Here is a 230,686-nt window from a genome sequence, read left to right as displayed (position 1 = left end):
GATCCAGTCAAAGATGTCAGCAATCAGGCAAAACACGGGGTGTCACTTGCCTTTGCCGCAGAACTCGAATGGAATGCTGCGTTGGTGTGGGTTGATACTCGATACGAGTACGGAGAAATGCGCATGATTGCCCTCGCACCGAAAACAAATATCCTGTACTACGTGGCATTTGTAGATCGCGGAAAAGTTCGACGGATCATCAGCCTACGCCGCGCCAATCGTCGTGAGGTCACACACTATGTCAAAAGTCTCTAAGCACCCTTCCATCGTCATGCCATCAGTGGATGAAGATAAGGCCATTACGGCGGCAGCCAAAAGTGACTCTGATGCACAACCGCTGACCCCCACTCAACTCAAGGCCATGGTGCCGCTTAAAGCAGTTCGTGGCCGCCCGAAATCAGAAAATCCGAAGCAATTGGTTTCTGTCCGCTATAGCCGCGAGGTCATTGAGTATTTCAAATCAACGGGCGAAGGCTGGCAATCAAGAATGGATGGTGTGCTTTTGCAGTACGTCGCTAGGCATAGTCGTCGTGCCTAGTTCCAATGGCAAGGTCTCATCGGGTAGCCAGGAGTTTCTACCTCCCAGCCCCCATACCACCCACCGTGCGGTTCCGCAGTGGGCGGTTCCACAAGTCGGCTCGCTCGACGATGTCTTGCGCTTGATGACCATGTAACCCTGTGCCTTGCACCACAGGCCTTTCACACTGCGCAAACCCTGTTCCAGTAACCACACTCCAGTAACCGGTGTTTGTCAAGAAAGATGTCCGCTTTTTTCACTCAGGCACTCTCGCTTCTGAGGAGCGCCCGATGTTCTTTGGGTGGATTCAGCCACACTGTTCCAACAGGTGACCAATTCCGCACCGCTCGGCTCTTCCACCGTTGTGGTCTGGCCGCCTTGGCTTGTTCATACACCTTGCTGCGGGTTGCGAGCAGCTCCTGGTCCATCCGCCGGTGCCTTTGCTCTGGCGTGACGAACCGTATCCCGCTGTGCCGGTGTTCGTTGTTGTACCAGGTCACAAATCCCAGTACCCACTCCCGCGCTTGATCCAACGTCTCAAATGGCTTGGCTGGATATTTCGGGCAGTACTTCATCGTCCGAAACAAACTCTCCGAGTACGGGTTGTCATCGCTCACCGATGGGCGGCTGAATGATGGCATCACCCCCAGCTTCTGCAACATACCCAGCATCGTCACTCCTTTCATCGGGCTTCCGTTGTCCGAGTGCAGCACCAGTTGTTCCCGCGTGATCTCATGCACCATGCACGCCTTCTCGATCAGGATCGCAGCGTGCTGTGCCGTTTCCTCACAATGCACTTCCCAGCCCATGATCTTCCGGCTGTATACGTCCACAGCCATGTACAGCCGGTAGAACTCCCCTTTCACCAGTGTCGGCATGTACGTGATGTCCCACGTCCACACACGATTCGGGCTACTTGCCTCCCATGCCTGTGGCCGCTGCGTCTGCTTCGGTGCCCGCGCTCGACCTCGTCGGTTGCACTGCCCTGCTTCCCTCAGCACTCGATAAAACGTCGATTCCGATGCAAGATACCTCCCACGATCCGCCAGTATCGGAACGATCTGCGACGGCGGCAGGCTCCCAAATTCCGCGCTGTTGCACACATCCAGTACCTCCTGCTTCTCCTCTGCCGTCAACGCTTGGGGATGAATGCGCTCCTGCGCCGCTTCCATGCGTCGGTCGCTAAGCACTCCCTCTTTGCGCAACTGTTCCCGCCATCGCCGAAGGGTACGGCACGTTATCTCCAGCACTGCGCAGGCTCGGCTCTCACGTGCTCCTTGCTGGCACGCTTCCTTGATCAGGTCTATGGCCATCTGTTTCAGCTCCGAGGTGATCAGTCTTCCTCTTTGCTGCCCCAGATGGCCTGGACTTTTTTTGACAGCACCAGCAGTGCAGCCGCCTCCGCCAATGCTTTGTCCTTGCGCTTCAGCTCCTTTTCCAGGTGCCTGACCTTCTTGCGCTCCGCTCCAATATCCCCTGCATTGACAGGGCCTCGCATACTGTCCGCCTCTTCAAACACCTGCTCCCATGCCTGTAGGTGCTCTGGGTACAGCCCATTTTGTCGGCAGTACTCCGCCTTCTCGGCCTCGTTCATCGCCACCGTCTTCAGCACCGCAGCCGCCTTCGCTTTCCAGTCCCAGCCTTGCGGGTCTTCTGGTTTCGCGGGTACTACGTGACCCTGTGATCGGTATCGATTCCGCCATGCGTACAAGGTGGGCGTTGAAACGCCCGTCTCTTGGCTGATCTTCGCAATGCTTTGGCTGTTCGGTGGCATCATCTTGCGTGCTATCTGTTCCTGAAATTCCCGGCTGTATCTCGTCATATCGGTGTCCTTCTCCGCCCCCGGGCTACTCAATTTATCGGACATCTACTGTGACATAGGGGGTAACCACACGTTAGATAGTGCTTGGTTGATGACTGGGGTTCTGAACATCTGCCAATAGCTGTTGCTGCTGATTCCGAGCACCGCCGCCGCGTGCAATACGATGGCGCAGCCCCTACTGGAATAGGTTCTTAGCCCGCAGAAAGGGCAACGGCGTGGGTTGGAAACTCCTGGAGAAGCTTCTTGTCCGCCGTGAACAGTTTGGTGCCCAACTTGATCGCGAGAGCAATGAACTCGCAATCGTATGCAGAGCAATGGCTATCGCGCACGAGTTCCAGCACCGCGCTCGACTCTACCTCGAACTCTGCACCTGCAAGCAAACTTTCGGCCTCGTCCTGCAAAGTGCATGCTTGGTCCAAGGTGATCGCCTTTCGTCGGATGTAGCCCGCAAGAATGTTGCGAAACTCGTTCCTCCAAAGAACAGGAGCGGCCCACTCGGGGTCGGCCTCAAGCAACGCCTCGGCTTGCTTCGTGCAATCACCAGGCAAATACAGGTACGCCACGATGTTGGTGTCAACCACGATCACGGGCGCCCCTCCCTCTTGAGATCATCTATGTCACGCGCAAGAAACTTGCCCTGTGGCAGGGCGTCGCGTAAGGCTCGCGCACGAGCCAGCCTCTCCGTTGGAGCAACCCTAGCTGGCAGCAGCACCGCCTCAAGGCAAACAATCGCCTCACTGTTCATGCTTCGCCGGTGAGCCTCGGCGGAAGTTTTCAACCGTGCGTACACCACGTCCGGAATGTTCTTTAAAGTCAGCGTTGTGGGCATGTCCATCTCCAACCAAACTGCAACCATTATGGTTTACCCAGATAGTCCATTCGGCGCACCTTCGGTGCTGTTTGCGTGCATGCGGCGCATTGGCGGCCATTTTTGCCCTTCTTCATTGTTCATGACTGGGGTTCTGGACATTTGCCAGTAGCTGTTGCTGCTGACACCATGCTGCATCGCCGACTTCAGGCTTACGCCCAAAGTACGCGCCGACCTCTGGGGCTACGCGCCCGACGAAGCGCTGTCCATGGACGACCTCATCGCCCAAAAGTACCGGGGAATCCACCCTGCCCCCGGCTACCCCGCATGCCTGGATCACAGCGTCAAGCAAGACGTTTTTGCGCTGCTCGACTGTGCGCAGGCCGGGATGCAGTTGACAGAAAACCACGCCATTTGCCCCCCCGCGAGCGTCAGTGGTTTTTTTCTGTCACACCCTGCAAGCCGGTACTTCCCAGTGGGGAAAATCGGCGAGGATCAGCTCCAGGATCAGGCTACACGCCGTGCAATAGATGTCGCAGCACTACGCAAGATATTGGCAAGCTGTTTGTCATAGTGGAGCCTCTTGCAAAACTTCCTGCCGAAGCGAATAGCCGACTGCATTTGTCGCCTATAAATTACGATTTTTTGGAGTCAAAGGGCTGATTCCGGAGTGGAATCGTTCCTGTATCTATCCTGAAGGTCGATATTTCATGATTCAGCGCGAACGGAAGCCGACATCTGCGGATGCCGTGGATTCCAAGGCGGGAGAAAGGGGGATCATGATCGCAATCGCATCAATTGGTCGGCGGACAGCGCCAGCACGCCAAACATCAGGTGGCTCATTACTTTGGTAGCGCCCCTGACCATGAGGTGGCTTGCGCCAAACTCGTCCTTGAGGCGAGCGTTGGTGCGCTCTGCAGCGGTACGTTCGTTGTAGCGAATGGCTTCATGAGGCAAAAACTCGATCTTCTCGCCTCCACGCGGATTGTGGTCAATCAGCGGGACATGGCCCAGATTTCGGCTGTCCTCCCGGAGATCATGGCTGCAATAGGCTGCATCCATCAGATCGTAGAGATTCGTCACCCGCTGGGCGCTGATCCGCGACAAGGGGATGGCTGCACGGCTGTCGTGCATGGATGCCGAGGACAGCAATGCAGCAATAGGCACGCCACAGTCGGCTGTGTCGAGGTGCAATTTGTAGCCATTCCAACTGACCTTGTAGCCTTGAGCATTGGACTTGGTACCCCGATCACAAGCTGTGGGAATCTCCTTGATCATCTCAGCCAGTGTTTGTATGCGCTGATGCGCTAATGGGGAGGTTTTGGCCGTCGGCTGGCGTTCTTCCCCACTCTTTGGGCGCCCACGCCGCCGCTTGGGCGCGACCGGCGTATCGCAGACTGTGGCCGTTGGCTGGGATGCTGGTGGAGCGTCGGTCGCTGGGGTGGTTGTGGGAACGGATGACGGCGCTTGTGTTGCCTTGACCGAACAGGGGCGCTCGCGTGCTTCGATGGCTGTGCCATCCCGGCTGATGTGCCCAATCAGCTCCTTGCCGAGGTGTTCTTGGATCAAGGCTTCATGCACCCGCTCGGCCAAGCGGGCCTTGGCAAATTCGTCGAAGGCGCGCGAGAAGGTGGCTTCCGAAGGCAGCACTTTTTGGGTCGGAAAACCACAGATGCGGCGCAAGGAACGATCCACGGACAGGCGTTCGATCAACCCCACCGTCGTGGTAATCCCCAATACCACCTTGGCGACAAAAGCGTTTGCCAGCCACGAGCGTTCGTGCGGCGGGCGACCGAGACCGCACCACGATGCCCGTACATACTCCTCAAGGCGAACCCACTCCAGGGTATGGATCACTTTCTCCAGTTTGGGTGTCAACGGCCCCACCTCATTCCAGAGTTCTGGCAAAAGCTCTTCTTGGACAATGCTCCAACGTTGCATGAGAAGTTCGCGTCGATTACTATTCATTTTGCGGGCGTTCGATGTCGGATTGAAGAACTTCAGCTTGCCAGAAATGGCGCGCCCGCACCCGGAATTTTTGCCTCGGCCGACAAAAATGCAGCCTCGGAATGGGGGGGCTGCAAGAGGCTCTATGGAAATAACCGGACCTGATTTTGCGCTACCTTGCTTGTTGTACTACATAAGTTCAAGGAATCCCAATGATGGCTCCGACCACTCTCAAAGCCTTGCAAAATGAACTGCACCAGCTTGCGGACAAGCTTGTGACCGATGGCTGGGATCGTCTGCGTGGTGCCCGGCTGGCCCATGTCGCCGAACAGGTGCGGGCAGCGTACAACGACTGGGAAGAAGTCAGTGGTCGTGCCGAGGCGCTGGGGCAGATCATGGCTGACTTTATCCGCCAGCCGCCGACTGCCAGCCGACTGGCACCCATCCTGAACTCCGTGCGCAATCTCGTTGGTTTGCTTGAGAATGGGCCACTTGCCCACCGGATCGACATGAGTCTGCTGCCGGCAGATGCGCGTGCCTGGACGTTCGTCGCGGTCGGCGAGGAACTCGCTGCCGCAGATCTGTTTGACGATCTGCGCGCCTTGGGCTTTACCGTCGACATGGCAAGCGATATCGATGCCGTGGTGGCGCTGTTGTCCTCCCAACCGCAGACGATTCTGCTCGCCGGCGCATCATGGCTGACGGCGCAGGCGGGGCGCATCAGGCCAATGCTGCCAAAGTCTGCTGCCATGGCATTCGCCGCGCCACTGGCCGTGGCCGTGGCTACCAACGATGACTTTCTCTTGGAGATTCGGGCACGCCAGGCCGGTGCGCGATTGTTGCTGGATGTCCCGCTTGATGTGCCACGCCTGCTGGTGGAACTGGCGGGGCTGGCCTGGATGCCGCGTGCCCCCTACCGTGTTCTGCTGGTAGACGATGATAGGGGTGTGCTGGAGGTTCATGCTGGAGTTTTGCGTACAGCGGGTTGCGAGGTGCTGGCGGTCGACGATCCCGTGGCCGCACGCGAGTACCTTGAGGAATTCGCGCCCGAGGCCTGCGTGCTCGACGTGGAAATGCCTGCCTGCCGGGGTACCGATTTGGCGGCGCTCTTGAAGCGGAAAGCACGTTTCGCCCGCCTGCCGATTCTTTACCTTTCAGGCTTCAACGATATCGAACACCAGCTTGATGCCCGCCATGCCGGTGGCGAAGACTTCTTGACCAAGCCGGTTGATGCCCGTCTGCTGGCGACTGCGGCCATATCGCGGGCGCGGCGTTATCGTCGTAGCGAAGCGATCGAACGCTGCGTACTTCAGTCGCGGCGCGAACTGGAAGATCTAAGAAGCGCACTGGATGTGCATGCGATTGTTTCCGTTTCCGCCCCTGACGGCACCATCATTGATGCCAACCGTTATTTCTGCGAGGTCAGCGGCTACGACCGCACGGAGCTGATCGGCCGCAATCACCGCATCGTCAGGTCTGGCCATCATCCGCCGGCTTTCTTTGAGGAAATGTGGCGCACGATCGCCTCCGGTCGCGTTTGGCAGGGCGAAGTGCAGAACCGGCGCAAGGATGGTTCGGCCTACTGGGTGCAATCCACCATCGTGCCCATCCTTGATGAACAGCAACGCCCGCAACGCTATATATCGATCCGTACCGACATCACGGAGCAGAAGCGTGTTCTGGAAGATCGGGAGCGCCAGGGGCGCTTGCTTGACCTCGTGCTGCAGGCTCTGACGCATTACATCTCCAGTCACGACATCCACACAACCTCGCTGCTGCTGCTCGATGGCATGCGGCTCCTGACCGATAGTCCTTATGGTTTTATCGGCGAGGTACTGTATAAGTCGGACGGTACGCCCTATCTGCGCACCCATGCCATCACCGATCTGGCCTGGGACGATGAGAGTCGACGCCTAATCGAAGCGGCTGAGGCCAGAGGCATGGTGTTTCGCAAACTCGACAGCCTCTATGGGGCGGTACTGAAAGGGGGCGAGGCCGTCATCGCCAACGCCCCGCCCCACGACCCTCGAAGCAGCGGCCTGCCAGCCGGCCATCCACAGCTCGAAGCCTTCCTCGGCCTGCCGATCCATCATGGCAATACCCTGGTCGGCATGGCAGGGCTGGCCAACCGTCACGGCGGCTACGATGCAGACATGATTGCCTTCCTGGCTCCCCTGATGGCCTCCTATGCGGCCATTCTCGAAGCCGCGCGCATGCGCAGCGTGCAGCAGTTCGTCATCGACAATCTGCACCAGTCGCTGGAAGCCGCCGAGCACATCAGTCAGGCAAAGACCGAACGTGTTACAGCCTGGGCGAACGCGCTGCGCGATCCGCTCAACGCCTTCCTGGGCCATGCCCAGCTACTGCTGATGAGTGCGCAGGGCAACCCGGAAAGCCGCGAACATGCCGAAATGATTCGCCAGAGCGGCCAGCGCTTCACCGAGATGATCGATGAGCTGCTGGCCGGGCTGGCTGCTGATGAAGCTGCGGCAACAACAGCTCCTGCATCCCCGTCTGCGGCTTTGCCCGTGGTTGCCGCCGAGCGTAGCGGGAAACGGCGCCGCATTCTGGTTGCCGAGGACAATCCAGCCAACCAATCCATCTTGCGCCTGCAGCTCGACGCGCTTGGCTTTGATGCCGATATTGCCGCCGATGGCGTGCTGGCGCTGGAAAAATGGCAGGCCGGTGGGCACGATCTCCTCCTTGCCGACCGCAACATGCCGCGCATGAACGGAATCGAACTGGCTCGCTCGATCCGTGCCGCCGAACAGGAGCTTGGCAGCTACATTCCCATCATTTCCATCACGGCACTGAATGAGGTTGGCGATCTGACCATTTGCCGCACGGCCGGGATGGATGACGTGCTGCCCAAGCCCCAAGCCGATTGAGCTGGACGCTCTGCGCGACGTGCTGCAACGCTGGTTGCCACGGGCGTCACCGGCCATGGTGCGCAAAGAAGCTTTGCCCTTGGCACCGCTGGCGGATGCGGGACCCGCACTTGATCTCGGCTATCTGGCGCGCGTCGTTGGCCGTGTGGAGACAGGGCAGGCGCGCGAACTGATCGATCTGTTCACCGGCACCGCCCGCCACGACCTGCTGCTTTGCCAGCGGCAGCTTGACGAGGGGGACGGCGTCGCGCTCGCCTTGGTCATGCACAAGCTCAAGTCCTCGGCGCGCATGGTCGGCGCGTTGCGTTTCGCCAGCCTGGCGGAGAAACTCGAAGATGCTGCCAAGGGCAGCCGTCTTGATGCTGCACGCCTGATCTGTGGCGACATGAAACATGCCCTGGGTGACATTGAGACGGCGCTGGATCGGCTCGCCGATTCCCTCTCCCAAGCCGTCTCGCCAGCGCCGACTTTTGCGGACACTGCCCATGCCGCCGACAACCTCAGCTTGCCGCAGCGCGCGCTGGTGGTTGACGATGATCCCCTGGCGCGGCGTCAGCTTGAGCTGCTGCTGACCGGACTAGGGATCGGAGAAGTCCTGACGGTGGAGGATGGCGCCAATGCCCTGATGGAACTCGAACGGACCGTGGGCATTGATCTACTGCTCATTGATCTCAACATGCCGGGCATGGACGGCATCGAGTTCCTGCGCCGCCTGGCCGACGTCGGCTACCGGGGCTGCCTGCTCGTGGTCAGCGGGGTCGAGGCGCGCCTGTTGCAAAGCGCTGCCGATCTGGCCCGCTCCAAGCAGTTGCACCTGGGTGGCACGCTGAAAAAGCCGGCGACGCGCGAAGCGCTGCTGGCACTATTGTCTGTGGTGTCACAGCCTGCGGTAGCGGCGCGTGCCGAGCCAGACGCGGTATTACCCGACGACATCCTCGACGGCATCCGGCACGACGAGTTCGAGGTCCATTTCCAGCCCAAGGTGGACGCTTCCACCTTGCGTCCGGTCGGTGTCGAGGCCCTGGCCCGCTGGCGGCGTGACGGCAAGCCGGTGCGCCCCGACCTGTTCATCGTGGCGGCGGAACAGCATGGTTTGATCGGACCACTGTCCGAAATGCTGGTCACCAAAGCCTTGCACGGCGGGGCACGACTGGCCGAGGCCGGGTTCCCTCTGTTTGTCGCCGTCAACCTGTCGGCCGGCTGGCTGACCGATATCCATCTGCCGGAATTCATCCTCACCAGCCTCCAGACGGCGGGATTCCCGGCGAAGCGGCTGATTCTGGAGATCACCGAGACCAGCGTGATGGCCGATGCCAACACGGCCCTGGACATCATGACCCGTCTGCGTCTCAAGGGCTTCAAGCTGTCCATCGACGACTTTGGTACGGGCTACTCGTCGATGGAGCAACTGCAGCGCTTCCCCTTTGGCGAGTTGAAGCTCGACCGCAGCTTCGTGCAGGGCGCGGCCGAAAAACCCGCGACGCGCGCCATCCTCGCCGCCAGCCTCGAACTGGCCCTCAAGCTCAAGCTCAGCACTGTCGCCGAGGGCGTGGAAACCGAACAGGACCTTGACCTGGTGCGCGGCCTCGGCTGTGACCTGGTGCAAGGCTGGCTGATTGCCAAGGCGATGCCACTGGATGAGTTGATCGTCTGGTTACGCGAACGGGACAGCCAAGCATGACGCTGCCATCGATCCTCAAGGCGAGGCAGCGTCTGTCGCGATTTCGTCAGTGGGAGACGACGACATGAAAACCCTGTTTTCCTTGGCCGCTTTGTTGTTTGCCCTGATCGTGGGCATCCCTCGCCAGGCGGAGGGTGCCGCGCCAGTTGCCGCAACCGCAGAGCCGGCCCATGTGCTCGTCCTGCTTTCCTATCATCACGGACACAGTTGGGAAGACGACATCCTGCGGGGCTTCGAGGCGTGGGACGGGGTGCCCGCCGAACGGCCAGTGCTGCACATCGAGTGGATGGACACCAAACGTTACGCCTCTGCGAAAGACCGTCAGCGCTTCCAACGATTCCTTGAGGAGAAGTACGCCGAACGTCGTTTTGACCTGATCGCCACAATGGACGACAACGCCCTCATCGAAGCCGTGAAAACCCTTCGCTGGCGCGATGTTCCCATTGTGTTTGGCGGCGTCAATGGCGATCCTGCAGCAATCGTTGGCGAACGCGGTCGAGCAACCGGCATCGCGGAACGATTCAACTTGGAACGCACCCTGAATCTGGCGCTGTCCCTTCATTCCCATACCAAGCGGCTGATCTTCATCACGGCGCCCGATGAATCCGGTGTCGGCAATCGGCAGGTCATCGACGCGAATCTGGCCAGCTTGCCCCCAGAGGCCAGGGGTCGGCTGGCGATTGAACACTGGACGCCATCCAGTCTCGACACGATCGATTCCCGTCTCTTTGCGCTGCCTGAGCACGCAGCGGTGTTCGCCCTGGGCACCATCCCGAAGGTGGAGGGCGGGCGCCCCCTCGGCAACGAGCAGTTGGTCGCCCATGTGCGAGGCAAGGTGCGGGGGCCCGTCTATTCCGACACGGATCGCTCGGTCGGCCAAGGGGCCTCGGGCGGTTACGTCAACAGCGGCCTGGAGAACGGGCGGCTGATGGCGAAAATGGCCCGTCGCATACTTGCAGGCGAGGCTCCGGAAAGCATTCCTATCGTCTTCGATACACCCCAGGCGCTGATCCTCGACTTCAACGAGTTGCAACGCTTCGGTGTTGCAGAGGAGAACCTGCCGGTGGGTGCCACCGTGTTGAACCGACCTCCCTCTATTTTCGATCCGGACAACCGCGCAATCCTGATCGGGTTCATCGCGGCCATTTTGATCCTGACCCTGGTCTTGATTCTGGTCCTGGGCGGACTCGTCCTGCGTGCCCGCATAAAGGTTCTGAGCGTTCAGAACGAGCGTGCCAGGGACCTTCAAATCGCCAATCAGGCATTGGTGGAAGCGAAAGCCGCCGCCGAAGCCGCCAACCGGGCCAAGTCAGAATTCCTCTCCAGCATGAGCCATGAGCTGCGCACACCGCTGAATGCGATTATCGGTTTTGCCCAGCTACTCGAAATGGGGGTGCCGGTGCCGTTGGAGCCGTCCCAGAAAGAAGCCGTCGGTAACATTCTCGGCGGTGGTCGGCACCTGCTCGGCCTGGTCAACGAGGTGCTCGACCTCGCGCGCATCGAAGCTGGCAAGCTGGATTTGGTCACCGAGAGTTTTCCACTCATGCCGCTGATGGAAAAAGTGATCGCGTTTACCCGTTTGGCGGCATCGCCGCGCCGAATCACAATTCGCTCAGGGTGCGGGGTTTGCACAAGCTGCTGGCAACTCCATGCCGACCGGTCGCGGACGAATCAGATTCTTCTCAATCTCATATCCAATGCCACCAAATACAACCGGGATGGCGGCATGGTAGCCATCGACTGCAGTCAGGGGACGGCGGGTGTACGCATCACGGTGACCGATACCGGATACGGCATTGCGCCGGAGCGACAAGCGCAATTGTTCGAGCCATTCCATCGCCTGGGAGCCGAAAAATCGAGTATCGAGGGCACAGGCATCGGCCTGGTCATCAGCAAGAAACTGGCCGATGCCATGGGCGGACGTATCGGCTTCGAGAGCGAAGTCGGTGTCGGCAGTCGCTTCTGGCTGGAACTGCCGGCAGTCACTCTCGCCACCATCCCGTGTGACTCCACCGTTCTGCCGGCACCGACGATTGCACCGCCTGAAGCCTTGCCGGGAAGACGTGTTCTTTACATTGAAGACAACCAGGCCAATCTCTCGCTCATGAAAAGCGCCTTTCGCCAGTTGCCCGGTGTCGCGCTGGAAATTGCCGAGACCGGCGAGGCTGGACTGGCGCAAATCCGGATGAACCCGCCCGATCTGGTGCTGCTTGATGGCAACCTACCCGGGATGAACGGTCTGGAGGTATTGCGCATCCTGAAAGACAACCCGCAGACAGCGGCCATGCCCGTTGTTATCGTCAGCGCTGCCGCGTCACCGCAGAATATCCAGGCCGGCATGGACGCCGGTGCTACGGCCTACTTCACCAAGCCGTTCGATCTGCCCGCCCTGCTGGCGAAGGTCAGGCAAACGTTGGAAGGTAAAGTGGCCCCCCACAAGCGTTAGTGGTTTTTTTCTGTCACACCCTGCAAGCCGGTACTGCCCAGTGGGGAAAATCGGCAAGGATCAGCTCCAGGATCAGGCTACACGCCGTGCAATAGATGTCGCAGCACTACGCAAGATATTGGCAAGCTGTTTGTCATAGTGAATACAAGCGCGAAAGGCCAAGGCCATGCAATGCGGTGTGTGCGGGGGGTCGGATTTCACCCTCTGGTATGTCCTGTGGGACCAATTGATCAAAGACTGGCAGCTTTCCCCCACGGAAGCCGAGTACCTCAACCGCCAGCAGGGGACGTTCTGCGACCGCTGCTGTACCAACATCCGGTCGATGGTGCTGGCCAATGCGCTGCGTTCCGCGCTGGGAACCAAGGAACTGCTGTATGGCGCCATACTGGCCGGGTTGACCAAGGATGTGGCCATCCTCGAAATCAACGAAGCGGGAAGATTGACGCCGTTCTTGCAGATGTTCGGGCAGTACACCTTTGGCGCGTACCCGGAAGTCGACATGCACGCCTTGCCTTACCCGGACAACACCTTCGACGTTGTCATCCACTCCGACACGCTGGAGCACGTTCCCAACCCCATCCATGCATTGGCGGAATGCCGCCGGGTGCTGAAGCCGGAAGGGACGCTCTGCTTCACGGTGCCCATCGTCGTCGGCCGCATGTCGCGCAGCCGCATAGGTCTGCCCCATAGCTACCACGGCAATGCAACGACCGTCTCCGAAGACCTCGTCGTCGTGACGGAATTCGGCGCGGACGTATGGACGTACGTCATCGAAGCAGGCTTTACGGAAGTCACCCTCCACACGCTGTCCTACCCGGCGGGCATTGCCGTCATGGCGCGGGGACGGCGGGAATAGGAGTCTGTAGGGGCATGTAGGGGCTGGGCTACGCTGGCTCGCCCATCGCGCCCAACGTGCAGCGGGGTTTGCGGTCACCTTGGGCGTTATCGATCCTGCCCACCGGGGGCCAGTATTTGTCGCGCCCCAGGGCTGCCGCACGTTCGCGGGAATAGGGATGCATCCATGATGCGGCCAGCAGGGTTGGGGCGGTGTGCGGCGCGTTGCGCAAGGGGTTGTCGTCGCGGGGCCATTCGCCACGCTCCACGTGGGCGATTTCCTCGCGAATCGCGACCATCGCGTCGATGAAGCGGTCGAGTTCCTCGATCGGTTCGCTCTCGGTGGGTTCGACCATCAGCGTGCCGGGGACGGGAAAGCTCAGCGTCGGGGCGTGAAAACCGTAGTCCATCAACCGCTTGGCCACGTCCTCGGCGGTGATTCCCGTAGCGTCCCGCAGCGGGCGCAAGTCCAGGATGCATTCATGCGCGACGCGACCGGGTTTGCCCCCCACCGGGGCGCGGGTGTACAGCGTGGGATAGTGGGCGCGCAGCCGCACGCTCAGGTAGTTGGCGTGCAGGATCGCCATCCGCGAAGCCTCGCGCAGGCCCCGCGCTCCCATCATGCGGCAGTACATCCAACTGATCGGCAGCACGGATGCATTGCCCAGCGGCGCTGCGCTGACGGGGCCGATGCCCCCAGGTTCGCCCGGCAGAAAGGGCAGCAGATCCTGCGCCACGCATACCGGCCCCACCCCAGGCCCGCCACCACCATGGGGAATGGCGAAGGTCTTGTGCAGATTGAGGTGGCTCACGTCCCCACCGAATTCCCCAGGGGCGCACAAGCCCAGCATTGCGTTCATGTTGGCGCCGTCGATATACACCCGTCCTCCATGCTGATGTACGAGGGCGCAGATCGTGCGGATGCCGTCCTCAAACACCCCATGCGTGCTGGGGTACGTCAGCATCATCGCGGCCAGCCGGTCGGCGTGCCGGGCGCACTGGGCACGCACGTCGTCGAGATCGACATTGCCTTGCGCGTCGCAGGCCACCGGCACCACCTGCATCCCGGCCAATGCCGCGCTGGCAGGGTTCGTCCCGTGGGCGCTCGCGGGGATCAGGCAGACGTTGCGGTGCCCTTGCCCCTGGGCGCGTTGCCAGGCACGGATGACGAGCAGCCCCGCGTATTCACCCTGGCTGCCCGCATTGGGTTGCAGGCTCACCCCTGCGTAGCCCGTCGCCGCGCACAACCATTGCCCCAGTTGCTGGGCAAGCCTTGCGTAGCCCTGCCGCTGCGCCGCCGGGGCAAAAGGGTGGATGTCGGCAAACTCCGGCCACGTCATCGGCAGCATCGCGCTGGTGGCGTTGAGCTTCATCGTGCAACTGCCCAGCGGGATCATCGTCCGATCAAGCGCCAGATCGCGGTCGGACAAGCGGCGCAGCAACCGCAGCATCGCGGTTTCGCTATGGTGGCGGTGAAAAACCGGGTGCTGCAAAAAGCTGCTGTGCCGTTCCAGCGCAGCGGGCAGCAGCGTGGAGGCGCGCTGGGCGACATCGGCGTAGCGGAACGCATCAGGCGCAGTCAAGGGGGCGAACAAAGCCCATAGCGCTTCGACGTCGGCATCGGTCGTCGTTTCGTCGAGGGCAATGCGCAGCAAACCGGGCATTGCGAGGGTGCCAGGCACGTCATGCACGTCATGCACGTCGGGCATGGTGGGCACGCCCAGATTGACCCCCGCAGCCAGCGCACGTTCGACGATTGATGACGACGCACTGCCCACATCGATAGTGATCGTGTCGAAGGCACTGGCATGCACCACGGTTTGCCCCAGTTCGCGCAAGCCCTGGGCCAGCACCGCAGTGCGCCGGGCAATGGCGCTGGCAATGCGCCGCAAGCCCTCGGGGCCGTGGTAGACGGCATACATCGCAGCGACGATGGCGGGCAATGCCTGCGCAGTGCATACGTTCGACGTCGCCTTGTCGCGGCGAATGTGCTGCTCGCGCGTCTGCAACGCCAGCCGGTACGCAATCTGGCCGTGCGTATCCACGCTTGCGCCGACGATCCTGCCGGGCAAGGCCCGCATCAGCTCCTTGCGACACGCCATGTATGCGGCATGAGGCCCACCGTTGCCCATGGGCAGCCCCAACCGCTGGGTGCTCCCGATGGCGATGTCCGCGCCGAGTTCTCCGGGCGGGGTCAGCAGCGCCAGCGCCAGAATGTCCGCAGCGACGATGACGAGCACCCCGCGTGCATGCAGTGCGGCAATGCCATCGCGGTCATCGCGGACGATTCCGCTGGCGCCAGGGTATTGCAATAGGGCGCCAAAAGGGACATCAGGGGCAACGGGAACATCGGGAGTAACGGGGACACCAGCAGCATGGGCGGCATCGGGTACTTGCGTCGTATCGCCGTGCGCCATCGCATCGCCATTCCCCATCGCTTCGATGGAGCAGACACGCAGCGCAATGCCCAAAGGCTCCGCACGGGTACGTAGCACGGCGATGGTCTGCGGGAAGGTTTCCGCATCGACGAGGAAAGTCGTTCCCGCCGTGCGCCGCAGCCGGAACGCCATCGCCATTGCTTCTGCCGCAGCAGTGGCTTCGTCGAGCATCGATGCATTGGCCACGTCCAGCGCGGTCAGCTCGGCAACGAGGGTCTGGAACCACATCAACGCTTCGAGCCGCCCCTGGCTGATTTCGGCCTGGTACGGGGTGTACGCGGTGTACCAGGCAGGGTTTTCCAGCACATTGCGCAGCAGCACGGCGGGGGTGCGGGTGCCGTAGTACCCCTGGCCGATGTAGCTTTTGCAGACGCGGTTTTCACTGGCGATGGCGCGGAGTTCGGCCAGCGCGGCGTCTTCGTCCACCGCAGGGGGCAACGCCATATCTTGGCTGCGGGCGATACCGGGCGCCAGCGCCTCGTCGATCAGCGCGTCGAGCGACGCAGCCCCCACGGCGCGGAGCATCGTTTCGACGTCGGGAATGCCGTCGGTATTACCCAGATGGCGTTCCAGAAAGGCAGTGGACGATGCGGAACAGTCTGCATGAACCGGGTCAACCATGGCGCTCATCCCTGATGTTGGGAGTGGGCGTCGTAGGCTGCGGCGTCGAGCAAGGCGTCGAACTGCGCGGTGTCGGCGATGCGCAGGCGGAAGAACCATCCTGCGCCCTGCGGGTCGGCGTTGACCAGCGAGGGATCGTCGCGCAGCGCTTCATTGACTTCGATGACCGTGCCGGCAACAGGCATGTACACGTCCGCAGCGGCCTTGACCGACTCGACCACGGCGGCAGGACTGCGCTGGGTGTAGGCCATGCCGACATGGGGAAGGTCTACGAACACCACATCGCCCAGCGTTTCTTGGGCATGGTGGGTGATACCGACAGTGCCGATATCGCCATCGCGGCGAATCCATTCGTGGTCGGGGGTAAAGCGTATGTCCATGAAAACTCCGTAGAAAAAATCAACCCCATGCTGCGCGGACAGCGGGGGGGCAAAACCGGCATGTCCCCCTCCAGGAACCATTGCGCAGCGTCACCGTCTCACAACGGCACTGTACTGCGCACCGTTGCCAAGCATGGCACCGCAACAGGGTGATGGGCACAAAATGTGGGGAGGAGATTAGCCTTGGTGTAGTAAGGCTGCCGCAACACGTGTCTGGTCGTGTTCAAACGCCTCGATCAGATCATCGAGTTCCGCATGGGTCAGGCCGATGTCTGGCGATCTCCCTACCTGCCTCCATCGGGCAACGGCACCGTGTACCTCTGCCAACGTGTGCAAGGCTTCGTCGCGTCGCAGATCGAAATGTGCGCAGCGCTCGATCAACAAGACGACGGAGTCGATGGGGCCGGTGTCTTCGCTCAACCAAGTCTTGGATTCGCGCAGTCTGCCAGGCATCGGGTTCAGATCGAAAGCGGGAGCCAGTCGCCAATGCCCTGCGCCGTCGTACAGAAAACCCAGGTTTTGCAGGTGGTCGTCGGTGTTGGTGATCAGCAGATTGAAGAGCAGTCGGCGCCATAGCTCGCGCACGTCGTCAGCAGGCGCTGCACAACGCTGGCGCATCACGTCGACAAGCTCGGAATAGGCGCGATCTTCGTTGCGGGATGCCTGCAACATCGACGCAGCAGACAAGTAGGGAATGCGCTGCTGTTGCGCGGTGCGGTCGAAGCGACGGATCAGCGCGGCAGGCGTACCCTGCAGCAAGACGCAGCGTGCTGGAGCCGTGCGGATGCCAGCCAGGTCTGCCAGGCGTAGCGCCAGCACTTCGGCACGCGGCACGCTGATCCTGTCCTGCACGCTGGGGAACTTGCCGATGCAGAGTTGGCCTTCTTCGTCCAGGACTGTGCATTTGGGACGCATTCCCCCCAACGACGTTCCCTTGCCCTGCAAATAGGCCAAATCTTCGGCGGTGTCTCGCCCTGTCTCCACGGCGCGGGTTGCCGTGTACAGGCGTTCCAGCTCGATGAACGGTGGTGTCGAGCGTCCGCCTGCTTGGACGGTTTGCAGGTACTGTCCATCCTGAAACAAACGCAAGGCCCCAACGCGGCTGCTGTCTTCGACAGCGCACAGATAGTCGAAGGCAGTCGGCGGGGCAAGCTGTGGGTTGGCGCGGCGCGCTTTGGCGTGCGCACGGTCAATGACCCGCCGCCCCCAAGCGTCGGGCGCGGTATCGGCCAGTGCAAAGGGGAAGACGGAATCATCGGGTGTCGGTGCCTTGTGTACCTGGTATCCCTCCTGCAACGGCAGGTCCGGGGAGATTTCAAACCGATGAGGATGGGCCAACCACGTTGGCGCGTATGCGAACTGCGAAAACTCCCGCCTACCCTGCTGCACGAAAGTCAACTGACCGACGAGGATGCCTTCCGTCCCCAGGTGAACTTGCACAACAGTTTGCAAGACGGTACGTGCGATAGCGTGGTGGGCGGACATAGCAGAAAGCAGAACACAGCTAACCATCAAAACGCATTCGGGCTGTTTTTGCGTGGGCGTATGCGGCGAGGCAGTTGCTCGTCAAGTAACGCCAGGCCTATATCGTCATTACCCGTATCGAGCAAGTCGTGGAGCTTGTCGATGTCCCCGTACACGACCAACACCCGCGCCAACATTTGCCATTGCATACGAGGATCCCCCGATTCCATCCGCTTGACGGTGTTGAGGCTCACCCCCGCACGTTCCGCCAAACTCTGCTGCGTCCACCGACGACGCAGCCGCGCACGGCGCAAATCGCCCCCAAGCTTTGCCAGCGCCCTGTGGGCTGGCAAAGGGAGGGGTCTTGGGGGATTGCGGCTCTTACGAGAGCCTTTGTCTGGCGTAGCGGATTCCATGGGGGCCATTATGTTGTCAGTCGGCACTACCGGGCTGGGCATTGTCCAGAGCCATCGCACGAACGACAATCCTCCTTTTTGGGTACCCCATGCGCTGGAACGTACTGCATTCCCGGGAACTGGCCGACGCTCACAACGCCCTGCCTGATTCCACGCGCCAGGCCGGGGCCATCCTCGTGATGCCCAGCACAGACGAGGCCATGGCGCTGCGTGCCGCAAAGCAGATGTCCGGCCGTGCGGGGGTGGAAGATGCCCTGGTGCTGGTCGTCCTCGATGACGAACGCGAAGGCTTTATCGAGCTGGCCAACCGCGCTTATCGGGCTACTTGCAGCACCTTTTTTGGCTACACCGCGCAGGATGCTTTTGCGGGCAGGCGGTGGCTGGCCTTGGCCCAGCAGGCGCTGACGCAGCGGAACAAAGGGTTCTTCGGCTTCAACGACGGCAAATGGGCCGGTTTGCTCGCATCCTTCGGGCTGGGGCGGCGTGTCTGGCTCGACCAGCACTACGACGGCGACCTGTTCTTCCCCGGCTATACCCAGCACTACGCTGACACGGAATTGACGATGCTGGCCATGGGCAACGGGCAGTATTGCCATGACCCCCACGCCGTCTTGATCGAGGTCGATTGGGACAAGGAAACCCGCCCACGCCCCGTCAACCCCTTCGATAAACTGCTTTACGCACAACGCAAAACGGGCTGGCTGCGCGCCCACGTGGCCCAGCCGGACTGCCTGGAGCTTTTTCAATGACCACTCTCTGCATCGCAGGCAATCGCCCGCACGATCTCGCTTCCCTCTTCGACAGCTTCGCCCGCGCAGGCATGGCGCCGCCGCAACCCCTGCAACGCGACGCCAACGTGACCTTCGCCACCTGGCTCGACCGCGTCTGCGCCGCCCACCCCGCGCCGGAATCGGAGGACGAGCACCCCGGCGCCACGCCGAGCCGTTTGTGGGAGCAATTGGCCGTCGACCTGATGCTTGCGAACCTCGACACCCCCCTCTGGGGCTGGGCCGACGTGCGCAATGTCGAAACGCTGGAATTCTGGGCAGGGCTGGATACGGGCATTTGCTTCGTCCTGCTGTGCCAAACCCGTGCGCAGGCGCTCGAAGCGATGACGGTCGATGGCCCTGCGGGGCAAGATGCCGCAGCAGCCTTGGCGACGTGGCATCACCGCCATCAGGCGATGCTGCGCTTTCATCTGCGCCACCCGGATCGCAGCATCCTGCTGTGGGCGGATCACGCCCTGTCACACCCCCACGCGCTGATGGCAGAGGTACAGCGCCGCTGGGGGCTGGCGCTGGATGCGTCCACCACTTCCGCCAGTCTGGCTACCCCCACCAACCCCGTGCTACACCACCTCTGCGCCCACATTGCCGCGCAGCACCCGCAGCATGAGGAGCTGGAACACGAAATCGAAGGCAACGCCGAACCGCTGGATGGCATGGATGGCCCGGATGTCGCTACCAGCCCGCTGGATCAGCCCGCGCCGGATATGGGGGCCTTGCTACAAGGCTACCGAACGCTTGATGAACGGGGTCGCCACTATGCGCAAGCCGTCGCGCAAGTCGAGCAACGCGCCGCGCAACTGCGCCAAGCCCAGGATGATGTGCAACGCCTCTCTCGCTTGGTCGAGGAAAAAACCAAGCAGATCCTGACTGCCGAAGTCCACCTCAGCGCAGAAGTGCGCACGCGCCAGGCCGCCGAATCCGACCGCGCCACCCTCGCGCAGGAGCAGGGGCAGTTGCGCCAGCAGCTTGAAGAGACCCGACAGGAAAACGACTTGCTCCTCGAACAGCTCCACGGCATCCAGGAGGAACTGGAGCGCTATTACGCACGCCAGCGCGGCGACCAGCCCGGCACGGCGCGGGATGCGCTCCACCAGCTTTCCCGCGCGCTCGAAGAAAAGTCCCGCCACATCCACGCGCTGGAATTGCGGCTGGAAGAAGAAACCCGCGCCCGCGCCGAAGCCGTGGCGCAGTACGCAGCCTTGGCGGAACAAAGCGCCCGCGCCCTGGAAGAACGCGACCGCAAGATCAAGCTGATGGACAACCACATCGACGGAGCGGCCCGCGCCCAGGCAGAGGCTTTTGCACTGCACCAAACCCTGACTATCCGGCAAAACCAGGAGTTGGAGGAACAAGCACACCGTATTCAGGAGCTGCAACAGCGGCTGGATACGGAAACCCGCGCCCGCGCCGAAGCCGTGGCGCAGTACGCAGCCCAAGCCGAGCACAGCAAACAGGCTTTGGACGAACGAACCCGCCAAGTGCAAGCGCTGGAAAAACGCATCACGGAAATTACCCACCAGCAGCAAGCCAGCGCCAAGCAGTGCGAGGCACTGACCAAAGCCCATGCCCAAGACAAGGCTGCACTGCAAGCCCAACAGGCCAGCGCAACCCAGGAATTGCAAAAGCTCCGCGCAGACCACGCCGCAGCCGCCCAGGAAAAAACCCGGTTGGCCGACCAACTTGACCAAGCCCGCCATGCGCAGACCGATACCCAAGCCAAGCTGACCGAAATCCAAAAGGAAAACGACGAAATCATTCGCCAACTACACCTGGTGCAGGAAGAGCTGGAGCGCTACTACCTGCGCCACCGTAGCGCCAGGGAAGAGCTGGATCGGTTGACCGCCCACTGGACGCGGGTCATGCGCCCGCACCCCGACTGGGTGTACGCCGAACGTTCCGAGCACGCCGAGCACGACAGCCCCGATGCCCGCGTGGACTGGACGTTCCACCAAGCCAGCGTGGGGGAACGTACCTTTGACTCACTGCGCCTATCCACCGTCGTCGAGCAGGGGGTAGCAGGGCTGGTTCTTGCGCACGAAGGGGGGCCGCTGCTGCACTGGCCGCTCAGCGCGCGGGAAGAACCGCAGCTCACAGTGCTGCCCGTTCGCGGCGAAGGCCACGCGGCCAAGCTACGCGCCGCGCACCTGCTGCACCTTTCTGCAAGCGACTGGGACTTCTGCTTGGCCGTACCCAAGTTGCTGACCCAGGCGCTCGATGCCCCCGACCAAACCTTGCCCGCCGCACGCATCCACGCCCTGCGGGAAGGGTTGGCGCGCCTGCTGCAAGTGCTACACAGCATGCATGGCCTGGTGCGTTTCGATACGCTGTCGCTGGTCGGGCATTCGTCCACCCCCCAACGCTGCGTGCTGGCGCTGCGTCTGCGGCCCATGCACTTTTTGCATCACCGCGCCGAGAGCTTCGAGTTCCAGGTACAGGCCAATCGCCTTGCTACAGGGGTGCTGGACAGCGCGCATCTGATCTTTGCGCAATCGACCCTGGGCGCACCGTTCGAGGGATGGACCTCGAACGTCCCCAACACGGCGGGGGAACCCGTGATGGCGCTGCGTCTGGCACCCACGGGGTGGGACGCAGAGCACTTTGCCGCGCTGCCCAAGGCCGACCGGCATTTCGTCGTTGCGCTCGTCGCGCAGCTTACGGTGGTGTTCGTCGCGCTGCAAGCGCAGAAAGTGCAGGCATCCACCCCGTGGAAGGACTGGATCGACTGGGCCAACGCCCTGCGCAAATGGGCCCAACACCAGCCTGCCCCGGCGCCTGAACCCGCTGCGGCGGCTCCGGTTCCTCCTGCTCTCGCGCCTTCTCCTCCCACTCCTTCCGCCCCTTCCGCTCCGCCCGCATCCACTGCTCCCCAGCCTACTGCTTCGGCGCCGCTGTCGGGTACGGTGGCAGCGCCCACCCCGATTGCCGAGGATGCGCCCCCGGCAGCGCGAATCCGCCGTCCCCGTAAGGTGGCTACCTCGACCACCCCTACCACCAAGCCCCACGCAGCAACGGTTCCCACTGCGCCTACCGCTATGCCCACTGCACCGGTACGCCGTCCCCGCAGCAGCACGGCGCCCGCAGCCCCAACGCCTGTGCCTGCCGCACGCGCTCCACGCACCAAGAAGGGAGGCTGATCATGGCTGATCGTCCCACGGCAGATGCCCTGTCTGCCCCACCTATCGAAGACTCCCCCACAACCCGCAGGAGAAGCGAAAGCCGCGATGCCGTGTTCTCCCTGCCCCCCGGCGATTTCCCCACGGGGCCGCTGGCCAGCGTGCTGGGTGCCTTGCGCGTGCCCTATCCGCCGCACCGCGTAGTGCATGTCGGCGCCGGGGCGGGGCATGGGGACGTACATGTCTGGAAACACTGGCACGTGCCTTGCGGGGTGTGGATCGATGCCGACGCGCAACGCATGGCTTGGGCGCATCTGCCCGCGCTGGCGCAGCAGCAGCACGTGGTTTGCGCAACGCTTTCGCAAACGGCGTGTGAAGCGTCGTTTTACACCGCAAGCATTCCCGAAGCAGACGGGCTACTCCCCCCGCAACGGCTGACTCCCATCTGGTCGCACGTGCGCACCAAGCATTCGCGCACGCATTCAACGCAACCCCTCGACGCCGTGTTGCAGCAAACGCTGGGCGCGCCGGAGTGTTCCCCCGCTACCCTGCCGAGCGGCTGGCTGCTGCTCGACTGCCTGCCCGCGCTGGACATCCTGCTCGGCGCCGGGGAGACGCTGCGACACACCACCCTGGTATGCGCACGCTGGTGCGAAGTCGACGTGGCGGAATCCGACCCCCTGCACGGCGCAAGACTTGCCCCCGTGCGCGCAGCCCTGGCGGAACGGGGGCTGGTGCTGGCGGCCATCATCCCCGGCGCGCATCCGCGCATGGGCCATGCCGTGTTCGTCCGCGCAGCACCGCAACCCGCAGCCCCCAGTGCTGCCATCGCAGGCCAGGCAACAGCCCCCATAGCAGCCCCAGCAGCCCCAGCAGCCGCGTCCTCGGAATCACCCGCCGTACCAGCATCCCCAGCCCCCTCCGACACCCCATCCAGCCCCGTTCCCCAAGACATTGCCCGGAGGATTGAGGCCCTGACACGCGAAAACACCGCCCTGCTTGCGCAGCGTGCCGCATTGCAAAAGTCGCTGGAAGAACAAACGCGGCTCTGCACCGAGGAAGACACCATCGTCGCCGGGCTACGCACACAGCTCGAAGAAGCGGGAGCCAACCGCATGCGGCTCGTCGCGGAAAACGCCGAACTGTCTCAGACCCACGCCCAGCTTGCCAAGCGGCTCGAATCCCAAGCGCAGGAAGCAGGCCGCACGCAAGAATCGTTATCGGCCAAAGTCGCCTCGCTCGCTGCGCAGCGCGACGAACAAACCCGGCTTGCGCAGGAATACCAGAACAAGATGGATGCCTTGCAACACCAATGGGAAGCGTGCGAGGAACGCCACCGCCAAAACCAGGCGCAACAGCAGGAAAGCCACTTGCGCCAGCAACAGTTGCAGGAAGAACTGCTCAAGGCCGAAGCGCAGATCGAGTTGATCAAAGACTTGCTGCTGCGGGACACAGGCTTGTAGGGCACAGGGGCACGCCATGGTTCCCCAGCTCACCGGTCCGCAATGGGAAGCCCTGCTGCGCCGCTACGACGTGACCGGGCCCCGGTACACCTCGTACCCCACGGCGGATCGGTTCAGCGATACCTTTACCGCGCAGGACTACCGTGGCGCGCTGCTGCGGCTGGCGGACGCACCGCAACCGGAACGCCGCCCGCTATCGCTGTACGTGCATCTGCCTTTCTGCCAATCGCTGTGCTACTTCTGCGCGTGTAACAAGATCGTCACCCGCCACCACGACGTGGTCGACGACTACCTGCAACGGCTGCGCGAAGAAATGGCCCTGCACGCCGCGACCCTGGGTGGGCGCTGGCCGGTACGCCAGTTGCACCTGGGCGGGGGCTCGCCGTCTTTTCTGCACGATGCCCAGCTCGGCACACTCATGGAGATGCTGCGCGAGCACTTCGACGTGCAGCCCGGCTGCGAATGCGCCATCGAACTGGACCCCCGCGCCGTCGATGCCGCGCGGCTGCGCGTACTGCGGGAACTGGGCTTTGATCGCATCAGCTTTGGCGTGCAAGACTTTGCCCCCGCAGTGCAGCAAGCCGTACACCGCACGACGGATCCCGCGCAGGTCGATACGCTGATGCAAGCCGCACGCGATCTGGATTTCGCATCGGTCAACATCGACCTGATTTACGGCCTACCGCTGCAAACGACGGAATCCTTTGCCCATACGCTGGAGCACCTCGTTCGCCTGCGCCCGGATCGGGTGGCGGTCTACGCCTACGCGCACCTGCCGCAGCGCTTCCCTTCCCAGCGCCGGATCGACGAATCGGCGCTGCCCGATGCAACGACCAAGGTCTCGCTACTTGCACTGTCGATGTCCCTGCTCACCGGCGCGGGGTACCAGTACATCGGCATGGATCATTTCGCCCTGCCCGGCGACGCGCTGGCCGTTGCCCAACGCGAAGGCCGCTTGCAGCGGAACTTTCAGGGCTACAGCACGCACCCCGACTGCGATCTGATCGGGCTGGGGGTGTCCGCCATCTCCAAAGTCGGCATCACGTACAGCCAAAACGCCAAGACGATCGAGGAATACGCCGGGCGCGTGACGAACGGCGAATTCGCCGTAGTGCGCGGCGTGGCGCTAACGCGGGACGACCTTGTCCGCCGGGCCATCATCATGGCGTGGATGTGCCAAGGGCGCGTGGACTTTGCGGAGATCGAGGCCGCGCACCTCGTCGACTTCCGTCGCGACTTCGCACGCGAAATCGACCTGCTGCGCACCGCCAGCGAAGAAGGTCTGGTGCGAATCGACGACGACGCATTGATCGCCACGGACACTGGCAGCTTCTTTCTGCGCGCCATTGCCATGGTCTTCGACCGCCACCTGGCCGCCCAGGGAACAGTGGGACGGTTTTCGCGCATTTTGTAGCGCAAGGGGCTATCGATACGGCACTAGCAAAGTGAAAAACCACACCCTTGGGAATAAATATGAATATCGATATCAACGATTCACCTCTCCAAGGAAACAGGACTTGCCATTGTCGAAAGCTGCTTGATTCCCTGACCCTGGGTGTCGTCTTGCAGGATATGGACGGCACCATCGTGTCCGCCAATCCTGCGGCCCAGCACATCCTCGGCTTGACCCTGGATCAAATGCGTGGGGTGAACTCCATAGACCCACGCTGGAAGGCTACCCATGAAGATGGCTCTCCGTTTCCGGGGGAAGAGCACCCTGCCATGGTTGCCTTGAGAACGCAAAAACCTGTGCTTGATGTGGTGATGGGTGTTTTCAACCCCAAGATAGAAGCACAAACCTGGATCAACATTCGCGCATTCCCCATCATCGACGATACCAATGCTCGCCTCAGTGGTGTGTATGCGTTATTTGAAGACATCACCAAACTGACACTGGCCAACAAAAATACACAGGAAAGCGAAACACGATTTCAATCCCTATTTTCTTCCATGTCTGAAGGCGTGGCATTGCATCGGCTTGTCTATGACGCCAACGGGCAGGCTATCGACTACACCATCCTGGAAGTCAATCCGGCTTTTGAGCGTCAAACTGGAATGCCACGGGAAACGGTTGTGGGTCAGCGTGCATCGCAAGCCTATGGAACCGGTGTAGCCCCTTTTCTAGACATCTACACAAAAACAGTTCTAACCCATGAATCCATCAAGTTTGAAAAACAATTCTTGCCATTGCAGCGGATATTTCAGATCAAGGCATTTGCATTTGGGCCAGATTGCTTTGCCACCATTTTTGAGGATATCACCGAACACAAACGAGTAGATGATCAACTGCGAGCCAGTCAGGCAATGCTTTCCCGAACCGAGAGCATTGCGCACATTGGCAGTTGGGAATGGGATATTGCCACAGACACCGTAACATGGTCTGATGAATTGTTCCGCATATTTCAACGTGACCCATCCCGTGGCGCGCCGTCTTTTGCAGAACATCCCACACTGTATGCGCAGCCAGATCTACACCGACTGCAAGAAGCCGTGCAGATTGCCTTGAGCCAGGGCACACCGTACGAACTGGAATTGCGCGCCATTCGCGAGGATGGCATGGAACGGATTTGCTTGGCCCGTGGTCACGTGGGACGCAATGCCAATAATCAGGTCGAACGTCTGTTTGGATCTTTGCAAGATATTACCGAACGCGCCCAAACCCGTACAGAACGTGACCATTTGCTCAAAATCGTCGAAGAAGCGCCAGAATTCATTAGCATGGCGACTTTAGAATACAAGTTTGTTTTTTTGAACAAAGCCGGCCTCAAGCTGGTAGGACTTCCTGAAGATATCAATGTCAGAACCCTATCTAGCCAGGATATCCGTCCCCCTTGGATCATGAAGAAGATCATGGAGGACATTGTCCCCACCGCGTTGCGTCAAGGCTGTTGGCAGGGCGAAACCGTGTTGCTGCATCGCGATGGCCACGAAATACCGGTGTACCAATTGTTGTTCGTGCAGCACGATGAATTTGGCAATCCGCAGTATTTGTCCACGGTCATTCGCGATATTTCCATACAGAAAAATTATGAAATGGAACTGACCCAGGAAAAAGAAAATGCAGAAGCCGCCAATCTGGCAAAAAGCAGATTTCTGGCCACCATGTCGCATGAGATTCGCACGCCCATGAATGGCATTTTGGGGATGGCACAGCTCCTATTGATGTCTGAATACACCGAAGAAGAGCGACGCGAATATGCCAGAACCATTCTTGTATCAGGCCAAACCCTGTTGACACTGCTGAATGATATTTTGGATCTTTCCAAAATCGAAGCCGGCAAATTGCAGCTCGACAGCATCGTTTTTGATCCTGCGTCACTGCTCCATGAAACCTGCGATTTATTTGCCGTCGCAGCGCAGGCAAAAAAACTCACGATGGAGTATCAGTGGCATGGCACCCCCGGATGCCGTTTCAAGGCCGATGCGTACAGGATACGTCAGATGCTCTCCAACTTGATCGGCAACGCGATCAAATTCACAAAAAGTGGCAGTATCCATATTGACGGAATGGAATGGGAAGGCAATCACAATTCCGTCATACTGGAGTTTGCAGTCCGGGACACTGGCATTGGCATACCCCCGGAAAAAATGAATGTACTTTTCCAGCCGTTTTCACAAACAGACAATTCCACCACGCGCCAATATGGTGGAACCGGTCTAGGTTTGTCGATTGTTCGTACGTTGGCCCAACGCATGGGCGGCGATGTGGGCGTGGAAAGCACCATGGGCGACGGCTCAATATTCTGGTTTCGCGTACGGGCGGAACTGGTTTCCCAGAATCACGAAAGTCGTTGTGCCGACCGCAAGAAGTATGACAAAGCAGAAATCACTGCGGCACTATCGAATCGGAAGATTCTGGTAGTGGAAGACAATGTCGTCAATTGCATGGTGATCGAGTCCATTCTGGACAAGCTGGGGCTGAACGCCACGGTTGCGCATGACGGTCAGCAAGCGGTCGATGCCATCATGAACGGAGATTGCCATGACCTGATCTTGATGGACATACACATGCCGGTCATGGACGGTTACTTGGCCACAGAACGCATACGCGAATGGGAGGCCACCAACAATCGGCCACGCATCCCCATTATTGCCCTCACAGCCGATGCGTATGAACAAGACCATCAGCATTGCCTACAAGTAGGAATGGATGATTTCCTGACCAAGCCTGTTGTGATCCATGATTTGCAAACGGCTTTGGTTCGATGGCTATAACTTGCATCCCTGGTAACCCATAGACTTTTTGACACAATTCAACCAGTTCTGACGAAGACAAAGAAATAATAAGTTCTATGAACACACCCCATCATCCAAGGTACTCTCCCACTTCCCGTGTGGTAACTCCTGTCACTTTGGTCTTGGCGGCACTGATGTGCCTCCTGCTCATGATTGGGTACTTCTTGCGAGTCAGCTATCGGCATGCGATTGTTGCTGCAGAAAGCGAGACTCGCAACTTGGTTGGGGTTATGGAATCGAGGTTATCAAGCGAATTTTCCCGTATCGATGGAATGCTCACATTCATCACGCATGAAGTGCAGTCGGAACCTTTTCACAGTCGATCTGCCGCCGTTGCTGCCGCGAAGACACAGCACCTCATTCGGATGGTGACCACCTTCCCAAAACTGGCAGGACTATTTGCCTTTGATGCCGAAGGAACCCTGCAAATGGCTTCTACACCCAATGTAATACCTTATAGCGTTGCCGACCGTCCCCATTTCCGCACGCTGCGTGACAATCCAACAATCCATCTTGTCTTTTCAGAACCACTCTTATCACGCTCCACCGGCAAATGGTCGGTGATTCAGGCTCGGTCCATCCGTGACGATGCAGGGCGATTCCTCGGCACCGTCCATGCTGTGATTCATATCGATACATTCTCGGATTTGTTCCGCAGCATTGATGTAGGCCCCGGTGGCGGAATAGGGCTGCGGCGCGTCGATGACTGGAAACTGATCGCACGCATCCCGCGCTATGACCAAAAAGACTTCAACCAGCCATTGCCCGCAAACCATCCTATCTCCCGTCTCCTTGCGTCTGGCGCCCGGCAGGGCACGTTGGCATATACGGCAAGCACCGATGGTGTGCAACGCATCGCCAGTTTCTCCAGGTTGGATGATCGCTTCCCGTTTTATGTGCAGGTTGCTTTTGCCAAAGACCATTATTTGGCGGCATGGCGGCGGGAGGTGTTCTGGATTGGTTTACTCGTCATACCTTTATTTCTGGCTTTCGGAATAGCTCTTTTCCGTCAGCATCGAAGCAACCAGTTGGCGCAGATTGCTGCGGAAAAATTGGAATACCGGCAGGCACTGTTTAGCGCCTTGTTTGATCAATCTACTTTATTGGCCGGAATTCTGAGCAGCGATGGTCATTTGCTGGAGGTCAATGACAGAGCTTTGGCCGTAATCGGAAGCAGTCGAGAAAAAGTCACGAATCGCTATTTTCCGGATTGCCCCTGGTGGTCGGAACCCGCAGATTGCGCCCGTCTGAAAGCCGGTATCGAGGCAGCCCAATCTGGAGCATACTCTCGCTTTGAAGTGATGCACCCCACAGCGGACGGAAAAAAGATCGATGTACTGCTCAATATCCAGCCTGTGCAGGTAGGTACAAAGTATTTCATCGCCGTCACCGGGATAGATATTACAGAACGGAAACAGGCAGAACAAAAGCTATTTAGAGAAAGCAAAAAAAACAAGGCACTACTGCGCAATGCCAGCGACGGCATTACCATTTTGGACGCATATGCCAACGTCATGGAAGTCAGCGACTCGTTTTGTACCATGCTGGGCTACTCGCGTGACGAGTTGATTGGAATGAACCCATCCCATTGGGATTGTGGTTTTCATAATCATGATGAACTGATAGAGGCTTTCAGCCATCAGTTGCAAAATCCAACACACTCGCTAATGCAGTCACGTCACCGTCGTAAGGATGGCAGCATATACGATGTCGAAATCAGTAGCCAACCAGTCGATTTGGATGGTCATCTGGTGCTATACGTCTCCCATCGCGATATCAGCGAGCGGATCCAAGCGCAACATTTGCTTCAGGAACAGGAAAAAGCACTGCGGCATAGCGAAAGTTTGATGGCCGCGTCCCAAAAATTAGGCGGTACAGGTTCGTGGGAATATGACCTGGATACCCAAAGCATCAGTGCATCGTCCCATTGCCTTACCACATTCGGGTATCCGCCAGACGAAAAGGATTACCCTCTGGATGTGTGTCTCGCCTGCATTCCGGAGCAAGAGCGTGTGCTCCAAAATATCACGGATGCCATCCGCCAGGGGGGAGCGTATGAAGACGAATACACCATTATCCCCATTGATGGATCGCCTTCCAAAATCATCCATGTCATAGGAAAAATCGACACAGACGAACAAGGCATAGCACGCAAAGTCCTCGGTTTCATGCAGGACATTACGGAACGCAAGTCCGCAGAAGCAAAATTATCCCAATTGCTGGCAGATCAGAATGCCATTTTGCAAAGCGAAGCCGTGGGCTTTGCAATCATGCACGAGCGCGTCGTCAATTGGGTGAATCCTGCTGCTGCCAATATGCTCGGCTATGAATGCCATGAATTGGCCAACCAATCTTCCCGCATCATCTATCCGGATGATGCTGCCTATGAAGAATTTGGTCATAATGCCTATATTCAAATCCAGGCTGGCAAGGTTTTCCACAGCCAATACCAATGGCGCCACAAGGATGGTTCCTTAAAATGGTTTGATATTTCTGGCGTGCGTCTGCCCTCCAGCGACACTACAACGATCTGGGCCTTCGTGGATATTACCCCCTTGAAACGTACTGAGGCCGATCTAAGAGAAGCCAAAATTGCCGCCGAAGCCGCCAGCGTCGCCAAAAGCCGATTCCTGGCAACGATGTCACATGAATTACGTACCCCCATGAATGGCATATTAGGTATGGCGCAGCTTTTGTTGATGCCCAACTTGACAAATAGTGATCGCATTGAATACACAGAAACGCTATTGAAATCTGGCCAATACTTGTTGGCGCTGCTCAATGATATTCTCGACCTCTCAAAAATCGAGGAAGGAATACTACAGCTACATAGTGAAGAATGGGAACCCCATGCCCTTCTTCGTGAAACACAATTGCTGTTTTCTTGCGCAGCACAGGCCAAGGGCCTTTCATTGCACTATGAATGGCAAGGCACAAAAGAAAGCAAATACATCGCTGATATCCAGCGAATCCGTCAAATGATTTCGAATCTTTTAGGAAATGCTATCAAATTCACCAATCATGGTGGAATTCAGATCATAGGAACAGAAGTGGAACGAGATGGCGATTCTGCGCTATTGGAATTCTCTGTTCACGATACAGGAATAGGAATCCCCCAAGAAAACATCGGTCTGCTATTTCAACCGTTTTCTCAAACCGACAATTCCAGCACAAGAAAATTTGGCGGATCAGGTCTGGGCCTGTCGATCGTTCATCGTCTGGCAAAAATGATGGATGGGGATGTAGGGGTCGAAAGCGTTGTCGGTCAAGGCTCCAGATTTTGGTTTCGTCTGCGAGCCAAACTATTCGCCAGGAATAATAACGACAGCAGTTCTGCGATGCGGCAAACCACCAGCGCCCCCGACACCGCCACCAAAACGGAATCGTTGGCAGGACGGCAAATCCTGGTGGCCGAAGACAACCCGGTCAACCGCATGGTCATCCAGTCTTTGCTCACGACGCTAGGTATCCAAGTAACGAATGCCCACGACGGCAAACAAGCACTGGACACCATCACCCTAGGCGTTCGTCCCGATGCGATTTTGATGGACTTGCACATGCCCAATATGGACGGATACCAAGCCACACGACTGATACGCAAATGGGAACGAGACAACAACCTGCCACGCCTATCTATCATTGCCGTGACAGCCGATGCGTACGAAGAAAATCGTCAGCATTGCATAGCAGTGGGTATGGATGATTTTTTGACCAAACCCGTCACTGTCGATGCACTGCAATCGACTTTGCACAAGTGGATTCCTATATCCCGATCCAACTAAAGGGTTCCGGAAAAATCCTATGGCCCTTTTTGTATAACCCAGGTTTTTGCATCAATGCCATGACTTTGCACAGATGCCCTACATCAGGAAAGTCATGGCAGTTTTCCTCACCCCCCAGCCCCTCTCCCGCTGGGCGAGGGGAGCGACGGAAGTTGCGATGCCGCCCTGCCCTGCGATAGCTCGGAATGCAAAGCGCGTAACACGAAGCGCGAAAGACTCAATCCACCGGCGTGAGCTTGGCAATGGCAAGCGCCAGCCATTTGACGCCGTGGCGCGTAAACGAGACCTGGGCGTGCCCGGCTTGGGGGTCGAGGCGCAGTACCTCGCCTTCGCCAAAGTGGTTATGGAACACCTTTTGCCCGACGCGCAGCCCTGCCTCGTCCTGCGCAGGCCGTTGCGCCGTGGGTGCCACAGGCTGGCGCGATGAAGCCATGGGCGCCGACGGCGAGGCAGCCTTGCGCGCAGTGATCCAGCGCACCGCGTGTTCGGGTAGCTCATCCAGAAAACGGCTGCGCAGGTTGTAGCGCGTCTGCCCATGGAGCATCCGCGTTTGCGCGTGGCTCAGCACCAGGCGGGAACGGGCGCGGGTGATCGCCACGTACATCAGGCGCCGTTCTTCTTCCAGCCCAGCGCGGTCGGACAGCGCGTTGTCGTGGGGGAACAGCCCTTCCTCCAGCCCAGTCAGGAATACGGCATCAAATTCCAGCCCCTTGCTGGAATGCACCGTCATCAACTGCACCCCTTCCTGCGCGGACTGCGCGGTGTTGTCCCCGGCTTCCAACGCAGCTTGCGTCAGAAAAAGCGCAAGCACCGACGGTTCCTCGCTGCTTAGGTCGGTATGCACGATGGGATCCAGCCCTTCCGCCGCCGCAAAGCCTTCCGCAGCGTGTACCAATTCCTCCAGATTCGCCACGCGGTCTGCGCCTTCGCGGTCATTGCGGTAGTGCTCCAGCACCCCGCTGCGGTCGAGCACCCGTTCCACCACCTGCCCCAGACGCAGCCCCTGGACTGTGGAACGCATCTCGTGCAGGCTATCGACAAAGGTCTGGACGATGCGCCCGGGCCGTCCATCAAGGGCCGACGCAGCGTCGCTGAGCGCGCAACCACGCGACTGCGCCACGTCCTGCAATTGTTCGAGGGTACGCAACCCGATACCGCGCGGGGGGAAGTTCACCACGCGCAAAAAACTCGTGTCGTCGTGCGGGTTTTCGATCAGCCGCAGGTAGGCCAGCGCGTTCTTGATTTCGGCCCGGTCGAAGAAGCGCAGCCCCCCATACACCCGATAGGAAATCCCCACTTGCACCAGCGCGGATTCGATCACCCGGCTCTGCGCGTTGGATCGGTAGAGCACAGCGATTTCCCGCAAGGGCCAGCCTCCGTCGGCCAGATGGCGAATCTCCTCGACGATCCACGCAGCTTCGATGAAGTCGCCGGAATGCTGTCCATTAGGGGTGGCCTCGAAAACACGCACCATTTCGCCAGTGCCCTGCGACGTGCGCAGGTTCTTGCCTAGCCGCTCCCGGTTGTGGCCGATGAGCGCGTTGGCGCAATCCAGGATATGGCTGCCGCTGCGGTAGTTTTCTTCGAGCTTGATATGGTGTTGCACGCCAAATTCGCGAACGAAGTCGAACATATTGCCCACCCGTGCGCCACGAAAGGCATAGATGCTCTGGTCGTCGTCCCCCACGGCGAGGATGCATCCGCCACTGGACTCTCCTCCCGGCGCGCCGACGAGCATCTTGATCCACTCGTACTGCAAGCGGTTCGTATCCTGAAATTCGTCGATGAGCACGTGGGCAAAGCGCCTGCGGTAGTGTTCCCGCACGGACGCATGGTCACGCAACAGCTCATAGCTGCGCAGAATCAGCTCGCCAAAGTCGACCACTCCCTCGCGTTGGCATTGCTCTTCATAGAGCCGGTAGACCTCCAGCTTCTTGCGGGTATCCAGATCCTTCGCAGGGACGGCCTCGGGGCGCAGCCCGTCTTCCTTGTTGGCGGAAATGAAGCCTTGCAGCACCTTGGGAGCGTAGCGCTCGGTATCGACACCGAACTGCTTGCACAACCGTTTGATGGCGGAAAGCTGATCTTGCACATCCAGCACCTGGAACCCCGCCGGCAAATGGGCCAACGTGTGGTGCGCACGCAGAAAACGGTTGCACAACCCATGGAACGTGCCGATCCACATCCCCTGCACCCGCAAGGAGAGCATGGCCGATAGGCGCGCAACCATTTCCCGCGCAGCCTTGTTGGTGAAGGTAACGGCAAGCACGCCGCTGGAGCTAATTTGCCCCGTTTGCAGCAGCCAGGCGATCCGCGTCGTCAGCACTCGCGTCTTGCCGGACCCCGCTCCCGCCAGCACCAAAGCATGCTCTGCGGGCAGCGTCACGGCAGCAAGCTGCTCGACGTTCAGATTGGCCAACAGAGGGGAATCCGACAGATTGCTCTGGTGCTCCCCCCCCTCTGTGGCAGTGGGAAAAGCGGAGGGATCGAAAGGGGATGTATGCATCACAGGATTGTAGAAATCGCCCCCCATTTCCCCGAAAACGCCCCCGGAAAACGCCGAAAAACGCACCGATAGAATGCCCGCGCACCCCATCCGGGGCCGCCCTGCACCCCGCGCACATGGATATCTTTGACTACGACAACATCCTGCTGCTACCACGCAAATGCTGTGTGGACAGCCGCAGCGAGTGCGATGCAAGCATCGCCTTCGGCCCCCGGCGCTTTCGCATCCCCGTCGTCCCATCGAACATGAAGACGGTAATCGACGAACGGTTGTCAATCTGGCTCGCCAACCAGGGATATTTCTACGTGATGCATCGCTTCGACTGCGACACCGTCGCCTTCGTTCGCACCATGCACTCCTTGGGGCTGTACGCCTCGATTTCGCTGGGGGTCAAGCCTGCGGACTGCCAGACGGTCGAGCAACTCGCCGCAGAAGGGCTGATCCCGCAGTACACGACGATCGACATCGCCCATGGCCATGCAGACAGCGTGCGGTCGATGATCGACCACCTGCGCAAACACCTGCCGGGAACATTTCTGATCGCTGGCAACGTCGCCACGCCCGAAGCCGTCATCGACCTCGAAACCTGGGGCGCGGACGCCACGAAGGTCGGCGTGGGGCCAGGCAAGGTATGCATCACCCGGCTCAAAACAGGCTTTGGCACAGGTGGATGGCAGCTCAGCGCGGTGAAATGGTGCGCACGGGTGGCCACCAAGCCCATCGTTGCCGACGGCGGCATCCGTGGGCACGGGGACATCGCCAAGTCGATCCGCTTCGGGGCATCCATGGTGATGGTCGGCTCGTTACTGGCTGGGCACCACGAATCGCCGGGGCGCACAGTAGACGTCGACGGGGTAGCGCACAAGGAGTACTACGGCTCCGCCAGCGACTTCAACAAAGGCGAACGCCGCCACGTCGAAGGCCGACGCATCCTCGAACCGATCAAGGGGCACCTGGCCGACACACTGTCGGAGATGGAAGAAGACCTGCAAAGCGCCATCAGCTATGCCGGCGGCCGCACCTTGCTGGACATCCGCAAGGCCAACTACGTCATCCTCGGCGGCCAAAACGCCAGCCGGCATTTGCTGATGTAAGAGGATGTTGGCCGTTCCCCCTGCGGGCATGGGTGGGTTACAAGTCTTTCCCGCCATGGATGCCCCAAGGGGCCGTTTCGGAGCGCTTTGCTAGAATTTCTGGCTAGTCTCGCATTGCGAGGTAGCGTGGGGTTCTTAGCTCAGTTGGTAGAGCAGCGGACTCTTAATCCGTAGGTCGAGAGTTCGAGCCTCTCAGAACCCACCAGCCCACCCGCTTGGTCAATGCAACGCCTGCATTGCAATAGGCATCATCACCACGAATGCCATGTGGCGATTCCTATACAAAACCAGCCCTATCACAAAAAACCCAGGCTGTTTCCCCCGGTTGTTTTTCCCCGTGAAAAAAAGCCTGTGCCAACTGGCGGGGCGGGGCCTGCACCAGTAGGCAGGAATTCGCAGCCAACAAAAAAATAAGCCGTGAGAGCAAAAACCCTCACGGCTCAATAATTGGCTGATTTTTATGGTGCCCAGGAAGGGACTCGAACCCCCACGATGTTACTCGCTAGTACCTGAAACTAGTGCGTCTACCAATTCCGCCACCTGGGCCCCGAGCAACAAAGGAAATTCTATCAAAGGCTTTATTCCACCCCATTCTTCTCTCCATTCCGCCCCGACTGCCTTGCCCAAAATTGTTTCATCCAAAACCAAAACCGCTTTTTCCAAGATAGCTTCATCCACAAACATGGCAGATAACACGGCAGATGGCGTTGTCCACGGGCACCGCAGCGGCCACGGCTTCGTGGTACGCGACGACGGTGGCGCGGATATTTACCTTTCCCCCCTGGAAATGCGCGCCGTACTGCATCTCGACCGGGTGCGCGTTTCCATCGTTCAGGAGCAAAACGCCCACCGTGGACACCGTGGCCAGCGTAATCACCGCATCCAAGGCCGCGTGTTGCAATTGCTGGAGCGGGCTTCGGGCAACATCCTGGGGCGCCTGGTTTGCGAAGAAAAACAGTGGCGGGTGTTACCCCAAAACGGACGCCATGGCACCACGATTGCGGTCGATGGCAAGGGCTTGAATGCCTCGCACATCAACCAGATCGTCGTCGTCGAACCCATCCCGGCAGCACAGATTGGCGGCTTGCCCTGTGGAGCGATCCGCGAATTCCTGGGCCCTGCCGACTCCGCTGCGACGGTGATCGAAGTCACCGCCCGCAAATACGCCCTACCCCGCTCCTTCTCCGCCCCGTGCCTGGCCATGGCGCGCTCGCTGCCGAATCATGTCCGCGCCATCGACCGCCGTGGGCGGGTCGACCTGACCGGGCTGCCGTTGGTGACGATCGACGGGGAAGATGCCCGCGACTTCGACGACGCCGTCTACTGCGCCCCCATCGCCCAGCAAGGCGATATCCCGGGGGGATGGCGGCTGATCGTGGCCATCGCAGACGTCGGCCACTACGTGCCCTGCGGTTCCGACATCGACCTCGACGCCTACGAGCGTGCGACGAGCGTCTACTTCCCCGGCAGAGTGTTGCCCATGCTGCCCGAATCCCTGTCGCAAGGGCTGTGTTCGCTCAACCCGGATGTGCTGCGGCTGTGCCTGGCGTGCGATATGCACATTGGCCCCGAAGGCGACATCGTGTCGTACCGCTTCGATCCCGGCGTGCTGCGCAGCCATGCCCGGTTGACGTACGACGAGGCCAACGCCCTGCTGCACGATCCATCCATCGCAAGCGCCAACGCATCGGCCCATGCGCCGACGCATACACCGGCCCACACACCGGCTCATACTGATCGCATACAGGACTTGCGCCATCTGCACGATGTCTACCAAGCCTTGCTGCGCGCACGGCAGCAGCGCGGGGCGATGGATCTCGACACCGTCGAAACCTACGTGCTCTGCGATGCCGAAGGCCGGGTCGAACGCATCGTTCCACGCCAACGCAACGATGCGCACCGCATGATCGAAGAAGCCATGCTCGCAGCCAACGTATGCAGCGCCGACCTGCTGCGCCGCAACGGCCACCACGCGCTCTACCGCGTACACGCCGCCCCCACCGAAGAAAAACTCGAGACGCTGCGCCTCTACCTCGGCGCGCTCGGCGTGGAGGCATCGCTCGGGCCACAGCCGAAGCCTGCCGACTTTCAGCGCATCGCCCTGGCCACGCGGGATCGTCCCGATGTCTTGCAAATCCACACGATGTTGCTCCGGTCGATGCAGCAAGCCATGTACACCCCCAGCAACGCCGGGCACTTCGGGCTGGCCTACGAGGCCTACGCGCACTTCACCAGCCCGATTCGCCGTTACCCCGACTTGCTGGTACACCGGGTGATCCGCGCCATCCTGCAACGCAAGCGCTACCCGCTGCGCCCGCTGCCGATGCCGGATGCATCGCCTACGGGTTCCCCTGCCTTGTCAGCGCTCTTTGCGCTCTTGCGCAAAAAATCCTCGAAGGAGTTGGAACGCTGGCAGGCAGCAGGGGTGCATTGCAGCGCGAGGGAACGCCGCGCCGACGAAGCCGCCCGCGAAGTCGACTCCTGGATGAAATGCAGCTACCTGCAACGCCACGTGGGGGACGTATTCCACGGCACCATCAGCGCCGTGACGGCTTTCGGGCTGTTTGTCACCCTGGAACCCCTGTACATCGACGGCTTGCTGCACATCTCTGCCCTGTCTGGCGAATACTATGCCTTCGACGAAGAGCGCAGAGAACTGCGCGGCACCCGCAGTGGCAAGCGCTATACCGCAGGCCAGCGCGTGACGGTACAGGTGGCGCGCATCGACCCTGACGAACGACGCATTGACCTGGGATGGCCAACCACAGCACGCGGTACGCCTGCGATGTAGGGAGCGCAGAAGGGTGCGAAGGAGGGTGCAAAAGCGCCGTATTTCCTGAAAAATGGCGTTGCTAGAATGGTTCGTTCCCATCCTGCAACGCTGGTTTGGGGCTATTTGCTCCACCCCTCGCTACCCACGCTAACCGGCAGGCTGAACTGTGACTGTGCACATTACTTTTTTCGAGGGGGGCAGCGCCCTCAGCGCCTTTCGGGTGCAGCGGCTTTTGCCCGGAATTCGCGCCATTTGTGCAGACGTCGAGAAAATCGCCGGGCGCTACGTTCACCTCGTCGCCACGCACGGGGACCTGCCCGCAGCCTTGCAGGAGCGCCTTTCTGCCTTGCTGGATTCCGGCACTCCCTATGCCGGGCCTTCCGGCGGCCCAGCCGATGCGTGCATGGTCACCATCGCGCCCAGAATCGGCACCATTTCCCCCTGGTCTTCCAAAGCGACCGACATTGCGCGCAACTGCGGATTGAACGTCCATCGCATCGAACGGGTGGTGCAATACCGCCTGCTGCTGCGCCAGGGCGCCAACGTACCGATCCGCGCAGTGCTGCTGCAAATCGCAGAACTGTTGCACGACCGGATGACCGAAAGCGTCCTGCTCGCGCAAGACGAGCTCCATGCCCTGTTCCAGGAGCTACCACCACGCGCCGTCGAACACATCGACATCCTCAAGGAGGGCCGGGCCGCACTGGTTGCGGCCAACACCCGGCTTGGCTTGGCCCTGTCTGCCGACGAGATCGAATACCTGCTGATGGCGTTCACCCACATGCAGCGCAACCCCACGGACGTCGAGCTGATGATGTTCGCGCAGGCCAATAGCGAACACTGCCGTCACAAGATCTTCAATGCACTGTTCACGATCGACGGGGCTACGCAGCCGCACAGCCTCTTCGACATGATCCGCCACACGCACCAGATCAACCCGCAACACATGCTGGTGGCGTACTCGGACAACGCCGCCGTCATGGTCGGCAGCCAGGTGGAACGCCTCGTCGCACGCACGGCGCAGAGCAACGTCAACAAGGTTGGGGTGGCGAGCTACCAAAAGCGCAGGGAAATCCAGCACGTCCTGATGAAAGTGGAGACGCACAACCACCCTACTGCCGTCTCCCCCTTCGCGGGCGCGGCAACCGGGGTAGGCGGCGAGATTCGCGACGAAGGCGCCACGGGGCGCGGCGCCAAATCCAAGGCAGGGCTGTGCGGGTTCACCGTCTCCAAAATCCAATGGGATGGTTCCGACGGCGAATTCGGCAAGCCCGCGCACTTGGCCAGCCCCTTGCAGATCATGCTCGACGGGCCACTCGGCGCTGCCGCCTTCGGCAACGAATTCGGCCGTCCCAACCTACTGGGGTACTTTCGGGAATACGAACAGGGCATCCACTTCCGCTTGTCCGATGCCTTGGGCGATGGGGGGATGTACTTCGAGCAGCGCGGCTACCACAAGCCGATCATGCTCGCCGGGGGGATCGGTTCGATTGATGCCAGCCAGAAGCACAAGGTGCCTTTCCCGTCAGGCAGTCTGCTCGTCGTACTCGGCGGGCCTGCGATGCGTATTGGCCTCGGCGGCGGCGCCGCCAGTTCGCTGACTGCGGGCAGCAACGCCGCGCACCTGGATTTCGATTCCGTCCAACGCGGCAACCCCGAAATGCAGCGGCGTGCGCAGGAAGTCATCAATCAGTGCTGGCAACTCGGCAAGGATGGCAGCCCAATCTTGTCGATCCACGACGTAGGCGCCGGAGGGCTGAGTAATGCCTTGCCCGAGCTGTGTAACGAAGCCGGGCGCGGCGCACGCTTCGACCTCGGCGCCATACCGCTCGAAGAAACGGGGATGTCCCCGATGGAGATCTGGTGCAACGAAAGCCAGGAGCGCTACGTGCTGGCCATTGCGCCCAAATCGCTGCATTTCTTCCGAGCGCTGTGCGAGCGCGAGCGCTGCCCTTTTGCAGTCGTCGGGGTAGCCAGCGATGAAAAAAACCTGATCGTCTCGACCGAAGGGGATCACAACGCAGGCATCGACTACGTACACCTGCCTTTGAGCGTGCTGCTGGGCAAGCCGCCCAAGATGCATCGCGATATCAATACCATCGTCCGCATCTTTCCTCCGGTCAGTCTTGCCGGGGTGAGCTTGCAGCAGGCGGTTCACGATGTATTGGCCCACCCCACGGTAGGTTGCAAACGCTTTTTGGTGACGATTACCGACCGTACCGTTGGCGGGTTGAGCCACCGCGACCCCATGGTCGGCCCTTGGCAAGTGCCGGTAGCAGACTGTGCCGTGACCTTGGCGGACTTTGCCGGGTTTTCCGGCGAGGCCATGGCGCTGGGCGAACGGTCCCCGCTGGCCACAGTCGATGCCCCCGCTTCCGGGCGCATGGCGCTGGGCGAGGCCATCACGAACCTGCTGGCCGCTCCGATCCACCTCGACAGGGTCAAACTCTCCGCCAACTGGATGGCCGCCTGCGGCGAGCTTGGCGAAGACGCCGCCCTCTTCGAAACCGTCAAAGCCGTGGCGCTGGAGTTGTGCCCCGTGCTGGGCATCTCGATCCCCGTCGGCAAGGATTCCCTGTCGATGCGCACCCAATGGGTCGAGCCGGATGTCACGCTAGGTGGCCCGGGCATTCCCAAAAAGGTTGTTTCCCCCGTCTCGCTGGTCGTGACGGCATTCGCCACGCTCAGCGACGTGCGCGGCACCCTCACCCCGCAGCTCAAGGCCACGGACGACACCTCGCTGATCCTCGTCGATCTGGGACGAGGCCAAAACCGCATGGGCGGGAGCGTGCTGGCACAAACCCTCGGGCAGCTCGGCAACGCCACGCCGAATGTCGATCACCCTCGCGACCTCGTCAACCTCGTCAAGTGCATCAACGCCCTGCGCGCCAAAGGGCAAATCCTGGCCTACCACGATCGCAGCGACGGCGGCCTCTTCGCCTGCTGTTGCGAAATGGCCTTCGCTGGTCACGTGGGCGTGGCCATCCACATCGATACCCTCGTCCCTGACGCGGGTTCCGAGCCTCGCACCGACCCCATCCCCATCGTGCCGATGGATTGCGGGCGAGACGAAGCCATTCTGCGCGCCCTGTTCAACGAGGAATTGGGCGTGGTGCTGCAAGTGCGCACCTCGGATCGCAGCGCGGTGATGCAAACCTTGCGCCTGTATGGCTTTGGATTGCACAGCCACCACATCGGCAAGACCCGACCCGCCAACACGGGGGTGCCCACGGGGGTCGGCGAAATTCAAGTCTGGCGGGACGCCAAGCTCCTGTTCAGCGCCAAGCTCCAGGAACTCCAGCAGCTTTGGGATACGACGAGCTGGAAGATATGCCGCCTGCGCGACAACCCCGCCTGCGCCGATGCCGAACACGCCAGCGTGGGCAAGATGGCCGACCCCGGTCTGCACACGCATATCGTCTTGGCGGAAACAGCAGCTCCGATTGCAGCTTCTAGTACAGCTCCCACCACCGCTCCCGCAACAACCCACATCGCGGCTCCCACCGTAGCGCTGGCGCGCCCCAAAGTGGCTGTGCTGCGCGAGCAGGGCGTCAACTCGCACATCGAGATGGCCTACGCTTTCACCGAAGCCGGGTTCGATGCGTTCGACGTCCACATGAGCGACTTGCTCGCCGCACGCTGCAAGCTCTCCGACTTCCAAGGCCTCGTTGCCTGCGGCGGGTTCAGCTACGGTGACACCCTCGGCGCCGGAGTCGGTTGGGCCAGGTCGATCACATTCCACAAAAACCTGTTCGACCTCTTTTCCGCGTTTTTTGCGCGCAGCGATACCTTCGGGCTTGGGGTGTGCAACGGCTGCCAGATGTTCGCCGAGCTGAGCACGATCATCCCCGGCGCCCAAGATTGGCCCCGCTTCACGACAAACATCAGCGAGCGCTTCGAGTCGCGCCTGTGCATGGTCGAAGTGTTGCCCTCCCCCTCGATCTTCTTCACGGGAATGGCAGGCACGCGCATGCCGATCCCAGTCGCGCACGGCGAAGGCTACGCCGACTTTGGCCGTGCGGGCAACCCTGAGAAGGTGCTTGGTGCACTGCGCTACACGGACCACTACGGCGCGCCCACCGAAGCCTACCCCTTCAACCCCAACGGCAGTCCCGGCGGGCTGACGGGCGTGACCACCCCCGACGGGCGCTTCACAGTCATGATGCCGCACCCCGAGCGTGCTTTCCGCGCCCTGCAACTGAGCTGGACGGATCTCGATCTCTCCGGCTTCACCCCCTGGATGCAGCTCTGGCGCAATGCCCGTGCGTGGTTGGGTTGAACCGAACCTAGCTGCCTTGCGCACGGTACCCATGCTGTACGTATTGACCCTTTCTTGCCACGATCGGCGGGGATTGGTCCATGCAGTGTCCGGTTTTCTGCTGGAACGCGGCGGAAATATCGAAGAAGCCGCGCAGTACAACGACCCCAACACCGGGTTGTTTTTCATGCGCGTGCAGTTCTCGTGCGAAGGAATCGGGTTCGAGGCACTGCAAGCACAGCTTGATGCTTTCGCCCTTCCCTTCCAGATGCAATGGGCATTGCATGACCCCGCGCAACCCACGCGCACGGTGCTCTTCGTCAGCAAGGAAGGGCACTGCCTCAATGACCTGCTCTTTCGCTGGAAGACCGCGCAGCTCCCCATCGATGTGCGCGCAATCGTCTCGAACCACCGGGAATTCGAGGCGCTGGCAGCCAGCTACGGAGTGCCCTTTCACCACATCCCCGTCTTGGCGGGGAACAAGCCCGAAGCCGAAGCCCGGCAACTCGACGTGCTACGCGCCCAGCGTGCGGAACTGGTGGTGCTGGCGCGCTACATGCAGATCCTCAGCAATGACTTCTGCCAGCAACTCTGTGGCAGGGCCATCAACATCCACCACTCGTTTTTACCGAGCTTCAAGGGCGCCAAGCCCTACCACCAGGCGCACGACCGGGGAGTCAAGCTCATCGGCGCGACCGCGCACTACGTCACTGCGGATCTGGATGAAGGCCCCATCATCGAGCAGGATGTCGTCCGCGTCGACCACAGCCACACCGTAGCCGACCTCACCAGCCTGGGCCGCGACACCGAAAGCCACGTCCTGGCCCGCGCCGTGCGCTGGCACTGCGAACACCGCGTGCTACGCAACGGGCACAAGACCGTCATCTTCCGTTCATAGGCAGGGTGTCAGCGTGCTTGGCGCAAACATCGACCAAGGCTCCAAGCTTCCCTTCGCGTTGTAGGAACGACTACGGGTCCTATTCGTGTGCTGGAGTGCTATTCCGCCACGCCGCGCTCATACCATCCCTTGGTGCCATTGACCACGCGCACGACGAGGAGCATGACCGGTACCTCAATGAGCACGCCGACGACCGTGGCCAGCGCCGCGCCGGAAGCAAAGCCAAAGAGGCTGATGGCCGTGGCGACGGCCAGCTCGAAAAAGTTCGATGCGCCGATCAGCGCAGAAGGCCCGGCGATGCAGTGGCGCTCCCCCACCAGGTAGTTCAGGCCATACGCCAGCGCCGCGTTGCTCAACACCTGCACGAGGATCGGCGCAGCCAACAAAGCGATGATCAGAGGCTGGCGAACGATGGCATCCCCCTGAAAGGCGAAGAGCAGCACCAGCGTCGCCAGCAACGCGACCATCGACAACGTCCCCACCTGATTCATGACGGCATCGAAAACGGCATCCCCCCGCGCCAGCAACCCCTTGCGCCAAATTTGGGCCAGCACGACGGGAACGACGATGTACAGCAGCACGGAAACAAGCAGCGTGTCCCACGGGACGGTGATTGCAGCCACGCCTAGCAGCCCCGCAACGAGCGGCGCAAAAGCGATGACCATGATGCTGTCGTTGAGAGCAACCTGGGTCAGCGTGAAGAGCGGATCTCCGTTCGTCAGCCGACTCCAGACAAACACCATCGCCGTACACGGCGCTGCGGCAAGCAGGATCAGCCCGGCGATGTAGCTGTCTACCTCCTGCGCAGGCAGCCATGGCGCGAACCACTGGCGCAAGAACAACCAGGCCAAAAACGCCATCGAAAACGGCTTGACCAGCCAATTGACGAAGAGCGTGACGCCCATCCCCCGCAGATGCTGACGCACCTGGTGCAGCGCACCGAAGTCCACCTTCGCCAACATCGGGATGATCATCACCCAAATCAGCACCCCCACGGGCAGGTTGACCCGTGCCACCTCGGCCCGCCCAATCGCCTGAAACACTTCCGGGAAAGCCTGGCCGAAGGCAATCCCCACAACGATGCATCCCAATACCCACAGGGTGAGATACCGCTCAAACACCCCCATGGGCGCGCCTTGCTGGGGCGAATGGCCCCCTTCACATAGGACAGACATGGTTTTTCCTCGCACTGAACATGGACGAATGGAACATTGCCGTGCATCGAATCCCTGTGAGGCCGTGCGCCCACTCAACCGCCCAGGGTCCCGATCCGATCCAGCTCCGCCTGAAAGCGGGGGCGATCACCGGCCAAGTCGGCCAAGGGCAACGCAAGAAAGGCTTCGATGCGCGAGCGCAGCGTGCGGTAAGCCTGGTAGAACGCGGCATCGATCTCCGCGTCGGTGCCTGTCGCATGGGCTGGGTCGTCCACGCCCCAATGCGCACGCAGCACAGGTCCCAGGTAGGCGGGGCAGGTTTCCCCCGCAGCGTTGGCGCAGACGGTGATGACCAAGTCCGGCGTGGTGGGCAGGTTGTCCCAGGACTTGCTGGCGTATCCAGCAGTGGCGATGCCTTCGCGCTCCAGCAATGCCAGGGAACGTGGATGCACTGCGCCCGTGGGGCGACTGCCCGCGCTCATCGCCTTCCAGCCTGCGGGGGCGAGATGATTGAAGGTGGCTTCGGCCAGGATCGAACGGCAGGAATTGCCGGTACACAGAAACAAAATGTTCATGGTTCTTGGGAAGAAGAGGTATAGGAAGAGGAATGGGAAGGAAGAGAGGCTGGGAGTGAGGGGAACTGCCCTGACTTTCACGATGCAGGGCGTCTGCGCAAAGTCATGGCAATTGTTCTCACAGGTTGCCTACCCCCGTCCCTGCCGCACCTCCTCCAGCGCAGCCCAGATGCGATACCGCTCTTGCGCTTCGGCAGTGCGGCCCAGGTCGCGCAGCAGGATGCAACTGTTTTTGAGGGCCGACGTATTGCGGGGTTCGAGGGCAAGCACCTGCTCGTAGCTTTGCAAGGCTTCTTCTTTGCGGCCGCGTTGCGCCAAGGCAAAGCCGTGGGCAAACCACAAGGGGGCGTAAGGGGGCTTGCTGCGAGCGACGGCCTGGGTCAGAAATTCCAGCGCGGCGTCCTGGTTCCCGTATTGCAGCAGCAAGGTAGCCATGGCGTACAGCGCCAGTGGGCTGCCGGAGTTGCGTTGCAGGCATTGGGCGATGAGGGCACGCGCTTCTTCAATGCGGCCTGTGTCCCGCAACGTTACCGATTGCTGTAGCAGCAGATGTTCCTCGCTGGCTGCAGATACAGGCTGGGCGCGACGGCGGTCATGCAGGTCCTCGAACAAGGCTTCGAGATTGCGGCAGTAGCGCGTAGTGTCGAAGAGGGGGTGCGTGCGCCGGTTGGCCTCCAGCGTTGCCTTCCACTGGGCAAGCAGTACGGGGTCACGCGCCAATTGCAGCGCCAGGGCCTCGTACTCTTCCAGCGAGTAGGTAACGGCCTGCGGCAGCCCGATGGCATGCAGCAAACTGGCCGCCACCCGCGAGGGGAAGGCATTGCCCATCACAGTCAGCACTGGCACGCCGACGTACAGCGCGTCAGCCGTCGTGGTGTGGGCGTTATAGGGGGATGTGTCCAGAAAGATGCCCGCTTGCCGGTACCGCGCCAGATGGTCTTCCAGCGCGGGAACCCGCGTGGCAAAAATCAGCCTGTCGGGGTCGATGCCGCGTTCTTGTGCTTCCCGGCGCAAGTGGGTGACGCAGGTTTCCAGCCTCGTCATCAGCCATAGCACGCTGCCGGGCACTTGGTGGAGCAAGCGCATCCATACGTCGAATACCGGCGGGGCGATCTTGTGGTCGTGGCTGAACGAGCAAAACACGAACCCTTCTTCCGGCAGGCCGCATTCCGCACGGGTGGGCGTGCGGTCGGCAACGACCAGGCTTCCATCGGTGGGCAAGTAGGCGTCGGGCAGGTACACCACCTCTTCGTCGTAAAACTGGCGGTGCTCCGGGGGAATGACATGGCGGTCGGCGATGAGGTAGTCGAGGAACCGCACGCCGATCGTCCCCGGGTAGCCCAGAAAGTTCACCTGCACCGGCGCTGGCCGGTGCGCCAAGGCGGGCGACCCCGTTCCCCGCGTGTACCCCGCCAGGTCTACGGCGATGTCCACTTCCAGCTCGCGCATCTTCATCGCGATGTCGCGCATTTCCAGCTTTTGTACGTTGTGGAATTGGTCGAAAGCCTTGACGAGCCGGGCGCGACGTTCGCTTTTGTCGTTGTCGAACATCGAGATGGCGATGACCTCGAAGCGGGACCGATCATGCCGTTCGACCACCCCGGCCATAAGCTGCCCTACCGGGTGATTGCCAAAGTCCGGCGACACGTAGGCAATGCGGATGCGGTCGTGCTGGTAGCGCTCCCCACGCCAGATTGGCGCGGGGGTCGGAGGAAAGAGGAAATCCGCATACGTGCGGGCGCACATCTGGTGCTCGCGCGCTTCGCCGGACATCACCATGATCGGGAATGGGCTGCACGCGGGCTTGCCAGCCAGCACCGCCTCACGCACGCGGCGGGTGAGGGGGCCATAGTCCCGCCAGTCGCAGATGTGCAGCCGTTGGTATGCCATCCTGCCGATGGCGTTGCGGTAGTCAGGGTCTATCGCGACCAGCCGCTCCAGATATTGCACGGCCTTGACGAGGTCGTCGTCGTTGATCGATTCGGAGTGGATCACCGCGACGTTGGAGAGCGCCACCGGGTCTTCGCGCATCGCCAGGATGCGCGCAAAGCGCCCCAGCGCATCTTTGGGGCGGTGCAATTCCAGCAGTAGCGCGGCGCTGTCGTTGAGCGCCTCGAAGTACTGGGGATCGAGAGCCAGAGCGCGGTCGAAGTCGGCATTCGCTTCTTCCCGGCGCAGGAGCCTGACAAGAGCCTTGGCGCGGGCATACCAGAGCTTGGCGACTTGCGGGGCGGCCCGCACGGCGCGGTCGTACCAAGTGAAAGCAGCCTGGGGGTCGCGGGAGACTTCGAGCGTTCCCAGCGAATACAACGTCCAGGGGTTGCGGGGATTGCGCGCCAGGCTTTCCTGAAAGTGGCGGATCGCTGCGGCGATGTCACCGCGCTCCTGTGCCGCGATACCGTGTTGCAGCAACAGGTTGGAAGCAGCCAGGTCGGCAGCCGACACGGTGGAAAGCAGCCCTTGCCCTGCTCCTACTGCGGGGGAAGATTTGCGGGGTTGCTGCGAATGTGGGGGGCGTTTTTTCTTGCCACCCTGCTTGTTGGCCATGACCTGCCTCCATGCTGGCGAGTGTTGTGGAGCTTGTGTAGGCGCACCGGAACACCAGGACATCGGGATGTTGCCTTCGCCGCTCCCTGCGCCCCTAGGGTTTCGTTGCGCTCACCGTCGCATATTCCCCAGGCTGCGCATCCACTGGGCCATTCCCACGCCCTTCATCTTCTTCATCATGGTCTGCACTTGCTCAAATTCCTTGAGCATGCGGTTGACCTCATGCACCTGCACGCCAGCCCCTGCGGCGATGCGCCGCTTGCGGTGGGCCTTGATCAGCTCGGGCTGGCTGCGCTCCTTCGGCGTCATGCTATGGATGATGCCGATCTTGCGGCGCACGCCCTTCTCCACGTGCGCCATGTTGGCGCCTTCCACTTTCTGCGCCAATGCAGTGGGCAGCTTGTCCATCAGGCTGGATAGGCCGCCCATCTTTTGCATCTGCAAGAGTTGTTCCAGAAAGTCGTTGAGGTCGAACTGCCCGCCCCCCTTGACCTTGGTGACCAATTTCTGCGCGGCTGCGACGTCGATGCCCGAAGACACCTGCTCGACGAGCGCAACGATGTCGCCCATTCCCAGAACGCGCCCGGCGTGGCGCTCTGCGTCGAAGACTTCCAACCCGTCGATCTTCTCGCTGGTTCCCGCGAACTTGATCGGCGCGCCGGTGACGTGGCGTACAGAAAGCGCCGCACCCCCGCGCGAATCGCCGTCGGTCTTGGTCAGCACGATGCCCGTCAAGGGCAGGGCTTCCCTGAACGCCTTGGCAGTGTGGATGGCGTCCTGCCCTTGCATCGCATCGACGACGAACAGGGTTTCCACCGGTTGCAATACGGCGTGCAGGGCAGCGATTTCGCGCATCAGCGCTTCGTCGATGGCCAAGCGCCCGGCGGTATCGACGATCAGTACGTCGGCAAGGCTGCGGCGAGCGTATTCCAGCGCGGCGCGGGCGATGTCGATCGGCTGTTGCTCCGGCGTGCTGGGGAACCATTCAGCCTGGGCCTGGGCGGTGACGGTGCGCAACTGTTCGATGGCGGCGGGGCGGTACACGTCGGCAGAGACGGTCAACACCTTCTTGCGCCGTTTTTCGAGCAAATGCCGTGCGAGCTTGGCCACGGTCGTCGTCTTGCCCGAGCCTTGCAACCCTGCCATCAGAATCACCGCCGGGGGCTGGGTGGCCAGGTTGAGATCGGCTACGCCCTCGCCCATCACAGCGGCCAGTTCCTTGTGTACCACCCCCACCAGCGCCTGACCGGGAGTGAGCGAACCCAGCACCTCCTGCCCCAATGCCTTGTCTTTGACGCGGGCCAGAAATTCGCGCACGACGGGCAACGCCACGTCTGCCTCCAGCAGCGCCATGCGCACCTCGCGCAGCATGTCGGAAACATTCTCCTCGGTGATGCGCGTTTGCCCGCGCAGTTCCTTGACGAGCCGGGAGAGCTTATCGGTGAGTGTGGATGCCATGGGATCGACGAAAAAAAAGCCCTCGACAACAAAGAACGGGGCCTAGAACCATTGTAGGAGGGGCGGAATGGACAAACGGCCACCTTGCTAGCATCCTGGCCTCCAACCCACTACCCTTGCCGCCATGCGCATTCTTTGGTTTGCTTTGATCGTGTTCCTGGTGCTCTGGATCGTCGCGCCCGGCCTGTTTCATAAAGCCTTGCGCCGCTCGGAAAAAACGGCGCCCCCCCCACCAACGCCGACCACACCACAGCCGACCACGGATGTCGTCGCCTGCGCCTTTTGCCATCTGCATATTCCCACTGCCAGCGCCATTTCTGGGCGCAAGGGCGTGTACTGCTGCGAGGCACACCGCAACGAGGCGGAAGGCTCGTAGCCCCCCCCCACAGGAGCATGGCGCTGACTACCGCAACCGCCGCCGCCCTCGACCACCCCCCCACCGAACGCACCGCGCTGGACAAGCTGGCCGAGTTCGACCGGCTCTGGCGCGGGTTCATGACCGCACGCGCGACGCTGGGGGGGGTATTGCTGTTCTCGCATGTAGGGCTATACGTGATGCGGGACACACGCAACCCTTGGCTAATGGGCATTTGCGCTGCCTATTTCGCTGCAGCGCTGGCCGTGCGCGTGCTCTCCAGCGCAAAGCGTCTGCGCAAGCGCTTCGATTTCTATTGGCTACGTACCGTGGGCATCGACCTGTTGGCGTTTTCTGCGCTGCAAGTCATCCACGGCTCCACCGTCACCAGCGTCAACTACACGCCGCTCTTTGCGCTACCGGTATTGATGGCCGCCGTACTTGGCCCGCTGCGCACGGCCATGGCCACCGCCGCCAGCGTCACCATTCTGCTATTTGCCTACGCGGGATGGCTGTGTTGGCAAGGGCCGCAGCCCGTCACTTCCCTCCTGCTGCAAACCGCGCTGGCGGGAACGGGCAGCTTCGTCGTCTCGTTCATCGCCAGCGAAATGGCTTCGCAACTCGCCATCGTCGAACGCAGCGCCGAACGCAGTCAGCTCGCCGCCGCAGCGCAGCGCAGGGTCAACGAACTGGTAATTGAGGCGCTCACCGAAGGGGTGATCGTCGTCGACGTGCAGCACTTCGTCCGTTCTGCCAACCCCGCCGCCTACGTCTTGCTGGGGATACCGGAACCACAACGCCGCGTTCCTATCGATCTTGCGCAGCGCCCGGGCTGGAGCGCGTTGCGCAAGCTCGTCGTCGCCAGCTTCCAAGGCCATTGCGCGGGAGGGGAAGACCTCGACATCGACCATGCAGGGCAAGGCGTGCGCAGGCTGCGCGTTCGTTCGCAGATTACCGCCCCGCTTGACCCCGGCTCGCGCGGGCTGTGCGTGGTGTTCATGCAGGATCAGCGCGAAATCCAGGCGCGGCTACGCACCGAAAAACTTGCCAGCATGGGGCGAATGTCCGCCGCCGTCGCGCACGAGATTCGCAATCCGCTGGCGGCCATCGTGCAGGCCAACGCCCTGCTAGCCGAAGACCTGCACCAGGGAATGCACCGGCGTCTGACACAGATGATCGAGCAAAACGCCCAGCGGCTGGAACGCATCGTCCATGACATCCTCCACCTCGCGCAGACCCCTGCGGGAGAGGAAGGCAGTTGCACCCAAACCGTGGAGCTATACACCGCCATCGACCGCATCGGCAACGACTGGCAAACGCAGCACGGGCTGGGGCAACGGCTGCGCGTCAGCCTCGGCACGCCGGGCGCTTTCGTCGGATTCGACCCAGAGCACCTGCGCCGCATCCTCGTCAATCTGCTTGATAACGCCAAGCGCTATGCCAGCGAGCGGGAAGGCGCCATTCAGGTCGATGTCTTAACCACGCCCGGCACCGGCGACAAGGGTGACGATGGAGTCGGGAATAAAACCTGTAATGAAGTCAGCAAGGGAATCGACGATAGGCTGACCGTGCGGGTATGGAGCGACAGCGGCCCGCTTGACCCTTCCGTCGAACAGCACCTGTTCGAGCCGTTCTTTTCTTCCGAAAGCCGGTCCAGCGGGCTGGGCCTGTTCATTTGCAGGGAGCTGTGTACACGCCACGGTGCAACCATCGCCTACGAACGCACCACCCGCGTAGTACACGATGCAGCGATCCAGGGCAACGAGTTCCGCATCTGCCTATGCACCCGGAACAGGTCCGCGACGCAGCACAAGCTGGACCCTGCTGCACCGCCCGCTACACCTGCATGTTCATGATGTCGGTGTATGCCTGCACCATGCGATTGCGCACGTGCAGCGTGGCCTGAAAGCCGATTTGCGCTTTTTGCATGGACACCATCGTTTCTTCCAAACTGACATTGGGGTTTTCAAATTGCACTTCCCGCTGTAGCTTGGCGGATTGGTTTTGCGCTGCGCTGACGGACTGCAAGGCGTCCTTGAACGCCACGCCAAAGCCTGTGCCTGGAGCGCCCTGCGTTGCGGCGCCACCGCGTGCGACCTGCGCAGCGCCAGCCATATTCCCCGCCAAATTCGGGCGCACCATGGCGGGGGAGTTTCCGAGTTTGAGGTTCATCATATTATTCGCCTGGGCCGTTGCTTGCTGACTTGCCGTCAGCGTGGTTCGTATCCGTATGGCTTGGATGCTACCGACGCACGCACCAAAACTTGAGCCCGAATAGACGGGTTTTCGTGCCGTTTTTTGGGCTGTAGCGTCGCTGCGGCACCCCAACAATCCCAAAAAGCCCGGGGCTGGCCCAACGCTCTGGGATACGTTTTTTCCGTTCACAGCAACGATCCAGAACGAGGCTTTCAGGCCAGAGTTACGGCTTACCGCCCTGAGGGGCGGGGTTTCCAACCGGTGTTAGTTTTTCGATGAACGACGCAGTCGCCCTTCCCACTACCGCCACCACCACCGCCACCGCCAACTTCGTTCAACGCTTGGCGAATCTGGATCGGCCGCAGCGCATTCGCCTTGCGGTCGGTATCGTGCTGTTCGCCGTCATCGTCGTCATCGGCATGATCATGGGCCGCCAGACGGAATGGCGCGTGCTGTATTCCAACGTCTCGGACAAGGACGGCGGCGCCATCGTCGCGCAGCTCGCGCAGATGAACGTTCCCTATCAATATGGGGTTGGGGGCGGATCGGTGCTCGTTCCCGAAGACAAGGTCTACGACACCCGCCTCAAGCTCGCTTCGATGGGGCTACCCAGAGGCACGGTCACGGGCTTCGAGCTGATGGACAACGCCAACCGCTTTGGCATGACGCAGTTTCAGGAGCGGCTGGCCTTTCAGCGCGGGCTGGAAGGCGAGCTGATACGGTCGATCCAGGCGCTGTCTTCGGTCGAAAGCGCTCGCGTACACCTCGCATTGCCCAACCAGAATGGGTTCTTTCGCGAACAGCAGAAGCCGTCTGCTTCGGTGCTCGTGACCCTGCACCCTGGCCGCAACCTCGACCGCTCGCAGTTGGCTGGGATCATCCATCTCGTCGCATCCAGCGTGCCGGAGATGGATCCCAAAGCCGTCAGCGTGCTCGACGACACGGGCAAATTGCTCTCCGCCTCGCCGGAAGACGAATTCGGCGCCCCGCAAGACGCCCAGCGCCTGCAACACATCCGCAAGATCGAGCAGGAGTACACGCGCCGCATCATGGACATCCTCGAACCCGTGGTGGGCCGCAAGAATGTCCGCGCCCAGGTGACGGCAGAGATGGACTTCTCGCTCTCCGAGTCCACGTCCGAGGCCTATCGTCCCAACCAAACCCCGGAGTCGTCCGCCGTGCGCAGCCAGCAAACGCTGGAAAGCAACGTCAACCCGCCCACCCCGCCGACGGGCATCCCCGGCGCGGCCACCAACCAGCCTCCCGGCCAGATGACCACGGACATCAATGGCCCCGCGCAAGCCATGGCTGCGGCGGGGACGGCATCCGGTGCGCTGGGGCACGGTGGTCGACGTGAGTCGATCACCAACTTCGAGGTGGACAAGACCGTGCGCGTGGTGCGCAGCGGCGCCGGAGTGATCAAGCGGATCACCGCCGCTGTCGTCGTCAACCACCAGACGGTGACGGATGCCAAAGGCAAGGTCAGCCAGGCGCCGATCAGCGATGCCCAATTGGAGAAGATGACTGCCCTTGTGCGGGAAACTGTCGGCTACAGCCAAGAGCGAGGCGACTCCGTCAACATCATGAACGCCCCGTTCACGGAAATCGCTGCCGACGAAGAGGAACTGCCTTGGTGGAAGCGCCCGGAAATCATCGACATGATCAAGTCGATGGCCTGGCCTCTCGGCACCTTCCTGCTGGCAGCCCTGGTGCTCTTCGGCGCCATCCGCCCGGCCCTCAAGGCCATGGCGCCCGCCCCGGTGGTCGAACCTTCGGAAGCGACTGCCGTCCATGTCGATGCTATCGAGGGCGAGGAGCCAGAACGCCCGATGCTCGAAGGCCCCTCCTCCGGGCAAGTCCCCGGCTTACCTGCGCCGCCATCCCCGGAAGAGCTGGCGCTGGAAGAAGCCCGCAAGCTCACCCGCGAAAACCCCGCCGCCGTGGCCAACATCATCAAGACGTGGATCAACGGCGAGGCGCCGGCGTAAAGGCAGTCATACTCACTGCCCTCTGACCACACAGTCACCCTCGCCACCATCCACCACCAAGGAGGAACAGCACCATGTCCGACGGACTGGAAGACGCCGCCATCCTGATGATGTCCCTCGGGGAAGAAGAGGCCTCCGAGGTATTCAAGCACCTGTCCCCGAAGGAAGTGCAAAAGCTAGGCGAAGCCATCGCCAAGACCAAAACGTTGACACGCGACCGCGTCAACGAGGTGGTCGAGAAATTCACCGGGATTGCCACCGCGCAAAGCCTGCTGGTGTCGAATTCCGGCGACTACGTTCGTTCCGTGCTCAAGCGCGCGCTGGGCGACGACAAAGCCGCGTTGCTGATCGACCGCATCCTCCAAGGGGGGGATGTCTCCGGCATCGAAAGCTTGAAGTGGATGGATCCCTCCTCCGTCGCGGAGCTGCTACGCAATGAGCACCCGCAGATCGTCGCGGCCATCCTCGTGCATCTGGATTTTGACCAAGCCGCCGACATCATGAAATTCTTCACCGAACGCCAGCGCAACGAAGTCATGCTGCGGGTGGCAACGATGGAAGGCATCCAGCCCACTGCGCTCAAGGATCTCAACGAAGTGCTGTTCAACGTGCTTTCCGGGGGCGACAAGATGCGCAAATCTTCGCTGGGTGGCGTCAAGGCCTCTGCGGAAATCATCAACCTCATGGGAACGGCGATCGAAGGTACCGTGCTGGAGTCGATTCGCAACCACGACCCCGACCTCGCCCAAAAGATCATGGACAAGATGTTCGTCTTCGACGACGTCATCAAGCTCGACAACAAAGCCATCCAGACAGTGCTCAAAGAAGTCTCTTCGGACGTGCTCGTCGTCGCGCTCAAAGGCGCCCAGCCCGATCTCAAGGAAAAATTCCTCGCCAACATGTCCTCCCGGGCTGCGGAATCGTTGCGGGAAGACCTCGAATCGCGCGGGCCGATGCGGCTTTCCGAAGTGGAAGCGCAGCAGAAGGAAATCCTCAAAACGGTGCGCCGTCTGGCCGACGAAGGGACGATCGTCATCGGCGGTGGCGGCGACGACCAGATGGTCTAACCGTCGATTTGCTTGATGCAAGGGTTCCCACCCCATGGCCATTGCCCGCGACCCCTATTCCCGCTTCATCCCCGTCGAGGAAATCGCTTCCGTTCAGCAGTGGGATTTCGGCACCGTCGCCACCAACGCGCAGATCCAGGCTGCGCAGGCCCAGGCGGAGGAAGAAGCGAAGCGCGAGGCCATGCAGCGCGTAACGCAGGCTGAGCTGGACCGCAAGAAGCACTATGAGGATGGCTTGCAGGCCGGGCTGACGCAGGGCCGATCACAGGGCATGGAAAAAGGGCTGGCGCAAGGCAAGGAGCAAGGCTACGCGCAGGCCAAGGCCGAGTGGCAAAAGAAGATGGACGACTTTCTGGCCAACCAGGCGCGTGAAGAAGGCGAGCGCCTGGCCTCCCTCGTCACCCAGGCAACGCAACAGATGGAGGTATCGCGCCAGCGCATTGCGCGCGGCGTGCTCGAACTCTCCTGCGCATTGGCGCGGCAGGTGTTGCGGCGCGAAATTTCCATCGACCCGCAGGTATTGGTTCCCGTGGTACACGAGGCCGTAGACCTGCTGGGCACGCAGCACCGCACTGCCCTGCTGCGCCTGCACCCAGCCGATATGGCCGTGCTAGAGCCTTACATCGCTGGCGCCTTTGCGGACTTGCGCATCGGGCTGCGCCCCGATGAAACGATCACCCCCGGCGGATGCCTGCTCGAATCCGCAGGCACCGTGATCGACGCCAGCATCGAAAACCGCTGGAAGACCGTCGTCTCTCGCCTGGGGCTGGACGAGGCCTGGCAACACCATGAGGGAGCGGAGGAAACCGATGGAACAGACAGCGCAGCAGCCACCGATGGAGCCGCACGCTGAGCTATCCGCTCCCTGGGACGAATTTCTGACGCGCTGCCAGCGTAGCGTTGAAGACGTTCACACCCTCGAAGTGCGGGGAACGCTCACCAAGCTCACCGGGCTGGTGCTGGAAGCCGTGGGCATTCGTGTCCCGGTCGGCGCGCAATGCCTGGTGCGGCAGCACAACCAGCCTCCCGTGCTGGCAGAGGTAGTCGGGTTCAGCGGAGAACGCGCCTTTCTGATGCCTGCTGGCGACGTACACGGCCTATCCAGCGGGGCATCGGTGCGTGCAGCGCCGCCTTTCATTTCCGTTCCCCGGTTTGGGGTTCCCTCCGACAACAGCGCCGCGCGCCCCATCCTGACGATGCATGGCACGCTGCGCCTTCCCCTGGGCAACGGTCTGCTGGGCAGAGTGGTCGACGCCCAAGGCAATCCCATGGATTACCGAGGCCCGTTGGAACACGTGACCGCGCTGCCGTTGGATCGGGTGCCGATCAACGCAATGGATCGCGCCCCGGTGCGCGAGATTCTCGATACCGGGATTCGCGCCATCAACGCGATGCTCACCGTTGGCAGGGGCCAGCGTTTGGGGCTGTTCGCAGGTTCTGGTGTGGGCAAAAGCGTGCTGCTGGGGATGATGGCGCGCTACACCAAGGCGGATGTCATCGTCGTCGGCCTCATCGGCGAACGCGGGCGCGAGGTCAAGGAATTCATCGAAGACATCCTCGGCGTGGAAGGCCGCGCGCGCGCCGCCGTCGTCGCCGCGCCCGCCGATGCCTCCCCGCTACTACGCCTGCAAGGAGCCGCCTACGCCACCGCCATTGCGGAACACTTTCGGGACGAAGGCCAGCACGTGCTGTTGCTGATGGATTCGCTCACCCGCTACGCCATGGCGCAACGCGAAATCGCGCTGGCCATCGGCGAACCCCCTGCTACCAAGGGCTATCCGCCTTCCTGCTTCACCAGGTTGCCGCAACTGGTGGAACGCAGCGGCAACGGCTTGCACGGCGTGGGGTCGATCACGGCGTTCTACACCGTGCTAGCCGAAGGCGACGACCAGCAAGACCCCGTTGCCGACGCAGCGCGTGCCATCCTCGACGGGCACTTCGTGCTCTCACGCACGCTGGCCGAATCCGGGCACTTCCCCGCCATCGACATTGAGCGTTCGGCCTCGCGGGTGATGCACAACGTCGTGACCCGCGAGCATTTCGAGATGGCGCGGCGCTTTCGGGCGATTTACTCGCGCTACGAAAAGGGCAGAGACCTCATCCAAATCGGCGCCTACGTACCCGGTTCGGATCCCCAGCTCGACGAAGCCATCGCCCTGCAAGACTCGATGCGCGCCTTTTTGCAGCAGGATATGTTTGAAGCCTCGACGCTCGAAGACAGCCTTGTCGGCATGGCCGCCGTGCTCGGCGGCAGCCTTTGATTCGTGCGTTCCATGGCCAACGGCGTCGTTCGACCATGCCCCGATTCCAAGGGCTAACGCTGGCCATCGAACATGCCACCGTGCAGCGCGACAAGGCGCTGGCGCAATGGCAAACGGCAGTACGCGCCCTGGAACACGGGCACGAACAAATGGCACAACTGCGCCAATACGCCGGCGAAACCGAGCAACGCTGGGTACACACCGCGCAAGAAAGCACCTCTGCTCCCCTGCTTTTCCACCATTACCAGTTTCTGGATCGGTTGCATCATGCGATACAGATTCAGGAAGGCACTTTGCAAACCCTGGAGCAGCGGGTGGCCAGCGCCAAAAAGGTCGTCATCGACGCCGAAGTGCGTCTGGCCGGCATCAAAACCCTGCTTGCCCGCCGGGAGCGCGAATGGAGCCAGCAGATGGATCGCGCCCTGCAGAAAGAAACAGACGAATTTGCCGCACAACGGGCACTACGCGCCCTGCGTGCCCAACAAGAAGAGGACGGAGACAACCCATGAGCGTCGAGGCCAGCAGCCCCACCCACCACACCGCCCGCGCTGCGCAGGCGGGGGATCGCCGTTCCGCCCAGACAGCGGGCAAACAGGACTCCGCCGGGGGCTTTGCCGCGCTGCTGGGAATGCTGGGCGCGAGCGACCCCGAATGCCTGGCAACCGCCGACTTGGGGGAAACCATGGCCACTGGCGGGAACGATACCCACGAAGACGGCGAGGCAGGCGAGACAGACCCCTCCGCCGCGCTAGGGCTGGTGCTGGGGATCCCGCTCGTCCCGCTTGCTCCAGCCCCTACCGGGACGGCTGCGCCATCCTCGATGCAGTCCGCCGGGGGCGGTGCGACAACGCTCCCATCGATGATGGCTGCCGATTCCGCATCCCTGGCTGGCATGACCACTACGACAGACGCCGATTCCGAAGCGCCCGCCACCCCGTTCACCAAAAAAGCGCCTTCCTGGACAGCGCAAAGCGGATTTCAGGCAGCCCAGGACGCTGCCGCCGATGCACGCAATGCGCCGTTGCACCAGACCCTTGCCGACATTCCCCAGCCCGATCCCACTTCCACGCTGACCCCCACCGATACCGCCATCGCAGCGATGCTGGGAGATCGCACCCTACAAAAAACAGCCAAGGCAGGCCCAGGGGAAACAGGATGGGAAGGCGCGTGGCACTTGGAACACACAGCTTCCGACGCGCCCAGCCCCACCGAGCAGGTCACGGCCACGCAAGGCGCCGCGCCCGAAACAGCGCTGGCAGACACGGTGACGTACTGGGCCACGCGCGGCGTGCAAAACGCCGAACTCCAGCTCGACGGTTTTGGCGACAGCCCTGTGTCGGTACACATCACCGTCGAAGGCAACGAAGCGCAAATCGCCTTCCACAGCGATGCCCCTGAAGTGCGCGCCGCGATCGAAAACGCCACGCAGCAACTGCGCGAGATGCTCTCCAACCAAGGGCTACACCTGGCCGACGTCAGCGTGGGCGCCCACTTGCGCGACGGCTCCGCCCCCAATCAGGGTGGCGACCAGCGCCCTACGCCACGCAAGACGTTCGGCATTCGCCCCACCGAAACCCCTGTAGAAGCGCCCACCCTGCACCGCGCCCGCGAAGGCCGCTCGCTCGACGTATTCGCGTAGCGACCCCTTCGCGGCTGCAGTAGCCTCCGTGATGAATTCTGTAACCCATTGATTTGCAATATGTAATCCCCTTATTTCGCAAATTGGGACGAAAACGGGGCGCTACACTTGGCGAACCTAACCCGAGTATGTAGGCCGGGGTTATTGCTTACACAGGAGGAAAACATGGCTACCAAACACGCAGAGGCGGACGCAGCGGCTCCCCCCCAAGCCAAGAACAAGAAAAAGCTGTTCCTCATCGTCGGTATCGCCGTGTTGGTCATCGCCATCGGAGCAGGCGCGGCGGTCATGATGATGAAGGGCAAAGGCAAAAAGACGGAAGGCAAGGAAGGGGAGCACGCTGCTGCTCCCGCTGCCACCGATCACGCCCCAGCGCACGAGGAACCCGAGCCGGAACCAGAACCCGAGCCGGAAGCAGCGCACGCTGCCACGCCCAAAACACCACCGGTATACCTGCCGCTGGACAACATGGTCGTCAACCTTGCCGACCCCGGCGGGGAGCGGGTGGCGCAAATCGGGATCATCTTCGAAGTGCTTGATGCCAAAGCCGTCGATACGGTCAAGGCTTACCTTCCTGCCATCCGCAGCGGAATCCTGCTCTTGCTTTCGCAGCGAACCGCTGAGCAACTGCTCAGCCCCGATGGCAAACAAAAGCTGATGGACGACATCCTGCGCGAGGCATCGATCCCCTTCGGCGGGAGCTACGACGACGAGGAAGACGAAACCAAGCCCAAGAAGCGCAAGAAGAGAAAGCCCATCGTGATCTATCCGGTCACGGGCGTGCATTTTTCCAGCCTGATCGTGCAGTGACGGCGTTCCTCCCCCGCACGCATCCATGAGCGAATCGTTCCTTTCCCAGGAAGAAGTCGATGCCTTGCTCGAAGGTGTCACGGGCGAAAGCCAGCGGCTCACCGAAGAGGTGGCCGACAACGGCTCGGTTCGCCCGTACAACATCTCCAGCCAGGAGCGCATCGTTCGTGGGCGCATGCCCACGATGGAGATTGCCAACGAGCGCTTTGCGCGCAACCTGCGCGTAGGGCTATTCAACTTCATCCGCAGAAGCCCGGAAATTTCGGTCGGGCCAGTCACCGTGCAGCGCTACAGCGCTTTTCTGCGAGAGCTGGCCGTGCCGACGAACTTCAACATCGTCGCCATACGCCCGCTGCGCGGGAACGGGATGGTGGTGTGCGAACCCGCTCTGGTCTTCGGGGTGATCGAATCGCTGTATGGGGGAACGGGGAAGTACCAGACGCGCATTGAGGGGCGGGACTTTTCCGCAACCGAGCAGCGGGTGATCAATCGTCTCGTCGAAGTCATCAGCACGGAGTTCAAAAAGGCATGGGTAGGCATCTATCCACTCGAACTGGAATACCAGCGCTCGGAAATGCAGCCGCAGTTCGCCAACATCGCCACGCCCAGCGAAATCGTCATTTCCACGTCGTTCCAGCTCGAAATCGGCGAAATTACAGGGTCGATCCATATCTGCGTCCCGTACGCGACGCTCGAACCGATTCGCGACGTGCTGTACTCATCGACGCAAGGCGATTCGATCGAAGTCGACAAACGCTGGGTGAACGTGCTCACGCAGGAAATTCAGGCAGCCCCTGTGGTTCTGATCGCAGTGCTTGCTCATGCCGATGCCACCGTCGAGCAATTGCTGGCGATGAAGCCGGGCGACTTCATCGAGCTAGACCGGCCGCAGCGTATCCAGGCGGCCATCGAGGGCGTGCCCGTGTTCGACTGCCAGTACGGCACGCACAATTCGAAATACGCACTCAAGGTCGAGAAGTGCCTACGCATCAACGACTACAACTGGAAGGGGGATCGAAATGGCTGACGACGACGAGACGATGGACGACTGGGCCGAAGCGCTAATGGAACAGCGCTCGGCCGACGAAACCCCGGGTGGCGGCCCCCCCGGCGGCGTGCTGTCCGACGAACCCGTCCGCCCTTTCTCCACTGGCAGCAACGCTGCCGACGCGCCGATCCAAGACATCAACCGGGTGTTGGATATCCCGGTGCAGCTCTCCGTCGAACTCGGGCGCACCAAGGTGCCCATCAAGCACATCCTGCAATTGGGGCAGGGTTCCGTCGTCGAACTCGACGCGCTGGCCGGGGAACCGATGGACGTGCTGGTCAACGGTTATCTCATCGCGCAGGGCGAAGTCGTCGTCGTCAACGACAAATTCGGCATCCGCCTGACCGACGTGGTGACGCCTTCCGAGCGCCTGCGCCGCGTCAGCAAAAACGGCTGAAACCCAGCCCGATCTACGGCTCGATCCGCGATGAATGCTTGGTTTCCCGCACTGCTGCTGCTCGTCTGCCTGGGGCTGCTGCCATGGGCATTGAAATGGCTGCAACGACGGGTGGTGGGGCTGGGGGGCAACCACCAGGTGGGGTCGATGCGCATCGTCTCCGCAGTCGGCGTAGGCCCGCAGCAGCGGGTCGTCACCGTCGAAATCGGCCCCGAAGGGCAACGCACGTGGCTGACGTTGGGGGTCACGCCCCAGTCCATCACCTGCCTGCATAGCGCTCCCATCTCCTTCGCGCAGCAAATACGGCAGATGCAGGAGGTACAGCATGGGCCAGCCGGTGCGGACAAGCCCTGAGCACGCCGCCCCGCGCCGGGCGGGTGGCACTGGCGGCATGGGCGGAACGAGCGGTGTGGGCGTTGTGGGCGGCGCAACGCTGGCCCTGCTCTTTGCTGTGGTGGCGTTGGCGTGGTACGGCCCGGCAGATGCCCAGGCCCTTACCCAAGGCGCTACCCCCATCACCACCCAACTCACCCCCCAGGCCAGCTTGCCCCTGCTCGTCGGCAGCGGTGGAGCGGCGAGCGGTGGTACGGGCAGCTATTCCGTCCCCATCCAGACGCTGCTGTTTTTCACGGCGCTGTCGTTCCTGCCAGCCATCCTGCTGATGATGACGAGTTTCACGCGCATCGTCATCGTGCTCTCGCTGATGCGCCAGGCGCTGGGAACACAGGCCGTCCCCCCCAACCAGGTGATCGTCGGCCTGTCACTGTTTTTGACCCTCTTCGTCATGGGCCCCACCCTGGACAAGGTCTACAACGACGCCTATCGCCCCTACAGCCTGGGCGAGCTGTCCTTCGAGGAAGCCCTTCCCCGCGCTGCCAAACCGATGCGCGATTTCATGGGCAAGCAAACCCGCCAATCCGACCTGGCGCTGTTCATGAAGCTCGGCAAGATTGACCCGGCAACCAAGGTGGACGACGTCCCCATGCGCACGCTCGTTCCCGCTTTCGCGATCAGCGAACTCAAATCCGCATTCCAGATCGGGTTCATGGTGTTCATCCCCTTTCTGGTGATCGACATCGTCGTCGCCAGCATCCTGATGTCGCTGGGGATGATGATGCTGTCGCCTGTGCTCGTCGCGCTGCCGTTCAAGCTGATGATCTTCGTACTCGCCGACGGATGGAACCTGCTGATCGGCTCGCTTGCTGCCAGCTTCGTACCCTAACAAGGAACGCACATGGATGCCCAGATGGTGTTGACGATAGGGCAGGAAGCCCTGTGGATGCTGGTGTTGATCTCCACCCCCGTACTCGGCGCGGTGCTCGTCGTCGGCCTGATCGTCAGTCTGTTCCAGGCGGTGACACAGATCAACGAGGCCACGTTAGCCTTCGTTCCCAAGCTGCTCGTCGCCGTTGCCGTGTTTGCGCTGGCAGGCCCGTGGATGCTGAACATGCTCGTCGATTACATCCGCAGAACCTTCGAGTCTCTGCCCAGCATGGTGTTGTAACACCAAGGCACAGCCGTGATCACCTTCTCGCAAGAGCAGATCATTGCGTGGCTGTCACCGCTGCTGTGGCCGTTTTTGCGCACGCTGGCGATCTTCACTGCAACGCCGATCCTGTCCTCCCGCGCATTTCCGGTGCGTGCGCGTGTCGCGATCTCTTTTTTGATAGCGGTGGCCGCGCAGCCCAGCCTGGAGGGCATGCCGATCATTGACATCAATGGCCCCGAAGCCGCCGGCGCCGTGGTGCAACAAGTGGGCGTGGGGCTGGCGATCGGCTTTTGCATCCGCCTCGTCTTCACGGTATTCGAGGTTGCGGGGGAGCTTGTGGGGTTCCAAATGGGGCTGAACTTCGCCTCGTTCTTCGACCCCTCGATGAATTCGCAAACCAGCGCGGTGGCGCGCTTTTTCGGGCAAATGGCCACCTTTATGTTTATCGTGACCAATGGTCATTTGTTGCTGTTGTTGACGGTGATCCAGAGCTTTGCGGTCTTTCCCGTCGATCAGCATTTCTTGCAGGCTGCCGACCAGATGCGAATCTACCGCTTGGGCGCTCTGCTGTTTTCCAGCGCGTTGTGGATCGCGCTGCCGATGATCGGGGTGATGCTATTCACCAATTTGGCGCTGGGGTTTGTCTCCCGCGTGGCGCCGCAGATGAATATCTACGCCATCGGTTTTCCCGTCACCCTCACGGTGGGGATGGTCGGCATCGCTTCGACGTTGCCGATGTTCGACCAGCCTTTTCACAACCTGTTGATGCGGGCGCTGGAAATTTTTGCGGTGGGGTAGCGCGGATAGGGGGAGAGGGGGAGAGGGGCTGTATCGCGACTGCCGTCGCTCCTACATCCTGCAGCCGTCTTCCTCGTCCAACGTCATCAGCCCACGCACTTTCGTCGCTTCCAGAATCGGGTGGTCAATCTTGCGTAGAAAGGACGGCACCACGCGGGGGGAGGCATTAAGCAGCGCGGCGACCTCGTCGTAGTCGTCAGGCAGCGCGGGGTTGTCCCACCCATGGGAGGAATGGCGGGCCACACGCTCCGCCAGTACCACGCACTGCACGTTGGGACGATCAGCGTGGCGGTCATCGCTCATTTGCACCAGCAACTGTGGCAGGTGCCACAACTGCATCAACGCCTGGCGCAGATCGATGGCCTCAATGCCCAGTACCTCGCGCTGGATCGCGCTCGTGCGCAAGGTGGGGTCTGCGGCCTGGGCGTCATGTATCGCCACGGCCAGCGTGGGCGCGTGAATCCACAGCAGCATCTCGACGAAATCGTGCAGAAACGCTGCGTGGTGGATGATCGTCGCGTCCATGTCCCCCCGGTGCAGGGCAAAAGCCAGCGCGAATTGCCCGGCGCGCTCGCTGCGGTGCAAGAGGAATTGCAAGCCCTGCAAGGCGCGGGGTTGGTCGCTGAGCCAGTCTTCCACCGAGTACTGCGCCCGAAAGGCCCGAAAGAACGGCCCAATCCCCACGAACACCAGCGAACTGGTGATCGATTCGGTATCGGTGCGATCTCCAGACTTGCGCAATGACGCCACCCACCGCATCAGCTTGAGGGACATCAGCGGGTCTGCCTGAATCACTGGCGTGAGCATGTTGGCATCGACATCGTCCTCGATCTCGTTCAAGGCAGCGAGTTCCCGCACCGTGCTGGCAAAAACGGGAATTTCCGCGTTCGTGAAGTACCGCGTCCATTCCCCGATATGCGCCAGCGGCGCTGTCAGGTACCGGTGCATCGGCTGCGTTTTTTCAAAATGAAGTTCGTCGGTCATGGTGCAAAGGTGCAAAACACGGTTGGGGCACGGCATGATAATTGCCGCCCTTTGCGCCCTTTCACGCCATGTCTTCCGCCTCTGCCGCCTGCCCCACCCCTGCCACGGAACCCAAGCTGACCAGCCTTTCCCACGGTGGGGGCTGCGGCTGCAAAATCGCTCCCGGCGTGCTGTCCGAGCTGCTGCGAGGAAGCATCGCCGCGCCGATTCCCCCGGAATTGCTCGTCGGGATCGAGACCGCCGACGACGCCGCCGTCTACCGCCTGCGCGATGACTTGGCCCTGGTCGCGACGACGGACTTTTTCATGCCGATCGTCGACGATCCCACCGACTTTGGCCGTATCGCAGCGACCAACGCACTCTCCGACGTCTACGCAATGGGGGGCACTCCCATCTTGGCGTTGGCCCTTGTCGGCATGCCGATCTCTACCTTGTCGATGCAGACGATCGGAAAAATTCTCGAAGGCGGCGCCAGCGTCTGTCGCCAGGCGGGTATCCCCATCGCGGGGGGGCACACCATCGATTCTGTCGAACCGATCTACGGCCTTGTTGCCATCGGTACCGTCCACCCGCAGCGGGTGTTGCGCAACGGGGGGGTGCGCCCCGGCGACCAGCTCATCCTGGGCAAGCCCCTCGGGGTCGGCATCTTTTCCGCCGCACTCAAAAAAGGGCTGCTCGACGATGCAGGGTATGCGCAGATGATCGCGACAACCACCCTGCTCAACACCCCCGGCCCACGCCTGGCGGCCATCGATGGCGTGCGTGCGATGACGGACGTGACAGGCTTTGGCCTGGCAGGGCATGCACTGGAAATGGCGCGGGCCTCCGACTGCACGCTGCACCTGCGCTGGGGCAGCATTCCTTTGCTCGACGGAGTGCGGGCCTTGGTCGAGCAAGGTTGCCGCACGGGCGCTGGGGGCCGCAATTGGGCGGCGTATGGGCACGAAATCGCCCTGCCGCCTGCTATCGACCCCCTGGCCCAGACGCTGCTGTGCGACCCCCAAACCAGCGGTGGCCTGCTCGTGGGCTGCGCCCCGGAAGCCGTTCCTGCCGTGCTTGGCGTTTTTCACGCATGCGGTTTTGCCCATGCCGTAGTCGTTGGGGAAGCGCGGGAAGCCCAGGCTGGCACGCGGCTGGTTCTGGAAGGATGACCACGACGACACTACAAAAAACCACTCCACCTCGCCGTAGCACAATGGATAGTGCGCATGCCTCCTAAGCGTGAAATACAGGTTCGATTCCTGTCGGCGAGGCCATCAAGATTGCCGTTCCATGCGGCATCGCAGCTACAGCAACCATAGCCCGGGTGGTGGAACAGGTAGACACAGCAGACTTAAAATCTGCCGCCCCGAAACGGGCGTACCGGTTCGATTCCGGTTCCGGGCACCATCGCATATTTCGTAGTATTCGTGCGTTTTTTCGGTGTAATCCCGCATAAACCCCTGACTCTGTTGAAGACTCAGGGGTTTTTTTATAACTTCTCCAGTAACTTCTCACCAAGCCCACTCTCAGCAAAACCATGCACCAGTTGAGTGTCAACCCCCAACGCCATCTCTACCGTGCCTACCAATAAACGCCACTGACTATTATGGATTTTTCCGACACCCAGAATGCGAAGGTGCTCACAATTACATCTATAACTTGGCAATATGCCGTGAACGGGGGGGTTTTACTCCTTAGTAATTCATCAATACAGCATCCATATAAGTGGTCACTTTCTCAGGCGCTGCACCGGTTCGCCCAAACAGTTTCACGCGAGCCAGCATGTGTTCATGGATTGCTTGGGCCAGGTTGTACTGGGATTGCGTCAACTTGCGCTGGCTGGCAAACACATCAGCCTGAGTAGTAAACCCTGTCGGTACCCCTTTGCCAGCGCCCTCCAGTGCCAATTTGGCAAACGTCACTGCCTGTTGCATGGCTTGAATTTTGGCTGGGGTATTTGCAACCATGAAATAAAGTTCGGTTACGTCCTTGGTCACCCGTTGTATTTCGGCAGCCAGTTCGGCTTCTGCCTTGTCCTGATCGGCCAAAGCCTGGGTGACGGATGCACTCACATAACCACCACTGTAGATGGGCACATTGAGCTGCAAGCCCACAGACCTTTGACTGACGGACTGATTCAAGGTACTCAGTGAATCATTACGCGAAGACTGCACACTGGCAACAACGTCCAACCTGGGGTAATGCCCTGCACCATTGCGAACCACCGCAAGTTGAGCCAGCACCACGGCCTGTTTGCGTGCTGCAATGGTGGGGCTGCTCGTCTGAGCTTTGCTGATGTATTCGGACAGTGTTTCTGTTGGAACTTGTGCAATTTGTGCATTGAGTACATTGGCTGGCAGTGCATCCACCACAAAATCCAAGGGCACATAACCACCCCCGGTGATGTGCCGCAAGACCAGTGTTGCCACCTCCAATTTGTTCTGTGCTTCGGTCAGCAGTACCCGGGCCATTTCCAGTGCAGTATCAGCCTCCGAGACATTGGTGAGCGTTCCTTCGCCAAGTTGAAAGCGTCTTCGCGCCAGATCGCTTTGGGCCTGACTGGCTTCTACCTGTGTGCGAGCAGCCCGCAGGGCATATTCCGCAGACCAGCGTTGCAAGTAGGCATCTGCCAGACGATCCACCAAGTCAACATGGTGAGTGGCCAGAACAGCCTCAGCGTAGCTGACCTGAGCTTGGGCCAGTTCGTACTTTTTGGATGCTTCACGATGAAAAATGGGGGTGCGCAGGCTCAAACTTTGAACGGGTGATCGATAGTCCAAGGGGCTAGTGACAGGCTTGCCGGGTGGGTTATCTATGGTTCGATTGCCTTTCACCCGAGAATCCGACACGCTCAGCGCCACATTGGGGAGCAAAGCTGCACGCGCCAATGGCACGTTTTGAAGAACAGAAGCCAGTTCGGATCGCGCTGCACGAAAGGTGGAATCAGAAACAAGCGCTGCTTCATACGCATGCTGAAACTTGCCTGACCACGCCAAACCATGGCTGAGTAGACTGATGAGCAAGAAGGTGAATGGCTTCATGGCTCGGTCAATGCACGATGGATGCGATCGAGCATAGGTTTGAACAAGTAGTTCATCGCGGTGCGCTCACCCGTTCGGATGAAAATTTCAGCGGGCATGCCCGCCCGAATTTCATGCTTCTTCAAATTGACCAAGCCTTGTGGCGTGACTTCAATCAACGCCCTGAAGTAAGGGATATTCTGCTTGGGTTCTATCAACACATCTGCAGAGACCCACACCACAGTGCCAGCAATATGGGGCGTTGTGGCCTGGTTAAATGCAGTAAACAAAATGTCCACCGGCAACCCAAACTTGACTTTGTCAATCAGGTGGGGCGGGATTTGCGCATCAATTTTCAGAACCTCATTTTTGGGAACCACTTCCATCATGGGGTTGCCTGCGGCCACCACGCCACCTATCGTATGCACTGCAAGCCCCATGACCAACCCGTTGGCGGGCGACTTGATCTCGGTATTGACCAAGTCAAATTGCAAGGCTTCGAGCCGACTGCTTAATGCGGATACCTCGCGCTGGGTATCGGTCAGCAGGGCTTCAACGTCTCGGCGAACTTCCTGTTCACGCGTCAGCATTCGCAACCGCACCTCAGCGATAGATTGACGATTGCGCCCAATGTTGCCCGTATCCTGGGCAATGGCCCCCACCATACTGGCAACATTGCTTTCTTGCTCCAGAACACGATTGCGTGGCAAAAAACCTTCATCAGCTAGTAAACGCTGGTTTTTGAGCTGCTCTTGCAACACGCGCAGTTGGTCTTCTTTGGCCTTTCTAGAGGCTTCCATGCCACTGGTTTGCAATGCAAGCCCGCGTATGTTTTCTGACATGGCCGACAGTTCACTCGACAAGGCCTGTCGGCGGGTGGCAAACAGTTGTTGCTGCAATGTCATGGCTGCCACGGCACGCGGGTCCGCTTTTTCATCTTTTAACGCCGCCGGAAATTCAGGTGCATGGTGCCCCGATCTTTCAGCTACGAGGCGTGCCTGTGTGGCCAGACTGGTCAACCACTGCCCTTTAGAAATATCGAGTTGCGAGCGGCTTTGTGTATCGTCCAACCGCACCAGTACTTGGCCTGCGGTAACTTCATCACCATCTTTGGCCAGAATGGCCACAATCTTGCCACCCACCAGGGGTTGAACGGCCTTGCGGTTACCCGAAACAATGACGGTGCCCGCTGCAGAAACCCCAGCATCCAGGGGTGCCAGCAATGCCCAGGCCAAAAAGCCACCCAAACCAATACACAATAACAGCCAGCCCCAACGACGCGGACGGGCATCGTTCATATCTGTCACACGTACATCATCAGCCATAGTCAAGCCGCTCACTAAAAATAGAAATCAGGTGCGCGATGATGGCATTGATAAAGACGCGGATGTGGCCTCTGCACCTGAGACCAGTGCCCATGTTCTGGCCGGGTTGACCAGCTCGTTAGGCTATGCATTGGCATGCAAGGCAGCCAGTACGTCGTCACGCAAGCCAAAGGCTTTCAATGTGCCATCACTCAAAACCATGATTTTTTGCACCACACTCAATGACGACATGCGGTGCGTAATTAACACAGTGGTTTTGCCTCGGGCGTGCAGTTCGCGGATGGTATCGGTCAAGGCGCGTTCACCTTGCTCGTCAAGGTTGGAATTGGGTTCGTCCAGCACCACCAAAGAGGGATCACCGTACAGTGCCCTTGCCAGCCCTATGCGTTGCTTTTGCCCACCCGACAATGCGCAGCCACCCAAGCCCAGCGGGGTGTCATACCCTTGAGGCAGGCGCAAAATCAGTTCGTGCATGCCCGCCCGCTGGGCTGCGACTGCGACCTTGTCTGCATCCACATCGCCAAATCTGGCTATATTTTGGGCGACCGTGCCGTCAAACAATTCAATGTCTTGTGGCAGATAGCCCAAGTACTGCCCCAGTTGGTCCTTGCTCCATTGGTACAGGTCTGCGCCGTCCAGTCGCACTGTGCCAGCCAGAGAAGCCGGCCACACGCCGACCAGCAAACGTGCCAAAGTTGACTTGCCCGAACCACTGGGGCCAATGATGGCGATGCTTTCCCCTGCGGCAATGGCAAAACTAATGTTTTTTAGAATCACCTGCTTGCTGCCTGGTGCTGTGGTGGAAACACCTTCCAAACGCACTGTGCCTTTTGGAACAGGCAGTGGCATACCGTAGTGCCGTTCAGGGTGCGCACTCAACAAATTCTGCAGGCGTGCATAAGCAGCTCGGCCCGTAATGATTTGCTTCCAGTTGCCCACCAACATTTCAGCCGGAGCCAGCGCACGACTGACCAGAATAGAGGCTGCAATCATGCCACCGGCCGTCATGGCGCCTTTCAAAACTAGCATGGCGCCAATACCCAAAGACAAAGACTGCATGGTGATACGCACAAATTTGGTCACGCCACTCATAACGGCTGCCTGATCGCTGGCAGTGGCCTGGAGCTGAATTTGTTTTTGATGCAAACCGTGCCAGTGTTGGCGAATGCTGGGCAACATGCCCATGGCTTCAATCACTTCTGCATTGCGCAAATGGTTATTCAGCGCCAGTTGCGATTGGGCGCTGTACTTTTGTGCATCATCCAGTTTTGGCTTGGATATTTTTTCATTCAAAAAAGCGAGTACTGCCAGTATCAGGGCACCCACCAGCGCAAAAACCCCCAGCTCAATCGAGAGCAATGAAATGACGATCAAGTAAATGGGCAACCAGGGGGCATCAAAGAGCGTCAAAATGGCCGTGCCGGTCAGTGTTTGGCGCAAGGTGTTCAAGTCATGCATGGGTTGCACCGAGTTACTGCCGGGCTGCATCAGGCTGCGCTCAAAGGTGGCGTTGAACACGCGGGCATTCAACGTGGCATCAAAGCGCGCCCCCACACGCACCAGCACCCAGGTTCGAATGGCTTCAAGCGTGTTCGAGAACACATAAATACCCAACGCCAGCAACGTTAGCACCCAGAGAGTTGTTTCATTGCGGCTGCCCAGCACGCGGTCATACACCTGCAACATGTACAGCGAGGGTGTCAGCATCAACAGGTTCAAAAAACCGCTGAAGACGGCAACTGTCATAAAAGCAGGGTATAGCGTGCGCAGTGCAGACCGCAATTCATCTTGGAGTGATTTGGAAGTTGGAGGCATTGGGTGTTTTCAGGTTGCTATTTTTATTTATCGGTTAGCGAAGCGTAACCCGACAATAGTAGGGAGACTCTTACACCCCATACACCCCCGCCGAATCCACCCAGGTGTTCGTCTGCACGGGGTTTGTCCAGTTGGCATCGGCCACGCCGACCAAAGGAATAGGCTCGGCGCTATGGCCTGCGTTCCAGATGACGCTGGAACCTGTGGTGGCGTTTCTCCACATCACGTCATCTTTGCCGTCTGCGTTGTAGTCTCCTGTGCCTGCCACCCGGTAGTTGAGGTCACCCACGGGGTCGATAGCCAGGCCATTGGCTGCGTTGCCTGCGTTCCAGATGGCGTTGGCGCCTGTGGTGGTGTTTCTCCACAGAATGTCGTCTTTGTTGTCTCCATTGAAGTCACCTATGCCCGCTACCAGCCACGCGGTGGCAACTGTCTCTACGGCTTGGCCCGCCATGCCGTTGGCATTCTTCCAGATGGCGTTGGTGCCTGTTGCAGTGTTTCTCCACAGAATGTCGTCTTTGTTGTCGCCATCAAAGTCTCCTATGCCGGCAACTTTCCAGTTTTGGTCTCCTACGCTGTCTACCGGCTGACCTGTGTCGGCGACGGCGCTTTTCCAGATGGCATTGGCACCTGTATTGGTGTTGCGCCACAGGATGTCGGCTTTGGTATCTCCATCAAAGTCACCGACGCCAGCGATTTTCCATTGGGTGTCTCCTACGGAACTCACCGCCTGCGGGGTCATGCCATTGCCACTTTTCCAGATGATGTTGGCTCCGCTGCTGGCGTTTCTCCACAAGATGTCAGCATTTTTGTCAGCATCAAAGTCAGCGATGGCAGCTATTTTCCAGGTGGTGTCGCTGACGTCGAAGATGCTTAGGCCGACGCTGGCATCGGCACTGCTCCAAATAGCGTTTTTGCCGGTGCTGGTGTTCCTCCAGATCAAGTCGCTCTTGTGGTCACCATTAAGGTCAAAAGCGGAAACGGCTAGAGTAGGTGCGCTGGTCTCGGTCTGTGTCCAGGTGTTCGTCTGGCTTTGGATTTGCCAGGCGGTGTCACCCACTGCACTGACAGGCTGGGTCGTGCGGCTGTTGGCGCTTTTCCAGATGACGTTGTCACCCGTATTGGTATTTCTCCAGAGGATGTCGCTGGTGCCATCGCCGTTGTAATCGGCAGTGCCTGCGACTGTCCAGCTCAGGTCGCTGATGCTGTCTATGGGCTGGCCTTGATCGCTTTTGCCGCCTTTCCAAATGGCGTTGGCACCTGTGCTGGTGTTCCTCCAAAGGATGTCTGACGTGGTGTCTCCATTGAAGTCACCGATGCCCGCAACTTGCCAGTGGGTGTCGCCGACGGTCGAGACAGCTTGGGCATGCATGGTGTCTCCGGATTGCCAGATGACGTTGGCACCTGTGCTGGTGTTTCTCCACAAGACATCTGATACGGTATCACCATTGAAGTCTCCAATGCCGGCAACAATCCAGCGGGTGTCATTGACACCGACGATGGGTTGGGGGGTCAAGGCATTTGCACTGCACCAGATGATGTTGGCTCCAGTGCTTGAGTTCCTCCAGAGAATGTCGGCACTTTTGTCGCCATTAAAGTCGCCCACGCCCACAATTTTGTAATTGGTGTCGCCTACGCTGACCACGGGTTGCGTTTGGGCGCTGGTACCGCCGCTCCAGATGGCGTTGGCACCTGTGGATGTGTTTCTCCAAAGGATATCAGCGGTTTTGTCGCCATTGAAATCGGCTGTGGAAAGTATTTTCCAATGGGCGGGGTCGCCTACTGCAGTGATGCCCAGGCTTTGGCCGGCACTTGCACTGTGCCAGAGGACGTTCTGGCCTGTGGTGATGTTGCGCCAGAGGATGTCACTAACGTTGTCGGTGTTGAAGTCGGTGGATGGCACCAATAATTTATGATCACCCAGAGGTATGGTTTGATCAGAAAATTCTGCATACTCAATTTTCGTCAATACATCATTGCCATCTGGGCCGACTATCGTCCAACCAGTGGGTGTCGCAGTCAACACATAAAGGGAACGCACACCACCAAAAACTACCGTATCCACGCCAGCGCCACCGTTCATCGAGTCGTCGCCACCACGACCTGATAAGGTATCGTCTCCAGCATCCCCATATAGGTATTCTGCACCATCAGAACCAAAAATACTATCGCTACCACTGCCACCCATAACACCTTCGATACCTACTAGACTGTCACTATTGATATCAATACCAGTCGCTATTCCAGTAGCAAGATCCACAGTTATTTCATTCACGGCTGATTCATAACTAACTATGTCAAAATCCATACCCCCGTCATAATAGTCATCGCCCTTTCCTGTACCTCCGATAATGACATCTACACCGTTACCACCAAAAACGAGGTCGTCACCATCTCCTCCACTTAGGTAATCACCATCAGCGCCTCCTGTCAAAGTATCATTTCCTGTTCCACCCGATAATTCGTCATATCCATCCCTGCCATCCAGGTAGTCTCCACCATCCCCACCGGACAATACATCACCTTGCGCAGAACCAAGAATTTCATCTGCGTAAGCCGATCCAACAAATTCCTCGATATTTTCCGCAAGCTGTCGAGTACCGTTACGGCCTTCAGCAAGGGAATGTTGAGTCAAATCTACGCTTATCGACGTGGTACTGGCGGAATAGTCGAGTTGCGTAACCGCTGGTGCTCCAATTATTTGGTTAGGAAAAACACTGATATTGACGGTATGCACGGCACAGTTACCCCAACCATCGTTCGTGTTGAGTACCAGCGCACCTGCATTGCCAGCGAACTTTGCTTCTGGTGTAAAGGTCAGCTCGCTCAAATCGGTACCGCTAACAACAGAACCCTCAGTAAGGACAGCGTTGCCGAGCTTGATGGTAGCGTATCCAGGCAATGACTGGATCGTCACTTCAACGGAATCCCCGTCAGTATCAACCACATCGATCAAACTCAACGAAATATCAGTAGCATCTTCTACAGCTACGGCCAATGATGGCATCCTGACAATGGGCACCTGATCTTGCCCCCCCTTTGTACGAACGGTTATTTCATAATCCCTGCCGACATCGGCTGCAACCCCAGAATTTTTAACTTCAGCATAAATGGTCACTGGTGCATAAGCAATTAATTGCACACCATCGTCCTTTGGTGTCATTTTCACAGCATCAAAATTATTCCAAATGATTGGATCGTGTGCATACTGATCATGGAAGTAATAGGTACTATTCAGAAGTGTGAGTGTTCCCGCAGATGTCGAAAAAAAGTACTTCTGACTAGGTTCTAAATCCACACGATACCAGTCGGCATCACTGGCAGTTTCAAACGTGGCAGCAACTGAAGATTGACTGCCCAACATCGGCGTTAGTCTTCCTGTCGTTAACGCATCAGACGAATAATCATCTTCAACTGCAGTAGTAACTAATTGCTGCCCAATGAGGGTGTAGTTTGTCTCCGCGAGATTGTCAACGTCGTACACGTTCACATACCAGCGTCCATCCGACGATGCAGTAAACGTGACTTGACCATTTGCATCTGGCATCAATGATACTGAACGGGTAGCATTCTTGACACGAAAGTCTGCTTGACTGGCATCGATCGGCAAACTGCTAGACGAGTCGCGCAGTGAAAACTGGTAGGTACACCCAGCTTCGGCATCAAAGTACCAATTGTCACTATCGCTAAGATCGGAACTGTTGTACCCAATGATTCCGGAAATGGAACGAACCGCCTGGCTCTGGAAGAACTCAACAGAGCTCGTCCTGGAATCAGTGAAGTCGTCTTGAAGACCAAGATCAACGACATTCATCGTGACATTGGTCGTCGATGAACTCGTCAACGCATCGGGATCAATTTCTACCCAATGCAATCCCGATGTGCGAGCAATAATTTGCTGTGTACTGTACGCAGTACCCGATCCATAATACGAGCTGGAGTTGTCTCCGGAATTTGTCAGGGATTCGCCGAGTGCATTGTCGATTCGAATATCGCGAACATCGAATTTAGCACCAGCGTTCGATGTTACCTGAACCTCATATACATGGTCTGCGACCAGAGTCATTCCATAATTTTGGTTGGGTGTGTTTTTGGTGTACGCCGCTGTCTTAGCTTGGCCCTGCGTCCAACTCGTCAAATTTGTTTCGATCAAATTCACTTCGTAGCTACCAATGCCAGGCTGTGCTTCTGTTACATTATCAAGTGCAGCAAACAGTTTAATGTAATAAGTGCCAGTTGCAGATGGAATTATATTTAGCTGATCATAGCCAAAAACGTTGTTATAAATTCCTGTCACGGGATTGCCGACAGTATCAACCATTTGCATGATGGCATCATCCAAGTACTCATCCTCTACCACACTGGCAGAAAAGGTGTATTTCTTTCCCGCTGTCAACGTTGCTTTCACCCAGTCTTGATCACCTGTACGCTCAAAAATTCCGGTTAGCTGCGTGCCCGGAATTAAGACACGTGCGTGAGAAATATCTACCACATCGTCGATACCTGTGGTATCAATAGCAGCAATCTTATAAGCGGCACCTGTCACCATGCCAGCACCCACCTCCAATATGTAGTAACCACTGTGCGATGGTACATAGATGGCACCGGCATCCAAAGACAATGCACCATCATAAGATTCAATATCTAACACAGAAAAATGAATATCTGGTGAAGTCCCGCTTGGTACACTGATAATGTCGATTTTGTAATTCGTACCGCTGTTGAGCCAAACCTTAAACCAGTCTTCATCGCCAACCGTTTCATGGACCCCTGTCAAGTACTGCATGCTCGCACTTGATGAGACATTGAGCATTCGTGACGTATTTAAGTCTGTCCCGGCATCGTCAAGGTAAGGATTCAATTCAACGGTATAACTTCCAATTCCATCACCATATTCATTGACCTGTAGGTATACGCTGGTCGGCACAGATGTTGTAAACGACCCTCTACATGCGCCGTCCACAGTTAGTGCAGTGCCATCGGCATCAAAAAAATATCGGCCCTGCAAATGAATGCCATCATCCACTTCGTTGACACGTGCGTCATAAGTGACGTATTGCCCATATGACCAGCCCGCTACGTCAGCTTGTGGATTCAGCGTAGCTTTGAACCAGTCTTTATCGCCAACCTGGTTTATGGCTGAAGGTGCTGAGGGTACGCCATTAGTCGGTACTGTTCCGCTTGTCAAAATGTTGTCTAGCAAGTCGACAGTCAAATCATAGGCAGTGACTTTCAACGTATATGTACCTGTGCGACTCCCAGCATCTTCGGAATCCACTTTGAAGTAGTAGTCGCCGCTCTGAGATGGTGTAAATAACTGCCCCTCATCGTGAGCGTTGAAATAAAGATATTTAGTGGAGACCGAGACATCACAGTCTATATCTGGATTTTCCAAGGTACCCAAGGCAGAATCCTTGCCATACACCGCAGCCAGATAGGTTTTGTTAGCCTCTAGATATACTCTAAAAAAATCGTCGTCCGATATTTTTTGAATACCCCCGGTGATTTGTATTGTGCCCGCAATCGGGTTACTAGCGGTATTGAGTACATTTGCATTTGCTGGGTCATTGCCAAAATCATCAATTGCTTCAACAGGCGCTACCTTTGAATTGACTGTAACTTGGTAGCCACCAAAACCATTGAGCCATATCACTTTGTTATTGACTGATTGATAACCGCTTGTTTGACCTTCTACTGATATAAAATATGTTCCATTCGAATTGGGTTGAAATTCAAATTTGGCGGGCCAGCCATTGGGTGACCCGGTTGCACCTTGAATTATATTTCCTGATTCATCTCTGATATAAATTACCTGTTTTTCTAAAGGCTTGTCGGTGCCATAGGTTCTCCCATCTATGTCTATCGTATATACTTTTGAAGAGCTTAGGATAACTTTATACCAATCTTGATCAGTTGCGTCTTCAATAGCACTCCGAACCGATCCGCTATCGGGGTCGATAGTTGCTGTCGATGCTATCGATCCAGGAATTGTATCCTGGTCTGAATTATCGATAATCTTAATTTCTGTTACTCGTGGCTCCAGGACCAATTTAACCTGATAGTCCAAGGCCGTTGCCCCGACCTGCGTAAAGCGAACCACGTAGTCCCCTGTTCCACTAAATTCCTTTATTTCAATCAGACCGTCTTTCGAGATTACATTAAAGTTTTCAACAAGAGAATCATTCTTAAATATTTGAACAACACCTTGAACAGGTTGCGAAAAACCTCCAAACTTCAAATTCATTTTGACAGAATCCGTGATGGTGACACCGAACTCTTGAACCTTGTAAGTCCCCTCAGTGTGAATATCCGACGCGCTAGCGCTTTCGCTTAATTGAATAAACTGACTCTGCGGACTCTTTGTGATAATTTGATTTTCAAGTCGACTGGCTAAAATAGAGTTTTCAATTTGAGAACGAATCTCTTCATTATAAATAGAACCACTAGCGTCAATTGCATTCGCTAGCGCCAAGTCAATATTGCGTATTGCTTTCGCAGTAGTATTATATTCCTCTATATTTAAGTAAGTACTATATCCGTTCACCCCGGCGCCAACTAAAGTGCCAACGTAAGGAATTAAACCCGCGAATGCGTTCGTTAGGGCTAATGATCCATCTCCAAGAATGTCAAGTATCGGACTATCTCCTGCAGTCTCTTTAAGAAAATTCTTGACACCTTCAATACCACCAAGACTACTCTTTATTGCCAAAAATCCTTTGTAGTAGTTATCTGCTATCCACTGGGCATCAAATGTTTGAGCTGACAACGGCTGCTTGGAATCAAGCGCTGAGACGATGCTTTCCAGACTTTGTTTTGCATTCATTAGGAAGGCACTTGCTTCCTTCAGCATTGCTATCTCTGCATACTTAACTCTTGCGGTGTTTGTCATTGAACCAAGGGTTGTACCTAAATCAGAAATATCAGCAGATTTTTCTACCACCTTTGGGAACACTTTTTTAACAATAATCTTACCTGCCTCTTTGAGAAACCCTACAGCTAAACTCCCAAGCGTTCCCGTAACGTCAAGAGCAGCTCCGGCTACCCCCTGAACATAGCGCAGATTGATTTCAGTATCAATCGCGCCCCTCACGTCTTCCAAGAGAGGAACTAGTTTGGTATCAAGCCTATTAACACGTATGTCCTGTAGAAAATCTAGGGCCATGCTCGTCGCGGCGAGCACGCTGACATCATAAGGTTCCATGTTGGTAAGGTGACTTCCTGCTGCATCTTTTACATAGAACAAGCTACCAGCATTAGTTGGGGTTAGTTCTGGAATGACTGGCACAATGTAAGTATTGCCATTCCATACAATATGCGTCTCAACAAAAGCTGGGAGTGTTGGTACTAAATTTGGATGAACGTCAATTTGACTGGCTTCTACATTTCCTATCTTGGTCTCCAGATACCAATCACCCGCAGATGCTTGTGATCCGGTAAGGTCATCCGACCCCGCCACATCCGCCCCCGTCGCCTGCGCCAACGACGTTATAAACTGCACCCCCACATCCCCTTGCGCCACATTACAACCATAAAGCAAAATATCTCCCGTATCCGTCAGCGCACCGCCAATACTCGCCAACTGGCTCAGGTAACCAGACAAATTACCATTGTTCAGTACAGTATTACCCAAATACAGCGATCCCTGACTCCCGTGCGAAATAACATGCAGCGCATCAATGCCAGAGCGCCCATTCAAGCTGGCCACCATCTGCTCCAGCCCATCGGACTGCTCATCAATCAAATAAACCTCAGACCCTGGCTCCAAGCCATCTATCAGGGTTTGGTAATCGGCAACGCGTGTGTCCACAAAAACAATGCTGGTACTCATAGTGTTTATCTCCTTTAGTGGTTACAGGTCATTCATCAAAACAAAATTTGGTTGGCAGGTCGTCTAGTACATTCAGCACATAGGCAAGATTTGGCCGCAACTACTCACTCAGCAACATTTTTGCCCTTTGTTCCTCACTCGTCAGCACAGCCGACATGCCTTCCCTGACAACTTGCTAAAAAAGTCATGCCATTTTGGAAGTATGACCTCCGGCAAGTATTTTTTGGATCTATCCGCTCCTGCTTGTACAAGCTCTTGTCTGCGGGTTGGTGCAGCGGGGTCTATCACCTGCGCTATGGCGGTGGCGGCTTCAGTGGCAGAATAGGGACTAAAGTACTGTGCGGCCTCCGCATACACCTCAAGATGAGCCGCAATACTGGACGCAGCAACCACTCCGCCACAGCGCATTGCCTCTACGCCTGAAAAATCAAAACCCTCACCAAAACTGGGGCACACGGTGGCACGCGCATGTTTGTACAAAAGTCGTAGCTCTTCTGGCAGCACGTCTTCCAGCATGAACAATTGGCCACGCTCCAGCCATGGTATGCACTTGTTTACTATTGCCAGATAGTCCCATCCCAACATGCCAACAATGATGAGTTTGAGATCAGGGAATCGATCCGCTCGGAGTTGTTCCCAGGCTGACAGCAATGTGGCGTGGTTTTTTCGCGGTTCCATGGTAGACACCATCAGCAAATACTCCAACGGCTGAGACACGTCGTCAGCGGTCAAACCAAAGTGTTGTTGTCGGCTAATCATCTCTGACAGCCAAGTGTGCATGCGTAACTGAATAATGCCTGGTATACGAGTCGGTTGTGAAGCGTCGTCAAAATAATGCGGCGACAGCATGTTGTGAATGGTGACTGATCGCTCTTGGGCCTGAGGAAAGATCGAAATCAAATCTTTGCGTGTTGTGTCTGAGACGCATGCAAAGTAGGCACCACTCGCTACGTTTTTGCGCAAAGCCTGGTAATGAGATGCCTGATGCATCGATCTGTTGTTGATGGTGTGAGGCATCAATACAGGGATGGCATCGTGGTAGCGCACCACCAATGTGGTGCGCTTGGAAACTGTTGCCGGATAAGGAGTTTCTGAGATCATCACATCAAAGTCACTGGTGTCCAGCCTGGCGTACAAGGCATGGCCAAGCTGATTCGTCAGCAAGGCACACACATGCATCACTGACCAAGGCACACGACAGACGCGAAAACCGGCACGAGTTACCAGTTTGAAGTGTTCAACGGGCAATGTTCTTTCAAACATGCTGCGCCAGATAAAATCTTGAAAATGTGTTGCGTCAAACTTGCCCAGTTGCTGATCTTGCCCCACCAGATGGCGTACCAAGAGCGCTGGCAGCGATAGAACCAATGCGATTTGCGCACTGATTCTGTCCAACAGTTTTGGTTTGGGATCAGGCTGAAGCGAGATGACAACACGGGACAAGCAATTAATTTGTTGATCAATACTGAGTGGATGCTGCTGCAAGTCTATGCCAGCAGGCAGTGCCTTGGCCAACACTCGATTGCTGCTTTGAATCAACCCATCGACATTAATGTCATCGAGCGAATTCAAAGCACAAAACAAGAGCCGCGTTTCTTGTGGGATTCCGGCGTATCCATTCAAAGCCGGGCGCAATTCGAGAAGAATTCGCAACATTGTTACAAGCAATTACAGAGTGTGGGTTTTGTAAAAGTTATACGCATGATCGACAGTCTCAAACTCAAATAACTGACCCTGATGAAGAACTACGGCCTTTTCGCAATACAACTTGATCACGTCTGCGTCGTGCGTCACCAATATAAACGCACGATCCTTGCGTTTGTGAAATAACTCCCAATGACACCGTTCGTGAAATCGTGCGTCGCCAACAACCATAGCCTCGTCTATCAAAAAACAATCAAACTCAATGGCCATTGACAGCGCAAATGCCAGTCGAGTCAACATGCCTTGCGAATAGTGCAACACAGGCTCACGAAAATAGACCCCCAACTCGGTAAATTCCTCAACAAAGGGTATCAGTGGTTTGTGGTCAACGCCATAGACACGACATACAAATTTAAGATTATCCAGACCCGTGAGGTGCGACTGAAACGCCCCACCAAATGCCAACGGCCAAGACACGCTCATTTCTCGTCGAATAGTGCCGGAGGTTGGATGTTCAGCGCCACTCATCAAGCGAATCAAAGTTGATTTGCCTGCGCCGTTGCGTCCCAGGATGCCGATGTTCCTGCCCCGCTCCAACCGCAAGTTAATCCGATCCAGTACGGTGCGCAAACCCAACCGTGTTTTGTACGACTTGCAAATATTCTCGATGGAAATCATCGTGTTTCAACGTGTAGTCCGGCTTCGCGCACCATGTACAAGGCAGCCAAGGTCAATACCAGACAGCAGGTCGCCATGTAACCCATGTTGTAGTGAGTTCTCACTGCATTGCCAAAATAGCCCTCCCGAAGAATTTCTATACCATGTACCATTGGCAATAATAGGACATATTGTTGCACTTGCGTTGGCAACCACTCAACCATATAGGCTGCACCAGACAGCGGGAACAGCAGGTACGAAGCCGGTGGCCAAAGTTTTTCGACAAGATGACTGTAGGCTGTACCGGCCCCGATCAACATGGCAAGGACAGTGCCGAACCAAGCCAACATGAACCAACCGAAAATGACTGTCAGCGTATCAACAGGGGGCTGCATCCAACCCATTCCTATCAGCAGTAATGACAACACTGCGAATGAAGTGGTTGCCCCAGTCATTTCAATGACGCTACGAATAAAAAAAACATCAATCACACGCACATTGCGGTGGTAGAGCAAACCCAGATTAGACGCAATAGCGCCCATGCTTTGGTTGGCACAATTTCGCCAAAGCAAGACCGATGAGTAACCCGTGATGGCAAATGCGACGATAGGAATGCTTGAACCATGATGAAACCCTGCCCCCATCCAAAGTGCTGCGACACCCAAAGTAAAAATCATCGGTTCTACAAAAACCCACAATACACCCAGATTTTTACGCCCAAAGCGGGTAATGATTTCGCGCATCAACAGAGCGTACAGCACACGCCGCTGGATGGTCAGTGCATGCAATAGAGAAGTTGGCGATGCCATGGAAGACTATGCGTAGAAAACTATTCCTGGTGTTCTTTGATGCTGGCAACAAGAAGACTGATGACACCCCAAGACAATAGCCCCAGCAAAAACACAGTCACAACAGAACGAAGGCGGCGAGGCTCCATGGCATGATCAGGCAGATTGGGTTGCACAAGCCGCTCAAGATAAAGTTGCTTTCTGACAGCCTCACTTTTTGCAGTTTCCAGCGAAGCCAACGCCGTGGCAAGTTGCCGATCAGCAAAGCTCTTTTCCAGCACAAAACGGTCATAACTGGCAGACTTTGTAGTTAGCGAACCGGCGCTGCCCGTAACTCGCGTTTTTTCTTTGTCTATTGTTTTTCGAATGTTGGAGACATAACCTTCCAGTGCCTTGATGTTTGGATTGTTGGGTGATATTTGCCGGAGTTGTGCAAGTTGAGCCTCACTGGCAAATAACTCTTCCTGTAATTTAGCCACGCCTTGCAGTTGCATGGCAGACTGCCGATCAGGGTCAAAAACCGATTGTCGTGAACGAAATGATGACAGCGCTAAGGCAGCAGCCTTGGATCTGTTTTCTGCAACAAGAACTTCCTGCTGTGCCACAGCAATCAAGTCTTGACGACTGCGATCGTTGAGATTATTCACCAATCGCTCCCCCATTTTTAGCAATAACTCGTTAATTGCGAATGAATCGGCAGCAGTAAAAGACCGAACTTGCAGCACCGAGATGGAGGAAACGGTGTTGTACTCGATACTGATATGACGCTGGTAGTAGCGATGAAAAGCCTCAAAGCTATCATCCCAATCCAGCCCTGGAAAGCGATTCATCACGTCAACCGCTGTACTTGAATATGCTTTGCGCACTGCCAACTGGCGATCAAGTTCAGTGAGTGCATCACGAGACATAATGTAATCATGTACTGAATAAGTGTCGTCTTGTGAACGGGTAAACCCCGTGTTTTGTAGAAATGCCCCCAGGCCGCTCTGCAATTGACGCTGCGGATTGCGCACCACGAACCGAGCTTCTGAAATATAAACATCCGATGCAATCAGCGTGTAATAAATAATAGCCCAACAGGTTGGCGCAAGTACCGTAAAGACAAAAATCCAATGGACGATACATAAGCGAAATTTATGCTGCTTGATCATGGAAAGAATGCGCTGGAAGCTGTCAGGGCATGCAAAGCCTTTTATGAAAATTACATATATTTTATGCAGTTAATAATTGATTATAAATATCAATGTAGGACTTCACCATTCGATCAGCAGTAAAATGAGTTTGGTATTTAGTTTTAGACCGCTTTCCCATTGCTATAGCTTCATCAGGATGCTGCCATAAGTAAAGCATCGCTTGCTTCAAGGCATGGTGATCGGCAGGAGGAACAACAAGGCCCGTTTCACCAGCAATATTGATAGAAGTCGTTCCCGTGCCAATCTCGCTGGAAATCATGGGTTTGCCAAACATCGCACCTTCAAGTAGCGTAATACCAAAGGCCTCAGAACGTAAATGTGACGGAAAAACAATCCCATAGCACAGTGTTAACAAGGCGACCTTGTCTTCGTTGGATAAGTAGCCCAAAAAATGAACTTGACTCAAGCCTAGCTTCATGGCATGATGCTTTAAGGATTTTTCTAGTGGTCCATTACCAACAATGACCACTGGAAATTCCACATTTTCCGATGCTTTGAGCAATGTATGAAGGCCTTTATAGTGCCGCAACACACCTACAAAAAGAAAGAATTTCGATCCAAACCTTTGATGCCAATACTTCACTTTTTCAACCGATGGCTCTGGGTAGGTGGCTTTATCCAGACCTATAGGAATCACACTAACCTTCTGTGCGAATTTTTGTAGTACAGGACTGCTTGCATAATAGTTGGATGAAGTGGCAATAATTTTGTCAACGCTGTTTAAAAATCGCTCTTGCAACGGACGATAAATATTGAAAAGATGCTTTTGTCGTACAATGTCCGCGTGGTATGTCACCACTGTTGGCTTTTTGACTCTGGTTACAAAGTGAACCAAATCCATCAATGGCCAAGGATAGTGATAGTGAATAATATCAACATCCTTGGACAACTGGGTAAAGTGATGGAATACAGTGGCCGAGAAACCCGTTGAAGCGACATAAAAGTGGCATTGTGCGCGATGTACAAAATATCCTTCAATTTTAATAGTTTTTAATTCACGACCTGACGTCAGAGACAACACATGCGTGTTAATTCCAAGTGTACTTATTCCGCGCGCAAGTTGATGAATGACTTGTTCGACCCCTCCCATCGAATCTGGAAAAGATGTCTTATAAAAATGTAATACTCTCAAATCATCCTCCTGAAAAGGTAACTTATCAATAAATTAGGGCAAGATTGCAGAAGTGTATAGATCACAAATTAGAGCCGCCAATCGCGGAATGGCGGTATTTCGTGTAATGCGATCCTCCAAATTATTGATAAGCTACACTTTTGATGAGTGGGTCTGGACTCCGAAATATCGCTTCGGATCGCAAAATATATACGAGCAGTGCGCGCATCGCGCAAATGACCGAATTTTATTTTTTCGCTTTACGCAAGGAAAAATTTCAGAAAAAGTTCAATCAATACAACTTGTTAGCATCGCCAAAATCTGTCAGGATGTGCGTCAGTTGTTTCAACGTCAGTGGAAAAGGTTTGCCGAGCTGTTTTTGGTGCATGTCATTGACCAGTCGCGCCAAGCCGGTGCGGTTGAGCACGGGTGGATCGCCTTTGAGGGCCAAACGCTTGAAGTCAGCAAACCGGGTGTTCAGCACGTCGCATACCAGTTTCAGCGCCAGTGTGCGCAGAAGTGCGTTCAACTCGGTTTTGCTGTGCCCGCCGATACGTTCCAGTGCCTGTAAGAGGCCAAGTTCATTTTGCAGATTATTGACTTTTGCCTGTGACTCAGCCAATGCCTGCGTTAGTGCCAAGTTATCCTTCTTCAGGTTGTCGATCAAGAATTGTTTGGTCTGCCCAAAGATGCCAAGGTCGGTTTTGGGTTCTTCACCCAACAGCAGGGTGACCAAAGTAGAGCTGTGATAGGTGGATATATTTTGTGGCCCACCCGGTGCAATTTCGCCATAGGTGTAAAAGCCCGCAATTGGCAGGGTTGATTCGATCATGTCTGTCGCGGTACTGAATTCGCTTGCTGCATCGCTATCCAGCACCAATGCGCGGCTGATACACGAAAACCACAATACCCCGGCTGGCGTATACGCTCCCGGAAAATGCGCCAGGGCTGATAAGATATTTTGACGTGACACGGCCAGTATGGCAGCCGGGTCGGGTTCAGTGAGTTGAATTTGACACTCACTAGGCAATAACTGAATCGACTCCAATGCACCGGTATCTTCGGAATATCGAACAACATCGCGAAAGTAGTGGTCGTTTTTCTCGCGCTCAGGATAAATCACAAACGGGTGACAGACTGATAACTGTCCACCTTGCAGGCGGTAGCGTGATGCCAAATAATCTATGGCGGGACGACTGGCAATAGTCTTGATCCACTTGCCATCGCACTCTGCGTTCAACCGCTCACCTACTGCGTGCCAGCCCGAACTCAAACCCTGGGTGACCGCCCACTGGTAGCGTAACGGGCCACTCAGCAGCAAAAAAGGCACGGCGTTGTGCAGCACCTCCTCGTTAAAGAACTGCTCTGTGGATGCCATCGTGAAGTTTTCAGCAGTGGCACCGCCGAAAAATCGCGTACCTGGAAATTGGCTGACAAACAGCCTGACTACCGACTCGCCATCCAGTCCGATGCCGTCAGGAAAAAGCAATCCCAACACTGGGCGGGCTTTCGACTCTGCCAGATTGCTACTTGCGGTAATAAAACCCTGCTGCTGTAATTGCTGGGTGGCGCTCTCCATGTTGTACGCTTCGTCCTCAAACGCCAAATTACGTAGAACGCCAGCGCGAATGCTGATGCTGTCGCTGGCAAACAGGATGAGTAGGCTTGAGCTGACTCTGTAGCCCTGAGTTCGCGAAACTTCGCCGTTGGAGCTGCCGCCGACGATCGGGCAATCGGGCAAAATGCGTTTGAGCTCGCATAGCAATTCGGTATGGTTGCGGCCAAAAGTCGAAAACAACAGTGCAGCACGCGGTATCTGGCCGCCCAAATCACGCAGCGCTTGATCGGCCAGGGCCACTGCGGCTGTAGTAGGCTTCGCGGTTAGGCTGTGGGCAGTACTGATTTTGAACATGGTGTCTTCCTCTCTGGCAATATGGAGTTGTCAATTTGCTGATGCGATGTATGCAGCTTGGAACTTCTCAGTACAATCAGGCATTTTTAAAATAAAAATATAGGATAAGCAATGGGAACGGACTCAGAGTGGGAACAATGGGGACAACGAGACCCTTATTACGGAGTCATCACACACCCAAAGTTTCGCAGAGACAATTTTGATGAGACGGCACGGAGTGAATTTTTTGAATCTGGGCAGTGTCATGTTCAGCACATCTTGGCTACATGTCGGCAACAGATCGACTCAACGTTTAAACCATCTCGTATTCTCGATTTTGGCTGCGGCGTTGGAAGGCTTTTGATTGCGTTTTCCGCTCAAGCAGTTCAAGTTGTGGGTCTTGACGTTTCTGACAGTATGTTAAGCGAAGCACGCCGCAATTGTGAAGAGATCGGTGTAAGAAATGTTGTTTTGATAAAATCTGACGATGATCTTACATTACTTGAAGGTACGTTTGACATGATTCATTCAACCATTGTCTTCCAACACATTCAACCACAACGCGGGCTTCGACTGTTTGCACGACTGCTTGGTTATCTTGCCCCGAGTGGCATTGGTACGATACAAATTACCTACGCGAAAGCTATGTACGCTCCAAACTTGGGTGCAGCGCCGTCAACTGCATCTTTGACTGTCAGTAATGTTTGGAGTAATTTGTCTTCCACCTTAAAACGATTTATAATCAACGATTTATTATCTGGTTTTTCTTACTCAAGGAAAGACCCTGAAATGCAAATGAACGTTTACAACCTAAATCAATTGATGTTCATAATGCAAGAGATTGGCATCAAGCGATGCTACACCGAATTTACGGATCATGGTGGTGAGTTAGGTGTGTTTTTGTATTTTCAGAGACCGCACACACCATAAAAATATTCTTTCTTACTTTTATGCACTTACCAGAAGGTTTATATGCAAGAAAACATCGAACACTACCTAGCTGAGCTAATTGAACGGGTATCTCATCTCGAAACTACAGTACGAGAGATTCGCAATTTAGTTGGTCCATTTGGAACTATGTTTCCAGACGGGACCATGTTGGTACAAACTATTCACGGCACTAAATATTTTATTGATCCGACTGACGAAATCATGGCACCACAGTTGGTGGTTTACCGGCAATGGGAACCCGATTTGTCAACTTTTATGGTGAATTCGACCACACCAGATACAATTTTTCTTGATGTAGGAGCTAATTTTGGCTACTTTACCTGCTTAGTCGGATCACGCATTGGCTCCCAGGGTAATGGATGTGTCATCGCTGCCGAACCTAATCCGCTCATGCAGCGACTGCTCCAGAAAAACACCAAGATTAACTGGTCCATGGCACCTATTGAACTGCACAATTGTGCTGTAACGGAACAAGAAGGGTTCGCTGAGTTTGCTATTCCACATGACCGCGCCGCCAACGCAAGTTTGGTGTCTTCAACTACGCAAAACTCAGATGAGCGTCTGATTGTCAGATCGGTGACACTTGATCAGTTGGCCGCAGGTCGAAAAGTCGATCTGATCAAGATTGACGTTGAAGGTTTTGAAACTGCCGTATTACGTGGATCAAGCGAAACCATCATGCGTTCACCTAATATTATTATTATTATTGAATGGTCACTTCAGCAAATGCGAGAAGCAGGTTTCACAGCCTGCAATATGATAGAACTACTAAAACAGTATAAATTACATGCATTTCATTTGCCATCAACCCGATTTATCACAGAGGACCAGTGGGCTAAACTTGAAATTTCTTTTGAACAGCTTCAGCATGTTGCTTACAACAATATCTTGTTGCAACGCAGGCCCTAATCAATCAATCGCTGCACCACCGCTTCATTATTTTGCATGAATTCATCAGACATAAGCATTTCTATTGCAACATCAAACAAATTAGCTGACTTTCTTTTCTCATTAATCACAGCATCTGACTCAGGTTCACGGTCCAAAACCAGCCGATAAAGTGATAAAACATCAGCCACTGAAATCATTTTGAGTTCCCCTTATCGATTGTAGAAATTATTTCATTGCCTGCGATTTGCCTGCGAAATTGGTTGACCATCTCATTGACTTCGGTAAGCCTGTTACGCATATTCACTTGTAACGTGGCCATTGAATCTACGGCTTTGAGTTGGTGTAATGCTTCTGAAATACTTTCGCGTAAATTGTGCTGCATTTCAGATTGTTTAGATGCCAGTAACTCTGATGCATGCATTAGTTCGTTTACATCATTCCCTCTTACTGTTGCATCGATCCCTTCCTGTGTTATTTTTATCTGAAACTGCGTTATCCAATTTTGCATCTCGATCAACCTGTCACGCATGTTGATCTGCAATGTTGTCAATGTGTCGATTTCCTTAAATTTATCAAGCATGAGTGCTGTGCTTTCACGCAAACTCTGCTCAATATCAGATTGCCTGAGGGACAATAATTCCATTGTACGCGTCAAGTCATTCGCATCAATGGCAACTTGATGACACCGGATTGAGTCACGCCATTTTGACGCAATTTTTCTAAAGGCAATAACTGAATCTTCATACTTTAAAATAAAAGCAACTCGAAATTCACCAAAGGTCTCGTAGCAATCCATTAACTTTTCAACTTCATCTTTATCTTTCAGTTTCCCAAAAATTAATTGGGAGAATTCGCGACATAATTTTTTATGATTATCAATCATTAGAAAACCCTTCAATAATGCTAAGGAAATACTTTTCTAAAGCACCCCCCATTACTTTAGATGTAAATTTAGTCTGATAAGTTTTGTAGCTGGCTGATCCAAGTTGAGCACGCAAATCAGAATTTTCAATTAGCGATTTCATTTGGTCTGCAAGTTGCTGTGTATTGCCAACATCAAACAAATACCCATCAACTCCATGCGTAATAATTTCGCGCATACCACCAATATTACAAGCAACGACAGGAACGCCGTGTCTCATCGCTTCAATCAGGATAAGGCCAAAACTTTCAAATCGACTGGGTGCCACAAATATATCCGCAGTCGCGTAGTGTGCATCTAACTCTGTGTCACTGAGATAGCCTAGCATAGTTACTTGTGTTTTAGGCCATTTCGTTCGCAATTTTTCAACTAGTCCTGTCACTTGCCTTGTATAAGCATCTTCAGTATCAGGAAATTTTCCTACTATAACAACCTCTATGTGATCAAGAAGTCTCTCAATATGAAAAAGAGCCAACAAAAGCTGATCTAAACCTTTTCTTGCCTCAATTCTTCCAACAAATAGCACTTTAATTCGTTGCTGCGCATTATGATGTTTTTCGGTTATATTTTCACTAGATTGAAATTCATGAAGTGAACCAATGCCATGCGGAATTATGGTTAATCTATTTGAGTGATCAATAAGCATAACATTGTAGTGATGATTTATTTCTGTAACAATTTCCTTCGAATTTGCCAGGATATAAGGTGAATTAGACAGCAGCCAATTTTCAGCGGCAATGACTTTATCAACATGATTTATACGATAGTGAAAATTCTCCGTCCATTCAGGTTTGTACGGCTGTGCAAGTTTGTAGGTTGTATGCAAAGATGTGACAATGGGCTTATTCAGATAGGCTGCACAAAATATACCTTCAACATCCCAAATAGGTGCTGAGACAATATCAACGCCCCAGATCGGCTCTGAGCGCCGAATCTCTCTAAGCACTGCACCGGCTCGTCGCACAATTGATGCAGGCAATGGGGTTGGCGCAAGAGAGGTGATTTCATCATCGCACATATCCAAAATGGCATGAATCCAAACACCTCTGACAAAATCAACATGGTTGGCACTGCCAGTCGTCCTTGTAACGATATGAACCTCATGACCTAACTCAGTCAATGATCTTGCGCACTCAAAAGTCCAACGCGCAATCCCTGAGGTATCTTCTGGCGGATAGCCTTGTGAAACAAAATATATTTTTAATGCTCTTTTTAATACGTTATCATCCGTTTTTGATAAAATTGGGTGAAACTTTGAGGAGATTTCTGTTTTCAATTGAAGGTGTTGAGATACTGCCGTCTTGACTGCCATGTCCAGTCCAAGTTTTAAACCTTCTGATACTCCCTCTGACAGTTCCTTGGAAATTTTTGCATAGTGTGAAGGTGTAATTTTTTTGTGATCCAAATACCATCTATTTGAAAATTCGATATCCTTTTTGTAACGATCGACTTCAGCAAAAACTTGCAAAGATGTATCCATTCCTTTTACAGAATGTTTCAAGCAAAAGTAAGCCTTGCTTCTTGCAGGCGCCAACAACGAAGTTGGAATGCGATCTGGTGAACGTGTGTAACTTGGCGCATATTGGTGAAATACATACGCATTGGGAACGGTCACCACCCTTTTGCCTCCCTCAACAATACGCAGGCAAACATCGGTTTCATCAAGCATATAGGCGAAAACCTCATCAAAACCTCCAATGCGCCGCAGCTCGCTCATAGAAAAAGAGCAGTTTGTTCCCAGCAAAGACGGGAAGTAAAAGTCATTAGTGCAAATTAATAATTGTTCAGGATTGATCGTGTCAAAATAGCGCACATTGCCGAATTTGTCGCAAACGGTATATCTGCACTGATAATTTATGCCTGTATGGTCGAACGTAAATCCACCCACAGCACCCACATCAGGGTCAGCATAATGCCGCATGATTCGAGTGACCCAATCGCGGTGTGCCACCGCATCATCGTCAATAAATAAAACGACATCCCCCGAAGCATTGGCGATGCCAATATTGCGAGACTCAGATAAATTACGGGATGGACAACTGAAACGTTGAAAGTGGATGCCTTGTGCCTCCATCCGGTCAAGCTCAGTTTCTGTCGCATCTGTCGAAGGGCCATTGACAACAATCAGTTCAACATTAGGATAAGATTGCGATGCAATGGAGTAGATTGCATTGGGTAAATAATCGGCACGATTAAAAGTGTTGATTACAACGCTGGCATTAGTCATCGAGTTAATCTGCATATAAGTCAATCTCCTTTGATTGTCATAATTAGACGATAAATTTTTTAAATAGATTCGCAGATACTGAATCACTAGTTTTATGAATGATTCCTGCCAATTTTATGTATCAATTTAAATCTGTGATTTTATTTTGTAACCTGAATTGTATTTAATACAGGATAGGCAACAGAAAATACGACGTTTAAAAACTTTTGCAGTTCTGCCATCGGCGAGTTTGCAACGTACACAACATCTCGGTTCTGAATTGGAAAACTTTGCATGATAAAGAAACTACTGGGATTATTGAGATCAACGCGATACACCACAGGTACTTGACCTTCAGGCGTAACTAGAATGGGTTGGTTTGGCCAAGCTAAAGCTGACTTCTGTTCTAAGCGAAAAATAAAAACACCCTGCGCATTGGCACGAAAATCGACAAGGCCACCCGCTCGAGCCAGTGCCTGAGCTAATGTGATTCCTTGCGCTTCGAAGTTTACTTCTTCATTTTTACCAGTTGCGCCCAATGCTGTGAAGCTCAATGGTTGAAACAGCGCTGTAATGACATCACCAGCTAACAGCGGAATGTTTTGATTTGGATCACGAATAACGCGGTCCAGTGGCATCGAATAAACATTGCCACCGCGTGTGACCTGGATAGTTATTTTATTTACTGTCTGTCTAACGCCGCCTACAGCAGCCAAAGCGTCCAATAATCTTTCCCCATGAGGAGTAAGAGGAACACGTCCGCTGCTACCCACTTCACCTATTACTGTAACGTTGGTTGATGCATTGCGAATCATCTTGACCAACACTTGTGGTTGGTTAGCCTTATCCTGAAGACGTTGCGTAATCTCTTGTTCTATTTGTTCCAGACTGCGGTTACTAGCGATGATTGATCCAGCAAATGGAATATTGATTGTTCCTGAATGGCTCACAACTTGCTCCGAGAAGACAGTTGCATGCGACGCACCGACCATACCCCTCAGGTCAGGCATACCGTTGCCAAATAAGGTGGCCGGCACGGCCTCCCAAATGCTCACTTCAAGTACATCACCTGATCCTACATTCAAAGGTTCTGTCACATCATTCCCCAATGTCTCTGAAAACAATCTTTGCTTTCTCAGTGCCAGTAGTTGACGGGTAACTTGGTCATCGACGTTAACGACCTGAACTGCATTAGTTCCCAGATGCGTTCGAGTATTTGTAACTTTCAAAGCACTTGGCCCCGAGGTTGGAATGTGAACACAACCCGACATCACAATTGCACAAACGACCAAAAGTTGCGAAAACCAGAAATAAAAATACATTGATGTATGACTTATAAACTGATGGAAGTGGGAAATTACGATAGCGACTAAAGTTGTCATTTGTTGCATAGAATAGATCATGGCTTTCGGCTTACTAATTTGGTATAATTAATTAGTAAAAAAATGCAGGCCGAAGGGTATAATAATAAAGTAATTTAGCATTGAATTCAAAACTAAACAACAATTATCTTTATCAAATGTGGTATGAGCCTAATTGGGAAAATTTAGCTACCCCATCCAAAACGGGTAGATTTCCATAAATGAGTAGTGATCGCAAAAAAGATAAAAAGAGATTTTTTGCTACGAAAAATCATCGAGAGTTGGCCACGTTGCCAGTTTTGATGCTCCGATTCATACATTGAAGGATGCCACCTGTGAGAAGTTTTTCCATGAACAAGTGTCATCAGTTGGGAACCGAGAGCAGCTTGAGGCTGCCATTGAATCCTTATCCGAGAGGGAGATGCGTTAGTCGTGACCAAGCTTGATCGTCTGGCGCGGTCGGTAGCCGACCTCATGCCAACGATCCAAAAGCTTGATGACAAACCGGTGGGGGTATCAGGATTTTTCAAGATAGTTGTCGCCCAAAGAAATTGGAGCGTGAAACCGTTGTCGCCATGGAGTACAGCCTTATTCTCCATGCTATGCATCTCCTTATTTGATCCCGATGGACTTGAGCAGGTGCGTCGCATGCTCAGAGTTGTGAGTATCCTGCACCGTGTAGCCGACGATCTTCCGGCTGTAGTGATCGAGAAATAGGTAAGGGTAGCAACTCCGCCCGGTAACTTCAGCGGGCAGGTAAGTCATGTCCTAACACCAGACTTGACCTGTACCAGTGGCCACGTGGGTCGTCAGCAGTTTTGGCACCGCACGCGGGGCTTTGGCGTTGCATGTTCGCTAGCAGCCAGAGCATGCGATGGGATGGGGCGTTGCGCTCAAAACCTCTGCGTCATGCTGCCAACACTGCATCGTGCGGATATCAGTGCCCGCAGCTTCACAAGTCGGTTCCTGCAGCCAGGGCTTCTTGAATGAGGACCACGATATATGGCGATCTTCCAGCAGGATCATGCGACCGCGCCCTCTGTAACGTTCATAGATCGATAGTTCCGAAGGCGCAAACTGTGTAACTGCGCTACATTGCGCTGAATGACAATGCCATTTACACGAAAACTCTGCAAAACATTGATTTATATCGGTGTGTGATTCCGGTTCCGGGCACCACTTCTCTTCCCACTGCCCACCACCGCACGCGCCACGCCTTGGATACCCCGTGCGGCCTGTTCTCCCCCCTTCCTCCGTGCTGCTCCAGCAAACCTTGCGATCCTTGTCCCGCGCCGTTGGCGTTGGGTTGCATAGCGGGCAGCGCGTGGAACTGGTGATGCGCCCTGCGCCAGCCGATACCGGCATCGTCTTTCGGCGCGTCGATCTCCCCACCCCGGTGGAGATTCCCGTATCCCCGCTGGCGGTTACCGACACGCGCCTGGCTTCGACGCTGTCTCAAGGCAACGTCAAGGTACACACGGTCGAACACCTGATGTCCGCCTGCGCGGGGCTGTGCATCGACAACCTTTACGTCGACGTCACCGCGCAAGAGATTCCGATCCTCGACGGCTCTGCCTCGGCCTTCGTCTTTCTGCTCCAGACCGCCGGGTTACAGCAGCAAGACGCCCCCCGGCGCTTCGTTCGCGTTCTCGAACCGATCGACGTGCGGATGGGCGAAGGCGCACAGGAAAAATGGGCGCGGCTCACCCCCTACGACGGGTACCGGCTGTGCTTCGAGATCGATTTCGACCACCCCGCCGTTGACGCTACAGGCCAGCACGTCTCCTTCGACACCGCGACGGGAACGTATGCCCGGGACATCGCCCGCGCACGCACCTTCGGATTCACGAGCGATGTCGAAAAACTCCGCGCCAATGGCATGGCTTTGGGCGGCGGGATGGACAACGCGATCGTGCTCGATGACGACAAGGTGCTCAACACCGGCGGCTTACGGTACGACGACGAGTTCGTCAAGCACAAAATCCTCGACGCCATGGGCGATCTGTACCTCCTGGGCAAGCCTCTGCTCGCAAGCTACAGCGCCTTTCGCGGCGGCCATGCGCTCAACAACCTCCTGCTACGCAAGCTGCTGGCCACCCCGGCAGCATGGGAGATCGTCACGTTCGACGGCGCTGCGCCGTGCCCGTCGGCAGGTACCCCGTCGATACACTCCAACGCCCGCCACGACTGACTTCTCCCCATGCGCAGACTGCTCCCCCACCGCTTGGCCCACCGGGGCTTCACCCTGATCGAGCTGATGGTCGTGTTGCTCATCATCGGCGTGTTGGGCGCACTGATCGTCCCCAATGTGCTCGACCGCGCCGACGACGCACGCATTACCGCAGCCCAGACGGACATCGCCAACCTGGTGCAGGCGCTCAAGCTCTACCGTCTGGACAACCAGCGCTATCCCACCGCAGAGCAGGGTTTGCAGGCGCTTGTGACCAAGCCGACTATCGCGCCGATCCCCAGCCGGTGGAAGGGCTACATCGACCAATTGCCCAAAGACCCCTGGGGCAACCCCTACGTGTACCTCAACCCCGGCATTCGCGGCGAGGTCGATGTGATGTCTTACGGCGCGGATGGCCAAAGCGGCGGGGAAGGCAAAGACGCCGATCTGGGAAGCTGGCAGCCGTAGCGCCTCCATTCGCTTTCATTTCTAGCGCATCGCAGCTCTCCGTTGCATCGCAGCCCTCCGTTGTAGGAGCGACGGCAGTCGCGATTCGGCCGTTGCCCATGCCAGGCCCCAAGATGTGTGCCTACCGCACCCAGCCGCGCCGATCTGGCTTGCAGCCACTGCCACTGTTGGCGTTTGCAGGCTTTACGCTGATCGAACTGCTTGTTGTCATCGCGATCATGGCGATTGCCGTGGCGTCGGTGGGGTTCCTCGTTCGGGACGGCACTGCTGACCGCATCGAGCGAGAGGCCGTTCGCCTCGCAGCCTTGCTCGAATCCGCACGCGCACGTTCGCAACTCAGCGGCGTAGCAGCACGCTGGCAACCTTCCGCGCAGGGTTTTCATTGGGAAGGGCTCCCCCCCGCAGAGCGCGCCGACCAAGAATTGCCTCGGCATTGGCTGCACCCCGACACCGCCGCACGCATCGCTGCCCCCACCAGTGCCCTCAACAATGCCATCACCAGCCCCTCTACCGCGCCACACACCCCGCTCCCTGCCGTGATCCTGGGGCCTGAGCCTATCCTCCCGCCCCAGCGCATCACGCTCTATTCCCGCAGCGAGCCAGCCGTGCAGATCGACGTGGACAGCGACGGCTTACGCCCTTTCGACGTGCGATGAATACCGCTCCCCACGCCCCATCCCGAGGGTTCACCCTCGTCGAAGTGCTGGTTGCGCTCGGCATCGTCGCCATTGCACTCGTTGCCGGTTCGCAGGCCGCCGGCGCACTGACACGCATGGCGCAACGGCAAGGCGACCTGGTACTCGCGCAACTCTGCGCGGACAACGCACTCGTCGCGATCCGGCTTGCCAAACAGATGCCCAGCGTGGGGGATAGCACCGTAGCCTGCGAACAGGGCGGGCGCGAGTGGGCCGTTTCGCTCGGCGTCCACCCCACGCCCAACCCCAATTTCCACCGGGTCGATGCCACGGTGCTCGACGGCGACACCCCGATATGGCGATTGACGACGATCGTCGGCCGCTACCCTTGATCCCATGCAGCCGATTGCGCTCTTGGCGACGTGTCCCACTGAGGAATCTAGGCTGATGGAATGCCCATGCGCAAGGCCCCATCGGGGGTTTACGCTGGTCGAACTGCTCGTCGCGCTGACCATCCTTTCGCTGATCGCGCTGTTGAGCTGGCGCGGGCTGGATGCGCTCGTCCGCGCCGATACCCAGCTTCGTGCGCGCACCACAGACGTGCAGGCCGCTGGTTCCGCGCTGGCGCAATGGGGCACAGACCTTGATGCGCTGACCGAGCAGCCGGGCATCCCCAGCCTGGATTGGGATGGCAGGGTGTTCCGCATCTTGCGTGCAGGCCCTCCCCCCGAAGGCGGGGTATACGTCGTCGCATGGACGTTGCGCCGCCTGGGCAACACCGGTGCTTGGATGCGATGGCAGTCCCCGCCGCTGGCCACGCGCTCCGACCTCGCCCTCGCCTGGGATAAAGCGCAAGCCTGGGGTATCGCCGCCGGGGAGGAAGACCGCCAGCGCGAGGTGCGCACCCTCGCCCTGGAATCGTGGCAAATCTACTTTTACCGGGGCAACGCCTGGACCAACCCCCTCTCCAGCGAAGGCGCCCAGGCGCCGGAAGCCGCAGCATCCTCCCCCACTACCCCCCACAGCGCCACCCCGGAAGGCGTGCGCCTGGTGCTGACGCTGGCCGAAGGAGAAGCCTTTGCAGGCACCCTGGTGCGGGACTGGGCAAGGATGTCTGCCGTAGGGGCGCAGTGATGCCAGCCCAAGCCAGATCCCGATTCGCCACCCAACGCGGCGCTGCCATTCTGACGGCAATGCTTGTCATGACGCTGGTGGCCACGATGGCTGCGGCAATGCTTTGGCGGCAGTGGCAGCTCGTCGAGGTCGAAACCGCGCGGCGGCACCGGGTGCAGGCGGCATGGATTCTGACCGGCGCTCTCGATTGGGCGCGACTGATCCTGCGCGAGGATGCGCGCCAAGGCGGGGCCGACCATCTGGCCGAGCCATGGGCCATTCCGCTGGCTTCGGCGCGGCTGGGGACGTTTCTGGCCGCGCAATCCGGCAGCGACGAAGGGATCGACGCAGCCGACCTGGAAGACACCTACCTGGCCGGGTACATCCAAGATTTGCAAGGGCGGCTGAATGTGCGCAATCTGATCCACAACGGCCAGCCCGATCCATTGCAAGTGCAAATGTGGGAACGCCTGTTTGGCCAACTGGGGCTGCCCGCCGAAGAGCTGGATGCCATGCTTTTGGGCTTGCAGGCAGCGTATGCCACGGCAGGTGGTGGTAGCAGTAGTAGCGGTGGCGGCAGTAGCGCCGAGAGTGGCGAGGGTGCTGATGGGAACGCAGTGGCCCCCTTGCAGCCCCGGCGCGTCGAAGACCTGCGTGCGCTGGGGCTGTCCCCCGCAACGCTGGCGATGCTGCGGCCCTTCATCACCATCCTGCCCGTGCGCACGCCGCTCAACCTGAACACGGCATCCGAAATCGTGCTGGGCGCGGCATTGACAGACCTTGACCCCGCACAGGCCGCAGCAGCGGGGCGCGCACGGTCTGCACAGCACTTTCGCACTCTGGCGGATGCGCAAACCCAGCTCCGCAGCACAACGCCGCTGGACAGCGCGAACTTTGCAGTGTCTTCCCGCTACTTCGGCATCACCGGCCAATTGCGTACCGAATCCGGCACCGTGCAAGAAACCTCGATCGTCCGCCGAGACGGACTGCACATCCGCGTGCTCGACCGCACCCGAGAGGTGCTAGGGCCTGCCGTTACCAACCCCACGCAGGGTGAGGAAAAGAGTGGGGAATAGGGAGTACTGGGTAGTGAATGGGTAGTAGGCGCCAAGGGAACCTGCGTGCAACGGCCCCGTGGGGGAAGGAGGGAAGCGGCCTACGTAGATGGAAGGCACGGGGGTGTTGAGGTCGCCGCCCACTTGCGGCGCACGCGCTCCAAGTCTTCGGGCGTGTCTACCCCCGGTTCCGGGGTCAGTTCAGTGCGGTGGACAGCGATGCGATAGCCGTGCCACAGCACGCGCAACTGTTCCAACGACTCGGTGCGTTCGATGGGTGCGGGGGGGAGCTGGGAAAACGTCCGCAGGAACCCTGCGCGGAATGCATAGATGCCGATATGCCGTAGCGGCGCTGGGTTGGGGAGTGCATCCGGGGTATCGCGGGCAAAGGCAATTTGCGCTCTGCTGAAGTAGAGCGCCAGCGAACGCGCATCGACGACGACCTTGACGACGCCTGGGCTGCGAAAGTCCGCCAGCGTGCCAATGGGGTGCGCTGCGGTGCCCATCAAGACCGGCTCGCCACACGCTTGGGTGGCGTCGTTCATCGATTGCAGTGCCCCGTCGATGAGGGTGGGGTCGATCAAGGGTTCGTCCCCCTGCACGTTGACGACAAAGTCATCGTCCGCCAGCCCCAACATGGCAGCAGCCTGGGCGACACGGTCGGTTCCAGTGGTCAGGTTCGTATCGGTACGCAAGGCTTCGACGCCAAAGTCCCGACATACATCGAGGATGCGGTCGTGGTCCGCAGCCACGACGATCCGCGCCCGCCCGGCCCACACACTCGCCACGCGCTGCGCTACGCGAACAACCATCGGCGCTCCGCCAATGTCCGCCAGGGGTTTTTCAGGAAGGCGCACAGCAGCCAGCCGTGCGGGGATGACGATGGTCAATGCCATGAGTTACTCCATATCTCCAGATACACAGGGTAGTGCCAGGGTTGTGCCGGGGTAGCTCCCCTCACCCAGCGGGAGAGGGGATGGGGGGTGAGGGAAACTGCCAGGCCTTTCCTGATGCAGGGCATCTGTGCAAAGTCATGGCAGTGATTCAGGGCGTTTGGATGGCGCGGATTCCTCCTCCCGCAACGCACGCGCGCTGGATTCGAGCAGGATCGGGATGCCGTCCCGCACGGGATACGCCAGCTTTGCGCTGCGAGAGACCAATTCCTGCGTCTCGCGCCGATATTCCAAGGGGCCTTTGGTGACCGGGCACACCAGCAAATCAAGTAGTCGGGTTTCCATCCAAGAATCATAGTCCCGCCAGATAATGCCCCGGCGCAACCAACCACGATGGGAGAAGGCATGGACATTACGCAGTTGCTGGCATTCAGCGTCAAGAACAAGGCTTCGGACTTGCACCTGTCCGCCGGGCTGCCGCCCATGATCCGCGTACATGGCGACGTGCGCCGAATCAATGTCGACTTGCTGGACCATAAGCAAGTCCACGCGATGGTCTACGACATCATGAACGACTCGCAGCGCAAGACCTACGAGGAATACATGGAAATCGACTTCTCGTTCGAAATCGAAGGGCTGGCGCGGTTCCGGGTCAACGCCTTCAACCAGAACCGGGGGGCAGGCGCGGTGTTTCGGACGATTCCCAGCAAGATCCTCACGCTCGAACAGCTCAACTGCCCCAAGATCTTTTCCGAGCTGGCGCTGCGCCCGCGCGGGTTGGTCCTGGTTACAGGCCCGACGGGGTCGGGCAAGTCCACCACCTTGGCGGCGATGGTGAACTACCTCAATGAAAACGAATACGGCCACATCCTCACGGTCGAAGACCCCATCGAATTCGTACACGATTCCAAAAAGTGCCTGATCAACCAGCGCGAAGTCGGCCCGCACACGATGAGCTTTGCCGCTGCGCTCAAATCCGCCCTGCGCGAAGACCCCGACGCCATCCTCGTTGGCGAAATGCGCGACCTCGAAACGATCCGCTTGGCCATGACCGCCGCCGAGACAGGGCATCTGGTGTTCGGCACGCTGCATACCTCCAGCGCCGCCAAGACCATCGACCGGATCATCGACGTCTTCCCCGCCGAAGAAAAGGAAATGGTTCGTGCCATGTTGTCCGAATCCCTGCAAGCGGTCATCTCCCAAACCCTGTGCAAGACCAAGGATGGCCAAGGGCGCGTCGCGGCGCACGAAATCATGCTGGGAACGAGCGCGATCCGCAACCTGATCCGCGAGGCCAAGGTTGCGCAGATGTACTCCAGTATCCAGACCGGCAATAGCGTAGGCATGCAGACGCTCGACCAAAACCTGACCGACCTCGTCCGGCGCAATGTCATCGCCCCGGCCGAGGCACGCTCGAAGGCCAAAATTCCCGAGAATTTCCCGGGCTAAGCACTGCAATCACGCTGCACCCGCCACCAAGCATTTCCCAAAAGGAGCACCATGGAACGCGACCAGGCCAGTACGTTTATCACCGATCTGCTCAAGCTGATGCTGGGGCGCGGGGGCAGTGACCTGTTCCTCACCGCAGACTTTCCGCCTGCCATCAAAGTCGATGGCAAAGTCACCAAGGTATCACCACAGCCGCTCAACGGCGGGCATACCGTCGCGCTCGCGCGGTCGATCATGAACGACAAGCAGGTTGCGGAGTTCGAGCGCACCAAGGAATGCAACTTCGCCATCGCCCCGCCCGGGCTGGGACGCTTTCGCGTCAACGCCTTCATGCAGCAAAACAAGGTTGGCATGGTGCTGCGGACGATCCCGACGACGCTGCCTTCGATCGACACGTTGAAGCTTCCGCCCATTCTCAAAGACATCGTCAACACCAAGCGTGGCTTGTGCATCATGGTCGGCGCAACGGGGTCGGGCAAATCGACGACGCTGGCCGCGATGGTCGACTGGCGCAACGAAACGACCTATGGACACATCATCACGATCGAGGATCCGGTCGAATTCGTCCACCCGCACAAAAACTGCGTCATCACCCAGCGTGAAGTCGGCATCGATACCGAAAGCTGGGGCGCAGCGCTCAAAAACACGCTGCGGCAGGCCCCGGACGTGATTCTGATGGGGGAAATTCGCGACCGGGAAACCATGGAACACGCTGTCACCTTTGCGGAAACCGGCCACATGTGCCTAGCCACGCTCCACGCCAACAGCGCCAACCAGGCACTCGACCGCGTCATCAACTTCTTCCCTGAAGAGCGCCGGACGCAATTGCTGATGGATCTGTCGCTGAACCTGCGTGCCATGGTGTCGCAGCGGCTCGTTCCCCGGCAAGACGGCAAGGGCCGGGTGGCGATCATCGAAATCATGCTCAATTCCCCACTCGTCTCCGACCTCATCTTCAAAGGCCAGGTCGCCGAAATCAAGGAAGTGATGAAAAAGAGCCGCAACATCGGCATGCAGACCTTTGACCAAGCGCTGTTCGACGCCTACGAGAGCAACCTCATCACCTATGAAGATGCCTTGCGCAACGCCGATTCGGTCAATGATCTGCGCTTGCAGATCAAGCTCAACAGCCAGCGCGGCCGCTCGCAGGATCTGAGCGCCGGCACGGAGACGATGAACATCATTTGAGAGCAGCGCGGATCACCCCGCCAACACCCCATCCGCCAACACGGCCACCCTGTCGGCCAATGCGGCAACGACATCCATGTCGTGCTCGACAACGATCGTGGTGCGGCCCTGGGTCAAGGTGCGCAATAAGGCAAGGAAGTGCAAGGTTTGCGCGCGCCCCATCCCGGAGGTAGGTTCGTCGAGCAGCAGCACCCGCGCTTCGCCTGCCAGCGCCATGCCTACTTCCAGCGCTCTGCGCTGCGCATAGGGCAATGTCGCCACCGGGTCGTTGCGCAACGCTTCCAATTCCAGCCGCGCCAACCATTCGTTGGCCCTGTGGCTCACGGTACGCAACGCGGACAAGGGCAACCAGCAAGCGTAGCGGTACCCCAGCCCCCACATCACGGCGCAGCGCAGGTTGTCCCATACGCTGAGCCGCCCGAACCCCATGCTGCGCTGAAAGCTGCGCGCCAGCCCCAACTGGTGGATTGCGTGCGGGGCCAAGCCGTCGATACGCACTCCGTCCAACAAGACCCGTCCTGCGCTGGGGGTACAGCCCCCACTGAGTACGTCGAGCAAGGTGGTTTTGCCCGCGCCATTGGCGCCGACGATGGCCAGACATTCCCCCGGCTGCACGCACAGGTCGATACCACGCAATACCTGCACCGCGCCGAAATGCTTGTGTACGCCCACCAATTCCAGCGCGGCGGCAGATGTAGATGCCGATGTACATGCAGATGCACACGCCGATACAGAACGCAGCCGCTTGCCCATCACCGCGCCCCACCGCGCCGGGCGCACAAGGCCAACGTCCCAGCGCCCACGGCACCCACCCACACGGCGCCCACCCAGCAATCGGCATCACGCACATCCAGGGCCATACCCATGACCTGCACGACAGGGCCGTACAGCGCAACGGACTGCAAGTGGTACGCCATCTCCACCATGGCGACGAACCCCATCGCACACAGCAACGCGCCTGCCGCGCAAGCCAGCAGCCATGGCACAGCCCCAGGCAAGCCGGCCACCTTGCTGCACTGCGCAACCCAGGCATCGATACCACCTGGGGCATAGAGCACCGTCGCGACAAACAGCAGGCCGACGTACAAAAGCCAGGCTGGCGTCCACGCAGACAGCACCACAAAGGCGAGAACCATCAGCACGGCAGCCCATACCGGCCCGGCAATCGTGCGGCTCCCGCCCAGCACTGCGAAGAGCAGAAACGCCGCAGAACGCGGGGTGCCCAGGCTGTCGGTCGTCACCCGCTCGAAATGCAGCGCGGCCAGCCCCCCCGACACCCCGGCCAACAACGACGCACCGACAAAAGCACGCCAACGCACCGCGTGCGGGTTGCAGCCCAGAAAATCCGCACGGCGCGGGTTGTCCCGCACGGCGCGCAGGGTATAGCCCCATGGAGTACGCGCCAGCGCCCAGACCACCCAGGTCGCCACGAAGGCGTAGATGGCAACGACACCGTACAGCTCCACTTGCGGCCCCAGCGTGACACCCCACGGCGCCAGGCCCGTCACCCGGTTCGCGCCCACTCCGCCTTCCCCGCCAAAAAAGCCCGGAAAGGCAGGGGCAAAGGCCCAGAGCAGTTCGCCCATCCCAAAAGTCATCATGGCGCCGGTCAACGGCGTTCCGCGCGTGCTGAGCCACCCCAACGGCCACGCCAGCACCGCGACGACCAGCCCCGAAAAAAGGGGAACGAGCGACACCGGCCACGCCGCGCCGGGTTCGATGGCCCGCAAAGCATGGATCGCGACGAAAGCCCCCGCCCCCGTGTACACCGCGTACCCGAAGTGGACGATCCCCCCTTCCCCCAGCAGCAGATGCATCCCCAGCATGGCGATGAGGGCGATACCAAGCTGGATCGCCAACCCTTCCCCCAGCAGCCATGGCGCCAGCGCGAACAGCAGCGCGCACCCCGCCCAGCCTGCCCAACCTACCCACGCTGCCCGACCTGACCAAGCTGTCCTATGTGACCCATCGGCGCCATCCACACCATCCACCTCATCGGCCCCACCCACGCAACCTACCTTGGCGGGCTGCGCCGTAGCGCGCAACGGGCTGCATGGATCGCCTATATGGCCTGTATGGCATACATCGGACGCATCGCCTGCATCGCCAGTCATTGCCGGGTGTCCTCCACGGGCCGCAATGCCAAGGCCACCACCAGCCACAGGTACGGCAACATCGGCGCGATGGCACCCAAGGGAACGGCACACACGGCGCAGTGTGCCGCCCCACCGCTCCAGCCCGGCACTTGCAGCAAATCGCCCAAGGTGGCGGGAGCGGCGGCGGCCAAGGTCTGCACCATTCCCAGCGCCATCGAGGCCACGAAAGCCCCGCGCAACGACCCCAGCCCCCCGACCACGACCACGACGAACAGCCACCCCGCCACCGATGCCGCCATCTCCGGTTCGGTGACATACAGATTCCCGGCCAACACCCCTGCCAGCCCCGCCAGCGCCGACCCCGCGCCAAAAGTCCACATCAGCAGGCTGGGCACGTCATAGCCCAGCGTCTGCAAAGCCTGCGGATGCGTGGCAGCCGCCCGCAGCAACGGCCCGATGCGGGTACAGCTCCACACCCACCACAGCCCGGCCAGCACGAACACGGAGACCCCCATCGCAACCAACCGATACACGGGAACGCCCACGCCATGCACGCGCCAGACGCCGGCCAACGCTGCCGGAACGCGGTAGTCCACAGGCCCGCGCCCCCACACCCACTGCACCAGTTCCAGGATGAGATAACTGGCGCCGAACGTGACCAGCAGCTCCGCCAACGGCCCTTGCCCATGCGCCCTGCGCAGCACGAAGCGCTCGAACGCCGCCCCCACAAGCCCCGTCGCCACAGGCGCCACGCACAGCGCCCCGACAAACCCGATGTGCCCCGACAAGCTATACCCCAGGTACGCACCGAGCATCGACATCGACGCATGGGCGAAGTTCATCACCCCCATCAGCCCATACACCAACGTCAACCCCGCCCCCAGCAGGAACAGGATCAGCCCGGAACCCACTGCGTGGAACAACAGCACCAGAAAGGCTTCCATCCAGGTTCCAACGTGCAAGAAAGCCAATGATTGTGCCGACGGCGCCAAAATGACCCTTTTGCGGGTTTCCGCTACACTTCCAAGCCTGCGCGGCTGTAGCTCAGCTGGATAGAGTACTTGGCTACGAACCAAGGGGTCGTGGGTTCGATTCCTGCCAGCCGCGCCAGACTGTTACCAGAAAACCATCACCATGAAACGGGTTCGTCCTTGCCAGGTCGAACCCGTTTTTTTTGGGTGATCTGCGGCAAGCCTAGTCCTCTGCCATGCAATGCTCGCAGAAATGGTCGTCCGCAGCGCGAGGACTATCGTGCCCCGCCATGCCTAGACAATTTTTCAGTCCCTGTAGTCACTTCCTTCTGCATTCTGAAAAAAATGTCCAAAAATTCAAGTGCATTGAAGAAAATGTCGGCTCACTGAATTTTTTTCCACTGCAACAGCCAAGTTGGACATGAGTGCCACCCCCATCGGATACGCATGGATGCAGGAACAGCTCGACGCACCAGACTTTTTGGGGTCGCGACGGGCGCGGGTGGCAGCCGTGCAGAGCCTGCAACGCTTGCCAGATGGTGCGCTGCTGGTTCCTGCCAAGCTTGCGCCACCGCAGCAATGGTTGGACCAAGCGCTGTTCGCAATCAAGCACGAAGGTGTACATCTTGGCTATCTGGCAGAGGCCGTGCGCCGGATAGACGATGCCAGCGTAATCCAAGCGTTCGTGCTCACTCCCAACGGCACCTACCTGCGCAAGCTGTGTTTTCTTTGGGAAGCCATGAACGGGCGGACGATTGCCGGTCTACCGGACCCATCCATCAAGGCTGCGTATGTGTCGATGTTCGATGAGGGAGAGTACCTGGTAGGTGCGTCGCGCCGACATCCGCGCTGGCGCGTGGATTTCAACGGCCTGGGCCACCTTGCGTTCTGCCCTATGGTGCGCCGAACGCCAGCACTACAAGCCGCGCTGAAACGGGGGGTACTGCGGGAGGCCTCGGATTTTGCGTCGTCGATCGGGCCGCAGATGCTGGATCGCGCCCTGTCATGGGCGTACCTGAGCGAAACAGAAGGCTCCTATGCGATCGAAGGCGAAACCCCCAGTCTGGACAAAACCAAGCTCTTTGCCCGCCTGCTGCAGCGTGCGCACGACCAGCGCGAGTTGAATGAGGAGTACCTGGTGGAATTGCAGAATGCGATCACCACCAACCCATTCGACAAGGCCGTGCAGTTCCGCACCGAGCAGAACCGCCTACAGAGCCATGCGCTGGGTGCTGCCGGGGTAACGTATGTGCCGCCGGAACCCGATCTGAGTGCGGAACTCATGCAGCACTTGATGCACCTAGCCAACCGCCGACCACCGAATGTGGACGCTCTGGTACACGCTGCGGTGGTCTCGTTCGGGTTCGTGCTCATCCACCCGTTCATGGATGGCAATGGCCGTCTCTCCCGCTTTCTGGTGCATCACTGCCTGGGGCAATCCGGCGCTTTGCCTGCGGGGTTTTTGCTGCCGATTTCGGTAGCCATGAAAAAGCACGAGCAGCGTTACTTGGATGCGCTGATAGCCTTCAGCAAACCGGCGCGCGCACTGTGCGACGTGACCTGGGCGGGCGACGAACACTACAGCTACCAGTGGCGGGCAAACGCCGACATCTGGTTCCGCACCATGGACCTGACTGAGGGCGTGCAGTGCATGGTGGACATGGCACAGACTGCGCTGGACCTCCATCTGAAACAGGAGGTGGAATTCTTGGGGTTGTTTGACGATGTGGCCCGCCATATCAACGCAAGGCACGACTTGCGCGGCAGCGATCTGGCGACACTGATCGTGTCCATTTATCAGAACGGTGGCCGACTTTCGAAGAACCGGCGCAAGCGCTTTGCGGAAAGGGTGTTGCCGGTGGTACTGGACGACATCGAATCCACGGTGGCTCGCCGCATGAAAGGGGTGCTACTAGAAGAAGAAGAAGAAGAAGTCGGTGATGACTGAAAGCCGACAACCCTGCATCGACGAGTTTTATGTCTGACTGCAAAACCTTTGCATCTTCAGGTAGCAGCGACGTACAGCAGGCGGCGCATTTCTTATTCCGTGCGGTCGGTTTCCAGTTCGCCCAGGTACGTGTTCCTACACTTTGCTGTGTTTTGGGTGCAATGCATTGGCTGTGTGCTGGTGTCGTTCCTCTGGCGTCACGAACCGAGTGCATCCCTCCCGTCTTCCTCCCTCGCGCCATGGAGCCCCCACATGTTCAGCACCCACCGCCAACGCCGCTGCCATGCCATTTGGGTCGCATTGCCCGATTACGACAGCACTGCGCCTGGCAAAACCATGCGGGAGCTTTTGCAGGCACTGCGCAAGCATTACGACGATTGCAAGAACGAGGAAGCCCAAGTGCGCACGCTACAAGGCGACCTCCAGCTCATGCGATCTCGCAAGGAAATCGTGTGCTGCCATGGCACCAATGAAGGAACAGCACTGCGTTACCGGCGTTCTCCGCAGGTAGCTTTGCCGGTGCATCTCGATGATCTGCAACACGGGCTGTTGCAGCAAGGGGTTCCGCAAGACTTGGTTCGTGAATTTTTGCATCGCTTACAAAACGCCGATTCCTATTTCCGTTTGCAGCCTGGGTGTTTTTTGACGGTGCCTGATACGGTACTGCTCACGCCCAATGCCAGACCCGACCCCACGATCCAGTCCGAAATCATTCTGGCGATTCGCCAACGATGCGTGCTCAAAGCTTGTTATCGGACACGTGGCGAGACGACTGCACGGGAACGGTGGCTGCATCCCGTCGGTGTCATGCTGCGGGGCCCCCAGCACTACCTCGTTGCCTACGACCAGGCCGACCTCAAGCAGTCACAGCAAATGGCGAGGGTGTATGCGATCCAACGCCTGGAAGACGTGGTGGCTTTGACCGATACGGTCTGTGCCTTGCCGGACCCTTCGCAGACCGTGGAACAGCTTGCCAAAACGCAAGGGTTGGCGAACTTCGTGCAAAACACGACCCCTGTCACCGTCAAGCTCCTGGCCCGTGGGTACGTATGCACCCTGCTGCAAGAAAACAGGATCAGCCCAAATCAAACCGTCAATGTGGACGCGCAAGGCCATACCGCCGTGGTGACTTTCACCACAACGCTGTCGGGGACGTTGTACCGATGGCTGCTGGGTTTCGGAGACAAGGTGGAAGTGCTGGAACCGAACGAACTGCGGACGACGATGGCATCCCAAGCACGCAGCCTGGCTGAACAGTACCAGGGCATCTCCTAGCCGGGTTGCGACACAGCACCCGGCACCCAGCACGGGATTGCTGGGTACGTCTGTGCCCATGGCATACCACGTCGGCGCAAGGCGGAAACTTGCATACAGGACGAAAGCGATTCTCGCGCTCTGGGCGTACAGTGCCGCCATAGTCAATGCAACGAGATTCCTCACCATGAGTCCACCACCACCCTAGTTGATAGGGGAATCACAGCACTCACTGGATAACTTTCGGATTCGCATTGACAAGAATGGAACTCCTTCGCCTGTATACCTTACTTGTAACCCATCATGAAAATGCAATTGCCCTTGTCTTTCCAAAATGGACACTATTTCACAACCATCGACGGTGCGGATTGGATTATCGATACTGGGTCCCCAACCAGTTTCGGGACCTCGATATCTCTACAACTGGCCGATCAAAAATATGAGATCGTCGCAGAATACATGGGACTCGATGGCAAAGAGTTATCCCAATACGTCAATCATCCCACTTCCGGAATTATCGGCTCGGATATTCTGAATGATCTGGATGTGATCCTGGACACCCGGAACAATATCCTGGAACTTTCTCACGATACCCTAAGCGTACATGGCACCACAGTGCCACTGACGAGCGTCTTGGGTGTCCCGATCGTCATTGCAATCATCGAAAATGCTGAACATCAAATGTTTTTTGATACTGCTTCGCCAATATCCTATTTTCAGGAGCAGAGTCTTGCAAACTACCCGTCTTTGGGAGAATTCCAGGATTTCTATCCCGGCTACCGCCGATTCACTACAGCAACAAATCGGCTTCCTATAGAACTGGAGTCTGAACATTTTGAATTGCGATGCGGTACCCTGCCCCAACCCTTAGCGATGGCACTGAGTATGGCTGGGGCTTCCGGAATCATCGGTAATGAAACGATGGGAAACAGAATTTTGGGGTATTTTTCGCGGCGCAATGTTCTTATTTTTGGATGAAAACCATGCAGCCACAACCTCACGATGCATGGGCTGAAATATACGACTGCGTATACGAAGAACAATTTCGCGATGTATACAGTACATTGACAGAAAACACGATCAGCTATATTCAGAGTCTCATGCCGGCAGGGTCAGCAATCGTAGATTTTGGCGCTGGCACTGGCCGTTTGGCGATTCCATTGGCCCAAGCCGGTTATGCTGTCACGGCAGTAGAACGCAGCTTGCCGATGCTGAACCGTCTGCGCGCCAAAGATCAAAACCAATCTATCCAGTGTGTGCATAGTGATATTGGCTCGTATCAATCCGATACACAGTTCGATTTGGCTTTGTGCATTTTTACTATCGTATCTTACTTACTGGACGAAAATGCTTTGCAACTGGCACTTCAATCCGCATACACAGCCTTGAAACCTGGTGGGGCAATGCTATTGGATGTTCCTAACAGGGCGTTATTTCAGAACACAGAGTTTACCAACGAGCACATACGAAGAATAGTCCAAGTTGAAAAAATTGAACCATTTCAAAAAAATCTATATGCATACAATGATCATATAGAAATATTCAACGATAATCAATGGCAACATTACGATGACAGTTTCCATATACGGTATTGGTCCACGAAGGAAATTGCAGGCCAGGCGAAACATTGCGGATTTGCACACGACCCGCAAGAAAATCAAAATGCTTCTTATGCCACCTATATGAAATTTTCTAAGCCTTCCACTGATAGATAGTTATTTTCTCAATTGACTTTGCATCCATTTCAATTCATTCTATGAATACGCATGACCTATACACCAATCTCTGGCCTGATAAAAATGAACAATTCTTTCCGAATCTTTTGATTCAACATCGCCAACAAATTGGTACATCCTGTGTCTCAACGGGCCTCAGCCTGCTAACCAAGGAGGAACCATCGAATGTACGCAACCAAATCAACACCCAAGATCCCATTAGTTGGTCCCGCTATCTACAAACACACGGGATGAAATTGGCATACTGCTCCACCGACTTCCGTCGGCTGCAACATTACGTCAAAGAGCTTTTAAGAATTGATGACCTTTTCACAATCAGCACTTACTCTTCTTTGTCACCGGGAGAAATTGGCGCTGAACCAGACGAAAACGGATGGATTTGTGGGTCACATTTTGTCGTGCTATACAAAAGTACGGTCTACGACACCAGATGGGATACTCCTCTACAGCTACAAGAATATCCAGATAATCAGCGATACATCAAAAGAATTTTTCGTATCGTACCAGCCAATCACGAACGTGGATTATGAAAAAATCGATCCATGCAGGTTACTTTCATGATCATTAGTTTCTATGAAAATGTCTGAACAATGGATACTGGACAAAAAATACCTCGAACCAATCCAAAACACAGCGCTGTTCTATCCATGCAGTGGAAATGATCTCCTCATTCCCATCGAACTATTCTCTCCGTATATTACAGACTATTGGTTCGTAGACAAAGGGTACTTCACCCCTGGGCACCAGGATACCAAGCATGACAAATTGGATTTACCAGCCGATCAACATCAACCCCTACTCCTCGATGATGAACGATACACCCTACAAAATACCTCCATCCAGGGCCAACCAAGCTGGCACTACCGTCACTCTAAAGACATCGAACCATGCATACTAACCGAAACCTACATGCATCAAGAATCAGGAAGAACGATCAGGATTCACAAGCGACGAGGATACGGCTTTTCAGGTTTTCGAACCGAACACTTTCAACTTGGTGTTTTCTTCTACCGTGGAGATAGTCAGGGTGAAGGTGGCAGTGGAAACTTGTGGCTGAACGATGAACATATCGATGAAATTTGCAATCGTCTCATCCCCCATGGACTGCTTGCCCTGGACGGCTCAGATGGATCGCCCTTTTATAGAAAACAGGGTACATATCAGGAGTGGTGGAAATACTATCGACACCCCCCGTGTTACACCCCCGAAGAATTCATACAGAATGCCAGGCCATTTTCCGACCGCAAAGGTAGACACTTTGCATGTGTTGGTTATGCTGGAGAAAAATACTGTCCTACGATGATTTGGCAAATGCAATAATAAAAATTATGTGAAGTATTACTCATCCATTTTACGAAAATATATCAAATTACCAATTTTGATTGAGGTGCATCATGAGTAAATGCCGTTACTGCGGATTAGGTACGTATGGCAAAGGTTGTCCATACAGCCCCTATCGGACACACGAACATATTGAGGATGAAAGTCGTTGCGAGTTTTGTGGATTAGGGTCTTATGGAAATTCATGCGCACACAGTCCCCACGGGGCACATCGTCACGGCCATGGCGATAACAAATGCATCTGGTGTGGCCTTACAGGCATTGGCGGGACTTGCTCATTCAGCCCTTCAAGAAGCCACGAGAAGTGATCTGCATTACTTATCACAATTTTCAATTAACTAATTAGATTTCTATCATGAACCTGGAACCAATTAAATCATACCTCGAAGAAGAAGGATTCCGCCCAAAATATGATGAAGATAGCGACATCAGATTCAAATTTGAAGGAAAAACATATTATATTCAAACAATCGATGAAGATGAAGAATACATAATACTTCTAGCGGCCAATATCTGGCCCATCGAAAATGAAGAAGAAAGTATCAAAGCCTATCAAAATACCAACGAGGTTACCCGAAACATAAAAGTAGCCAAAGTTTATGTAACTCCATACAACAATGTTTATGCAACGATAGAATTATTTCTGCCAAACCCAGAAACATTTATTCCTATCTTCATACGATGTTTGGGCGCGCTCGACAAAGCCGTTTCAGAGTTTCGTACTGCCATGCAAGAAGAAAACAAGGGTTTGATCCAGTAAGTTTTCTTCCTTGTTACCAACGCCCCAACCCATTCCCCAACCCATAGAAATTTGGCGATGCACTTTGGCAGTACGATACAAGGCATCGGGTTGGCGAACAAAGGGGCCTGGACGGCCCCTTTGTTTGTGGTGCCCCGCGCTTGCCACAGGGGCGGAAAGTCAGCCACGTATCGCGGGGCCTTGCAAAAAGCTCAGTTTTTTGTTTGACGAATGAAGGATTTTCAAAAATGGCACCTCATGAACAGCGATTGCAAAATATGCGTGACTTCTATCACATCTTGGAGGAACTTCAACAGAAAGTGGGTGGTAGGCGGGTTCTTGCGAATTGCAACGGACGCATGCATTGGCCACAACGGGGTGTCTACTTTTTCTTTGAACCTGGAGAATACCGCAGTCATAGTGGTGATGGCGATCGCATCGTGCGGGTGGGAACGCATGCTTTGAATCCCAATTCGAGAACAACTTTGTGGAATCGATTGATGCAGCACCGTGGTACGGTCCATCCTCTCGGCGGGAATCATCGGGGGTCAATTTTTCGTTTGCTTGTTGGTCAATCGCTCATACAACGCAACGGTTATCAAGACTATCCACACTGGGGGATGGGGAACAATGCACCATCCGAAATACGGGAGTCAGAACGCCCCTTGGAACGGGAAGTCAGTCAAGCCATCGGTGCCATGCCTTTCCTATGGCTGGCTGTCGAAGATGCTCCTGGGCCGCAAAGTCTCCGGGGCTGTATCGAACGCAACGCAATTGCGATGCTGAGCAATTTCCATAAGGATGCGATCGATCCACCGTCGGAAAACTGGCTTGGGAAGGATTGCGACAGGGAGACGGTGCGTCTGTCGGGGTTGTGGAACTCAAACCATGTCCAGGATGGCTACGATCCTAGATTTTTGGAAGTTATGCATAATGCTGTCGAACAAATGTAAGGAGCACATGATGACACCACCCCCAGCAATACCGATTCCAGCAAAAAGCTTCAAAGTAGTAATCCAGTGTGCAGGTAACAAAGACCCTGACGCTGGATCTTTGCACTGCAAGGATGGGCGAGAGGTGGTATTCGTTGCCCACCCAGAACTTGCGCCCCAAGATGGACAGTACTATGCCAGGCCAGACGATCAGTCGGACGATGGAAGAACGTGGCGTGCCAGACTGGAAGAGTACAACCAGGGGCATGTGAACAATCCACTCCATCTACTACCAGCCTACAAATTGTATTGGCACCATGCATACCGAGATCTGGTTACAGAGTATGGAGCTGACAGAGTGTTCATCCTCTCCGCAGGATGGGGATTGATTTCTGCAAACTATCTGACTCCCGACTACGACATTACTTTTTCTGCCAACGCTGATCCATATATACGTCGTGGTAATCAAGATAAGAAGTATCAGGACTTTAATCAATTGCCCGATTCAGATGAACCGCTGGTCTTCCTTGGGGGGGCCAGTTATCAGCAGTTCTTTTTACGGCTGACGGCAGGCTACAGGGGTACACGTATCGTTTGCTATAACTCTGGGAAACCACCACAGGTCGATGGTTGCATGTTATGTCGATACGAGACGAGAACAAGAACCAATTGGCATTACCAATGCGCCATGGATCTGATTGCTGGCCGTCTACATTTACCGCTGTGACGGCAGCGAGAGATCAGCAACTCAGTGGGGTAATCGATAAATCCACCTTGGCAACATGCGCCTTCTCCAGCCAGGGGCATTCATGCGGTGGGAAACCAGTATTGCACCAGGGCTGATCCAGCAGTTTGTGCGACGATGGAGTGTGTGGATCAGGGACTTCGATTGTCATCTCGATGTAAAAATAATGAGTGCGTATACACTGAATTTACAGAAAAATCGATTGTTATACAAATAACAGTCAATCTGTGTTTACACTGCTTGCGGTGTATACTGGACGTTATAGCTCATGGAGGCATCATGCCAGACTTGAACAATTTTCCACAGTACTTCCGTAAATATAGCTGGGATGCCAAGCATGCGCTGTACGGCTATCCTGCTGACAAATATGACCAATTCGAATGGATTGCCTCTCTTGAAAGGAGATTTAATTGGTTGAGAAAAAACTGCGAGAAGGGGAAGACCGCATCGATCTACTTGCTGAAAGAAATGATCCAGTGGGGTGGTAGCCAAAACGGGACATTGCAGAAATTCGAGGACGGAATAGAACAGCACAACATCCAGCAGTTGGTGCTGGATACAGTGTCCAACCTCTCATCTCCCGAGAAAGCTATCGAAGCAGCACTCAAATTTCCTGGAATGGGACTTACCTACGCATCAAAAATGCTTCGTTTCCTTGATCCGGAACGCTACGGTGCCTTGGACCGTAGAATCCGTAAGGCCTTTAGCGAAAGGCTACCAGAAGTACTACCGAAAATATACGACGCATATGACCAGAGCATGGTGACCGGATACGTTGCATTTACCGAGTACCTAGATCATCTAAAGCAGAAATTGGATAAAGAAATAATCACGCGCCCTAAGTGCAATTTACCACTTGGATCGGGTGACAGCAAATGGCGTGCCGCAGATATTGAAATGGCAATATTTTGCTGGGCCGAGAGTGATGATCTATAACAATTTGATGCAGACGCGACGGCACTGGCGGACCGCAGCCTGAGCTCAACCATTAGCGCACAATAATAACTACGACATGCCTGGAAAATATGAACCACTTGAGCTTTACCTTCGTGCAGTCTCAGACAAAAAGAACGAAATTACTCTTTCGTTCACAGATGTCGAGCGTATCATAGGTGCAAAGCTACCAGCTTCTGCAATGGCCCATCAGGCTTGGTGGGGCAACCAAAGAGATACAAGAAACCGGCCTCAAGCCCATGCTTGGCTATCCGCTGGCTTTAGGGTCGACATGGTAAATCAAAATGGTGCTAATGCGTCAGTTAGATTTATTCGTCGCACTAAGGATAGTCTGCAAAACCCATGATTTCAGCGGTGCATTTGTTGTAACTCATTGACTTTTCTGAGTCCAAAAAACCGAAGACTTTTGCAGAATGTTTTAAGCAATTCGCTTTACCAGCTATTCTGTTACCCGTTATTTTTGTCGTTAAGATCTTCAGGAAAACCGGCTGCGGTATAAACTGGAAGTTGGGTGCCATATAGGAGTTCGATTTATGCCATTCGAATCGCAAGGGTTATCACAAGAACTATGCAACAAATTGGATGCGTTTATCCAGAGCGACAACATGCCGTCACTCTACAAGTCGTACTCGTGGGGGAACGACACTCATCAAAATGGATTCCCGGATATTGTAAGACTTGAACGTCAGCTACAGAATAGCGAGAAAAGTACAGGAATTACACTAAACGATGCAAAAGATGTTGCTCAATGGGGAGGGCTGAGAAACCAAAAACAAATATCAGGTAATGCGGTAGTTTTACCAAATAATACGCTGATTTCCCCCTGCGGAGGTTCATAGTCGTTATTGAAGAATCAGCCACAAAGACCTCTTGATACGCTGCAACTGATTCATGGCTTTGGGCCGACCTATCAAAGCAAGGTCTTAAGATTGGCTCTCCCTGAAGAATACGGAGCTATAGACACTCGAATAGTCAGAGTATTCGGACGAGGAGATCCCGATACGCACCAACTCGATTGGCTAGAACTCCAAGCGACTCTCGGTACATACAAGGGCAGGCCAACAGGCTGGTATATTTCTGCCGCCCAACAAAATTGGCCCAGCGACTATGCTCGTTGGATAAATATTTTTAGGTACATTTCAAACAAACTCAAAGCCGAATGTCCGCATCCAAAAAAGCTTAAATAACTTAGGAAAGACGGCATGTGGACTTGCGCCGATGTTGAAATGGCTCTATTCTGTTATGCAAGCCAATACACAAGCAAGGTTCGTACGCATCCAACTATTCCCAGCAGGTGCAACGAATCGACGGGCTGTAACCAAAGGTCGAACGTTACCCGTCCCAATCGCGCATAATCCCATTTTTAATAAAATAACAACGCTCCGGAGTATTTGAATTGAATCAAAACGATGCGGCGTACCTTAATCTTGTTCTAGAACCGATCAGGGCGTGTTCCAAGTACAAGCCAAAATTTGGTCAAGGTACAAAAGGTGACGGATTGACATTGGCTCAATTTCAAAAACTTTATCAAAGTGACCCGTTCTATAGCTGGTTTGGCCTAGACAACCCGATGATGTATGCAGCCCACAAAGCGGCAGGTGGAATGACCAGTGTATATCGGCAAATTGGTATTGGATGCGAAAAACTTTTCCGAACCGCTATCAAAGATGCTCTCGGATTGTCGGAAACCGATGTCACGTGGTCTTATACCATTCCGCTACCGAATGGGAAAGCGCGGACGTTGCATCTTGATGGACGTGTACCGTTCGACAAAATTGGCGACAGAGCAAAGCGTGCTCGCTTCCACGCATGGATGAAAGATTCAGCAGAATCGATCGGCGTTGACAAGAATGTATTCTCAACCTTGACCGGTACCATATTCGAAGTTCGACAGGGATACAAAAGCAAAGACTCGAAGCGGCAGAACGCTGACATTGCAAACGCAGCCACCGCATACACCAAGGCTTATTTCCCATGTGCGGTTATCCTATCGGCGCAAATCGACAGTCAAATCTTGTTCCGCTACCGTGCAGAAAAGTGGGCGGTCGTTACTGGCATCGAAGGCGCCAACAACCCACTGATCTCAACCTACGACTTTATGCGCGATGTAGTCGGTTACGATCTCGCCGCATTTTTTCAAAGAAATAGCAAGACGCTTCGATCAGAGATAGATGCCGTACTGCAAGCATTGCTAGCGCCGGGGACTCAATGATGTCTGCGGTACTAGAGCTAGAGCGTACGCCATTACGCCAGCGGTCAGATTACACTTACAAATTCAATGCACAGACAGGGCGGCACGGTTGGCTACGCCTGACTCCTGCTTACTCCCTGAAGGTCGTTGAAGAACTGATTACTGGACACGGCAAAGCAAAGCGTATTTTTGATCCTTTTTGCGGCACCGGGACAACCGTATTGAGTTCTGCATACCATGGACATGTGGGTGTAACTACGGATATCAATCCGTTTCTCGTATGGTTCGCTCGGGCAAAAACCGCGCATTACTCTCCTAAGCAAATTTGCGCAACGCGGGATGCCTTTGCGTCCGCGCTAGCCTTGGTCCGGTGCCAAAACATTGAACCTGCACCTGCCCCACCCATCCACAATATAGAACGGTGGTGGAGTCCCAGAGCACTCGATTTTCTGCGGCTTCTTCGTGCAGCCATTCCAGCAGTGACAAAGGAAAACTCTGCGGAACGTACACTGCTACTGATTGCTTTTTGCCGGTCATTGATTCAGTTATCCAATGCCGCATTCAATCATCAATCCATGTCATTCAAAGATGACTGCCAATTCGACATTGGTTTTGATGTAGACATGGAATATGTCTATTCCGAGGATGTACGTTTTGTGTTGAGCGGTGCCAGCGAAAACCCTGTAGGCGAGGGTTATGTAGTTTTTGGTGATGCAAGAAACCCAGCAGCAGTGGTGGAAGGTTTGTTTGATCTTGTTGTCACCTCCCCACCTTACGCTAACCGAATGTCTTATATTCGAGAACTTCGCCCGTACATGTACTGGATCGGGTTCTTGATCAACGGCAGAGATGCCGGGGAGTTGGACTGGACAGCCATAGGCGGCACTTGGGGGATCGCTACAAGCCGTTTGACAGATTGGAAACGTTCCACAGATTGTTTCAGGAGCACCTATCTTTCCCAAGTGCTAGATCAAATTTCACACTCGGATAACAAGAATGGTGCCGTGCTCGCCAATTATGTTGCCAAGTATTTTGATGATATTTGGACTCATTTCCGGCGCTTAATTCCTGTGCTCTGCCGTGGAGCAGAGTTGCACTACATAGTCGGTAATTCAACCTTCTACGGAACGCTTGTTTCAACGGAACTGCTGTATGCCGAAATGCTGACAGCACTAGGATTCAGTGGAGTGGAATGTCGCCCAATCCGCAAGCGCAACTCAAAAAAGGAATTGGTGGAATTTGATGTTGTTGCACGATGGCAATAATGGCCCATTGGGGAACAAGGCCGGCGCCGCCCGATCCTTGCTACAGATTGCGCAGAAACATCCCCAAGCCCTGCATGCATTGATCCCTCACACCTCCACCCATCTCCCGACCGTCGTCCAGAACACCCCCATCCGCACGGGTTGTTCCGCATCGAACAAGCTCCGGTAACGCAGCAGTTATTCCACTCGTTCCCACGCTCCAGCGGTGCAGCTTGGGCATCGTGCAACGCAAGGGGCTAAGGGCGGTGGAGTCATGCCATGTTCTGGTACGGGGCTGCCAAAGTCCTAGCGATGGGAAGAGTACACAACCACCTTGCCGCGATGCCCAGGCTGTACCGACAGCAGTGCAAGTTGCATTCCCACGCTGGAGCGTGGGAACGAGCGACAAAGGAAAGCGCATGGCTCCGTGGTATCGGTCGATTTGCTACATCGGGAGCGATGTTTGGGCTGGAGGGGACAGGATTCTGAGCACTTCCACAATGGCGAGTGACCGCTCCATTTCGTTCTGATCGGTGTCATAGGTAACGGTTTCTTCGTACCTGCATTCCAGACTGTCGCCGGGAAGAATCTGATGCTGGCGCTTCTGATATTGCTCCAGCCATGTTCGATGCAACATGCTTACCTTGATGGTTTTGCCGTTTCGCATCACCTGCCATTGGGACTGCCCAAGCATGTCTGTGGATTTGATTTTGAAAAACTCCACCCCCGTGTTGGTGCGAACGCTATGTGGGGTAGGGTCGGCTACAGGCGATTCCTGCGCTTGTTCTTCCATCACGATGTCGCCAAGCTCCGTCTGCACGGTTACGCCGACTTGTGGCAATGCCACCCTGGCTTGTCGAACGCCATCCAAAGCCGTCTGGACCTCTGAAACCCGTGGCGGTTGGTATCCAACCAGGCCAACGGGTGCGTCACGGTACTGCGGTTCAAGTTGGTCTAACGTTCTGCTGATCTCTGGCGCGTCTGCATCCAGCTTTTGCAGCAAGAGATGCTTGCCGTGAACCAACAGGCTCCCCAGCCATTTTTTCCATTCCAGCGAGGAAAGATGCTCGTCCGGCACGCCGCGCAAAGCCCTGGCAAGTATGATTTTCAGGCTGGAATGCGCAACGTCGTTGAGGATCGAAACTGGCTCCAAACTGCTGTCGATGCTGGATAGCAAGCAGTGGTCTAGTTTGTCCATCGCATCGATCAATTGCATAGCCCCTGCCAATACCTGGATGGCTTCGCTCTTGCCGGGCTTGTATTCGATGACTAGGCCAATTTCGCCTTCGATGGTCTGCGATTCAAGAATTCTTTCCATAGGATGCTCCGTCTCTACAACTGCATTTTGCCGTCACCCCCTCACACCTCCACCCATCTCCCCACCGTCGTCCAAAACACCCCCATCCGCACGGGCTGTTCCGCATCGAACAAGCTCCGGTAACGCAGCAGTTGTTCCCGGTATTGCTCCAGGGCTTCGGGGGGTAGGGTGGCTTCGGGTTGGGTGGCACCCCCCTCACCCATCGCACGGGTGGTTTTGTAGTCCACGATCCAGCGCACGCCGTTGTCGACGAAGGTGCGGTCCACCACATGCGCGTCATAGCCTCGTTGCGCCGTGTCATCCGGGCCTGCGAGCGTGGAAATCGGCAGTTCGCAGGCGTCTTCTTCGTGGCGCTGCAAGATCCATCGGCCCATTTCGCTTTGCAGCGTGGTGCGCAGGTGGGCCAGGGTTTGGCGGGCTGCATCGTCGGCCTGGGCTTGGGGGTGTCCGCGTGCCAGCAACCACCGGCGCATCGCGGGTTCCAGGCGTTGCAGGCGTGCTCCCGTCCAGCCTTGCAGGCCATCGCGTGCCATGGCTTCGAGGTAGCGGTGTACCAGCGTGCCGATGTCGGCGGGCAAGGGGTCTGCCGACTGGCCGGAGGGCGCGGTGCTCGTTGGTTCGGGATCGCTATCACCGTTGATATTCCCGCCGATATTCCGGTCGCTAACGGGGTTGATCTTGGGGTTGATCTCGGCGGGAGTGCATTCGCTGTAGGTATCCCGGTAGATATCGCTGTCAATGCCAAAGTCGCCAGCGTGCTGGGCGCCGGGGCGCTCCCACGTCGGCGGGGGGACGGGGTTCCGCAGCCGTATCAGCGTGGGGACGAATGTGGCATCGCACGGCAGAGCAAACCGTGCAGGCACAGCCGCCCCCGCTGCATGGGCGTTGCCCTCGCACTGCTCGGCCTGCCCCACTTGTTCCTTCGCTTGCGCCAATCTTTCATCAAACCGCGCCTCTGCCACCGGCCATAGCAGCTTCAGAAAACTGCCTGCACGCGGCGCGGCCAAGTTTCCATCTTGCTTGACTTTCGCCACGCCCACCCAGTGCAGCGCCCGCCGCGCACGGGTGGCGGCGACGTACAGCAGACGGCGTGTTTCCTGTTCCGTGCGGTCGGTTTCCAGCTTGCACAGGTATTGGTGCAGCGAAGGCGGGGCGTTCTTGTCCGGTGCTTCGTCGGCCCGCTCCATCGCCGCCACGGCAAGGTTTGGTTCCGCGCCCTCGCCCTGCCATTCCTCCCAGGCTACCAGCGCGCGTTCATTGAGCTTGGCGCCGTGGTGAATGCCGGGGACGATCACGCAATCAAATTCCAGCCCCTTGGCTTTGTGGATCGTCATCAACTGCAAGGTGGTGGGCGCTGCGGGGTCTGGGGGGGTGTATAGCTCCGCTACGGCAGTTTGCAGCACTGGCAGGTCGATTGCGCCTTCTTGATCGAGCCGGTCGAGCAGATCGAAATACGCACGGGCATAGGCAAATTCTGCGGGAGTCGTCAGGCAGGCCGGGCCGTTCAGGCCGCGCCAAACTCCTTCCACCCACCGGCGCAGACGTTGGTGGCCCCGGTGTTGCAAGGCTTCCCCCACCACGGTGCGGACGTGGTGCAAGCGCTGCCTTCCGTCCGGGGACAAGCGGTGGATTACGCTGGCCTGTAGCTCTGCATGTCCCTCCGTACCCACAGCCGCGCCGTCGTCTTGCATGCATTGCCAGACTGTGCGATAGGGTTCCCCCCCCGCCAGGGCGTGCAAATCGGCCAGCGTCAGCCCGCACCACGGGGCGCGCAGCACGGCAAGCCAATGCACCCGATCCCCAGGGTGCAGCAGCGCACGTGTCAAGCTCAGCAAGTCTTGCACAACCTGGACGTTTTGGAGGGTGTCGATTTCCACCGCCTGGTACGGCAGGTTGTCGTTGCGCAAAGCCTGAGCCACAGCGAGAAGATGGGAGCGTGCGCGCACCAGCACGGCCACCGTGACCTCGGGGTCGGCCTGCCGTGCAGCGCGGATCAGCCCGACCACGGTGTTCGCTTCGCGTTCGCTCAGGGCAGGCGGGAATGCATCGACAGCGCCGTCCGCAGCGTCGGCTTCCTCCGCGCCAGCAGCATCGTCAACGCCAAGGCCCGCAGCACCCGTTTCAATGATCGGGTGGATCACCACCTGCGCCTGCGGGCTAGGCCCGATGGTCGCCACGGCAGGTTCAAAAGCCACCGCGCCGCGAAAGGCATCGCTACTGGGTGGCATGACCTTGGGGAAAGTGTGGTTCACCCAGTCCACCACTTCGTCGTGCGAACGGTTGTTGCGGTACAGCCGCAGCACCGTGGGTCGGATCGACCCCAACCCAAGCTCCCGCACACGCAGAAACAGCCCAACATCGGCCTTGCGGAAGCGGTAGATCGACTGCATCGGGTCCCCCACCAGAAACAGCGTGCGCCCATCGCACGGCTGCCATCCGGCGGTGAGCTTTTGCAGCAATTGCACCTGGGTCGGCCCGGTGTCTTGGAATTCATCGACCAGCAGGTGGCTGATGCGGTAGTCCAGCCGCAGTTGCAAGTCGCTCGGCGCGTCCTCCCCCCCCAGTGCTACCAGGGCCTTGCCCGCCATCTCGATGAAATCGACCTCGGAACGCGCCTGAAAGACCAACCACAGCCGCGCCGCCGCCTCACGCAGGATCAGCGTCACGTCTTCGATGCATTGGCGGTCGTCGTCGGTGTACGCGGGGTGGGGTAGTGTGCGAATGCGGGCAAGGTGTGCATCGCATTCGCACGCCCTGCCTTGCGCCAATGTTTGTTGCAGTGCTTGTCTATCCTCTTTGTTCAAGCCCCATGCTGCGGGAATCTGCTTGCGCAGTTCGTTTTTTACCGTGAGCAATAAGTCGGCCAGGGCGCGCCAGATGGGCCAGTCGTCCAACGTCGGTTGCAATGGTTTGTGCCACGCTGCCAGGTTTTTCCAGAGCAGATATTGGTAGGGTTCGGCGGTTGCGCACTCACCCCCTGCCCCTCTCCCGGTGGGAGAGGGGGGTTGGTGCCCTGTCTGCGCGGGGGCGGCCTGCGTGGCTAACAAATGCCCGGCCACCGCCGGCATCAGCGCTTGCAGACTGTCGAACCAGCCGTTGGGCATGGCCTTGTGGATGTCCCGCAAATCCTGCTCGATCAGCGCCCTGAAAACGGCCAGCGATGCTTCCCTATCCTGCTCAACCAAGGCGTGGTGCATCCATTGGTCGCGGCGTTGCAGCATCGCGATGAGTAAGGCGGATAGCTTGTCTTTTTGGTTGTCGTGCCGATCCAGGATGCGATCCAGGGCATGGGCCAGGGGGGTGTCCGACTCCAATTCCTCCAGCGTGTCCTGCACGGCTTGTTCGTAGAGCAGGTCGGGGTCTTCGGCAATGCCGGGCTGGCTGCCGAGTTCGGAAAGCAACGGCATTTGCCGCACCAGTTGCCCGCAGAGCGCGTCCAGCGTCGTGATTTGCAGCCGCCCACCATGTTCCATCAGGCCCCAGTGGCGTTCTGCGTCGCGGCGCAGCACAGCGGTCGAGAGGTCGAAGGTCGTTTGTTTGTGGGGCTGGCTGGGGCGCTCGCCCTGCTGCGCCATCCGCAGGCTTTGCACGACCCGGTTGCGCATCTCCCCGGCCGCCTTGCGGGTGAAGGTCAGCGCGACGACTTCTTCGGGTTCTTCGACCCGCGCCAGCAGGGCCAGGAACCGTTGCGTCAACAGCTCGGTCTTGCCCGCTCCGGCAGGGGCTTCGACAAGAAAAGAGCCGGTGGGGTCGATGGCCCGCGCACGGTGGGCTGTGTCTTCGGCCAGCCAATCCTGGGGAGTGGGTTTCATGCTTGCACGCGCTCGCCTTCGGCTATCGTGGGGGCTTGGTCGTGGCCCACTGAGGAATCTAGGTTCAACACATCTCTAATCTGACATGCCATGTCGTAATCTTTCATGTGGTACAAAATGGGTTTGTTGTCAAGGAATGTCTGCAATAGTCATTTTTGATTTTTTTAACCTCAAAAAAATCAACAGGTTACAACCCTCCAATCACTGAATTGTAGAGTTTTGCAGACCTTCCCTCCAAGTCTGATGACATTTGCCTGACGGAGAGTCCATGATGAAACCAATACACACCCCTGCATCTTTACCCACGACGCAAGAAGACACTCCCACTTCCAGTAGTATTTGGTCGATCGGTATACGGTTGATGGCGCGAATGAATTTCGCCAAAAAGGCCTTGCTGATCACTGCCTGCTTTTTGCTACCCATCGGCTTACTGGCATTTTTGTTTTTCAGCGTCTCCATTGCAGAGCGCAATTTCACGGTCAGTGAAACCCAAGGGGTGAGCTATCTGCGTACCTTGATGCCGGTTATCCGTGCAGCCCAGGACCTGCGCGCCATCCTGGATCGGGTTCAAGCGGGTATAAAGATTGACAAAAGCACGATGGAGGAAGCGTCTGCCAAACTGAAATCCAGCATGGAAGTCATGACCCTGGTCGATGCAACTCTTGGGGCCAGACTGAACACTGGTAAGTTTTTTCAATCCTTGCAACAAGGCGTGCAGACTCAATTGGATACCCAAAATCAAACAGAAACTTCAGGTTCTGCGCCTGCCGTGGTTGCCGCACTAAAACTGGCCAGTTTTGTTGGCAACAGTTCCAACCTCATCCTAGATCCCGAAGTGGCCTCGTTTCACCTGGCGCGAGCCGGGGTTCTGGAAGCCGTGGAATTGATCATTGCTACCTCACAAACCCGTCGGTTGGCCACAGAACTCATCTCGCTACGCGAAGAAAGTCGCCTTTTGTTGCTGGCAGACCGTCTGGCAAGACTCAAAGTTGGCTCAGACCGAATTGCTTCAGCTTTTGCAGAAGCGTATGACTACGATGCATCACTTCAAGCAGCGGTGAACTCCGAAGCTACTCTCAAAAGTCTTAAAGAATTCATCAATACCACCCATGACAATGTGATTTTGGAAAAAGATGTCCTTGATGCCACGATGTACTACCAGGATGCCAATGCACGACTAGAAGAGTTATATGGTCTGGTTGACCGCACTCTTGGAACTATTGATTCTTTGCTACAAAAGCGTTTGCAGCGTATTGAGCGAGCGTTGCTGTGGTCCACTGTGGCATTGGGTCTGAGCTTGCTACTGTCCGCCTACCTTTTTTACAGCTTTTTCCTGGTCACCCACAGCGGGCTGCATCTTGTGCGCCGACATCTACAGGATATTGCCCGAGGCGACCTGCGTCATGCACCCACAGCGCCAGACAGTAGCGAAGACGAGACCGATCAAGTCTTGCAGTCTCTCAGCGACATGCATACAGTACTGTCGCGCTTTCAGTCTGAGCAGCTTGAAATGGCCAAGCGGCAGGATGCCGGTATCGTGGAACACATCATACCGGTGGCAGAGTTGCCCGGTGAATACGCTGCCATGGCTCAGGCCATCAACGACTTGACCGGTGCGCAGAACAAGGTCACATTTCAATTGGTTGATCTGATTCAACAATACGCAGAGGGCAATTTCTCTTGTGCAATGCCCATGCTGCCGGGCCAGAAACACCGTATCACTGAAGTGGCAAACGCTGCGCGTGAAAAACTACAGGCCGCCGCTGGGGCTGCGATTGCCAATCTTCGCGTGGTCAATGCGCTGAACAAGGCCAGTACCAACGTCATGATTGCCGATGCCCATCACGTTATTTTGTTCATGAACGATGCCATGAAAAACATGATGCAGCGCAACGAAACCACATTGCAAAAAATCTTTCCGCAGTTTGATTCGAACAAACTGATTGGTCAAAGCATTGACCTATTTCACAAAAACCTGGAGCACCAACACACGTTGCTGGAGAACCTGCAAGGTACCCACCGAACCCAGATTCAAATTGGTCCACTGTACTTTGCACTGGCCGTCAGCCCGATTCTGGATGAATGCAGGCAACGTATTGGCACTGTGGTGGAATGGTACGACCGCACCCAGGATGTAGCTGTGGAGAGCGAACTCGCTGCTGCCGTCCAAGCCTCGGCAGAAGGCAATTTTTCGCAGCGCATTGGCCTGGAAGGAAAGACGGGCATTTATGCCACCCTCGCCAGCAGCATGAATGAGCTAATGCAAACCAGTGAAGTGGGTTTGAGCGACGTGGCCACCATGCTTGAAGCCTTTGCCCGTGGCGACCTCCACTTCCGTCTTGAACGCGACTACCAGGGGCTGTTTGGCAAACTCAAGGATGCCGGCAATCAAACCGCCGAACAGTTGGGGCGTGTTATTGGTGAAGTGCATGTCGCCGCAGACGCGCTAAGCAATGCGGCTAACCAAGTCAGCGCCACTGCGCAATCCTTGTCCCATGCAGCCAGTGAACAGGCATCCAATGTGGAGCAAACCAGCTCCTTGATTGAGCAGATCAGTGCGTCCATCACGCAAAACACCGACAGTGCCTGCGTTACGGACAGCGAAGCCACCAAGGCCGCACGCGAAGCTGGTGACGGTGGCGTAGCAGTGACGCAAACTGTGCAGGCCATGAAACAAATTGCCACAAAAATTGGCATCGTGGATGATATTGCCTACCAAACCAACCTGCTCGCACTCAACGCTGCCATTGAAGCCGCACGCGCTGGAGAACATGGGCGCGGCTTTGCCGTGGTGGCCACTGAAGTTCGCAAACTGGCCGAACGCAGCCAGGATGCTGCACGCGAAATTGGTGAATTGGCTGCCAATAGCGTTTCTACAGCAGAACGCGCAGGCAAACTGCTTGATGAAATCGTCCCATCCATCCGCAAAACCAGCCAACTGGTGCAAGAGATTGCGGCAGCCAGCGCAGAGCAAAGCGAGTCTGCGGTTCGGATTAGTGAATCCATGGGTCAGCTCAACAAGACTACGCAGCAAAATGCTGCTACCTCTGAAGAATTGGCAGCCACGGCTGACGGGTTATCGGATCAGGCCGCTCAACTGCAACGCGCCATTGCGTTTTTTGATGCCCACGACCCAACCCACATACCAGCCCACACACAGAACAAAAAACTTCCGCATCCCCTTCCCATGCGCAGCTTGCACGCGCTGGCTACCCCCTCCAAACACACGAATTTCAGCCCCTACTCACTGCCTTGACTAGGAAAGTCATGGCAGTTTCCCGCCCCCCCAGCCCCTATCCCGCTGGGCAAGGGGAGCGTGGAGAAGCCGCGTCGCGGCTTGCACAGTAACAGGGGCATTGCACTCCATCAGCGAGCCACTGCTGTCTTGTTGTCCAGGAATCCATGTTTACGAAAAATGGCCTGGCCTTCTTCACTGGCAGCAAGCTGCATGAACTTGCGGGCAAGTTCGGGGTTTTTGCTGCTTTTCAGCAAGTTCAGCAACAAAGCCTGTGGCTTGGCAACTTTGGGGCTTAGGTCCACCACATCTAGCTTGGTCGCGAGATCGCCAAAAAACACGCTGGCGCGCCAAGATAGGGTCACATCACCTTCCCCTTTCTTCATGGCATTCATCAAGCTGCGCGAATCCGATGCCAAAAAAGAACTGGATTTGACCACCTCGGCATAAATGCCCAAGCTATCAAGCACTTCCTGGGATTCTTTCCCCACGCTGCCTGATTCAGCATTCCCCAAAATCACCTTCAAATCCTTGCGTAGCATTTCTCTGGGGTCTGCCTTGACATTTTTTGGGTTTCCCTTTTGCACCACCAAAGCCAACTGGTTGTAGCCCACATTGACAAACTCGTCGAGCAATCCTTCTTTGATGTGCTTGTCGCGAAAAGAGGGTTCACCAGGCAAATACCAGTCGCCCTGACCACTCTTTTTTGCAGATTGATATAAATCTTCAGAGCCACCTTGCGATACCAAAATCCGAACACCCTCACGCTTGGTAAACAGCTTGGTAATTTCAGTCATAGGCTTGACCATCGTAATTCCGCAATACAGCAGCATCCCGGCCTCGCTGTCCTGAGCACGCACTGGCGAAGTCAGTATCAAAATTGCCGCTACACACAACCCAAAAAATTTTGTCAACATGGTAATTACCTCTATAAAAAGAACAAACATGCATGGAACCAGGCTTGGCCCACCCCTGCAATTTTACTTTAGCATTGGCTGAATCTGGTTTTCCGGGCGCACTGTGCTAGGTGCGATGATATTGCCATAACTTTTTGAGAAGTTACGAAGTTATCGCAATTGATCTTGATCATCTTTGCGCCACCAGCCCATCCACATCCTTGAACTTGCCGTACATCGCCGGGCTGTCACCCACCGCCAAAGCCTTGAAGTGGGCGGTGCCACATTGGATCTTGCCGCCTTCCCGGTCACGCAAATCGTCCTCGAACAAGCTGCTTTTGGTTTCCACCACAAAGTACAGGCGTTCTTGCCCATCACGCTCCACCAGCACGGCCCAGTCAGGGTTGTAGCTGCCCAAGGGCGTTGGCACCTTGAACCAGCCAGGCAGCTTGGCATAGACCTTGATCGCTTCGTTGCGCTCCAGCGCCTCGGCAAAGTCACGTTCGATGGTTGAGTCAACCACCACGTGCTCGTACACCGACTTTTGCGTGTCCTGCACCAGGTTTTTCAGGTAGCCGGTCAGCTCTTCCGTCTCGAACAGTTCCTGTGCATAGAAGTGCGCGTCACCCAGCCGCTGGTACTTGATTCCATCCACCAACGCCAGCCGTTTGCACCGGTTGATGGCATCGGCAGCCAACTCGATGAACTGCTGGGGGTTGCGCTGGAAATCGTTCAGCCGGTGGCTTTCGGTCAGGATGTGGGCAATCGTCTTGCGGGTGAGTTGGGTGCGGTCTTGCAACTCCGTCAGCACGTCGGGCAGTTCCATGTCGCCCTCGTACAAAGCAATCGGCTCTGACACGGCCACTAGCGAGGCATCCACCCCGGCCTTGCCAATCGTCATGCCCGCCTTCTGCCACTGCAACCGTGTTTTGGACACGGGCGGTGCATCGTTCAGGGCCTGAATGCAGCGCCCGATCAACTGCGCATTGTCAAACTGCACCCGGTACGTAGTTTTGTGCTTGATGCGGTCCCACAATGCTTGGAAGTCCGGGCTGAGCAACACCGACTTCCGCACGGCGATGTGCTCGCGGTCATCGGCATTCTTGACTTCCAGCTTGCCCGACAGTTTCTTGAGCACGCCCATGATCTGCAACCGCTGGGCCTCGAATTCCGCTGGCAGCGCCAAGGTTCCATCCTTCAGCGCCGCTTTCAGCGTGTCTTGCACTTTGCCCTTGTCGTTGATGTAGCCCTGCTTTTGCAGATGGTTCCAAAGGGCCTTGGACGCATCGAAGCCCAGGGGCACTACGTCACCGCCACTTTGCACCACACCGATGCCAGCAAATTCGTGTGCTTGCACCACGCCAAACTGAATGCCGGTGTCCTTTTCCAAGTCTTTTTGCAGGTTGTCAGCAAACTGCTCATAGCTTTCCGTGGCAATCACCGTCAGCGTGTTGACTTCAAAGCCGCGCAGCCGCTCCCCCTTCTGGTTCACACACAAACGCAAGCCCCGGCCAATCGTCTGCCGCCGCCACCGCTCCGATTCGCGGGTGGAAAAGTTGCAAATCTGGAAGACGTTGGGGTTGTCCCAGCCCTCCTTCAGTGCCGAATGCGAGAAGATGAACTTCAGGGGCGATTCCAAGCTCAGCAGCTTTTCCTTGTCGCGCATGATGAGGTGGTAGGTGTCATCGTCTGCCGCCGTGCTACCGCTGGTGTCCTTGACCATCTCCACCGTCTTGCCACCGATCTTCTTTTTGTCGATAGAGAAGTAGCCGTTGTGTACCTCATGGGCGGCCATGCGCAGGTCCACCTCAGCAAACAGGCTTTGGTAGTCGGGGTGACGCGCCCAGCGTTGGTATTCGTCCTCGAACATCAGGGCGTATTCCCCTTTGATCGGGTTGCCCTGATCGTCGTACTGCCGGTACTTCGCCACTTCGTCGATGAAGAACAGGCTCAGCACCTTCACCCCCAACGGGCGCAGGCGTTTTTCCTTGTCCAGGTGCTCCTTGATCGTGCGGCGGATCATTTCGCGCTGCACGGCTTTGGCATCCACGTCGCCCCAAGCTTCGCCTACGCGCAAATACACCTCGGAACCAGGCACTTTCAGTTCCAGGAACTGGTTGCCTTTGGCGGTGCGTATTTCCCCCACACGAATGTTGGCGTACAGCGGACGGCCTGTCTCCTGTTCCAGGTCAAAACCGTCTTGCACCGTGATGGCATCCCGACGCACCGCACCGGCTGCGTTTTCACGGTCCACCTCAATGTTGGCGGTAATCACGCCACGCTTGCTGTACACAGCCAGCAGCTTCACAAAAGGCTTGTTGTGGCCCCCTTGCACCGTGGCCGCCGCCACCTCGATCTGCTTGACCAGCCGCTGTTCGTAGGCATCCACGGCATCCAGCCGATACACCATGTTGTGCTTGTCCACGTGCGTCGCCGAGTAACGCAGGGTGCAAAGCGGCGACATGTGCGCCAATGCTTTCTTGCCTTTTCCGTCGATACCACCGTCCACACTCTGTGGTTCGTCCACGATCAAGATGGGCCGGGTACCGCGAATCAAGTCAATCGGGCGCTCACCACCCGTTTTTTCGCTGGCACGGTACATCTTGTTTTGGGACTTTTCCCGGCGTTTGGTCTCGTCAGCCTCTTCCGCCTGGGCGGCGGCTTCGTCGCCAAACTTGTTGATGGCACCGACCGTGATGACCATGATCTGGATGTTCGGGCTGGTGGCAAAGTTGCGCACTTGGCCAAGCTTGTCCGAGTCGTACTGGAAAAACTCATACCCCTTGGCACCCGGGTACAGCCCCTCAAAATGCTCACGGGTGATCTGCAGGGTCTTGTTCACCCCCTCTTTGATGGCAACCGACGGCACCACCACGACGAACTTGGTGAAGCCGTACCGCTGGTACAACTCGAAAACGGTTCGCAGGTAGACGTAGGTTTTGCCGGTTCCGGTTTCCATTTCCACCGTGAAGTCCAGTGGCTGCGTGGCGTTCAAGGGGGCGGAAGGCGGCAGGCCATTGCGAAGCTGCACCTGCTGTAGGTTGGCATGCAGCTCTTCGTCAACGAGGAGTTGCAAGGCGTTGCCAATACCGCCGCTTTCGGTGAACTGCTTGCCTTCAAAGCTCTGCTGGGTGCCACCGGGGACTTGGGCTATGACGGTGAACACCGAGCGGCAGACCTCCTGGCCCCGAAACAAGGCACACACCGATTCAATAGCTTCGAGCTGGTACGGCAGGTCGGATTCAAAGTGCAGTTTCATGAATCCATCCCTTCTCAGCCAGCACTTGCAGTGCAATGCCAATTTGTCGCGGAGAGAACTGACGCTTGTGGTCGTTCCAGGCGTAGGTCTTGGCAACCACATCTTCATGGGTATGCACTTCCGAATCATGTTGGGCAATCCAATGCACAGTTGCCAGCAGTTCCAAACCAAAGGCGGTCTCGAAGCCTTCAACCAGTGCATCTACCCGTTCAAAACGACCACGTGTGTCGGGGTGCGACTCCAAAAAGGCGTTGGCATCTTCCACGGCACCCGGCACCAAGGTCAGGGGCTTGTCAGGCGCGTCGCCGCCGTCGGCGTAACCGGAAAGCAAGTGTCCTTCCACGGTGCGAAGCACATGCCGCAAGTTTTCAGCATAGGGGCCATAGGGGCCTTTGATGTATTGCAGACGCAATGGCTCACCGGCCACTTGTATGAAATACATCAGCTTGTGTACTTCCAGCAGGGAGATCGTGGGGTCCAGCAGCCCCTGGATGTACCGGCTGACCAGCTTTACCAAAGCGGCACGCCCCGGTGTCATGGTGGGCGCTTTGCGGCTGTGGTGCATTTTGTCGGCCTGCGGTGCGCCTTTCGGTTCATAAATGCGAACGGACAAGTCTGCCAACGGGGTCAAGTGCTTTTCAATCACCGAACGCACTTCGTTCCAGTTCAAGCCTCCCAAACCACTGCCCAGGGGTGGAATAGCAATCGAACGGATGCCACGGGCCTGAATCTCCGCAACCAGCGCGGCCAAACCGGACTCAATGTCTTCCATCCGGCTATTACCGCGCCAATGGCGCTTGGTAGGAAAGTTGACGATGAAGCGAGGGTTGGTCAGTTGCCCCGTTTCAAAAACGAACATGCAGCCAGGCTGCACTGCATTGCGAATGCAAGCGGCTGTATATGCCTTGAAATTGTCAGGCCAGGCATTCTTGAATTGCAATGCAATACCGCGCCCCATCACCCCCACGCAATTCACTGTGTTGACAAGGGCCTCGGCTTCATCTTTCAATATGTCACCGCTCGTGATTTCGATCATGGCGATACCCTCTTTAGTAGTACCAATCCGTCTTGATTTCGACGGTTGGTTTGTGTTCCTGCTTGTGCAAGGTATGCTGCACTTTCCCATATATGGCTTGGTTGGCTACACCAATGCGTTGGACCAGGCACCATGGGAAAAATTCCTCCACCAAAAACTCACTTTGTTTCTCTTCCTTGCATAGCTTCCAATTTGTGGCATGTACGGCATCCCAATTCACTTCGTGAAGTTTGGCCAAGTCCGCTCTGTCTTCAAAATACCTTGACCCGCCGTTGGACAAAGTAAATGCCCAGCGGCGGTCATTGGTCTTGGCCCACGCCACCGTCTCGTACAAGTCAGCCTGCAAGTGAATGATCGGGTCTTGCCCACCCTTGTAGGCCAATTCGGCACTTTGGACATGCATCAGATACAGCATGACCGAGCGCGGGCAGAAGTAAAACGGAACGCACTGCCCTACAAACAAATTTGGGTGACTGTCCAACCTCAACTCCGTCAAACGTCGTTGCTTGATGTTGCTCATGCCGACCACAGTCCCAGGTAACCCCAATTCCACCACCTTTGCGTCAGAAAAAAGTCCATCGCTTTGCAGTATCGACGGCAGCTTGTTCACATGGCAGATGTGGTAAATCTTTGGTTGAGCAGGCGTAGGCATGGTTACAGGCTCCGCACCTGCTTGATGTCGTGCTGTTTCACACCTGAAGCCAGCAAAGCAATGCCCATACCGCCGCTTTCTGTAAAGTGCTTGCCTTCCAAGCTCTGCTGGCTACCATCGCCCAGTGCTTGCGCCGTGACGATGAACACCGAGCGGCAGACCTCCTGGCCCCGAAACAGGGCACACACCGATTCGATGGCTTCGAGCTGGTACGGCAGGTCGGATTCAAAGTGCAGTTTCATTCGTCGGTGTCCAGTTGCTGAGCGTTTCGCCGTTGGGCATCTTCCAAGGCATCTCGTTCACGTTCGATTTCCTGGCGCAATTCCTCTTCCGATGGCAAGACCAAGCGGTATTTGGTAGCGAAAAGCTGCTCGCTTTCATGCAGTACGGAGTAGCGGACAACCGATTTGTCTTTGTGCTCGCACAGCAGAATGCCCACGGTCGGGTTATCGTCCGGCCCACGCTTCAGGTCGTCATACATCCGCACATACATGTCCATTTGCCCGATGTCCTGGTGCGTGAGTTTGTCGGTTTTCAGGTCGATCAGAACAAAGCACTTGAGCAGGTAGTTGTAGAAAACCAAGTCAACATAAAAGTCTTGAGATTCGGTGCTGATGCGCTGCTGCCGTGCAACAAAGGCGAACCCTTTGCCCAACTCCAGAAGGAACCCTTGCAATTTGTCCATTAAGGCTTGCTCTAACCGGGACTCCAGCAATTTGCCTGTACCGGGTAAGCCAAGGAACTCCAGCATGACCGGATCACGCACAAATTCACGGGGTGTCTGCGGCAAGGCAGCAACGTTGCTGTCGGCCTCTTCCTTGACCCCCACCTGGTCACCGCTGAGCAGCAGACGCTCGAAATACATCGTGCCAATCTGCCTGTCCAAGGCGCGGGCACTCCAGTTCTGTTCGGCGGCCTCTTTGGCATACCAGTTCCTCGCCTTGCCATCACCGACGCGCAACAGGGTTCGATAGTGGGTCCAACTCAATTCGGTACGCACTGCGTCCCAAATTGGAAAGGCTTGGTAAAACGCCCGCATGTGGCGCAAATTGCGCTCATCAAAGCCCTTGCCAAACTCACGCGCCAAAGCATCCGACAGACGTGGCAGCAGCTTCTTGCCGTAAGCGGCACGTGCCTCCCCACCCTGCTCAAACTCGACAATGTGACGACCAATATCCCAGCAGGTTTGCACCTGCACCATGTCCACAGCGCGCAATGCTTGGTGACGGCCTTGTCGGATCAAGCCACGCAAGGCATCCAGCAGGCCCGTCAGTGGCACGGGGTTGATTTGTGGCTCATCCATGCTCACAGGCTCCGCACTGGCATCACATCCGCTCCTTGCCGTCTTTCGCAGGCCGTGCTGCCATCATGGCCTCAATGAGGCGCCGTTCGCGTGCCAGTTCGGCCTGCAGCTCAGCCTCGCTGGGCAAGTGGAGCACGTACTTGGAAGCAAACAATTGCTGGCTGTCATGCAGCACTGAATAACGCGCCACGACTTCGTCGCGCTCGGTACAAAGAATCAGGCCCACTGTGGGGTTGTCGCCGTCACTACGTTTGAGGTCGTCAAACATACGCACGTACATATCCATCTGCCCAACGTCCTGATGCGTCAGCTTGCCCATCTTCAGGTCGATCAGCACAAAACACTTGAGCAGGTAGTTGTAGAAAACCAGGTCAATGTAGAAATGCTGGTGTTCGGTGCCGATGCGCTGCTGCCTGGCAACAAACGCAAACCCCCCTCAGGTGCTCCTGTGCGTCCAAGGCCTGTGGCAGTTCAAGCAACGCGGATGCGCTGTCCGGCCAGGGAAATTCGTCACGAGGCTCGTGACGAATCACGGGCTGGCGATGCGCATAGTTCTGATAGAACAACCTGAAATACTTCAGATTGGTCACAGAAAACCCCCGCCCATACCGGGCTGACAGGGATTGCGACAGCGCATCGAGCAGTTGCCGACCGTACTCGGCCCGATCCTCCCCACCTTGCAGTGCCTGAACAATCTCACGCCCAATCAGCCAGTAAGCCACCACCATATTGCTGTTGACCGCACGGACCACATTGCCACGTGCCGCGTCCAGAATGCCCATCACACGGTCCATCAACTCACCCGTATTGGGGGGCGTGATGATGGCATCAGCCACCGGGGCAATTTTTTTCCGACTCGCCATGCTCACAGGCTCCGCACCTGCTTGATGCCGTGCTGTTCGAGGATCGCGGCCAGGTTGCTTTTGGCAACGTCGTTCTCAAAGGCGCTGTCGCGGAACACTGCCGTGGTGTCACCCACCGTTCCCTGTTCCTCTCGCCAGGCGACCATGCCCAGCGCGAGGGCTTCCACTTCTGATGCCTTGATGGTTTCATCTAGGCAAGCCAGCAGCACACCCGCACCGACGCTGTTGACCTGTTTGCCCGCGATTTCGCGCTTCTCGATGGGAACGCAGAGGTCCAGGCCCAGCTTGAGCAGGATTTCGTAAAGAACGTCGTCGCTGGTACGGCTTGGTTCCAGGTGTTCGAGGTGTTCAAACAGGGAGGATTTCAGATCGTTGGTTTTGGGGTTCCAGGGGCGGATATTGGAGGTGTCGAGTTTGAATACCCGGACTCCTGCGTCACCATTCCAGTCAGGTTTTTCCGCTTTAATCGCATTTCCCGCCTTACGAAGCCTTTCCTTGGTTAGCTCAGCAATATTCAATGGCTTGCCAATGTCTTCACAGTATTTAGCTGCGACCTTCTGTTGTTTGTCTTTGGGGTCAAGCGGTTCTGGGAGTTGGACAAGGATGTAACGTCGGTTGCCATCGTCCTGACTATTCAAACGCATTACTGCCTCGCCAGTCGTTCCACTACCGGCAAAGAAATCCAGCACGACTGCATTGGGGTCGTCAGAAGTTGTGTATCGAACCAGTTTGGCAATTTCGTCCAAGTCCTTCGGGTTGTTGAAGACCTTCTTTCCGAACAGGGTACGGAGATATTTCACAGAAACTTGCGACTGTTTGTAGAAATAGCTTCCACGCACTTGTGTTGCCAGTTCCTCCTCATCCTCGTCATTAGGAATTTCTTCGTCAAGATCATCCTCTTGCTCATTAAATTCAACTTCCAAAGGAATTGGCCTGATGTGAGATTTTCTGAGTGGGGGCTGAGTGTGATCCGCACGAAATTCAATAATGCCTGCATCAATTCGACGCTTCATTTCCTCCCAAGTTGAAAAAACCCAACCTCGTTCAGGAACCTTGCATGGTTGAGCAGTTATAGGATGAAGAACGTCATAGGTTGGTCCACCACCTCCAGGCCAAGAAATGTTGTCATCTCGCCATGGACCATATGAATCCACTCGTTTGTACCTGCTCCATTTTTTTGAAGGATGCTTTTTCGGTAGCGCTGAAAACCATACCTGTAGTTCGTTTTCAATTTTTTTGTCGTCTTTTCCATGTGTGGCACGAAGCTCCAAGTAATAGTCCCAGATTTCACGTGCACCAGGCTTTTCCTCACGCCACATGGTGCCCTTCTCTCGCAAAAAAATTTGGGATTTTGCATAGACGAGAATGTACTCGTGTCCATTGGAAAAGAATTTCGCATCATTTTTGCGACCTTTCTCCCATGTAAGACAGGACAGAAAGTTCTCTTCACCAAAAACTTCATCCATCACTGAGCGGAGATTGGTGATCTCATGTTCGTCTATGCTGACCAGTATTACGCCATCAGCAGTGAGTAGCGTCCGTGCCAATTTCAGGCGCGGATAAATCATATTCAACCAGTCGGTGTGAAACCGTCCACTGGCCTCGGTGTTCTTGAGGGATGCCAATGAACTGATCCGCTCACCGTCCTTATCACGCCACCCCATCAACTGCTGGTAATTTTCAATGTTGTTCTTAAAGTCATCGGAATAAACGAAATCTTTGCCCGTGTTGTAAGGCGGGTCGATGTAGATCACGCGGACTTGTCCACCGTCTCTGCCGTAACTCTTTTGCAGCAGTTTCAGCACTTCGAGGTTGTCGCCCTCGATCATCAGGTTTTGCGTTGTGTCCCAGTCAACGCTTTCCTCCAGGCAGGGCCGCAGAGTGCCAGTGCTCGGTGTCAGGGCAATTTGCCGCGCCTTGCGTTTGCCATGCCAATTCAAGCCATACTTTTCATCCCCATCAAAGGCGGTGGCATCCCCCACCAGTGACTTCAACACGTCCACATTGATGGCGGCCCCATTGCCGGTTTCCGTCAAGAGTTCGGGAAACATGGCCCTCAGCTTAGCGATGTTGTTGGCCACGAGGTCGGCAGATTGCGCTTCGGGGCTGTTGGGTTCAATTTTTTGCATGACGTTGACGGCTTATTCTTTGACAACTAATGTGTCGCGTTGATACCGGCGGGACTGGTGCCCATTTGGCACGACCTGGTGACTATTCGCGGGGGACTGGTGACTATTGGGCGTTACCTGGTGACTATTTGCTGGAAGCTGGTGTGTATTTGGCGCTACCTGGTGCGGATTCGATGCGACCTGGTGTGTATTGTGGTTGCCGGGGGCTTGATGCCCAGGGGTGTTGGGGGTGTGCGTACTGTCAAACATTGGCAGCGATTCGCTGGCGGTCAGCCAGCAATGCCTTGATTTCCAGGTTCACCGCCACTTGGCGGGCCACTTGCTTTTCTTTGCTGGCGGCTGACCGCAAGCTGGCAATCTGCGCATCCAGCTCCCGACAGCGATGCAGTGCGGCTCGGCGCTCCGTGGCTTGGGCAGGTGACTCGCTCAATGCAAACCGGCCGGACACTGCGGCTGCTTGCCAGGCTGAAACTGTGTCCATCCAGCCCTGGTACAGGGCAAACAAGTCTGCGCGTGGCTGTTGATTCAAAGCCAGCGCCGCCAGAAAAGCAGAGCGAAACGCATCCGGCGCAAGCATGGCAAACAAGTGCTCGCCATCCAGCACGGTTTTGTCTGTTTCCTTCTGCGCCCAGCGGATGTGGCACAGCGACATAAAAAGGCGGTCACCATCCTGCAGCACCAACAGCACGGGGTAAGGAATGGCTCGATGCAACAGTTCGCCGATGCGATGGACCTTGGTTGATTGGGGGTCCGTGGCACCCAAGTCCTGCAAGACAACGCTCAGCACGGCCAGTTCCAGGTAGGTGCGCTGTGCATCTTGGTAGTCAGGCACCCCGACATTGGCTGGCTTCAGCGCGGCCACCCACGTGACTGCTTCAATGTGGTCTTGAATCAATTTGCGGTCTGCTGCCGTCGGTGCACCGTTTTCAAGCAACAGTTTTTTGGGCACACGCTGGTTCACCATGGCTGCGGCAGGCAAGCCCAAGGCAGACACCACTTGATCGGCAGTCAAACCCACCGAGGTCTGGCTCATGTCGCTGCCCCTTCTGCATGGTTGGGCATCACCACCAGGTAGGCCAGCACTTCAAAGTCGTTAGAGCCAGCAAATTCACCTTTCATGGCATGGGTGCCGCCCGGTGAAAACAAGCTGGCAACCGCCCGCTCTTCCGACTTGCCCACGATGGATGCCACGGCGGCTGACAGCAGTTTCTGCGCGTGGCGCATGTCTTCGCCCTGCTTGGTGGCGCGGTCGAACCGGGCACAGGCGGTGGCATCGGGCAAGTCACGGCCCAGGCTCAGGCGTTTCAATCGGTCCAGAATGCGTTTGGCTTGCGTGCAAGGCAACAGCACGGTGCCATCGTCGCCGACGTGAACCAGGTAATGCGGGGCCAAAGGGTAGCTGGGGTCTATGGCTTTTTCAGCGGCTGCATCCTCGGCCCGCAGACAAAAAATCACGCCCGGTGGAATGTCGGCATCCATGCTGGTGGTGACGGCAAAGCTGCCCATTGGCAAAGAATCGAGCTTGCCAGGGTGCGCTTTGGCGAATTCGGCCAGGTCGATGCGAAAGTCGGTCAGCGTCAAGTCGGTAATGGCAACACCGCTGGACAGGTCTTCCAGGTCGATGACGGTTTCTTGCAGCTTCAGCAACTGTTTGCGCCGGTATTCCAGGTCGTTCATCTGGTTGCCGGACTGTTGCTCAATGATGTTTTCCTCCCCTGTGGCGGAAATGTCCAGCAACACCATGCGGCCACTGACGCGCTGCTCCAGGTTGATGTACTCCTCCAGCTCGATGTTGGGCCAGAAGTTGACCAGTTGAATGCGGCTGTTGGTGGAGCCGATGCGGTCGATACGCCCAAACCGCTGGATGATGCGAACCGGGTTCCAGTGGATGTCGTAGTTGATGAGCCAGTCGCAATCCTGCAGGTTCTGGCCTTCGCTGATGCAGTCGGTAGCGATCAGCAAATCGAGTTCACCGTCACCGGCCAACTCTTCCGGGCGCTCCTTGGACCGTGGCGAAAACGCGGTCAGGATGCTGGTCAAGTCACGCCGCAGGTTGGGTAGCGTGGACTGGTTGCGGCCAGAGCCTGTGACCAAGGCAGTTTCCAGCCCCAACTCAGCCTTGGCCCAGCCCGCAAGCTGTTCATACAAGTAGGTGGCCGTGTCCGCAAACGCGGTGAACACCATGACTTTGCGGTTGCCGGGGTTGATGGGGTTCTTGCACTTGCTGGCGATTTGTTCGCGCAACTTGAGCAACTTGTCGTCCCTGGCAATGCTGACTTGCTCTGCCTCTGCATGCAGCGTCGCAAGGCGGTTGCGGTCTTCAATCAGGTCTTGCTTCCAGCGCAGCAAGTCCACATCCCCCAACAACACCTTGACCTTGCGCCCCACCAGCAGGGTCTCGAAGGTGGGATCGTCAATGTCCACGTCCGCAATGTCCGGCTCTTCCATCTCTTCGCTGTGCGCTTCAATCCGGGCCAGCGTTGCCTCTACGTCCTGCCGTTGACGTTGTACGGTCAGCGCAAACGACGACACCGCACTTTCCATGCGTTTGAGCACGTTGATGCGAAGCAGGTGAATCAGGCTTTCTTCCCGGTCCACTTGGCGGAAGAAGCTTTCGCCACCCCGGACTTGGGTGCTGTACTTGGCATCGTAGGCAGCCTGTTTGTGGGGAAGCACGTACCGCAGGGGTGCATAGGCCGCAAGGTTGAGCCGCCGGATTTCCAGATTGATGTCACGGATGGAACGGAATGCACCCGCCCTGTCCACATCTGCCTTGATGTTGATGGGGGGCAAACGATCCGGGAATCGGCCTGTTTCGGCGGTGCCGTAATACTTTTCGATGTGACGGCGGGAACGGGCAATGGTCAGGTGGTCCAGCAGGGCAAAGTAGTCAAAGCCCAGCATTTCGACCAGCAGTGAAGGCGTTTTCTTCTCGTTAGGCAGTTCCAGCCAGCGGTGAAAAGCTTTCTGTGCCCGGCGTGTGGTGCTGTCGATGCTGGCAATGCCGTGGTCGAACAAGGCGGTGTCGTCACCCTCAGTGACAAAGGCGATCTGGTTACGCAAGTCGGCCAAACGGTTGTTGACCGGGGTGGCCGACAACATCAGCACACGGGTCTTGACGCCCTCGCGGATGATCTTCCGCATGAGCCGGTCATACCGGGTTTCGTTGCCTTGGCGGGGCGACTTCTTGTTGCGAAAGTTGTGCGATTCGTCGATCACCACCAAGTCGTAGTTGCCCCAATTCACGTGAGATAGGTCCATGTCGCCGGAGTGGCCGCCGTCACGTGACAAATCCGTGTGGTTCAGCACGTCGTAGTTGAGCCGGTCCGGTGCCAACACATTGCGCCGGTCGTTGGACTTGTACAGCGTCCAGTTGTCGCGCAGGCGCTTGGGGCACAGCACCAACACACGGTCGTTACGCAGCTCGTGGTACTTGATGATTGCCAAGGCCTCAAAGGTTTTGCCCAGGCCCACACTGTCGGCAATGATGCAGCCGCCGAACCGTTCCAGTTTGTCAATGGCCCCCACCACTCCGTCACGCTGGAACTTGTAGAGCTTTTTCCAAACCACGGTGTTGCGGATACCAGTGGCCGACTTGACGATGCGTTCTTCGTCCAGGCCCTCCCCGTTGGATGCAAAAAGGTGTTGCAGTATCAGCGCGTACACGCTGGTGGCATCCCGATGAGTGGAAAGGCTTTGGACGGCTGCGATGAGGTCGGCCTTGGCCTGTGGGTGCTCTTTCAAGGTGGCCCACTGCATGTCGAACCACTGGCTGAGCATCTGCGCTTCAGCAGGGGTTTCAGAAGCCTGAATCAGGCTGAGTGGGTTGCCCGGCGTGACCCCCAAGCCTTCGCTGCTGAAAGAAAACGAACCCAGCACAGCTTGTTGGGCAGTGCCCTGACCATCACGCAGTACCAGGGTACCCTGGGGAATGGGGCCGCTGGAATGGCGAACGTCGGCCTTGCTCTCCAACCAGGCGGCCAGCTTTTTCGCGAGCCAAGGGGCCAGCAACTTGTTTCGAGCGGCCCGGTCAGCCACCGTGCCTAGCAAGCCGAGTTGCTCTTGCTCCATGTTTGGGGTTGGCAAGGTGGAGCTTGGGGGCACCACCAATCGGGCATTCGACAGCCGGGGAAGTTCCGCCAGGACTTCGGCGAAGGCGAATAACGAGAAGGATTGGGACACCATGTCCAACCGATGGTCGGGCTTGAGCCACGGACGGATCAGGTCCAAGACACGGTCGGTTCCAGCGTTACTGACAAATTTCATCCTACTTTCCCCAGTGGACCACTTGAAGCATCCATGTCTAACTTCCACTTTCCAAGTCGAGTCTAGACAACATATAAATCAACAATTTACAAATAATTCTTGTCTAAACCAAGAGCTTTATCCAAGGTTTAGCCATCTCTATCCAAGACAAATCCAGGCCCGAGCTTCCACACTGCCGCCGACCGAGGGCCCTCCGGGTGGATAAGGCCTTGCCGCCGAAATGCCTGAAGCAGGTTTTTGATCCCCCTTTCTTCTATTTCCCATGGCTGCTGGCAAGCAAATCGCGTCAGGCCGAGGGCAAGCCCTTGTGGGTCAGCACGGGTGGAATGCGCCGCGCCTGTTCGAGCTGTGCCTTTCGCTCCGGTAGGCGCAACAGCGGCAGCACGTCGCAATACTCCATCGCCTTTGCGTCCTCGAATCGCACCGCAGCCACCCCTTCGCGCACCTCGCGGGCCACGGCGATCAGAGCGGCGCGCCAGTGCTGGAGCACCGCATCCCAGTGTGGGAACTGCTCCGCCGGGAATAGCTTGCGGCCCCCTTTGGGGTCGTCCAGCACTTTGACTTGGGGCGCTACGTCCGGCCATTCGCTCAACCCGGCCCAACCGGGTTGTCGCGCCAGTACCTTGGCAAACAGCACCGCACGCGCCGCACCCACCCGTGCCACACCGGCAGCCCCCGCCTGCGTTGTGGGGACGCCCCCCCCCTGAGCGCCCCCCGCCTGCACCCCCCACGTGGCGTACAGCGGCAATTGCGGTTCCGTCAACCGCTGCGTAGCCCAGTTGCGGAAATCGATGGCCGTTCCCGTCTTGTAGTCGATCACGACGAAGACTTGTTGCCCGGGATCGTTGCCGTGCATGGGGTCGCTGGGGTCGTTGGAGCCGCTGGGATCAACCTGATCAACCTGATCAATGCAATGACTGCGATGAATGCAATCCATGCGATCGGCAGAGACACGAATCTGCAAGCCTTCGATGGTTAGTTCGCGTTGCTCTTCGCACGATGCCACCGTGAAGGGCAGCTTTCTCGCCCGTTCCAGCTCTACCCACCGCAGCACCAGTCGTTCCAGCCGTTTGGCCTCCAGCGCACGAAAACGCGGCGGCAGCGGCGGGTTGTGGGGCGCGGCGGCGTGCGCTTGCAAGGCGGCTTCGATAGATGCACGCACTTGCCGCACGATGCCGTCTTCTCCCTTTTCCGCCTGCTTGGCCAGTTCCGCCAACTGCGCGCTAGACCGCACAGCCTTCCAAAAATGCGCCAGCACGGCGTGGAGCAGGGTGCCGCGCTGGCGAGCATCTAGCCCGTCTGCCGGTTCTTCCAAACGGCTGGTGTGCAGGCGGTATTGGTAAAAGGCCCACGCCGGGCATACGGCTTGCGCACGCAGCAGCCACGTTCCGCCTTGCACGCGCTCGCCTTCGGCCACCGGGGGGGCTTGGTCGTCTTGCACGGGGTCGGCCCAGCGCGTTGGCGTGTATGCGCCCTGTTGCTGTGGGGGAAGCTGGCTCCCAGGTTCGGCGCCATGCATTGCGGTGGCCCCGGTTTGCCCGGCCTCGTCTTCCGGCAACGGGCAATGCACGCCCGCCACGCCAGCCGGGGTGGGTAGCCGTTCGCCCTCGGCGCCGAGCAAGGGGCTGGGCATTAGGTCAGCGCCGTCGGCAGTCTGCGGCCAAGACAAGGTGACGCGGGGCGCGCAGCGCAGCAGTTGGGCCTGCACCTTGCGGGCAAATTCCAGTTCGATGTCCGCGCTGGCACTGGGAGCGCACGCCTTACGTTGGTCTGCCATGCCCAGCAGGGCATTGGGCCGTGCTGGCGGGGGCCAGACGGTATCGACCATGCCCAAAATCCACGCTGCATCGAAGCGCAACCCACTCGCTTCGAGCACCCCTAGCACCTGCACCGGGGGCGCGCCTTCCGTCTTCGGTTGAAAGATGCGCTTGCCGCAGCGTCTGCGCAAAAGCCGCAGCGCCTCTGCCACGGGCAGGGCACCGGCTTCCCCCGCCTGCAATACCGCATCCAGGTCAGCCAGTTGCTGCAATTCCCGTTCCAACGCTTCCTTGGTCTGGAATTCGTGGCTCGAACACGCACGGCCCCGCATCCACCCCGCCTGCCCCAGCAACGTGTACCAATGCGCGGCCCACTGCGAAGGCGCATGCCTTTCAGCAGCAAAGGGGGCCAGCCCTGTCAACGCCTGCACAGGCTGCAGGGCTTGCAACACACGCGGCTCCTTCCATTTGTCGGCCAGCTTTTGGGCTTGTGCCAACACGGCGGCCAGGGTGCATCGTTTCGGCAGACTTTTGCGCAAGGCGGCATCGATGGCGCCCAGCAAGGCTGCGTCCCCTCCCCACGCCAAGGGATCAAGCACAAGCTGGCTGACAGTGGCGTAGTCCACGCGCTGGCCCAAGCCCGTCTGGCTTGCCAGCTCCAGCATCTGCAACGCAGCGCGAACCAGGGGGTACTGCGACAACGGCAGGCCCAGGCTGAAGTTGAACAGGCGGGCGTCTTCGGCATACCCAGCCCGAACAGCCCAGGGTTGGAGCACGTCTTCCAGCGCATCCTGCAAGGGGTTGCGCACCGCAGCCAGGTTGGGGACGACGATCGCCAGCCGGGCATCGGGTTGGCGCTTCAGCTCTTCCTGCGCCCACAGCGCGGCGGCCAGGCATTCGCTGGCCACGTCGGGGTACGACACGACGCGACAGTCTCCGGCCCGCTCCTGGGGCGCGAGTTCGTATTGGGAGACGTCCTCCGCCAGCCTTTGCTGCAACAAAAGATGCTGCGGGGTGTAGCGGTCAAACCCCGCCCAGACGATGCAGCGCGGGAGCTGGTCACGCCAGGGGGGCAGCGCCAACAGCGTGGATACGAGCGCAGTCTTTTGCCAGGCTGCGTCGATGACGCCCAGCTCCTCGCATCGACGCTGAAACAGGCCGCGCCACCGGGCAAAGCGTTGGGACTCCGCACTGTCGGACGACCCCGGCACCGGCACGTTCCAGGTATGGGCCAGCTCGTTCGCTTGGGCAGCCGTGGCAGCCAGCGCGGGGAGGTCGAACACATGCCGCGCGCCCTCGCCCAAGTCATCGGCAATGACTTGCTCCCACAGCAGCAATTCCTGCTCCGCAGTGAGCGCCGGGCACTGCAATGCCGAATCTTGGAGCCAGCCCATCAAATCGGCCCACTCCTGCTGCTGCCCCAGCCAACCATCGACCGTGCGCACCTGCAAGGTCGGCCACTGGGTATCGCCACCCTGCTGCATCTGCTGGGCATACCGATCCTGCAAGGACCGGGCCAGCCGGGCAGTGCTGCATAGCACTAGCGAGGGGGACGACTGCGCCTGTGCCAGTGCTGTCAGGCCGGGCATGTCTATGGTGCGATGGATGGTGCGGTCTATGGTGCGGTCGGTAGTGCGCATCGCAGTCCTTATGCGGTGGGACAGGATCGAAGCCGTGCCCCCCAAAAAATCCACCAGGCAGCAAGAAATTAGCGACAGGCCTTCAGGCCGGGGTCGGCTCCCGCCGCCCTGAAGGTCGGGGTGTCAAACCGAAGTTTGTTTTACGATCAACCTGGCCAGACTTGCAGAACATCAACCGATTTTGTTCATGACGGCGCTGCCGATTCTGCAGCACTGTTCGGCATGCACTACAAGGTTGGCTTGCTGGTTCTAGCGCAAGGCCTTGTCGAGCAACCGAGCCTTGCGCTTTTGTGCCTTGAGCAGCAAAACGGCTTGCTGGTCAAACGACACAAATTCAGTGCCACCGAGTACATCGCCCTCAAAGGCTATCGCCGCATCGGCAAAATCGCCGCCGCCCTCCAGTTGCGCCAACCCTGCCAGCACCGCTGGTGTGTGGCATACCACCTGGCGCACTTGCAGCAGCGAGCGCAGGGCGTGCGCCACTTGCGCCGGGGTGTAGCGGTACGCACGCAGCAGTACCCAGACCAGTTCGCACAACGCCGGGGTGGGCACGGCAATCAGGCTGGCCTTTTGCAAAAAATGCATCGCCACTGCTGCCTGCGCTGGGTCGTCCTGCGTGGCAAGGCGTACCAGCACATTGGTGTCCAGCGTGACTTTCATGCTTGCCCGGCCCACCCGTTGGCAATGACGGCGTTCATTTCCTCCACGCTCAGTGCCTTGTCGGGTGGGGGCAAGCAGCCGACAAAAGCTTCCAGCCCCCGGGGCCCAAGCGCCTGCAAGGCCAGAACCCCATTGCCCAGCTTGTGTACATCAAGCTGCTGCCCGGGCGCAATGCCAAGAAATTGCAGCAACTCGCGGCGCAAAGTGATTTGGCCTCTGGCGGTGACGGTCAATGTGGTCATGGAATAAGCCTTAATGCGGTGGAATGTAATAGAAGTTTACCTTACGACAAGCGGGCCCGTTGCCAAAATCTACTACCTCGACGCGTGTAAAGATTGCCCCGCGAGATTCTATTCCCGTTGATATAGACAATTTTTCCATCGCAGCAGCGACCATAGGCGAATGAGGACAAACCGACTCGCCAAATAAATCAAAATTACGCTGCCTTGATGCCAAATTCACACTCCTATTTGCTCTGTGCTCATGGAATGCTGGTTGCCGCTGACGTTCGCGTTCACAGGCATCAACTCGCACAGCGAGTTGATGTTGATGTCCAGTGGAACGGCAAAGTGAGACGATTGCGCGGAGAAATGGCACCCATGAAATACCGAAACGCCGTTATTAAACGACGCTCAGGATTCCGTGCAGATCTCGATGCTATCCCCAGAATTACCATCAGCATTGAGGCGGGAAAGCATGCCACCAGGCCCCTTGGTCCACCACTCCCATTCATCACCAACGTAACGGCCACCACTGGCAGAGACTGCACGTTGCATGTGATAGATGCCACCTTTGTATCGAATCGTGGCTGTATCAGTAGACGGATAGGATGCAGTGATCACTTCGCCACTTTCACAATGGTAGTTAAACGATAAAGCGAGAGGCGATTCATTTGCATGCCCCGTGGTTGTGTCCTGATCCTGCGTGGTGTCTGTACAAGCGGAAGCGAGCAGGATAAATGAGAGCGTCAAAGCATTGATACGTTGTTTCACTCAGAGTTTCCGTATTGTTTGTGTGTGATCTAACGTCTACATTTAGCGGCGCACGAAGCGAAGCCGCTGCAATGCAGGGTTACAAGTCCAAGAAAGCTCATAGCCAAGGGGTGCCAGGCCCCACGGATGGTCGCCGAAGGCACGGCGGTTGGATTCACCGATGACCTGTCAAAGCCCGCATTCCGGGTGTCCCGCTTGAGCGGCATGTTGGGCATTTTGAATGTCATGAATAATAGTGTCTGAGCTAAAATCCTGCTCATTCGGCCAAGCAATACCATGATGTGCTGGGCGTACTAATGAGAAATAGCTTTGAGTGCGCAACTCTTGAAAGGCACCGCCACTCAAATATGGTTTGACATCGAATACACCAGAAATGCCGCTACTTGTGACAACTTCAATGCAATAATTTTCAAGTGGAACCGCCTTTACAATAGTATCCATGATTTTATTCCTATCGCAGAGGGGCAATCTTAAAAACAGATTCGCCATTTACTGCTAATTTCCAATTGGCAAGCAAGTCCTCACGGTGAATTTCAACCCAAGCCTGAACTAACTTTAGTTTTTGGTTTGGCAGGTCGCCACTGAGAACCGTGCCGTCCGCTATTGAAATAGATGCTCAAATTCAGCGTATTCTGCATGAATGTGAGGGCAATTATGCTTTTTGTTGTCGTAGAAGTACATTAAAATCAGAATGCCATAAAACATTGAGATGGTAGGCAAAATATAACTCCTTATTTCAAGGCGCCCAACGTCAAAAGTAAGGGGCGGCGCGCACCAGCGCGATGCCCCACTTGACTGCGAGGTGTGCGCCCAGCATGGGCGCAAACGTATAGTGTGAAAGTCCCCTCCCTGTGGGAGAACCGGATGGGACTCATCGTGAGCAATAGTAACCACTAGCCGACGGCGAGGGCTGCTTCGCGAGAAGTAGTCTGGAGGAAGCCCGAGTGCAAAAGTGCGAGACGACGAACAGGAACCGCATAGAAGGCCCAGAGTGCCGAGGCGAACTGCCCGCTGCGTGCCGAAGAAACTGGTGGAATCGTCATCCCAGAACACAGCGTGACTTGCAGCAAGGTACTACTGGCCCATGCCCGAACAGGACGAGTGGATCAGAAGGCGCATCCGAATGTGCTACTGGAAACAGTGGCGCTGGCCGCGCACGAAGATCAAGAACTTACTGGCATTGGGCATAAGCCTGAAATCGGCGATTCAGCACGGAGTCAGCAGCAACAGCTATTGGCAGATGTCCAGAACCCCGGTTATCAATCAGGCCATATCCAACGTGTGGTTACAGGAGCAGGGTTTGCTGAGTGTGAAAGACCTGTGGTGCAAAGCACAGGGATACATGGTTATGAAACGAAAGACTTTGTCGAGCGAGCCGGCTTGTAGCACCGCCCACTGCGGACCCGCACGGTGGGTGGTGTGGGGGGCGACGGTTAGAAGCCGTTGCCTACCCGATTAGGCACCGGACGCTCAGGCGCAGGAATAAATGGATGACCAGCGGCAATATGTTCAGCTTCTGACTTTTTCAGATCAGCATAGATAGCCTGCAAGTCATAGCCAAATTTGGCTGCGTGGGCATCACGAATAGCTCTTACTTCATCTAAGATTTCGTCATTCCACATCTTCTTCTCCAAGTAGTTCTTCGGGGGTGCAAATGAATGGCAGCGATAAGCCAATATCGTCGAGGTGAGCAGAAATACCTCTTTGCATCTCCGGGTTTGCAATGTGCCAACAGTTCCACGTAAGAAGATAATCAATTCTATTGCTTGTGGAAATTGCAATGTGGAGCGCATCTTCAGCCGCCTTGGCTGGAACAATCCCCTTCGCTATCAGCGAGTTAGCAATATCGAGTGCTTGCTCGGTTATTAAGATCAATGGCACATCATTCAACATAGTCAGCCGCTTTTTTGCGGCATCGGGGTCACCGGCACCGCACTCACGCAAAACCAGCTCAGAAACGACCAAGTCGTACTGGCTGCGGGTTTCCCACCAAGCTAATGTAATTTGCTGGTGAGCCGTTCCGAGAATGGACTTGCTGGGCCGAGCCGTCAGGTAGCTGATGACGGACGTTTCGATATAAACCTTACGTTTCATAATTTCTCATGCCTAACGTATAGCTCAGGGGCGCAGGGTTAGGAGTTTTTTCGGACTTAATTTATAAGTGCTGCTGTCTGCGTTGCAGCCTCCTTGATTTGGTTTTCAGCAACAATTTTGCGCCAGAAAAACCCCAATGACCCTCAGACCTCAACAGAAAATCGGATAGTTGTTTGGTCGCCAGATTGGACATACATCATGGGATGTGCGCATTTTTGCCAAGAATAAATGAGCCGTATTAACCAAGCGGTAGGGCTTGATTTCATCAATGGTAATTTGAACGTTCGGACCACCCTTAGGTTTTAGTACGAAGAGTACGCCGGGCCTGGCGACACCTTCAATCTTGGTGAATTCAAGCCCCTTATCCCACTTGCTCCAGCTATTAATGTCCGCGATGGCGCGGAACAATGCTTCAGCCGGGATATCGGTTATTGTTTCGTACTGACCTTACCACATTATTATTTTTCCTCGTGAATGTTAGCTGGGACGTGCCCCAGCATTTTGGTTGCGATAAGCTCAAAGTCTGATATTGGTATTTCTAGATGCCCGTACCGGAAAGCGTAGCCCCATTTTCTTTTGTCCTGAATGAAAGAAAGTTGCTCAAGCAAAGGGCGAATTGGGACATCCGAGGCTTTGAGAAAATGAATATCTCGCCTGTGAGGGACAAAACCAGGGAACATTTCAAACGGATAAACCTCGGAACCGACTACTTCGCCAATTGCGGTGAACTTTTGGCAGGGAGTGGCTTCCTCAAACAGTTCTTTGGGTGAATAGTAAATGATCCAGTCACCCACGGACATACGTTTGAGGGGCTGCGCTTTGCCATGGCAAAGCTGACAGAACCCGCCCGAAACCCCACGGTTTACATGCTCTTTTGAAGCAACACCAATCCAATAGCGCATATGTGGAAGACTCCTAACGACCTGCTTCACCTGCCCGCCGTAGGCGGGTCAGGTGCAAGCCCCAGTTAGGCCAGACTGGTTAAATCTGGCTAAAAGTGAATGATGATGATGCCTCTAATTTATTGGTCGCGGTTACAAATAATCCTGATAGAACTAAGACATTAGTCGTGTTCGAGGAAGGATTATCTTGCAGCATTGATCTTTCACCGAGTATGGCGAAACAGATTGCGGATCTACTTACGGAGCAGCGCCAATAGTTGTCAAAATTGTAATTATTGTCCCCGGCTCTATTCTTTTTCTTTTGTTTTGAGAATTGAAGTTTTGTACAGCGGATACAATTTCTTGCCTCGATAGTGTCTTGTACGCCAAGATATTATAAGTGATATTTTTTTCTGGTGATTTAATTATGTTACTGATAGTCGGAGCTTCCATTGTTATAACATCTGATTATTGTAAGAAAATTCGTCAAAGACCGCCTAACGTCCAATATACACAGAAAGCTGTGTATATTCAAATTGACAAGAAGGTGTATAGCACATCGATTCCCCATCAATCCAGTGAATATGCACCCATTTCACTCACCTGCATGACTGTCGAATCCCCCCACCCCACACAATCCACCGCAGCCAAAACTGCTGGATCAGTTGCGGGGAAAAATGCACCTGCGGCGCAGCAGGCCATGCCAGAAAGCCATGGTGCCAGTAGAAGGCTGCTGCCACAGCGTCTTGGGCATCCACCATTGAGGCGCAGGCGGCAATTTCCGGCCGCATGGTGGGGGCAAGGCCAATGCATCTGCCAGCAGTGCGCCACCGAGGCCTTGCCCTGGAAAAGCTTGGTCAACAGCCAGACGGGGCCTATGCGCACCGCAGGCCCCGTGGGGTAGCGTGGCAGCTTCTTTCTTGGCGGTTTCGATCTGGCAATGCAGAGCCGACATGAAGTCGGCCCTTGTAGGCTGCCTGTTCGGCAGTAAAAGTTCCCCGTTGCAAGCACGAGTTGACATTTCTAAACTGCCTGTTCGGCAGGCGATGGAGTTTACGGGGGTGACTGAATTTCGGCACGCATGGAAAGGGGAGTATCATGGCCACGAAGCGCAATAACTCCGTTGGAAGTACAAGTTGACAGGTAAAAATTTGATATAAGATCAATCCCGGTGAGCCTGGCCCCTCACCGGAATTCATGGCAACGCCAAAAGTTGTAGCAGGCTGAGGCAACCGACGAGAACGGTTTTTTTCTTGAAGGAGGGTACGAATGTGGCAAAGCAAACCATGATCAGAAGATCGATACACGGCAAGTCGTGTTGGCCCAATTCGCATCCCCCGGACATGACCAGGGGCGTTCTCTTTGCGGCATTGTTGTCGCGCAGTTTGGAATGATCCTTTTATGACTTCGATGTTGACCCCTCGTCAGGCGGCGCTTCGGTTGCTCATCACAGACTTTCTGTCACAGCGTCTGGAAAGCAAACTCGAAAAACTTCCCCCTGATGACCCCAAACGCGCTGACCTGCAGCGCGATTTCGCCCCCGCCGCATGGCTGGAAGACGCCGCCCGGCGTGCTGCGCAAATCCAGGTGGTCACCCACTCGCTCAAGCCGATCCATCCGGAGGCCAAGGGCACCAACCTGTATTGCCCGCCTGATGCCTTGGCCCCTGTGCCCGTGGTGGGCAGCCATTGCCTGACGGATGACTTTGCGGGCGATGTGGTGGGCAACGCAGCGGCTTTGGATGTGTACAAATTCCTGAAACAAGAGCACGAAGGGCAGACTCTTCTTGCTCTGGCGGTATCTGGCGACGTGGATTGGGCACAGGCTTTGAGCGACGACCCCGCCCAAGCCCAGGCATGGATGAGCGCCTTTGCCAGCCTGGCCACCCCGCACGGCAATCCCACCTCACACACCCTAGCCAAACAACTCTACTGGCCGGTGGGCGACGACTTGCACGACGATGCCGGCTACCACCTGCTGGCCCCGCTGTACGCCAGTTCGTTGGCGCACCGGCTGTACCAAACCTTGCAAGACGACCGCTTCAGCGACGAAGCCAAGGCGGCCCGCGAGGCACGCAAAGCCGATCTTGTCAGTGAACGCCCGGTGCGGGACTATCCCAATCTCGCGGTGCAGCAACTTGGCGGGACCAAGCCACAAAACATCAGCCAGCTCAACAGCGAACGCCGGGGCCAGAACAGCTTGCTGGCCTCGCTGCCGCCCATGTGGCGTTCGGTGGAGCTGAAACCGTTGTGGGGAACGGAATCCATGTTCCCGCGCTACAAATCACGCCCGGCGGTCAAAGAGAACCTGGGTGCGCTGCTGGCTTTCCTCAAAACCGACCCCAAGCGCAACGTGGACACCCGCGACCGCCGAGCGGCCTATGTGGACAACCTGATCGACGACTTTTTGCAGTTCACTGCCGAGGTTCGCACGCTGGAACCCGGCTGGTCTTGCAACAACAAGTGCCGTCTGCCCGCTGAACAAGCTTATTGGCTGGACCCGGAAGGTGCCGCACAAGCCGATGCCGAGCTGGGCCGACCGCCCCCCACCGACACCCACGAGCGTATTTGCGAGGCGTATGCCAATTGGCTCAACGCCCAACTGCGCGATCCCTTGCCCATGGGTGACCCAGAGTTTGAGGCTTGGCGCAAGGCGATGCAAGAGCACATCTTGGCCGAAGAACGGGAGGGCCTCCATGCCGACTGACGCACCCCAGCACGCAGCCCTGCTCGTGCTTCCCCGGTTGCGCGTGCAAAACGCCAACGCCATTTCCAGCCCCATGACCTGGGGGTTTCCGGCCATTACCGCATTCAGCGGTTTCATGGCCGCCCTGGCCCGCCGCTTGGTGCCCGATGCGGGCATCCAGTTCCATGGCGTGGGCGTGGTGTGCCACCACTTTGAAGCCCAGGTGACGCAGGGCGGGTACGTTCGCAACTTCCACCTTACGCGCAACCCGGTGTTGGCCGATGGCAGCACAGCGGCCATCGTGGAAGAAGGGCATATCCACCTCGACATCACCCTGGTGTTCGATGTGAGCCTGGCCCACCACCTGCAAGACGACACCACCCGCACGTCGTTGGCCGCCCATGTGGGCGAGGTGGTCGCGGGCATGCGCCTGGCCGGAGGCAGCATCATGCCTCCACTGCCCGGCACCTTGCGCCGCGCACCACGCGCCCAACTGAAGCTGTTGCATGACGAAACGGATGCCCGCCGCGCCCAGGAATTTCGACACCTCAGCCGACGCTGGTTGCCCGGGTTTGCGCTGGTGTCTGCAGACGAGGTGCTGCAGCGCACCCATCAGGATGCCTTGCAGGCACAGGCCCCCAACGGCACCCCGCCGCCCACGCTGTTCGATACATGGTTGGACCTGTCCCGGATCAACCACCGTCCCGTCAAAAAAACGGTGTGGGACGAAGCCATTGGCGACTACCAGAACACCGTCACCTGGGAAACCGACAAACGCCCTGGCTGGCTGGTGCCCATTCCGGTGGGCTTTGCCGCCTTGTCTGCGCTGCACCCACCCGGTGCTGTTGCCGGTGCCAGGGATGCAGCCACCCCTTTCCGGTTTGTGGAATGCGTGTATTCGATGGGGCAATGGATCAGCCCGCACCGCCTGCGCGACACCCAGCAAATGATGTGGTACGCCGAGCACGATGCCGAAAGCGGCCTGTACCGCTGCACCAATGGCTACCAAGTCCCACCCCAATCCCAAGCCCCCCTTTCTGTCACCCCTCCCGTTCATCAAGATTGAACATCCACTCCAGAGAAGCAACCACCATGGCAACCACCAATCCCCTCAAAACTGCCTCCGTCCTCGCCTTCGATCGCAAGCTGGACCCGTCTGATGCCCTTTTTGCCGCAGGAACCTGGGCTCACCGCGCCAACAGTGCCGCTTGGCCGCCCGTGGCCGTGCGCGCAAAGTCGGTGCGCGGCACCATTTCCAACCGGCTCAAAACCAAAGACCAGGACCCGGCCAAGCTCGATGCCGCCATCGAAAACCCCAACCTCCAAACCGTGGACGTGGCTACGCTGCCCGCCGAGGCCGACACCCTCCAAGTCAGCTTCACGCTGCGGGTGTTGGGTGGAACGGGCACCCCATCGGCCTGCAACAACGCGGACTACCAACGTGTACTGGTCGATACCGTCAACGGCTACGTCGCCACCCATGGCTTTGCCGAGCTGGCACGCCGCTACGCCGCCAATCTGGCCAACGGCCGCTTTCTGTGGCGAAACCGGTTGGGGGCTGAACAGATCGAAGTACAGGTGGCCCGCCTGGTCGATGGCCGGGCAGCCAACACATGGACTTTCGATGCGTTGGCCCATTCGCTGCGGGGCTTCGACGCACCTGAAACCATGCATCCCGATTTGGGTGCTGTATCCACCCTGCTGGCGCAGGGGCTGGCTGGCAAAAGCCATGTGCTGCTGCAAGTAACAGCCTTTGTGCGCATGGGGTCGGGCCAGGAGGTGTACCCGTCGCAAGAACTGATTCTGGACAAAGACAAGGCAAACAAAAGCAAAACCCTGTACACCGTCAACGGCATAGCGGGCATGCACTCGCAAAAGCTGGGCAATGCCATCCGCACCATCGACACCTGGTACACCGGCGCGGCCGACAACGGCCCCATTGCCGTCGAGCCTTATGGCTCCGTCACCACCCAGGGCAAGGCCTACCGCCAGCCCAAACAGAAGGAGGACTTCTACACCCTGCTGGACAACTGGGTCACCAAGGGTCAGGCCCCAGCTTTGGAACAGCAGCACTTTGTGGTGGCCACGCTGATTCGGGGTGGCGTGTTTGGCGATACGGACAAGGGCTGAAACCATGACCACCTTGAGCCATTACGTGAATATGGATGTAAGGCCCGACGGGGACTTTCCGTCCAGCCAGCTCATGGGGGCCTTGTACGTGCGTCTGCACCGGGCACTGGTAGCACACGGCGCTGGCGACATCGGCGTGTGCTTTCCGGCGCACAACGAACACTGGCTGGGCAACCGTATGCGGCTCCACGGCAGCGCCGAAGCGTTGGGCAAGCTGATGGGGGTGGACTGGCTGCAAGGCATGCGTGACCACCTGGACCTGACACCCGTCAGCCCTGTGCCCGACCAAATGGGGTACCGGCAGGTCAAGCGCGTGCAACCCCAAAGCAGCCCCGAGCGCTTGCGCCGACGCCTGATGCTGCGGCACAAACTGACCGCTGAAGAAGCAGCCGAACGCATTCCCGATACCGTGGCCCAACTGGTCGCTTTGCCGTCGGTATTTGTGCGCAGCAGCAGCACAGGCCAGTCGTTCCGCCTGTTTGTGTGCCACGGCCCGCTGACGCCTGAACCCAAGGAAGGGGGCTTCAGCACCTACGGCCTAAGCCTGGGTGGAGCCGTACCCTGGTTTTGACCCTTTTTGGGATGGCGCAAAAAGTTCTTTGAAAATCAAAGTTCTGCAGAGCAGGCAACAAAAAGGGTGATCACCGGTTTTTTGCCGGTATCTCTTTTGCTGACAATCACTTGGTGCTGAATGGGTCTACTTCACTGCCGAATAGGCAGCTTAGAAAAACGGGCAAGGCCGTGGAAGGTAACAACATCCCTTCACTGCCGAATAGGCAGCTTAGAAAAATTCAGCAAGCGTTACGGCTGGCATGTCAATCTTCACTGCCGAATAGGCAGCTTAGAAATGAAAAAGCAAAAAGATAGGCGCGACGAGTCACTTCACTGCCGAATAGGCAGCTTAGAAAATTTGCAAAAACAACACACAATGGCCAGAATTCTTCACTGCCGAATAGGCAGCTTAGAAATCATCACAAATCACATACTGAATTGGCATCGACTTCACTGCCGAATAGGCAGCTTAGAAAAACAAGCCGAGATGCGGAGTCCGCGCCATAAACTTCACTGCCGAATAGGCAGCTTAGAAACAGCAAACTACGCAGCGCCCCTACCCGCGCCACTTCACTGCCGAATAGGCAGCTTAGAAAAAGAGCGTAACCGGTTCCTGTTTGAAGCGCGCCTTCACTGCCGAATAGGCAGCTTAGAAATGGCCAACCTCCCATGGATATCTATCTACTTCCTTCACTGCCGAATAGGTAGCTTAGAAAGCCCAGGCGCACAACAAAGCACGCTCGTACTGCTTCACTGCCGAATAGGCAGCTTAGAAAAGCCGGGAACGTGCGGCTAACGCCGAGGATGCCTTCACTGCCGAATAGGCAGCTTAGAAATATTCCCAGGATACCGAATCGGCATTGCAGACCTTCACTGCCGAATAGGCAGCTTAGAAATGAACGATCGTGATTGGGAGGTCGGAGTCATCCTTCACTGCCGAATAGGCAGCTTAGAAATCGATCTCTAGCTCGTCTGGGACTACCATGCGCTTCACTGCCGAATAGGCAGCTTAGAAAAACCGCCCAAACGTCAATCTCGAACACTACCGCTTCACTGCCGAATAGGCAGCTTAGAAAGCTGAAGTGAGGCCGCGAACCGTCCATTCCGGCTTCACTGCCGAATAGGCAGCTTAGAAACCATAGCAGCAGCCCTGCGCACGCGATGAGAACTTCACTGCCGAATAGGCAGCTTAGAAAGCTAGAGGGGATGACGCACTGCACGTAGCAGACTTCACTGCCGAATAGGCAGCTTAGAAACTGTTGGATCCTCCGTCGCGCACGCGGGGAAGTCCTTCACTGCCGAATAGGCAGCTTAGAAATGTCCGCATGGCGTGATGGCAGGCTCAAACAACTTCACTGCCGAATAGGCAGCTTAGAAAAAAAAGTGCCGCGACTATGCGGCTTCCAAAAACTTCACTGCCGAATAGGCAGCTTAGAAAACACCAGAGCAATCCGCCGAGGGCGTGATCGACTTCACTGCCGAATAGGCAGCTTAGAGCCTATTTCAGTAGGCTAATGATATATAATATTAATCATCACAGTCGCAATAACCCAGATGAGGAAAATTATGGGCCTGATATTTCATGATGATGGGTGGAGATTGCATGATGCACTCTGGGGAATAATAAAATCATCGCTCCCTGAACCCAAAAAACATCCCCTTGGTTGCCATAATCCGCGTGTATCTGATCGCAGCGCAATGAACGCAATTCTTTTCGTATTGCGAACTGGCTGCCAGTGGAACGCCTTAAACATGACGGGAATTTGCTCGTGCAGTTCTGCCTATCGACGCTTTCGCGAATGGACGAAAGCAGGTGTATTTTCAGCCCTTTGGATACAACAATTGGTCGAATACGACAAATCCCAAGGCATTGATTGGGCATGGACATCCATGGATGGAGCGTTAACCAAAGCGCCCCTAGCAGGTCAGCAAACAACTGGGGCCAACCCAACAGATCGAGGCAAGCAAGGTGTCAAGCGCAGTGTGCTTACCGATGGTGCAGGCATACCGCTTGCCGTCGCCATCGACGGTGCGAATCGGCACGACATGAAGTTGGTCAGGAGTACGCTGGAAGACATCAAAGCAAAACGACCAGACCCGACGGATACAAAACCACAAGGCATCTGCTTGGACAAAGGATACGATTATGATGAAGTAAGAGAGATCGTCAAAGAATTTGGCTTTACGGCTCACATTCGCTCCAGAGGCGAAGAAGCTAAATCTATAAAGCAAGAAGCTGGTTTCAAGGCACGGCGCTGGGTAGTAGAACGTACACATAGCTGGATGAATCGCTTTCGCCGAATTCTGGTTCGTTGGGAAAAACTTCCTGAAACGTATATCGCCATGTTGCACATCACTTGCGCCCTAATCACTTTAAGGGCATATTGCCTACCGAAATAGGCTCTTAGAAATCATACCGGTTCGCGCTCCATTGCAACGCGGCCTGCACTGCCGAATAGGCAGCTTAGAAAAAGCAGTTGTACAAACTGGCCAGCCAAGCCACTTTCACTGCCGAATAGGCAGCTTAGAAAACATGAATGCTTCCAAGTTGAGTATTCCGGTCCAACGTGACCGGTGATTCTGGCGAACGTGACCGATACAAGCGGTCATAGAAGTCGGCACGGCGGTATACGCCATCGGAGCGGTGTTGCGCATAACGAAACCTACGGGCTAGGTAGCTTCGAGCGTTTTGCAAGGAGTTACCGATGCCTGCTTTACGGATCATTTACGGATCACTGTGCGCAAACTCAAAGATGCCTTGCGTCTCAAATTCGAAGATGGAAAGTCCCACCAACAAATTGCCCATGCTTTGGGCATTTCCCAAGGGGCAGTCACCCAATACGTGGGGTTGGCAATGGCCGCCGCTCTGGACTGGAATGCCGTCTCCCCATCTCCCTGACGGACGAAACCACGTTGGAACGGCGGCTGTTGGCCTACCCGCGCCCCAACGACAGCTACGCCCAGCCCGACTACGGCCGCATTCACCGTGAAATCGCGGTCACGTTCGCGTGAAATACGCAGCCGAGCGCCGGTCACGTTGGACCGGAATACTCACCTGTTTCGGATATTGCGAATATTCGTTTGTTTCGTTTATATACTCCCCCCATGATGCTGTTTGAAGCTTCCAGGAGGCTGCCATGACCACACTCTCTCCCACCCATTCGTTGCCGACGGCCGAAGAAGTTGCCATCGCCCGCGAGAGCGGCCGGGCGCTGTCCGCATTCCTGCAGACCCGTGCGGAAACCCAGCAGATCGAGATCTTCGACGACAGGGGAGCGTCCCATCCGGTCCGCGTCCCGGTGTCGGCGCTGCGGCTGCTCGTGGACGTCCTGACCGAAATCGGTGAGGGCAACGCGGTCAGCATCATCCCGATCCACGCCGAACTGACGACCCAGGACGCAGCAGACGTGCTCAACGTCTCGCGACCGTTCCTTGTGCAGTTGCTGGAGCACGGCGAGATTCCGTTTCACAAAATCGGAACGCACCGTCGCGTCCGCTACCAAGACGTGATCGCGTACAAGGAGCGGATCGACGCTGAGCGCAGCAAGGCCCTCCATGCACTGACCGAGCAAGCCCAGGCGCTCAAGATGGGGTACGAATGAATGAGTTCGAACTTCACCGTCATCTACGACGCGTGCGTGCTCTATCCGGCACCGTTACGCGACCTGCTGATGCGTCTGGCACTGACCGATCTGTACCGGGCGCGTTGGACGGACATGATCCACGACGAGTGGATGCGTAACGTTCTGAAGCAGCGGCCAGATCTGCAGGCCGAAGACCTGGAGCGGACGCGGTCGCTGATGAATGCCCACGTCCGCGACAGTCTGGTCACCGGCTTCGAGCATCTGATCCCGTCCGTCGAGTTGCCGGACACCGATGACCGACATGTGGTTGCCGCCGCCATTCACGGCGGCGCCAGCCTGATCGTGACCTTCAACCTGAAGGATTTCCCGCCGGACCAGCTCAAGCGCTACAACCTGGCCGCCCAGCATCCCGACGACTTCATCTTCGATCTACTAGATCTGCATGCAGCCCGAGTCTGCGAGGCGGCTGCCAACCATCGCCGGTCGCTGAAGAACCCGCCCAAGACGGTTGATGAATACCTGGACACGCTGCTCAAGCAGGGGCTGACACAGACTGTCGGCCAGTTGCGGGAGTGGAAGGTAGCGATCTGACGGACGCGGATTCGATTCCAGTTTCGGAAATGGAACTGGCCCCGGAAAGCAGACGAGGTGAAGCAGCCTTTCCGGCCACCAATCAGGGCGAAAAACCAGCTTGATCGTCCACGGCCGCAGGAGTAGTGCAATGAATGTGCTTTTGATTTCAGAGTGTGACCACAAAGCACTGACCCAAACCCGGCGCATCCTGGACCAGTTTGCCGAGCGCCGGGGCGAACGCACCTGGCAAACCCCCATCACCCGCGACGGCCTGGATACCCTGCGCCGCCTGCTGCGCCAAAGCGCCCGCAAAAACACCGCCGTAGCCTGCCACTGGATACGCGGGCTGGACCACAGCGAACTGCTGTGGGTGGTGGGTGACCGCAGCCGTTTCAACCCACTGGGCGCTGTGCCCACCAACACCACGGAACGCAACATCCTGCACGCCAACGACGAAAACGACTGGCACACCGGCGAGGACATCCATCTGCTGGCCGGGTTGGCCGCTTTGCTGCATGACCTGGGCAAAGCCAGCCGCGCTTTCCAGATGCGGTTGCGCGGTACCTTGACCGAGCGCAATCAGTACCGGCACGAATGGGTGTCACTGCGGCTGTTCGAGGCTTTTGTGGGTACCGACGACGACGCCACCTGGCTGGCCCGGCTGGCCAACCCCACGCCCGCCGACGATGCCAGTTGGCAGGCACGGTTGCAGCGTGACGGTATGGATGCGAACGTACAGCCGCCCTTTGTGCGCCTAGCCCATGCACCACTGGCCGAGGCCATTGGCTGGTTGGTGTTGACGCACCACCGCCTGCCGACGGTGCCGACAGGCAAACCCATCACCACTGCCAGCTTGCACCAGGTATTGCGCCAAATCGACGCAGGCTGGAACGAGCGCACCGACGGCGGCGACCCCGACCATCGCCTGCCGCTGTACTGGGACTTTGCTGCACACGGCCTGCCCGTCACTACCGATGCATGGCGCAAACAGGCATCCAAGCTCGCCCAGCGCCTGCTGGGCTTGCATGCCCAACCGGGCAAAGGCCAGTGGTTGGGCAACCCGTATGTGATGCATATCGCCCGCCTGAGCCTGATGCTGGCCGACCATCACTACTCCAGCCTGGGTGTGGATCAACGCACAGGCCAGCCCGTGGCCAGCCGGGTGTCCGGGCAGACAGACTACCCACTGTTTGCCAACACGCACGCCAGCGTTCCCGAACATCACAACGGGCACAGCAATCCCCATCACCTCAACCAGACGCTGGATGAACACCTGGTTGGCGTGGCGCGGCACAGTGCCATCGTTACCCATGCCCTACCCCGGTTCGACACCCATTTGCCGCACCTGGGCGAGTGCAAGCCACTCAAAAAACGTGCCAAGGACGAACGCTTCCGTTGGCAAGACAAAGCCGCCGATTTGGCCGCCAGCGTGCGCGGACGCAGTGCGCAACACGGCGCGTTCATCGTCAACATGGCCTCCACCGGTTGCGGCAAAACCCTGGCCAATGCCCGCGTCATGTACGCGCTGGCCGACCCCGCACAAGGTATGCGCTGCGCGTTTGCCATGGGGCTGCGCACCCTCACGCTGCAAACCGGGCGGGCTTTTCGCGACCTGTTGGGCCTGGCCGATGACGAGCTGGCCATTCGCGTGGGTGGCAGTGCCAGCCGGGCGCTGTTCGAGCATCATGAGCGCATGGCCGAGCAGACCGGTTCCGCCTCCACCCAGGCGCTGGTAGAAGAAGATGGCCATGTGGTGTTTGAGGGCAATCACGAAGCCCACCCCGTGTTGCAGCGGGTGCTGCACGACCCGCACACCGCCAAACTATTGGTGGCACCGCTGCTGGTCTGCACCATCGACCACCTCACCCCCGCCACCGAAAGCCAGCGCGGGGGCCGGCAGATTGCGCCCATGCTGCGGCTGATGAGCGGGGACCTTGTGCTGGATGAGCCGGACGACTTTGACATTGCCGACTTGCCTGCATTGACCCGGCTGGTGCATTGGGCCGGGTTGCTGGGTGCCCGGGTGCTGCTGTCTTCCGCCACCTTGCCCCCCGCACTGGTACAGGGCCTGTTCGAGGCCTACCGCCAAGGCCGCGTGCAATTCGCCCGCAACCGGGGCGAGCGGCCGGGCGATGCCACGCCCAGCCCCGAGGTGTGCTGCCTGTGGGTGGACGAATACCGGCAGCAACATGCCGATTGCACCGATTTGCCCGCATACACCCAGGCCCACCAGACTTTTGCCAGGGAACGGGTGCAACGTTTGGCCGAGGCCGTGGTGTGCCGCCGGGCCAAGTTCGCGCTGTTGGAGTTGGGACAACGCAAGTGCAGCGACCACCCCGCGTATTTCGCCCGCGAGGCCCTGCAATGGGCGCAAAAACTGCATGCAGCCCACCACAGCCTCGACCCGCACAGCGGCAAGCGCATTAGCTTTGGGCTGGTGCGCATGGCCAACATCGAACCGCTGGTGGATGTGGCCCTCGCCCTGTACAGCGTTGGTGTTCCCGAGGGGCAGCGCATCCATCTGTGCGTGTACCACTCGCAGTTTCCGCTGCTGATCCGCTCGGACATCGAACAGCAGTTGGACCACGCGCTCAACCGCCGCTCGCCCGATGCCGTGTTCAGCCTGCCAGACATTCGCCAGCGTATTGACGCATACCCCGACGAGGCAGACCACTTGTTCATCGTCTTGGGTTCACCCGTGACCGAGGTGGGCCGCGACCACGACTACGACTGGGCAGTGGTCGAGCCTTCGTCGATGCGCTCGCTTATCCAATTGGCAGGCCGGGTGCGCCGCCATCGGCCTGACGAATGCACCCAGCCGAACCTGCGCGTGTTCGTCACCAATTTGCGGCACTTTCAACACCCCGGCGAGCCTGCGTTTTGTCACCCCGGTTTCGAAAGCGCCAGCCACCCGCTGCACAGCCACAACCTGATCGACCTGCTTCGGCCCGAAGAGTACGCGGCGGTGGATTCCCGCCCCCGCATCCAGGCCCGCGACGCGCTGCAAGCCGCTACCCACTGGGTGGATTTGGAACATGCCCGGATGCAAGCCACCATGTTGCCTTTACCACCGACCGCCCCAAACGGCGTGGCGCAAAGGGGGCGCGCTTCTGCGCCACCACTGAACGCCGCGAGTTGGTGGCACTTGCCAGCGGCAGATGCCTTGCTGACAGCCGCGTTGCCCCAACAGCAGCCGTTTCGGCAGGACACCATCCCCAGGGTGGACTTGGTGTTGATGCCCAACGACGAGGGCGACGATTACGCACTGCAAATGCTGCTGGCCAAAACTGGCGGGCATCCAGGCGAATACCACATCCTCTACCTGGACCGTTCACTCAACAAACGAATTCCCGACGAACAGGTGCAAGGCCCGCGTATCGCCCCCTGGGGCCAGACCGACTACATGGCCGCGCTGACCGAACTGGCCGCCGACATGGACATGACCCTGGCCGACTGCGCACGCCGCTTCGGCACCGTGACGCTGCCCCAAAACGCCCAAGGATGGCGCTTCCACCCGGTGCTGGGGTTCACGAAGCAGCGGGGGTGAACACACCTCAAACGTTGCGGAGAGCACAGCAACCAGATGGAGCCAACTGGGGTGCGAACGGGGGCAACGTGCTGGGGGAAATCTGGCGCGGTTGGAGGGGATCGAACCCACGACCCTCGGCTTCGGAGGCCGATACTCTATCCACTGAGCTACAACCGCGCTGCCGTTCCGCGATAGCGCCGATGTACTGGCGCGCCGGGAACGAAGAGGCGGCATTCTACGGTTCGCCTGCCTTCGTGCGGGAATACAGGAATACAGGGAAATACAGCCAGTGCTGCATGGTGCCGCACTGGCTACCATCCTAGGTTTTTCATCCTCGATTTATCGTACGAAAGGACAACGATGCGATTGATTTTGTTGGGCGCACCGGGGGCAGGCAAGGGAACGCAGGCCACTTTTTTGTGCCAGAAATACGGCATTCCACAGATTTCCACCGGGGACATGTTGCGTGCCGCAGTGAAAGCGGGGACTCCGCTAGGGCTGCAGGCCAAGCAGGTCATGGACGCGGGGAACTTGGTCAGTGACGACCTGATCCTCGCACTGGTTCGCGAACGCATCGCACAAAGCGACTGCGAGAGTGGTTTCCTGTTTGACGGTTTCCCCCGGACGATCGCGCAAGCGCAGGCGCTGCGGGATGCCGACGTGCATATCGACATCGTGCTCGAAATCGACGTGCCTTTCGATGCCATCGTGCAGCGGATGAGCGGACGGCGAGCGCACCTGCCTTCCGGGCGCACCTACCATGTGGAGTTCAACCCGCCCAAGGTGCCGGGGATCGACGATGTGACGGGGGAACCACTCGTACAGCGCGACGATGACAAGGAAGAAACAGTGCGCAAACGCCTGGAGGTGTACAGCGCACAAACGCGCCCCCTGGTCGAGTACTACACCGCCTGGGCGCAGTCCGAACCAGGGCGTGCGCCGAAGTACCGCGCAATCAGCGGACTAGGCACTGTGGCGGAGATCACCGCGCGAGCGCTGGCAGCGCTCGAATCCTGAACCTCCGCAGACGGGAAAGGGGTTGGTGGCACGGGAAACGGCCATGACTTCCCGGATTCAGGGCTTCGGCACCCAGTCATCGACACACAAATACCGGTTGAAGACCCCGCCCTGCAAGGGCGGTGCGCCGTAGCCCGGGCCTGAAGGCCGGTTCTGGATGGTGTGCTGGCCGTTTCCGCCTTGTCACCGTGCATCGTGCGCCATGCAATCCAGCATCATTGCCACGCGGGCTTGCACGGCAGTCAGGCTGTCTGCATGGGAAAAGGCCATTCCGGCATGGGGAACGATGGGGCCGCAGCGGCTGGTAAGCACCACCCGCACTCCAGCATCGCAGGCGCGGCGCAATGCGGCTTCCATCGCATGGTGCAGCGTGCCGTTGCCCGTCGCAGCGACGACGATGCCACGCAATGGGGGCGTGTCGCCACCACTATTGCGTAGCAAGGCATCGATCACGGCGGCGCTTCCCCCTGCATAGCCCATCACGATCTCGACCCGAGGCCATGCGTTCGCACGGATTGCACGATCCAGTGCTTCTCGTGGCTGGGTGGCAGGCGCTGCGGGCCAGGGGCGCAACGCACGCAGTCTGCCGTTTTCCAGATACCCGAGTGGGCCTGCATCGCCGCTAGAAAAAGCGTCGAGCCGGTACGTGTGCGTCTTGCGCACTTCCACAGCCGCGTGTACTGCCCCGGCACACGCCACCATCACCCCGTGCGCCCCTGCGGTAGCAGCGAGGGTGAAGGCATCGTACAGATTGGCTGGGCCATCGCTGCCCAAGGCGTCGAGCGCACGCATCGCGCCCGTGAGCACGACAGGCTTCTGCGAGGTCAGCGAACCAGGCAAGGCCGCGTGCAGAAAGTAGGCTGTTTCTTCGAGCGTGTCCGTGCCATGTGTCACGACGACCCCGGCAACCTCAGCGCGGCGCAGGTGGTCGACGATGCGCTCGTACAGCTTGGCCCAAAGGCAAAAGTCCAAGTCTTTGCTGTCGATGTTCGCCACCTGTTCGGTACGCAACGCAAACCCGGCAGGCAGTGCGGGTAAGGCAGCAACGAGCGTATCGATGCCATGGCGTGCGCTGTCGTATTCGGCGGCGAGACGGGGGTCGGGCTGGGAGCCAGCAATCGTTCCCCCCGTTCCGAGTACTACGAGGTTTCGTACATGGTTCTGCATGGCTTTCTGCATGGTTTCTCGAAACTCCCTTGCCCGCAGACGGGAGAGGGGTTGGGGGTAAGGAAAACGGCCATGACTTGCCTGATTCGGGGCATCTGCGCAAAGTCATGGCCGTTGATTCTGGGTGCGCGGCACAATCCCGCGTTTTGTATTGATGTAGGGCCGGTGTAGATCGGTCAATGTACGGCCAGCGCGCATGTCTTCTTCCCCAACGCTGACGCCCTGCCAACGCAGGGTGCTGGATTTTCTGCAAGACACCATCGTTCGCACGGGGGTACCGCCCACGCGGGCGGAGGTAGCCACTGCGCTGGGTTTTCGGTCGGCCAATGCTGCGCAGGAACACTTGCAGGCCCTTGCGCGCAAAGGGGTGATCGAATTGGGGCAGGGGTCTGCGCGGGGCATCCGCATCCCTGGTCACTGCCCCGGTCACTTCCCCGCAGACGAGCCGATGGGGGCAGTCTGGACGTTGCCACTGGTGGGCCGCGTGGCGGCGGGGCTGCCGATCCTTGCACAAGAACACTTGGAGGGGAGCTATCCCGTCGCGGCAGGGCTGTTCGCGCAGCGGCCCGACTATTTGCTGCGCGTGCAGGGTACGTCGATGCTGGGGGCAGGAATTCTGGATGGGGATCTGCTGGCCATCCATGCTTGCCCCGAGGCGCAGACAGGGCAGATCGTTGTGGCGCGCATTGGTGAAGAGGTCACGGTCAAACGACTGGTTCGCACCGACCGCATGATCGAGCTTCACCCGGAAAACCCGCAATACCCGGTGCTGACTGTGACAGCAGAGCAGCCCTTCGCGATCGAAGGCATCGTCGTGGGGTTGATCCGGCCCGCAGTGCGCAAGTAGGCGCAGTCCAGTCCGGTCAGGAGCCAAGGGAGCAAGGACTCAACAAGGCTCCAGCCAGGGCGTCAAGGCCGGTAATTCGGCAGCCCGGACCAGAGTACGTCGAGGTCATGGAAGTTCCACTGGGTGGGATCCTCGCGCTGAACGATCTTGTCCGTGGTCTTGGGGTGCGACAGGTCGATCAGGGCGGGTTCAAAACGCAGCCCGGACTTGGTCGAATAGAACACCTTGACGATCGGCGCGGTGAGCGTTCCGCTGGATTGTTCGACGACCACGCCGATCCGCCCCGACGCAAGCCGCACGAGGGACCCCACCGGGTAGATCCCCATGCTTTTGACGAAGTACTGAAAGATACGCTGATCGAAGTGGGTGCGCGTCCATTCGGCCATTTTTCGCATCGACTCAGCGGGATCCCAGCCGTTTTTGTAGGGGCGGTTCGACGTGATGGCGTCGTAGACGTCGCAGACGGCGCCCATCTTGGAGAAGAGCGTGATTTCTTCGTCGCGCAGGCGCTTGGGGTAGCCCGATCCATCGACCTTTTCGTGGTGGTGCCAGACGACGTCGAGCGCGATGGGATCCATGCCTTCACTGCGAAGCAGGATGTCGTGACCCTCCCCGGGATGGGCCTTCATCTTCTCGAACTCTTCCTCGGTGAGCTTGCCGGGCTTATTGAGGATCGATTTGGGAACAGCGACTTTTCCCATGTCGTGCAACAAGCCGGCCAACCCGCAGGAGCGCGTCGTTTCTGCACCGAGATCCAATTGCCGGGCCAGCGCAACCATCATTGCGCACACGGCGACCGAGTGCATGTAGGTGTAGTCATCCGCCGTTTTGAGGCGCGCAAGGCTGATGATTGCGCCAGGATTGCGCGTGATGGAATCCGAGATTTCCTCAACGAGTGCGTTGGCGCTTTCCGAATCGACGGCATTGCCGAGCCGCACTTCCTCGAACATCGACTGCACGGCAGTCTTGGATTCGATGCAGATGCGCGCCGCGCGTTCTACCTCCTTGGCCCTGGGCGTAGGCGTTTGGTTGCGGCGTGGAATGGAGACGGGTTCGAGGGGAGAACTGGCGCTATCGAGCGCCTGAGTGACCTCCGCATTGGCCTCTTCTTCCGTGACGGCGCTTTCTCCCTGCGCGACGTCAAGCCCCAAGGCAGCGTCAATCCAGACTTCGCGGATGCTGCTGGAACGAATCGCTTCGAGATCCTTGGGATCGGTCAGGACGAACCCGGTGCGCCAAAACGGATGCTCCATCCAGGAACCGCAGAATTCCTTGACGTGCATCCCCAGTACGAGTTGCTGGACACCGATGCGTTTGAGCATGGCAGCCTCACCCGACGAGACAAACTCAGCGTGCTTTGCGGGGTTTGCGTCCGCCCGCATGCGGCGGGGCGCCTCCGCCACGGGGAGGCTTCCCCAGTTGCAGGGAATTGACCAGGCTGCTGAGCCGTTGCTGGAAAAGCAAGTCGATTTGCTGGACGATGCCCTCCAGCTCAGTGCGGTCGAAATGGCGTTCCATCAGCTCGACGACGTCTTGCACGAGCAGGTCGCGTTGCACTTGCATGATCGACCCCGGATCCGGGCCGATGAAGAGCAGGAAAAAATCGTCCCGCGTGGGGGGTTCTTCCTCGTCTTCCTCGTCGTCTTCCTCGTCGTAGCGGGTGTCATAAAACGTGACTTCCAGCACAGCGCCGTCGATGGAAAGATCGTTGAGGTTCATGCACATCTCGTCGAGGGCTTGGCGGAAGTTTTCCGCGCCGACGACGGTCCAGCACATCTGCAGCAGATGCTGGTCTGCGATGAAAGCGATACCGGGTTCATCCTCGTAGCAGCTCTGCGCGGCAGCCCACAGGGAGGGCGATCCCGTGTAGCGCCATAGGGGCTGCAAGGCTTCCTCAAGGTGGGCAGGGCCTACGTCCCGGCGCAGGGCCACTTGGCCATGGACATGGATTTCGAGGGGGGATTCGTAATGAGGCATGGCGAGAGTGTACGAGACCCCTCGCCAACAACAGTGCAGGACATCCCGCGAATACACTGCCCGTCCCAGCAGAGGGAGTAGAGGGACCTGCGGGATGCAATCTGCTGTGTGTACAAGGCTCCCAGTGCAAGATATGGACGCCCTCGACGACCCCGACGCTCTCGACCCCGATCCCGACGGTTCCAGCGGCCTACTTGGTGGCGACGAACCCGACGCAGCCGCTGCCCAACCGATGGACGCCAACGCTGCGGCGCGAGCCATGGAGGCTTTCGACCGGTTGATGGCCTCGAACCCGGCGTTTTGTCAACGTCCTGGGCAGCGCGCCATGGCGCAGCGCATCGCAGACTCCCTGCACGACGCCACCCCGGGCAATGCCCGCCGGGCCATCGCCGTGATTCAGGCCGGGACGGGGGTAGGCAAGTCTGCCGCGTACCTTGCCACCGCAGTGGGGCTGGCTTTGTCTTGCAATACGCGCGTCGTGGTGTCGACCGCCACCGTGGCATTGCAAGAGCAGCTCTTGCACAAGGATTTGCCCGCCCTGGCCGCAGCACTCGACGTGCCTTTGACGTTCGCCTTGGCCAAAGGCCGTGGACGGTACGTGTGCAAACTCCAGCTCGAACGCTACGCCGACGCGGAGGGCGGCAGCTTGCTCGACTGGGCCGAAGACGGCACCCCGCAGTCCGAGGGGGAGCCGCGTTCCCGCAGTCAGACCGCCCAATTCGAGCGCCGGATGCGGCTGTACCGTAGCTTGGCGCAGGCGTTGGCCGAGGGGGAGTGGGCAGGAGACCGCGACACCTTGTCGCAACCGATGGACCCCGCAGACTGGGCGCCTATCGCAGCCGAGCGCCACACCTGCACCGCACGCCACTGCCCCCGATACCGGGATTGCTGCTACTACAGCGCCAAGCTGGCGTTGGTGCAGGCACAGGTGATCGTCGCCAACCATGACTTGATCCTGGCTTCGCTGGGAATGCGTGCGCTGCCCGATCCGGACAAATGCATCCTCGTTTTTGACGAAGGCCATCACCTGCCTTCGGTAGCGCTGGAACGCTTTGCCAGCGCGATGGACGTGACGAATCTGCGTTGGCTTGATCGCTTGCCAGGGGTGCTGCACAGTGCGGCGCGAGAGATGGAACACACCCCGTCCATCGACGTTTCGGCTACGGCACTGCAACTGCGGCGTGCGATGCAAGACATCGCGCGTGCCTTGCAGGGTCTCGTCCCCATCGCAACGACTGCGGACTCTGCGACCCATCGCTTCCCCAACGGGGTGTGGCCCCAGGAGTTGGTCGAACCCATGGCGCTGACGCAGGAACATGCATGCACCTTGCTGCACGAGCTGACAGAGCTGGGCGCCGCGCTCAAGCGCCAGGCACGCGACAACCCGACGCAATCTGCCGACTGCGCCGCACGCTACGCCAATCTCGGGCAAATGGCGTCCCGGCTGTCCGGCGTGGCGCAGGCAGCAAGCATGTTGCTGGCGCCGGAAGAACGCTCCGTGGCCAAGTGGGTCGAAGCCAGCGCGCCGTCGGGCATCGTGACCCTGCGCATACATGCAGGCCCCCTCTTTGCCGGAGGGCTGCTGCAAGAGCGGCTATGGAACGTTGCGCAGGCGGTCGTCATCACCTCGGCCACGCTGACGACGTGCAATAGCTTCGACTACTTTCTGCGCGAAACAGGATTGCAGGGGCTACCGCAGGTGTCGGCCCTCGCTGTGGACAGTCCTTTCGATTACGCCCGGCAAGGGGAGCTGGTCGTCGTCGCCACTGCGGCAGACCCACGCAATGTCGAGGCCTACACGCAGGAGGTGGTGCAAGCCCTGTTGGCGGATCTGCGCGAGGTCGAACGCGGAGCGCTGGCTTTGTTCACGTCCCGCACGCAAATGCAGGCGGCGGTCAATGCGCTCGACGAAGCGTTGCGCGAGCGCGTGCTCGTCCAGGGTGACATGGCCCGCCCCCGCCTGCTGGAACGACACGCAGAGCGGATAGCCGCAGGGCAGCCGTCGATCCTTTTTGGCCTGCAATCGTTCGGGGAAGGGCTTGACCTGCCTGGCCCGCTGTGCGAGGTGCTGTATATCGCCAAACTGCCATTCGCACCGCCGACGGATCCCGTCCAGGAAGCGCGGGCCGAATGGCTGCGCAGCCGGGGCGGTGATCCCTTCCACGAGCTGGTTGTCCCGGAAACCGGCATTCGCCTTTTGCAATGGACCGGCCGTGCCATTCGCACGGAAACCGACCGCGCCCGCCTCGTCTGTTACGACAAGCGCCTGACCCACACCGCGTATGGCCGGCGCATCCTGGCTGGTCTGCCACCGTATGCGAAGGTGCAGCGAAACTGCTGAACAGCGAGTGACTCCTGGCGCAGTACATTCCTGGTGTCCATCGCATTGCTTCCCCCTCTAGAACCTATTCCAGTAGGGGCTGCGCCATCGCATTGCACGCGGCGGCGGTGCTCGGAATCCTCATGTACCGTAAGTACATTCCGGTTCCTGCGCTCCGGCGCCACGCACACTGCTTCGGCTCGCCTGCCTACTGAAATTGGTTCTTAGCCTTTCCTCCAGCACGCCCATGCACTTTCGCCCCCGCCCCCTGGAAGAGCCGGAAATCAACCTGATTCCTTTCATCGACGTGCTGTTGGTGATTCTTATCTTTTTGATGCTGTCGACGACGTACAGCAAATTCACCGAGCTGCGTATCGAGTTGCCCGTGGCGGATGCGGATGCGCAGCGCAACCAGCCACGGGAGATCGTCGTCGGCGTGGGCAGCGAAGGGCAATACAGCGTCAACCAGGTTCCCGTGGGGAGCCGCACCGTGCCGGAATTGGTCGAGGCGCTGCGTGCAGCGGGAGGAGATTCCAGCACCGTGCTGGTGATCGCTGCGGATGCTGCGGCCAAGCACCAGTCCGTCGTCCACGTGATGGAGGCGGCGCGCGGGGCTGGGCTGTCGCACATCACCTTTGCCACGCAATCGGCAGGTCGCTAGGGGTTGTGGGCAGACGGGCAAAGCCATAGAGACGTGCGAACGAGTCGGTTCCGGGCGGCCATTGAGCATCGCATGCGTGCGGCGTGGCAAGGGCGTGGGTGGTGGTGCCGTCTGCTGTGGCCTGTTGCCTGGTGCTTCGGTCTGCTAGGCGCCGTCCGCCGATGGGCGTATCGGCAGGGCTGGATGCACTGTGATCGGCTTCCCGTACCTGTGATCGTCGTCGGCAACGTCGTCGTCGGCGGTTGTGGAAAAACCCCGTTGGTGCTCGCCATCGTCGAGCATCTGCAAGCGCAGGGCCGGGTAGTCGGCGTGGTATCCAGGGGCTATGGTCGGCGCGGCGATGATTTTGTGCGTGTCACTGCCGATGCCGATCCGGCCGAGGTGGGCGACGAACCCCTGTTGATTCACCGTCGTACTGGCGCTGCCGTGGTCGTCGGCGCCCGGCGTGTACACGCTGCGCGGATGCTGCTGCATGCAGTGCCGGAGATCGACATCCTGGTCTGCGACGACGGCTTACAGCATCTGGCTCTGTGCCGCGATGTGGAGATTGCCGTATTCGACGACGGTGGCGTGGGGAATGGGTGGCTGCTCCCCGCAGGCCCGCTGCGGGAACCCTGGCCGCGTGCCGTCGACCTCGTCGTACATACGGGGATGCGGCCCGCTTTTGCCGGTTTTCGGGCCGTGCGCAGCCTTGCCGACGAAGCCGTCGATGCGCAAGGGCGTACCCGGTCGCTCTCGCTGCTTGCACAAGACGAAGCCGTGCAGGTGGTCGTGGCGATTGCGCAGCCACAGCGGTTTCTGGACATGCTCCAAGCCCGGGGAATCCGCCCAGCCACGGTATGGCGCCTGCCGGATCACGACGACTTGCGCGGGGTAGTACAACGGCTCGATCCGGCAGCGCCGGTGGTCTGTACCGAAAAAGACGCCGTCAAGCTGTGGACGCTGCGCCCCAACGCCTGGGCAGTGCGGTTGCTGCAAGCCCCGGAACCGGCTTTTTGGGCTGCGCTCGACGCATATTTGTACACACTGCGGAACGACAAAAACGGGGAAATACACGGGGAAATACGCACACGGCAACCTTGATGTGCAACCCCAAAAATGCCATAGCCTGATCACGTCACAGACGCTGGGGCGGTGGGGCATTTGTCCTCATGTTGTGTAGGCCCCACCCCCCCGTCCAATCCAGCATGGGCGCGGGATCGAACAGTACACTTTCTTTCCTTTTTCCTGCTTTCCCCCGTTTCCTATTTCTGCTTTGTAGAGGTTCCCCATGCTGCAAAAACTATGGTCGATGGTGCTGCTCGTTGCCGTGCTGGCTGCTTGCGGCAACCAGGAGTCTGCTGTCCCTGCGCAGACTGCGCCAGTCGTCACTACCCCCCCTGCTGTAGTGGCAAGTGCTGCATCGGATTCAGCCAGCGCTCCCGCTGCGGATGCCGAGGCGAACATGGAACCGAATACGGAAGAAAAAGTACTCAATATTTACAACTGGCCTGACTACGTTCCCGAAGGAATGATCGCCGCCTTCGAGAAAGAAACCGGGATCAAGGTCAACTACGACACCTTCGAGACGAACGAAGCCCTGCACGCCAAGCTCGTCGCCGGCAACACCGGGTATGACATCGTCGTTCCCGGCTCTGTGTTCGCCAAGCCCCAAATCGAGGGCGGTCTGCTGCAGCCCTTGCAGAAAGGCCGGATCAAAAACCTCAACAACCTCGACCCAGGCCTGATGGCCACCTTGCTCAAGGCCGACCCCGACAACAAGCACCTCGTCCCCTGGGCATGGAGCTTCACCACGGTCGGATGGAACAAGACCAAAGCCCTCAAGGCGCTGGGGAATATGCCCATGCCCGACAACGCATGGGATCTCGTCTTCCAACCCGAATACACGAAAAAGTTGAAGTCCTGCGGCATCGCGTACCTCGATTCGCCGACGGAAATCCTGCCTGCCGCACTGCATTACATCGGCAAGGATGCGTATTCGAACGACCCCGCCGACTACAAGCTGGCTGCCGAGATGCTCGCGAAAGTGCGCCCCGACGTGCGGATATTCAGCTCGACGATGATTGACGACCTCGCTGGCGGCAAGGCTTGCGTGGTTATTGGCTGGGCTGGCGACATCAATATCGCGGCCCGTCGTGCCAAGGAAAACCAATCCAAGGACGACATGGAGGCCTTGTTGCCCAGCGGTGGCGCGTTGATCTTCTTCGACACCATGGCCATCACCAAGGATGCCAAGCATCCCAAGAATGCCCATGCATTCATCGATTTCTATCTGCGCCCGGAAAACTCCGCGTGGGTCACCAACGCGATGAACTATCCGACAGCCAATCGCGCTGCCGTGTCGAAAGTCAACCCCGACATCGCGCAGAACAAAACCATCTTCGTTCCTTCGGAATACTTCCCGAAGATGGTGCATCCCAGCAGCTTCAGCAACGAAGCGCGGGAAGCCCTGGCCAGCACCTACAACGCCTTCAAGAAGGGCAAGTAGGCTCGATGGTTCCCCGGTCTAGGGAAGACGGGCCTGCGCGGCCCGCAGGGATGCCTGCGCCCGAGGTACGCCATGGCGGCTAGCGGCGCAAACTATTTGGTGACCGAGCAGCTCTGCAAGCATTTCGACGAAGTGCTTGCAGTCGATGACGTAGGTCTGTCGATCGCCAAGGGGGAAATTTTTGCCCTCCTGGGCAGTTCCGGGTGCGGCAAATCGACGTTGTTGCGGATGCTCGCAGGATTCGAGGAGCCGTCTTCCGGGCGCATCCTGCTCGGTGGGCAGGATGTCGCGCCGATGGCGCCGCACGAGCGGCCCTTCAACATGATGTTCCAGTCCTATGCGCTGTTTCCGCACCTGGACGTTTGGGAAAACATCGCCTTCGGCCTTAAGCGCGAGGGCCTGCCCAAGACAGACATCGCGACAAGGGTGGGCGAGATGCTCGACCTCGTGCAGCTCGCGCCCTATGCGCGGCGCAAGCCACATCAGCTTTCCGGCGGACAGCAGCAGCGCGTGGCCTTGGCCCGCAGCCTGGCCAAAAAACCCAAGGTGTTGCTGCTCGACGAACCGCTGGGTGCGCTGGACAAGAAATTGCGTGAGCAAACGCAGTTCGAGCTGGTCAATATCATCGAACAGGTCGGCGTGACGTGCGTGATGGTGACGCACGACCAATCCGAAGCCATGACGATGGCGAACCGCATCGCGGTGATGAGCAAGGGCCGGGTGTTGCAAGTCGGCCCACCGGGGGAGGTCTACGACCACCCCGCCAACCGTTTCGTCGCCGATTTCATCGGCAGCGTCAATCTGTTCGACGGCAAGCTCAGCGTCGATCTGCCTGATCGGTGCGCCATTGCGACCAGCCTGGGGGATATCCACGTCGGGCATGGAGTGGGTGGCGCGGTCAACCTGCCGGTCTCGATCGCCATCCGCCCCGAAAAAATCGAAATCGCCAAAGTTCGGCCCGATGTCGGCTGCAATCTGTTCCACGGTCAGGTCAAGGAAATCGCGTATTTCGGCTCGTACATCACGTACATCGTCGTCGTACCGGATGGGTCTCGCGTCAAGATCACCGAGGCCACCACGTCCCGCCACGAACTAAGCCACATCACCTGGGAAGACGAGGTCTTCTTCTGGTGGAGCGACAGCGCCGGCGTGGTGCTGCGCGACTAGCAGGGTTGCCCCGTGGGTTGGACTGCGCTGCGGATTCCTGTGCCGGGCAGGCGCTTCGTCATCGGGGTGCCTTTTGCCTGGCTGTTGCTGTTCTTTCTGTTGCCGTTCCTGATCCTGCTGTACATCAGCTTCGTGGACATGGGCAACGACATTTCCCCGTTCAAAGCGATATGGAACACCGAAACGGGGCTACTCCACCTGAAATATCAGAACTACGGATCGATCTTTCGCGCTCCCGATGGCGACGGACTGTTCCAGACGATCTACATCGAAGCCTATCTGCGATCGATCTGGTACGCGTTCTGCACCGCTTTGCTGTGCCTGGTCATCGGATACCCCTTTGCCTACTTCATCGCACGCTGTGCTCCGGGTGTGCGCCCCGCATTGCTGCTTATGGTGATGCTGCCGTTCTGGACCTCGTTTCTGCTGCGCGTCTATGCATGGAAGGGCATCCTTGCCGACCAGGGCATGCTCAACCAATTGCTGCTCTGGATGGGGCTGATTGCGGAACCATGGCAAATGCTCTATACCGATGTGTCGATGCTCGTCGGAATGACCTACGTCTACCTGCCCTTCATGGTGCTCCCCCTCTACGCCAACCTCGTCAAGCTCGACTTTCGGCTGCTCGAAGCCGCCAACGATTTGGGCGCTTCCCCATTCCAAGCGTTTTGGCTGGTGACGGTTCCACTATCCCGTGCGGGGATCGTCGCGGGGTCGATGCTCGTGTTTATCCCCAGTGTGGGGGAATTCGTCATCCCCTCGCTGCTTGGCGGGTCGGAAAACCTCATGATCGGGCGGGTCGTCTGGGATGAAATGTTCACCGCCAACAACTGGCCGCGCGCCTCGGCCTTGGCGGTCGTAATGATCGTCCTGATCGTCATTCCGCTGGGGTGGTATTACCACGTCAATGGTGACACGCCTGCGACGCGCCACTAACAGGGACTACGCCATGTACCGAGGATGGTTGCGGCACCTGGGCAAGGTTTGGATGCTCCTGACCTACCTCTTTCTGTATTTGCCGCTGTGTTTCATGATCGTTTTCTCGTTCAACAGCACGCGCCAGGATGCGGAATTCACCGGTTTTTCCTGGCGCTGGTACCAGGCGCTGTTGGAAGACTCCAGGATCGTCGACGGCTTCTGGCTGTCCGTCGAGGTGGCTGCCTTGTCTGCCGTGGCATCGGCATCGATGGCCACGCTGGCAGCCTTCGTGCTCGTTCGGTACCGCAGATTTTGGGGAAGGACCGTCTTTTCCGGGATGGTGCATGCCCCCTTGGTGATGCCCGAAGTCGTGATCGGCCTATCGCTGCTATTGCTGATGGTCGGGGTACAGAACGTGCTGGGCTGGCCGCAACGGGGAATGTTGACCATCGTGTTGGGGCATACGCTGCTCGGCATGGCCTATGCGACGGTTGTCATCCAATCCCGGCTGCAAGACATGGATCGCACCATCGAAGAAGCGGCGATGGATCTGGGCGCCAAGCCCTACCAAGTGTTTTTTCTGGTGACCATGCCCAACATCTTGCAGGCCATTCTTGCTGCCGCGTTGTTGAGCTTCACCCTTTCTTTTGACGATGTGGTGATCTCGGAATTTCTCTCCGGGCCGGGTGTCAGCACCTTGCCGCAGGTGATCTTTGGTTACGCCCGCCGTGGCATCAACCCGACGATCTACGCCGCTGCGACGATTCTGATCGTTTCGGTGACGCTGGTGACAGTGACCTACAGCGTGTGGGTGGCGCGACAAGCTCGCCGACGCGAGCGCGAAATTGCCGCCGGGCAAGCTGCAGAGCCTGTGGGTGCCTCCTAGCAGCCTGGGACACAAGCACAGCGGGGCGGCTGGCCGCCACAGGTGCCCCGCGTAGAATGCCCCGTGATTTCTGGGCCCGCCTTTGCGCGGGTTCTGTGTTTGTAGAGCGTGTTGGCCGCAGTAGGTTGTGGTGTGGGTAGTGGTGAGGGTTGTGGCGGTACGTTCCTTTTTCCTCGGACTTACGCAAAACCGCCCCAGCATCGTTCTACCCATTTGCCGTACTGCTTGGTACTGTCTGCGTGGGGATGCCTAGTTGGGGCAATGTTGCGTAAGTCCTGTTTTATTGGATGCAGGCATGTCGATGTGGTGGTTCCGGCGCGGTGTCGCCATCCTGGGGTTGCTGGGACTGTGTGGGGGGTGTGCATACGCTCCGGGAATGTTCGTTGGTGCTCGGGTCGATCGGACGGAGCCTCCCGGCGGCTGGTTTGCGTCCCGGCAATCCGTCGCCCAGCAGTCTGCGGGCAACGTCGTGGATGGCCCGTCCCCAGGGGTATCGTCGGCGCAAGCCCCGCAGCTTGCACTCATTCCGATCACGCCCGAGCTGATTCGGCAACAGCGCTCGCAGCGCCCGGTGGCCGTTGCGCCGGATGTCGAGCAGTTGTTCGCAGAATCACAGCCCTATCGCATCGGCGCCGGGGACATCCTCGGCATCACCGTCTGGGATCACCCGGAACTCTCCCTCTCGCAAGGCACGTCTGCCGAAGCCAACACGACCACTGGGGGGTACACCGTTAGCCCGCAGGGGAAGATCCAATTCCCGTACATCGGCCCCATCGACCTACTGGGACGCACCGAATACGAAGTACGCGACCTGCTCGCAAGCAAGCTGACCAAGTTCGTCAAGAACCCCCAAGTTACTGTGCGTGTGCTGTCGTACCGCAGTCGTCGCGTCTACATCGATGGTGAGGTGCGCACCCCCGGCCTGCTGGCGATCAACGATCTGCCCATGTCCCTGCCGGAGGCTGTAGGGCGCGCCGGGGGATTTACCGCATCGGCCGATCTATCTGCGATCGAAATCACCCGCGAAGGCAAGACGACCACGGTCAGCCTTCCCCTGCTCACGGAAAGCGGGGTCAACCCGGCAAAAGTGTTGCTGGCGCCTGGCGACCTGGTTCGCGTTCCTCCCCGTTCGGAAGCCAGGGTCTACGTGCTTGGCGAAGTGCTACGCCCCAACACCCTGACCTTGCGCAATGGCCGGTTGACGCTCAATGAGGCCCTTTCGGAATCGGGCGGGGTCAGCCCGGTTTCCGGGAACCCGCGTCAGGTTTTCGTCATCCGCAGCGCAAACACCGCGCAACCGGAGATTTATCACCTCGACGTGAGTAGGGCGGCGGCTTTTGCGCTGGCCGAGGGTTTCGAGTTGCGCGCGCGGGATGTGGTGTATGTCGATCCCGTTCCCCTGGTACGCTGGAACCGCGTCATCAGCCTGATGCTGCCTAGCGCGCAAGCGATCACGACGACGCGCGACGCCACCGACGCGCTGCGCCAATGACGTCGATTCTCACCCTCTGTCTCGGCAACATCTGCCGCAGTCCGCTGGCGCAAGTGGTGCTGGCACGGCAACTTCTCGGGCATTCCGTCTCCTCGGCTGGGTTGTCCGCGATGGTGGGGTATGGTGCCGATCCGTTGTCGATTGAGGTCGCCCAAGCCCATGGGCTGGATTTGCGGGGACACCGCGCGCAGCAGGTGACGCTGCCGCTATGCCAGCAGGCCGATCTCATTCTGGTTATGGAAGAAACGCAGCGACCCTGGCTCGAACAGCGTTTCCCCATCGTGCGCGGCAAGGTGTTTCGCATCGGACACTACGGCGGGTTCGATGTCGAAGACCCCTATGGCAAGTCTTTCGAAGAATTCGAGCGCGCCTACGCGGCGATCGTCCAAGGCGCTGCGGATTGGGTCGAACGGATTCACAAACTCTGACAGGCTCCAGATTGGCTTTTGCAGTGACTTTTGCAGTAGCTGTGGCATAGGCATCGAGCTACAAGCGTCCAGGGCATCTCGGCGCCCAGGTCTCCTTGGTTTTTCCCTTTTCTCCGTCCCATGGATCGCACCCCACTCCCCACTGTCTCCCCTGCCTCTCCGGTACCTGCGGCTGTCACATGGGCTGCGGAGGACGAAGACGGCATCCACCTGCTGGACCTGCTTGACGTCGTTCTCGACCACCGCTGGCTCATCGCAGCCGTAACGGCGTGCTGTCTCGTCGGCGGCGGGCTGTATGCCTTCCTCGCCACCCCGATCTACGAGGCCAACACTTTGATCCAAGTGGAAGACGGCCAAGGTGGAGGCTTGGGCGGGTTGCTGGGCAACGCGGGCAACTTGTTCGAGATCAAGTCTCCGGCCACGGCGGAAATCGAAATTCTTCGCTCTCGCACCGTCGTCGGGCAGGCAGTACAGAACCTGCGGCTTGATGTGGTCATTGAACCCAAATACCTGCCCATCGTCGGCGAATGGCTGGCTCGGCATGCCCAGGATCTGTCCGAACCCGGCGTGTTCGGCATGGAAGGCTATGTGTACGGCACCGAAGAATTGGTTATCGCGGACTTGCGCGTTGCGCAGCCCCTCGAAGGGCAAACGCTAACGGTAGTGGCGCTGGCTGACGGCTACCGCTTGCAGGATGAGCGCGGGCGCGTGTTGGGAGAGGGCAAACCCAATGCGCCGCTGTCGTTCATGATCGATGGACACCAAGGGGAACTGGTCGTCGCACGCATCCACGCCAAGCCGGGCGCGGAATTCCTGGTCAGCAAGCGGTCTGCTTTGGCCGTTACCGAATCGCTGCAAAGAAGCCTGAACATTGCAGAAAAAGGCAAGCAGTCGGGGATCATCAACACGACCTTGCAGGGCAGCGACGCCTGGAAAACCGCGACGATCCTCAACGAAATCAGCAATCTGTACGTCCGGCAGAACGTGCAGCGCAAGGCTGCGGAGGCAGAAAAATCGATTGTCTTCCTCAACAGCCAATTGCCTGAACTGCGTAAGCAGCTCGAACATTCCGAAAACCGTTTCAGCGAATTCCGCCGCCTGCGCGGCACTTTCAATCTGAGCGAAGAGGCCAAGGGGCTGCTCGATCAATCGGTGTCGTTACGGGTACGGTTGCTCGAATTGCGGCAGCGTCGCACCGAAATGCAAGCGCGGTTCACGGCGCAACACCCGGCCATGCAGGTGCTTGATGCGCAAATCCAGCAGATTCAATCGCAGCTCGGCGCCCTCGAAGGCCAATCGAAGAACTTTCCCGATGTAGAGCAAGACATGCTCCGGCTGACGCGCGACGTCAAAGTCAACAACGAGCTGTACACCACCTTGCTCAACAGCTTCCAGCAACTGCGGCTGATCAAGGAAGGCAAAGTCGGCAACGTGCGCATCGTCGACCCCGCAGCCATCCCGGAAGCACCAGTCAAGCCACGGCGTGCGCTGATTCTGGCGCTGGCCGGGCTGTTGGGCGCGCTGGCCGGCGTTGGGCTGGCTTTCGTGCGCAATGGCTTGCGAGCTGGGATTGAGCACGCTGACGAGATTGAGCAGCACCTGGGGCTGCGAGTCTTCGCAACGGTGCCCCACTCCCACATACAGGAGGAATTGGCCGCCGAGCATCCTTCCTCCCGCAACCTGGGGCACCGTCTGCTGGCAAGCTCCCATCCCAACGACATCTGCGTCGAAAGCCTGCGCAGCCTGCGCACGGCATTGCAATTCGCGATGCTCGACGCCACCAACAAGATCGTCCTGGTGACCGGGCCAACGCCGGGCCTGGGCAAGTCCTTCGTCAGTGCCAACTTTGCGCTCGTACTTGCTGCGGCGGGCAAACGCGTGCTGCTCGTCGATGCAGACCTGCGCAAGGGGCATGTACACGAATCTTTCGGCTTCGACCGCAGCCCCGGATGGAGCGAGTTGATCGCGGGTTCGCAATCGTTGGAGGATGTGCTCCACGTCGGCGCGGCGCCGGGGCTGGACTTCCTTTCGACGGGGATCATCCCCCCCAACCCGGCGGAGTTGCTGATGTCCGCAGCAGCGCAGGGCTGGTTGGAACGGTTTTCGAAGCGCTACGATGCCGTCGTCGTCGACACCCCACCGGTGCTGGCGGTGGCGGATGCGCAGGTGCTCGCATCGCAAGCTGGCACCGTGTTCCTGCTCGCACGGGCGTCGATCACCACGCTGGCCGAGCTGCAGGAATCGACCAAGCGGCTGGCCAACGTTGGCACGACAGTGCGTGGCGTCATCTTCAACGACATCGATTTGCGCAAACGCCGCTACGGGTACGGTTATGGGTACGGCTACAAATATGGCCGCTATCGGTATGCGCAGTACGACTACAGCTCTGCCACGAAGCGGATTCCAAGCTGATCAGGACGTACGCAAAACCGCCCCTGCGCGTGATATCCACTTGGCGTACTGCTTTGCTTTGTATCGTCTGCGTGGGTGACGGTGAAAGTCGTGCAGCGGCTTCTCCACGCTCCCCTCGCCGAACGCGAGAGGGGCTACACCATCGCATTGCACGCGGCGGCGGTACACGGAATCCTCATGTACTGTCAGGTCATTCCGGTTCCTGCGCTCCGGCGCCACGCACACTGCTTCGGCTCGCCTGCCTACTGAAATAGGTTCTTATTGATAACCGATAACCTTGGCTTCTGGGAGCGGGTTGTAAAATTGTCGGCTTTCCCGATCCTGGGCACCCTGATCCGACGAGATTGCGTCGTGTGGGTCACGTCTGTATCAGGGTGGGGTGGTTTGTTCTATCCACCGAAGTTTCCACCATGGCGGTCGTTCTGTATAAGCCCCTGCCCGAGTTTGAGTCCTTCGCCACCGGTGGTGTGCGGATCACCAATACCTCGCATCTCGGACGTTACTTGGTTCTGTACTTCTACCCCAAGGATCACACCCCCGGGTGTACGACGGAGGCCACGCAGTTTCGTGATCGCTACGCCGATTTCGTCGCTGCGGGGGCGGAAGTATTCGGTGTCTCGCGCGACAACATGCGCTCACACGAGGACTTTCATCGCCAGCTTGAGCTGCCCTTTCCGCTGATCGCAGATACCGAGGAAAAGCTTTGCCACATGTTCGGTGTCGTCAAGAACAAGATCATGTATGGCAAGAAGGTCAAGGGCATCGAACGCAGCACCTTCCTGATCGACAAGCAAGGCTGCCTGGTGCAGGAATGGCGCTGCCTGAAAGTGCCGGGGCATGTCGACGAAGTGCTCGCAGCTATGCATGCGCACCAGCATGGCGGTTCACACCCAGATACAGCGCCAGGCAACTCCGGCGCGTAGCTCCTCCCTGCCCCCGGTTCACCATTGGGTCGTAGCGCAGTTCAGGCGGATGGCACAGCGAGCAGTCGCTGCACTTCCTCTAGCGTACATCCCAGCAACTGTGCAATATGGACTGCGGCCAAGCCTTGGCCGTGCGCAACACGCGCCACGGCTTGGCGCTCGGCTTGGCGGCCCTGCTCGAAACCTTCCCGCACCCCATTGATTCGTGCCTTGCCCAAGGCATCGCGCTGCATCTGGAGGACTTCCCGACGCTGGTGCATCGTCTCCAATTCCCGTGCGCTGAGCGTCGATTCGTCGATCCACTCCAGCGCCTGCCGGATCATGGGTTCCGTCAGGCAATCGGGAACCCGATCCAGCGTTCTGGCGTTTTTGATGAAATAGATCCACTGATCCTGCGCCCCCGCCAATTCCGACCCCTCTTTGCGGAATTTGGGCAGCTCGACGAATACCAGCTCGATGTCGTAGTCCATCAGCCGCTGCTTTTTGGCAAGCCGGTAGCGGCTCATCATTTGTTCCGGCGTGTCGGCAAAGAAGACAAAGTCCGTGAATGTCAGCGCAATCACCGGGTTGATCAGCCGGTAGTGCTCCCGGTACCGAAGCTGACTGGAATACAGCCGGGCCGCGTTGTAGAGCACCGGCTGCTCAATGCTTTCGACATCGAGCACCTGCATTTCGATGAGGACATGGCTGTCATTGGCCAGCACCGCCCTCACGTTGACGTAGCAGTCTTTCATGCCCCGTACCAGGGGAACCTGGCCAGGATCGACGATCTCCACGTCCCGAATCTCGTGCTCGTCCTCGTACTCCAGCATCGCGTTCAGAAAATGGCGCAGTACCTGCCGGGATCGCTGCGAGCCAAAGACCATCTGGAAGGCACAGTCCGTACGCACATCGAGAAATCGCATCGTCGTTCCCCTCTTGGCTCCACGCCACAGCACGCCGAATGTCCCCATGCCTGGCCGGTGTGGGGTGGAACGACAGTATGCCGGTTTTCAGCCCATACCGCTATGCCCAGTGCATGCGTAAGGGTGGGGACAAGCAATATCAGCGCACTTCGTCAACCAGCAGTCGAAACTCGTCGACGTCTTCGAAGCTGCGGTATACGCTGGCAAAGCGCACATAGGCCACTTTGTCGAGCCCTTTGAGTTCTGCCATCACCATTTCGCCGATGCGTGCGGTATGGATTTCGCGCAGCCCGGAATGCAGCAGCCTCTCTTGGATACGTTCGACTGCCGCTTCGATCTGCTCGGTGCCGATGGGCCGCTTGCGCAAGGCCAGCGTCATCGAAGCCAGCAGCTTGCAGCGCTCGTGTTCCACGCGCCTGCCGTCTTTCTTGATGACCATGGGAAACGATACATCCGCACGCTCGTAGGTCGTACACCGCTTGTCGCAGGCCACGCAACGGCGTCGGCGTCGGACGACGGTGCCATCTTCAGACACCCTGGTCTCTGTCACCAAGGTTTCGGCATGACCGCAAAACGGGCACTTCACCGAGGGGCAGGGCCGTATACGGGGAAGCGCTCGGTCAGTGCGGCGACCTTGCTTCGCACCGTGTCCAGCACCGCAGCATCTTCGGGGTGGTCGAGCACATCGGCGACAAGGTTTGCCGTGGCGCGGGCTTCTTCGTCACCAAAGCCGCGCGTCGTGATGGCCGGGGTGCCGATTCGCACTCCGCTGGTGACCATGGGTTTTTCGGGGTCGTTGGGGATGGCGTTTTTGTTGAGCGTGATCCGCGCGCGGCCCAAGGCCGCTTCTGCAGCGCGGCCGGTGATGCCCTTGGCACGCAGGTCGACGAGCATCAGGTGGCTTTCGGTGCGACCGCTGACGATGCGCAGCCCGCGCTCGGTGAGCGTTTCCGCCATGATCCGTGCATTGCGCAGCACCTGCTGCTGGTACGCCCGGAACGAAGGCTGCAAGGCTTCCTGAAACGCCACTGCCTTTGCGGCGATGACGTGCATCAACGGCCCCCCTTGCAGGCCGGGGAACACGGCGCTATTGATCACCTTGTCGTATTCCTCCTTCATCAGGATGAACCCGCCGCGTGGCCCGCGCAGGCTCTTGTGCGTCGTGCTGGTGACCACATCCGCAAAGGGAACGGGATTGGGGTACAGCCCCGCAGCGATCAACCCGGCATAGTGCGCCATATCGACCATGAAGACGGCACCCACCTCTTTTGCCACTTTGGCAAAGCGCGCAAAGTCGATGGCGAGGGCGTAGGCGCTGGCACCGGCGATGAGCAGCTTGGGCTTGTACTCGTGCGCCTTGCGTTCCATCGCGTCGTAGTCGATGGCCTCGGTGGCGTCCAGCCCATAGTCGACGACACGGAACCACTTGCCGCTCATGTTCAGGCTCATGCCATGCGTCAGATGCCCGCCGTGCGCCAAGCCCATCCCCATGATGGTGTCGCCGGGCTGGAGGAATGCCAGGAACACAGCCTCGTTGGCCGAAGCCCCGCAGTGGGGTTGCACATTGGCCGCCGCCGCGCCAAAGAGCTTTTTGACCCGATCCAGCGCAAGGCGCTCGACCTCGTCCACATGTTCGCAACCACCGTAGTACCGCTTGCCGGGGTAGCCCTCGGCATACTTGTTGGTCAATTGCGAACCCTGCGCCGCCATGACGGCGGGGGATGCATAGTTTTCGCTGGCGATAAGCTCAATGTGCTCTTGCTGGCGGAGGTTTTCCTGGGCGATCGCAGCAAAAAGCTCCGGATCGACGGATTCGGGAGGGGAAGTACGCTCAAACATGGACAGACTCGACAACGGGCAGCGCCCGCAAAACTAGGAACGGCGTGGGAAGACTACGCCCTAAGGGGTCGGGCGCCGGACACCCCGCAGGGGCTGTGGGCATTCTAGAAGTGCGGAAGGCGGCTCTCATCCTTATTCCATCGCCACGCCCGCCGTGGGTTCGGCACGCCATGCCAAGGTGGGTGGCACCACGGTGGGCTGCGGGCGAGAAGCCGTCGTCGGGGCGATGGTGGGCACACGGTGGCCTTGCGCTACCTGACGAAGGCGAGCGTGCTCGGCAAGCACTTTGGCGGTGTATCCGCCATCCCCCGCTGTAGCGCCGACATAGCTGCGCAGCCCTCCTTCGATGGACCCTGCCGCACGGATGCAGTCTTGCAGCACCCGCACGCCCACATGCAGATTGGCCAGAGGGTCGAAGGCAGCAAACCGGCCGCCAAACACGCGGTATTTGTCCGAATGCACCCGGGTCATGACCTGCATCAACCCTTGCGCTCCCATCGAGCTTTGCGCAAAGGGGTTGAATCCCGATTCGACCGCCATTACAGCAAGGATCAGCGTCGGCTCAATGCGGGTACGCCTGCCCAGCTCGTAGGCTTCGGCAACCACGGCGACCATAGGCTCGGGCGCCACACGGTATTTCTTGCTCAGCCAAGCCGCCACAGCCGCTTGCGGCTTGGGCAATTGCTTGGGAAGCGTCACGGGGGGGCGGCGGGGGATATTGGTAACTTGCGTGGTCGCTTGCGTGGTGGCTTGCGCCTCTTCCCATGCAGCAATTTGCCGCCGATGCAGCAAATCGAACAACTGGAGTTCCCCGACATGGCGCAATTCCGGACGCGCCACAAATACCAGCGCAACGAAAAGCACGGCGATTCCCAAAAGCACCACGCCGTTGCGCGCCAGGTCGAAGCACCCCTGTGCGGCGACCGAAACGGCGCACTGCAAACCGTGCGCCAAGCGATGACAAGCAGTCATAGCATCTCCTTCTTGCGCAGGGCAGACACCCACCAGCGCAAGCGCCGTAGATGCCCAACCCCGCCTGGGTAGTTACGCTATCCGTCGTGCAAGACACGGCCTCTTGCGAGGGTGCGGGCCGCTGCGCTCGTTCGACGGCACGAGACGAGTGAAAAAACAGTGTACTGCCTTGCCCCAAAACTGCCTTTTTTCCCCTTATGCCCCCCTCCCTACGGATTACCAACCTCCACGCCGGCTACCCCGACCTTCCGGTGCTGCGCGGCGTGTGTTTGGACATCGCGCCGGGCGAAACTGTGGCGCTGCTGGGGCGCAATGGGTCGGGCCGTTCGACCCTCGCGAAAGCGATCATGGGACTCGTGGCTGCCAGAGGATGCATCGCTTGGCAAGGGCGCAATCTTGTCGGTCTGGCCCCCTTCGAGATTGCCCGAGCGGGGGTGGGCTACGTCAGCGAAAGTCGTGACGTCTTCCCCGCGCTCACCGTCGAGGAAAACCTGCTCCTTGGGGCACGGCACGGCGCCACTTGGGCATTGGAGGACATCTACCGCCGCTTTCCTGCCCTGCGCGAACGTCGGCATGTGCGCGGGGGGTTGCTATCTGGCGGAGAGCAGCAAATGCTTGCACTAGGCCGTGCGCTGCTGCGAGATCCCGCCTTGCTGCTGCTCGACGAACCGACCGAGGGACTGTCCCCCCCGATGGTCGATGCCGTCCGCGCCCTGCTGACGACGCTGCGCGAACGTCGCACCGCCGTGCTGCTGATCGAGCAAAAACTCGCTCTCTGCCTCGATAGCGCGCAACGCGGCTATGTACTGGATCGCGGCGAGATCATCGCCAGCGGTGCGCCTGCTACGTTGGCCGCCTACGTTGCTGCACGAGCAACGATCCAGGACTGGCCTGCAGACCGGGGTCACGGCGTACCGCCCTGAAGGGCAGGGTTTCCCACCGGTATTGGTTTTTCGATGCATACCGCAGCATCCCCCATTGCCGCAACCCCCGTCGCCGAAAGCCAAGAACCCGGCAGCGGCACCACGCTGGCGCCGTGGGCCATGCTGGGGTTCGTCGTCGGCAGCGCGGCGCAGCTCTCGCAAGCCGTGTTGTGGCCTGCCCATGGCTACCTCGCTCTGATGCTGGTTGGGGTGGCCATCCAGGCGGGAGTCGTCCGCTGGGCTGGCGGTATCGTGGTGGCGCGGTATGCCGGGGCGATGCTCGCGCTGTGCCTCGTCGGCTTCGCGATAGTCGGGTGGCGCGCCAGCCTCCGCGATGTCCTGCCTGCGGAATTCGAGGGGAAAGATGTCGTCGTTACCGGCACCGTGGCCAGCCTGCCCACGCAATTCGACCGTGGGGTGCGGTTTCGCTTCCAAGTCGATACCGCGCACCTTGATGGCCGACCTGTCACCCTGCCCACGATGATCGACCTTGCGTGGTACGCCACCGGGCAGGGCCAGCACCCTACCGCCGTGCGCCCATCCACCACATGGACATGGTGCGTGCGCCTCAAAGCCCCGCACGGCGCGGTCAACCCTCTTGGGGAGGATGAGGAATTGCGCTGGTGGCAAGCGGGGGTACGTGCCAGGGGATATGTACGCCAAGGCCGCAACGACCCCCCGCCGCAGTACCTGGGGGAAAGCTGGCGTCACCCGGTGGAACGCCTGCGCGGCATGGTGCGCCAACGCATCCTGCATCGGCTGGGCGACATGCCATCTGCGCGGATTGCCGCAGCGTTGGTCGTCGGCGACCAATCGCTGATCGACAGAGAGGACTGGGACGCTTTCCGTGCGACGGGGGTATCCCACTTGATGAGCATCTCCGGCGTGCATGTCACGATGTTTGCGTGGATGGCCGCCTTGCTCGTCGGCAGTCTGTGGCGCCGTTCTCCATGGCTGTGCCTGCGTTGGAGCGCACCGGTGGCGGCACAGATTGGCGGGCTGGTACTGGCCGCTGCCTACGCGCTGTTCAGCGGATGGGCTGTGCCCGCGCAACGCACCGTGCTGATGCTTTGCACCGTGGTGCTACTGCGCCTGCTGGGACGGAGTTGGCCCTGGCCGATGGTGTGGCTGGGGACGCTGACGGTCGTCGTCGCAGCGGACCCCTGGGTGCTTCGGCAAGCGGGTTTTTGGCTGAGCTTCGTTGCCGTGGCGATGCTTTTTGCTACCCGGCAGCACGGCGACCCCGCCGCCACACTGCTGCAACGCACGCGGGCATTGGTGCGGGAGCAGGGGGTCGTGACGCTGACGCTGTCGCCGTTGACCCTGGTGTGGTTCGGACAGTGTTCGCTCGTCGGGCTGCTGGCGAATCTGCTGGCGATTCCTTGGGTCACGCTGCTGGTCACTCCGCTCGCCATGGTCGGCGTTGTCGTGGAACCTGCCTGGAATGTGTGCGCCATGGCCCTCGACCTGTTGACCGGTACCTTACACGCCATGGCGCAATGGCCGATGGCGAGCCTGACCGTGGCCCGTGCGCCTACCTGGGTGGGGGCCGTTGCCGTCTGCGCAGGGGGATGGATGGCGATGCGCCTGCCGTGGCATTGGCGTGCGCTGGGCGTGGCACCGCTGCTGCCGGTGTTGCTGTGGCAGGCCCCACGCCCGCCGATGGGCGAATTCGAACTGCTGGCCGCAGACGTGGGCCAGGGTAGCGCCGTGCTGGTGCGCACCGCACACCACGCACTGCTGTACGACGCAGGCCCCCGCTACGGGACGGATTTCGACGCCGGGCAGCGCGTTCTCGTCCCCTTGCTGCATGCACTCGGGGAGCGGCTGGATCGGATCGTTCTCAGCCACGCAGACAGCGACCACACCGGGGGCGCCGTAGCCATCACGCAGATGCAGCCACAGGCCGTGGTGCTGTCTTCCGCCGATGCGCTACCTGGCGTCGCTGCAACGATGTTGCGATGTCAGGCAGGGCAACGGTGGCACTGGGATGGGGTCGATTTCGAGATGCTGGCGCCGACGGCATCGGAGTACGCAACCACCGCCAAGCCCAACGCACGCAGTTGTGTGCTACGGATTGCTACCGGGCAACACAGCGCGTTGCTCACGGGGGACATCGAAGCACGGCAGGAAGCCCTGCTGGCGCAGCGGATACCGCCCCTGCGCAGCACCGTGCTGCTCGTGCCCCACCATGGTGGGGCGTCTTCCAGCAGCATGGGTTTTGTGCAGGCGGTGCAGCCACGCATCGCCCTGGTGCAGGCGGGATACCGCAACCGCTTTGGGCACCCCGTCCCCGCAGTCGTCGCACGGTATGCGCAGGCAGGGGCCACCGTGCGCAACACTGCGCTCTGCGGCGCGCTGACATGGCGTAGCGCCGACCCCGACGCCGAGCAATGCCAGCGCGAAACGAATCGTCGCTACTGGCACCACCGGCCTGGCGGCGCGGGTATCCCGCCATAGACCATCGGGTTGGTCACCAGTCCAATCAGGCCAGCCGCACCGGCGCCCTGTACACCCACACCGGCCTTCCATCGGGCAAACGCAGCGTGGCGTGGGGCATCCATCCAGTGGCCTCGAATTCCAGGCTGACCAAGTACGCACCGGGCAGCAAGTCCTTCTGGGCTTTTTCCAGGGCGCGGTGCATCGTTTCCGGGCGCTGAAACAGGTACACCATCGCGTAGGGGGACCAGTCCGCAGCCCAGAAATCGCCATGGCGCACGGTGGCCCCAGGGCAGCGCAACGCACAGGCCAGGCGTAGTGGCCAGGAGTATTCGATCCCGTGCAAGCGGGCTTGGGGGTAAGCGCGGCGCAGGGCGCGCAGGCCGTCCCCCACGCCACAGCCCGCGTCAAGAATCGCGGCCCCGGCTTGCAGGGGAGCGTGACCGGGCAAATCATCAAGCGCGCCGGGCGGGGTGGGAAAGAGCGGTGCATCTTTCCATGCGCGGTAGGGATACACCAGCAGCAATACGGCCAAGGGAAGCAACCAATACCCCCCGGCAAACGGCGCCGCCCCAGACAACCCCAGCGAAAGCGGGAACCCCAGCGCAATCAGCACCCGCCGCCACCAGCTCCCCCCCAGCACGCTGGCGCCTACCCCCACGGTACACGCCACCAAGGCAGCCAGCCCGGTAGCAATGCCCCAATGCCCCAATGCCCCAAACACCCCCCACGCCAGCCCCCATGCCAACACGGCAGGCAGCGGCCAGGTTTGGGCGAGGTAGCGCATGGATAGGTGTATCGCCGATAAGGAGCGACAGAAGTCGCTCCCACAACGTGGATGGATGCGTTGTGCCTTATGGGGCGCGCAGCCGCGCCAGTACTGCGTCGAGCGCTTCCATCGACGCAAAGCGGATGCCGATTTCCCCGGCGCCTTGCTTGTCCTTGCCGCGCTTGCGTAGTCGCACTTCCACCGGGGTCGACAGCCAGTCGGACAAATCCTTTTCGATGCGCTGCACGTGTGCGGGCTTCTCGGCGCGGTGGCGGGTGGGTTCCAGGGCAAATTCAGCCAGCAGTTTTTTGACGAGGGCTTCGGCCTCCCGCACCGAGAGCTTTTTGGCACTGATCTGCTGCGCCGCGCTGAGCTGGGTTGCAAGGTCAAGCGCAAGCAGGGCGCGTGCATGGCCCATGTCCAGATCGCCGGCCAGCAGCATCGTCTGCACGGGTTCCGCAAGCTGCAATAGGCGCAGCAAGTTGCTGGCCGCGCTGCGGGAACGGCCTACCGCGCCAGCGGCGGCCTCGTGCGTCATGCCGAATTCTTGAACCAAGCGTTGCAGCCCTTGCGCTTCTTCGAGCGGATTGAGGTCTTCACGCTGGATGTTTTCGATCAGCGCCATCGCCGCAGCGGTGCGGTCATCAACGTCGCGAACCAGAACGGGAACGCGGTCCAGCCCTGCCAACCCCGCAGCACGGAAGCGGCGTTCCCCCGCGATGATTTCGTACCGCGTCGCCGACGTTGCTGCGTCGCCCGAACGGCGCAGTGGCCGCACCAGAATCGGTTGCATCACGCCTTGCGCCTTGATCGACTCCGCCAGCTCGTAGAGCGCGCCTTCGTCCATGCGGGTTCGGGGCTGATACGCGCCTGCGACGATGTCGGACAAGGGGAGCTGGGACGGGGCGCTCTCGGCACCGAACGTGGGTGCATCCACGCTGGGGCCTAACAGGGCTTCGAGGCCCCGGCCCAGTCCTTTGGGGGGTTTGGTTGCCATGGAGAGTGTCAGAGTGGAGTGGGAGCGACCAGAGTTTCAGGCACCGAGCATCAGCCCCAGATTTTGGACTGCTGCCCCGCTGGCGCCCTTGCCCAGGTTGTCGAGCCGGGCAATGACGATGGCTTGCGAGCCTGCCTCCGACTCCTTGCCATACACGCGCAGCTCCAGGCGATTCGTTCCAGATAGCGCCGTCGCGTCAAGCCGCGCATCGTCGGTGGGGGGCAGTACGTGTACCCATGTGCTCTGCGCATAGCGCTGGGCCAAGGCTTCCTGCACATCGCGCAGCGAGGGCCGTTGGGGCAGCGTATCCAGATGCAACGGCAGTTGGACGAGCATCCCCTGGCGGAAGTTGGCGACACCCGGCAGAAACAGCGGCGCGCGCGTCAACCCGGCGTATTGCATGATCTCCGGCAGGTGCTTGTGTTGCAGCGACAGTGCGTACAGCTCGAAAGCGGGTGCAGTGCCTGCCTCGTAGGCCTCGATCATCGACCGCCCTCCGCCCGAATAGCCGCTGACGGACGGCAGGCACAGGGGATAGTCTGCCGGGACGATCCCGGCATCGACCAAGGGGCGCAGCATCGCAATCGCCCCCGTCGCATAACAACCGGGATTGCTGACCTTGGGCGCAGTGCGGATCGCCTGCTCCTGCCCAGCGGCCAGCTCCGGGAAACCATACACCCACCCCGGCGCAGTGCGATGCGCAGTGGAGGCATCGATGATGCGCGGCCGACGCCCGGAAGCATCCATCGCGTCGATCATCGCCACGGCCTCGACGGCAGCGGCATCATGCAGGCACAGGATGACGATCTCCGCCTGCGCCATCCGCTCGCGCTTGGCATCGGGGTCCTTGCGCAGTGCGGGGGGAATCGTGAGCAGCTCGATGTCGCTGCGGCGCTGGAGCAATTCGCGAATGCCCAGCCCGGTGGTGCCGGCTTCGCCGTCGATGAAAACTTTGTGCATGGGGGAGAACAGGGAAGGATGGTTCGATGTGGCGTGGGGCGATGGTAGAGCGCTTATCCACAGCTTCCGGCCCGCGCCGTTGTACATTCGGCGGTTCGCCGATGACACCGCGATGCCGGTGAGACTCCCCACGGACTGCACGGTCGGTGGTAGACGGCGCCACGCCCCCTCCCCTTCCTCGCACGCACCATGAGCTTTCCGAACCCAGAACTCGCCCGTCGCATGGCGGATGCCTTGCGCGTCCTCGCCATCGATGCCATCGAAGCCGCCAACTCTGGCCACCCCGGAGCACCCATGGGTATGGCTGATCTGGCTGAAGTGCTCTGGAACCGCCACCTTCGGCACAACCCTGCCGATCCCACCTGGGCCAACCGCGACCGCTTCGTGCTCAGCAACGGCCATGCGTCGATGTTGCTGTACGGCTTGTTGCATCTGACGGGATACGACCTGCCGATGGACGAGCTTCGTCGCTTTCGCCAACTCCACAGCAAGACGCCGGGGCACCCCGAAGTCGGCGTCACTCCGGGGGTCGAGACAACGACCGGCCCACTGGGGCAAGGTTTAGCCAATGCCGTGGGAATGGCTCTCGCAGAAAAGCTGCTGGCTGCGGAATACAACCGCGAAGGCCACGCCATCGTGGACCACCACACCTACGTGGTGTTCGGCGATGGTTGCCTGATGGAAGGTGTCAGCCACGAAGCCTGTTCGCTTGCGGGCACGCTGCGTCTATCGAAGCTGATCGCGATCTACGACGACAACGGTATCTCGATCGACGGAGACGTGCGTGGATGGATGCTCGACGACACACCCCAGCGTTTCGCTGCCTACCACTGGAACGTCATCCCCAATGTCGATGGGCATGACACCGATGCCGTCGATGCCGCCTTGCGCGCCGCACGCGCCCAAGCCCTGCTGCCCGATGGCAAGCCCACGCTGATCTGCTGCAAGACGATCATTGGCAAGGGCGCTCCCCACAAAGCCGGTACGAACGAGGTGCATGGCGCGGCGCTGGGGCCCCAGGAAGCCGCAGCCGCACGCGCAACGCTGGGCTGGACCTTGCCGCCCTTCGAGATACCCGACGACCTGCGCGCAGCCTGGGACGCCCGCGCTCGCGGCCAACAAGCGCAGCAGGAGTGGACGCAGCGTTTTGCAGCCTACCGCGCGCAGTACCCCGATGTCGCCGCCGAATTCGAGCGCCGCATGCGGGGCGACTTGCCTGCCACCTATGCGCAAACGCTGGCCCAATGGATGACCACTGTGGCGACGCAACAAGGCAGCATCGCCACCCGCAAGGCCAGCCAGAACACGCTCGACGCGCTCGCGCCCTGTATGCCGGAACTGTTCGGGGGCAGCGCGGATCTGACAGGGTCGAACCTGACCTGCTTCCGTGGCTCTGCAATGGCGGGCCGCGATGTCTGGGGCAACCATTTGAGCTACGGCGTGCGCGAATTCGCCATGGCGGCAATGATGAACGGCATGGCGCTGCACGGCGGTTTTCTGCCCTATGGGGGCACCTTCCTGACCTTCAGCGACTACAGCCGCAACGCCATTCGCATGGCAGCGCTAATGAAGATCCGCGTGGTGCATGTATTCACCCACGACAGCATTGGGCTGGGGGAAGACGGCCCCACGCACCAGAGCATCGAGCACCTTCCCAGCCTGCGCCTCATCCCGGGGCTGGATGTCTGGCGCCCTGCCGACGCGATGGAAACCGCCGTGGCATGGGCTTGCGCGCTGGAACGGCGCAACGGGCCGAGCGCGCTGTGCTTCTCCCGCCAAAACCTGCCTGCCCACACTGGTGCCGTTGCTCCCGCCTTGATCCGCAAAGGGGGCTATGTGCTGTCGCAGCAGCCCGGTGCCCGCGCGGTGCTCATCGCCACCGGGTCAGAACTGGACATCGCGCTGACCGCGCAGGCATCGCTGGCCCGGCAGGGCATTCCCACGAACGTCGTGTCGATGCCTTGCACCAACGTTTTCGATAGACAAGATGCCGCATACCGCGACAGCGTGTTGCCGATGGCGCTGCCTGTCATTGCCGTCGAAGCCGCGCACCCGGATCTCTGGCGAAAGTACACCGGGCGTACCGGCGCGGTGGTCGGCATCGCCACTTTTGGCGAATCCGCGCCTGCGCCTGTGCTGTTCCAGCATTTCGGCATGACTGCCGACAACGTCGTAACTGCCGTGCGCGGCGTGCTGGAGCAAGCGCTGTGAGCAAGGCAATGCGGGCCTTTTTCCGTTCCGACTCTTCCCCTTCCCCCAGTGGAGCGTATGCAATGAGCGTATACACCCGGTTGAGCGAATTGGGTATCACCCTCCCTCCGGTCACGATCCCCGTAGCCGCGTACAAGCCTTACACCAAGACAGGCAATATGGTTTTGCTTAGCGGCCATATCGCCAAAAAGGACGGCAAACCATGGGTGGGGCAATTGGGCAAGGAGATGGGCGTTGAGGAAGGCATGCAAGCAGCCCGTTCCGTCGCCATCGATTTGCTGGGCACCCTGCACGCTGCGGCGGGAGACCTCGACCGCGTTCGACGCATCCTCAAGCTGATGGTGCTGGTCAACTCGACTGGCGATTTCATCCAACATCACCTCGTTGCCAATGGCGCAAGCGAGCTACTTGTGCAGGTATTCGGCCCGGATATCGGCTCGCACGTGCGCAGCGCCTTCGGGGTTGCGCAGATTCCGCTGGGCGCCTGCGTTGAGATCGAGATGATGGCGGAAGTGGCCTGAGCCATTACGCAGTTCCATTGCCTCCCCACCACTGTGTGCGCACCATGACTTCTCCGATTCCCCCCAGCGGCTTCGCCAGCGTGGCGCAGATCCGCAAGACTTTTCTGGACTTTTTTGCCGAGCGCGGGCATACCGTGGTCGAAAGCAGCCCACTCGTTCCCGGCAACGATCCCACGCTGATGTTCACCAACTCCGGCATGGTGCAGTTCAAGGACGTATTTCTGGGGACGGATCGGCGTGGGTACGTTCGCGCTGCTTCCGTACAGGCCTGCCTGCGCGCCGGGGGCAAGCACAACGACCTGGAAAACGTGGGCTACACCGCACGCCACCACACGTTTTTCGAGATGCTGGGCAACTGGAGCTTTGGCGATTACTTCAAACGCGAAGCCTTGCAGTGGGCGTGGGAACTGCTGACCAAGGTCTATGGCTTGCCTGCGGATCGGCTCTGGGCAACGGTGTACATCGACGACGATGATGCCTACGACATCTGGACGACAACCATCGGCTTGCCTGCGAATCGCGTGGTGCGGATCGGCGATAACAAAGGGGCGAAGTACGCATCGGACAACTTTTGGATGATGGCCGACACCGGCCCCTGCGGCCCGTGCAGCGAGATCTTTTATGACCACGGGCCGGGCATTCCCGGTGGTCCCCCCGGCAGCGCGGAGCAGGACGGCGACCGTTTCATCGAAATCTGGAACAACGTCTTCATGCAGTTCGACATGCAGCCCGATGGTTCGCTGCTGCCGTTGCCAGCCCCGTGCGTCGATACCGGAATGGGGTTGGAACGGCTTGCCGCCATCTTGCAGCAGGTACACAGCAACTACGAAATCGACCTGTTCCGCACCCTGATCGACGCCGCGCAGCGCGTGACGCAGTGCCCCGACGCCCACAACGATTCGCTCAAAGTCATCGCCGACCACATCCGCGCTGCGGTGTTCCTCGTCAAAGATGGCGTACTGCCCGGCAACGAAGGGCGTGGCTACGTGCAGCGGCGCATCATCCGCAGGGCGATTCGCCATGGCTACAAGCTCGGATGCCGGGAACCCTTCTTCCACCGGCTCGTCGCCGATGTTGCCGCGCTGATGGGCGATGCCTACCCTCCCTTGTCCTCGCAGGTCGACAGCATCACGGACGTTCTGCGATCGGAAGAGGAACGCTTTCTCGAAACGCTGGAGGTGGGCCTGCGCATCCTTGATGAAGCACTGGTCGAAAACGATGCGGGCAGCGAGGTCATTGACAAGGACAAGGGCAAGGGCAGCGACAAAGTCAATAAGGACGGTACCAATACGGACAGTACCGATAAGGTGCTCCGTGGGGAGGTGGCCTTCCGTCTGCATGACACCTTCGGCTTTCCGCTTGATCTGACGGCAGACGTCTGCCGCGAACGCGGCTGGCGGGTCGACGAAGCGGGTTTTGCCGTGGCGATGGACAAGCAGAAGTCGCAGGCACGCGCCGCAGGCAAGTTCCGCATGGACAAAGGGCTGGACTACGACGGAGCGCCCAACGCATTCGTGGGGTATGAACGGCTCACCACCGATACGACCATCCTGGCCCTGTACGCCGACGATGCCCCCGTGGACGTGCTGGAAGCAGGCGTGCAAGGCGCGGTGATCCTTGCCCAAACCCCGTTCTACGGCGAAAGCGGCGGACAGGTTGGCGACGCGGGAACCATTCTGGGCGCGACGGGGGCGATGTTCGACGTGGCCGACACCCAAAAGCTGCGTGCCGAAGTCTGGGTACACCGGGGCAAGCTGGCTGTAGGAACCCTGCGCGTGGGGGATGCCGTGACTGCGCATGTCGATGCATTGCGCCGCGCAGCCACCGAACGCAACCATTCCGCCACGCATCTGCTGCACAAAGCGCTGCGTGAAGTGCTGGGCGTACACGTGCAGCAAAAGGGCAGCCTCGTCGATGCGCAACGAACCCGCTTCGACTTTGCCCACCATGCCCCGGTCAGCGAAGACGAGGTGCGCGAGATCGAAGCGCGCGTCAATGCGGACATCCTGGCTAATACCTCTACGTCCATCCGCATGATGGATCTGGCCAGCGCCCGCCAGACCGGCGCGATGATGCTGTTTGGCGAGAAATACGGAGACACCGTGCGTGTGCTCGACATCGGCGCAAGCTGCGAGCTGTGCGGGGGCACGCATGTCCGCCGTACCGGGGACATCGGCCTATGCAAGGTCGTTGCACAAAGCAGTGTGGCTTCCGGCGTGCGGCGCATCGAGGCCGTGACCGGGACGAACGCGCTCGAACACGTGCAGCAGCAGGAAGACACGTTGCACGCGGCGGCTGCGGTGCTCAAAGTGCCCGTTTCGGGTTTGGAAGAGCGGGTCACCACCTTGCTCGACCGCATCAAATCCCTGGACAAAGAGATCAGCGCCCTACAAGGACGACTCCAAGCCAGCGCTGCGCAAGGGCTGCTGGCGCAGGCGCGGGACGTGGCGCCCGGCGTGCGCCTGCTTGCGGTACAGGTACACGAGGCAGACGCCAAGGCCTTGCGTGACACCGCGCGCCAACTGGCCGAGCAACTTCGCACCGGGGTCGTCGTGCTCGCCACCGTTCTGCAGAACAAGGTGCAGCTTGCCGCGTGCGTCACCCCCGATTTGTTGCCCAAGGTCCATGCGGGGCAACTTGTTGCCTTTCTGGCGGCGCAACTCGGCGGCAAGGGCGGCGGCAAGCCTGATCTGGCCATGGCAGGCGGTACCGACATCACCCGCATCGACCCGGCACTACACAGCGCGGCGCAATGGGTGGCGCAGCGGGTGGGGTGATCTCCGCCACGCCATCGCGACTTGCACAGGAAATGGCGAGGGCCTCCGTCAGCGGCACGCCTTCCCCAGCACGGCAATACGCAGCAGCTCCGCCATCGTGGTGGCGCTGCATTTGCGCATCAGGTTGGCGCGATGGAATTCGACGGTTTTGCTGGTGACGCCCAGATCGTCGGCGATCTGCTTGTTCATGCGCCCGGCAAAAACGCGCTCCAGGACTTCGATTTCCCGAGCGCTCAGACTTTGCATGATGTGCCGATGCAGCGGCAGACCATGTCTGTGCAGGGCATACAAGGCGTGCATGCGCTCAACGACGGCCAGCAGCTTGCCAGGGTCGCAGGGGTGTTCCAGCACGTCGATAGCGCCTCGTTTCATGGCTTCGACGGCAGTGGGTACGTCGGCGTGAGCAGTCAATACCGCAACGGGCAAAGGGTGGCGCCTCTGCTGCAAGGCCGCCAACACGTCGATCCCCGCCTTGCCCGGTAGCCGCAGTTCCGTGAACAGGCCCAGGTGCGGTTCCGTATGACGCAAGTACGACTCGCCATCCTCGAATTCCCACACGGACAGCCCCACCTTCACAAACACCGGGCGCAAAGGCAGCCGCGCCGATTCATCGGGGTCGATCACCGCAATCGATGTCGGCATGGGGAAACAGTGGCGATGGGCGCGCACGAAGATCAAGAATTTACTGGCTTTGGGCGTAAGGGCGTAAGCCTGAAGTCGGCGATTCAGCACGGAGTCAGCAGCAACAGCTATTGGAAGATGTCCAGAACTCCGGTTATCAATCAGGCCATATCCAACGTGTGGTTACAGGAGCAGGGTTTGCAGAGTGTGAAAGACCTGTAGTGCAAGGCACAGGGATACACGGGTAGGAAGCGAAAGACTTCGTCGAGCGAGCCGACTTGTAGCACCGCCCACTGCGAACCCGCACGGTGGGTGGTGTGGGGGGCGACGGTTAGAAGCCGTTGCCTACCTGATTAGGCATTCAAAGCAACTTCAATGAATTTGCTTTTGGATGCAGGCATCGGAATTGGTTGTCCTTCGAATCGCAAGTCTTCCAAGTGAAATCGAATAGCCTCTTGAATAAGGCTGACAACTTCATTTTCAGTTTCGCCAACGGCGACACAGCCTGGAATGTCTGGAACAAAACAACCATAACTTGTCTCACCTTTTTCAACTACTACCATATATCGCATGATCACTCCTTTAAGCCAGCTTGCTTGAGTACACTATTCAAGGTTCCGGGTGGCACGTCAATGCTGAGTTTTCCTGCAATAGTAACGATTCCTGATTTACTTGGATGGTGAAATTGGCGATGTCTGCCACTTTGGCGTACCAAGAACCATCTATCCTCCTCAGTAATCCGTATCAATTCCGGAACTTTCATGCGGCAAATTCTACGCCCTGCCAACGAAAACGCCTAACGTCTGAATTCAACGGTGAGCGAAGCGAGTCCGCTGCAATGCAGTGTTAGGCATGAGTTCGCGTGGTGGTGGTTGAACGCAAGGAACTCCTTTTGCAATATATTGAGCTTCAATTAATTTCAGATCTGCTGCTATTGCATCAATATCATAATTAAATTTCGCAGCATGGGCGTTTCGATTTGCCCTGACTTCAGTGATGATCTCATCATCCAGTAATGTCGTCATCGTTTTCTCCTAGTAATTCCTCTGGGGTACACATGATTGGCATAAGCAAGCCAATAGATTCAAGATGGTGCGATATGTTTCTCTGTATTTCCATATTGGCAATATGCCGACAATTCCAAGTGAGCAAATAATCCATGCCGTGTATTGTTGCAAGTGCAATGTGTAGGGCATCTTCCGCTGCTTTTCGAGGAACGATCGACTTCAAAATTAAATGCCGTGCCAAGTCAATTGCGCTATCGGTTGAGGAAAGCAGGGTTAAGCCATTTACTGCATTCAGCCGTTTTTCTGCCGCTTCTGTGTTGCCAGCAGCACACTCTGCCAACACAGAACCAGAAACGAATAGATCGTAATTATTTCGTGTTTCCCACCACGCTTGCGTAATTTGTTGATGCGCAGCCCCAATAATAGTTTTGCTGGGGCGTGCGGTGAGATAACTAATGATAGAGGTTTCTATGTAAATCTTACGCTTCATAGTGTTGGCCTTGGTTTATTTATTTGAGCCTAGTCACTTTTCATTTAGTTTTGCCAAAAGTGCCACGGTGATGTCCATTTGCTGCCTAACGTTCAAGGTAACCGGCCTTGCGCGGCTTTATGCGCAAGGTCCAGTTGACCGCAGGGTTGGGCATCGGCTCGAAACTGGCTGCGGCCGAGTCCCGTTTCAGTGCTAGACTTCTTGCCATGAATGCCCACGTAGACCACATTCTCGACGAAGCTCTCGGATTACCTCCCGACGAGCGTTCGGCCTTGACCGTAGCGTTGCTCGATAGCCTTGAAGGCAGTGATGATTCTTCAATTGCCGAAGCGTGGCGGCAGGAGATTAAGGCACGGCAAGCGGCCCTACGAGCGGGGACAGTCAAGGCCGTTTCTTGGGCAGAAGCCAAAACAAGATTGAGCGCTCTGTGATTCGCTTTGTAGTCGATATTCTGCCCGAGGCGGAGGCAGAAATCCGCGAGGCATTTTTCTGGTACTTCGAGCGCAGCCCTATCGCAGCCGATGCTTTTCGAGCCGAGACGTTTCAGGCAATCGATGGACTCACTACCGATGCCCTGATGTGGCCCGAAGACGAGGGTGGGATCAGGCGACATATTCTCCGCCACTTTCCATAACGGTTTTTTACGAGATTCAGGGCAATACGGTGACAGTGCTCGCTGTAGCCCACCAGCGCCGCAAACCAGGATACTGGCACGATCGTTAAGGCCATTTCTGGCTGCACCTTCCGATGCCTAACGTTAACCTTGAGGGGCGCGGAAACAGGCGGCGAAGCCGGCTGTTGGAGCGTCCCTCTCGAAGCGTTTGTTCGGCATCCGCTCAATTACTGCACCGGAATTCTATGTAGAAACTCCGGATATGCTGCATTTAGGTCATCCAGAATTCGGTTGGCCAGATCGACGGCGTCGCTAACAGTGTCCGGCAAAGACTTCTGGTCGGGATATCTGTGCATCCTATGTAGCGGATTGCCACACGTCGTGAATGATGCCTCCCTGACTGGCCCCCAAGTTCCGTGAACGTATCCCGAAGTCCATGAATAGTGAGTGTCGTATTGATCCTTGCATCCAGATTGCTCGCTGAGCTTTCGTAAATCTAAACCGCTCCAGTTTCCAAGCTCGATATTCAGAAACTCCTCCCAAATATCCTCACCCGCGATCTGTTCTATCCACTCGATATTGATGAACTTGGGCGGCTCCATGTCCGTATCAAAGCGGAGTGCATTTAGCTTTGCCTGGCCAGCTCCATAAGCTCGCCACTTCTTCCACAAGGCCTCGTCGTCTTTGTGTAGGAGGTAATGAATGCTTACGTAAGCCTCAAGCAAAGTGCGTAGCCCCAAACGACCTAAGATTCCGGTACCGACCCCGATTCCAAGAAGCTCATCAATTAGCCGAAGTGCGTAAAACGCTATGCCAAATACGGAATCGTGACGTGCATCTACCGATGTCGTTGAATGAGTGCCCTGCCAATGCTCCTCCAATTTCCCAATTAGATCGGAGATGGCAGTTCGTGTGACTGGTACGACCGCAGGCTTTGCAACCATCTCGTTGTTAAGAACGAGGCATGGGGTGTTATGCCAAGCTTCGAGCCAGAACGAATCAGCCCAAGCCGTATCCCGAGGGTCCATTGAGGTTGGGGCAATCTCTGATGCTCTAATGCTGGGCCTTACCGATTTCTGATCACCGACGTCTGGATATCCAATCCATTCTTCAGCCATTTCGCGAGGTACATGAAGCTTTCCGGCCGCAAGCTGTGCCATCAATCTGAGCCACCGGCAATCTGTTGCTTCTTGCGACTGGTGCCACAAGTTTTGGCCTACGGCTGTCATAAGCAATTCAATGTCCGGAGCATGTTCCGGAATGCAGACCATCCAATCAGCGGCGGCTGGCAGGTCATTGAAAATCCTGAGAATTATCAGGGCCTCTGCTATGGCCGGATGCTTGGTTATACACGCAATGAGCTCGGCTCGAAGTGCCGGGTCGATCTTCGAGATGCCAGTGTGGGTTAGGTCGGAGAGCTCCTCTCTTCGCTCATGGTTCCCAATGAAATTAATGATCCGCCGGAACTGTGAAATAGCAAAGTCTTGGCCATCTATGGCTCGAACAATGACGGCCCAGAGCATTTCCGGCATTCGCTCGTTTGTCCATGAGGAAAACGCAACTTTCCCCTCCATCTTTGCAAATGGCGGCAGTAGTTGTTTTCCGACACGCGTATGACCGGAGATTGGTGTCCGGTTCTTGCCGCTACGTGATTTCTTTTTACTGTTTTTACTCTTTGGCATGGCACTAAGAGCCTATTTCAGCAGGCTAATGATATATAATATCAAACATCACAGTCGTAATAATCCAGATGAGGAAAATTATGGGCCTGATATTTCATGATGATGGGTGGAGATTGCATGATGCACTCTGGGGAATAATAAAATCATCGCTCCCTGAACCCAAAAAACATCCCCTTGGTTGCCATAATCCGCATGTATCTGATCGCAGCGCAATGAACGCAATTCTTTTCGTATTGCGAACTGGCTGCCAGTGGAACGCCTTAAACATGACGGGAATTTGCTCGTGCAGTTCTGCCTATCGACGCTTTCGCGAATGGACGAAAGCAGGTGTATTTTCAGCCCTTTGGATACAACAATTGGTCGAATACGACAAATCCCAAGGCATCGATTGGGCATGGACATCCATGGATGGAGCGTTAACCAAAGCACCCCTAGCAGGTCAGCAAACAACTGGGGCCAACCCAACAGATCGAGGCAAGCAAGGTGTCAAGCGCAGTGTGCTTACTGATGGTGCAGGCATACCGCTTGCCGTCGCCCTCGACGGTGCCAATCGGCACGACATGAAGTTGGTCAGGAGTACGCTGGAAGACATCAAAGCAAAACGACCAGACCCGACGGATACAAAACCACAAGGCATCTGCTTGGAAAAAGGATACGATTATGATGAAGTAAGAGAGATCGTCAAAGAATTTGGCTTTACGGCTCACATTCGTTCCAGAGGCGAAGAAGCTAAATCTATAAAGCAAGAAGCTGGTTTCAAGGCACGGCGCTGGGTAGTAGAACGTACACATAGCTGGATGAATCGCTTTCGCCGAATTCTGGTTCGTTGGGAAAAACTTCCTGAAACGTATATCGCTATGTTGCACCTCACTTGCGCCATAATCACTTTAAGGGCATATTGCCTACTGAAATAGGCTCTAAGACGCCGAACGCTAAAGTTGAGGGGCCGCGATGCGAAGCATTGCGGCCCCACTCGAACTTACGGTTAGGCTGGCGCCATATTCTGAGGCGGTTGAGCTACTCATAGTGTTGCGCTTGCAGTGTGAAACTGGGCTGGTGGCAAATGATTCAATTTTGAAGTTCACTTAAGCTCCGGTTGGGCCAAAATGGTATTCATAGCCTACTCGATTAATGATGAGCCTATCAATGCACTTGACCGCAACCTTGCCAGAGGCGATCGGGCGACCAAACAGCGCAAGGTTTGGAATGGTTTTGGCTTGCTCATGCTCATGGAATTGTTCAATCCTTCTATGTGAAATGCCATAGACGGTCTGGAATGGCATTTGGCCTAGCCTCAGCAAACTGAAGTAGGAGGGGTAGACCAGGCCATCAAAGCCCGCGCGTCGTGCTGCTTCAGCAATTGAGCGTGTTAATTTGTATGAGTGTTTGGCTGCGAGAAACAGCATGTGAACAGTTAGATCGAGACTCTCAAACTCAGTTATGTGCTCTGGCTCTTTCAAGAGAACTGACAGATCAAGCAAGCGCAGATCTTGGGTTGTGTTCAGTGTGGCAACGAAGACGTCGTCCTCGGTTGAAACCCGGCACTCGTGAATGCAGACCTCAAGGTCTGGTGAGCCATAGAGAACGGGGTGCCCCTTGCTATCGAGCCGTCCTCGCCCAGCGTGCTCCGGTGGCGGGCTATCGTATTGGGAACCATCGCCAGGCTCCTTTGGGTTTATGCGGACACGATAAAAGAGTTCCCTTGGGGATAGCTTTCTGTCCGGGTACTCGCTGACGATTCGATCAATAATCGCTTGCCGTGATTTTTGCTTTTGGAGCGCCTTCAGTGGCTCGATTTCGCCGAACATCCACAGCCGTGGGCCGTAGTGAAAAAATCCAACCCCAAGCAAGCGCTCTATCAATCGTACATCTGGCTCTAGCCACGGCTTAATGTCAATTGATGTTGACTGATGCTCATTGAATTGAATTAGTGGCGCCGCACCATACTTGGCTCGCCACATTGAGCCCCAGACAAAGTAGCGATGTGCCAACGCACCGAGGCCAGCTATGGGTAGCTTCTTCCCATCAGTTGAGCCACAGTTTGGGCATGACCCCGGTATGTCTTGCCCAATGCGCACGGCGTCAAGTTTCAAGCCAACATCATTGAAGCAGCTTGAGCAGACAACTGTCGCTTCTTCTGTGCTTGTGTTCATGTGGTCTAGCGACTGGATAAGGGCCCGTGTTGAGAAAAGCCTAACGACCAAGCTCACCGGCGGGGATGGAGCGCAGCGGAATCCCCGTCCGTGTGCAGCGCCTTGTTGGGCGGTTACTCTGTGCCGTATGATGCTTCTAACTCCCTGATCATTAAATCCATCTGCACAGGTTCCTTCGTATATTTATTGATTGAATCTGTAGCCTTTTTTGCGATAGCTACTGATTTTTCCTCTTTCTCAATTCCAATGTATTGTCTTCCTTCACTAATGGCTGCCACCGCAGTTGTTCCACTCCCCATAAAACAATCAAGAACAATTTCACCCGGTTCAGTAAAAAGCTTTATCGCTCTTCTTGGAAGTTCAACAGGAAACTTAGAATCGTGATCTGCGTTGCTACGAACAGATGATATTTTCCATACACCTCTTGAACCCCAATTTACCCACTCTTCCTTTGTTAGCCTTGAACGGTCGACTTTAGTAATTCCCGGTTTCCAAAAAATGTAAAAATATTCAGATTCGTCTACAGAACGATAGGATATAGTGTGCCACCGCGAATTTTCCCATGCTGCATCTTTTACCCATATCCTACGATCATATAAGTAGAATCCAGCGGATAAAGCTGCCTCTTCTATTAATCCTCCAACTAAGAAAACTCTGGTTTGCGATTGGTATTTTCCACCTCTGATGTTATTCCCATTAAGCCTTCTGTCTATAGTTTGTTCACTACATCCGAAGTGCTCTGCGAGTTTGTATCTGTTCCAGTCAGGATGTTTTTTCCTGACTGCTAATATATCTTCTTTGGAAAGCGTAATTTTTCTTCGGGAGATGTTTTCGGCCATAATTTTTGGCATACATTCATCTCTAAAGCATAAAATATCAGCAATATTGATCGCCAAAAATCCACCAGGCTTGATAATTGGAAAGTGCAAAGCAATAACATCTCTTAATAAGTTTTTCCAATCATCAAATGACAAATCTTTTTCATATTCTTTTCCAACGAAATAAGGCGGAGACCATACACTTAACGCAATTGAATCTTTCTCAATTCTATTTAATAGATTTCTGGAGTCTCCGTGGTAAATTTCGTTCGGAGTAAGCGGATTAAACATATTTATGATTGCCATACGCCTATACACTCCTTTCTATCTTGATCATAGGTTAATGTTTGGATACGCCAGCTTGCTTTATCTTTTAACTTGCTAAAACCAACCCTTACTCTGAAGTCTTCGCCCAATGTTGGAGCATTTCTACCAGCCAGCCAAATTCCATCATCTGCACTTGGATTATATCTGTCCTGTAACTTTCCATTAGGGATTGCCGCTATAATGACTTCACGCAAATGATGAGTAGCGTTGTCGTCATCGTTGTACTTAAAATGTATAAGGCAGGTTGTTGTTAAATAATTCTTTCCTCCATATTTGGATATTTCTGGAAGAAATCCTTTTTCATTTACCTCTGCACCTGCACGCCTTTGTCTTACCCACAATGATGTCTGAGACATTTGAATTGTAGCGGATCGGTTTTCTTTTTCGGCTTTTGAATCAATAAACAAGGCTTGTCTGACAGTTTCATCAGGAAGTATAACATACCTTGCCTTCTTGTAATCTACTGTGCCATACACTCTTTGTTGAACATTAAATCCTGAAAGCCTATCAAGCAGTTCTCGTGTAATATCTTCCGCAATATCTTTAACACTATCTGGTGATTTAAGAAATATTTCGTGAGCCTCCATTCCGAAATCAATGACAGCTTGAAATATCCAGCGCAGAGTCAGTTTTTCAATTCGCTCTATCTCATCCAATGATAAAATATCAGGGTCTTTTTCGGTCATATTTATCCTTTAGTTCGTTTTTTCCGCCCAACGTACAGTATACACCCCAAGCGGTGTATACCCATACAAAAAATCGGTGTATAACACAGCATCCTTCCAAGAAAATGTGCCAGTAGCACCCCTTTTCTGCCCAGTTTTATGCCTGAAAACACCCCACGCACCCCACGACCGCCCAAACTGCTTGACCAGTTGCGCGACAAGCTGCGTTTGAAGCATCTTAGCATCGCAACCGAGCGCCAATATACCCATTGGATATACCCATTGGATTAAGCGCTTCGTTTTGTTCCACGGCAAGCAGCACCCTGCCAATATGGGCGCGTTGGAGGTCGAAGCGTTTTTGACGCATTGGGCAGTGGATGGTCATGTTTCGTCTTCCACGCAGAACCAAGCCTTGTCTGCATTGTTGTTTCTGTACCGAGAAGTGTTGGATCAGGATTTGCCCTGGATGCAAGATGTGGTGCGCGCCAAGCGACCAGCACATTTGCCGGTGGTGCTGACGCAAGCCGAGGTTGCTTCGGTGCTGGAACGAATGCATGGTGTGCATGGCCTGATGGCACGGCTGTTGTATGGCACCGGAATGCGTTTGATGGAAGTGGTTCGTCTGCGCGTGAAAGATGTGGACTTTGCTCGCACCGAAATTTTGGTGCGTGATGGAAAAGGTGGTAAAGACCGAGTAACGATGCTTCCACGCAAATTGGCTGCACCATTGCAAGAGCATCTGCTATGGCGCAAACGTTTGTTGGAAGACGATACCGCAAAAGGACTGGCTAGTGTTTACTTGCCGGATGCCTTGGAACGCCAGTACCCCAATGCAAAAAATGAATGGGGTTGGCAATACATCTTCCCTTCCGGTAGTCATTCGGTCGATCCGCGCAGCGGGGAAAAGCGTCGCCACCACCATGATTTACACCCATGTGCTCAACAAAGGAGGTTGTGGAGTGTCCGGCCCTTTGGACCAACTCTGACCGAGGCATAAGATTGAATCCGGAAGCGGATGCGCAAATGTGGAAAGAACAAATCGCAAACAATCCACTGCCCGGAAGCACCAGAAGCACCAAATCCCAGACCACCACCCCACGGTCCGGCCCGCAGCGTGCCATGCACAAGCTGGGCTTGGTGCGCCCGAGCGGCCCGCTACGTGTCGAAGAAACTGGCAGCATCGTCATCCCGGAGCACAGCGTGACTTGCAGCAATGCAGGCCGTGATGGTGCAAAAGTCAGCAGCGAAGACCTCGACCCCATCAATCAAGCCCGAACGGGCTAGATGCAGGCGGCGGCCTACATGCACCGAGCCTTGAAACATGGCAAAGAAGGAAGGCAAAACTTCGTCAGGTGAGCCGACTTGTAGCACCGCCCACTGCGTACCCACACGACGGTGGGTGGTGTGGTAGGCGACGGTTAGAAGCCGTTGCCTACCTGATTGCCTTGCGCTCTCCCCGCGTCGTCTACCATTGCCGACGGCGTTTTCGTACTTCGAGGAGAAAGTCCATGTCCCCCGCTTTGCCAACCGACAAGCATCCCGCCGACGACCCCCAGGAAGACCGTGAGTGGCTCGATGCCTTGCGCGGTGTCATCGCACGCGAAGGCCCCCACCGTGCGTACACGCTGCTGGAAACGGTCATTTCCGAAGCACGGCAACAGGGGGTGACGCTGCCCTTTTCGGCGCAGACTGCATACGTCAACACCATCACCCCGGAAGACGAGGCGCAATGCCCCGGTGATATCACCATCGAAGAACGGCTGCGCGCCTACATGCGGTGGAATGCGATGGCGATGGTTGTCCGCGCCAACCGGCACCACCCCACAGACGGGGGCGACCTGGGTGGGCATATCGGTTCCTTTGCGTCGGTGGCGCATTTGCTCGGTGCGGGGTTCAACCATTTCTGGCATGCGGAAAGCGCCAACCATGGGGGGGACTTGCTGTTTCTGCAAGGGCATGTGGCTCCAGGCATCTATGCACGCGCCTATTTGGAAGGCAGGCTGACGGAGGAACAGCTCGACCATTTTCGCCAGGAGACGCAGGGACGTGGGCTGTCGAGCTACCCGCACCCCAAGCTGATGCCGGAGTTCTGGCAATTCCCCACGGTATCGATGGGGCTGGGGCCGTTGATGGCCATTTACCAGGCGCGGTTCCTGAAATACCTGCACGCACGGGGCATCGCCGACACCGCCCACCGCAAGGTCTGGGCCTTCTGCGGCGACGGCGAAATGGACGAGGTCGAAAGCCTCGGCGCGATTGGGCTGGCCGCACGCGAACGGCTCGACAACCTGATCTTCGTCGTCAACTGCAACCTCCAGCGCCTCGACGGCCCCGTGCGTGGCAATGGCAAGATCGTCCAGGAACTCGAAGGCACATTCCGGGGAGCGGGATGGAACGTCATCAAACTCCTGTGGGGCAGCAACCTCGACCCCCTGCTGCGCCAGGACCAGGATGGCGCGCTGCGCAGGCGAATGATGGAAACCCTCGACGGCGACTACCAGGCATTCCGCGCCAACGACGGCGCCTATGTGCGCGAGCACTTCTTTGGCCGTGACCCACGCACCAAGGAGTTGGTGGCGGGGATGAGCGACGAGGAAATCTGGAACCTGCGCCGGGGCGGGCATGACCCCCAGAAGGTCTACGCCGCGTACCACACCGCCGTGTTGCACCAGGGGCAGCCCACCGTCATGCTGATCAAGACGGTCAAAGGCTTTGGCATGGGCAAGAGTGGCGAAGGCAAAAACAACGTCCACCAGATCAAAAAGCTCCAGGACGAAGACATCCGCGCCTTTCGGGATCGTTTCCAAATTCCAGTGCGCGACGAAGACATCGCGCAGGTGCCGTTCTGCAAGCCGCCGGAAGATTCGCCGGAAATGCGCTACCTGCACGAGCGCCGCAAAGCCTTGGGCGGCTACCTGCCGAACCGGCGCACGCGCAGCGACGAGACGTTCACCGTCCCCCCGTTGTCCGCTTTCTCCGCCGTCACGGCGCCGACGGCCAGCGGGCGCGAGATTTCGACGACGCAGGCCTTCGTCCGCTTTCTAACGCAACTGCTGCGCGACCCTGCTCTGGGGCCGCGCATCGTTCCCATCCTCGTCGACGAGGCACGCACCTTTGGCATGGAGGGGATGTTCCGGCAGATCGGCATCTACAACCCCGCAGGGCAACGCTACACGCCCGTCGATAAAGACCAGGTGATGTACTACCGCGAGGACGAGCGCGGGCAGATCCTGCAAGAGGGGATCAACGAAGCCGGAGGCATGAGCAGTTGGATCGCCGCAGCGACGAGCTACAGCACCAGCAACCGCATCATGCTGCCGTTCTACGTCTTCTATTCGATGTTTGGATTCCAGCGCATCGGCGATCTGGCTTGGGCTGCCGGGGACATGCAGGCGCGGGGTTTCTTGCTCGGCGGCACTTCGGGGCGGACGACCCTCAATGGCGAGGGCCTGCAACACGAGGATGGCCACAGCCACCTGCTGGCCAGTGCCATCCCCAACTGCGTGAGCTACGACCCGACCTTTGCACACGAAGTCGCGGTGATCCTGCACCATGGCATGGAGCGCATGGTCGGGCGGCAGGAGAACGTTTTCTATTACGTCACCCTGCTCAACGAAAACTACCCGATGCCCGGCTTGGCCGAAGGGACGGAAGCACAAATCCTGCAGGGGATGTACCTTTGCAAACCCGCTGCCATTGAGGCCGCCCCGGATGCAGCCCCCCGCGTGCAACTGCTGGGCAGCGGTTCGATCTTGCGCGAAGCCTTGGCCGCCCAGCAACTGCTGGCCGAAGACTGGCAGGTGCAGGCGGATGTTTGGAGCTGCCCCAGCTTCACCGAGCTTGCACGCGAAGGGCAGGATTGCGCGCGCCACCGTTTGTTGCACCCGGATGCGCCGGTTCGTACCCCGTTCGTCGCCCGCCAACTGGCCGACCACCCGGGGCCGGTCGTGGCATCGACCGACTATGTGCGTGCGTTCGCCGAACAGATCCGGCCCTATCTGCCCGCAGGCCGTGGCTATACGGTGCTGGGCACCGACGGGTTTGGCCGCAGCGACTTCCGCTACCGCCTGCGCAAGCATTTCGAGGTAGACCGCCATTTCATCGTCCTTGCAGCGTTGCGTGCGCTGGCCGATGCAGGGGCAGTGCCGCCCGACACAGTGGCCCGGGCACTGGCTCGGTACGACATCGACCCCGGCAAACCGAACCCCTTGTACGCATAAGCCGTACCGCATTCCCACCGTATCCCCCACCGTATTCCTTACCGTATCCAACAGGAGAAAAACCGTGCCTTCCCTTACCGTCCAGGTGCCCGATATCGGCGATTTTGCGGATGTCGGCATCATCGAATTGCTCGTCGCCCCCGGTGATCGAATTTCCGTAGGCCAAAGTTTGGTCACCGTCGAATCCGACAAAGCGTCGATGGAGATTCCCTCCACCCACGCCGGTATCGTGCAATCGCTGCTTGTCGCGGTCGGCGACCAAGTGCGCGAAGGCTCTGCGCTGCTGGTGCTCGACACGGACGTGGCGCAAGCCTCTGCCCCGAGCACTGCCCCTGCAACACCTTCCCCTGCATCAGCCTTGCCCAGCGCACCACCCGCTGCACCACCCGCTGCAATAGCGCAGGGGCCTATCCATGCCTCCCCGCTGGCACGCCAGGAAGCGCGTACACAGGGCGTTCCGCTCGACACCGTCCCGCCCACCGGCCCGAATGGCCGCATCACTGCAGACGATGTCCGTTCTATGGCCTCCGCCCCCGTCGCTGCGGTGCCTGCAACGGTTCCTGACCCGGTGACTGGCACTGCGGCAGCATCCCCATCCCTTGATCTGCCCCCATGGCCGCAGGTCGATCACGCCAAATTCGGCCCCATCGAACGCAAGCCGCTGGGCCGAATCCAAAAAATCAGCGCTGCGCATCTCACCCGCAATGCGATGGGGATTCCCACCGTCACCAACCACGACGATGCCGACATCACCGAACTCGAAGCCTTCCGCGTCACGATCAATGCGGAGCTGGCATCGGCGGGAACCAAGCTGACGATGCTGGCCTTTTTGATCCGCGCCTGCGCCGCAACACTACAAAAATTCCCGTCGTTCAACAGCTCGCTCGATGGCGATGCCCTGGTGCTCAAAAAGTATTACCACATCGGCTTTGCTGCGGACACCCCGCAAGGGCTGGTCGTCCCCGTTCTGCGCGACGCCGACCAAAAAGGCATCGTCCAGATTGCCCAAGAAACCGCTGCGCTCGCAGCCAAGGCGCGCGAAGGCAAGCTATCGCCTGCGGAAATGAGCGGCGCGACCTTCACGATCAGCAGCCTGGGCGGGATCGGCGGGCGGTACTTCACCCCCATCATCAACGCGCCGGAAGTGGCCATTCTTGGCGTCTGCCGCGCCCAGCAAGCCCCGGCATGGAACGGCACGGCATTCGTCCCGCGCCTGATGCTCCCCCTATCGCTAAGCTGGGATCACCGCGTCGTCGACGGGGCTGGCGCAGCGCGTTTTCTTGCGCACTTGCAGGGGATTCTGGAAGACTTCCGCAGGGTGCTGCTATAACGAGAGGCATTGATAGAAAGCGCAGCGATGCATTGCACTGACCTTATCCATCAGCCAGCGTTGGCAATGTAGGAAAACCGGCTGCGAACAATCTCTGTATGGGCGCTATTCCCTTTACCGACCGCGAATTGCGCCGAGCATGGCGAGAGCTGTCATCCATAGCATCCTCTATGGCCGACGATGCCTGCAAAAACCCGCACCGTCTTCTGCTCTTGTACGCTGTGGAATGCGGTCTGAAGGCCGTGTGGCTCAAACGGCAGGGCCGCAGCTTGTTTGACCGTATGGATATAGACAACACCGGTCATGACCTGCGTCAGCTTCTCAAAGCACTGCAAGCAGGCTCAGGGTTCTCGTTGCCTGCGCACTTGGAGCTCCGGCCAGTCACCCATAACCAAGCTCGGCTATCTCGCCATGGCGACATCAGCATCCTGCACCAAGTTTGGCGCTATGGAGGGGAGTGCATCGTGCCTACCGACGCGCAATGCGAGCACCAACTACGACAAGTGCTGCGATGGATTCAAGGAGAACTCCGATGAGCCTACAGTCCTCCGTAGCAGAGCGACTTTTGACGTGGCTGGACGTAGATCGCCTGCTCAAACAGCGCACGGCGCTATGGACTCAATTGCCTGCGGGCGTGCATGGTGTGGACTGCTTTGCCGATGGCATAGAGATTCGCCACTGCACTGAGGCCGTACAGGTAGATGATTGGTTAGCCAGCATGTTTGGTCCAGCGTACCACCGTGCTGAACGTGCCATCCGCCTACGTATCGGTGCCGCTCTATACCCGGTGGAACTGGTACAGGAAGCAGCGGCTGCGCCCATGATTCCTGCCATGCAAACCTATCCGCTCTGGCGGGATATGACCTACCTGCCCTCGGTGGAAGCGATGCAGCCCACGGAAGAGTCTATACATCCTCAGTCGATAGGGTGCGATGCATGTCCTCCATCATGGAATGTCGGCCCTGACTTGGTATCGTTTCACTCGTTCAAGGGTGGCGTAGGGCGTACCACCACACTCATGACCTATGTGACAGCATGCATGATGGTGCCTAGTTCCACCCCCAAAAAAATCTTGGTGGTAGACGCAGACCTGGAAGCGCCGGGCATCAGCTTTTGGCTGGATACGATGAATCGGCCTACGGTATCTTTCGTGCATCTGCTCGAAGCACTGCACTATCCACCATTGGGCATTGATGCCACGCTGGATTTCTTTGCTGAAGAATTGCGCAAAACCTCGTTGAATGTGGCGGGTAGACAGCGAGAGTTGTTTGTGTTGCCGGCCACGCTGGAATTGGGCGCAATCCAAGACATGCCTGTCACACCGGAGCATTTGGCGCGAAATCCTGCCAATCCATGGCAGTTGTCGGATCGATTGCATGCGCTAGGGCAACGCCTTGGAGTCGACGCAGTTTTCATCGACCTTCGAGCAGGCTTGAGCGAGTTGGCTAGTCCCATCTTGTTCGATCCTCGGGTAGACCACTTTTTCGTAAGCACAGTGGCCCCCCAGTCGGTGGAAGGCATGAAAGAAGTACTGCAACGCTTGCACTTCTTCAACCGGCGTCTCCCCGCAGACCAACAGGGGGATGCTCGTCCCACTGTGGTGTTGAGCATGCTTACCAAGACACTGCGGGAAGGCGGACACTACGAGCAGGCATTGAAAGCATTGGGCGAGGCATACCCCGGTGACGATGCACTGACGCCAGGTGTGCAATGGCTGGAAGCTGAATTTCTCAGCACCCTGATGGCTGTCAGTACAGTGCGTGAAGCACTGGAGGTCCTTCCGCAATCGGGCAGGTTGTTCGCCAGTGCCTGCGAATGGGCCACAGCGTTGTACGCCTCGCCCACCCGCGCACAGCAAGTACCCAGGCCGGATATGGCCAGACTCCCATCATCGACGCGACTACAGCAAGCGCATCGTTTGCACGAGGTATGCGATGCAGCCGGGTTTGCTGATGGTCATACCGCATCTGCCATGCTGGCTATCGAACCGTTACGCAATCTGGGCAAACACTATGCGAAGGAACTGCCCAATGTGCTGGTGATTGGCGCCAAAGGTGCGGGCAAGACATTCACGTTTAGACAGATGGTCAGAACGGGGACTTGGCCTGGCTTTTTGGAAAAGCTGGGGTTCGAAGCCCATACCATCATCAATGCTGCGATTTTTCCCGTTCTCTGGTCTGGCAACATGGAAGACAAGCCCGATGGCGAAATCAAAACAGCACAGAGGCGAGCTTTGGATGTCATTGCTGGTGACAAGCACTGCTTGCTACGCGGTACAGAGGTGTACCGACGAATCCAGCAGGCGATCCACACACCGCCAGCAACCTGGGAAGAGTTCTGGGATGGGCTCATAGCCCAACAATTGGGCGTGGCCACGAGTGGCTTGCACGATCTCAACGACCTGCTGATTACTCGCGGTCATCGTATCGTCTTTGTTGTCGATGGGATCGAAGATGTATTCGAAGATGCCACCAAAGAATGCTCCATCGACGCAATCCAGGCGCTGCTGCGCTTGCCCAATCGCATCGGCGAACTGGAAAACCGACACATTGGGGTCATGATCTTCATACGGGCAGACTATGTCTATGCCACGGTACGCCAGAACCTGGGCCAATTGCTGCAACGCTTCCAGCCCTTCCGACTGCAATGGAACCCCGAGAACTTCTTGCAACTTGCTTTCATGCTGTGCTGCCAGGCACAAATTTTTCCCGACGACCCGAAATCGGCGGAGTCCCTGCGCATAGAACAGTTGAAAGACCAACTAGAACGGTTGTGGGGAAAAAAGCTGGGACGTGAAAAATCCAAAGAGGCGCATTCAGCCCGATGGGTATATGCTGCCTTATCCGATCTGAAAGGCCTCGTACAGGCACGTGACTTGGTTCGATTCCTACGGTTTGCTGCGGAACTCGAATCTACACAAACCAGTTCGGCCTGGCCTGACCGCATCCTGTCTCCAGAATCCATGCGCAAGGCCATTCCACTGTGCAGTCAAGAAAAAATCAGCGAGGCCAAACAGGAAATCGCGTCACTGCGAAGGTGGACGGCCTTGATGGAAGAACATGGCATTCGCAACATCCGCATTCCGTTCAGCCCTGCAGAAGCTCGGCTCGACGCCAACTTGTTGAGTGCGCTCCAAGAACTGGGCGTGATCTATGAGGATATGGACGGCAACTTGGGCGAGAAACGGCTTTTCCTGCCCGAAATTTATCGATGCGGGCTAGGCTTCGAGACTTCGATGACGGGGCGGCCACGCACGCAGGCTTTGCTCAAGAAGAACATTGGCAGTATTCCTTTGTGAGAGCCATCGGTTCTTGAGCGGCTGCACTATGGTGTAGGACTTAGAACCTTGTACTGTCTGCGTGGGCCAGCCTAGATGGAACAATTCTTCGTGAGTCCTATAGTTTTTGCCGTCTTTTCGTTGTTGGCGCTCCCCTTCCATTCACCACCCCCTGCCATGCTCACCCGGTACCTCTGGCTACTTGCCCTGTTCCTCATCGGAGCAATGCCTGCCTATGCAGTGGATGCCGATACCAAGGCATTCGTGGCGAAGCACCCCGTTGTCAAGATCGGCGTGATGGCTGACAACGAGCCGTATTCGATGGTTCGCAATGGAGGGGTCGAAGGGTTTTCCATCGACGTGCTCGAAGAGCTGGCCCAGCGCACCGGCCTGCGCTTCGACTACAAGGTCGGCAGTTGGCCGGAAGTCTATGCAGCGTTTCAGCGTGGCGATATCGACGCTATCGATGAAATGTCCTGGAGCCAGGAACGCACGGCATTCACCTTGTTTACCGAGCCTTACCACCACCGCCGCTCGGTGATCATGCACGACGGCAACCGTCCGCTTCCCACCATCGACAGGCTCGAAGACCTCCAACCGTTTCGCGTGGGCTTGGTCAAAGACATTTTTTACAAAAATTCTTTCACGCGCAGAGGAATCGCCGTCACGGAATACGACGGCCTACCCAACCTGATCCGGGCCTTGGCGTTTGGGTGGGTTGACGCGATCGTGGGGCCGGAAGTCACCCTCGCCTACCTGGCCCGCAATGCCGGGATCAACCACTTGGTGGTGGCCAGTCGCGTGGCGATGGACGGCTTCGAACTGGAAGATTTCCGTATCGGCGTTCGCAAGGAATTGCCCCAACTCCACCGCATCCTTGCCGCCGGACTTGCATCGATTCCCCGCGAACGCTTGGTCAAGCTGCTTGAGGTATGGCAAGACTTTGGGGGCAAAACCGTCGCAACCCCCACCGGGTTCCGGCTGACTGCGCAGCAATCCAACTATCTGCGCCGGATCGGCCCGGTACGGGTGGGCATCATGCGCGACTACGCGCCCTTCAGCTTCGTCGATGGCGGAAAGCCCCAAGGCTTGTCGGTCGACGTCCTCGCACGCATCCAGGATTTGACGGGGCTGAGCGTCGTGCCCGTGGTGGATCGTTGGTCGGTGCTGCTGGAGATGCTCCAGCGCGGCGATATCGACGTGCTGGCCAATATCTCGCGCACCCCGGAACGGCAGTCGCTGGCCCGGTTCACCGATGCCTACCATGTCATTCCCAATGTCGTGTTCACGCGCGACCCCAACTTTCGTATCAATGATCTCGACGATTTATCCGGGTTGCGCATTGCCCTGAGCGCAGGTATTTTTTACGAAGCCACGCTACGGCAGCGTTTTGGAGATTCGATCAAGGCCTTTGCCTCCCAGGAAGCCTTGTTTCATGCGCTAGCTGCCGGGGATGTCGATGTCGTTCTGGCATCTTTGCACAACGGCAACCATTGGGTGCGTACGCTGCACCTCAACGGCATACGCATTGCGGGCGAATTGCAGCTCCCCGGGTATCCCGGCGAGGATTTGCGTTTCGGCGTGCGCCCTGCGCTTGATCCGTTGGCGGACATCATGAACAAGGCGCTTGCGGCCCTCAGCCCCACCGAACGCCGCAGCATCGAAAACCGCTGGCTCGGCGCAACGACGTTCGCCCAAGCGCCAACCAGCATCCAGTTCAGCGATACCGAAAAAGCCTGGTTGGCCAAACGGGGCAAGTTGGTGCTGTGCCTGGATCCGGACTGGATGCCCCTCGAAGGACTGGATACGTATGGACGGCATGTCGGCATTGCAGCCGACTATCTGGCTGCGATGACGCGATCTTTGGCGATACCGCTCGAACCCCTGCGTACCCGCACCTGGCAGGAATCGACGGAGGCCGCGCAGTCCCGGCGCTGCGATATGTATTCCATGGCCATGCAAACGCCGCTGCGGCGCATGTACATGAACTTCACGACACCGTACTACACGACGCCGAATGTGTTGATCGCACGCATCGAGGCGCCTTTTGTCGAGGGGCTGGACGAATTTGCCGACAAGCGCGTCGGCATCGTGCGGGGCTATGCCTTTGCCGAACTATTGCGCGCCCGGCATCCCCGGCTGAACCTCATCGAAGTGACCAATGAGCGCGAAGGATTGCATCTGCTCCAACGTCGCGAGCTGGACGGGTACATCGGTTCGCTCACGACGATCAACTATTCCTTGCGAGAGCTGGGCTATGCGGACATCAAGGTGATCGGTCGCGTTCCGGGTGATTGGGCGTTGTCCCTGGGGACGCGGAACGACGAGCCGGAGCTGCTCTCCATCGCGCAAAAAATGGTCGACAGCTTGACCGATGCGGACAGGCGGGCGATCGACCAACGCTGGCACAGCGTGCGGCTCGAACAAAAACTCGACCTGACCCTGGTTTGGCAATGGGGCGGAGCCGCAGCGCTGTTGCTGGTCATGCTGTTTGTCTGGAATCGCAAATTGGGCAGCCTCAACCGCCAGTTGGAACAAGCCAACCGCCAACTTGCCCAACTGACCCTGACGGACTCGCTGACCGACATCGGGAACCGCAAGTTTTTCGACCAGGAATATGCGCGGGATTTCCGCTTGTGCCAACGCCAAGGCTTGGGTTTGGCCGTGGCCATGATCGACATCGACCACTTCAAGCAAGTCAACGACCAGTACGGCCATGCCGCTGGTGACGAATGCCTGCGAGCCTTGGCGCGTTGCCTGCAAGAGCATCTGCGCCGCGAGACGGATCGCTGCGCACGCATGGGCGGGGAAGAATTCGTCGCGTTCATGCCCATGGATGAACGCGCAGACCTGTTGGATCGGTTCGAAGCCTTGCGGCTGGCTGTGGAAGCACTGGTTGTCGAATCCGAGGAGACCGCAATTCGTTTCACGATCAGCATCGGGCTGGCCATGGGGTCGCCAACGCATTTCGATACGTCAGCAGAATGGCTCAAACGTGCGGACGATGCGCTCTATGCGGCCAAAAAAGCGGGCCGGAATCGGGTGGAGGTATTTGCATCGACGGCATCTGCCGAAGAACAAGCCAAGTAGCCATTGCGGTCATCCAGATACAATGTGCATCCTTTTTGTGACGAAGGAACCGGTTTCCGGAACCCTCCGTACAGGCGGTTAGCTCAGATGGTTAGAGCGTTGCCTTGACATGGCAAAGGTCGTAGGTTCGATCCCTATACCGCCTACCACCCCCCTCTCGTTTTCTCTCTTCGTTTTTCTCCCGGTTTGCGCTTTTTGCGCTTTGCTGCGGTCGCATGCACCGTATCGTTGTGCTCCGCCGGGCAACAAAGGGCAAAAAAATCCCCACGCAAGGTGGGGCGGAAAGGTACCGGGGAACCCCCCGGTCATTCGGTAGTCCTGGTGTGTTGCTCTTGCGGAATCAGCCTTGCGCGCGCTTTTGCAGGATCTCGAAAGCGGGCAGGGTTTTGCCCTCCAGCACTTCGAGGAAAGCGCCGCCGCCGGTCGAGATATAGCCCATGTCTTTGTCGATGCCGTACTTGGCAATGGCAGCGAGCGTATCCCCACCCCCGGCAATGCTGAAGGCAGACGATTCCGCGATGGCCTGCGCGATGGTGCGCGTACCATTTTCGAAAGCCGCGAATTCGAATACGCCGACGGGGCCGTTCCAGACGATGGTTCCGGCTGCCTTGAGCTTTTGGGCAAGCATTTGCGCCGTCTGCGGGCCAATGTCGAGGATCATGTCGTCGTCGGCAACGTCGGTAGCAGCCTTGACCGTCCCCGCAGCGTCTGCGGCAAACTGCTTGGCAGTGACCACATCGACGGGGATCGGCACTTCCGCGCCACGTGCCTTCATCGCTTCGATCACGGCGGTGGCTTCCGCCAGCAGCGTTGGCTCGGCAAGGCTCTTGCCGATCTTCAACCCTGCCGCCAACATGAAGGTGTTGGCGATGCCGCCACCGACGATGAGCTGATCGACATTGCGGGCCAGCGCTTGCAGGATGCTGAGCTTGGTCGATACCTTGGAACCACCGACGATCGCCACCAAAGGCCGCTTCGGGTTCGCCAGCGCTTTCTGGATGGCGTCGATTTCTGCGGCGAGCAACGGGCCAGCGCAGGCGATCGGCGCGAACTGCGCGATGCCGTAGGTGGTGGCTTCGGCGCGGTGCGCAGTGCCAAAGGCATCATGCACGAAGATGTCGCACAAGGCAGCGAGCTTGCGAGATAGCTCTTCCTTGTTCTTCTTCTCCCCGACGTTGACACGGCAGTTTTCGAGCAGGACGACTTGCCCTGGCTGCACATCAACCCCGTCGACCCAGTTGGCGCGCAACGGCACATCCCGGCCCAGCAACTCCGCCATGCGCTTGGCTATGGGAGCAAGGGAGTCCTCCGGGTTGAGCGTCCCTTCGGTGGGACGGCCCAGATGGCTGGTCACCATCACGGCGGCTCCGGCATCCAGGGCCATCTTGATGCACGGAATACTCGCACGGATGCGGGTGTCTTCGGTGACGTTCCCTACGTCGTCCTGCGGGACGTTGAGGTCGGCGCGGATGAACACCCGCTTGCCCGCAACGGCACCTTGGGCGATCAGGTCGGCAAAACGCAGCACATTCATGCTCAGGCCCCTTTGTACAGGGCGGCGACGCGCACCATGTCGAGGCACTTGTTGGAGTAGCCCCATTCGTTGTCGTACCAAGCGACGACCTTGACGAAGGTATCGTCCAAGGCAATGCCCGCTTCGGCATCGAACACGCTGGTACAGGTTTCACCACGGAAGTCGGTCGAGACGACCTTGTCTTCGGTGTACCCCAACACGCCTTTGAGGGCACCCTGACTTTGCGCCTTCATTTCTGCGCAAATGTCAGCGTAGGCTGCCGGGCTGTTGAGTTCGACGGTCAAATCGACGACGGAAACATCGCTCGTCGGAACGCGGAAGGCCATGCCGGTCAGCTTCTTATTGAGCGCGGGGATGACCTTGCCCACCGCCTTGGCAGCCCCGGTCGAGCTGGGGATGATGTTTTCCAGGATGCCGCGCCCACCGCGCCAATCCTTGTTGCTGGGGCCATCGACGGTCTTTTGGGTAGCCGTGGCGGCGTGTACGGTCGTCATCAACCCGCGCTTGATGCCCCATTTGTCGTTCAGCACTTTGGCGACGGGGGCAAGGCAGTTGGTCGTACACGAGGCGTTGCTCAGGATGGCTTCCCCGGCGTAGCTGGCGTGGTTGACGCCATAGACAAACATCGGGGTATCGTCCTTGCTGGGTGCGGAAAGCACGACCTTGCGCGCTCCGGCGTCGATGTGCTTCTGCGCGGTGACTTTGTCGAGGAACAGGCCTGTGGATTCGATGACGACGTCTGCGCCGACTTCCGTCCACTTGAGATTCGCGGGATCGCGCTCTTGCGTCAGGCGGATGCGTTTGCCGTTAACGACGAGCGTATTGCCGTCCACACCGACTTCACCATGAAAACGGCCATGCACGCTGTCATATTGCAGCATGTAGGCCAGGTACGCTGGCTCAAGCAGATCATTGATGCCGACGATTTCCACGTCGTCGAAATTGCGCAGCGCTGCGCGGAACACCATGCGGCCGATGCGGCCAAAGCCATTGATACCCAGTTTGATACTCATTGACGACTCCTCAGAGGAACTCACAGAAAAAAACCTACGGCGACAGACAGCGCACGGACGGATGGAACCAGGCGCACCCTATGCAGGTCACAACATAGGCTCTACAGCACATGCTTCGTAGCATTTGCTTGGCGGCATTTGCTACAGATCCAACAGCGCGGAACAGTTGAAAATCAAGCGATCCGGCTTGTCTTCTACCACAGGGCGCCCGGCATTGTAGCCATAGGGTACTGCCCAGATCGGCACGCCGGCATTGCGCGCCGTTGCCACGTCGACAGCAGAATCGCCGACGAAAAGCGCACGCTCCCGCTGCACCCCGAAGCGATCGAGGCACAGTTGTACCCCGCTGGGGTCAGGCTTGCGCTGGGGCAGGGTATCGCCGCTGATAACGAGGTCGAAAGACGGCATCAGCCCCAGGCGTTCGAGCACGACGTGGGTGAAATGCGCGTCTTTGTTGGTGACGAGAGCCAATCGCGTACCCTGCTGCCGCAATGCGTCCAGGGTTTCGCGGACGTGGGGAAATAGGACGCAATGCGTACCACAACGGTTGCGGTAATACCAGCGGAATTCCGTCACGACGACGGCGAGCAAGGCGCTCGTGCGTACCCGTTCTGGGGGGAAGTGGGTCAGGTACGCAAGCACCTCAACGAGCAACTCCCGCGTTCCCCGGCCCACCCAGCCGATGACTTGTTCCAGGGTCACGGTGGGCAACGCCAGACGATGCAGGGTGTCGCAAACGGCGTCAGCGATTTCTGGTGCGCTGTCCACGAGCGTGCCGTCGAGATCGAACATCACCAGATCGAACGGACGCAACACAGACATACTGAAAAAAGAAGAAAAAAAATGCCCCGGTATCCACCAGGGCATCGCTACGAAAGAAGATTTTCTAATACAAAAAGGATACAACCAGAATAAACATCTATCCGGAATGTACCTACAACGGAATAAACCTAAAACTTAATTTGAATCCTTTTGGTTTTAGCGCCTTCTTCCCGTACCCACAACAATGTCTTTTTTGCACGCCCACACCATTCGCGAATATCTTTCTCGAATGTTGCACAGTCGGCGACGACTTCAAGCACGTCGCCTGGCTTCATCTTGGCCGCCAGAATTGTTACTTTGAGGGAAGGCTGCGGGCACTTGAGGCCAATGCAGTCAAGAATTTGTGTCGCCATAAAAACCTCAGAAAAACAAAATCAAACAATCAAACCTTATTGCCAAGGCCCAGCGCTCGCAAACGCTGGACGAATTCAGTGGTGATTCGAGAAAACTTGTCCGCCTCGGCAGCCGAAACATAGTCTAGCACCAGGCGTTCCGGGGCAATGCCCAGTTGTTCCACGAGTCTGCGCAGCAATTCCATACGTGGATAGGCACGCAGATTGCCCTCTTTGTAATGGCAGTCTCCGGGGTGGCAGGCCAGCACCATCACGCCATCCGCTCCTTTTTGGAAGGCTTCGAGCACGACGGTGGGTTCGACGCGCCCCGAGCACATCACCCGAACCACCGAGATGTCGGGGGGAACGGGAAGCTGGTTGGCGCCAGCCTTGTCCGCACCGGCGTAGGAGCACCAGTTGCAGAGGAAGGCAACGACGCGCAGCGGCTGCGGTGCTTCGCTGGCGGTAACGGCAGAAAGGGTAGTGGTCTGGTTCATGACAAGATTCCTTCGAGTTCGGCGCGCAGCATGTCGCGAGAAAAACCGCGTCCCTCGATGGCCCCGGCGGGACACGCTGCCACGCAAGTGCCGCATCCCTGGCAGAGGGTGTCTTCGATGTGTGCGACCCGGTCAGCGTCGTTCCACGAAATGGCTTTGTAAGGGCACAACGGCAGGCAGGTTACGCAACCGGAGCAGCGATCAACATCGACCACGGCCACTTGCGGGTCGACGACGATGTCGCGCTGGGCCACCAAATCGGAGAGCACCAGACCGGCAGCGGCGGTGCCCGTCGCAAAGGCTTCGCGGATGTCCCCCGGCCCCCGGCACGACCCCGCCAAATAGACTCCCTTGAGCGCCGTGGAGCACGACCCCGCCAAGGAGTGCGCTGTGGCGATGAACCCTGCCCCGTCGCGGTCGAGTTCGAGTACCTCGCAGACCGAGGCCGTCCCCTGGCCGGGAACGAGTGGGCGCATCAGGACGATCATCTCTGCGGCGACACGCTCGTTCGTGTCAGTACAGACGATCACACGATCCGCCCCTTTGCCCGCAACATGCAGCCGATCCATCCCTCCGTAGCGCACCACGCGGCTCTGGTCGTGGTGGAAGAGGTGGGCGGCATCCACGCCAGGCGCCATCTGCTCGCGCACCAAGCGGGTGACGGACAGCCCCTCGACCTTGTGCGCAGCCAGGTGCGCGAACTTGAGCGCATCGCGGCAACAAGTGCCGGAGCAGTAGGGCACGCCGTCTTCATCGAGCGAACCGGCGCAATGGACGATCGCCAGCGACTTGGGCGGCCCTCCCCTAGCGGTGCGCAACTCGCCTTCGGTGGGGCCATTCATCGCCAGCAGGCGTTCGAAGGCATAGGCGGTGTGGATGTCGGCCAAGCCCGCAAACACCCCAGGCAGGGAGTCTTCTTCGACGCATCCCGTTGCCAGGATGATCGCGCCAACGTCGATGCTGTGCGTCGTCGGGGCATCGTCGAAGCGCAGCGCGCCTTCGACCGGGCATTGCCCCACGCAGGCATCGCAGTCTTGTCCACCACTGTCGTTCAGACGCAAGCAGGCTGCGGGGTCGATGTGCGGCAGGTTGGGTAGCGCCCCCGCGAAGGGAGCACCCACTGCGGCCATATCCGACAAGCCATTCCAGACATTGGGCCGCCGTGCAGGGCAGACTGCGACGCACTCCATGCACCCAATACAGAGTTCCGGGTCGATGTAGCGGGGCGACTGGCGCACGGTCAGGTTCCAGTTGCCGAAGCCGCCTTTGACTGCGGTGACTTCGGAGAGCGTAAGCACCTGGATCGATTCGCTTTCCGGGCCATGGAGCACCTCGCCCATGACAGGTTCAAGCAGGCAAGGCCCGCAATCGAGGTTGGGGAACAGCTCCTCGAACCGCACGGGCAGCCCGCCGATGAAGGGTTCTTTTTCGATCAGCGTGACTTTGCGCCCTGCGCGGGCCAGCGTCAGGGCAGCCTGGATACCGGCAGGCCCGGCGCCGATCACGGCCACGTCGCTGCGCACGGGAAAGCTGCGCTCCTGCAAGGGGACATGGCGCTGCACGCGGTACAGCGCCGCAGAAAGCATCCGCGCAGCCTTGGCCGTGGCCTGCACGGGGTCTGCCGTGACCCAAGCAATCTGCTCGCGCACGTTGACAAGCTGCATGAAATAGGGGTTCAACCCTGCATCGGCCATGAGTTTGCGGAACGTGGACTCATGCTCTCGGGGCGAGCACGCCGCGACGACGAGGCGGTCGGGCTGTTCTTCGCGCAGCCATTGCGCAGTGGCTTCGAGGTGGTCTGCCGCGCAGGCCAGGTCGTCGATGCGAAAGAGCGGGCGCGTCGGGTGGCAGGCCAGCAATTGCTGCACCCGATCCCAGTCGATGCGCTCCGTGATGATCCCGCTGCACGTACACAGGATCACGGCGGTTCTGGATGGCTGGTTCATGAGAATTCCTCCGAAAGGTTCGACCTGGTATTCGGGAACGTGGGCGGGAACGTAAGCGGGAATGCGGGGGCTTGCGGATGGAGCGGTCGATGCAGCAAAGAAAGCAGGAAGCAAGGGCAGCAGCGAGCAAGGAACGCTGCATTCAGGGAGCGCGTACCACGGTGGACGAGACGACGGCCCGGGGAGTGCAGCACCGAGCGCCGATGGGCCGCCGTCCTGTCAGGCACCCCTGCAAAGACGCCTGCCGAGATGCTGGGAACGATTCTTGGAACGATTCCGTCTGCTGCGCAACCGCTTCCCCCGCAACGATACGCTGCACCACATGACATGCCTGCGGAATCGCCGCTTGCACGGCGGGGCTGAGTGTTTCGGTGAACGTGCCCACATCTTGCGCGACGATGGCGACAAGGTGAATGGCCTGGGGCAACGCCAAACCCATCGCCTTCCCCAGCGCGATAGCGCCAGGCAGGTCGCAATCGTGCCCACAGGTGGAATGCTCGCTGCTGCCGTCGATGCCGGCGACGACGACTTCCCCGACAGGCCGCCGCTCGTCGAGCAAAGCATCAATGACGATGGCGCACTGCGTCCCCGCGAGTTCTTCTAGCAGCAGCAGCCCCCCGGCGTGCGATTCGACCAAACGCACGGCATCGTCCTCCCAACACCCCTGCAGGGCGCGAACGACCTGGATGCCGACGCTATCGTCGCCCAGAAAAGGGCACCCCAGGCCGATGACGACGCACGGCGCATCCTCCGCCTTGTACGGGGAAACAGGGGGCGCTGGAACGAAAACGCGCATCGCGGTTTCAGGCGGGGTTGCGCGTACACACATCAAGCACGGCGCCATCCGCGCCGCGCAGCACCACTTCGAGCGGTGCTTTGCCCAAGGCGTGCGTAGCGCAGGAACAGCAGGGGTCGTAGAGGCGGAACGCCATTTCCACTTTGTTGAGGATGCCGTCGTTGAACACTCCCCCATGGATCAGCCCCTTGGCGGCTTTCATGATCGACAACGAAATCGGCGCGTTGTTGTTCGTCGTCCCGACGATGAGGTTGGCGCGCTCGATCAACCCTTGCGCGTTGGTGACGTAGTGGTGCGTCAGCGTTCCCCGGGGTGCTTCGACCGAGCCGATGCCCACCCCGGCACGTGCCTCGGTGACGCAGCGAACGTGGGGGTCGCAGATTTCGGGGTGGAGCAGCAGTTCTTGCATCCGCTCCGCCGCGTAGAGAATCTCGATCAACCGCGCCCAGTGCGTAGCCAGCCGGTGGTGTATCGGCAAATTCCTGCCCCCTGCCGCCTTGCCCTTCGCCTGAAAAGTGTCGTAGAAGCGCTCGAATTCGGCCTGCGCAAGTGGGGTAGCCATCCGGTCGGCCACGTTGAGCCGGGATAGCGGCGTCGCGTGGTAAATGCCGCTGTCCTGCCCATCGACAAAGCCCTTCCACCCAAAGCGTTTGAGGTAGGTGAACTTGAGGTAGCTCCAGGGTTCGACGCGCTCGGCGATATGGTCGAGGTAGTCCTTGGGGTCATAGAGAACGACTTCCTGCCCCACGGTATCGACGACGCGAATCTTGCCGTCGTAAAAGTCCGGCGCGTTGCCGGGGCCGACCATCCCCATGCTGTGCGTGCGATGCACATACAGGTCGGACATCACCAGCTCCGCGTAGGCCGGATTTTTGAGGACGATGTCCTCAAACACCTTCAACGAAAACTGCGCGAAAGCAATGTTGTCGCGGGCATAGCCCAGGAATTCCTGCCGTGCGGCCTCGTCCAAATGCACGGCCCAGCCGCCGGGCACCGCTCCGCAAAGGTGAACGCCGCGCCCGCCGAGCCTTTTGATCAGCTCGTGGTTGCGCTTGCGGGTGTCGATGACCTGTTTGCCTACATCCAGTCCCACCTTTTTGATGACGCCGAGGATGTTGCGCTCCGCAGCCGGGGCGTCGGGGCCAACGACGAAGTCCGGCCCGCCGAGGCAGTAGAAGTGCGTGGTGTGGTCGGTGACGAAAAACGCCATGTAGATCAGCTCACGAATGCGCCGCGCCGCCGGCAGACATTCCACGCCAAAGGCTGCGTCGATGGCCTTGGCGGCGGCCATGTGGTGCGCTTCCGGGCAGACACCGCAGATGCGGTTGGTAATGTTCGGCATTTCCTCCGCGTGGCGCCCCACGCAGAAGGACTCGAACCCGCGCAATTCGGGAATCTGGAAATACGCTGCGGAAACTTCCTTGGCATCGTCGAGAAAGATTTCGATCTTGCCGTGGCCTTCGAGGCGGGTGATCGGGTCGATGGTGATGCGTTGCGTCATGATGTCCCCTTATTGCCCCTTGTCAGCGTGGGCGTGCGCGCTACGGTCAGCCACGACACATTCGGACATGGTGTAGCGGTAGAACGTTCCGAGTGGGTCGGCCACCCCGGCCAGCGCTGCATCCAACCGCTGGTGTAGCGCTTCTTCGTCCTTGAGGTGCCCCTTGCCGGGGTCGACGACGGCAGCCAGCGCAGTCAGGGCAGCCGCTCCGGGGTCGGCGTGGCGGTCGATGGGGCCGTAACAGCCAGTGCAGGGCATGTTCCGCGTGGGGCACAGGGCCTCGCAACCGCCACGGGTCGAACGGCCCATGCATGCAAAACCCTGTTCCACCAGGCACCATCCGTCTTCAGGGATGGCCTCGTAGGTGCGCACCAGGCGGGGGGCCAGCACCCCGCGTTTTTCGCGGGGGCATTCGTCGCACACGGACTTGGCATGGCAGCCGAGCATCGCGCCAACGTGTGGCAGCGGCTTTCCACTGATCACGTGCTGAATGACCGCAGCGATTTGCTCCGGCTCCGGCGGGCAGCCGGGCATGGTGTAGTCCACTTTGACCATGTCATGCAGGGCCAGCACGCGCGGCAGCATTCCCGGCAGCGTCAACTCCCCTTCGGCGACCTGGCTCGAAGTCTGCGGGTAGATGCGCTGCGGGTTGTCCACGCTCGGAACGCTGCAATACACCGTATCAAGCAGATGGGCCAACCCATGGTGGTTGGCCAGCGCCGGAATGCCCCCGTTTGCAGCACACGCGCCGAACGCCACCAGCACCTGCGATTTGGCACGCAGCAGCTCGGCCATTTCGACGTTCTCTTCGGTGCGCAAGGCACCGTTGAAGAAAGTCAGAAAAATGGCCCCGTCATCAAGCGCCTCAATGTCCTTCTTTTTGGTATCAAGCAGGCAGGGGCAGAACATGAAATCGAAGTGCGCATCGACTTCGAGGATCAGCTCGTGGACATTGGCCAGCGCGATCTCGCACCCGCCGCAGGAAGCCGCCCAGTACATGGCGAGCTTGGGTTTGGTGGACGGCATGGACTCCTCCTCGCAAAAAAGATATGGGTGAGCTACGAATGGCCAAGCGCGCCGCGCAAAAGCTCCCCCACCAGTGCAGGCAGGTCTTCGGACAGACGCTCATCCTTGGTCAGAACGGCGGAAATACCGGGGGGAAGTACAGACAACGCGGCGGGGTCTTTTCCCGTCAGCAAGACGAAGGGTTGCTGGTACCCCTGCTCGCGCAACTCGGCATACAGCCCAGGGCCATCAAGGAAGGGCATCTCGAAATCGGAGACGACCACGCCAATCGAGGGGTACTGCGCGACGACGTCGAGAGCGTCGATGCCCCCTTCCGCAGTGACTGCTGCAAAACCCGCAGCATCAAGCACCATCGCGGTCATCTGGGCCGTGAAATCGTCGTCATCGACCACCAAAACTGCCGGGGAATCAGCCATACCGGATGGGTCAGAGGGGTGGGAAACAGGGCAGGATGTGCTGCTGAATACGGGGCGCGTGGCAATGTAGCACAGCGGTTGGCAGCACCCATCAGCCACGGGGACAGCGGATATCCCGTCGATTCGGCTACCATGTATTGAACCCAGGTAGTCCCCCAGGTAGTCCATGAGGCACCTTCGGTGCTATGTGCGTGCAGGCGGCACATTGGCGGCCATTTTTGCCCTTCTTCGTTGTTCATAGCGCAAGCTATGTACGCCTCAGTCAGGCCAAAACTGCCTCGCCACTGCATCCACCTGCCCTGCAAACCCTAATGGACTATCTGGGTTTATTGGATACACCTCTAGCGGTTTTGGCCCTAGGTAGCAGGGCGCAGGGAACCATTCCGCTGCGCCCTTGTTTGTTGGGGGGTGATCCAGAACCAGCCTGCAGGCCGAGGTCACGGCTTAGAACCGATTCCAGTAGGGGCTGCGCCATCGCATTGCACACGGCGGCGGTGCTCGAAATCCTCATGTACTGTCCGTACATTCCGGTTCCTGCGCTCCGGCGCCACGCACACTGCTTCGGCTCGCCTGCCTACTGAAATAGAGGTTCTTACCGCACTGAAGAGCGGGGTTTCCAACCAGTACGAGTTTTCGATGAGCACGCTACCCAAACTCCCCTACGGCCTGAGTAATTTCCGGCAAGTCGCTCTGGAAGACTATTTCTACGTAGACCGCACCGGCTACATCGCCCTACTTGAAGCGCATGGCCGCTATCACGTCCTGATGCGCCCGCGCCGCTTTGGCAAAAGCCTGTTTTTGTCGATGCTGGAGCATTACTACGACCAGCTTCGCAAGCCGGAATTCGATGCGCTATTTGGCAAGCTGCATGTGGGCAGGCACCCTACTCCGCTGGCCAATACCTACCAGGTGCTGGTGCTCGATTTCAGTGGGATCGATACCTCGCGGGGACAGGACATTCTGTTGCAGGGTTTTGCGCACAAGGTCGAATACGGAGTGCTGCGTTGCCTCCAACGCTATGGATACCCGCAGGCTGTGATGACAGCCGTCCGCCAACATCCTCTGCCGCAGGGCAAACTGTCCGAGCTGTTCGCGTGCGTTGCCGACTCCGGCCACAAGCTCCTACTGCTGATCGACGAATACGACCACTTTGCCAATAGCCTGCTTGCCGAAGACTTGGATTCTTTTCGCTCTGCCGTTGGCAAAGGTGGGTTTGTACGCAGTTTTTATGAAACGATCAAATCCGCAACGCAGGCGGGAACCATTGACCGGTTTTTTATTACCGGTGTCACCGCCATCATGCTCGATAGCCTGACGAGTGGATTCAATATCACCAAGAACCTGACTTTCGAGGAAGATTTTCACGATATTCTGGGCTTTACCCGCGAGGAAACGTTGTCGCTGATTCGCCCCTTGGCGGAGTGCTGCAAGCTGGATGCCGAAGCGATGATGGAAGACGTAACCCATTGGTACAACGGATATCGCTTTCATCGCAGGTGCCACACCATCTACAACTCCGACATGGTGTTGTACTTTGCGGATAACTTTGATTGCAAAGCCTGTGCCTACCCAGACCGGATGCTGGACGAGAACATTGCCTCCGACTACGGCAAGCTGATGGCGCTGTTTGCTATTGGCGACCGCGAAGACAACTACCGCGTGCTCGAAGCGCTGGTGACGGAAGGCGAAGTCATCGCCCAGCAACAGCGCCGGTTTGATCTCGACAAAACTTTTGGGCGCGATGACTTCATTAGCTTGCTGGCGTATGTGGGCTTTGCTTCTCTTGCCGGGGGAGATGGGAACGATATGCGCTATGCAATCCCGAACCATGTGATTCGCGAGTTGTACTTTCAGTATTTCCTTGTGGAATTGGAGCGGCGCAATAACGTCGATCTGCCGATCTGGGAAGTGCGGGACGCTTTGCGAGCCTTGTACCGCGCCAACAACCTCGAACCCCTGCGTGCCCAGTTGGAGCGCGTGCTTCGCCACCTCTCGAACCGCGACAGCATTCGCATGGATGAAAAACACCTCAAAGTCATCCTGATCACGCTGTTGTTTCAGACTTCCGTCTGGTTTTTGCAGAGCGAACCTGAAGTCAACCGCCGCTACCCCGATGTGCTATTGCGCGAACGCAGCCCTTTTGAGCTTGCCGGGCAGCATTTGATCGAATTGAAATACGCCAAGAAACAAGATGGCGAATCGGGGTGGGAGGCCAAGCGGCAAGAAGGTCTGGAACAAATCGCCGCGTACCATGCATTGCCGGAGATTGCGGCAATGGCCAAGCTGCATTGCTGGCTGATGTTGACGGACGGGGAAAGGGTCGAGGTGATGGCAGTCCCCATGAGCCAAGAATCATGACCACGCTACCCAAACTCCCCTACGGCCTGAGCAATTTCCACAAATTGATTACTGAAGGCCATTTTTACGTAGATCGCACGAACTACATTGCCCAGCTCGAAGCGCATGGCAGCTACCACGTCTTGATGCGCCCGCGCCGCTTTGGCAAAAGCCTGTTTTTGTCGATGCTGGAGCACTACTACGACCAGCTTCGCAAGCCGGAATTCGATGCGCTATTTGGCAAGCTGCACATTGGCAGGCACCCCACTCCGCTGGCCAATGCCTACCAAGTTCTGGTGCTCGATTTCAGCGGGATCGAAACCGGCAATGGCATCGATACCTTGCGGCGGGGGTTCACGTCCAAAGTAACTTTGCCCGCGATCAACTTCCTGGAACGCTATGGTTATCCGGAATCTGCCCAGGACGTATTGCGTCGGCTGCCTTCTCCACAAGAACAGATCACGCTGCTGTGCCAGTACATCTCGCGTTCTGGCCACAAGCTCTTACTGCTGATCGACGAATACGACCACTTTGCCAATAGCCTGCTTGCCGAAGACCTTGATGCCTTTCGCTCTGCCGTCGGCAAAGGCGGATTCGTTCGCAGTTTTTATGAAACGATCAAATCCGCAACGCAGGCGGGAACCATTGACCGGTTTTTTATTACCGGTGTCACCGCCATCATGCTCGATAGTCTGACCAGCGGGTTCAACATCGCGGAGAACCTGACTTTTGAGGAAGACTTTCACGACATCCTGGGCTTTACTCGTGAGGAAACGTTGGCGTTGATTCGGCCCTTGGTAGAGGGTTGCAAACTACATGCCGATGCGGTGATGGAAGACGTAACCCATTGGTACAACGGGTATCGCTTTCACCGCAGGTGCCACACCATCTACAACTCCGATATGGTGCTCTACTTTGCGAAGAAGTTCGACCGCAAAGCCTGTGCCTACCCGGATCGGATGCTTGACGAAAACATTGCCTCCGACTACGGCAAGCTGCTGGCGCTGTTTGCTATTGGCAACCCCGAAGACAACTACCGCGTGCTCGAAGCATTAGTCACCGAAGGCGAAGTCATAGCCCAGCAACAGCGGCGTTTTGACTTGGATAAAGCCTTTGGCCGCGATGACTTCATCAGCTTGCTCGCATACGTCGGTTTTGCTTCGCTGGTCTCCGCCCAGTCGGATCGGATGCGGTATGCAATCCCGAATCATGTGATTCGCGAGCTGTACTTTCAGTATTTCCTTGTGGAATTGGAGCGGCGCAATCAATTGGTATTGCCGATGCACGAATTGGCCGATGCGCTCTATGCCTTGTCCGGCTCCAACAATATCGAACCCCTGCGTGCCCAGTTGGAGCGCGTATTGCGCCATCTATCGAACCGTGACAGCATTCGCATGGATGAAAAGCACCTCAAAGTCATCCTGATCACGCTACTGTTTCAGACTTCCGTCTGGTTTTTGCAGAGCGAACCCGAGGTGAACCGGCGCTACCCCGATGTGTTGTTACGCGAACGCAGCCCATTTGAACTGGCCGGGCAGCATTTGATCGAACTCAAGTACGCCAAGAAACAAGATGGCGAAGCGGGGTGGGAGGCCAAGCGGCAAGAAGGGCTGGAACAAATCGCCACGTACCGTGCCTTGCCGGAGATTGCGGCAATGGCCAAGCTGCATTGCTGGCTGATGTTGACGGACGGGGAGCGCGTGGAGGTGGTGGAGCCTCACGCACACGCATCACTTACCCCAGCAAATTCCGCACCGTCTCGATCAGATTGGACTGATCAAAACTCCCTTTGACGATATAGGCATTCGCGCCGACCTGGATGCCCCGGCGCTTGTCTTCCTCTTTCTCGCGGGAGGTAACGATGATGACCGGAATCCGGCGGTATTGTTCGTCGGCGCGTAGGCGTTCGGTAAAGGAGAAGCCATCGAGCCGGGGCATTTCGACGTCGGTGATGACCAAGTCGAACAGGGTACTGCGGGTTTTGTCCCAGCCATCTTCGCCGTCTTCGGCCAGGGTGACGTCGTAGCCGTAGGCTTCGAGGATGCTTTTTTCGATTTCTCGGGTGTTGATCGAGTCGTCGACGACGAGCACGCGCTGCGGCGTTGCTACCTCGGGAGCTTGGGCGCGGGGGGCGGGTTGCCGGATTTCGCGCGCAAGCCGAAAGAGTTCCGGCACGTGCAACACATTGATGAGCTGATCCTGTTCCCCGACCGTGACGCCAGCGACAAGGCGGTGCTTGCGCAAATGCGGGGGCAGAGGTTTGACGACCATGTCTTCGCAGCCAATGATGTCGTCGACGATCAACCCGAGTTTTTCTTCGCCATTGCGCACCATGGCAATCAGCACCTCGCCACTGCCCGGCGCCTGCGGTGCATCCTGCTCCAGCCCGATGAGTGCGTCGACGTTTTCGACCGGGATGATCTGCTCGCGCAACCGAATCGCACGGCGGTGGACGATGTCGATGATTTCGCTGCGGTCGGTGGAGTACATCTCGACCAGCGAAATTTTGGGCAGTGCGCAAACGCGCCCGGCGGCGCTGAAAAAGAACAGCGAAAACACCGCCAAATGCAGCGGCAGGCGCAACAGGAACGTCGTTCCCTGCCCTGGGGCGCTCTCCACGGTGATCGTCCCCCGCAGCTCTTCGGCAATGTTTTTGCGCACCACGTCCATCCCCACCCCACGCCCAGAGATGTCCGTGATGATCGGACTGGTGCTGAATCCAGGCAGAAAGATGAGGTCGATGATTGCTGCACGGGGCATCGTTGCCAGTTCTTCGGGCGCAAACAAGCGTTTGGAGGCAGCCTTGTCGCGAATCCGCTCGATATCGATCCCCCGTCCGTCGTCGGCCATGGCGATGACGACGCAACCACTGTCATAGCAGGCGGAGAGCGTGATGCGGCCTTTGGGGGTCTTGTTGGCTGCCTGCCGTTCTTCGACGCTTTCCACGCCGTGGTCGAGCGCGTTGCGGATCAGATGCACGAGCGAATCGCCGATGCGGTCGATGATCTTGCGGTCCAACTCGGTTTCCCCGCCATCGACGAGGAATTCCACATCCTTACCGCATTCGTGTGCCAAGTCGCGCACGGTGCGCCGCAGGGGGTCGAACACGGTCGATAAAGGCTGCATTCGCAAGCGCAGCGAGGTGTCTTGCAAGCCGGTGACGAGGTGGTCACGCACCAGGCTTGCGTCGCTCAGGCCGCGCACCATCTGGTGTAGGCGGGCGTGCAGCCCTTGCATCGTGGTGGCCAGCTCGGCGTTGCCCGGGTTCGGACTTTTGTCGACACCGCCGCCCGAAGACTCCAGCGCTTTTGATATATCCACGATATGGCGCGCAAGCTGGCGCTCCAGGTCGCACAGCTTGCGCAACTGCCTACGGTGGCGCCCGTGCTCGGAGACGATCTCACCCATGAGCCGAACCAGGTCGTCGAGCTTGGCGGCGTGGACCCGCAGGTACTCTGCCGTCGGTGCTTTCGGAACATGCGCAGTGGGGGCTGGCGGCGCGGCGCTGGCAGCGGATGCAGGCGGGGGTACGGCAGCAGCGGCAGGCGCGGGTGCCGCAACGGTTGGCGCTACAGGGGCTTCGGGCGCTGCCGTGGCGGGTGGAGCGGCAGGCGCGCCCTGCGTCGCGGGGTCTATTGCCGAGGCTGTGGCGGCGTCGGCCAGCG

At 57.9% G+C, this 230,686-nt stretch carries 188 protein-coding genes, 7 tRNA genes, 3 pseudogenes and 1 CRISPR repeat array (2 of these 199 only partly in view); of the genes and pseudogenes, 108 read left to right on the top strand and 90 right to left on the bottom strand.

Features of this window, described 5'->3' with window-relative positions:
* The 3 genes in view from CENROD_RS10570 to CENROD_RS13970 are tightly spaced (each overlapping or abutting the next) and all read left to right on the top strand, a layout consistent with a single transcriptional unit that may run on beyond the window.
* On the top strand, positions 1-255 hold the 3' portion of the coding sequence (locus CENROD_RS10570; protein ID WP_041193553.1) for a BrnT family toxin. 15 nt of this gene lie to the left of the window's left edge; only the last 255 of its 270 coding nucleotides appear in the window; its start codon lies beyond the left edge, outside the window; the stop codon is at positions 253-255.
* The gene (locus tag CENROD_RS13275) at positions 239-538 is read left to right on the top strand and encodes a BrnA antitoxin family protein (RefSeq protein ID WP_022776012.1); all 300 of its coding nucleotides are present in this window, start codon (positions 239-241) and stop codon (positions 536-538) included. The genes CENROD_RS10570 and CENROD_RS13275 overlap by 17 nt, the downstream gene beginning before the upstream one ends.
* Positions 531-674, top strand: a complete 144-nt coding sequence (locus tag CENROD_RS13970) for a hypothetical protein (protein WP_187292300.1) — start codon at positions 531-533, stop codon at positions 672-674. Before CENROD_RS13275 ends, CENROD_RS13970 begins: the two co-directional genes overlap by 8 nt.
* A 103-nt stretch (positions 675-777) precedes the next feature.
* Here the strand turns inward: CENROD_RS13970 and CENROD_RS10565 are convergent.
* From CENROD_RS10565 to CENROD_RS14600, 3 genes are all read right to left on the bottom strand, one after another.
* Positions 778-2,339 (bottom strand): IS3 family transposase gene (locus CENROD_RS10565; RefSeq protein ID WP_420795906.1). Its coding sequence is split into 2 segments (ribosomal slippage): positions 778-1,886 and positions 1,886-2,339, totalling 1,563 coding nucleotides; the frame shifts between segments, so codons are not numbered across the junction.
* Positions 2,340-2,530: 191 nt separating this feature from the next.
* Positions 2,531-2,926, bottom strand: coding sequence for a type II toxin-antitoxin system VapC family toxin (locus tag CENROD_RS10555; RefSeq protein ID WP_041193552.1), 396 nt, complete (start codon positions 2,924-2,926; stop codon positions 2,531-2,533).
* On the bottom strand, positions 2,923-3,168 hold the full coding sequence (locus CENROD_RS14600) for a FitA-like ribbon-helix-helix domain-containing protein (RefSeq protein ID WP_041194649.1): 246 nt from the start codon (positions 3,166-3,168) through the stop codon (positions 2,923-2,925). The genes CENROD_RS10555 and CENROD_RS14600 overlap by 4 nt, the downstream gene beginning before the upstream one ends.
* 199 nt (positions 3,169-3,367) lie before the next feature.
* Here CENROD_RS14600 and CENROD_RS10545 point away from each other — a divergent pair.
* A pseudogene (locus CENROD_RS10545) lies at positions 3,368-3,721 on the top strand (vitamin B12 dependent-methionine synthase activation domain-containing protein); the annotation flags it as partial.
* A gap of 203 nt (positions 3,722-3,924) precedes the next feature.
* On the opposite strand, the gene CENROD_RS10540 reads toward CENROD_RS10545, so the two are convergent.
* Complete coding sequence (locus tag CENROD_RS10540) at positions 3,925-5,115, bottom strand: IS1182 family transposase (protein ID WP_041193548.1); 1,191 nt, start codon at positions 5,113-5,115, stop codon at positions 3,925-3,927.
* 191 nt (positions 5,116-5,306) lie between these two features.
* Between CENROD_RS10540 and CENROD_RS10535 the strand changes: the two genes are divergently transcribed.
* The 5 genes from CENROD_RS10535 to CENROD_RS10520 all read left to right on the top strand — a co-directional run bounded on the left by CENROD_RS10535 (position 5,307) and on the right by CENROD_RS10520 (position 12,965).
* The gene (locus CENROD_RS10535; protein WP_022775985.1) at positions 5,307-7,982 is read left to right on the top strand and encodes a response regulator; all 2,676 of its coding nucleotides are present in this window, start codon (positions 5,307-5,309) and stop codon (positions 7,980-7,982) included.
* Between the two features lie 55 nt (positions 7,983-8,037).
* The gene (locus CENROD_RS10530) at positions 8,038-9,663 is read left to right on the top strand and encodes an EAL domain-containing protein (RefSeq protein ID WP_022775981.1); all 1,626 of its coding nucleotides are present in this window, start codon (positions 8,038-8,040) and stop codon (positions 9,661-9,663) included.
* Positions 9,664-9,727: 64 nt separating this feature from the next.
* A complete protein-coding gene (locus CENROD_RS12680; RefSeq protein ID WP_022775977.1) occupies positions 9,728-12,109 on the top strand; it encodes an ABC transporter substrate binding protein in 2,382 nt (793 codons plus the stop codon).
* Positions 12,012-12,248, top strand: a complete 237-nt coding sequence (locus tag CENROD_RS14410; protein ID WP_238551781.1) for a vitamin B12 dependent-methionine synthase activation domain-containing protein — start codon at positions 12,012-12,014, stop codon at positions 12,246-12,248. The genes CENROD_RS12680 and CENROD_RS14410 overlap by 98 nt, the downstream gene beginning before the upstream one ends.
* A gap of 27 nt (positions 12,249-12,275) precedes the next feature.
* The gene (locus CENROD_RS10520; protein WP_022775973.1) at positions 12,276-12,965 is read left to right on the top strand and encodes a class I SAM-dependent methyltransferase; all 690 of its coding nucleotides are present in this window, start codon (positions 12,276-12,278) and stop codon (positions 12,963-12,965) included.
* Positions 12,966-12,993: 28 nt separating this feature from the next.
* Here the strand turns inward: CENROD_RS10520 and gcvP are convergent, their stop codons facing one another.
* From gcvP to CENROD_RS10500, 4 genes are all read right to left on the bottom strand, one after another.
* Complete coding sequence (gene gcvP, locus CENROD_RS10515) at positions 12,994-16,002, bottom strand: aminomethyl-transferring glycine dehydrogenase (protein WP_022775969.1); 3,009 nt, start codon at positions 16,000-16,002, stop codon at positions 12,994-12,996.
* A 5-nt stretch (positions 16,003-16,007) separates the two neighbouring features.
* Positions 16,008-16,382 (bottom strand): glycine cleavage system protein GcvH, encoded by a 375-nt coding sequence (gcvH, locus tag CENROD_RS10510; RefSeq protein ID WP_022775965.1) that lies wholly within the window; start codon positions 16,380-16,382, stop codon positions 16,008-16,010.
* A gap of 177 nt (positions 16,383-16,559) precedes the next feature.
* Positions 16,560-17,867, bottom strand: coding sequence for a type II toxin-antitoxin system HipA family toxin (locus CENROD_RS10505; protein WP_022775961.1), 1,308 nt, complete (start codon positions 17,865-17,867; stop codon positions 16,560-16,562).
* A gap of 26 nt (positions 17,868-17,893) precedes the next feature.
* Entirely contained in the window at positions 17,894-18,199 is a 306-nt protein-coding gene (locus CENROD_RS10500) for a helix-turn-helix domain-containing protein (protein WP_041194641.1), read from the bottom strand.
* A 152-nt stretch (positions 18,200-18,351) separates the two neighbouring features.
* On the opposite strand from CENROD_RS10500, the gene CENROD_RS10495 reads away from it, so the two are divergent.
* The 6 genes from CENROD_RS10495 (at position 18,352) to CENROD_RS12675 (ending at position 31,644) form a co-directional block, all read left to right on the top strand.
* Complete coding sequence (locus CENROD_RS10495) at positions 18,352-19,011, top strand: hypothetical protein (protein ID WP_022775953.1); 660 nt, start codon at positions 18,352-18,354, stop codon at positions 19,009-19,011.
* The gene (locus CENROD_RS10490; protein ID WP_022775949.1) at positions 19,008-22,184 is read left to right on the top strand and encodes a coiled-coil domain-containing protein; all 3,177 of its coding nucleotides are present in this window, start codon (positions 19,008-19,010) and stop codon (positions 22,182-22,184) included. Before CENROD_RS10495 ends, CENROD_RS10490 begins: the two co-directional genes overlap by 4 nt.
* 2 nt (positions 22,185-22,186) lie before the next feature.
* A complete protein-coding gene (locus CENROD_RS10485; RefSeq protein ID WP_022775948.1) occupies positions 22,187-23,626 on the top strand; it encodes an FkbM family methyltransferase in 1,440 nt (479 codons plus the stop codon).
* Between the two features lie 16 nt (positions 23,627-23,642).
* Positions 23,643-25,040 (top strand): oxygen-independent coproporphyrinogen III oxidase, encoded by a 1,398-nt coding sequence (hemN, locus tag CENROD_RS10480; protein ID WP_022775944.1) that lies wholly within the window; start codon positions 23,643-23,645, stop codon positions 25,038-25,040.
* Between the two features lie 59 nt (positions 25,041-25,099).
* The gene (locus tag CENROD_RS10475) at positions 25,100-27,841 is read left to right on the top strand and encodes a PAS domain S-box protein (protein ID WP_022775940.1); all 2,742 of its coding nucleotides are present in this window, start codon (positions 25,100-25,102) and stop codon (positions 27,839-27,841) included.
* Positions 27,842-28,011: 170 nt separating this feature from the next.
* Complete coding sequence (locus tag CENROD_RS12675; RefSeq protein WP_187292299.1) at positions 28,012-31,644, top strand: PAS domain S-box protein; 3,633 nt, start codon at positions 28,012-28,014, stop codon at positions 31,642-31,644.
* Positions 31,645-31,861: 217 nt separating this feature from the next.
* Here the strand turns inward: CENROD_RS12675 and CENROD_RS10465 are convergent, their stop codons facing one another.
* Complete coding sequence (locus CENROD_RS10465; RefSeq protein ID WP_081699958.1) at positions 31,862-34,150, bottom strand: ATP-dependent helicase; 2,289 nt, start codon at positions 34,148-34,150, stop codon at positions 31,862-31,864.
* A 116-nt stretch (positions 34,151-34,266) separates the two neighbouring features.
* On the opposite strand from CENROD_RS10465, the gene CENROD_RS10460 reads away from it, so the two are divergent.
* Positions 34,267-35,244, top strand: coding sequence for a GMP reductase (locus CENROD_RS10460; RefSeq protein WP_022775929.1), 978 nt, complete (start codon positions 34,267-34,269; stop codon positions 35,242-35,244).
* 129 nt (positions 35,245-35,373) lie between these two features.
* A tRNA-Lys gene (locus CENROD_RS10455) sits at positions 35,374-35,449 on the top strand.
* 256 nt (positions 35,450-35,705) lie between these two features.
* On the opposite strand, the gene CENROD_RS10450 is transcribed toward CENROD_RS10455, so the two are convergent.
* Positions 35,706-35,790 (bottom strand) — tRNA-Leu (locus CENROD_RS10450).
* Between the two features lie 136 nt (positions 35,791-35,926).
* On the opposite strand from CENROD_RS10450, the gene CENROD_RS10445 reads away from it, so the two are divergent.
* From CENROD_RS10445 to purU, 3 genes are all read left to right on the top strand, one after another.
* Entirely contained in the window at positions 35,927-38,035 is a 2,109-nt protein-coding gene (locus CENROD_RS10445) for a ribonuclease R family protein (protein ID WP_022775926.1), read from the top strand.
* 148 nt (positions 38,036-38,183) lie between these two features.
* Positions 38,184-42,296: a phosphoribosylformylglycinamidine synthase gene (purL, locus tag CENROD_RS10440; RefSeq protein ID WP_022775922.1), complete on the top strand. Its 4,113-nt coding sequence runs from the start codon at positions 38,184-38,186 to the stop codon at positions 42,294-42,296.
* A gap of 31 nt (positions 42,297-42,327) precedes the next feature.
* On the top strand, positions 42,328-43,173 hold the full coding sequence (gene purU, locus CENROD_RS10435; RefSeq protein WP_041194631.1) for a formyltetrahydrofolate deformylase: 846 nt from the start codon (positions 42,328-42,330) through the stop codon (positions 43,171-43,173).
* 98 nt (positions 43,174-43,271) lie between these two features.
* Here the strand turns inward: purU and arsB are convergent, their stop codons facing one another.
* From arsB to ffh, 4 genes are all read right to left on the bottom strand, one after another.
* Positions 43,272-44,348, bottom strand: a complete 1,077-nt coding sequence (gene arsB, locus CENROD_RS10430) for an ACR3 family arsenite efflux transporter (RefSeq protein WP_022775916.1) — start codon at positions 44,346-44,348, stop codon at positions 43,272-43,274.
* A 74-nt stretch (positions 44,349-44,422) separates the two neighbouring features.
* The gene (locus tag CENROD_RS10425) at positions 44,423-44,902 is read right to left on the bottom strand and encodes an arsenate reductase ArsC (protein ID WP_022775913.1); all 480 of its coding nucleotides are present in this window, start codon (positions 44,900-44,902) and stop codon (positions 44,423-44,425) included.
* 129 nt (positions 44,903-45,031) lie between these two features.
* Entirely contained in the window at positions 45,032-47,449 is a 2,418-nt protein-coding gene (locus CENROD_RS10420) for an O-linked N-acetylglucosamine transferase family protein (protein WP_022775910.1), read from the bottom strand.
* Positions 47,450-47,560: 111 nt separating this feature from the next.
* The gene (gene ffh, locus CENROD_RS10410; protein ID WP_022775908.1) at positions 47,561-48,907 is read right to left on the bottom strand and encodes a signal recognition particle protein; all 1,347 of its coding nucleotides are present in this window, start codon (positions 48,905-48,907) and stop codon (positions 47,561-47,563) included.
* A gap of 124 nt (positions 48,908-49,031) precedes the next feature.
* Here ffh and CENROD_RS10405 point away from each other — a divergent pair, with 124 nt between their 5' ends.
* Both CENROD_RS10405 and CENROD_RS10400 read left to right on the top strand, forming a co-directional pair.
* Complete coding sequence (locus tag CENROD_RS10405) at positions 49,032-49,283, top strand: PP0621 family protein (protein ID WP_022775906.1); 252 nt, start codon at positions 49,032-49,034, stop codon at positions 49,281-49,283.
* A gap of 17 nt (positions 49,284-49,300) precedes the next feature.
* The gene (locus CENROD_RS10400) at positions 49,301-51,118 is read left to right on the top strand and encodes a sensor histidine kinase (protein WP_022775904.1); all 1,818 of its coding nucleotides are present in this window, start codon (positions 49,301-49,303) and stop codon (positions 51,116-51,118) included.
* On the opposite strand, the gene fliE is transcribed toward CENROD_RS10400, so the two are convergent.
* The gene (gene fliE, locus CENROD_RS10395) at positions 51,099-51,377 is read right to left on the bottom strand and encodes a flagellar hook-basal body complex protein FliE (RefSeq protein ID WP_238551857.1); all 279 of its coding nucleotides are present in this window, start codon (positions 51,375-51,377) and stop codon (positions 51,099-51,101) included. The two genes, CENROD_RS10400 and fliE, sit on opposite strands and share 20 nt — an antisense overlap.
* A 356-nt stretch (positions 51,378-51,733) precedes the next feature.
* On the opposite strand from fliE, the gene fliF reads away from it, so the two are divergent.
* The 13 genes from fliF (at position 51,734) to fliR (ending at position 62,955) form a co-directional block, all read left to right on the top strand.
* Entirely contained in the window at positions 51,734-53,446 is a 1,713-nt protein-coding gene (gene fliF, locus CENROD_RS10390) for a flagellar basal-body MS-ring/collar protein FliF (RefSeq protein WP_022775899.1), read from the top strand.
* 74 nt (positions 53,447-53,520) lie between these two features.
* Complete coding sequence (fliG, locus tag CENROD_RS10385) at positions 53,521-54,513, top strand: flagellar motor switch protein FliG (protein ID WP_022775897.1); 993 nt, start codon at positions 53,521-53,523, stop codon at positions 54,511-54,513.
* A 34-nt stretch (positions 54,514-54,547) separates the two neighbouring features.
* Positions 54,548-55,366 (top strand): FliH/SctL family protein, encoded by an 819-nt coding sequence (locus CENROD_RS10380; protein WP_022775895.1) that lies wholly within the window; start codon positions 54,548-54,550, stop codon positions 55,364-55,366.
* Positions 55,323-56,774, top strand: coding sequence for a flagellar protein export ATPase FliI (gene fliI, locus CENROD_RS10375; protein ID WP_022775892.1), 1,452 nt, complete (start codon positions 55,323-55,325; stop codon positions 56,772-56,774). The genes CENROD_RS10380 and fliI overlap by 44 nt, the downstream gene beginning before the upstream one ends.
* 35 nt (positions 56,775-56,809) lie before the next feature.
* Positions 56,810-57,283 (top strand): flagellar export protein FliJ, encoded by a 474-nt coding sequence (fliJ, locus tag CENROD_RS10370; protein ID WP_022775889.1) that lies wholly within the window; start codon positions 56,810-56,812, stop codon positions 57,281-57,283.
* The gene (locus CENROD_RS12670) at positions 57,280-58,413 is read left to right on the top strand and encodes a flagellar hook-length control protein FliK (protein ID WP_022775887.1); all 1,134 of its coding nucleotides are present in this window, start codon (positions 57,280-57,282) and stop codon (positions 58,411-58,413) included. The genes fliJ and CENROD_RS12670 overlap by 4 nt, the downstream gene beginning before the upstream one ends.
* A gap of 165 nt (positions 58,414-58,578) precedes the next feature.
* Complete coding sequence (locus CENROD_RS10360) at positions 58,579-59,223, top strand: flagellar basal body-associated FliL family protein (RefSeq protein ID WP_022775884.1); 645 nt, start codon at positions 58,579-58,581, stop codon at positions 59,221-59,223.
* A 25-nt stretch (positions 59,224-59,248) separates the two neighbouring features.
* The gene (gene fliM, locus CENROD_RS10355; protein WP_022775882.1) at positions 59,249-60,250 is read left to right on the top strand and encodes a flagellar motor switch protein FliM; all 1,002 of its coding nucleotides are present in this window, start codon (positions 59,249-59,251) and stop codon (positions 60,248-60,250) included.
* Positions 60,243-60,668, top strand: a complete 426-nt coding sequence (gene fliN / locus CENROD_RS10350) for a flagellar motor switch protein FliN (protein ID WP_022775878.1) — start codon at positions 60,243-60,245, stop codon at positions 60,666-60,668. The genes fliM and fliN overlap by 8 nt, the downstream gene beginning before the upstream one ends.
* Positions 60,669-60,698: 30 nt before the next feature.
* Entirely contained in the window at positions 60,699-61,022 is a 324-nt protein-coding gene (locus CENROD_RS10345) for a FliO/MopB family protein (RefSeq protein WP_022775873.1), read from the top strand.
* A 37-nt stretch (positions 61,023-61,059) separates the two neighbouring features.
* A complete protein-coding gene (gene fliP, locus CENROD_RS10340) occupies positions 61,060-61,890 on the top strand; it encodes a flagellar type III secretion system pore protein FliP (protein WP_081699956.1) in 831 nt (276 codons plus the stop codon).
* A 12-nt stretch (positions 61,891-61,902) separates the two neighbouring features.
* Complete coding sequence (gene fliQ / locus CENROD_RS10335) at positions 61,903-62,172, top strand: flagellar biosynthesis protein FliQ (protein ID WP_022775864.1); 270 nt, start codon at positions 61,903-61,905, stop codon at positions 62,170-62,172.
* 15 nt (positions 62,173-62,187) lie between these two features.
* The gene (gene fliR / locus CENROD_RS10330; RefSeq protein WP_022775860.1) at positions 62,188-62,955 is read left to right on the top strand and encodes a flagellar biosynthetic protein FliR; all 768 of its coding nucleotides are present in this window, start codon (positions 62,188-62,190) and stop codon (positions 62,953-62,955) included.
* A gap of 51 nt (positions 62,956-63,006) precedes the next feature.
* Here the strand turns inward: fliR and CENROD_RS10325 are convergent, their stop codons facing one another.
* Positions 63,007-63,939: an HDOD domain-containing protein gene (locus tag CENROD_RS10325; RefSeq protein WP_022775856.1), complete on the bottom strand. Its 933-nt coding sequence runs from the start codon at positions 63,937-63,939 to the stop codon at positions 63,007-63,009.
* A gap of 68 nt (positions 63,940-64,007) precedes the next feature.
* Between CENROD_RS10325 and selD the strand changes: the two genes are divergently transcribed.
* The 3 genes from selD (at position 64,008) to CENROD_RS10310 (ending at position 65,328) form a co-directional block, all read left to right on the top strand.
* Positions 64,008-65,090, top strand: a complete 1,083-nt coding sequence (gene selD / locus CENROD_RS10320; RefSeq protein WP_022775853.1) for a selenide, water dikinase SelD — start codon at positions 64,008-64,010, stop codon at positions 65,088-65,090.
* Between the two features lie 30 nt (positions 65,091-65,120).
* Positions 65,121-65,195: transfer RNA gene (locus CENROD_RS10315), tRNA-Arg, on the top strand.
* Between the two features lie 44 nt (positions 65,196-65,239).
* Positions 65,240-65,328, top strand: a tRNA-Leu gene (locus CENROD_RS10310).
* A gap of 287 nt (positions 65,329-65,615) precedes the next feature.
* On the opposite strand, the gene CENROD_RS10305 is transcribed toward CENROD_RS10310, so the two are convergent.
* From CENROD_RS10305 to CENROD_RS10260, 10 genes are all read right to left on the bottom strand, one after another.
* Positions 65,616-66,962 carry a TolC family protein gene (locus CENROD_RS10305; RefSeq protein WP_022775849.1) on the bottom strand — a complete coding sequence of 449 codons (1,347 nt, stop codon included), beginning with the start codon at positions 66,960-66,962 and terminating at the stop codon, positions 65,616-65,618.
* On the bottom strand, positions 66,959-68,266 hold the full coding sequence (locus CENROD_RS10300) for an HlyD family type I secretion periplasmic adaptor subunit (RefSeq protein ID WP_022775846.1): 1,308 nt from the start codon (positions 68,264-68,266) through the stop codon (positions 66,959-66,961). The genes CENROD_RS10305 and CENROD_RS10300 overlap by 4 nt, the downstream gene beginning before the upstream one ends.
* A gap of 123 nt (positions 68,267-68,389) precedes the next feature.
* Positions 68,390-70,012 (bottom strand): type I secretion system permease/ATPase, encoded by a 1,623-nt coding sequence (locus CENROD_RS10295; protein ID WP_202961152.1) that lies wholly within the window; start codon positions 70,010-70,012, stop codon positions 68,390-68,392.
* 139 nt (positions 70,013-70,151) lie between these two features.
* On the bottom strand, positions 70,152-77,909 hold the full coding sequence (locus CENROD_RS10290; protein WP_022775839.1) for a DUF4347 domain-containing protein: 7,758 nt from the start codon (positions 77,907-77,909) through the stop codon (positions 70,152-70,154).
* 141 nt (positions 77,910-78,050) lie between these two features.
* Entirely contained in the window at positions 78,051-79,565 is a 1,515-nt protein-coding gene (locus CENROD_RS10285) for a glycosyltransferase family 4 protein (RefSeq protein ID WP_022775834.1), read from the bottom strand.
* 12 nt (positions 79,566-79,577) lie between these two features.
* On the bottom strand, positions 79,578-80,231 hold the full coding sequence (locus CENROD_RS10280) for an ABC transporter ATP-binding protein (protein WP_022775829.1): 654 nt from the start codon (positions 80,229-80,231) through the stop codon (positions 79,578-79,580).
* Positions 80,228-81,019, bottom strand: coding sequence for an ABC transporter permease (locus tag CENROD_RS10275; RefSeq protein ID WP_022775825.1), 792 nt, complete (start codon positions 81,017-81,019; stop codon positions 80,228-80,230). Before CENROD_RS10275 ends, CENROD_RS10280 begins: the two co-directional genes overlap by 4 nt.
* 20 nt (positions 81,020-81,039) lie before the next feature.
* On the bottom strand, positions 81,040-82,149 hold the full coding sequence (locus tag CENROD_RS10270) for a KpsE/RkpR family capsule polysaccharide export protein (RefSeq protein ID WP_022775821.1): 1,110 nt from the start codon (positions 82,147-82,149) through the stop codon (positions 81,040-81,042).
* A gap of 61 nt (positions 82,150-82,210) precedes the next feature.
* A complete protein-coding gene (locus CENROD_RS10265; protein WP_041193536.1) occupies positions 82,211-83,323 on the bottom strand; it encodes a glycosyltransferase in 1,113 nt (370 codons plus the stop codon).
* A gap of 271 nt (positions 83,324-83,594) precedes the next feature.
* Complete coding sequence (locus CENROD_RS10260) at positions 83,595-85,214, bottom strand: FIST signal transduction protein (RefSeq protein WP_022775815.1); 1,620 nt, start codon at positions 85,212-85,214, stop codon at positions 83,595-83,597.
* Positions 85,215-85,325: 111 nt separating this feature from the next.
* Between CENROD_RS10260 and CENROD_RS13265 the strand changes: the two genes are divergently transcribed.
* A complete protein-coding gene (locus CENROD_RS13265; RefSeq protein ID WP_022775811.1) occupies positions 85,326-86,123 on the top strand; it encodes a class I SAM-dependent methyltransferase in 798 nt (265 codons plus the stop codon).
* 42 nt (positions 86,124-86,165) lie between these two features.
* Complete coding sequence (locus tag CENROD_RS10250) at positions 86,166-87,053, top strand: FkbM family methyltransferase (protein ID WP_022775807.1); 888 nt, start codon at positions 86,166-86,168, stop codon at positions 87,051-87,053.
* Here the strand turns inward: CENROD_RS10250 and CENROD_RS10245 are convergent.
* The 4 genes from CENROD_RS10245 to CENROD_RS10220 all read right to left on the bottom strand — a co-directional run bounded on the left by CENROD_RS10245 (position 87,050) and on the right by CENROD_RS10220 (position 91,485).
* Positions 87,050-87,232: a hypothetical protein gene (locus tag CENROD_RS10245; RefSeq protein WP_022775804.1), complete on the bottom strand. Its 183-nt coding sequence runs from the start codon at positions 87,230-87,232 to the stop codon at positions 87,050-87,052. The two genes, CENROD_RS10250 and CENROD_RS10245, sit on opposite strands and share 4 nt — an antisense overlap.
* Complete coding sequence (locus tag CENROD_RS10240; RefSeq protein ID WP_022775799.1) at positions 87,229-87,918, bottom strand: hypothetical protein; 690 nt, start codon at positions 87,916-87,918, stop codon at positions 87,229-87,231. The genes CENROD_RS10245 and CENROD_RS10240 overlap by 4 nt, the downstream gene beginning before the upstream one ends.
* Positions 87,911-90,184: a glycosyltransferase gene (locus CENROD_RS13260; protein ID WP_022775796.1), complete on the bottom strand. Its 2,274-nt coding sequence runs from the start codon at positions 90,182-90,184 to the stop codon at positions 87,911-87,913. The genes CENROD_RS10240 and CENROD_RS13260 overlap by 8 nt, the downstream gene beginning before the upstream one ends.
* A 140-nt stretch (positions 90,185-90,324) precedes the next feature.
* On the bottom strand, positions 90,325-91,485 hold the full coding sequence (locus tag CENROD_RS10220) for a polysaccharide biosynthesis/export family protein (RefSeq protein WP_022775792.1): 1,161 nt from the start codon (positions 91,483-91,485) through the stop codon (positions 90,325-90,327).
* A gap of 441 nt (positions 91,486-91,926) precedes the next feature.
* On the opposite strand from CENROD_RS10220, the gene CENROD_RS14125 reads away from it, so the two are divergent.
* The 7 genes from CENROD_RS14125 (at position 91,927) to gspK (ending at position 96,986) form a co-directional block, all read left to right on the top strand.
* Positions 91,927-92,241, top strand: coding sequence for a recombinase family protein (locus CENROD_RS14125; protein ID WP_338010386.1), 315 nt, complete (start codon positions 91,927-91,929; stop codon positions 92,239-92,241).
* A 538-nt stretch (positions 92,242-92,779) separates the two neighbouring features.
* A complete protein-coding gene (gene lpxC, locus CENROD_RS10210) occupies positions 92,780-93,715 on the top strand; it encodes a UDP-3-O-acyl-N-acetylglucosamine deacetylase (RefSeq protein ID WP_022775783.1) in 936 nt (311 codons plus the stop codon).
* A gap of 9 nt (positions 93,716-93,724) precedes the next feature.
* Positions 93,725-94,162, top strand: coding sequence for a type II secretion system major pseudopilin GspG (gene gspG, locus CENROD_RS10205; protein WP_022775779.1), 438 nt, complete (start codon positions 93,725-93,727; stop codon positions 94,160-94,162).
* A gap of 113 nt (positions 94,163-94,275) precedes the next feature.
* Positions 94,276-94,818 (top strand): GspH/FimT family pseudopilin, encoded by a 543-nt coding sequence (locus CENROD_RS10200; protein ID WP_081699954.1) that lies wholly within the window; start codon positions 94,276-94,278, stop codon positions 94,816-94,818.
* Positions 94,815-95,189 (top strand): type II secretion system minor pseudopilin GspI, encoded by a 375-nt coding sequence (gspI, locus tag CENROD_RS10195; protein WP_022775771.1) that lies wholly within the window; start codon positions 94,815-94,817, stop codon positions 95,187-95,189. The genes CENROD_RS10200 and gspI overlap by 4 nt, the downstream gene beginning before the upstream one ends.
* Positions 95,190-95,244: 55 nt before the next feature.
* Entirely contained in the window at positions 95,245-95,931 is a 687-nt protein-coding gene (locus CENROD_RS10190; protein WP_022775767.1) for a prepilin-type N-terminal cleavage/methylation domain-containing protein, read from the top strand.
* Positions 95,931-96,986, top strand: coding sequence for a type II secretion system minor pseudopilin GspK (gspK, locus tag CENROD_RS10185; protein WP_022775763.1), 1,056 nt, complete (start codon positions 95,931-95,933; stop codon positions 96,984-96,986). The genes CENROD_RS10190 and gspK overlap by 1 nt, the downstream gene beginning before the upstream one ends.
* An 80-nt stretch (positions 96,987-97,066) precedes the next feature.
* Here gspK and kdsB read toward each other — a convergent pair whose 3' ends face one another.
* Both kdsB and CENROD_RS10175 read right to left on the bottom strand, forming a co-directional pair.
* Positions 97,067-97,861, bottom strand: coding sequence for a 3-deoxy-manno-octulosonate cytidylyltransferase (gene kdsB / locus CENROD_RS10180; RefSeq protein WP_022775760.1), 795 nt, complete (start codon positions 97,859-97,861; stop codon positions 97,067-97,069).
* 135 nt (positions 97,862-97,996) lie between these two features.
* Complete coding sequence (locus CENROD_RS10175) at positions 97,997-98,203, bottom strand: Trm112 family protein (protein ID WP_022775756.1); 207 nt, start codon at positions 98,201-98,203, stop codon at positions 97,997-97,999.
* Positions 98,204-98,263: 60 nt separating this feature from the next.
* On the opposite strand from CENROD_RS10175, the gene CENROD_RS10170 reads away from it, so the two are divergent.
* Both CENROD_RS10170 and CENROD_RS10165 read left to right on the top strand, forming a co-directional pair.
* Positions 98,264-99,307, top strand: coding sequence for a type IV pilus twitching motility protein PilT (locus tag CENROD_RS10170; protein WP_022775753.1), 1,044 nt, complete (start codon positions 98,264-98,266; stop codon positions 99,305-99,307).
* Between the two features lie 51 nt (positions 99,308-99,358).
* Positions 99,359-100,495, top strand: coding sequence for a PilT/PilU family type 4a pilus ATPase (locus CENROD_RS10165; protein WP_022775750.1), 1,137 nt, complete (start codon positions 99,359-99,361; stop codon positions 100,493-100,495).
* 12 nt (positions 100,496-100,507) lie between these two features.
* Here CENROD_RS10165 and CENROD_RS10160 read toward each other — a convergent pair whose 3' ends face one another.
* From CENROD_RS10160 to CENROD_RS10150, 3 genes are read right to left on the bottom strand one after another with little or no spacing between them, the layout of a single operon-like run.
* Entirely contained in the window at positions 100,508-101,311 is an 804-nt protein-coding gene (locus tag CENROD_RS10160; RefSeq protein ID WP_151194619.1) for an ABC transporter ATP-binding protein, read from the bottom strand.
* On the bottom strand, positions 101,248-102,609 hold the full coding sequence (locus CENROD_RS10155; protein ID WP_081699880.1) for a branched-chain amino acid ABC transporter permease: 1,362 nt from the start codon (positions 102,607-102,609) through the stop codon (positions 101,248-101,250). The genes CENROD_RS10160 and CENROD_RS10155 overlap by 64 nt, the downstream gene beginning before the upstream one ends.
* Positions 102,606-103,535 carry a branched-chain amino acid ABC transporter permease gene (locus CENROD_RS10150; RefSeq protein WP_022775739.1) on the bottom strand — a complete coding sequence of 310 codons (930 nt, stop codon included), beginning with the start codon at positions 103,533-103,535 and terminating at the stop codon, positions 102,606-102,608. Before CENROD_RS10150 ends, CENROD_RS10155 begins: the two co-directional genes overlap by 4 nt.
* Positions 103,536-103,624: 89 nt before the next feature.
* Here CENROD_RS10150 and CENROD_RS10145 point away from each other — a divergent pair.
* The 16 genes from CENROD_RS10145 (at position 103,625) to CENROD_RS10095 (ending at position 116,836) form a co-directional block, all read left to right on the top strand.
* Positions 103,625-103,701, top strand: a tRNA-Arg gene (locus CENROD_RS10145).
* Between the two features lie 282 nt (positions 103,702-103,983).
* Complete coding sequence (locus tag CENROD_RS10140) at positions 103,984-105,510, top strand: Fic family protein (protein ID WP_022775737.1); 1,527 nt, start codon at positions 103,984-103,986, stop codon at positions 105,508-105,510.
* Between the two features lie 252 nt (positions 105,511-105,762).
* On the top strand, positions 105,763-106,785 hold the full coding sequence (locus CENROD_RS10135) for a helix-turn-helix transcriptional regulator (RefSeq protein WP_022775736.1): 1,023 nt from the start codon (positions 105,763-105,765) through the stop codon (positions 106,783-106,785).
* 282 nt (positions 106,786-107,067) lie between these two features.
* Entirely contained in the window at positions 107,068-107,742 is a 675-nt protein-coding gene (locus CENROD_RS10130) for a hypothetical protein (protein WP_022775735.1), read from the top strand.
* Positions 107,743-107,747: 5 nt separating this feature from the next.
* Positions 107,748-108,479, top strand: a complete 732-nt coding sequence (locus CENROD_RS10125; RefSeq protein ID WP_022775731.1) for a class I SAM-dependent methyltransferase — start codon at positions 107,748-107,750, stop codon at positions 108,477-108,479.
* A gap of 41 nt (positions 108,480-108,520) precedes the next feature.
* Positions 108,521-109,030: a hypothetical protein gene (locus CENROD_RS13710; RefSeq protein ID WP_022775728.1), complete on the top strand. Its 510-nt coding sequence runs from the start codon at positions 108,521-108,523 to the stop codon at positions 109,028-109,030.
* Between the two features lie 43 nt (positions 109,031-109,073).
* Positions 109,074-109,820, top strand: a complete 747-nt coding sequence (locus tag CENROD_RS13705) for a hypothetical protein (protein ID WP_022775725.1) — start codon at positions 109,074-109,076, stop codon at positions 109,818-109,820.
* Between the two features lie 376 nt (positions 109,821-110,196).
* Complete coding sequence (locus tag CENROD_RS10120) at positions 110,197-110,601, top strand: type III secretion system chaperone family protein (RefSeq protein ID WP_022775719.1); 405 nt, start codon at positions 110,197-110,199, stop codon at positions 110,599-110,601.
* 227 nt (positions 110,602-110,828) lie between these two features.
* On the top strand, positions 110,829-111,533 hold the full coding sequence (locus CENROD_RS10115; protein WP_022775716.1) for a GIY-YIG domain-containing protein: 705 nt from the start codon (positions 110,829-110,831) through the stop codon (positions 111,531-111,533).
* A gap of 337 nt (positions 111,534-111,870) precedes the next feature.
* Complete coding sequence (locus tag CENROD_RS14120; RefSeq protein WP_202961151.1) at positions 111,871-112,239, top strand: hypothetical protein; 369 nt, start codon at positions 111,871-111,873, stop codon at positions 112,237-112,239.
* 297 nt (positions 112,240-112,536) lie between these two features.
* Positions 112,537-113,193, top strand: a complete 657-nt coding sequence (locus CENROD_RS10110; RefSeq protein ID WP_022775712.1) for a hypothetical protein — start codon at positions 112,537-112,539, stop codon at positions 113,191-113,193.
* Between the two features lie 76 nt (positions 113,194-113,269).
* Positions 113,270-113,557 carry a DUF7662 domain-containing protein gene (locus CENROD_RS14595; RefSeq protein ID WP_022775710.1) on the top strand — a complete coding sequence of 96 codons (288 nt, stop codon included), beginning with the start codon at positions 113,270-113,272 and terminating at the stop codon, positions 113,555-113,557.
* A gap of 187 nt (positions 113,558-113,744) precedes the next feature.
* Positions 113,745-114,050 (top strand): hypothetical protein, encoded by a 306-nt coding sequence (locus tag CENROD_RS13700; RefSeq protein WP_022775703.1) that lies wholly within the window; start codon positions 113,745-113,747, stop codon positions 114,048-114,050.
* A gap of 557 nt (positions 114,051-114,607) precedes the next feature.
* Positions 114,608-115,423, top strand: coding sequence for a hypothetical protein (locus CENROD_RS10105; RefSeq protein ID WP_041193523.1), 816 nt, complete (start codon positions 114,608-114,610; stop codon positions 115,421-115,423).
* A complete protein-coding gene (locus CENROD_RS13695; RefSeq protein ID WP_022775696.1) occupies positions 115,423-116,667 on the top strand; it encodes a TRM11 family methyltransferase in 1,245 nt (414 codons plus the stop codon). Before CENROD_RS10105 ends, CENROD_RS13695 begins: the two co-directional genes overlap by 1 nt.
* Positions 116,645-116,836: a hypothetical protein gene (locus tag CENROD_RS10095; protein WP_022775692.1), complete on the top strand. Its 192-nt coding sequence runs from the start codon at positions 116,645-116,647 to the stop codon at positions 116,834-116,836. The genes CENROD_RS13695 and CENROD_RS10095 overlap by 23 nt, the downstream gene beginning before the upstream one ends.
* A gap of 255 nt (positions 116,837-117,091) precedes the next feature.
* On the opposite strand, the gene CENROD_RS10090 is transcribed toward CENROD_RS10095, so the two are convergent.
* Entirely contained in the window at positions 117,092-117,964 is an 873-nt protein-coding gene (locus CENROD_RS10090; RefSeq protein ID WP_022775685.1) for a hypothetical protein, read from the bottom strand.
* A 41-nt stretch (positions 117,965-118,005) separates the two neighbouring features.
* Positions 118,006-121,776 (bottom strand): UvrD-helicase domain-containing protein, encoded by a 3,771-nt coding sequence (locus CENROD_RS10085; RefSeq protein WP_022775682.1) that lies wholly within the window; start codon positions 121,774-121,776, stop codon positions 118,006-118,008.
* 391 nt (positions 121,777-122,167) lie between these two features.
* Here CENROD_RS10085 and CENROD_RS12665 point away from each other — a divergent pair, with 391 nt between their 5' ends.
* Positions 122,168-125,032, top strand: coding sequence for a methyl-accepting chemotaxis protein (locus CENROD_RS12665; protein ID WP_187292298.1), 2,865 nt, complete (start codon positions 122,168-122,170; stop codon positions 125,030-125,032).
* A gap of 110 nt (positions 125,033-125,142) precedes the next feature.
* Here the strand turns inward: CENROD_RS12665 and modA are convergent, their stop codons facing one another.
* The 17 genes and pseudogenes from modA to CENROD_RS14590 form a co-directional block, all read right to left on the bottom strand.
* On the bottom strand, positions 125,143-125,928 hold the full coding sequence (modA, locus tag CENROD_RS10075; protein WP_022775672.1) for a molybdate ABC transporter substrate-binding protein: 786 nt from the start codon (positions 125,926-125,928) through the stop codon (positions 125,143-125,145).
* A 169-nt stretch (positions 125,929-126,097) separates the two neighbouring features.
* Positions 126,098-129,166 carry a type III restriction-modification system endonuclease gene (locus CENROD_RS10070; protein WP_022775668.1) on the bottom strand — a complete coding sequence of 1,023 codons (3,069 nt, stop codon included), beginning with the start codon at positions 129,164-129,166 and terminating at the stop codon, positions 126,098-126,100.
* A complete protein-coding gene (darG, locus tag CENROD_RS10065; RefSeq protein WP_022775665.1) occupies positions 129,150-130,202 on the bottom strand; it encodes a type II toxin-antitoxin system antitoxin DNA ADP-ribosyl glycohydrolase DarG in 1,053 nt (350 codons plus the stop codon). The genes CENROD_RS10070 and darG overlap by 17 nt, the downstream gene beginning before the upstream one ends.
* Before the next feature lie 13 nt (positions 130,203-130,215).
* Complete coding sequence (gene darT / locus CENROD_RS10060; protein ID WP_022775662.1) at positions 130,216-130,854, bottom strand: type II toxin-antitoxin system toxin DNA ADP-ribosyl transferase DarT; 639 nt, start codon at positions 130,852-130,854, stop codon at positions 130,216-130,218.
* 2 nt (positions 130,855-130,856) lie between these two features.
* Complete coding sequence (locus CENROD_RS12660; protein ID WP_022775661.1) at positions 130,857-131,096, bottom strand: hypothetical protein; 240 nt, start codon at positions 131,094-131,096, stop codon at positions 130,857-130,859.
* Complete coding sequence (locus CENROD_RS10050) at positions 131,093-132,157, bottom strand: PDDEXK nuclease domain-containing protein (RefSeq protein WP_022775658.1); 1,065 nt, start codon at positions 132,155-132,157, stop codon at positions 131,093-131,095. The genes CENROD_RS12660 and CENROD_RS10050 overlap by 4 nt, the downstream gene beginning before the upstream one ends.
* Before the next feature lie 22 nt (positions 132,158-132,179).
* Entirely contained in the window at positions 132,180-132,533 is a 354-nt protein-coding gene (locus CENROD_RS12655; RefSeq protein ID WP_238551856.1) for a PDDEXK nuclease domain-containing protein, read from the bottom strand.
* Positions 132,529-133,020: a DUF1016 N-terminal domain-containing protein gene (locus tag CENROD_RS12650; protein WP_051360367.1), complete on the bottom strand. Its 492-nt coding sequence runs from the start codon at positions 133,018-133,020 to the stop codon at positions 132,529-132,531. Before CENROD_RS12650 ends, CENROD_RS12655 begins: the two co-directional genes overlap by 5 nt.
* Positions 133,021-133,022: 2 nt before the next feature.
* A complete protein-coding gene (locus CENROD_RS10040; protein WP_022775654.1) occupies positions 133,023-135,149 on the bottom strand; it encodes a site-specific DNA-methyltransferase in 2,127 nt (708 codons plus the stop codon).
* 241 nt (positions 135,150-135,390) lie between these two features.
* On the bottom strand, positions 135,391-136,182 hold the full coding sequence (locus CENROD_RS10035; protein ID WP_022775648.1) for a DUF4391 domain-containing protein: 792 nt from the start codon (positions 136,180-136,182) through the stop codon (positions 135,391-135,393).
* Positions 136,179-139,415, bottom strand: coding sequence for a helicase-related protein (locus CENROD_RS10030; RefSeq protein ID WP_022775645.1), 3,237 nt, complete (start codon positions 139,413-139,415; stop codon positions 136,179-136,181). The genes CENROD_RS10035 and CENROD_RS10030 overlap by 4 nt, the downstream gene beginning before the upstream one ends.
* A gap of 286 nt (positions 139,416-139,701) precedes the next feature.
* Positions 139,702-142,812, bottom strand: a complete 3,111-nt coding sequence (locus CENROD_RS10025; protein WP_022775642.1) for a PD-(D/E)XK nuclease family protein — start codon at positions 142,810-142,812, stop codon at positions 139,702-139,704.
* 249 nt (positions 142,813-143,061) lie between these two features.
* Complete coding sequence (locus CENROD_RS10020) at positions 143,062-143,472, bottom strand: type II toxin-antitoxin system VapC family toxin (protein WP_022775639.1); 411 nt, start codon at positions 143,470-143,472, stop codon at positions 143,062-143,064.
* Positions 143,469-143,714: an AbrB/MazE/SpoVT family DNA-binding domain-containing protein gene (locus CENROD_RS10015; protein WP_022775636.1), complete on the bottom strand. Its 246-nt coding sequence runs from the start codon at positions 143,712-143,714 to the stop codon at positions 143,469-143,471. Before CENROD_RS10015 ends, CENROD_RS10020 begins: the two co-directional genes overlap by 4 nt.
* 390 nt (positions 143,715-144,104) lie before the next feature.
* Complete coding sequence (locus tag CENROD_RS13240; RefSeq protein WP_022775633.1) at positions 144,105-144,464, bottom strand: MliC family protein; 360 nt, start codon at positions 144,462-144,464, stop codon at positions 144,105-144,107.
* A gap of 168 nt (positions 144,465-144,632) precedes the next feature.
* Positions 144,633-144,905: a DUF2442 domain-containing protein gene (locus tag CENROD_RS13235; RefSeq protein ID WP_022775630.1), complete on the bottom strand. Its 273-nt coding sequence runs from the start codon at positions 144,903-144,905 to the stop codon at positions 144,633-144,635.
* Positions 144,906-144,915: 10 nt separating this feature from the next.
* A pseudogene (locus tag CENROD_RS14590) lies at positions 144,916-145,169 on the bottom strand (DUF4160 domain-containing protein).
* A 396-nt stretch (positions 145,170-145,565) separates the two neighbouring features.
* Here CENROD_RS14590 and CENROD_RS10010 point away from each other — a divergent pair.
* A complete protein-coding gene (locus tag CENROD_RS10010) occupies positions 145,566-145,850 on the top strand; it encodes a hypothetical protein (protein WP_187292297.1) in 285 nt (94 codons plus the stop codon).
* Positions 145,851-145,897: 47 nt separating this feature from the next.
* Here the strand turns inward: CENROD_RS10010 and CENROD_RS13685 are convergent, their stop codons facing one another.
* From CENROD_RS13685 to CENROD_RS14405, 5 genes are all read right to left on the bottom strand, one after another.
* Positions 145,898-146,086 carry a hypothetical protein gene (locus CENROD_RS13685; RefSeq protein WP_022775620.1) on the bottom strand — a complete coding sequence of 63 codons (189 nt, stop codon included), beginning with the start codon at positions 146,084-146,086 and terminating at the stop codon, positions 145,898-145,900.
* A complete protein-coding gene (locus tag CENROD_RS10005) occupies positions 146,076-146,558 on the bottom strand; it encodes a type II toxin-antitoxin system VapC family toxin (protein ID WP_022775617.1) in 483 nt (160 codons plus the stop codon). Before CENROD_RS10005 ends, CENROD_RS13685 begins: the two co-directional genes overlap by 11 nt.
* A gap of 150 nt (positions 146,559-146,708) precedes the next feature.
* Positions 146,709-146,966, bottom strand: coding sequence for an SRPBCC family protein (locus tag CENROD_RS13680; RefSeq protein ID WP_151194617.1), 258 nt, complete (start codon positions 146,964-146,966; stop codon positions 146,709-146,711).
* 50 nt (positions 146,967-147,016) lie between these two features.
* The gene (locus CENROD_RS10000; protein WP_022775614.1) at positions 147,017-147,460 is read right to left on the bottom strand and encodes an EVE domain-containing protein; all 444 of its coding nucleotides are present in this window, start codon (positions 147,458-147,460) and stop codon (positions 147,017-147,019) included.
* A gap of 578 nt (positions 147,461-148,038) precedes the next feature.
* Complete coding sequence (locus tag CENROD_RS14405; protein ID WP_238551780.1) at positions 148,039-148,230, bottom strand: hypothetical protein; 192 nt, start codon at positions 148,228-148,230, stop codon at positions 148,039-148,041.
* Positions 148,231-148,840: 610 nt separating this feature from the next.
* On the opposite strand from CENROD_RS14405, the gene csy1 reads away from it, so the two are divergent.
* The 9 genes and pseudogenes from csy1 (at position 148,841) to cas3f (ending at position 160,510) form a co-directional block, all read left to right on the top strand.
* A complete protein-coding gene (gene csy1 / locus CENROD_RS09990) occupies positions 148,841-150,145 on the top strand; it encodes a type I-F CRISPR-associated protein Csy1 (protein ID WP_041193519.1) in 1,305 nt (434 codons plus the stop codon).
* A complete protein-coding gene (gene csy2, locus CENROD_RS09985; protein WP_022775602.1) occupies positions 150,135-151,190 on the top strand; it encodes a type I-F CRISPR-associated protein Csy2 in 1,056 nt (351 codons plus the stop codon). Before csy1 ends, csy2 begins: the two co-directional genes overlap by 11 nt.
* Positions 151,191-151,216: 26 nt before the next feature.
* The gene (gene csy3, locus CENROD_RS09980; RefSeq protein WP_022775599.1) at positions 151,217-152,254 is read left to right on the top strand and encodes a type I-F CRISPR-associated protein Csy3; all 1,038 of its coding nucleotides are present in this window, start codon (positions 151,217-151,219) and stop codon (positions 152,252-152,254) included.
* A gap of 4 nt (positions 152,255-152,258) precedes the next feature.
* Positions 152,259-152,825, top strand: a complete 567-nt coding sequence (gene cas6f, locus CENROD_RS09975; protein WP_022775596.1) for a type I-F CRISPR-associated endoribonuclease Cas6/Csy4 — start codon at positions 152,259-152,261, stop codon at positions 152,823-152,825.
* 129 nt (positions 152,826-152,954) lie between these two features.
* Positions 152,955-154,304: a CRISPR direct-repeat array (repeat unit 28 nt; unit sequence CTTCACTGCCGAATAGGCAGCTTAGAAA).
* Positions 154,305-154,372: 68 nt separating this feature from the next.
* Positions 154,373-155,206, top strand: a complete 834-nt coding sequence (locus tag CENROD_RS09970; protein ID WP_041194602.1) for an IS5 family transposase — start codon at positions 154,373-154,375, stop codon at positions 155,204-155,206.
* A 337-nt stretch (positions 155,207-155,543) separates the two neighbouring features.
* Positions 155,544-155,800: pseudogene (locus CENROD_RS13675) on the top strand (sigma factor-like helix-turn-helix DNA-binding protein); the annotation flags it as partial.
* Between the two features lie 143 nt (positions 155,801-155,943).
* On the top strand, positions 155,944-156,408 hold the full coding sequence (locus CENROD_RS09960) for a helix-turn-helix domain-containing protein (RefSeq protein WP_022775583.1): 465 nt from the start codon (positions 155,944-155,946) through the stop codon (positions 156,406-156,408).
* Positions 156,409-156,981 carry a PIN domain-containing protein gene (locus CENROD_RS09955; protein WP_022775579.1) on the top strand — a complete coding sequence of 191 codons (573 nt, stop codon included), beginning with the start codon at positions 156,409-156,411 and terminating at the stop codon, positions 156,979-156,981. It abuts the gene before it with no gap.
* Between the two features lie 130 nt (positions 156,982-157,111).
* On the top strand, positions 157,112-160,510 hold the full coding sequence (cas3f, locus tag CENROD_RS09950; RefSeq protein ID WP_022775575.1) for a type I-F CRISPR-associated helicase Cas3f: 3,399 nt from the start codon (positions 157,112-157,114) through the stop codon (positions 160,508-160,510).
* Between the two features lie 83 nt (positions 160,511-160,593).
* Here cas3f and CENROD_RS09945 read toward each other — a convergent pair.
* Positions 160,594-160,669, bottom strand: a tRNA-Arg gene (locus tag CENROD_RS09945).
* A 183-nt stretch (positions 160,670-160,852) separates the two neighbouring features.
* Here CENROD_RS09945 and adk point away from each other — a divergent pair.
* Positions 160,853-161,509: an adenylate kinase gene (adk, locus tag CENROD_RS09940; protein WP_022775572.1), complete on the top strand. Its 657-nt coding sequence runs from the start codon at positions 160,853-160,855 to the stop codon at positions 161,507-161,509.
* Positions 161,510-161,692: 183 nt separating this feature from the next.
* Here adk and CENROD_RS09935 read toward each other — a convergent pair whose 3' ends face one another.
* Complete coding sequence (locus CENROD_RS09935; RefSeq protein ID WP_238551779.1) at positions 161,693-162,676, bottom strand: asparaginase; 984 nt, start codon at positions 162,674-162,676, stop codon at positions 161,693-161,695.
* Positions 162,677-162,872: 196 nt separating this feature from the next.
* Here CENROD_RS09935 and lexA point away from each other — a divergent pair, with 196 nt between their 5' ends.
* A complete protein-coding gene (gene lexA, locus CENROD_RS09930) occupies positions 162,873-163,523 on the top strand; it encodes a transcriptional repressor LexA (RefSeq protein WP_022775565.1) in 651 nt (216 codons plus the stop codon).
* A 62-nt stretch (positions 163,524-163,585) separates the two neighbouring features.
* On the opposite strand, the gene CENROD_RS09925 is transcribed toward lexA, so the two are convergent.
* Together CENROD_RS09925 and CENROD_RS09920 are read right to left on the bottom strand one after the other, a co-directional pair.
* A complete protein-coding gene (locus CENROD_RS09925; RefSeq protein WP_022775562.1) occupies positions 163,586-164,845 on the bottom strand; it encodes a cyclic di-GMP phosphodiesterase in 1,260 nt (419 codons plus the stop codon).
* A 25-nt stretch (positions 164,846-164,870) separates the two neighbouring features.
* Positions 164,871-165,500 (bottom strand): DUF6806 family protein, encoded by a 630-nt coding sequence (locus CENROD_RS09920; RefSeq protein WP_022775558.1) that lies wholly within the window; start codon positions 165,498-165,500, stop codon positions 164,871-164,873.
* 133 nt (positions 165,501-165,633) lie between these two features.
* Here CENROD_RS09920 and dinG point away from each other — a divergent pair, with 133 nt between their 5' ends.
* The 12 genes from dinG to CENROD_RS09865 all read left to right on the top strand — a co-directional run bounded on the left by dinG (position 165,634) and on the right by CENROD_RS09865 (position 179,195).
* Positions 165,634-167,841 (top strand): ATP-dependent DNA helicase DinG, encoded by a 2,208-nt coding sequence (gene dinG, locus CENROD_RS09915; RefSeq protein WP_238551778.1) that lies wholly within the window; start codon positions 165,634-165,636, stop codon positions 167,839-167,841.
* Positions 167,842-168,067: 226 nt separating this feature from the next.
* Complete coding sequence (locus CENROD_RS09910; RefSeq protein WP_022775552.1) at positions 168,068-168,481, top strand: ExbD/TolR family protein; 414 nt, start codon at positions 168,068-168,070, stop codon at positions 168,479-168,481.
* A 33-nt stretch (positions 168,482-168,514) separates the two neighbouring features.
* Positions 168,515-169,564: a tetraacyldisaccharide 4'-kinase gene (gene lpxK / locus CENROD_RS09905; RefSeq protein ID WP_338010372.1), complete on the top strand. Its 1,050-nt coding sequence runs from the start codon at positions 168,515-168,517 to the stop codon at positions 169,562-169,564.
* Positions 169,565-169,751: 187 nt separating this feature from the next.
* Entirely contained in the window at positions 169,752-170,969 is a 1,218-nt protein-coding gene (locus CENROD_RS09900; protein WP_022775545.1) for an extracellular solute-binding protein, read from the top strand.
* 72 nt (positions 170,970-171,041) lie between these two features.
* A complete protein-coding gene (locus CENROD_RS09895; protein WP_022775542.1) occupies positions 171,042-172,136 on the top strand; it encodes an ABC transporter ATP-binding protein in 1,095 nt (364 codons plus the stop codon).
* A 12-nt stretch (positions 172,137-172,148) separates the two neighbouring features.
* Complete coding sequence (locus CENROD_RS09890) at positions 172,149-173,072, top strand: ABC transporter permease (RefSeq protein WP_022775538.1); 924 nt, start codon at positions 172,149-172,151, stop codon at positions 173,070-173,072.
* A gap of 13 nt (positions 173,073-173,085) precedes the next feature.
* Positions 173,086-173,940 carry an ABC transporter permease gene (locus CENROD_RS09885; RefSeq protein WP_022775533.1) on the top strand — a complete coding sequence of 285 codons (855 nt, stop codon included), beginning with the start codon at positions 173,086-173,088 and terminating at the stop codon, positions 173,938-173,940.
* Between the two features lie 295 nt (positions 173,941-174,235).
* The gene (locus tag CENROD_RS09880) at positions 174,236-175,432 is read left to right on the top strand and encodes a polysaccharide biosynthesis/export family protein (protein ID WP_022775529.1); all 1,197 of its coding nucleotides are present in this window, start codon (positions 174,236-174,238) and stop codon (positions 175,430-175,432) included.
* Positions 175,429-175,860, top strand: coding sequence for a low molecular weight protein-tyrosine-phosphatase (locus CENROD_RS09875; RefSeq protein ID WP_022775525.1), 432 nt, complete (start codon positions 175,429-175,431; stop codon positions 175,858-175,860). Before CENROD_RS09880 ends, CENROD_RS09875 begins: the two co-directional genes overlap by 4 nt.
* Before the next feature lie 120 nt (positions 175,861-175,980).
* On the top strand, positions 175,981-178,272 hold the full coding sequence (locus CENROD_RS09870) for a polysaccharide biosynthesis tyrosine autokinase (protein WP_022775523.1): 2,292 nt from the start codon (positions 175,981-175,983) through the stop codon (positions 178,270-178,272).
* Positions 178,273-178,362: 90 nt separating this feature from the next.
* On the top strand, positions 178,363-178,521 hold the full coding sequence (locus CENROD_RS14400) for a hypothetical protein (RefSeq protein WP_238551777.1): 159 nt from the start codon (positions 178,363-178,365) through the stop codon (positions 178,519-178,521).
* A 161-nt stretch (positions 178,522-178,682) separates the two neighbouring features.
* Positions 178,683-179,195: a peroxiredoxin gene (locus tag CENROD_RS09865; protein ID WP_022775519.1), complete on the top strand. Its 513-nt coding sequence runs from the start codon at positions 178,683-178,685 to the stop codon at positions 179,193-179,195.
* A 41-nt stretch (positions 179,196-179,236) separates the two neighbouring features.
* Here the strand turns inward: CENROD_RS09865 and CENROD_RS09860 are convergent, their stop codons facing one another.
* The 4 genes from CENROD_RS09860 to CENROD_RS09845 all read right to left on the bottom strand — a co-directional run bounded on the left by CENROD_RS09860 (position 179,237) and on the right by CENROD_RS09845 (position 182,911).
* A complete protein-coding gene (locus CENROD_RS09860) occupies positions 179,237-180,148 on the bottom strand; it encodes an Rpn family recombination-promoting nuclease/putative transposase (protein ID WP_051360366.1) in 912 nt (303 codons plus the stop codon).
* A 91-nt stretch (positions 180,149-180,239) separates the two neighbouring features.
* The gene (gene nrdR / locus CENROD_RS09855; RefSeq protein WP_041193516.1) at positions 180,240-180,686 is read right to left on the bottom strand and encodes a transcriptional regulator NrdR; all 447 of its coding nucleotides are present in this window, start codon (positions 180,684-180,686) and stop codon (positions 180,240-180,242) included.
* A complete protein-coding gene (glyA, locus tag CENROD_RS09850) occupies positions 180,683-181,939 on the bottom strand; it encodes a serine hydroxymethyltransferase (RefSeq protein WP_022775505.1) in 1,257 nt (418 codons plus the stop codon). Before glyA ends, nrdR begins: the two co-directional genes overlap by 4 nt.
* A 132-nt stretch (positions 181,940-182,071) precedes the next feature.
* Positions 182,072-182,911, bottom strand: a complete 840-nt coding sequence (locus CENROD_RS09845) for a transglycosylase SLT domain-containing protein (RefSeq protein WP_022775499.1) — start codon at positions 182,909-182,911, stop codon at positions 182,072-182,074.
* Positions 182,912-183,108: 197 nt separating this feature from the next.
* Between CENROD_RS09845 and CENROD_RS09840 the strand changes: the two genes are divergently transcribed.
* Together CENROD_RS09840 and CENROD_RS09835 are read left to right on the top strand one after the other, a co-directional pair.
* A complete protein-coding gene (locus tag CENROD_RS09840; protein WP_022775496.1) occupies positions 183,109-183,834 on the top strand; it encodes an ABC transporter ATP-binding protein in 726 nt (241 codons plus the stop codon).
* Between the two features lie 33 nt (positions 183,835-183,867).
* Complete coding sequence (locus CENROD_RS09835) at positions 183,868-186,294, top strand: DNA internalization-related competence protein ComEC/Rec2 (protein ID WP_022775493.1); 2,427 nt, start codon at positions 183,868-183,870, stop codon at positions 186,292-186,294.
* Positions 186,295-186,319: 25 nt separating this feature from the next.
* Here the strand turns inward: CENROD_RS09835 and CENROD_RS09830 are convergent, their stop codons facing one another.
* The 3 genes from CENROD_RS09830 to argC all read right to left on the bottom strand — a co-directional run bounded on the left by CENROD_RS09830 (position 186,320) and on the right by argC (position 188,999).
* On the bottom strand, positions 186,320-187,060 hold the full coding sequence (locus CENROD_RS09830; protein ID WP_022775490.1) for a class I SAM-dependent methyltransferase: 741 nt from the start codon (positions 187,058-187,060) through the stop codon (positions 186,320-186,322).
* A gap of 67 nt (positions 187,061-187,127) precedes the next feature.
* Positions 187,128-188,039, bottom strand: a complete 912-nt coding sequence (locus CENROD_RS09825; protein ID WP_022775485.1) for a ParB/RepB/Spo0J family partition protein — start codon at positions 188,037-188,039, stop codon at positions 187,128-187,130.
* Positions 188,040-188,075: 36 nt separating this feature from the next.
* Positions 188,076-188,999 (bottom strand): N-acetyl-gamma-glutamyl-phosphate reductase, encoded by a 924-nt coding sequence (argC, locus tag CENROD_RS09820; protein ID WP_022775481.1) that lies wholly within the window; start codon positions 188,997-188,999, stop codon positions 188,076-188,078.
* Between the two features lie 189 nt (positions 189,000-189,188).
* Here argC and tkt point away from each other — a divergent pair, with 189 nt between their 5' ends.
* The 3 genes from tkt to alaS all read left to right on the top strand — a co-directional run bounded on the left by tkt (position 189,189) and on the right by alaS (position 194,508).
* The gene (tkt, locus tag CENROD_RS09815) at positions 189,189-191,210 is read left to right on the top strand and encodes a transketolase (RefSeq protein ID WP_022775479.1); all 2,022 of its coding nucleotides are present in this window, start codon (positions 189,189-189,191) and stop codon (positions 191,208-191,210) included.
* Between the two features lie 62 nt (positions 191,211-191,272).
* Positions 191,273-191,731, top strand: a complete 459-nt coding sequence (locus CENROD_RS09810; protein WP_022775478.1) for a RidA family protein — start codon at positions 191,273-191,275, stop codon at positions 191,729-191,731.
* 44 nt (positions 191,732-191,775) lie between these two features.
* Positions 191,776-194,508: an alanine--tRNA ligase gene (gene alaS, locus CENROD_RS09805; protein WP_022775477.1), complete on the top strand. Its 2,733-nt coding sequence runs from the start codon at positions 191,776-191,778 to the stop codon at positions 194,506-194,508.
* 48 nt (positions 194,509-194,556) lie between these two features.
* On the opposite strand, the gene CENROD_RS09800 is transcribed toward alaS, so the two are convergent.
* The 5 genes from CENROD_RS09800 to CENROD_RS13215 all read right to left on the bottom strand — a co-directional run bounded on the left by CENROD_RS09800 (position 194,557) and on the right by CENROD_RS13215 (position 196,626).
* Positions 194,557-195,150 carry a response regulator transcription factor gene (locus CENROD_RS09800; RefSeq protein ID WP_022775476.1) on the bottom strand — a complete coding sequence of 198 codons (594 nt, stop codon included), beginning with the start codon at positions 195,148-195,150 and terminating at the stop codon, positions 194,557-194,559.
* Positions 195,151-195,482: 332 nt separating this feature from the next.
* Positions 195,483-195,701, bottom strand: coding sequence for a type II toxin-antitoxin system HicB family antitoxin (locus tag CENROD_RS13225; protein ID WP_022775466.1), 219 nt, complete (start codon positions 195,699-195,701; stop codon positions 195,483-195,485).
* Between the two features lie 2 nt (positions 195,702-195,703).
* Positions 195,704-195,892 carry a type II toxin-antitoxin system HicA family toxin gene (locus CENROD_RS13220; protein ID WP_081699874.1) on the bottom strand — a complete coding sequence of 63 codons (189 nt, stop codon included), beginning with the start codon at positions 195,890-195,892 and terminating at the stop codon, positions 195,704-195,706.
* Positions 195,893-195,938: 46 nt separating this feature from the next.
* Positions 195,939-196,154: a hypothetical protein gene (locus tag CENROD_RS13670; RefSeq protein ID WP_022775463.1), complete on the bottom strand. Its 216-nt coding sequence runs from the start codon at positions 196,152-196,154 to the stop codon at positions 195,939-195,941.
* Positions 196,135-196,626, bottom strand: coding sequence for a type II toxin-antitoxin system VapC family toxin (locus CENROD_RS13215; protein WP_022775459.1), 492 nt, complete (start codon positions 196,624-196,626; stop codon positions 196,135-196,137). Before CENROD_RS13215 ends, CENROD_RS13670 begins: the two co-directional genes overlap by 20 nt.
* Positions 196,627-196,733: 107 nt before the next feature.
* On the opposite strand from CENROD_RS13215, the gene CENROD_RS12645 reads away from it, so the two are divergent.
* On the top strand, positions 196,734-197,057 hold the full coding sequence (locus CENROD_RS12645; protein ID WP_151194616.1) for an addiction module protein: 324 nt from the start codon (positions 196,734-196,736) through the stop codon (positions 197,055-197,057).
* The gene (locus tag CENROD_RS09785; RefSeq protein ID WP_022775452.1) at positions 197,054-197,260 is read left to right on the top strand and encodes a hypothetical protein; all 207 of its coding nucleotides are present in this window, start codon (positions 197,054-197,056) and stop codon (positions 197,258-197,260) included. The genes CENROD_RS12645 and CENROD_RS09785 overlap by 4 nt, the downstream gene beginning before the upstream one ends.
* 206 nt (positions 197,261-197,466) lie before the next feature.
* On the opposite strand, the gene CENROD_RS09780 is transcribed toward CENROD_RS09785, so the two are convergent.
* Positions 197,467-198,921 carry a DUF5677 domain-containing protein gene (locus tag CENROD_RS09780; protein WP_041193513.1) on the bottom strand — a complete coding sequence of 485 codons (1,455 nt, stop codon included), beginning with the start codon at positions 198,919-198,921 and terminating at the stop codon, positions 197,467-197,469.
* An 80-nt stretch (positions 198,922-199,001) separates the two neighbouring features.
* Between CENROD_RS09780 and CENROD_RS13210 the strand changes: the two genes are divergently transcribed.
* Entirely contained in the window at positions 199,002-199,835 is an 834-nt protein-coding gene (locus CENROD_RS13210; protein ID WP_081699951.1) for an IS5 family transposase, read from the top strand.
* 171 nt (positions 199,836-200,006) lie between these two features.
* Here the strand turns inward: CENROD_RS13210 and CENROD_RS09770 are convergent, their stop codons facing one another.
* The 3 genes from CENROD_RS09770 to CENROD_RS13205 all read right to left on the bottom strand — a co-directional run bounded on the left by CENROD_RS09770 (position 200,007) and on the right by CENROD_RS13205 (position 202,905).
* On the bottom strand, positions 200,007-201,074 hold the full coding sequence (locus CENROD_RS09770) for an RES family NAD+ phosphorylase (protein ID WP_041193509.1): 1,068 nt from the start codon (positions 201,072-201,074) through the stop codon (positions 200,007-200,009).
* Between the two features lie 113 nt (positions 201,075-201,187).
* A complete protein-coding gene (locus CENROD_RS09765; protein WP_022775431.1) occupies positions 201,188-202,198 on the bottom strand; it encodes a DNA-methyltransferase in 1,011 nt (336 codons plus the stop codon).
* Entirely contained in the window at positions 202,186-202,905 is a 720-nt protein-coding gene (locus tag CENROD_RS13205; RefSeq protein ID WP_022775428.1) for an SfiI family type II restriction endonuclease, read from the bottom strand. Before CENROD_RS13205 ends, CENROD_RS09765 begins: the two co-directional genes overlap by 13 nt.
* Positions 202,906-203,119: 214 nt before the next feature.
* Here CENROD_RS13205 and CENROD_RS09760 point away from each other — a divergent pair, with 214 nt between their 5' ends.
* The 8 genes from CENROD_RS09760 (at position 203,120) to CENROD_RS09725 (ending at position 214,950) form a co-directional block, all read left to right on the top strand.
* The gene (locus tag CENROD_RS09760) at positions 203,120-203,881 is read left to right on the top strand and encodes an integron integrase (protein ID WP_420795905.1); all 762 of its coding nucleotides are present in this window, start codon (positions 203,120-203,122) and stop codon (positions 203,879-203,881) included.
* A gap of 26 nt (positions 203,882-203,907) precedes the next feature.
* A complete protein-coding gene (locus CENROD_RS14395) occupies positions 203,908-204,168 on the top strand; it encodes a hypothetical protein (protein WP_022775422.1) in 261 nt (86 codons plus the stop codon).
* Between the two features lie 224 nt (positions 204,169-204,392).
* Positions 204,393-207,104 (top strand): pyruvate dehydrogenase (acetyl-transferring), homodimeric type, encoded by a 2,712-nt coding sequence (aceE, locus tag CENROD_RS09750; protein WP_022775420.1) that lies wholly within the window; start codon positions 204,393-204,395, stop codon positions 207,102-207,104.
* A gap of 64 nt (positions 207,105-207,168) precedes the next feature.
* Positions 207,169-208,434, top strand: coding sequence for a 2-oxo acid dehydrogenase subunit E2 (locus CENROD_RS09745; protein WP_022775417.1), 1,266 nt, complete (start codon positions 207,169-207,171; stop codon positions 208,432-208,434).
* A 98-nt stretch (positions 208,435-208,532) separates the two neighbouring features.
* Positions 208,533-208,970, top strand: a complete 438-nt coding sequence (locus tag CENROD_RS09740; RefSeq protein ID WP_041193505.1) for a hypothetical protein — start codon at positions 208,533-208,535, stop codon at positions 208,968-208,970.
* Positions 208,967-211,732 (top strand): KGGVGR-motif variant AAA ATPase, encoded by a 2,766-nt coding sequence (locus CENROD_RS09735; RefSeq protein WP_022775409.1) that lies wholly within the window; start codon positions 208,967-208,969, stop codon positions 211,730-211,732. The genes CENROD_RS09740 and CENROD_RS09735 overlap by 4 nt, the downstream gene beginning before the upstream one ends.
* A gap of 90 nt (positions 211,733-211,822) precedes the next feature.
* Positions 211,823-214,801 (top strand): transporter substrate-binding domain-containing diguanylate cyclase, encoded by a 2,979-nt coding sequence (locus CENROD_RS09730; protein ID WP_202961149.1) that lies wholly within the window; start codon positions 211,823-211,825, stop codon positions 214,799-214,801.
* 72 nt (positions 214,802-214,873) lie between these two features.
* Positions 214,874-214,950: transfer RNA gene (locus CENROD_RS09725), tRNA-Val, on the top strand.
* Positions 214,951-215,141: 191 nt separating this feature from the next.
* Here the strand turns inward: CENROD_RS09725 and CENROD_RS09720 are convergent.
* The 10 genes from CENROD_RS09720 to CENROD_RS09675 form a co-directional block, all read right to left on the bottom strand.
* Complete coding sequence (locus CENROD_RS09720; protein ID WP_022775403.1) at positions 215,142-216,335, bottom strand: phosphoglycerate kinase; 1,194 nt, start codon at positions 216,333-216,335, stop codon at positions 215,142-215,144.
* 2 nt (positions 216,336-216,337) lie between these two features.
* Complete coding sequence (gap, locus tag CENROD_RS09715; protein ID WP_022775400.1) at positions 216,338-217,348, bottom strand: type I glyceraldehyde-3-phosphate dehydrogenase; 1,011 nt, start codon at positions 217,346-217,348, stop codon at positions 216,338-216,340.
* 141 nt (positions 217,349-217,489) lie between these two features.
* Complete coding sequence (gph, locus tag CENROD_RS09710) at positions 217,490-218,170, bottom strand: phosphoglycolate phosphatase (RefSeq protein ID WP_022775397.1); 681 nt, start codon at positions 218,168-218,170, stop codon at positions 217,490-217,492.
* 128 nt (positions 218,171-218,298) lie between these two features.
* A complete protein-coding gene (locus tag CENROD_RS09705) occupies positions 218,299-218,523 on the bottom strand; it encodes a sulfurtransferase TusA family protein (protein ID WP_022775394.1) in 225 nt (74 codons plus the stop codon).
* 29 nt (positions 218,524-218,552) lie between these two features.
* On the bottom strand, positions 218,553-218,999 hold the full coding sequence (locus tag CENROD_RS09700) for a hydrogenase iron-sulfur subunit (protein WP_022775391.1): 447 nt from the start codon (positions 218,997-218,999) through the stop codon (positions 218,553-218,555).
* Complete coding sequence (locus CENROD_RS09695) at positions 218,996-220,945, bottom strand: FAD-dependent oxidoreductase (RefSeq protein ID WP_022775388.1); 1,950 nt, start codon at positions 220,943-220,945, stop codon at positions 218,996-218,998. Before CENROD_RS09695 ends, CENROD_RS09700 begins: the two co-directional genes overlap by 4 nt.
* Positions 220,946-221,087: 142 nt before the next feature.
* Positions 221,088-221,741: a hydrogenase maturation protease gene (locus tag CENROD_RS09690; protein WP_022775385.1), complete on the bottom strand. Its 654-nt coding sequence runs from the start codon at positions 221,739-221,741 to the stop codon at positions 221,088-221,090.
* 7 nt (positions 221,742-221,748) lie between these two features.
* Positions 221,749-223,242: a Ni/Fe hydrogenase subunit alpha gene (locus CENROD_RS09685; protein WP_022775381.1), complete on the bottom strand. Its 1,494-nt coding sequence runs from the start codon at positions 223,240-223,242 to the stop codon at positions 221,749-221,751.
* A 9-nt stretch (positions 223,243-223,251) separates the two neighbouring features.
* On the bottom strand, positions 223,252-224,268 hold the full coding sequence (locus tag CENROD_RS09680) for an NADH-quinone oxidoreductase subunit B family protein (protein WP_022775378.1): 1,017 nt from the start codon (positions 224,266-224,268) through the stop codon (positions 223,252-223,254).
* 32 nt (positions 224,269-224,300) lie between these two features.
* Positions 224,301-224,684, bottom strand: coding sequence for a response regulator (locus tag CENROD_RS09675; protein WP_041193502.1), 384 nt, complete (start codon positions 224,682-224,684; stop codon positions 224,301-224,303).
* 636 nt (positions 224,685-225,320) lie between these two features.
* On the opposite strand from CENROD_RS09675, the gene CENROD_RS09670 reads away from it, so the two are divergent.
* Both CENROD_RS09670 and CENROD_RS09665 read left to right on the top strand, forming a co-directional pair.
* Positions 225,321-227,042, top strand: a complete 1,722-nt coding sequence (locus CENROD_RS09670; protein ID WP_022775372.1) for an AAA family ATPase — start codon at positions 225,321-225,323, stop codon at positions 227,040-227,042.
* Complete coding sequence (locus CENROD_RS09665) at positions 227,039-228,814, top strand: AAA family ATPase (protein WP_022775370.1); 1,776 nt, start codon at positions 227,039-227,041, stop codon at positions 228,812-228,814. The genes CENROD_RS09670 and CENROD_RS09665 overlap by 4 nt, the downstream gene beginning before the upstream one ends.
* On the opposite strand, the gene CENROD_RS09660 is transcribed toward CENROD_RS09665, so the two are convergent.
* A protein-coding gene (locus tag CENROD_RS09660) for a hybrid sensor histidine kinase/response regulator (RefSeq protein ID WP_022775368.1) crosses the window boundary here: on the bottom strand, positions 228,756-230,686 show its 3' portion. The gene runs 361 nt beyond the window's last position; 1,931 of the gene's 2,292 nt are visible here — the last part of the coding sequence; its start codon lies off the right edge, out of view; the stop codon is at positions 228,756-228,758. The genes CENROD_RS09665 and CENROD_RS09660 overlap by 59 nt on opposite strands.

This window comes from Candidatus Symbiobacter mobilis CR, assembly GCF_000477435.1.
Taxonomy (GTDB): domain Bacteria; phylum Pseudomonadota; class Gammaproteobacteria; order Burkholderiales; family Burkholderiaceae_C; genus Rhodoferax; species Rhodoferax mobilis.
The sequence above is the reverse complement of the archived record's forward strand: the minus strand, read 5'-3'. Positions and strand labels throughout refer to the sequence as shown.

Excerpts from the sequence above, each read along its gene's own strand:
- fliG (WP_022775897.1), top strand. The coding sequence starts at position 53,521 with ATGTCCGACGGACTGGAAGACGCCGCCATCCTGATGATGTCCCTCGGG.
- CENROD_RS10005 (WP_022775617.1), bottom strand. The coding sequence starts at position 146,558 with ATGAAACGTAAGGTTTATATCGAAACGTCCGTCATCAGCTACCTGACG.
- modA (WP_022775672.1), bottom strand. The coding sequence starts at position 125,928 with ATGTTGACAAAATTTTTTGGGTTGTGTGTAGCGGCAATTTTGATACTG.
- CENROD_RS10140 (WP_022775737.1), top strand. The coding sequence starts at position 103,984 with ATGAGTGCCACCCCCATCGGATACGCATGGATGCAGGAACAGCTCGAC.
- CENROD_RS10325 (WP_022775856.1), bottom strand. The coding sequence starts at position 63,939 with ATGACCGACGAACTTCATTTTGAAAAAACGCAGCCGATGCACCGGTAC.
- CENROD_RS09860 (WP_051360366.1), bottom strand. The coding sequence starts at position 180,148 with ATGGGGACATTCGGCGTGCTGTGGCGTGGAGCCAAGAGGGGAACGACG.
- CENROD_RS09800 (WP_022775476.1), bottom strand. The coding sequence starts at position 195,150 with ATGCCGACATCGATTGCGGTGATCGACCCCGATGAATCGGCGCGGCTG.
- CENROD_RS10000 (WP_022775614.1), bottom strand. The coding sequence starts at position 147,460 with ATGCGCTATTGGATTGGTGTTGCTTCAAAAGAGCATGTAAACCGTGGG.
- CENROD_RS10505 (WP_022775961.1), bottom strand. The coding sequence starts at position 17,867 with ATGTCCGCCCACCACGCTATCGCACGTACCGTCTTGCAAACTGTTGTG.
- CENROD_RS12650 (WP_051360367.1), bottom strand. The coding sequence starts at position 133,020 with ATGGCGAGTCGGAAAAAAATTGCCCCGGTGGCTGATGCCATCATCACG.
- CENROD_RS10115 (WP_022775716.1), top strand. The coding sequence starts at position 110,829 with ATGGCACCTCATGAACAGCGATTGCAAAATATGCGTGACTTCTATCAC.
- CENROD_RS14405 (WP_238551780.1), bottom strand. The coding sequence starts at position 148,230 with ATGCGGCCGGAAATTGCCGCCTGCGCCTCAATGGTGGATGCCCAAGAC.
- CENROD_RS09865 (WP_022775519.1), top strand. The coding sequence starts at position 178,683 with ATGGCGGTCGTTCTGTATAAGCCCCTGCCCGAGTTTGAGTCCTTCGCC.
- CENROD_RS09910 (WP_022775552.1), top strand. The coding sequence starts at position 168,068 with ATGCACTTTCGCCCCCGCCCCCTGGAAGAGCCGGAAATCAACCTGATT.
- CENROD_RS09810 (WP_022775478.1), top strand. The coding sequence starts at position 191,273 with ATGAGCGTATACACCCGGTTGAGCGAATTGGGTATCACCCTCCCTCCG.
- CENROD_RS09925 (WP_022775562.1), bottom strand. The coding sequence starts at position 164,845 with ATGCTCAAACGCATCGGTGTCCAGCAACTCGTACTGGGGATGCACGTC.
- fliN (WP_022775878.1), top strand. The coding sequence starts at position 60,243 with ATGGCTGACGACGACGAGACGATGGACGACTGGGCCGAAGCGCTAATG.
- CENROD_RS13275 (WP_022776012.1), top strand. The coding sequence starts at position 239 with ATGTCAAAAGTCTCTAAGCACCCTTCCATCGTCATGCCATCAGTGGAT.
- CENROD_RS09880 (WP_022775529.1), top strand. The coding sequence starts at position 174,236 with ATGTCGATGTGGTGGTTCCGGCGCGGTGTCGCCATCCTGGGGTTGCTG.
- gspK (WP_022775763.1), top strand. The coding sequence starts at position 95,931 with ATGCCAGCCCAAGCCAGATCCCGATTCGCCACCCAACGCGGCGCTGCC.
- fliP (WP_081699956.1), top strand. The coding sequence starts at position 61,060 with ATGGGCGGAACGAGCGGTGTGGGCGTTGTGGGCGGCGCAACGCTGGCC.
- CENROD_RS10305 (WP_022775849.1), bottom strand. The coding sequence starts at position 66,962 with ATGAAGCCATTCACCTTCTTGCTCATCAGTCTACTCAGCCATGGTTTG.
- CENROD_RS10285 (WP_022775834.1), bottom strand. The coding sequence starts at position 79,565 with ATGTTGCGAATTCTTCTCGAATTGCGCCCGGCTTTGAATGGATACGCC.
- gcvH (WP_022775965.1), bottom strand. The coding sequence starts at position 16,382 with ATGGACATACGCTTTACCCCCGACCACGAATGGATTCGCCGCGATGGC.
- CENROD_RS13700 (WP_022775703.1), top strand. The coding sequence starts at position 113,745 with ATGCCATTCGAATCGCAAGGGTTATCACAAGAACTATGCAACAAATTG.
- CENROD_RS10165 (WP_022775750.1), top strand. The coding sequence starts at position 99,359 with ATGGAACGCGACCAGGCCAGTACGTTTATCACCGATCTGCTCAAGCTG.
- CENROD_RS10400 (WP_022775904.1), top strand. The coding sequence starts at position 49,301 with ATGGCGCTGACTACCGCAACCGCCGCCGCCCTCGACCACCCCCCCACC.
- CENROD_RS13695 (WP_022775696.1), top strand. The coding sequence starts at position 115,423 with ATGTCTGCGGTACTAGAGCTAGAGCGTACGCCATTACGCCAGCGGTCA.
- CENROD_RS09735 (WP_022775409.1), top strand. The coding sequence starts at position 208,967 with ATGAGCCTACAGTCCTCCGTAGCAGAGCGACTTTTGACGTGGCTGGAC.
- ffh (WP_022775908.1), bottom strand. The coding sequence starts at position 48,907 with ATGGCATCCACACTCACCGATAAGCTCTCCCGGCTCGTCAAGGAACTG.
- CENROD_RS10445 (WP_022775926.1), top strand. The coding sequence starts at position 35,927 with ATGGCAGATAACACGGCAGATGGCGTTGTCCACGGGCACCGCAGCGGC.
- CENROD_RS10405 (WP_022775906.1), top strand. The coding sequence starts at position 49,032 with ATGCGCATTCTTTGGTTTGCTTTGATCGTGTTCCTGGTGCTCTGGATC.
- CENROD_RS09840 (WP_022775496.1), top strand. The coding sequence starts at position 183,109 with ATGCCCCCCTCCCTACGGATTACCAACCTCCACGCCGGCTACCCCGAC.
- CENROD_RS10290 (WP_022775839.1), bottom strand. The coding sequence starts at position 77,909 with ATGAGTACCAGCATTGTTTTTGTGGACACACGCGTTGCCGATTACCAA.
- CENROD_RS10380 (WP_022775895.1), top strand. The coding sequence starts at position 54,548 with ATGGCCATTGCCCGCGACCCCTATTCCCGCTTCATCCCCGTCGAGGAA.
- CENROD_RS10360 (WP_022775884.1), top strand. The coding sequence starts at position 58,579 with ATGGCTACCAAACACGCAGAGGCGGACGCAGCGGCTCCCCCCCAAGCC.
- CENROD_RS10245 (WP_022775804.1), bottom strand. The coding sequence starts at position 87,232 with ATGATTTCAGTGGCTGATGTTTTATCACTTTATCGGCTGGTTTTGGAC.
- CENROD_RS10050 (WP_022775658.1), bottom strand. The coding sequence starts at position 132,157 with ATGGATGAGCCACAAATCAACCCCGTGCCACTGACGGGCCTGCTGGAT.
- CENROD_RS10200 (WP_081699954.1), top strand. The coding sequence starts at position 94,276 with ATGTGTGCCTACCGCACCCAGCCGCGCCGATCTGGCTTGCAGCCACTG.
- CENROD_RS13705 (WP_022775725.1), top strand. The coding sequence starts at position 109,074 with ATGAAAATGTCTGAACAATGGATACTGGACAAAAAATACCTCGAACCA.
- CENROD_RS10025 (WP_022775642.1), bottom strand. The coding sequence starts at position 142,812 with ATGCGCACTACCGACCGCACCATAGACCGCACCATCCATCGCACCATA.
- CENROD_RS09670 (WP_022775372.1), top strand. The coding sequence starts at position 225,321 with ATGAGCACGCTACCCAAACTCCCCTACGGCCTGAGTAATTTCCGGCAA.
- CENROD_RS10120 (WP_022775719.1), top strand. The coding sequence starts at position 110,197 with ATGAACCTGGAACCAATTAAATCATACCTCGAAGAAGAAGGATTCCGC.
- CENROD_RS12670 (WP_022775887.1), top strand. The coding sequence starts at position 57,280 with ATGAGCGTCGAGGCCAGCAGCCCCACCCACCACACCGCCCGCGCTGCG.
- CENROD_RS13210 (WP_081699951.1), top strand. The coding sequence starts at position 199,002 with ATGGGCCTGATATTTCATGATGATGGGTGGAGATTGCATGATGCACTC.
- CENROD_RS10490 (WP_022775949.1), top strand. The coding sequence starts at position 19,008 with ATGACCACTCTCTGCATCGCAGGCAATCGCCCGCACGATCTCGCTTCC.
- fliE (WP_238551857.1), bottom strand. The coding sequence starts at position 51,377 with ATGGCTGGCGCTGCGCAGGTCGCACGCGGTGGCGCCGCAACGCAGGGC.
- CENROD_RS10260 (WP_022775815.1), bottom strand. The coding sequence starts at position 85,214 with ATGTTCAAAATCAGTACTGCCCACAGCCTAACCGCGAAGCCTACTACA.
- glyA (WP_022775505.1), bottom strand. The coding sequence starts at position 181,939 with ATGTTTGAGCGTACTTCCCCTCCCGAATCCGTCGATCCGGAGCTTTTT.
- CENROD_RS13225 (WP_022775466.1), bottom strand. The coding sequence starts at position 195,701 with ATGCGATATATGGTAGTAGTTGAAAAAGGTGAGACAAGTTATGGTTGT.
- CENROD_RS09675 (WP_041193502.1), bottom strand. The coding sequence starts at position 224,684 with ATGGCTGATTCCCCGGCAGTTTTGGTGGTCGATGACGACGATTTCACG.
- CENROD_RS10175 (WP_022775756.1), bottom strand. The coding sequence starts at position 98,203 with ATGGAAACCCGACTACTTGATTTGCTGGTGTGCCCGGTCACCAAAGGC.
- CENROD_RS09970 (WP_041194602.1), top strand. The coding sequence starts at position 154,373 with ATGGGCCTGATATTTCATGATGATGGGTGGAGATTGCATGATGCACTC.
- CENROD_RS10030 (WP_022775645.1), bottom strand. The coding sequence starts at position 139,415 with ATGAAATTTGTCAGTAACGCTGGAACCGACCGTGTCTTGGACCTGATC.
- arsB (WP_022775916.1), bottom strand. The coding sequence starts at position 44,348 with ATGTCTGTCCTATGTGAAGGGGGCCATTCGCCCCAGCAAGGCGCGCCC.
- CENROD_RS10270 (WP_022775821.1), bottom strand. The coding sequence starts at position 82,149 with ATGATCAAGCAGCATAAATTTCGCTTATGTATCGTCCATTGGATTTTT.
- CENROD_RS10020 (WP_022775639.1), bottom strand. The coding sequence starts at position 143,472 with ATGAAAGTCACGCTGGACACCAATGTGCTGGTACGCCTTGCCACGCAG.
- CENROD_RS10280 (WP_022775829.1), bottom strand. The coding sequence starts at position 80,231 with ATGATTTCCATCGAGAATATTTGCAAGTCGTACAAAACACGGTTGGGT.
- dinG (WP_238551778.1), top strand. The coding sequence starts at position 165,634 with ATGGACGCCCTCGACGACCCCGACGCTCTCGACCCCGATCCCGACGGT.
- CENROD_RS10345 (WP_022775873.1), top strand. The coding sequence starts at position 60,699 with ATGAATGCTTGGTTTCCCGCACTGCTGCTGCTCGTCTGCCTGGGGCTG.
- purU (WP_041194631.1), top strand. The coding sequence starts at position 42,328 with ATGCTGTACGTATTGACCCTTTCTTGCCACGATCGGCGGGGATTGGTC.
- kdsB (WP_022775760.1), bottom strand. The coding sequence starts at position 97,861 with ATGGCATTGACCATCGTCATCCCCGCACGGCTGGCTGCTGTGCGCCTT.
- CENROD_RS10460 (WP_022775929.1), top strand. The coding sequence starts at position 34,267 with ATGGATATCTTTGACTACGACAACATCCTGCTGCTACCACGCAAATGC.
- CENROD_RS10170 (WP_022775753.1), top strand. The coding sequence starts at position 98,264 with ATGGACATTACGCAGTTGCTGGCATTCAGCGTCAAGAACAAGGCTTCG.
- CENROD_RS09665 (WP_022775370.1), top strand. The coding sequence starts at position 227,039 with ATGACCACGCTACCCAAACTCCCCTACGGCCTGAGCAATTTCCACAAA.
- CENROD_RS10275 (WP_022775825.1), bottom strand. The coding sequence starts at position 81,019 with ATGGCATCGCCAACTTCTCTATTGCATGCACTGACCATCCAGCGGCGT.
- CENROD_RS09920 (WP_022775558.1), bottom strand. The coding sequence starts at position 165,500 with ATGCCTCATTACGAATCCCCCCTCGAAATCCATGTCCATGGCCAAGTG.
- CENROD_RS10465 (WP_081699958.1), bottom strand. The coding sequence starts at position 34,150 with ATGCATACATCCCCTTTCGATCCCTCCGCTTTTCCCACTGCCACAGAG.
- CENROD_RS10425 (WP_022775913.1), bottom strand. The coding sequence starts at position 44,902 with ATGAACATTTTGTTTCTGTGTACCGGCAATTCCTGCCGTTCGATCCTG.
- CENROD_RS09835 (WP_022775493.1), top strand. The coding sequence starts at position 183,868 with ATGCATACCGCAGCATCCCCCATTGCCGCAACCCCCGTCGCCGAAAGC.
- gspI (WP_022775771.1), top strand. The coding sequence starts at position 94,815 with ATGAATACCGCTCCCCACGCCCCATCCCGAGGGTTCACCCTCGTCGAA.
- CENROD_RS09895 (WP_022775542.1), top strand. The coding sequence starts at position 171,042 with ATGGCGGCTAGCGGCGCAAACTATTTGGTGACCGAGCAGCTCTGCAAG.
- CENROD_RS10155 (WP_081699880.1), bottom strand. The coding sequence starts at position 102,609 with ATGACTGGCGATGCAGGCGATGCGTCCGATGTATGCCATACAGGCCAT.
- CENROD_RS10040 (WP_022775654.1), bottom strand. The coding sequence starts at position 135,149 with ATGCAAAAAATTGAACCCAACAGCCCCGAAGCGCAATCTGCCGACCTC.
- gph (WP_022775397.1), bottom strand. The coding sequence starts at position 218,170 with ATGTCTGTGTTGCGTCCGTTCGATCTGGTGATGTTCGATCTCGACGGC.
- CENROD_RS09705 (WP_022775394.1), bottom strand. The coding sequence starts at position 218,523 with ATGGCGACACAAATTCTTGACTGCATTGGCCTCAAGTGCCCGCAGCCT.
- CENROD_RS10095 (WP_022775692.1), top strand. The coding sequence starts at position 116,645 with ATGTTGTTGCACGATGGCAATAATGGCCCATTGGGGAACAAGGCCGGC.
- CENROD_RS13710 (WP_022775728.1), top strand. The coding sequence starts at position 108,521 with ATGAATACGCATGACCTATACACCAATCTCTGGCCTGATAAAAATGAA.
- cas6f (WP_022775596.1), top strand. The coding sequence starts at position 152,259 with ATGACCACCTTGAGCCATTACGTGAATATGGATGTAAGGCCCGACGGG.
- alaS (WP_022775477.1), top strand. The coding sequence starts at position 191,776 with ATGACTTCTCCGATTCCCCCCAGCGGCTTCGCCAGCGTGGCGCAGATC.
- CENROD_RS09680 (WP_022775378.1), bottom strand. The coding sequence starts at position 224,268 with ATGCCGTCCACCAAACCCAAGCTCGCCATGTACTGGGCGGCTTCCTGC.
- CENROD_RS09935 (WP_238551779.1), bottom strand. The coding sequence starts at position 162,676 with ATGCAGAACCATGTACGAAACCTCGTAGTACTCGGAACGGGGGGAACG.
- CENROD_RS10485 (WP_022775948.1), top strand. The coding sequence starts at position 22,187 with ATGGCTGATCGTCCCACGGCAGATGCCCTGTCTGCCCCACCTATCGAA.
- CENROD_RS13670 (WP_022775463.1), bottom strand. The coding sequence starts at position 196,154 with ATGACGACATTACTGGATGATGAGATCATCACTGAAGTCAGGGCAAAT.
- cas3f (WP_022775575.1), top strand. The coding sequence starts at position 157,112 with ATGAATGTGCTTTTGATTTCAGAGTGTGACCACAAAGCACTGACCCAA.
- CENROD_RS13265 (WP_022775811.1), top strand. The coding sequence starts at position 85,326 with ATGGGAACGGACTCAGAGTGGGAACAATGGGGACAACGAGACCCTTAT.
- CENROD_RS14600 (WP_041194649.1), bottom strand. The coding sequence starts at position 3,168 with ATGCCCACAACGCTGACTTTAAAGAACATTCCGGACGTGGTGTACGCA.
- CENROD_RS10520 (WP_022775973.1), top strand. The coding sequence starts at position 12,276 with ATGCAATGCGGTGTGTGCGGGGGGTCGGATTTCACCCTCTGGTATGTC.
- CENROD_RS09720 (WP_022775403.1), bottom strand. The coding sequence starts at position 216,335 with ATGAATGTGCTGCGTTTTGCCGACCTGATCGCCCAAGGTGCCGTTGCG.
- CENROD_RS09740 (WP_041193505.1), top strand. The coding sequence starts at position 208,533 with ATGGGCGCTATTCCCTTTACCGACCGCGAATTGCGCCGAGCATGGCGA.
- CENROD_RS09765 (WP_022775431.1), bottom strand. The coding sequence starts at position 202,198 with ATGGCAATCATAAATATGTTTAATCCGCTTACTCCGAACGAAATTTAC.
- fliF (WP_022775899.1), top strand. The coding sequence starts at position 51,734 with ATGAACGACGCAGTCGCCCTTCCCACTACCGCCACCACCACCGCCACC.
- gap (WP_022775400.1), bottom strand. The coding sequence starts at position 217,348 with ATGAGTATCAAACTGGGTATCAATGGCTTTGGCCGCATCGGCCGCATG.
- fliI (WP_022775892.1), top strand. The coding sequence starts at position 55,323 with ATGGAACAGACAGCGCAGCAGCCACCGATGGAGCCGCACGCTGAGCTA.
- CENROD_RS13220 (WP_081699874.1), bottom strand. The coding sequence starts at position 195,892 with ATGAAAGTTCCGGAATTGATACGGATTACTGAGGAGGATAGATGGTTC.
- CENROD_RS10150 (WP_022775739.1), bottom strand. The coding sequence starts at position 103,535 with ATGGAAGCCTTTCTGGTGCTGTTGTTCCACGCAGTGGGTTCCGGGCTG.
- darT (WP_022775662.1), bottom strand. The coding sequence starts at position 130,854 with ATGCCTACGCCTGCTCAACCAAAGATTTACCACATCTGCCATGTGAAC.
- CENROD_RS10135 (WP_022775736.1), top strand. The coding sequence starts at position 105,763 with ATGTTCAGCACCCACCGCCAACGCCGCTGCCATGCCATTTGGGTCGCA.
- CENROD_RS10240 (WP_022775799.1), bottom strand. The coding sequence starts at position 87,918 with ATGATTGATAATCATAAAAAATTATGTCGCGAATTCTCCCAATTAATT.
- CENROD_RS12680 (WP_022775977.1), top strand. The coding sequence starts at position 9,728 with ATGAAAACCCTGTTTTCCTTGGCCGCTTTGTTGTTTGCCCTGATCGTG.
- CENROD_RS10070 (WP_022775668.1), bottom strand. The coding sequence starts at position 129,166 with ATGAAACTGCACTTTGAATCCGACCTGCCGTACCAGCTCGAAGCTATT.
- CENROD_RS09770 (WP_041193509.1), bottom strand. The coding sequence starts at position 201,074 with ATGAACACAAGCACAGAAGAAGCGACAGTTGTCTGCTCAAGCTGCTTC.
- CENROD_RS09825 (WP_022775485.1), bottom strand. The coding sequence starts at position 188,039 with ATGGCAACCAAACCCCCCAAAGGACTGGGCCGGGGCCTCGAAGCCCTG.
- CENROD_RS09900 (WP_022775545.1), top strand. The coding sequence starts at position 169,752 with ATGCTGCAAAAACTATGGTCGATGGTGCTGCTCGTTGCCGTGCTGGCT.
- CENROD_RS09955 (WP_022775579.1), top strand. The coding sequence starts at position 156,409 with ATGAGTTCGAACTTCACCGTCATCTACGACGCGTGCGTGCTCTATCCG.
- CENROD_RS10535 (WP_022775985.1), top strand. The coding sequence starts at position 5,307 with ATGATGGCTCCGACCACTCTCAAAGCCTTGCAAAATGAACTGCACCAG.
- CENROD_RS10475 (WP_022775940.1), top strand. The coding sequence starts at position 25,100 with ATGAATATCGATATCAACGATTCACCTCTCCAAGGAAACAGGACTTGC.
- CENROD_RS12675 (WP_187292299.1), top strand. The coding sequence starts at position 28,012 with ATGATTGGGTACTTCTTGCGAGTCAGCTATCGGCATGCGATTGTTGCT.
- tkt (WP_022775479.1), top strand. The coding sequence starts at position 189,189 with ATGAGCTTTCCGAACCCAGAACTCGCCCGTCGCATGGCGGATGCCTTG.
- CENROD_RS09695 (WP_022775388.1), bottom strand. The coding sequence starts at position 220,945 with ATGAACCAGCCATCCAGAACCGCCGTGATCCTGTGTACGTGCAGCGGG.
- CENROD_RS09845 (WP_022775499.1), bottom strand. The coding sequence starts at position 182,911 with ATGACTGCTTGTCATCGCTTGGCGCACGGTTTGCAGTGCGCCGTTTCG.
- aceE (WP_022775420.1), top strand. The coding sequence starts at position 204,393 with ATGTCCCCCGCTTTGCCAACCGACAAGCATCCCGCCGACGACCCCCAG.
- CENROD_RS09780 (WP_041193513.1), bottom strand. The coding sequence starts at position 198,921 with ATGCCAAAGAGTAAAAACAGTAAAAAGAAATCACGTAGCGGCAAGAAC.
- CENROD_RS10495 (WP_022775953.1), top strand. The coding sequence starts at position 18,352 with ATGCGCTGGAACGTACTGCATTCCCGGGAACTGGCCGACGCTCACAAC.
- CENROD_RS10090 (WP_022775685.1), bottom strand. The coding sequence starts at position 117,964 with ATGGAAAGAATTCTTGAATCGCAGACCATCGAAGGCGAAATTGGCCTA.
- CENROD_RS10295 (WP_202961152.1), bottom strand. The coding sequence starts at position 70,012 with ATGACAGTTGCCGTCTTCAGCGGTTTTTTGAACCTGTTGATGCTGACA.
- CENROD_RS09885 (WP_022775533.1), top strand. The coding sequence starts at position 173,086 with ATGTACCGAGGATGGTTGCGGCACCTGGGCAAGGTTTGGATGCTCCTG.
- CENROD_RS10300 (WP_022775846.1), bottom strand. The coding sequence starts at position 68,266 with ATGGCTGATGATGTACGTGTGACAGATATGAACGATGCCCGTCCGCGT.
- CENROD_RS10530 (WP_022775981.1), top strand. The coding sequence starts at position 8,038 with ATGGTGCGCAAAGAAGCTTTGCCCTTGGCACCGCTGGCGGATGCGGGA.
- csy1 (WP_041193519.1), top strand. The coding sequence starts at position 148,841 with ATGACTTCGATGTTGACCCCTCGTCAGGCGGCGCTTCGGTTGCTCATC.
- hemN (WP_022775944.1), top strand. The coding sequence starts at position 23,643 with ATGGTTCCCCAGCTCACCGGTCCGCAATGGGAAGCCCTGCTGCGCCGC.
- CENROD_RS09830 (WP_022775490.1), bottom strand. The coding sequence starts at position 187,060 with ATGCGCTACCTCGCCCAAACCTGGCCGCTGCCTGCCGTGTTGGCATGG.
- fliM (WP_022775882.1), top strand. The coding sequence starts at position 59,249 with ATGAGCGAATCGTTCCTTTCCCAGGAAGAAGTCGATGCCTTGCTCGAA.
- CENROD_RS09875 (WP_022775525.1), top strand. The coding sequence starts at position 175,429 with ATGACGTCGATTCTCACCCTCTGTCTCGGCAACATCTGCCGCAGTCCG.
- CENROD_RS10015 (WP_022775636.1), bottom strand. The coding sequence starts at position 143,714 with ATGACCACATTGACCGTCACCGCCAGAGGCCAAATCACTTTGCGCCGC.
- CENROD_RS13260 (WP_022775796.1), bottom strand. The coding sequence starts at position 90,184 with ATGACTAATGCCAGCGTTGTAATCAACACTTTTAATCGTGCCGATTAT.
- gspG (WP_022775779.1), top strand. The coding sequence starts at position 93,725 with ATGCGCAGACTGCTCCCCCACCGCTTGGCCCACCGGGGCTTCACCCTG.
- CENROD_RS13235 (WP_022775630.1), bottom strand. The coding sequence starts at position 144,905 with ATGGATACTATTGTAAAGGCGGTTCCACTTGAAAATTATTGCATTGAA.
- CENROD_RS10540 (WP_041193548.1), bottom strand. The coding sequence starts at position 5,115 with ATGAATAGTAATCGACGCGAACTTCTCATGCAACGTTGGAGCATTGTC.
- CENROD_RS10085 (WP_022775682.1), bottom strand. The coding sequence starts at position 121,776 with ATGAAACCCACTCCCCAGGATTGGCTGGCCGAAGACACAGCCCACCGT.
- CENROD_RS10420 (WP_022775910.1), bottom strand. The coding sequence starts at position 47,449 with ATGGCCAACAAGCAGGGTGGCAAGAAAAAACGCCCCCCACATTCGCAG.
- darG (WP_022775665.1), bottom strand. The coding sequence starts at position 130,202 with ATGATCGAAATCACGAGCGGTGACATATTGAAAGATGAAGCCGAGGCC.
- CENROD_RS10110 (WP_022775712.1), top strand. The coding sequence starts at position 112,537 with ATGCCAGACTTGAACAATTTTCCACAGTACTTCCGTAAATATAGCTGG.
- CENROD_RS13205 (WP_022775428.1), bottom strand. The coding sequence starts at position 202,905 with ATGACCGAAAAAGACCCTGATATTTTATCATTGGATGAGATAGAGCGA.
- fliJ (WP_022775889.1), top strand. The coding sequence starts at position 56,810 with ATGCCCCGATTCCAAGGGCTAACGCTGGCCATCGAACATGCCACCGTG.
- CENROD_RS09960 (WP_022775583.1), top strand. The coding sequence starts at position 155,944 with ATGACCACACTCTCTCCCACCCATTCGTTGCCGACGGCCGAAGAAGTT.
- lexA (WP_022775565.1), top strand. The coding sequence starts at position 162,873 with ATGTCTTCTTCCCCAACGCTGACGCCCTGCCAACGCAGGGTGCTGGAT.
- selD (WP_022775853.1), top strand. The coding sequence starts at position 64,008 with ATGTCTTCCGCCTCTGCCGCCTGCCCCACCCCTGCCACGGAACCCAAG.
- CENROD_RS10220 (WP_022775792.1), bottom strand. The coding sequence starts at position 91,485 with ATGTATTTTTATTTCTGGTTTTCGCAACTTTTGGTCGTTTGTGCAATT.
- argC (WP_022775481.1), bottom strand. The coding sequence starts at position 188,999 with ATGCACAAAGTTTTCATCGACGGCGAAGCCGGCACCACCGGGCTGGGC.
- CENROD_RS09685 (WP_022775381.1), bottom strand. The coding sequence starts at position 223,242 with ATGACGCAACGCATCACCATCGACCCGATCACCCGCCTCGAAGGCCAC.
- CENROD_RS13215 (WP_022775459.1), bottom strand. The coding sequence starts at position 196,626 with ATGAAGCGTAAGATTTACATAGAAACCTCTATCATTAGTTATCTCACC.
- csy3 (WP_022775599.1), top strand. The coding sequence starts at position 151,217 with ATGGCAACCACCAATCCCCTCAAAACTGCCTCCGTCCTCGCCTTCGAT.
- adk (WP_022775572.1), top strand. The coding sequence starts at position 160,853 with ATGCGATTGATTTTGTTGGGCGCACCGGGGGCAGGCAAGGGAACGCAG.
- CENROD_RS10250 (WP_022775807.1), top strand. The coding sequence starts at position 86,166 with ATGCAAGAAAACATCGAACACTACCTAGCTGAGCTAATTGAACGGGTA.
- CENROD_RS13685 (WP_022775620.1), bottom strand. The coding sequence starts at position 146,086 with ATGTGGAATGACGAAATCTTAGATGAAGTAAGAGCTATTCGTGATGCC.
- fliQ (WP_022775864.1), top strand. The coding sequence starts at position 61,903 with ATGGATGCCCAGATGGTGTTGACGATAGGGCAGGAAGCCCTGTGGATG.
- CENROD_RS09690 (WP_022775385.1), bottom strand. The coding sequence starts at position 221,741 with ATGCGCGTTTTCGTTCCAGCGCCCCCTGTTTCCCCGTACAAGGCGGAG.
- CENROD_RS09700 (WP_022775391.1), bottom strand. The coding sequence starts at position 218,999 with ATGAACCAGACCACTACCCTTTCTGCCGTTACCGCCAGCGAAGCACCG.
- csy2 (WP_022775602.1), top strand. The coding sequence starts at position 150,135 with ATGCCGACTGACGCACCCCAGCACGCAGCCCTGCTCGTGCTTCCCCGG.
- CENROD_RS10035 (WP_022775648.1), bottom strand. The coding sequence starts at position 136,182 with ATGAGCCAGACCTCGGTGGGTTTGACTGCCGATCAAGTGGTGTCTGCC.
- CENROD_RS10190 (WP_022775767.1), top strand. The coding sequence starts at position 95,245 with ATGGAATGCCCATGCGCAAGGCCCCATCGGGGGTTTACGCTGGTCGAA.
- CENROD_RS14595 (WP_022775710.1), top strand. The coding sequence starts at position 113,270 with ATGCCTGGAAAATATGAACCACTTGAGCTTTACCTTCGTGCAGTCTCA.
- CENROD_RS09870 (WP_022775523.1), top strand. The coding sequence starts at position 175,981 with ATGGATCGCACCCCACTCCCCACTGTCTCCCCTGCCTCTCCGGTACCT.
- CENROD_RS14395 (WP_022775422.1), top strand. The coding sequence starts at position 203,908 with ATGTGGAAAGAACAAATCGCAAACAATCCACTGCCCGGAAGCACCAGA.
- CENROD_RS10130 (WP_022775735.1), top strand. The coding sequence starts at position 107,068 with ATGAAAATGCAATTGCCCTTGTCTTTCCAAAATGGACACTATTTCACA.
- CENROD_RS10125 (WP_022775731.1), top strand. The coding sequence starts at position 107,748 with ATGCAGCCACAACCTCACGATGCATGGGCTGAAATATACGACTGCGTA.
- CENROD_RS12660 (WP_022775661.1), bottom strand. The coding sequence starts at position 131,096 with ATGAAACTGCACTTTGAATCCGACCTGCCGTACCAGCTCGAAGCCATC.
- gcvP (WP_022775969.1), bottom strand. The coding sequence starts at position 16,002 with ATGGTTGACCCGGTTCATGCAGACTGTTCCGCATCGTCCACTGCCTTT.